Source organism: Kaistella faecalis (assembly GCF_019195395.1).
In the GTDB taxonomy this organism is placed as follows: Bacteria; Bacteroidota; Bacteroidia; order Flavobacteriales; family Weeksellaceae; genus Kaistella; species Kaistella faecalis.
This window is the reverse complement of the sequence record NZ_CP078067.1, coordinates 1535482-1766167: the sequence shown is the minus strand read 5'-3', so window position 1 is coordinate 1766167 and position 230686 is coordinate 1535482. Positions and strand designations below refer to the sequence as shown.

Sequence of the window (230686 nt, the reverse complement as noted above, 5' to 3'; positions counted from 1 at the left end):
CTTACGAAGACGCCATCAACGAAACTTCAAAAGATTACGCGCCCTGGTTTGTGATTCCGGCGGATGACAAATGGTTCGCCAGAGTTGCCGCGATACAGATTATCATTGATGCACTGGAAGGAATGAATCTGAAATTCCCGAAACTTTCGGAAGCTGACCAGAAAGAGCTGGAGGGAGCAAGAAAGCAATTGGAAAGCGAATAGAGATGACGATTTGGAGAGCGATTTTTGTAACAGTTTCTTTCGTTGTTATTTTAGAGATATTTCAAATAATCCCCATTTTACTGATTGAGGTTTTTGACTTGACCGCTGAAAAACATCTAGTACCAATCGAAATTATTTCCACAAGCCTAAATTTACTCTCTTTTTATATCTATTACCGATTATTCATTAAATCCCCACTGATAGAAACCAACAAAATTCGGACTGTACACTTTTCATCAGTCTTCTTAATTTTCTTTATTGTAGTAGGAATAATACTGTTCAATAAGATTTTTATTAACGGATACAATTACATTTTTAATCACAACTTTACGGTCATAAAGAGTACTCAAAAAATTTCTGAGTTTAATAGCTCTGCTTACTTTTATTTATTTTCCTCAATTATAGCTGCACCAATTATTGAAGAAATTGTTTTCCGAAAGTTTATTTTCATGCAATTGCTGCAGAAAAACTCTCTCTTAAAAGCTATACTTGTTTCCAGTTTCTGCTTTTCAATAATTCATTTTCAGGATCTTAGCAATCTTTTGCCAACCTTCGTTTGGGGCATCTTTCTATCAGTAATATTTTATCAAAGCAAAAATATTATTTATCCCATCGTTACTCATTTTCTTAATAATGTAATCGTATCAATATTTGCCTTTTATAACAATACAATTCCCACGTATTTTCAGGAAATAAAATTCAGTTTGTTGTATTGGCTCATCACCCTTTCGGGACTTGCGATCGTGATTATTTCAATGAAAGTATTCATTAATAAAACCAAAAAAGCAGAAACCTAAATTTCTGCTTTTTCTGTTTCATTAAAAAACCACAAGAAAAACTGTAAGCCGGATTCTGTAAATTCGCCGAAACGAAAATGCCTGTTATTTATCTGCGCTTTACATTACTGCAAAACTTTAGCTGTTTACCCCTCGGTTTTTGGAGCGAGCAACTCCTATCCCGGCGAACCGGGAATCCGATATACTTAACATTGCACCGCAAAGAGTTTACCTGGTTTCACTATAAATTAATATACATACTTTCTGTTGCACTGGTCCTGATCTTGCGACCGACGGGTGTTACCCGCTTCGCTGCTCTGTGGTGTCCGGACTTTCCTACCCCAGTTTCCCGGAATCAACAGGCCGTCTTTCTTGTGGAGGGCAAAGATAATGAATTTTCAAGTTTACCCGTTAACATTCTCTGGACTGAAATTTGTTTGGTCAAAACCTTTTAAAAAGGATATATTTGAAATATGGAAGTAGATGTAACTAAAATTAAATACATAGATATCGTTTACCGCGTTCTGGAACGCTGGTACACCAAATTCGCAGAAACCACACCCAATATCGCCGTCGGAATTATTGTCTTTGTTCTGATTCTGATGATGAGCTCTTATCTGAGTAAAGTTTCAGTAAAGATTTTTCACCGGCTGTTTCCGAACAGCAAAAGCAACTCCATCGTTACGCTGATCGGGGTTTTTAAATTCCTCATTATTTTAATGGGTGCTTTTATCGCTTTTGAAATTATGGGATTGGGCGGATTTGTGATGAAATTCCTGGGAAGTTTGGGTGTTGCCGGTGTGATTGCCGGTGTTGCGCTGAAGGATTTGGTTTCTTCAATGTTTTCGGGAATGCTGATCAGTTTTGATAAAGCATTTGCTGTGGGCGACTATGTTTCAATTAAAGGAATTTCAGGCACCGTGGAAACGATTGGATTTCTTACCACTAAAGTTATCACTGATGAAGGCAAGAAAGTTTACATTCCGAATCAGCTTATTTTCAGTGCGCCATTCATTAATTATTCTGCGTCATCGCAAAGAAAAATTTTCATCGATTTAGAAATCCCCAATAATGAGGACTTAGATAAAGCTAAAAAAGTGATTCTGGATGAAATCCACACTTTTGATTTTGCCGATAATAAGGATTCTGCAGAAGTAATTTTCCTGAAACAAAGTCTCGGAATCTTCTATCTGGAAGCAAGGTTTCAGATGAAAACCGGAGAAAAGATCGCACATATTCGCAGCGAGGCGCTTTTAAGAATCAAGAAAAAACTCGATGAGAACGGAATTCAGCTGGCAACACAGACGCAGATTGATTCCGGGAGTCCGGCTCAGGAATAGTCTTCTTTTTTATAACGGCTCCCTAGCCCTGATTGAAGCGGCACCCTTTTTTGACGAGGAACGAGGAGAAAAAGATAGAGCGGAAAGCAGGTTCCCGGCTCCTAAAAAACAAAAAAAATCCGTTCAAAATTAATTGAACGGATTTTTTATTTAATTGAAATCTTAGTGACCTAAAACTTCTTTTACTTTATTGGCAGCTTCTTCAAGCGTAATTGCTGAATGTACAGGAAGACCTGAATTGTCGATCAATTGCTTCGCTTCGACAGCGTTGGTTCCCTGCAGCCTCACGATCAAAGGAACAGGAAGGCTTCCCATTGCTTTGTAAGCATCCACAACACCCTGAGCTACACGGTCGCAACGTACAATACCACCGAAAATGTTGATCAGAATTGCTTTTACATTCGGATCTTTCAGGATGATACCGAAAGCTTTCTGAACTCTTTCTGCATCTGCAGTTCCACCAACGTCAAGGAAGTTTGCAGGGTTACCGCCAGAAAGTTTGATAATATCCATTGTAGCCATTGCCAAACCAGCTCCGTTTACCATACATGCAACGTCACCGTCCAGTTTCACGAAGTTAAGACCAGCTTCGCCAGCTTCTACATCTGTAGGATCTTCTTCTCTTGTATCTCTTAATACTGCTAAATCTTTGTGACGGAAAAGTGCGTTGTCATCTAAAGAAACTTTAGCATCTACCGCGATAATTTTGTTATCTGAAGTTTTCAGAACCGGGTTGATTTCAAAAAGTGATGCGTCAATACCTACGTAAGCGCTGTATAAATTAGTGATGAATTTTGTGAAATCCTTGAAAGCATCTCCGCTTAAACCTAAGTTGAAAGCGATTTTTCTTGCCTGGAAACCCTGAAGACCAACAGCAGGATCAATTACCTCGTTATGAATCAAATGTGGAGTTACTTCTGCAACGTGCTCAATATCCATACCACCTTCGGTAGAATATACGATCATGTTTTTCCCCTGAGCTCTGTCTAAAAGGATAGAAACATAAAATTCTTTTGTTTCTGTTTCTCCCGGATAATAAACATCTTCGGCTACGAGAACGAAATTCACTTTTTTACCTTCAGCGGAAGTTTGTGGAGTTACCAACTGCATTCCGATGATGTTTCCTGCGTTTTCTTTAAGTTTATCCAAATTTGGCGAAAACTTCACGCCACCGCCTTTTCCACGACCACCGGCATGAACCTGAGCTTTTACTACCCAGCCTTCATTTCCGTTGAGTTCTTTTAATTTATTAGCGGCATCTACAGCTTCTTCGACATTGTTTGCGACAAAACCTCTCTGGATGTTTACTCCATATTTTGCCAAAATCTCTTTAGATTGGTATTCGTGAAGATTCATAATATTTGAATTAGATTTAATTTTTTTTAAAGATTGACAAATTTAAGAAAATTTGAGAAGATAATGATTGAACCTACAAGATTTTTGTCACCAAACGGTTTATAAAGTTAAGGTTACGCTATTTCCTGTTTTTTCTTTTCATAGAAAGTGGTTGCGATGCCTGCCAATATGATGATGCTTCCAATCATCTGAACGGGAGTAATTTTTTCACCGATGAACACTGCAGCCAAAAGCGCCGCAAAAATAGCCTGACTGAGAAGGCTTAGCGAAACGCGGGTCGCCCTCATATTTTGAGTCGCATAACTGATTAGCAGCCACGCAATTAACTGACATACGATTCCCTGAACAAAAAGCGAAATCCAGGCTTGACTGGAAAACCAAAAAAATTCCTCCCCAAAAGCGATATTTACAATGAAGAGAAAAACCGTAGAGAAAATCATACTGTAGGTGATAAAAGTGATCACTTCAACTTTTTCCAAAACTGTTTTGCTTACTAAAATATATAAAGCATATAGTAATCCCGATAAAACTCCGAGGAAAAAAGCGGTGTCTAATTTCAATTCTAAAATCGTGTCAACACCAACGAAAACCATCATTCCCATTAAAGCGATCAATGTTCCCAGCCAGAAGCTTTTTCTGGGGCGGTAATTCAGAAAAACAAATGAAAAAACGCCCACCCAAATCGGTGAAAGATTTGTCAGCAGCGTTGCCTGGGTTGCTGATGAGTGCTGAATCGAGATATTCCAGACGGCAATATCTGAGGCGAAAAGTATTCCGCAAATCGCAATCGGGAGTATCAGTTTACGGTTCTTTAAACCAAGTTTCCCTTTGTAAAGCGCCACAGGCAAAAGAATGGCAGTTGCAATTGCCATTCGGTAAAATGCAGAAATGAGTCCCGACGTAAGATTCATGCGGACGATGACGGGAAATATGGAAATACACAAAATCCCGATGAATAATGCGATTCTTGCTTTGGTCATTTTTAAAATTTTCTACCGACGTCTTTACAGATTTCTAAATAATTCTCTGGCATTTTAGAAAAATAATCAGTCGCGTAATATTCATCTGTATGCGGAATATAAATACTGTACTTTTTTCCTAAAGGAATAAGCGGAATGAAAAATAAGGTGATGTAATTTTTGAAGACTTTAATCTCAGCATTCACCATAAAACCGTTCTTACTGATTTTTCTGGTTTCGTGACCGACTAATTTTTTGGTGTTTCCTGCGATGAAAAAGAACATAAATTCCTCTTATAATTCAGCAAAAGATTTTGCAATGTTCATGAATTCACTTAAATTTTTGTTACGGTCTTTTAACTGGCTCCACGAAATTATTTGATAATAATAAGCCGGAGTTTCAACTACCGTCAGGTGATAAAAAAGATCAGTTTCTGTATGGTCTTCCTCATCGATAAATGTTCCCTGAACCAGTAGTTCTGCGGCATCATTATTACCAATTTTCATCTTCTTAGGTGCGGAAACTGTTTTTTTACCGTTTTCAGCTAATCCATCAAACAGAGACTTTACATAATAATTGCCTGCTTCTGCAATATCTGCAAATGAAACCTGAACTGAGTTAAGATGTTCTTTTTCCGTCTGAATAACAACTACATATTTCTCATTCACCGCATTGCTAAACTGTGCGATAGCAAAATCATTCAGGTTGTAACTTTTAACATAATTGGAAGGAACCGCTATTTTTACAGGTGTTCCTACCTTATATTCTTTCATTTGCTGTGCAGAAAAAACTCCAAACAACAGCACGCTAATAATGGCGAGTTTTAGCTTCATAATTAAATTTTATTCTTCAGAAAATAAAAAATCAGCATTGCCCATGAAATGATCATCATCAGTCCGCCGATTGGGGTAATGGGTCCTAAGAATTTAAAATTCATTCCGGAAACGCCATTGAACGCCAACAGGTAAATACTGAACGAAAAAATAAATGTGCCTGCGATCATTAAAATCGAAATCCATTTTTCTGAAGGAGTTTCGAATTTTAAAATATAACCCACAATGAGTAAAAACAATGCGGAATACATCTGATATCTTACTCCGGTTTCGAAACTCGTGAGTTTTTCCACCGATAAAACTTTCTTTAATGCGTGCGCACCGAATGCACCTAAAATAACGGAAAGCAGTCCGTAAACCGCGCCGACAACTAACGTAAATGTCTTCATATTATAATTCTCCTTTTTGATACATGATTAATAACTGCCCTACAACTGAAAGAATTCCAATTCCAATAAACATCCAGGCAAATTTCTTCGATTTTGCAAATCCCTGATCTTTTGTCGTTTTCAGAAAGACTCCGAAAATTAAAAGCAACAGGCCTAAAAACAGTTGAAACATTTTCTAATTTTTGTTTCTCAAATTATTGAACTCCGTAATCACTTCGTGATGTGTCACGGTTTTATCTTTAAAGTACGTAACGAAATGATTTTTTTCTTCTTCAGTAGCTCCTAACTGATTCAAAATATTGAACAGGTGCATTTTCATATGACCTTTCTGGATTCCCGTAGTTACCAGAGAACGCAGCGCCGCAAAGTTCTGCGCCAGGCCTGAAACCGCGAGAATACTCATGAGTTCCTGCGCGGAAGGCTTTCCTAAAAGTGCAAGCGAAAATTTCACGAGGGGATGAAGATTCGTTAAACCGCCTACAACACCGACAGAAATCGGCAGATCAATCCAGAATCTGAAAATGCCGTCGTCAATCGTGCAGTGTGTCAAACTGGTGTATTTTCCGTCCTTCGCTGCGTACGCATGAGCGCAGGCTGCTGTAGCCCGAAAATCATTCCCGGTCGCGATTACTACAGCGTCAACACCGTTCATGATTCCTTTGTTATGTGTGGTTGCGCGGAAAGGTTCGATTTCAGCAATCGTTACAGCTCTCTTAAATTTAGTTGCAAATTCTTCATTGGAGATTCCGCTGTCGTCTTTCAGATCTTCAATCTTACAGGAAACCTCAGCTCTAACGATACAGTCAGGTGTAAAATTCGATAAAATATTCATCACAATCTGCAGAGAATCTTTTTCCTCCTGAGTAAAAGCTTCTTCATTCGCCACTTCTTCTTTCAAAGTTTTTCCGAATTGCTCCAGACAGGAGTTGATGAAATTAGCTCCCATAGAATCCACCGTATCGAAACTGGCTTTCAGCTGGAAATAATTCTCAAGATCCGCGGTTTTATCGATCAGACGGATATTAAGAATTCCGCCGCCGCGGTTTCTCATGTTTTTGGTGATTTCCTCTGTTGCTTCAAACAGTTTTTTCTTCAGTTTAAAATTGAAAAAATGCTGCAGTTTATGAGGCTCTACATTTAAAATAAAATGGGTATGACCTAATTTTTTAGTATTAATGATGGTCGTTTTGAAACCGCCTTTATCGATCCAGAACTTGGCTGCTTTGGAAGCTGCTGCAACAACAGAACTTTCCTCAACTGCCATTGGTAGCGCCAGCAATTTACCATCGATAAGGAAATTGGGTGCGATTCCGTACGGCATATAAAAGTTGGAAATTGTATTTTCGGAAAACTCTTCGTGAAGCTTCTGAAGCGTTGCATCGCCATTCCAGTATTGCTGTAAAATCTGCTCGTAACTGCGGTCGTCATTAAGATATTCTTTGATGAGCCAATCGATTTTTCTTTGTTTAGAAAGTTTAGAAAAACCTTCTACAGGACTGTGATTCATTGAATTTTAATTTGAAATTCAAAGATAGGAAATTCGGTCGGATGTAAGGCAGTTGGTACTATGTTTTAGAATATGGGAACAGTGAAGAACGATAATCTCGCTTCGGAAATTTAATTATATTTAATAGATGAAAACAGTATTTCTTTCTACTTTATTATTTCTCGTCTTAAGTTGTAATAAAACAACAGATTCTTCAGCTAAAAACAACGGCAGTGAAGGCTCTGAAAGGTTGGAAACACCATCTCTTATAAAAATAAAAAAAGATCAAAACACGATCAAGGAAAGATTTCCTGCACCAGATGGTTACGAATATTCAACTTCACGACCATTTTCCTTTGCGGAATATATTGAATCTTTTCCACTGAAAGCATACGGCTCTCCTATCCTGAAATATGACGGAACAGAAATCGAAACACAACATCTCCATGAAGCTATTTTTGATATTGATACTGGAACAAAAGATTTGCAGCAATGTGCCGATGCGATTATTCGGTTACGGGCAGAATATTTATTTAAATTAAAAAAATACGACGAAATTAAATTTCATTTTACCAGCGGAGATTTAATGACGTGGAACGACTATAAAAACGGAACCCGCGCAATTGTCAATGGCAATGCGGTACAGTTTCGAAAAACAGAAAACTTTGATGATTCCAGAGAAAATTTCCGGAAGTACCTGGATCTGGTTTTTAATTATGCCGGAACGATTTCTCTAAATAAAGAAACAAAGCCGGTCCTGAATACGCGGGATCTAAAAACTGGTGACATCCTGATTACTGCGGGAAGTCCGGGGCATATCGTTTTTATTGCAGGTGTTTCTGAAAATCAGCAGGGAAAGAAACTGTTTTTGCTGGCAGAAGGGTTTACGCCGGCTCAATCGATCCATTTACTGAAAAATCCTTTTGATAAAAAAATTTCACCGTGGTATGATTTAGATGTAAATGCTGACGAAACGAAAACCGCCAGATATTTCTTCAAACCCACCAATTTTAGAAGTTTTTAATCAAATTCCGACGCGACTTCTTATCAGCCGATCAGCACAAAAAAAATCACCGGATTTCTTCGGTGATGATTTATAGATTTGCTGCGATGGCTTTAATCCAATTGCGTTCCAAGGAATTCCCATTCCTGCAAAGCCAGATCCAGTTCTGCTTTTTGGCTATTGTATTTTTCCAAAATTTCCTCGGACGGATTTTCTTTGGTGAATGTCGCTTCCATTTCCTCGATCTTCAGTTCAAGTTCCGCGATTTTTTCTTCAACTTTCTTGATTTTGTTCTGAATGACCTTCTGATTTTTGGAAACAATCACGGTTTTCTTTTCTACCGGTTTTTCAACCACTTTTTCTACAACAGGTTCGTTTCGTAATTCCTGCAGTTTCGATTTCTCGGCAGAAACCTCGCGGATACTTTCTTTCTGACGGAATTCCAGATATTCATTGACGTCTCCTAAAAACTCCTTCATTCTTCCATCGCGGAATTCAAATATTTTGTCGCTCAGTCCCTGTAAAAATTCTCTGTCGTGAGAAATTACGATTAAGGTTCCTTCAAATTTCTGAAGCGCAAGTTTGATAATTTCTTTGGACTGAATATCAAGGTGATTCGTCGGCTCATCCATGATCAGCGTATTGAAAGGCCGAAGCAGCAATTTACACAACGCTAAACGGTTTCTTTCCCCTCCGGAAAGCACTTTCGTCTTTTTCTGAACATCATCACCCTGGAAAAGAAAGCTTCCCAACAAGTCGCGGACTCTCGGGCGGGTTTCTTCGGTTGCAGCGTCTTCCGCTTCCTCCAGAACCGTTTTATTCGGTGTTAAAACCTCTTCCTGATTCTGCGCGAAATAGCCGATGTTCACGTTATGACCAAGATTCCACTCACCTGAATAATCTCTAATTTCCCCGGAAAGAATCTTAGCCAAAGTTGTTTTTCCCTGTCCGTTCTGCCCAAGAAGCGCGATTCTGTCACCACGTTCTACAAAGAAATCAACTTTATCGAAAACCTGTTTGTGTCCGTAAGCTTTACCTAAATTTTTAGCTTCGAAAATTACTTTCCCAGGCACAACCGACTGTACAAAACGGATATTGAATTTGGAAACATCTTCGTTATCGATTTCAATTCTTTCGATTTTATCGAGTTTCTTAATTAAAGACTGTGCGAAAGATGATTTGGTTGCCGAAGCGCGGAAACGGTTGATGTTATCTTCCATCTGCTTGATTTCAACATCCTGATTTTTCTTTGCCTGCGTAAGTTTTTCTTTACGTTCTTTACTTAATTCAAGATATTTTGTATAATTTGCTTTGTAATCATCAACTTTTTTATTGTTGATGTCGAAAGTCCTGTTACAGACGGAGGTCATAAACTGTTTATCGTGACTCACTAAAACGATAGCGCCCGGATAATCTTTCAGAAACTCTTCGAGCCAAATGATCGACTCCATATCCAAGTGATTCGTAGGCTCATCGAGAAGCATCAGATCATTCTTCTGAAGAAGCAGTTTTGCAAGTTCGATCCTCATTCTCCATCCTCCGGAAAATTCGTCGGTGATTTTATGAAAATCGTCGGCTTTAAAACCTAAACCTAACAAAACTTTTTCTACATCACCTTCCAGATTGTAGGCATCGTGATGCATTAAAAGATCATTCAATTCGGTCATTTTATGAATCAAATTCTCATAAGAATCGCTTTCATAATCAGTTCTCGTAACCAGCTGATGATTCACCTCATCCAACTCGTTTTTCATTGCGTTGATCTGTTCGAAAGCCTGCAGGGTTTCATTCCAAACAGTTCTGCCTTTTACAAAATCAAGATCCTGTTTCAGGAATCCGATGGTAATGTTACCTTCAGGAACGATATTTCCTTCGTAGAAATTAATTTCGCCGGTGAGCATTTTCAGAAGCGTAGATTTTCCGGCTCCGTTTTTACCGACGAGACCAATTTTATCGTCTTTCTTAATGGTAAAATTTACATTCTGAAAGAGATAATTCCCTGAGTGATGAAGACCTAGGCCCTGAACTGACAACATATATATTAAGCAATTAGTAATGAGTATTTTCGAGGTGCAAAAGTAAGGAAAAGTTATTGAACTGACCGTTTTTAAGAAAACAGCTTGGATTTCAGGAAAAGCGCATTAAAACATTTACCTTTAACCCTGTAAAATTCAACTTAAAATGAAAAATCTAATCATCCTGATCGGTACATTTTTATGTCTTAACATCAATGCTCAGAATTTAAATGTAATGACCTTTAACATTCGACTTTCGCTGGATTCCGACAAAGAAAACTCCTGGATCAACAGAAAAGATGACGCATTAAAACTGATGAATTACTATCACCCTGATGTAATGGGCGTTCAGGAAGCGGTTCCGCAACAGATGGCGGACATCAAAACAGGTCTTAAAAATTATGATTTCGTTGGCGTTGGACGTGATGACGGAGCTAATAATGGCGAATATTCAGCCATTTTCTACGATACGGAAAAGCTGCAGGTTCTGCAATCGGGAACTTTCTGGCTGAGCGAAACACCTGAAGAACCCTCAAAAGGCTGGGACGCTGCTTACAACAGAGTCTGCACTTATGCTCTTTTTAAAACGAAAAAGGGCGGTAAGAAGTTTTGGGCTTTTAATGTTCATTTCGATCATGTGGGAAATGTCGCACGGGAAAAGTCTGCGCGATTAATTCTGGATAAGATGAAAAACTCAAATACAAAAAATCTTCCCGTGGTTCTTACCGGCGATTTTAATCTTACAGATGATACGAAACCCATCAAACTTCTGTCAGAAAACCTCAACAACTCATTCTACCATTCGGTAAAACCGCATTACGGCCCAACCGGAACTTTTACAGCTTTTGATGTAAACACAATACCAAAGGACAGAATCGATTATATTTTCACAAAAAGGTTTGAGTGTATCTCAATAAGAACCATTAATGACAGGCGAGAAAATTTGCTTTACCCGTCTGACCATTTTCCGGTTTTAGCAGAATTAAAATTCAGATAATCAGCCAAAAAAAATCCACCAGATGACTCCGGTGGATAAACACAAATGATGAAAAAAAATTTATTCTTTCGCTTTTAAAGGCATTAGAATACAGCAAAGAAATATATAATTTCTGATATAACAAAATTAAAGTGAAATTATTTACTCAATTTGAATCTTTAGTCTGACAATCAATAAAATAAGAATCCACGGCATGTTGCAGTGGATTCTAAAAACACAAATGTTGAAATTAAATTTCAACATTCAATATCAAAAACCGCGCAAACTAATGCTAAAAAAAGTTAATTTTTTAAATCAGTTGAAAACAAACGCTTTATAAATAAAAAAAAATCTACCGGAAAACCGGTAGATTATCAATTGAAACAAGTTTTTTCTAGTAAATTCTAAGTCCTGATCTTGCACCTGATGCATTTGTAATCGCCTGCATTCTAGATTTTTGTCCTGCAGAGAACATATACATCGCAGCATCATCAACATAATCCATATAATTCATAAACTGTATTGAACGGTTAACTCCGCCGCAAAGATCGTACTGCGGATAAGTTGGTTTCCCGAAATTCTTGTCCTGTTGCGTTGGCGTATCATCTACATAATCTGTAGCACAGTTTCCGTCGCCCCAAATATGACGAAGATTCAGGTAATGCCCCACTTCATGAGTTGCAGTTCGTCCCAAGTTGTATGGCGCGTTTGCGGTAGTACCGAAATATTTTCCGGCAATTACCACACCGTCATTCCAAAGCCCTGCAGATTCAGGGAAAGTTGCGTAACCAAGAACTCCACCCATATCACCAACAACCCATATATTGAAATAGTTAGCTGGCTTAAAGGCATCCTGACCTTTTGATGAAGTCTTCTTCATGGCATCATTTGTTCTCCATGATCTTACCGTGGTCGATTTACGGATAACGCGGTCTAAACGGAATTTAATTTTGGTATCACCAGCCGCAACAGAAGCGAATTCGGAAGGAATTTTATTCACGTCGGAATTTGTTCCTCCAAAATCATTATTCAGCGTTGCGATTTGCGAAGCAATTTGCGCATCAGAAATGTTTTCGGCAGCAGTTCGGTAAAGTACATTTACAACGACAGGAATTTCTACTGTACCATCAGCCAATACTCTTCCCATCTTAAGATCGTCAATAAATTTTTCAGTTTTACTTTCGTTGTCAACAAATCTGGCCATCAGGTCAGGATTATTGGCCAAAGCCTCCTTCCTGATGTCCTCAGAAGGACATACTCTTTGGGTCACAGAACTACCCGATGTTAAATCATCAGTTTGTTCCTGATTAAGCAGGTGATCTTCACCCGCATTACACGCAGCTAGCATTGACAAAGCAAATGCGCCGAATAACAGTTTTTTCATTGTCTAAATTTAAATTTTGTAGAAACGAATTTATAGAGTTGAAAATTACTGTGCAATAGATTTCTTTCAAATAAACACAAGAACTAATGTTGTTTTATTTAAATAAATGATTTTCAGTTAATTATTTTTCATCATAAAATGATTATTGATGAATTAACTTAAAAACATAACATTTCAATTTAAATAATGAAAAACCAGTTAAACACCTAATAAAATAGTTCTTTAACAACGATATGGTGAAATAAGTAAAAATTCTATAAAAAGAAAAGCAGTCAAATAAATGACCGCTTTATTAATATATATTAAGCTGAACTTATACTGTTGGCCGGAAAACCAATCCGGTTTCATCAAAATAATCAAGAGTAATTCTGTCGCCGTCATTTACAGTCCCGGCAAGAATTTCTTTGGATAATTTATTCAAAACTTCCTGCTGAAGAACCCGTTTTAGCGGTCTTGCACCAAAACTCGGATCGTAACCTTTATTCATCAGATAACTGACAGCATCGTCTGTAGCAGTCATGAAGATTCCACGTTTCTCAAGCATCTTATTAAATCCGCGCAGCTGATAATTCACGATTTTTCCGATTTCTTTTCTGTTGAGAGGCTGGAAAAGTACAATTTCATCAATTCTGTTCAGAAACTCAGGTCTTAAAGTCTGCTTCAGCAAACCGAAAACCTCATCTTTGGTTTTGTCCACGATTTCGGAAATATTATCATCGGTGATATTTTCAAAATTTTCCTGAATAAGATGAGATCCTAAATTAGAAGTCATGATAATGATCGAATTCTTGAAATTTACCACCCGGCCTTTGTTATCCGTAAGCCTTCCGTCATCCAAAACCTGAAGCAGCGTGTTGAATACGTCTGGATGTGCTTTTTCGATTTCATCCAGAAGAACAACCGAATACGGTCTCCGTCTGACTGCTTCCGTTAACTGCCCGCCTTCATCATAACCCACATATCCTGGAGGCGCACCGACCAATCGTGATACAGAATGCCTTTCCTGATATTCACTCATATCGATTCTGGTCATATTGTTTTCGTCATCGAAAAGATATTCGGCAAGCGCCTTGGCGAGTTCAGTTTTTCCGACACCTGTTGTCCCAAGGAAAAGGAACGATCCAATAGGTTTTTTTTCGTCGTTAAGCCCCGCTCTATTTCTTCGGATCGCATCGGCAATCGAAACAATAGCTTCGTCCTGACCTACTACTCTCTTATGAAGTTCGTCTTCGAGGTGCAGCAGTTTTTGACGCTCGGACTGTAATAATTTAGTCACGGGAATACCGGTCCATTTCGAAATTACTTCTGAAATATTTTCTGCGGTAACTTCTTCTTTAATCAGCTCGTTAAGGTTGTTCTGCATCTCAAGTTCGAGCTTGTGCAGATCAGCTTCTTTTTCCTTGATTTTCCCGTATTGAATTTCGGCAACTTTTGCATAATCACCAACTCTTGATGCGCGCTCAGCCTCAAGTTTCAACGCTTCAATTTCTTTCTTAATTGAGGTTAAATCCTCAGATTTCTGTTTTTCCTTCAGCCATTTTGCATTGATTTCATTACGCTGCTCCGAAACTTTTGAAATATCTTCTTTCAGATGATTAATTTTCAATTCATTTCCTTCCCGGGAAATTGCAGCAAGCTCAATTTCCATCTGCATGAGTTTTCTGTCTAAAACATCCAGTTCTTCAGGCTTGGAATTAATTTCCATTCTGAGTTTTGCAGATGCTTCGTCAATCAAATCGATGGCTTTATCCGGTAAAAAACGGTCGGAAATATAACGCTGAGACTGCTCTACCGCGGCAATAATTGCTTCATCTTTGATGCGTACTTTGTGGTGCGCTTCATATTTATCTTTAATTCCACGAAGAATTGAAATCGCAGATTCGGTATCAGGCTCTTCTACCATTACTTTCTGGAAACGTCTTTCGAGCGCTTTATCCTTCTCGAAATACTTCTGATATTCATTCAAAGTCGTTGCACCGATTGCCCTCAGTTCCCCGCGGGCAAGAGCAGGTTTCAGGATGTTTGCCGCATCCATCGCTCCTTCACCGCCACCGGCACCAACCAATGTGTGAATCTCATCGATAAAAAGTATAATCTGCCCGTCGGATTTTATAACTTCATTGATAACTGATTTTAAACGTTCTTCGAACTCTCCTTTATATTTGGCCCCGGCAATCAAAGCGCCCATATCCAGAGAATAAAGGGTTTTGTCCATTAAATTTTCAGGGATATCTCCGGAAATAATTCTGTGCGCAATTCCCTCAGCAATAGCAGTTTTACCAACTCCGGGTTCACCGATGAGAATCGGATTGTTTTTCGTTCTTCTGGACAGAATTTGCAGAACCCTACGGATTTCTTCGTCACGTCCGATTACTGGATCCAGTTTTCCCTCGGCTGCGAGTTCGTTAAAATTTTTTGCGTACTTATTTAAGCTTTGGTAAGTCTCTTCGGAACTTGCTGAAGTCGCTTTAGATCCTTTGCGTAATTCATTAATAGCGGTTTCCAGGCCTTTCTTAGTCACGCCCATATCCTTCAGCATTTTGGAAACGTCGGAGCCACTCTCGAAAAGAGACAGCCACAAGTGCTCGATCGTCACATATTCGTCACCCATTTTTTTAGCGACATTTGGAGCATCAAGCAAGACCCTGTTTGCAGCTTGCGAGAGATAAATATTCCCTCCTTCCACTTTCGGGAGTTTTTCAATGTTTGAACGGTTTCTTTCACGTACCAATGCTAATTCTGCCTCGGATTTTTTTAAAAGAAAATCTGAGATATTCTCATCCACCTGAAAAACACCTTCAAGCAAGTGTTGCGGTTCGATACTCTGGTTGCCAAATTCCATAGCAATCTGCTGTGCTTTCTGTATGGCTTCCTGTGATTTTACAGTATATTGATTTAAGTTCATTGTAATGTTTTTTAGTTTTAAAAAATATTAAGAACCCATACAAATTTACGAATCCTTAATATCGATATCAATCATTTTTCTAATCAATTCCTATTACTCAAAAAGTATTCTTAAAGCCAAAAATTATCTTTTCAGGACAAATTTTCCGGTTTCAACAAATTGACTCTCTGTGTATTAAGACAAAATTTCCGACACAGTGTCAACATTGAATCATCTCATTGCAACTTGACGTACTGCTTTTTTGTACCATTCAAAAAAAAAGTATATTTGTTGGACTCACCTTAATGAGTTATTTTAATAAAAAATATGCACCATTTTCATCTGTTAAAAACAGCCAGAGTAAAGAAGGAAACGAATGATTCCGTAAATGTCGCTTTTGAAATTCCACAAAATCTGCGACACGAATTCACCTTTAAGCAAGGGCAATATCTTAACGTACGCTTTGTTTTCGGGAACGAAGATCTTCGGCGGTCTTACTCGATCGTCAACGCACCGAGCGAAGGAAATTCTGAACTTGAAATTCTGGTTAAACATTTGGAGAACGGAAAAGTCTCATCCTACCTCAATAACGAACTCAGAGAAGGTGATCACATTGAAGTAATGGCACCGATGGGGCATTTCTATACACACTATCACCCCTCAAACGAGAAGACATATGTGGGACTCGCTGCAGGAAGCGGAATCTCACCGGTACTCTCAAACCTAAAAGAAGCACTTTATCAGGAACCGAAAAGTAAAGGATATCTTTTTTTTAGCAATAAAAGCCTGAACGACATTATTTTCAAAAGAGAAATTGATGCTTTGGCCGGGAAATTCGAAGGTCGCTTAAAAGTAATTTACCTTCTTTCCCGCGAAAAACATTTTGAAGATGAGCTATTTGAAGGAAGGATCTCGGCAGAAAAACTGGCGCAGATTTTTCAGAGATTTCCGGAAATTCCCGCTCAGGAATCCACCTATTTTATCTGCGGGCCAGCAGAAATGATAAAGGACATTTCCGGATTTCTGAAAAACGAAGTAAAAGTACCGTCACTTCAGATTATGTACGAATATTACGCAGCACCAGATGATGGCGAAAACGCTGAAATGAGCGATGAGTTCAAAGCGATCCCGAATCTTGAAAGCATGGTGACTTTAATTATTGATGATGATGAATATTCATTCCACCTGAATTCAAAGAAAAGAAGCATTCTGGATCAGGCGCTGCATGACAAACTTCCTGTTCCCTTCGCATGCAAAGGCGGCGTTTGCTGCACCTGCAAAGCCCAGGTGATGGAAGGTGAAGTATTTATGGAAAAGAATTTCGCACTTACAGAAGAAGAAGTGGAGCGCGGATTTGTACTGACCTGCCAGTGTCACCCTACTACCAATGTGGTGATGCTGAATTATGATGTATAATCAGAAGTGAATTGCCGTAGTAAATTCACTTTATTAAAAATTTAAACCATGACTAACTGGAAATTCGCAAAAGCAGTCAATGAAAATGAAGAGTTCAAAATCGAAGGACTTAACATTTGGAATCATTATTGGCATTGCGTCGACAAAAAAGTTGAAGTAAAAGGCCCGGATAACGGAAATGTTTATTACTTCAAAGAATATCAGATCGAAGGAAATGACAAAACCATCAGTTTTGTTGCGGGAGAATTTATTGACTCCAGCGTTGGGATTTATCTGAAAGATGATTTAAGCGAAGGAAAATTATAGGTTAATGGTATTTTAACAATACATATAAAGAAATGAATCAGGAAAAATTTTTAGCATACGTTCAGGCCGAGAATAAAGTGGAACCCAAAGATGTAATGCCCGACGATTACAGAAAACTGTTGGTCAGACAGATTTCTCAGCACGCCCATTCCGAAATCGTAGGAATGCTGCCGGAAGCCAACTGGATTACCAGAGCGCCGTCGCTTCGTAGAAAAATGGCGCTCATGGCAAAAATTCAGGACGAAGCCGGCCACGGTTTATATTTATATGCCGCAACGGAAACTTTAAACAACGGCGAGATCGCTGCTGACAGAGACTCCACTTACAACGATATGCTCTCCGGAAAAGCAAAATACTCCAGCATTTTCAATTATCCGGCGCTTTCGTGGGCAGATATTGGCGCAATTGGCTGGCTGGTTGACGGTGCTGCAATTATGAATCAGGTCATGCTGATGGGAAATTCGTACGGACCTTACTCCAGAGCAATGGTCAGAATTTGCAAGGAAGAATCTTTCCACCAAAGACAGGGTTACGAGATATTGATGACTCTTTGCCGCGGGACTAAAGAGCAGAAAGATTTAGCTCAGGAAGCACTGAACCGCTTCTGGTGGCCGGCTTTAATGATGTTCGGACCCAATGACGACGCTTCTCCGAACTCTCAGAAATCTATGAATTACCGGGTAAAAAGAGAAAGCAACGATTCTTTAAGACAGAGATTTGTAGACGTGACAGTCGGGCAGGCAGAGTTTTTAGGTTTGAAAATACCTGACGAGAATTTAAAATGGAATGAGGAAACCCAACATTATGATTTCGGCGAACTGCCATGGGATGAATTCATGGAAGTTTTAAAAGGAAACGGACCATGCAATAAAAAACGCCTGGAGACCAAAAGAGAGGCCCAGCGCGAACATTCTTGGGTGAAGGAAGCGGCCATGGCTTATGCGGAGAAAAATGCACAATTAGTATAGATGTATTTTAAATTATCTTTCTTATTTGTCATTATCAATTCATTTATTTTAAATGCTCAAAATCTTGATAAGTTGACAGGTTTGTCTGATAATTATCTTAAAAAAGAAATTAGAATTTATAAAGACAGAGGAATTACAAATAGCGGCGTAGTATTCCGAGTTTACAAAAACAGTAAGCAATGGAATGCAGAAACGATACAGTGGTTCTTACCTAAAGAGATAAGTTCTAATGAGTTTCAAATTATTTCACCAATAACAAAAAACATCTCTTCTGACAAAAACATTGAGCTTATATTCATGACTTTAGAAGCGTTAAACATTGGGCAGCTACCAATGGAAGATGCTTTTGAATATAAAAAGGAAAAGAAGAGTATTATTTGGGACGAAGATGAAAAAGGTTTTGTTATGCAAACTTCTAAAATCTCAATTTTAGACGGAAACTCATATTCTGTAATCTATAAAGCAGGACAATATTATAATGAGTTCACGTATAATAATCCAGAAAGTTACTTACAGAAATTCCCTGAAATTGATGAACTGAAATCCTTTCAAAAGATTTTAGAATATATTCGGGAACAATTTAATTTGAATTTTTAAAAACAAAAACAAATCTATTCTATGCTTTGGCAAGGACGTTTTGACGGCGAAGACCCACTTTATCACCGGATTTTTCAAAGAGTTTCACTGGAAACCGATTACGCTTCGATTTCACCGAACGATTTCGTTCTGCATGGATTTGCGGTAGATGAAGGCGTGAGAAGAAATAAAGGAAGAGTCGGTGCAAAAGACGCTCCGGATATGATCCGGAAAAACACCGCCAATTTTCCGGTGGTCAATCCGGAATTTGTTTTAAAAGATTTCGGGAATATTTCCTGCGATGACGGTGATTTAGAAAAATCACAGAAAGAACTCGCAGCTAAAGTTTCAGAAGTCTTAAAAAGAAAAGGAAAATCTATCGTTTTTGGCGGCGGCCATGAGGTAACATTTGCACATTACTCCGGAATTAAAAACGCGTTTCCTGATCAAAAAATCGGAATCATCAATATCGATGCGCATTTTGATAATCGCGAGCCCGAAGAATCTGTTGGTCCAAGTTCCGGAACCGGTTTCTGGCAAATCGCTCAGGAAGGCGAAATCAATTCGCTTCATATCGGAATCCAGAAAAATTCCAACACCCTTAAACTGTTCGACACTGCTCATCAATACGGAATGAAATACCTGCTGGCAGATGAACTTTTCTTTGAAAATTTGCCCTCAATTTACGCGACAATTGATGAAACAATTAGGCAGTGTGACATTCTTTACCTTACCATCTGCATGGATGTATTTAACGCTTCTATCGCACCGGGAGTATCTGCTGCGGCATACAACGGTATCTTTTCAGATGCGGCTTTTATGCATTATTTCCGTCATATATTAAAGTCGGAAAAACTTCGTGCTTTAGACATCGCCGAGGTAAACCCAGGGCTGGACTTAGAAAACCGGACCGCAAAACTGGCTGCAAGCTTGATAAATGAGTGGCTGATGCTGTGATTACAGCATATAATTAGTAAAAATCCAGCTTAATGATCTGGAAATTAACAAACTCCATCCAAAGCTGACCAACAAAGCGTTTAGTTGCTTTTAAGACACACCAATACCACCAAAATATAGCGTAATTTTTACACATTTTGATAATTCATTGCGAATTACACATCTTATATGTTGTTTATATAATAATTTTTCATATTTTAGTCCAATTAAAAAAATTAATTTAATTTAAGACCTATGAGAAAAAAATTACCTTTGTTGTTATTGGCGGTATTGCCGATGCTAACGTTTGCACAGAGTGCAAAATCTAAAATCTCGGTACATCCGAAAAAACAATCAGTAACAGCCAAAGCTAAAGCAGACCTCGCATACGCTCCTGCTGCTTATTGTACTCCAGCGCTTGACTGTACGGATGGAGATTTAATCTCGAATGTTACTTTTGCAGGCATTAACAACACCACTACATGTAGCCCGGCAGGGTATGGGGATTACACCTCTATATCTAATACTACAACATTACTGGCCGGACAGACTTATCCGATAGCTGTTACAGTAGGAGATGGATGGCCCAACGAAAACGTTTCAGTTTGGATTGATTACAACAAAAACGACATCTTCGATGCTTCAGAATTCACTTATGTAGGCAATGTAAATACAGTTGCATCTGGATTAACAGTAACAGGAAACATCCCTATTGTGGCAGGCACAGCAAACGGAAACTACCGAATGAGGGTAAGAGTTGCGGCAGATGGCGCGAACTCAGATGACAACACACTAGCCTGTGATGAGGACCAAGGCTACGGCGAAACTGAAGACTATACTTTAGTAATAGGAGCTCCTGCACCAACAGGATGTCTAACAGCAACCAATAACCAGTGGCCAACCGCAACTTTTACTCCTAACTGTAATGGGGCTAATGCAAACATTACTACCGCCGCTTACCTTAATGAGTACTCAAAAGTAAACCTGGTAGCAGGTACCGCTTACACCTTCTCTACCTCGAACAGTGCTTATTTTATTACTATTGGTAATGAAGCTGGTACAGAAGTACTGGCATCAGGAACCGGATCTGTAGTTTACACACCAACAGTTTCAGGTGTAGTGAGATTCTATTCTCACCTTTCAAGCAACTGCGACGGCGGAAGTACAATTCACGCCAGAATAGTAAAATGCGGAACACCGCCGCCACCACCAGTAGAACCGGATTATGGTTGCGATCAAACTTATACAGGGGTGCCAGATACAGCGCATAATATGACGAAAAATTTAGCCGCAGCAACATATATGGTTGCCAACGACTTTTTTGTTCCTAAAGAAAGCGGAACTTATAAATTGCAGTCAGTGAAATTCGACATTGTATCTCAGGCGGCAGCAGGCGCATCTGATATCACATCATATGATTTAAAAATACTGGCAGATAGCGGTTCCAATACTCCTGGAAGCACAGTGATGACAACATTAACAGGAGTTACTCCTACCAATGTACTTACACTGCCTGGCACCTTCGCCACGTTGCCAACCTATAGAATAACCCTTGATCTAGGCAACTTTGAACTACCGGTGAATGCAGCAGCAGACACTAAGTATTGGGTAGCAATAACTGGCACTTCAGCTTCGCAAACTAGTTTTTACTGGATTGGATCCATATATAACGAGGGCTGGTTAACTTCTTCTGACTACCAGTCATCAGACAGCGGTGCAACTTGGGTACAAGGCGCTTCAACCGCCACTCCGGGCGTACATTATGAAGGAATGATGATGATCGACGCAGAATGTGCTACAGCTGCAGTAAATGAGGCCGGAACTAAAGAAGTTTCTTTCTATCCTAACCCAGTGAAAGACTTCCTTACCATCAGCTCGAAGAAAACAATCGAAACTGTACATGTTTACAACATTGCAGGACAAAAGATCCCAGTTTCTTCAAAATTAGTTAACGGTAAACTTGATATGAGCAGAATGGCACCAGGAACATATATCATCAGTACCATCCTTCAGGGAGGGAAAAATGAATCCTTCAAAGTGGTTAAGAAATAACTAAACTGCTCATTAATTAATAAATGGTCCGGTATTTCTACCGGACCTTTTTGTTCTTTAAAAATAAAATTTGAAATATTTCTGATGGAAATAAAGATGATTACGGAAATATTGTTCACGATCATCACCAACCTATACTGAAAAGCAGATTATAAGCAACAAGACTTGTGTTAAGAGGGATAAAAATAACCCATTCACAGCCTAAATAAAAACGTAAATATTTACAAAAAAACTTCTATTGATAAAGAATTTTATATATTTGCACCAATTAACAACTAATTAAAATTAAATTACTATGTCAGACATTGCATCAAGAGTAAAAGCTATTATCGCTGATAAACTCGACGTTGAGGAAACAGAAGTAACTCCAGAAGCTAGCTTCACAAACGATCTAGGAGCAGATTCTTTGGATACTGTAGAATTAATCATGGAATTTGAAAAAGAATTCAACATTCAGATCCCTGATGATCAGGCAGAAAAGATTACAACTGTGGGTCACGCTATTACTTATATTGAGGAAGTGGTGAACAAATAATTTTCTATTAACAAGAATCTAAAATTTATGGAATTAAAAAGAGTAGTTGTTACCGGTTTTGGTGCTATCACCCCTATTGGAAATAATGCCAAAGAATACTGGGAAAGTCTTATTAAAGGCGAGAGCGGTGCCGCTCCTATTACTCTTTTTGATGCCTCCCAATTCAAAACCAAATTTGCCTGCGAGGTCAAGAATTTCAACCCATTAGATCACTTCGACAAAAAAGAAGCGAAGAAAATGGATAGAAATACCCAGCTGGGAATTGTTGCTGCCAGAGAAGCGGTGGAACATTCCGGTATCCTGAACGGCGAACTCGATAAAAACAGAGTGGGGGTAATTTGGGGCTCAGGAATCGGCGGTTTAGAAACTTTCGAAAACGAAGTTCTGGGCTGGGCGAATACCGACATCCCACGTTTCAATCCATTCTTTATTCCAAAAATGATTGCGGACATTACCGGCGGCCAGATTTCTATTGAATACGGTTTCCACGGTCCCAATTATACCACTGTTTCTGCCTGTGCTTCATCTGCCAATGCGCTCATCGATGCTAAAATGCTTATCCAACTGGGTAAAGCTGATGTAATTGTTTGCGGGGGCTCCGAAGCTGCAGTTACAGCAAGTGGTGTTGGAGGTTTTAACGCCATGATGGCACTTTCTACTAGAAATGATGATCCTACAACAGCTTCCAGACCTTTCGACAAAGACAGAGACGGATTTGTACTTGGCGAAGGAGCAGGTTCAATCATTTTAGAAGAATACGAACACGCGAAAAAACGCGGTGCAACCATCTATGCTGAACTGAAAGGCGGTGGAATGAGTGCAGATGCCTATCACATGACCGCACCTCATCCGGAAGGTCTCGGCGCTTACCTTGTAATGAAAAACTGCCTGGAAGATGCAGGGGTAACGGCTGACGAAGTAGATCACATCAATATGCATGGTACCTCTACTCCATTAGGCGACATCGCAGAATCTAATGCTATTTCTAAATTACTCGGAGATCACGCTTACGATATCCAGATCAATTCCACGAAATCAATGACCGGTCACTTATTGGGTGCAGCCGGAGTAATTGAGGCTATCGCCGCTTTACATACTATTATATACAACATTGTTCCGCCAACCATCAATCATTTTACTGATGATGAAAAAATCGACAGCCGCCTTAATTTCACGTTCCACCATGCGGTAGAAAAAGAGGTTAATGTTGCGATGAGCAATACTTTCGGCTTTGGTGGCCACAATGCGTGTGTACTTTTCTCCAAAATCTAAACAAAAAATTCTATGGAGTTAAAGAAGTATTTTCCTAAATTCCTAGTTAACAGAAAAAAAAACCTTTCCGAAAAAGATTATTACCTCAGCAACGAAATCAGTAAAATTACCGGTTGCAGTGTGCAGAATATCAGTCTTTACCGGGAAGCATTTTCTTTAAAAACTTCCTCCTCAAAAAAGAACAATTACGAGAGACTCGAGTTTTTGGGCGATTCTGTTTTGGGCGCCATCATATCCTGTCATCTGTTTTCAACGTATCCGAATGCGAATGAAGGCTATCTGACCCAGATGAAATCCAAAATCGTCAACCGGAAAAACCTTAACAAACTGGGAGATGAACTTTCACTTAAGAAATTTCTGCAGAACGATTCACCCAGCACGCTTAGCGAAAACATATCGGGAAACCTTTTCGAAGCGCTGATTGGTGCACTTTACCTTGATGTTGATTATGAAACCTGTAAAAAAGTAGTCCTCGAGAGGCTTCTAACCCCCTCGGAAATCAACAAGCTCGAAAATAAGATCGTAAGTTATAAAGGTCTGCTTCTGGAATGGAGCCAGAAAAAGAAAGTCTCGATCCGCTACGAAACCTGCGAAGAACTGCAACCTAACAAAAACCTGGTCTTCCGGACTTATGTATGGCTGGAAGAGGAAAAGATCGCCAACGCTACAGACACTTCAAAGAAGAAAGCCGAAGAGAAAGCCGCACAAAGAGCATTTTATATTCTAAATAAAAAACAAAGCATACTTGAAAACTCAAAAGATCCTGCTGGATATTGACGGAGAAGAAGAAGACCTCAACATAGGGTTAGTACGCCTTGCCAAAGATGTACCCGCTCACGAACTTTTCTACCACCTCAATTCGCAGAATTCTTTTAATTTTTCACGCATTTCAGACCTTGCTTTCGAGGGAAACTACAACGATTATTTTTTTCCGAGATTCCGTGCTTTCCACTGTGATTCTAAACTTTGCATCCATTTTATTTCGAATAAATCTTCGCACCACATTCAGAAAAAAATTTCATCCGAACTCTTTTCCGGTGAAACTGAAATCAAATTCCTCTTCGAACATTTTCAGGATGTAGATTATATCATGAAAACATCCGAGCCATTTGATGATTTTTCCGTAATTTTGCTCCCTGAAAATCTGCTGTTCCAAATACAGAATTTTCGTCTGAGCCCCTCCGAGGAGCTTTATCAATTAATTCAATATTATGAATAAATATCTAAAAAAAACCAAAATTATCGCCACCCTTGGGCCAGCTTCATCCGACAAGGAAACAATGCTGCAGCTCATCCAGGCAGGCACCGATATTTTCAGAATAAATTTTTCTCACGCCGATTACGATTTAGTTAAAAGAAACGTTGCTACCATTCGCGAACTCAACCAGGAACACGGTTTCTCGGTAGGGATTCTCGGTGACCTTCAGGGTCCGAAACTCCGTGTAGGTGTTGTAAAAGAAGGTTCTTATCTTAACCCGGGCGACATCCTCACCTTTACCAACGAAAAAATAGAAGGTGACTCTACGAGGGTTTACATGACGTATCAGAAATTCCCTCAGGATGTGAAAGTCGGTGAAAGAATCCTTATTGATGACGGAAAACTGGTTTTAGAAGTTATTGAAACCAACCAAATTGACACCGTTAGGGCAAAAACAATACAGGGTGGGCCGCTGAGTTCTAAAAAAGGGGTCAACCTGCCGAACACCAATGTTTCGCTTCCCGCACTTACTGAAAAAGATGTGGAAGACGCAAACTTCATGCTTGATCTGGAACTGGACTGGATTGCTTTATCCTTTGTGCGCCATGCACAGGATATCGTGGATCTGAAGGAACTCATGAAAAAGCATCCGACCAACAAACTGAAAACTCCGATTATTGCGAAAATCGAGAAGCCGGAAGGCGTAAGAAACATCGAACAGATTCTGCAGGAATGCGACGGACTGATGGTTGCCCGTGGAGATTTGGGCGTGGAAGTTCCTATGGAAGAAGTGCCTGCCATCCAGAAAAACCTTGTAGAAATCGCCAGAAAATATGCGAAACCGGTGATCATTGCTACCCAGATGATGGAAACGATGATCACAAGTTTAACACCAACCAGAGCAGAGGTAAACGACGTTGCAAACTCGGTGCTAGATGGTGCTGATGCGGTGATGCTTTCCGGGGAAACCTCGGTGGGTAAATATCCGGTTGATGTGGTGAAAAACATGTCGAAGATTGTGAAAAATATTGAGCAGACTCATTTCTACCAAAACAAAAATTCTCCGATCGAGCACGAATTCAACTGTGTTGATGAGCGTTTTATTACGAACAGGGTTTGTCTGGCAGCGGTAAGGATTGCAAAATCTGCAAATGTAGAAGCGATTGTTACGCTGACTTACTCGGGTTACACCGCGTTCCAGATTTCTGCGCACAGACCGAACTCGAATATCATTGTATTCTCTTCCAACAAAAGAGTGCTTACGATGCTGAACCTGCTTTGGGGCGTACGTGCATTCTATTACGATATGCAGAAATCTACCGACGAAACCATTATTCAGGTGAATATGCTGGCGCACAGCAACGGTTTTGTAGAACAGGGCGATTTCGTGATCAACCTCAACGCAACACCGGCTTACGAAGGCGGTAAAACCAATACGCTGAGATTAACGACGATTTAATAGGTTGTTATAAAATATACAGCCCGCCGGTATGGCGGGCTTTTTTATGTTTGGATGGAATTGAAACTCAAGACTAATCTGCCTTATTGGTGAGCAGTTTTACTTTATACTACCCAAGGTAAATCTCGTTTCAAGCCACATTCTCCTCTTTATCTTTTCTGATTCTTAGAATTCGTTTAACCTCATCTGATTTTGCAGACATTTCGCTTTCAATATCATAATCATCTTGAAGTCCAAGCCAGAATTTTGCAGAATTTCCGAAATAGGCACTTAACCTTACCGCGGTATCTGCAGAAATTCTTCTGTTCCCTTTAATAATTTCTGATATTCTTGTCTGGGGAATTTCTAAATCTTTTGATAATCTGTATTGCGAAATTTCGAGAGGAATTAAAAACTCTTCCAATAAAATTTCACCTGGTGTTATATTTTTTAACTTTTCCATCTTTTTGTAGCTACTGGTTTCTAAAACTAATGATAATCTATTATTTCAACTTCAAAAGCGTTGCCATTTTCCCATCTGAAAATAATCCGCCATTGACTGTTAATTCTGATGCTGTAAAATTCCTTTAAACCTCCTTTTAATTTTTCAAGTCGATTTGCAGGTGGAATTCTCAGGTCAGCAACATCAACAGAGTTATTTATCATTCTTAATTTTCTTCTTGCAACATCCTGAATTTCTCTAGGAAGTTTTTTAGAAACAATTCCATTCCATATTTTCTCGGTGTCATTATTCCCAAAATTCGCAATCATATCTTTAACGTTACTAACGTCAAAGGTAAGTATTTATTTTAATCCTTGAAATTGATGTTAAATTTTAGGGAAAGGCTGGGATTAGTAACCTCATTTTTGTAAAACTTGGGGTTCCGTAAGGTAAATTTGGGGTTTCGGACGTCAATGTTTAGGCTCGGAACCTCATCTTTTAGGTTCCCGACCCCAATCTTTAGGTTTAGAGCGTAAAATTTTAGGTTCTGTGGGTAAACATTTAGGTTCCTGACTTAAACTTTTAGGTCGGTAACGTAACGTTTTAGGGTTTGAGGGTAATGATTTGGCGATTGAAGGGAAAGTTTAACTCTTGGAAGATGAAGAAATCCTGAAAGAGATTGATGTCAATGTGATTTAGGACGAGGTGGAAATGATTCCAGTCCCAATTTATCAAACTTTCTTATTTGAATTCGCAATTCATTGTACAACTTTTCAACTTCAAAGCTTGTCAATTTTAATAAACAACCATCATACATAAAAGTAATTACTTTTAATTTCTTTAAGTCAGAAATTGCATTATAATTATTATGGGTAATTGAAGCTCTAATTAATCTGAGGTCTCCGAAAAAATCTACAAGTATATCTCCTTTTTCTACTTTTAATTCATCAGCAATCAATTTCCTGTATTTATCCTCCCACAAATTATAAAACATAGCAATTGTATTTCCAGCAATAATTCTTTGATATAAACCATTTTCAGAATTTTTGTTGACCTCTTCTTCCGTAAATCTAATTTCTTCACCAGTGTCAGATTCCTGAATTAAGAAGTTTGCAATCTGAGGATTAAATTCTTTATACTCATAAAATTTATTTTCCATTAAATACAATGAAAAATGTGACATACGATATGCTTTATAAATATCTGTTATTTCATTATCAAAATTGTTAAGAATGTCTATCATATTCATTGTAGTTAATATTCAAATGTCCGATTATTAATTTATTATTCGAGCTTTTTATTTTCCATAAAAAACAGCACCCTAGCCGTGATCGCAGCGACATCCTTTTTGCGAAGAGGTACGACGAGCAAAAAGATACAGCGGAGAGCAGGTTCCCGGCTACAAAAAAATCCGCCCAGAAAATTCTGAACGGATTATATTGCGGATGGCAGTTGGCGATTGGCTATTTGCGAAAGGCCCATAGCTAACAGCCAGAAGCCAAAAGCTTACTACATCATGCCCGGCATACCGCCGCCCATTGGCATGGCTGGTTCGTCTTTCTTCACCTCGGTGATTACACACTCGGTAGTTAGAAGCATCCCTGCAACTGAAGCTGCGTTTTCTAAAGCTACACGCACCACTTTGGTTGGGTCGATGATTCCTGCTTCGTACATGTTAACGTACTCGTCGTTTTTCGCGTTGAAACCGAAATCTCCGTTTCCTTCAGCTACTTTGGCAACGATTACAGAACCTTCGCCTCCTGCGTTGGCAACGATTTGTCTCAACGGCTCTTCGATGGCTCTTTTCACGATTTTGATACCGGTTGTTTCGTCCTGGTTAGCGCCTTCTACATTAATTGCAGAGATTGCTCTTACCAATGCTACCCCACCTCCAGGAACAATTCCTTCTTCAACGGCAGCTCTGGTCGCGTGCAATGCATCATCAACACGGTCTTTTTTCTCTTTCATTTCAACTTCGGAAGCTGCACCTACATAAAGTACGGCAACACCGCCAGCCAGTTTAGCCAGTCTTTCCTGAAGTTTTTCTCTGTCGTAATCGGAAGTTGTAGATTCCATCTGCGCTTTGATCTGGTTTACGCGGCCTTTGATCAGGCTTTCTTCACCAGCTCCGTTTACGATGGTTGTATTGTCTTTATCGATGGTTACTTTTTCAGCGGTTCCCAGCATTTCCAGAGTAGCGTTCTCCATTGTGAAGCCTCTCTCTTCGGAAATTACCTGTCCACCTGTTAAGATCGCGATATCTTCTAACATTGCTTTTCTTCTGTCACCGAATCCAGGAGCTTTTACCGCTGCGATTTTAAGTGAACCTCTCAGTTTGTTTACCACTAAAGTAGCCAAAGCTTCGCCTTCTACTTCTTCAGAGATAATTAAGAGTGATTTTCCTGCCTGCGCAACCGGCTCAAGAACCGGAAGCAATTCTTTCATGGAAGAGATTTTTTTCTCTACCAAAAGGATATAAGGATTCTCAAGTTCTGCAACCATTTTCTCTGGATTGGTCACGAAATACGGGGACTGGTAACCTCTGTCGAACTGCATTCCTTCCACAACATCTACGGTTGTATCAGTACCTTTTGCTTCTTCAACAGTAATTACACCTTCTTTACCCACTTTTCCGAACGCTTCAGCGATCAGCGTTCCGATCGTATCATCGTTATTCGCCGAGATTGAAGCTACCTGCTTGATTTTTTCTGATGAATCACCTACTTCCTGAGACTGAGTTTTAAGGTTTTCGACAACCGCGATTACCGCTTTGTCGATTCCTCTCTTCAGATCCATTGGGTTAGCACCAGCAGCTACGTTTTTCAGACCTTCGCGAACGATTGCCTGAGCTAAAACTGTTGCAGTGGTTGTTCCGTCACCTGCAATATCGTTGGTTTTAGAAGCAACTTCTTTCACCATCTGAGCACCCATGTTTTCTACACGGTCTTCAAGCTCAATTTCTTTTGCAACGGAAACTCCGTCTTTGGTAACATGAGGTGCACCGAAAGATTTTTCGATGACAACGTTACGGCCTTTAGGACCTAAAGTTACTTTTACTGCATTAGCCAATGCATCAACCCCTCTTTTCAGGGCGTCTCTTGATTCGATATCAAATTTTATTTCTTTTGCCATTATTTCTTGTATTTATGTATGACGTACAATGTAAAATGTACTTTTATGTTTATTTAATTTGAATTACTTTTTACAAATTAGCCAATGATTCCTAACAGATCACCTTCTTTTACAATTAAATAATCTTTGCCATCAAGTTTTAATTCAGAACCTGAATATTTTCCGTAAAGAACTTTGTCGCCCACCTGAACGGTTGTTGGCTCATCTTTTTTGCCCGGACCTACTGCCACAACAATACCTTCCTGTGGTTTTTCTTTTGCGGTGTCGGGGATAATGATTCCTGATGCGGTAGTAGTTTCCGCAGCAGTTGGCTCTACCAGAACGCGGTCTGCTAATGGTTTAAAATTTACTGACATATTTTTTTGGTTTAAATTATTAAATGATGAACTGTTTTTCTCTAAAACGATGCCAACAAAAGTAATCTGAAAATCTGTCATTCACTGTTAAAGGAATGTGAAATTATGGCAGAAAAAAAAAGCCACTCAATTGCTGAATGACTTTTTATACGTTCTGATGATTAAAGATTTAGTTTTTCTTTCCCGCTGCCTGCATCGGATTTACCTGTCCCTGTGCTGCGCCTCTTGCGGCAGCTTCGTTTTTCTGTTTGAAGACTTCAAATTTGGAAGCCGGCGCTGGAATTTCGCCCCAGAAATTATTTGAGGTGTCAATATCCGCAGTCTCTCTCATCGGGTCAAGCTGAATTGATTTCAGTTTTTTAGCGAAATAATAGGTTTTGGAAACCTTCTGCTCGTTCTTTCGCCAGATTTGGGCAGATGATTTATCGGTTAGTTTGGTACCGTCTTCGAATGTAAATTCAAGAATAATCGGCATTACCAACCCGCCTTTGTTGCTGAAATCGATCTGGCAAGCCATAACATTCTGAAGCTGCGCTTTGTCTTTTGAAGGCACTTTCTCCATATTGTCGACTTTCATGGAATATTTCTTCGCGTCATCCACTTTCTCCATTCCCCGGTTATATCTCCAGTAAAAATCCTGAGTTCCTTTGTCTTTGTCCGTATAAAACTCGGTGTTTTTATCGTTCCGGTTTCTGATTTTAGAAATGTCCTCGAAATCATTCTGCAAAGGCTTTTCAATATTGTACGTTATTTCCCGGGGTTTCGGAACTGCATCTACATCAGGTGAAGCAACCGTAACTTTATCAATGGAAATGTCTACCGCATCGGTTCCGTAGAACCAGCCACGCCAGAACCAGTCGAGATTTTCCCCGCTCGCGTCATTCATCGTTCTGAAAAAATCTGCCGGTTCGGGATGTTTGAAAGCCCATCTTTTTGAATACGTTTTAAATGCTTCATCAAAAAGTTCTCTTCCCATGATGGTTTCGCGCAGAATATTAAGTCCTGTGGCCGGTTTTGCATAAGCGTTCGGACCAAAATGAATAATATTCTCTGAATTCACCATGATGGGCTCCAGTTGATCTTTCGGCAGTCTCATGTAATCTACAATCGTGTGCGCCGGACCTCTTCTTGAAGGGAATTTATTGTCCCATTTTTCCTCGGTTAAGTATTCTACGAAAGTGTTCAAACCTTCATCCATCCAACTCCACTGTCTTTCGTCGGAGTTGATGATCATTGGGAAGAAGTTATGTCCGACTTCGTGAATAATTACGCCGATCATTCCGTTTTTGATTCCTTCGGAATAGGTTCCGTCTTTTTCAGTTCTACCGTAATTAAAACAGATCATCGGATATTCCATGCCGTTAGCAGCCTCCACCGACTGTGCAACCGGGTAAGGATAAGGAACGGTAAATTCCGAATAGGTTTTGATGGTGTGCGCAACTGCCTTCGTCGAAAACTTTCGGTAAAGATTATACGCCTCTTTTGGATAAAGACTCATCGCCATGACCTGGTTATTATTTTCAGGAATTACAACTTTCATCGCGTCCCAAACGAATTTTCTTGAAGAAGTCCAGGCGAAATCACGCACATTTTCAGCTTCGAAAACCCAGGTTTTTCTCTGTTTTGATTTGTTCTTTTCAGCTTTTTTCGCTTCTTCCAACGTTACAATTTCCAGAGGTTCATTTGCGGTCTGCGCCTGTTTCCATCGCTGAAGCTGAGCAGGTGTCAGAACCTGTTCGAAATTTTTACCAACTCCCGTTGAAGCCACGATATGATCAGCAGGAACATTCATCGTTACTTTATAATCACCAAATGCAAGGGCAAATTCGCCTCTTCCGGTGAACTGGTTATTCTGCCAGCCTTTGAAATCGCTGTACACGCACATTCTTGGGAACCATTGAGTAATGGTGTACAAATCATTGCCGTCTTCAGGAAAAAATTCGTAGCCGCCTCTTCCGCCCATCGTCATCCGGTTCGGAATATTATAATTCCAGTCGATTTTAAAGACGAATTTTTCACCTTTTTTCAAAACTTTAGGCAAGTCAATACGCATCATGGTTTTATTCACGACATACTTTAAAGGTTTTCCGGAAGCATCAGTTACTTTTTCGAGATTTACGCCGTAGCCGTTGTTTTTTTCAGGAAGGTCTGTGACTTTCAAACGCTCTGTAGTGGTCTGTTTTGGAATAAACGATGAATCATGATAGCCGGCATTTTTTACAGTAGACTGCTCATTTTCATCGAGCTGAAGCCACAGATAATCCAGATCGTCGGGAGAATTGTTGTAATAGGTAACAGTTTCAGAGCCTCTTAAATTTCTTTTATCCTCATCCAGATAAGCAGTAATATCATAATCAGCGCGGTTTTGCCAGTAACCCTGGCCCGGCGCGCCGGAAGCAGTTCTGTAAACATTTGGTGTCGGCAGGATTGTGCCAAGCTGCTCAAACTTATTGCCGTGGTTGCTGTTCGGATTGTTTTTAATATCCTGGGCAAAAATTCCCAAAGGAATAAAAAGTGATAAAAAAATGGATTTGAACTTCATAGGAATGTGGTGATATGATACAATAGTCATCAAAATTAAGAAATCGTTACAGATAACCTATTATAAATGTAAACTTTTACAGCTTAAAACGGAATTCTTTCTAATGTCATTTTTAAGGACAGTGCAAAAACTCCTGAAGAGATAAACATAATCCAGTCTTTTCGGTTGACTTTAAAAAGGTTGAGCAGGATAAACTGTATAATTAAAATAGCCGCTACTACTGCAATCTGACCTAGCTCCAATCCAATATTAAATCCAAGCAGGGGAACGAAAATGTGCTGTTCATTGGCGATCATCATTCTCGCCGTGTTGGCAAATCCCATCCCGTGAATCAAACCGAAAAAAAGCGCGAGATAAAAATTCATCTTCATCAGGTTGTTCGGCCGGTTTCTCATCAGGATATTATCAAAAGCCGTAATCACAATGGTAAGTGGGATTAAAAATTCTACCCACTTCGCTGGCGCCCGTACAATATCGAACACGCTTAAGGCCAATGTAATCGAATGACCGATTGTGAATGCGGTAATAATCCACAGAATATCCTTCCAGTCTTTCATCACAAAAACAGCGACCAAAACCAGCACAAAAAGCTGATGATCCAGCGCATCCAGTGAAATAATATGTTCCCAACCCAGGTTCAGATAAAATAAAAAATCGTTCATATCATGCATATTTTTAGCGGGACGATAATACAAAATTTATTTCTATTTTTGACCCATGCAAAAGTTATTTTTCATCCTCCTTTTTTCGGTTTTCAGCCTTAGCTCAGCAAACGAAATCCACCCTTATCACGTTGGATCTGTAGAATTTAATTACAATTCTAAATCAGAAACTTTCGAAATAAGCGGAAAGTTTTTTCTGGATGATCTGGAAAATGCCCTTAAAGAAAAATACGGAAAAGCCGTTCACTTTAATGATGCAAAATATAAATCTCAGATTAACGCTTATCTGATTCAGTATTGTGAAGAATACCTGAAACTGAAAGCAGATAATAAATTTTTGAAAATCAAATATTTAGGTTACGAAGAAGACAGCGAGTCTGTAAACATTTATCTGGAATCTGAGAAAGTCATTCAGCCAAAAAAGGTGGAAACGGCAGTAAGTTTTCTGTATAATTTATTCGATGATCAGCTGAATATCGTCCACATCATCGTGAACGGAACCCGAAAAAGCCAAAGATTAAATTATCCCGACCGCTATCTGTACCAGAACTTCTAAGAACGGAATCCCGAATCAATTTTCTGTACTTCTTCAACAAGATCAGGAAAAAAATGATCAAAATGATATTGCAGCCGCGGTTTATTATTGAGGAAAACTTCGAAAACCGCCAGATTTTTATTCAGATATTTCGCTTTGTTCAGTACGTTTTTCATCGAAAACTCAATTCCCCAATCTGCGCGGTAGTTGTAAAGCCAGTTGTCTTTTTCCATCCTGTCGAGCATTCTGAGGAAATTTTCGGGAAGAAATTCTTCATGATTTCTCAAAACGCGGTACACTTTTTCTGAATGTTCTTTTAATATTTTATCGGGCAATGAATTGGCAAGAAAATAATCGAAAGCCACATCCACAAAAGCCCCAGCATACAATCGTACCAGTGGACTGAAAATCTTCTTAGCCTCATGAATTTCCGGATGGGCATCGGTAAAGGTATCGATCGCGCGGTGCAAAGTAATTCCCTCTCCTATTTTTTGGGGGAATGAAAACCGGTCTTTGTTCCTGATAAAATCCTGCAGGAACTGCCCGACAATCTGTTCATCGGTAAACGTAAGGTAAGAATGGGCGAGAAAATTCATAAGTAAATTTAAAACAAATACTCATGAAAATCCTCAATCTTACTTACTTCAACAATGGTAATTCCAAACTTCTTTTTTGGAATCTTATTTAAATTAGAGACAAAAATCTTTTCATAGCCGAGTTTTTCAGCCTCTGAGATACGCTGCTCGATCTGCGAAACCGGCCGGATTTCTCCGCTCAACCCAATTTCTCCTGCAAAACAGAAGTGTTCGGAAATCGCAATATCTTCGTTGGAGGAAAGCACAGAAGCCACAACAGCCAAATCCAGCGCTGGATCATCGGTTTTGATGCCGCCTGTAATATTCAGAAAAACATCTTTGGCGCCCAGCTGAAAACCTGCACGCTTTTCCAGAACCGCCAAAAGCATATTGAGCCTTTTCGAATCGAAACCCGTACAGCTTCTCTGCGGGGTTCCGTACACTGCAGTACTTACCAAAGCCTGAATTTCAATGAGCATCGGGCGGTTTCCTTCTAAAGTTACGGCCACGGAATTTCCTGAAAGCTCTTCAAATTTCTTGGTGATGAGGATTTCTGAAGGGTTTTTAATTTCCTTTAAACCCTGAGAAACCATTTCGTAAATCCCAATCTCTGAGGTAGAACCGAAACGGTTTTTGTTCGCACGCAACAATCTGAACAAATGATTTCGGTCGCCGTCAAAATTCAGAACAACATCGACCATGTGTTCGAGGACTTTGGGACCGGCAATTTGTCCGTCTTTGGTGATGTGACCGACTAAAAATACCGGCGTGTTGCTTTCTTTAGCATATTTGATGATTTCATTTGAACATTCGCGGATTTGCGAAACAGTTCCGGGAGAACTTTCAATCAGTTGGCTTTGAAGTGTTTGAATGGAATCGATGATGACAAAATCCGGTTTCAGTTTTTTGGCTTCATGAAGAATTTTTTCGACGGAGGTTTCTGTAAAAAGATAGCAGTGCGGATTCTGGAGTTCTGTGAGCCGGTCTGCACGCATTTTAATCTGGGACGCGCTTTCTTCGCCTGAAACGTAAAGAATTTTCTTCTTCATTTTTAAAGCAAGCTGCAGCAGTAAAGTTGATTTCCCGATTCCGGGCTCACCGCCGATTAACGTTACAGAGCCCAGAACAATTCCGCCGCCCAGAACACGGTTCAATTCTTCTGAAGGTGTCGTAATACGCGGTTCCTCATGGGTTTCAACTTCAATGATATTGATGATGTGCTGCTTGGATCGGTCGGAGAAACTTTTGACCGGAGATTTCTCTACAATTTCTTCCACCAAAGTATTCCATTCGCCGCAGTTTTTGCACTGCCCAAGCCATTGCGGATACTGCGTGCCGCAATTCTGACAGAAATATGCCGTTTTCACTTTTGCCATGTTGCGAATTTCCTGCTTTTTTTTCAATTAAGCAGATTTTAGCCCAAAAAAATAACCGCTTCTGAGCGGTTATTTTGTAAGAAAATATATGATACTAGTTGGCAACAATATTTACCGTAACCTTAATCGCGTCACCGGTTTTTACACCCATGAATCCGGGTCTTTCCATTCCGAAATCCGATAATTTAAGGTTTTCTGTTCCTGTAATATTATAAGATGCACCGTTTTTAACCACATTTACCGGGAAGCTGACGTCTTTTGTAACTCCTGCTATTGTGAGTTTTCCGGCTAAATTACCTTTACCTACGCTTAACGAAGTCGCAGTGAAACTGATGTTCGGGGCTTTATCAGCTTTCAGAGCTTCATAAGCTTTATTATCCATCATTTTACCTTTTGCACTTTTAAGATTTTTTACCGGCATGCTGAATTTTACGTTTGTAATGGCATTTCCGCTTACAGTACCGCTGAAGTTAGATGAAGAAGAAGTCATCACCCAATCATGCATCGGAGAGGTTCCGTCAACCGTAATTTTTGAAGATTTTCCTGTAATATTCTGGGCGTTAACCAGTCCAAAAAAGGTGAAAGCGAAGAGAAGGATTGCGGATTTGATAGTGTTTTCCATTTTTTTAATATTTTAGTTATTATTAATTTTCAGTGTTTATTGGAGCTGAATTACTATGTAAAGTTAAGGGCATTTCCCGATAATTAAAAATGACATTTCTCATACCTTAAATAGCTTAACTACCTGAATTGCAACATACTGAAAATTTTTAAAATTTCAGTTTTTATTTAAATGACTTTCGACAGGATTAATTTGTACCGCGTTGCAAATTCACTTAACTTTGCACAAACCTAATCTAATGAGTAAAAAGAACACGAAATACATCTTCGTAACAGGAGGTGTTACTTCATCTTTGGGAAAGGGAATTGTATCCGCTTCTTTGGGACTTCTTCTAAAATCCCGCGGTTTCAATGTCACCATTCAGAAACTTGATCCCTATATCAATATCGATCCCGGCACTTTAAATCCTTACGAACACGGCGAATGTTACGTGACCGAAGACGGTGCAGAAACCGATTTGGATTTGGGACACTACGAAAGATTCCTCAACTCAACCACTTCCCAAAACAATAATGTTACCACGGGTAAAATTTACCAGACGGTTATTGAAAAAGAAAGAAAAGGAGACTTTTTAGGAAAAACGGTGCAGGTTATTCCACACATCACCAATGAAATAAAACGCAGAATTAAAATTCTGGCAAAACAGAACTATGACATCATCATCACCGAAATCGGTGGTACTGTCGGCGATATTGAGTCGCTTCCTTATATAGAAAGTGTGAGACAGCTGAAATGGGAACTGGGAGAAAACAACTCCATGGTGATCCACCTCACTTTGCTTCCGTATCTAGCGGCAAGCGGCGAACTGAAAACAAAACCTTCCCAGCACTCTGTGCGCCAGCTGATGGAATCGGGAATTCAGGCGGACGTTCTGGTATGCAGAACGGAGCATAAAATCCCCAAAGAACAGCGTGCAAAACTTGCGCAGTTCTGTAATGTATCTCTTGAAAATGTTATTGAATGTAAAGATTTGGCCACCATTTATGAAGTTCCGCTTTATCTTCAGAAACAGAATTTTGATGATGTTGTACTGAAAGAACTTAATTTAAAGTCTGAGAAAGATGCGGATCTAAAAGACTGGAAAAACTTCCTGAAAAGATACCAGAACCCAAAAAAATCTGTGGAAATTGCTTTGGTTGGAAAATATGTATCGCTTCAGGATTCCTATAAATCAATTGCAGAAGCATTTATTCATGCAGGTGCCGATCTCGAGACCGAAGTAAAAATCCGCTGGGTTTACAGTGGCGACATTACCGAAGAAAACACAAAGGAAACCTTTAAAGGCATCGACGGAATGCTGATTGCGCCAGGTTTTGGTGACAGAGGAATCGAAGGAAAAATATCTGCCGCCAAATACGCACGGGAAAATAATGTTCCGTTGCTGGGAATCTGTTTGGGAATGCAAATCATGACCATAGAATTTGCCCGAAACGTTTTGGGTTACAAAAAGGCCAACTCTATGGAATTTGACACTTCGACTCCGGACCCTGTAATTTCTTTAATGGAAGAACAGAAGAATGTTGTCGACAAAGGCGGGACCATGAGGTTAGGCGCCTGGAAATGTGCATTGAAACCCAACACCAAACTCCAGGAGATCTATGGCTCCAAAAACATTTCTGAAAGGCACCGCCACCGTTACGAGTTCAATTCCGAATACAAGGAGGAATTCGAGAAAAATGGTCTTACGCCTACCGGCCTGAATCCGGAAACTGCTTTGGTAGAAACGCTGGAACTTAAAAATCACCCGTTTTACATTGGTGTGCAGTACCATCCCGAATATAAAAGTACAGTTGCGTCGCCACATCCTTTGTTTAAAGCACTTATAAAGGCGGCAAGCAAAAAATAATTACAGGAGATAAAAGACAAAATGTTTTTTATCTCTTTGTTTTTAAATGAGTTGACAAAAAATTCTTCATTGCCAAAAAAATCAGTATTTTTGTCAGCCAAAATTAAAGGGTTGATTTAATAGTAGTTCATACCCAATAATCAAAAATTCAATATAAAGAAAGATGCAACAAAATAGCGGTTTAGATAAAAACCAATTGATAAGTTTCGCCCTGTTTTCCATGATTCTGATTGGTGCCATGTTTTACTTCCAAAACAAACAGGCTACAGAACAGCAGCTTTTGGATGCCCAAAATCAGGCGAAAACAACGCAAACCAACATTGTAAACACAACAAAACCCGCGTTAGTCACTAATCTAAACGACAGTGTAAAAGCAACTTCCATACAACAGGTCGAACTGAAAAACAAGGAATTGAGTGTTGGAATTTCTACCCTGGGCGGACAAATTTCTACAGTTCAGCTTAATGAATACAAAGCATATAACAGACAGACCGATGCCAACGATAAAGCTTTAATGTTTTTCGATAAGAATAATTCCTCTTATGGTTTTCAGTTCAAAGACAAAACCGGCAAAACCTTCAACACCAAAGACCTGATTTTTACGCCTACACAAAACGGAAACACCGTTACGATGCAGGCGAATGTAAATGGGGCTGCAATTCAGTTTATTTATACGCTTTTAGATAAATATACGGTAGATTTTAATATCAAAACACAAGGCCTGAGCCAATTGGTTTCTGACCAGAAAGCAGATTTCATCTGGGATTTCAGTGCACGCGAAATGGAAAAAGGACGCGCTCAGGAGCAAACCCATACAGAATTCAATTATTCATTCGATAATTACAGCAGTTTCGATTATGATGGACGAACCGAAATGGACGAACCGGATGAAACACTGAACTGGCTTGCTATAAAACAGCAGTTTTTCTCTGCTGTGATAGAACCTCAGCACGGTTTTAAAAACTCGAAAGGTTCTCAGGAAATGATCGATGAAGGCGAATTTTTGAAAAAATTTAATTTCAACGGACAGGTTGATTTGGCAGGAAGCGAACTGAACCAGAATTTCAAATGGTATTTTCTTCCTTTGGATTTGCCATTGCTGAAATCGTATGACAAAAATTTCGATGAGTTATTACCTTTAGGATGGTCATTCATCGGCAGCATGAACCGTTGGTTCTTCATCCCAATGTACAATCTGATCTCCAGCTGGGGACTGGCTGCTGGCTGGGTAATTTTCTTAATGACGATTATTGTTAAAATCATTCTTTCGCCGGTGATGTTCAAGCAGCATAAACTGAGTGCGATGATGAAGGTAATTCGTCCGGAAATTGACGAAGTAAACGCAAAATTCAAGGATGCAGATCCGATGAAAAAGCAACAGGAAACGATGGCGGTTTACCGTAAAGCCGGGGTGAACCAAATGGCGGGATGTTTGCCGGCATTGCTTCAAATCCCCATTTTCTATGCGCTTTTCCGGTTCTTCCCGAATATGATTGACCTTCGGGGGAAAAGTTTCTGGTTCGCTAAAGATTTGACCGCTTACGATGATGTGATTAAACTTCCGTTCAATATTCCTTTCCTGGGCGAGCATTTAAGTATTTTCGCGATTGCGTGTACGGTAGTGATTTTAATTTATACGGTAATGACTTCAGGGAACATTCAGCAGCCACAGCAGGAAGGTATGCCGAATATGAAAGTGCTGATGTACATCTTCCCTATCACCTTTCTTTTCTTCCTTAACACTTCAGCTTCAGGTCTTTCCTGGTATTATTTTGTATCGAACGCGATTAACATCCTGATTATCCTCGTTATTAAATACTGGATTCTTGATGAGAAAAAGATTCATGCAACTATTCAGGCCAACAAAAAGAAAGAGCCTAAGAAAGAAGGGAAATTCCAGAAAAGAATGCGTGAAATGATGGAGAAAGCTCAGGAGCAGCAGAAAGCACAACAGCAACAGGCGAATAAAAAGAAATAAGACATCTTATTATATACTTAAAAAAAAGCGGAATGAATTTTCCGCTTTTTTTGTCCTATACTTTTATGTCCGGTTCACCATTCATTCTCAAAAGGCTCAGGTTTTCTTTTACCTAAGTCTAATATAAGTCCAATAAAACTCCATTATAACTCTAATACCACATTGGAGTCATAGTGGAGTTATAATGAAACTATAATTGATTTAGGTGATAGATGAGTATATGTCGATTTTTTGAAAATTCACCCAGAAGTAGCTAGATGTTTTCGACTTATCCGGCGTAAGACTGCTCTTCGCTACTATAATCGAGCCTGAAAGATTTTCTGTGGTGCACTGTGGGACCCCATTTATTGAGTGCATCGCGGTGTATTTTAGTCGCATAACCCATATTGGTATCCCAACCATACTCCGGGAATTCCTCATGAAGTTTCATCATCAATTGATCTCTATAATTTTTCGCTAATATTGAGGCGCATGCAATGGAAAGCAGCTTGGAATCTCCTTTTACAATACACTCATGAGGGATAAACTGGTATGGATGAAACCGGTTTCCATCAACCAGAATAAGTCCGGGCCGGTTTTTCAGCTGATCAAGCGCTTTATGCATCGCGTGGATGCTCGCATTAAGTATATTATGCTCATCGATAAGCTGGGGTGAAACTTCAGCGATAGCATATTCAACTGCGTTGCTTTTAATATATTCATCTAGTTGCATCCTGGTTTGGAATGTGAGTTTCTTAGAATCGTTGACTAAATGCTGGCTGAAAGTCTCGTCGACAATAACGGTAGCTGCCACCACAGGACCGCATAAACAACCTCGTCCGACTTCATCACAGCCCGCTTCTAAATCTGTTTTAGACCACCTTTTTAGTAATTCCATTATCCTTTTATGCGAGGTACTTCCAATAATTTGCGGTGTAAAATTACAAATATTTAAAGTGAATGGAAGCCCTTCGATATCCTAAATAAAAAAAAGAATTATGTGCCAACGCATTCTAATGTTTAATCAGGTAAATGGAGGATAAAACACCGATTATCATGATATTACAATTCAAAAATTAATACTTGATTAACTTAATTTAACTTAATTTTCACTACAGAATCAGCAAAAAACACTGCGAAAAACTTATATCATTTTACCACTTTAAATAATACCACATGATAATTATCATAAAAAAGGCACAAATTTTGACAAATTCACAGATTTAACACATTCTTTAGATATTATATGGCTACGCAGTACAATTATTATATTATTAAGAATTATTTAACAAAATGTTTGGTCATATTGTGAAAGTTTTGCACATTTGCTACAATGAAAAAATTTAATTTGATATGAAGAAACTAACAACAAGCGTCTTAGCTGTAGTTTTAACCTCCTCATTTGCGTTAGTGAATGCACAGGTAGACACCGCTAGAACGCAGGATATCGAGGGCGTTGTAGTAACGGCTTTGGGTATTAAAAGAGAGAAAAAGTCTATCGGGTATGCCGCTCAGGAAGTGAGTGGAGAAACTATCTCCGATGCTGGGCAAAACAACGCCCTAAGTGCTTTATCCGGAAATGTAGCGGGGGTTACGGTAACTTCTCCGTCTTCAATGGGAGGTTCTACCAGAATTACCATGAGAGGGGTAAGTTCAATTATCGGAGAAAACCGACCTTTAATTATTGTTGATGGTGTTCCATTAGACAATAGTAACATCAATGACACTAATACTCAAAGAGGTGCCGGAGGTAGAGATTATGGTGATACGACTTTCGATATCAATCCTGACGATATCGAATCAGTAACAGTATTGAAAGGAGGCCCGGCAGCCGCACTTTATGGTTCAAGAGCCTCCAACGGGGTGATTATTTACACTACTAAGCAGGCAAAAAGAGGCAAAACTTCTATTGAGCTTAACACAGGTGTTTCTTTTGAATCAATTTACATCCGTCCACAGCTACAGAATTACTATGGAGGTGGTTTAGCTGACACTTTCGAGACGGTGGAAATTAATGGTCAAACATATAACATTAATGACTATGGTATGGATGAGTCATGGGGGCCTAAGTATGATCCAAACTTGATGTACTTACCATGGAACGCATTTGACCCTGAATTTGCAGGCGATTATCTGAAGACTATTCCTTGGGTTGCGCCTGAGCACGATGTAGATTCTTTCTTTAATACAGGTATTACTTTAACGAATAATATCGCGGTATCTAAATCTTTCGAGAAATCTAATCTAAGGGTTTCGTATACAAATACAGACATTTCTGGTATCGTACCAAACAGTAGTATCAAGAAACACAATTTTGCTATTAACCTTAATAGTGAGCTGAGTGAAAAACTTAAAGTTGAAACAGGATTGAATTTTGTACAGACTCACGGTTTCAACAGACCTGAACAGGGATATGGTGATAACTCTGTAGCTCAAAAATTCTACCAGTGGGGACAACGACAGCTTGACTTCTCTAAACTGAAAGACTATAAATTAGCAAACGGAAATCAAAGAAGCTGGAACAGGACAGCTTGGGACGATGGAACGCCTCTTTATTCTGACAACCCATACTGGACAATCTACGAAAACGTTTCGAACGACAGAAGAAACAGATTTTACGGTAACGCTGGTTTAACTTATAACATTCTAGATAATTTATATGTTGTAGGTAAGGTGTATGCGGATATCTACGCACAGGATAATGATTCCCGTGTAGCAATTGGTTCTCAATCAACTTCAGGTTATGAAACCAGTTCAAGAAATTTTTCCGAGTTTAATTATGAAGGGCGTATTCACTGGAATCCTAGAATCTCTGATGATTTCACCTTGAACACTTTCGTTGGAGCAAACAGAAGAAACTCTAAGTTAAGCAGGCTTTTCGGACAGACTGTAGGTGGTCTCGTACAACCTAATTTCTACAACTTAAAAAACAGTATTGACACACCTTTGGCTCAAAACGATGATAATAACAGACGAGTAAATTCTGTTTTTGGGTCAGTTTCCTTAGGATTTAAGGAAACATTGTTCATTGAAGCAACAGGTAGAAACGACTGGTTCAGTACAACTGCTGCCGACGGATTCTATCCTTCTGTAACAGGTAGTTTTGTTTTCTCTAACGTCTTGAAAACAGATTGGCTGTCATTCGGTAAAATTAGAGCTGGTTGGGCAAGAATAGCGAGTGATTATCTTCCTTACCAGCTAACCAATGTATTTAACCAACCGACAAACTTCGGTGGCGCTCCAAGATATACGTTAGGCACACAAAATAACAACCCAGATCTTCTTCCGGAAATGAAAGAAACCAAAGAGATTGGTATTGAAGCCAATTTCTTCAAAAACAGATTTGGTTTAGATGTTACGTACTACGATGTTAATATTACGGACGCAATTCTCCCATTAACTATTGACCCTGCAACAGGATTCAGAACGAACCTGATCAACGCAGGTGAAATCCGTAACAAAGGTATTGAAGCAATGGTTTTTGTAACTCCGGTTAAAACAGCAGATTTCTCCTGGACTCTTAACTGGAACTTTGCTAAGAACGAAAACGAAATCGTAAAACTATATGAAGACGTAACTACTTACCAGTTAACCAATGCTCCGTTTAGAGCCCGTTTATTAGCGGTTGAGGGCGAATCTTACGGTGCAATTTATGGAACAGATTTTGTTTATGATGCAAACGGAAATAAGGTAATTGGCTCAAACGGCCGTTACGCAGCTTCAGGAATCAAAAACTTAGGTTCTACATTACCTGATTACAACATGGGTCTCAGAAATACCATGAAATACAAAAACCTAAGTTTATCATTCTTATTTGATATGCAGAAAGGAGGTAAATATTTCTCTACCTCACATATGTGGGGAATGTACTCGGGGATGATCGAAGAATCTGCTTTTGGCGGGAACAGAGCTGGCGGTATTACTTTAGAAGGCGTATTAGCTAATGGAACTCCTAATACGAGGAACATTACTGCACAGCAATATGGTGCGATGCACTATAATACTGTAGATGCTTTAAATGTATTTGATGCAGACTACATTAAGCTAAGAGACGTAACACTTGGATACGACCTACCTAAGTCGCTTATCGGTGGCTTCTTAGAAGGAGTTAGAATCTCAGCATTCGGTAGGAACCTATTTGCGTGGAATTTGGCTTGGAAGGGAATGGATCCTGAAAACACCTCTTATGGGTCTGGAAATATTCAGGGTCTGGAAGGTGGATCACTTCCTTCAACAAGACAATACGGATTTAACGTTAACTTTAAATTTTAATTAAACAATGAAAAATATAAAAAAGATTGCTTATGCATTCGCAGTATCTGTAGTAACCTCCGCCGCAATGGTGAGTTGTACTCAGGACTTCGATGAAATCAATACCAATCCAAACAATCCCGAAACAGCACTGACTTACGGGGTGTGGAATGCTTCGAACAAAATTGTAACCGATGCAACCCGTAATTCATTTGAATCGGGAAGAGTAACACTTCCATGGGTTCAGTACTCTGCACAAACAGCATATACTGAAGAAGACAGATACCAATACAGATTAACAAGTGGTGATGCCCTGTGGACCCAACTATATACTGCTGCATCAAATTACAAAAAGATTATTCAAGTAAACACTGATCCTGAGACTGCAGTTCAAGCAAGTGCTTATGGCTCTAATGCTAACCAGATCGCTGCTTCACGAGTAATGTTATCTTATGTATTCCTTAATCTTGCAGATACGTTCGGAGACATTCCTTACTATTCTTACGGGAATAGTGATGCCGATTTCCAGGCGTTGAATGCAAATGAATATTTAAAACCAAAATTTGCTTCTCAGGCAAAGGTTTATGCTGACATTATGAAGGAGCTTAAGGAGGCTTCTGAAATGGTTGAAACTAGCAGTTCAGTATTTACTAAAGGAGACCTACTTTTCGACGGTAATCCTACTAAACTTAAAAAGTTTGCTAATTCACTCAGACTTAGAGTTGCTACCCGCGTAAAAGGTGTAGTGCCGGGAGCAGAGGCTCACATTACAGATGCCATTGCGCAAGGAGTAATGACTTCAAATGATGATAATGTTGGTGTTACTTATGAGGCAAATCAGACGAACCCATCACCAATGTATAATGACTTCCTTACCCGATCAGATTTTTCTGTATCCAAAACATTTATTGACCTGTTAAAAGGTACAAATGGTAACTTTGGACTGGATCCAAGATTGTTTAAGTATGCATCCAAAAATAAATTATCTGCTGAAGAAATCGCTGCTGATCCTAACAAGACTCTAAAAGCGAGAATTCTTGATGGGTCCCTATCTGAGTCTACAGATCTCAGCCTTTACACCGGTCAGCCATATGGTCTTGATCAGTCAATGTCTACAGCACAATCGGGACAAGCAAACTTCTTTAGCAAATATGTTTACAAGCCGGATTACACTGAAATTCTCATGGAGTATTCAGAAGTAGAATTTTTATTAAGCGAGGCTAACGGATGGAGCCAACTCAACTATGTAAACGGAGTTACTGCCTCAATGCAGAAGTGGGGTGTTAGCAGCACGGCAATCACTGCCTTCGTCGCTACACTTCCACCAGCCACAAAGGCAAATGTTCTTACTCAGAAATATGTTGCGCTTTACATGCAGCCTTATGAAGCATGGGCAGAATATAGAAGAACAGGATATCCTGATACAAGTATTCTTCTTTTACCTGGTGAGACTTATGCATTGAACGTACCAGATCCTACAACCGGAGCTACAACTTATGTATTTGAACCGCTAATCGCTGGTCTTACTGATTTACCAACTAGATTATACTATCCAACAGTTATCCAAACATTGAATGCCGAAAATTATGCTGCTGCATCAGCTGCAATTGGAGGTGATACAATGCAAACCAAACTTATCTGGGATAAAAACTAAGTAACTAAGTTTTTATAATTAATAAACCACTCTTCGGAGTGGTTTTTTTATTTCCGTATATTTGTCATTCAAAATTTTGAAGATGAATATTAAAGATATTATTGAGAACAAAATCGCTGAAGTCGTTCAAAATGTTTTTCAGATTGATGATGTAAACCAGAGAAACAACGTCAAACTTGAAGTACAGCAGAACAAAACGGGTTTCGAAGGTGATTTCACCATCGTTACTTTTCCTTTGGTGAAAGTCCTTAAGAAAAGTCCTGATCTTATTGCGATGGAACTTGGCGACGCACTTTCAACGCAAGCGGACTTTGTCGAGAACTTCAACGTAGTAAAAGGATTTCTGAATCTGAAAATCAAAAACAGTTTCTTCCTCGATAATTTTAATTACGTAAAAGAAAATTTTGACTCCGCAGAGAAGAAAAACCAAACCGTTATGGTAGAATATTCTTCCCCAAACACTAACAAACCGCTTCACTTAGGACATATCCGTAATAACTTATTGGGCTACTCGGTGGCACAAATCCTTAAAGAAGATGGTTACGATGTGATCAAAACCCAAATCATTAATGATCGCGGAATTCATATTTGCAAATCAATGCTCGCCTGGGAAAAATTCGGCAATCAGGAAACGCCACAGTCTACCGGGACAAAAGGTGATAAGTTCGTGGGGAACTATTACGTCGCATTCGACAAAAACTATAAAAAGGAAATCGCTGATTTGGTAGCGCAAGGGCATGATGAAGAGACTGCAAAAAAACAGGCACCCATTATCCTGGAGGCGCAGAAAATGCTTTTGGACTGGGAAAAAGGTGATGAAAGCGTAAGAAACCTTTGGAACGAAATGAACTCCTGGGTTTATGAAGGTTTCGGCCAAACGTATAAAAAGCTGGGCGTCGACTTCGATCAGGTTCAATATGAAAGCAACACCTATCTATTGGGGAAAGACCTCATTCAGGAAGGTTTACTCAGCGGTGTTCTCTACAGAAAAGACGACGGTTCGGTTTGGTGCGATTTGACTGACGAGGGTCTGGACCACAAATTACTCCTCCGCTCCGACGGAACATCGGTTTACATGACACAGGATTTGGGAACCGCGGTTCAGCGTTTCAAAGAAAACAACATCCAGAAATTAATTTATACGGTAGGTAACGAGCAGGATTATCATTTCGATGTACTGTTTAAAATCCTGAAGAAACTCGGATACAGTTGGGCTGAAAATCTTTACCATCTTTCGTACGGAATGGTAGAACTTCCCGAAGGCAAAATGAAATCCCGTGAAGGAACCGTAGTGGATGCGGATGATCTGATGCAGGAAATGGTGGATACTGCCAAAGAAAAAGCAGAAGAACTGGGAAAACTTGAGAACCTTACCGAAGAAGAGAAAGAAAAATCCTACGAAATTGTAGGTTTAGGCGCTTTGAAATATTTCATGCTGAAAGTGGATCCGAAGAAAAAAATGCTGTTTAATCCGAAAGAAAGTATCGATTTCAACGGTAATACAGGGCCTTTCATTCAATACACCTACGCAAGAATTCAGTCTTTGCTGACCAAAGCAGATTATCAGGAGCAAACCATTTCTGAGTATGAAATCAATGATTCCGAAAAAGATTTGATTATGAATCTGCTCAACTTCAAAGACGTGGTTTCTAAAGCTGCTGAGACGCTATCTCCTGCTTTGGTGGCCAACTATATTTACGAACTTGTAAAATCATACAACTCTTTTTATCAGAACAACCCGATCCTGAAACAGGACGATGAAACTGCCAAACAATTCCGTCTGGAACTTTCGGCAATAACAGGAAAAACGATAAAAAAAGGACTCGCACTACTGGGAATCGGAACAGTTGACAGAATGTAATGATCATCGATTTTACGCAAAATATTAATCCGGAATCACTTTCTCCCCGAACCCAATTTGAGGAAAAAGTGATTTCTTTTTTAAAAGAATGGCTATCAGATTCTCATGATGTTTCAGTCCAAACTTCAGGTTCGACAGGAATTCCAAAAATCTTTCAAATCGAAAAAAGCAGAATGCTGAATTCTGCAAAGATGACTTGTGATTTCCTGAATTTAAAACCGGGCAACACTGCATTAGTTTGTCTTCCCGTCGAATACATTTCGGGTAAGATGATGGTGGTACGGGCTGTAGAAAGACAATTGAAACTGCTTATTGCAACCCCTTCCTCAAAACCGCTGGTAAATTTTGAACAGGAAGTTGATTTCTGCGCGATGTCGCCGCTCCAGGTTGAAAATTCTTTAGACAAAATCCGTTTCCTTAAAAACTTAATTATTGGTGGCGCTCAGGTTTCTGAAAGTTTAAAAACTAAAATTCGTAAGCAACTGTCACCCGACATCCATCATCCTTCACCCCATATTTACGAAACTTACGGTATGAGCGAAACGCTTTCTCATATTGCTTTGAAACAGATTTATCCCTTAGCCGAAGAATACTTTTCTGTATTTGAAGGTATAAAAATCTGTCTGGATGAAAGATCCTGCTTACAGATTTCAGCACCAAAACTTAATCCAGAAATTCTTCAGACGAATGATTTAGTCGAGCTAAAAGGAGAAAATGAATTTAAATTTTTAGGCAGAATCGATAATATAATCAATTCCGGTGGACTTAAAATTCATCCCGAAGAACTTGAAAGTTTACTTAAGAGACATCTGCATAATGAAGTGGCTTTTCTTGGGATTAAAGACGAAAAATTGGGACAGAAACTGATTTCAGTGATTGAAGGAAATAGAGATTCTAACGTCTCCATGCAGCTGGAACTGGCCTTTAAAGAGATCGAAAAAAAATTCTCAAAGAATCATCTTCCAAAGGAAATTCACTTTATTCCTCAATTTCCCAGGATTCCCAACGGAAAAATTAACCGCAAAGAATTGCTACATTTGTTTTAGCCATTCTTATCTACATGAAAAATTTCACAAAGGAGCTTACATACAGAACCTCCCGCAGCAGCGGCGCAGGCGGACAGAACGTAAATAAGGTAGAAACTTCTGTAACCGTAATGTGGAATATTAGTGAAAGTGATTTTTTTAAAGAAGAAGAAAAAGAATTAATTGCGGTAAAACTAAAAAACAGGATTAATCTTGAGGGTATTCTTCAGCTCACCGTTTCCGAAAGCAGAACCCAACTTCAGAATAAAAAGATGGCCACTGAGAAAATTCTTGATCTGGTCAATAAATCGCTCTTCCAACCAAAACTCCGCAAACCTACAAAACCAAGCAAAAGGCAGGTAGAAAAAAGAATTCAGGCAAAAAAACAACTCTCGGAAAAAAAGGAAAACCGAAAATTCAGGTTGTAGCCGCAATGTTAATTTATGCTAAACACTTGTTTAGTAAATGGTTATTTCTTAAGTTTGTAAAAATCAATTCAATAAGTTAATGGTCACATCATTCTTTTTATCCGAAACCGGTATATCTAGGCTTTTGCTGTCCTTGCTTTATTTGCATACTGATTCATTTCTGAAAAGTTCCAAAGACTTCATCAATTAAACCCTGTCGGGTCCAAGACAGGGAATTCCAACATTTTAATCTCAATACCATTTGATGTGTTTTCACAGGCAAAACGTCTTTTGATGTTTACAGCCTGCGTTGGATCGCATAAAGCATGTCATGAATTCAAAAAAATATACAGAAATGTCAGAAAACATAATTTTAACAACCGGAATCTACGACGCAATTAAGGATCACCTCAGAAGAAAAAAAGTAACCCCAAACGAAGAAGCAAGACTTACTTCCGAACTGCGGAATGCAAAGCAGGTTAGAAGAAGGGAACTTCCCGAAGATGTAGTGACGGTAGACCGCGTAGTTACTGTAAAAGACCACACCCTAAACAAAGAAGAAGAATATATTTTTGTGGGCGTTGAGCAGGCAAAACCGAAAAAGAACAAACATTCAATCCTGTCCGATATGGCGCTGGCAACTATGGGATATAAAGTGGGTGACATCGTAGAATATCCTTTTAAAGACGGCGAAAGAAGAATCGAAATTTTGAAAGTTGAACATTGGCAGAACTAATTTTCAGATAAATTCTACGCTCCATGATTTAATTAAAGTACAGCCTTTGCCAGGTTGTACTTTTTTAATGAAAAATGCCGGAAGGATCAGTTAACAGGAATTTGATTTAGATTTTTGTGAATTGAGACTTCCGTCCTAAAATATTATCTTTGCATAAACAATAAAAAAATGAATAAACCGATTACAGAATTTTTAGAAAAATACTACCTCCACTTCAATGCAGCAGCTTTGGTCGATGCTTCCAAGGGTTATGTTGCTCACCTGAAAGACGGCGGAAAAATGATGATTACTTTGGCGGGAGCAATGTCTACTGCAGAATTGGGTAAAATTCTGGCTGAGATGATCCGTCAGGATAAAGTTGACATTATTTCCTGTACCGGCGCCAACCTTGAAGAAGATGTAATGAATTTGGTGGCACATTCTCATTATAAACGAGTACCGAATTACAGAGATTTAACTCCGGAGCAGGAAAGAGAACTTCTTGATCAGCACTTCAACCGCGTAACCGACACCTGTATTCCTGAGGAGGAAGCGTTCCGTCGTTTACAGACTCATTTGGAAGATGTCTGGCATGCTGCTGAAGAAAAAGGAGAGCGTTATTTCCCGCACGAATTCCTTTATCAGGTTGTGAATTCAGGAGTTTTGGAACAGTATTATGAAATCGATCCTAAAGATTCATGGATTGTGGCTGCGGCTGAGAAAAACCTTCCGATTGTTTGTCCGGGATGGGAAGATTCCACAACTGGAAATATTTTCACCTCCAACGTTATTAAAGGCAAACTGAATGTTCATACTGTAAAATCCGGTATTGAATATATGATTTATCTAACTGAATGGTACCGCGCAAATTCCGGGGGAAAAGGCGTTGGCTTCTTCCAGATCGGCGGCGGGATCGCGGGAGATTTCCCAATCTGTGTAGTTCCGATGATGTATCAGGATTTAGAGTGGGAAGATGTTCCGTTCTGGGCGTATTTCTGCCAGATTTCTGATTCCACAACTTCTTACGGTTCGTACTCAGGCGCTGTTCCTAATGAAAAAATTACCTGGGGAAAACTTGATATTGATACCCCAAAATATATCGTTGAAAGTGATGCAACAATCTGCGCACCACTGATGTTCACCTATATTTTAGAGAATTCTTAATAGAGAATCATAAATAATTAAACTCCTGCAATCTTTTGCGGGAGTTTTTTTTGTCTGATAATATCTATTAGAAACCGAAATTTTTCTGGTGAAAAACTTAAGATTTTCAGAGATTTGCAGAATGCATCCAAAACATCTAAAAATCGAAGATTTTACTTACGATTTACCGGCAGAAAAAATAGCGTACAGCCCGGTAAATCCTCGGGACCACTCAAAACTATTACTTTTTCAGGACGGAAAAATTTCGGAAGACATCTACCGGAATATAAGTCAGCACCTCCCTGATAACGCTGTTTTGGTATTTAACAACACAAAAGTTGTAAAATCCAGACTGTTTTTTACAAATGAAAACGGAGCAAAGATAGAAGTTTTCTGTCTCGAACCGCATGGTGAGGCGATTGATTACGGGCAGCATTTTTTAGAACAGAATTCAGTGACCTGGATCTGTTTTATCGGTAAAGTATCAAGATGGAGAGAGAAAGAATTATCAAAAACTATTGAACTGGAAGGAGTTGAGGTAAAACTTTCCGCTGAAATTGTCGGCAAATTGGATGATGCTTATCTCGTAAAATTTTCGTGGTCGCCAGGCGATATTCCATTCGGCAAAATTATGGATGCAGCTGGTGTTACGCCCTTGCCACCCTACATCAAAAGAGTTGCGGAAAAGGTTGATGAAGATGCTTACCAAACCGTTTATTCAGAAAACGAGGGATCTGTTGCCGCGCCGACGGCAGGACTGCATTTTACGAAAAGGGTACTTAAAGATTTTGAGGAGACAGGGATTTCATCTCTTTTTACGACGTTGCATGTTGGCGCAGGGACTTTTAAACCCGTGAAATCTGAAGTGATGGAAGATCACATCATGCATGCTGAATACCTCAATATCACCATTGATTTCCTTGAAAATTTGTTAGCCAAGATTCAGCAACCGATTATTACTGTAGGCACTACATCTACCCGAACGCTCGAAAGTATTTACTGGATGGGAAACCAAATCGTGCAGCGTCCGAACATCAATTACGAAGACCTGAAAATTACCCAATGGCTGCCTTACGAGACTGAAGCGGTCTCAACTCCGGAAGAAGCTATTAACGCACTGCTGACCTGGATAAAAAACACGCAGCAAAATCATTTATCTATTGAGACCGAAATTATTATTGCCCCGGGTTATGAATTCAAAATCGTAAAGGGCCTAATCACCAACTTCCACCAGCCACAATCTACACTTCTTTTGCTGGTTTCTGCGCTGATCGGAAATGACTGGAAAAAGATTTACAGCCATGCGCTGGATAACAACTACCGTTTTCTTAGCTACGGGGACGGGAGTTTGCTGATGCCGAAAAATTAATACCGTGATATAAAGTTTGATGATGGATCCGCAGTTTAATAAACAGGTATTTGAAATCATTCAATTGATTCCCAAAGGCAAAGTTACCAGCTACGGTGCGATTGCGAAGGCCGTGGGTTACCCGAATCACTCCCGGCATGTTGGAAATGCACTGCGTGATTACAGTGAAAATTTTCCGGCTCACAGGGTGTGCAATTCTTCTGGGCATATCACAGCAGGTTGTCTGGAAGCATTTACGGAAAAGCTGGAAAAAGAAGGCATTAGCGTGGAGGGAAATAAAATCAAGGATTTCAAGAAGGTGTTCTGGAATCCGTTGGATGAATTATAGTTTTTTGCGCGGCGCCTGCGGCGCCGCGCAAAAAATAACAAAGACAGACCTTTGCGGTCTGCCTTTGCTTTATAAAATGGTATGATCTGAAAAATTAATTTTCGGCTTATTTGGCAAGCTGCTGATAACTGCGCTGAATAAAATCGGTCAGTTCTTTTCCTCTCAACAGGTTCTGTGATAATTTCGCTAGATCCAGCGCCTGCTTAATCTGTGAGGACTTGTCGTCAGTACTCTCTGTTGCCAGAATTTTACTTGCCAGTTCGCTGTTCGTATTTACGACAAGATTATACATTTCCGGGAAATTACCCATCCCGAACATTCCGCCGCCACCGGTCGCCTGCATGTCTTTCATTCTTCGCATGAATTCCGGCTGGGTGATAATGAACGGTGCATCAGTACTTTCCAGATCTTCAAGCTGAACGGTGAATTTGGTGTCGGCAACACCCTCTTCCACACTTTTTTTCAGCGTTTCTTTTTCTGTATCGTTCAGTTTAGAAATTACCGGTTCGTCTTTTTTAATGAGATTGTTGATGTGATCAGCATCTACTCTCGCAAACTGAATTTTATCTTTCGAAGATTCCAGTTTCTGAATCAGGTGCGGCACAATCGGAGAATCCAGCAGTAAAACTTCATAACCTTTATCCTGAGCTGCCTGAACATAGCTGTGCTGATCATGCTCGTTGGTTGCGTACAGGATCACTAAATTACCGTCTTTGTCCGTTTGATTTGCTTTGATTTTTTCTGTGAGCTCATTCCAGAGGAAATATTTTCCGTCTACATCAGGGTAAAGTGCAAACTTCTCTGATTTATCATAGAATTTATCTTCCGAAATCATTCCGTACTCGATCACGATTTTAATATCGTTCCATTTTTTTTCGTAATCATTGCGGTTTTCATTAATCAGCGAAGCCATTTTGTCGCCAACTTTCTTGGTGATATAAGAAGAAATTTTCTTCACCGCGCCATCCGCCTGAAGGTAAGACCGCGACACATTCAGCGGAATATCAGGCGAATCGATCACTCCCCGCAATAACATCAGGAAGTCAGGAACGATTCCTTTCACCTCATCAGTTACATAAACCTGGTTTTGGTAGAGTTGAATTATATCCTTTTCGATGTTCAGGTTATTCGCCAATTTCGGGAAAAAGAGGACGCCGGTCAGGTTAAACGGATAATCTACATTCAGGTGAATATGGAACAATGGGTCCTCGAACTGCATTGGATACAACTCTCTGTAGAAACTCAGATAATCCTCGTCCTTTAGATCAGCAGGCGCTTTTGTCCACGCCGGAGTTGGATTGTTGATAATGTTATCAACTTCTTTAGTTTCCGGTTTTGCATCATCCCCGGCATCATCCGGTAACGGCAAAGTTTCAGTTCTTGTTCCGAATTTAATCGGCACAGGCATAAATTTGTTATATTTCAGCAAGAGCTCACGGATTCTTGACTCTTCCAGAAATTCTGTAGAATCCTCCGCGATATGAAGGACGATTTCCGTTCCTCGGTCGGATTTATCTGTGGTTTCCTCCAAAGTAAATTCCGGGCTGCCATCGCACGTCCAGCGTACCGCGGATTCACCTTCTTTATAAGATTTGGTTACGATCTCAACTTTTTCCGCCACCATAAATGCGGAATAGAATCCCAGCCCGAAATGTCCGATAATTCCCGCATCTTTCGCGCTGTCTTTATATTTTTCAAGAAATTCTTCAGCGCCTGAAAAGGCTACCTGATTGATGTATTTCTCCACTTCTTCACCGGTCATACCAAGGCCCTGGTCGATGATGTGAAGTTTCTTGTTTTCTTTATCAATTTTAACCTCGATCTGCGGATTACCGTAGACCACATCAGCTTCACCCACGTTGGTGAGATGTTTTAGCTTTAAGGTCGCATCAGTTGCATTAGAAATCAGTTCGCGAAGGAAGATTTCGTGGTCGCTGTAGAGAAACTTTTTAATCAGCGGGAAAATATTTTCCACTGAAACATTAATATTTCCTTTAGTCATAATATTTAGATTTAATTTGAACTGAATTTTTCAAAAAAAGTACCATGGTCGGGAAAATGCCAAATTGTCATTTCCTGATTTTTTTTAAAAAAAAAGACAGCCTTAATAGCTGTCTTTTAAATATTCTGTTTGATCGTTAACTATTTATTGAGCAAACTTTCTTTAATCTTTGCTTCAAGTTCTTCAGCAAGTTCAGGATTGTCTTTTAACATATCACGCACCGCATCACGTCCTTGACCAAGTTTGGTCTCTTCATAACTGAACCATGAGCCGCTTTTCTTCACCACGCCGGTTTCTACTGCCATATCCAGGATCTCTCCCACTTTTGAGACGCCTTCACCGTACATAATATCAAATTCCGCCATTTTGAATGGTGGAGCAACTTTGTTTTTTACGATTTTCACCTTCACACGGCTTCCTACAGCTTCGTCACCGGTTTTAATCGGTGCGCTGGCTTTTCTGATATCAATTCTCACAGATGCGTAGAACTTCAGTGCATTACCTCCGGTTGTTGTTTCAGGATTTCCGAACATTACGCCGATTTTTTCTCTTAACTGGTTGATGAAAATTACGGTACATTTTGTTTTGGAAATGGTTGCCGTAAGTTTTCTCAAAGCCTGTGACATCAGTCTTGCATGAAGTCCCATTTTCGAGTCACCCATTTCACCTTCAATCTCTGCTTTTGGAGTTAAAGCTGCAACGGAATCAATTACCACGATATCGATCGCCCCGGAACGGATCAGGTTATCGGCAATTTCCAAAGCCTGCTCGCCGTTGTCTGGCTGCGAGATAATCAAATCATCAAGGTTAATTCCCAATTTGGAAGCATAGTGCCTGTCGAATGCGTGCTCAGCATCAATAAATGCAGCGATTCCGCCAGCTTTCTGTGCTTCTGCAATAGCATGCAGGGTTAATGTTGTTTTTCCTGAAGATTCCGGTCCATAAATTTCAATAACTCTGCCGCGCGGATATCCTCCTACGCCTAAAGCCAAATCTAAACCTAGTGAACCAGAAGGAATCACTTCGATTGAATCGTCTACGGATGCATCTCCTAAAGTCATTACGGTTCCTTTACCGTAGGTTTTATCTAGTTTGTCAAGCACCAACGAAAGTGCTTTCTTTTTATCTTCAATACTGCTCATCTGTAAAATTATTTGCTCAAAAATACGGAATAAAAATATTATAGAAGAAGATTGAAATTTTAATTTTTGAAAATAATTTTTGAAAAAGTATTGCGCCGTAATAAAATATTTTCTAGATTTGCACCACCAAAATAAAGACAGACCCATGGTGTAACGGTAGCACTCTGGTTTTTGGTACCATCAGTTGGGGTTCGAATCCCTGTGGGTCTACAAATTTAGGTATAACGCTCTGATTTTCAGGGCGTTTTTTGTTTGTCTAAACATTAAGATTTGTGGTATAAAAAAAGCCCAAAAACTGCCGTTTTTGAGCTTTTATATTGATTGTCTGTTAATTAGACTTTTTGGACTTAATCATCGCTTCGAGCATATCCCACATTTCCTGCGGAATATCTTCCAGCATATTGAACTCTCCGGCTCCCTGAAGCCATTCTCCACCATCAATCGTCACTACTTCCCCATTCATATACGCTGAGTAATCGGAAACAAGATACGCCGCCAAATTGGCAAGTTCCTGATGCTCGCCTACTCTTCTCAAAGGCACTTTTTTCCGCATATCGAATTTTTCCTGGAGATTGCCGGGCAATAATCGGTCCCAGGCGCCTTTTGTTGGGAACGGTCCCGGCGCAATAGCATTAAAACGGATGCCGTATTTTGCCCATTCTACCGCCAAACTTCTGGTCATCGCCAAAACTCCCGCTTTTGCGCAGGCAGATGGAACTACATATGCAGAACCAGTCCATGCGTAGGTGGTCACGATGTTAAGCACTGTTCCCGGAATTTTGTTATCAATCCAATATTTGCCAACCGAAAGCGTGCAGTTTTTAGTTCCTTTCAAAACAATGTCAAGAATGGAATCGAATGCCGAATGTGTAAGTCTCTCGGTTGGCGAAATAAAGTTTCCGGCTGCATTGTTGAGTAAAATATCGATTCTACCGAATTCTTTCACCGCCGATTCCTTCATCGCCTCAACTTCGTCCCAGTTTCTCACATCGCATGCAACGCAAAGTACTTTACCGCCTGTTTCCTCTTCAAGTTCTTTTGCCGTAGTCTGAAGTTTTTCCAAATTTCTGGATGTGATCACCACTTTTGCGCCGAGTTGCAGGAAATATTTGGTCATTGCTTTTCCTAAACCGCTTCCGCCACCGGTTACAATGGCGACTTTATCTTTTAATGCTCCTTCTTTGAGCATCGGTTGTGTATACAGATTCATATTCTTTGTTTTTGTAAATTTAAGGAAAAATATAAGCTGGGGTAAGGAATCGCTATGCTGGAAATACGATATGAAGCCGGGCAAAAATCAAAAATTCCTCTCGAAAAGTAATCTTTCTCCGAATTTTTCTTCCGAAACTTTTCCGTTCTCGAAAACAATATTTCCATTGACAAAGGTGTGGGTAATTTGCGAATGAAAAGCAGTTCCTTCCAGTGGACTCCAGCCGCATTTATAGAGAATATTTTCTTTGGAAACAGTGAAACCGTCATCTAAATCGACCAATACCAGGTCTGCTTTATAATTTTCTCGGATAAATCCACGCTTCTCCACCTGAAACAGTATTGCCGGATTGTGGCACATTTTCTCCACTATTTTCTCCAGCGAAATTTTTCCGTTTTTGAAATTTTCAATCATCAGAACTAAAGAGTGCTGTACCAGCGGACCGCCGGACGGTGCTTTGGTATAAACATTCTGTTTTTCTTCCCAGGTGTGCGGCGCATGATCAGTGGCGATTACATCAATTCTGTCATCTAAAAGCGCTTTCCAAAGACCGTCCTTATCTTTCTGAGTTTTCACCGCAGGATTCCATTTGATTAAAGTTCCTTTGGTTTCGTAATCTGCATCGGTGAAAGTGAGATGATGAACACATACCTCGGCAGTGACTTTTTTATCTTTTAAAGGAATATCGTTTCTAAAAAGGGCAGTTTCTTTTGCCGTAGAAACATGAAAAACATGAAGGCGCGCTCCGGTTTTCTCAGCCAGTTCCACCGCTTTAGAAGATGAAATATAACACGCCTCTTCGCTTCTGATCAGGTGATGAAATTTCATCGGGATATCATCGCCAAATTCCTTCATGTACTTTTCGGTATTGGCTCTGATGGTCGCCTCATCTTCACAGTGAACAGCAATAAGCATTTTGGTTTTGCTGAAAATATTTTCTAAAGTTTCAGGATTGTCGACGAGCATATTTCCTGTGGAAGAACCGAGAAAGAGTTTAATTCCGGCCACGTTTCTGGGATTTGTTTTTAAAACTTCTTCCAGATTATCATTGGTGCCACCCATCATAAACGAATAATTTGCATGAGATTTTTCGGATGCGATTTTATATTTATCTTCCAGAAGTTCCTGTGTTACGGCATTCGGAACAGTGTTGGGCTGTTCTATAAAACTGGTAACTCCGCCTGCCACCGCAGCTCTTGATTCACTTTCAATATCCCCTTTATGCGTCAATCCGGGTTCGCGAAAATGTACCTGATCATCAATTACTCCTGGCAAAAGATATTTACCTGAAGCATCAATCACTTGATCAGCACTTTCGGGAGAAATATTTTTTTCAATCTTTGTTATAATGTCGTTTTCAATAAGCAAATCGCTTTCAAAAATCTTGTTTTCGTTGACGACCTGCGCGCATTTAATAAGTGTTTTCATTAGTGATTGTTCAGATTTATTTCAGTGTAAATTTAAGAATTTCATTCTGAAACATTTCTCCCAGCCCATAAAAGAGATTAACTTTTATAAGCGAATTTTTTTGATTTTAATTAAAACGATACATTTGCAGAAATATCTGAATCTTGTACAAGAAACTGCTGGGACAAACTGCGCTCTATGGACTTACCACGGTAATTATCCGGTTGTTCCCCTTTATCATTAATCCTTACATCACTAATGCTTTCGGGCCCGCAGCTTATGCGCCGTTTGCGGATTTCTATTCGGTAGCAGGAGTTATTGCAGTTTTGCTGACTCACGGTATGGAGACAACATTTTTCCGTTTTGCGCTGGATGAAAAGAATGATGAAAGACTGATATCTACCGCATTTTTCAGTGTAGCTGCGGCAACGCTCCTGTTTCTTACCTTCTCTCTCACCTTCAGCAATGAACTTGCAGTCGCTTTCAAAACGCCCACACAGGTGGATTTGCTGACAATTCTGGTGATCATCCTGTCACTGGATGCATTTTGCGCGATGCCTTTCGTAATGCTTAGAAAGAATGAAAGACCGGTAAAGTATGCTACGGTGAAAATCACCAACGGAGTTATCAATTTTCTGCTGGTTATACTGTTTCTTCAAATTTTACCGAGGATGCCGGATGGATTTTTAGGTTTAAAGTATAATCCTCAGTTTGGTATCGGTTATGTTTTCGTCGCTAATCTTGTTGCGAGTGGCGTAACTTTCCTGCTCTTATTTAATGAGATTTTCGTCGCCAAACTGAAACATTTCTCATGGCAACTTTGGCAGAAAATGATCAAATATTCGTGGCCAATCATGATTGCAGGTTTGGCCGGAATCATCAACGAAACCATGGACAGGCAGTTTCTTAAATTTCTTCTGCCCGAAGAAATCGGAAGGCACGAATTGGGCGTTTATGGTGCAGTGGCTAAGATTGTAACGTTTGTGGTGCTATTCAGGCAGGCCTATGTGCTGGGAATTGAACCTTTCTTTTTCAGTCATTCAAAAAACGAAAATGCAGGGAAAACCTATGCGAAACTCATGGATGTTTTTATTGCGGTAAACTGTATGATCATTGTTTTTCTCTGTGTGAATCTGGAGTGGATTTCGAGATTTTACCTTAGAAATCCGGAATATTACGAGGGAATTCCAATCCTTCCGATCCTGTTTTTTGCAAGCCTTTTTTTAGGAATTTACCTGAATCTTTCCGTTTGGTACAAACTTTCAGATAAAACCATCGTGGGCAGTTATATTTCATTTCTTGGCGCCGCGGTTACCATTGCCATTAACTTTTATTTTATTCCGAGGTACGGCTACTGGGCTTCTGCATGGGCAACTATCGCTTCATATTTTGTAATGATGGTAGTTTCTTATATTTGGGGGCAAATTAAGCACCCGCTTCCGTATAATCTTTATGGGAATGTTATTATTATTTGCGTAACGATTATTGTTTCGCTCGTGTATTACCAAAACTTCAAAGACAATTTCTGGCTGGGTAATCTGATTTTTGTAGTATTAGCCGTTATTTTAATTAAAACCCAGAAGCTGATTCCGCAAAGTCTACTGAATAAATTTAAGAGATAAAATTCAATGAAAATAAAAATCATCAACAAATCCAAACACGCTTTACCAAAATATCAAACGGCACTATCTGCCGGAATGGATCTCTACGCAAACATTGAGGAATCTGTAACATTAAAACCTTTAGAAAGAAAACTCATTTCCACAGGGCTACTCATTGAATTACCACAGGGTTTTGAAGCGCAGATCCGCCCCCGCAGTGGTCTTGCAATAAAAAACGGAATCACTGTATTGAATACGCCAGGCACCATCGATGCAGATTACAGGGGAGAAATAGGCGTAATTTTAGTAAATTTATCAGGCGAACCTTTCACGATAAATAACGGCGACCGGATTGCTCAAATGATAATCGCCAAACATGAAACTGCAGTTTGGGAAGAAGTAGCAGAACTTGGTAAAACGGATCGCGGCGCTGGCGGATTCGGAAGTACCTCTAAATAATTTCCGTTTTGGAAATAAATTAAAACATTAAAAATATTGCTGCTGAAGTTTAATTCGCAGCCAAAAAAAATAAACAAATTATGAAAATTATCGTTCCGATGGCGGGAAGAGGTTCCCGATTAAGACCTCACACATTAACCGTTCCTAAACCATTAATCCCCATCGCGGGAAAACCTATTGTTCAGCGCCTTGTAGAAGATATCGCTAAAGTTGCAGGTGAAAAAATTGATGAAATTGCTTTTATTATCGGTGATTTCGGACCTCAGGTTGAGGCCTCTTTAATTCAAATTGCAGAGAAATTAGGTGCAAAAGGAAGTGTTTATACCCAGGACGAACCGCTTGGCACCGCCCACGCAATTAAATGTGCTGAAGCGTCCATGCGGGGAGATGTAGTTGTAGCATTTGCAGACACCCTTTTTAAAGCAGATTTTATTCTTGATAAAAATTCCGATGGCGTTATCTGGGTGAAAAAGGTGGATGATCCTTCCGCATTCGGAGTAGTAAAGCTCGACGATTACGGATTTATTACAGATTTCGTCGAAAAGCCTAAAACCTTTGTTTCTGATCTTGCCATTATTGGGATTTATTATTTCAATTCGGCTGAGAAACTGATGGATGAGATTAATTACATCATGAGTAACGACATCAAACAGGGAGGCGAATATCAGTTAACAACCGCTCTGGAAAACCTTCGTCAGAAGGGCGCAAAATTTTCTCTGGGAAAAGTTGACGACTGGATGGATTGTGGCAATAAAAATGCTACAGTGGAGACTAATGGTAAAGTCCTTCATTATGAAAAAGAGAATGTTGCCAACTATCCCGCTACCGCTAAAATCACGAATTGTCTTATCATTCCGCCGTGTTTTATTGGGGAAAATGTAGAGATTTCAAACTCGAAAATCGGACCTTGTGTTTCGGTAGGAAACAATACCAAAATCATTAATTCAAACATCGATCACTCACTGATTCAGGAAGATACATTAATAGATCACGGAAACCTGAGCAATTCGATGATTGGAAACTCCGCACAATACTTCGGCGTTGCGAGGGAAATTTCACTGGGAGATTACTCGGTTCTGGATTTTCTTTCCAAAAGCTGATCAATCAATACAAAAACTTAACGCAAGCCACACAAAACAATTTGTGTGGTTTGGCGTTAATATTGCAAACTTTTTACCCAATATAAAGTAAAAGTTCTTATGAAAAATTATATCATCATCCTACTGGCTTCAGTTTCACTCCTCTCGTGTAAAACACAAAATGCTGCCAATGCACCTTTAAGCACCAACGCTCCTGTGGCGGAGACTTCTGCCTTTTTTAAAGAAATTAATAAAAAACCGAATTTCCAGCAAGTCAAGATTAATTCAAGAGTCAATGTGGAAACCGGAAACTTTATTCCTACACTCGATGCGACAATTTACATTGAAAATGGGCAAAAAGTGTGGATGAATATGATTGCAGTTTTCCTGAATGTGGGTCGCGGAATCGCAACTCCGGATGGAATTCAGGGCTATGAGAAGTGGAATAAAACCTATATCGAATCTGATTTTTCTTACCTCAATAACCTTTTGAATGTAAACTTCATCGATTTTAATTCGCTGCAAAATCTTCTCATCGGTAAAACTTTTATTCCGGTAAATGAAAAGGATTTTGTCTTAACTAAAAACGCCCAGGGTTATACATTGACCTCTGCTAAAAACTTGAAATTTGAGAACGACGGGAAGGTATCTGAATATGCCGTGCAATTAGATTATGCTAATGATTTTAATCTTTCAAAAGTTAATTTAAAGAACGTGAACTTTGCGGACAATCTGGAAGTTTCATATTCAAATTGGACTACTTTCGAATCTATGAATTTGCCAACAAACGTTAAAATATTAATAAAAGGCACAAAAACGAGCCAAATTATGTTGGAAAATACGAAATTTGACAGTTCAAAGATGGAAACTCCGTATTCCGTTCCCAATAATTATACGAAAACTGAGATTAGATGATTAAGAAATTAAGCTTTTTAATAGGACTTTTTCTGTTCGGGATTTTATTCTCACAGAAGAAGGAACAACTTCAAAAGCAGAATGCAGAACTTAAGAAACAGATTGCCTCCATCAATGCCAATTTAGCGAAAACTCAGCAACAGTCTAAACTTTCTGTAGCTTACCTTAACGATGTTCAGAAAAAAATTCAGCTTCGCGAAAAAGTTTACACCAATACCCAAAAGGAAAAAAGACTGATTGAGGACGATATCTATCTCCGTCAGCTTGAAATTAACCGGCAAAACCGGGAACTGGCTGTTCTGAGAAAAAATTACGCCGAAGTTCTAGTTAAAGCCTATAAGAATAAGGGGGTACAGAATAAGGTAACCTTCATTCTCTCTTCAAAAAACCTGGGCGAAGCTCTACGCCGGGTTCAGTATCTAAAAGATTATTCTGATTATCAGGATAAAAAAGCTGCTGAAATCTCCAAAGCTGCACAGGTACTTCTCCAGAATATTTCATTGAAACAGAAGTCTGTAAAAGACAAAGAAACTATCTTATCTAACCAGCAGAAAGATTTACTCACCATTGCTGCAGAAAAAAAACAGAAGGAAAATCTTCTTCAGGAATTTAAGAAAAACGAAGCACAACTTACCGCAGAACTGAAGCAGAAGCAGACTGAATCTAAAAAACTGGAAGGACAAATCCGTTCCATCATTGCCGAGGAAATCCGTATTGCAAAAGCAAAGGAAGAGGAAAGAAAAAAAGCCGAAGCCGAGAAAATCCGACTTGCAAAAATAGCTGCAGATCGTGAAAAAGCTAGGATTGAGGCTGAAAACAAAGCCCGGCTTGAGGCTTTAGCATTAGAAAAAAAGAAAGCCGATGAGGAAGCTAAACGACTGAAAGATATTGCTGATAAGAAAGCAGCTGACGAGGCCGAGAAAGCAAAAATAGCGGCCGCTGCTGATTCCAAGAAAACTGAGGACGCTAAAAAAGCAGCCGACGCAGAAAAAGCAGAAGCCAGAAGAGCTGCCGCCGCCAGAGACGCTGCGATTGCATCAGCAAACGCAAAAGCTGCCGCAGATAAAGCCGCAGATGCCAGAGAAGCTGAAGCTTCACTAAGCAAGAAAAATGAAGATCAGAAAAAAGCTGCAGAAACCAAGGCGATGACCAATTATGGAGTCTCCAGTGCAGTAGGAAATAATTTTGCGGCGAACCGCGGAAAAATGGGAATGCCCGCATACGGAACCATTACTCACCGTTTCGGGCGGCAACCGCATCCTGTATTTAAAAATATTATAGAGGAAAATAACGGGATCAAGATTGCTGTAGCCAAAGGAACTGTAGCCAAATGTGTAGCGCCTGGCACCGTTTCCAGAGTAGTTGCGTCCGGGGACGGATCTAAAATGGTTTTTGTAAAACATGGCGACTATTTTACAATCTACGCGAATTTATCGAACACTATGGTATCTGCCAACCAGCAGGTTTCAGCGGGAACGTCCATTGGCACTGTAGGTGCCGATTTCGACGGGACTTACACGCTTGATTTTCAGATTTGGAACGGTACCAATCCTGTGGACCCATTGGGTTGGGTAAATTGAAAAATATAATTTAACTTTGCACAAAATTTAGAACATGGTTACACTTACTATATTAGCACTTTCCTGGCAGCATCTACTTATTGTTGCTGTAATTTTACTCATCCTTTTCGGAGGTAAGAAAATTCCTGAAATGATGCGTGGTTTGGGTTCAGGTATCAAAGAATTTAAAGATGCTGTGAAAGAGGAAGACAAAAAAACTCCCGAAGACCCGAAAAACAATTCAAATCCTGCGAACTAATTTTCAGTTATGAGTTTTTCCGAAAGTGCCTGGGAAATCTTTAATCAGTCGATTAATGATTATCACCAAAACGATGATGTAGATACTCCTATCAACAATTCCTTTGAAAAAAATTCTTTGGAATGGCTTTTGTATGCAAAGAACTGGATCGATACCGTTCAATGGCATTTGGAAGATATTATTCGCGACGAAAATATAGAGCCGCTTGAAGCCTTAAAAATTAAAAGAAGAATAGACTCTTCGAATCAGCAAAGAACTGATTTGGTAGAGTTTATCGACAGTTGGTTTCTTCAGAAATATTCAGATATAACTCCGGATTCCAACGCAAAAATCAACAGCGAAACCCCTGCATGGGCAGTAGATCGCCTGTCGATTCTCGCACTGAAAGTCTACCACATGTCACTTGAAGCTCACAGAACTTCTGCAAGTGAAGAACACAGATTTAACTGTACCAATAAGCTTAATGTATTATTGGAGCAGAAAAAAGATCTGTCTGAAGCAATAGACCATTTGCTTTTTGATATTGAGAGCGGTAAGATTAAGATGAAAGTTTATAAACAGATGAAAATGTATAATGATGAAAGTCTTAATCCGGTCCTGTATCAAAACGTGAAAAATGACCAAACTTAAAGTTCGTTACATTTTACTGTTATTTTTTATTTTTTCCTGTTCTGCCGAAAAGATAAATCTTTCGCCCGTAGGTGAAAACTCTGTTTCTTTAAATGGAACAGGCCTCACGTACTCATTAAGCGATCGAAAAAATCTTATTATATACTCATCAGAAATTACCAGCTTAATCGGTTCATTTCCTAAATTCCGGAATGATGCGGTGAATTCTGAAGTCACGAAACTGAAACTACATTTAAAAGATTATATAAGCGCAATTAATGCCTATAATCTTATTGAAATGGAAAGCTCGAGAATAAAATTCGAGAAGTCATACAAGAAACTCCAGAAACTTAGAAAATTCCTTAATAAAGACGAAGATGAGGTGCTCAATAGATATTTGGTAAGAATTAAGACCAATATGAGTTTTCTGCAAGGCAATATTTCCAAAGATTCACTATCTACCTTTAAAAACTGATTCTACATGTTAAAAATTCAAGCGGAAGCTCAGGTTCCCACCGAGTACGGGAATTTCAGAATGATTGCTTTTTCTGAAGACGAAAACGACTGGATGCCGCACATGGCGATTATTGCCGAAAACACCGATCTTTCAAAACCAATCAATGTACGTTTTCATTCAGAATGTATTACCGGTGAAGTTTTTCATTCAAAGAAATGCGAATGCGGGCAGCAGCTTGATGCAGCGATGAAATTCATCCACGAAAACGGCGGAATTATTATTTATCTTCGTCAGGAGGGAAGAAACATTGGTATTATCAATAAGCTGAAGGCATATTGTCTTCAGGAAAAAGGTTTCGATACGGTAGAAGCCAACCTGAAATTAGGACTTCCGGCAGATGATCGAGATTTTGGAGATGCGATAGAAGTACTCACTATCTTAGGAGTAAAAGAAATAAATCTTCTTACCAATAATCCGGCGAAAATGAAAATTGTAGAAGACAGCAATATTCGCCTGAACAAAAGGATTCCGCTGCAGATTAATTCTACTTCAGACAGCGAAAGTTACCTGAAAGTTAAAAAAGACTATTTTGGGCATCTGTTGGAAGATGACGATGATATTATAAACAGAACGCTTTGAAAAATCAAAGCGTTCTTTATTTTCAGTAATGTGATTCTATTTTAGAGATGCAAAGCAGTTTCCAGTGCCAGCTGAATCATCGGTGTTAAAGCCTGCTCTCTCTGGTCAGCCGAAATCTGTTCCTGTGTAGGAATAATATCTGAAACCGTAAGAATTGTTGCCGCATTCTTGCCTAAATGTTTTGCATTAGCAAAGAGTGCGAACGCTTCCATCTCCACGGCGGTACAATTATATTTTTCGGCGATTGCAGGTATTCCAGGAGTTGCTCTGTAAAAAACATCGCTGGTATGAATATTTGTCGGCTTTAAATTAAGTGACATATTCTTGGCAGTTTCGTTAATTAGTCCGTAAACATTTCCCTGATTTTCAATCAACTCCTCTTCGATGCCCCATGCAAATTTTGCATAGGTGGATTCACTTGTGGCATTTTCAACATTCAGTACATCAAAAAGGTGTAGTTCAGGAGTGTAGCCACCACATGTTCCAATTCTTATAATAGTATCTACATCATATTCCGTATAAAGTTCATAAGAATAGATTCCGATGCTTGGCGCGCCCATACCACTCGCACCTACTGAGATTTCTTTACCCTTGTATAATCCTGTAAAATAAAAGATATTGCGGGTTTTACTTACCAATTTTACATCAGTCAGAAAATTGTCGGCAATATATTTCGCACGAAGCGGATCGCCGGGTTGCAAAACTGTTTTAGCGATTTCACCCTTTTTTGCTGCGATATGAACACTCATAATTTTAAATTTAAATTGAAGTTTAAATGTAAGAAAATCTGTCTGATTTAAAAATTATGTTACTCGGAAAATAAGGAAAATGCCCAAAAACAGACAAAAATCATATTGAAAAAACCCACTGAATTTTTCAGCGGGTTTACATGGATGATAAGTCTTATATTTTAATCCCGGTCCGGAATATTGTAAAATTTAATTACGCTTTCATAATCTTCATATTTCACGTTTGCATTCTTGCCTTGTGAGGCAGGAATTAAAACAATTCTGAATCTTTGATTATTGAGGTACGTTGTTGCTTCCGAAGCACTGAGTGTTGCCTGATCGAAATTGGCTTCAGTATAAATTTCAATATCCGCGGTATCGAATAAAAAATTGTAGTCTAATTCTCTGCCGCCTGTCAAATATTCGGTTTTAGGTAAAAGCTGCCAAACAGCACTTCCGCCGGAAGCTGAATTTATATTTCTGTATACTAAAACGACATCGGTAGTGGCGATATTAATTCCCTGATTGATGGTATAGCTGTTTCCGCTGTTAAATGTGCCGGTAACATCACGCATCATTGGATAAGTATCATTATCATCTACTAATACATCATCATTTCTATCGGTACAGCTCACTGCCAAAAAGCCAAATAAAGCCAAAAGCAGTATGGTAAAGTAATTTTTCATTTCTATTATTTTTAAAGTTTGAATTGTTTCGTACAACTCAATATGCATGCCAATAAATATAGAATTTGAATATTAAAAATCGTATTTTTGTTAAACGTCTCAATCTATATCAATGAAAAAAGTGAAACATCCTTTTACCTCTATTTTTATTTTCTTGTTTTCCCTGCAGTTATCTGCTCAATATCAGCCGAAAAATCTATCAAAAGATGATTTAAAAAAGGCAAATAATTGGGTTAATCAAACCTATAATAACCTTTCACAGGACGACAAATTAGGTCAGCTGTTCATCGTAGCACTTTATACCAATAAGGACGAAGAACATATCAGTAATGTGAGAAGCATCGTAGAAAATGAGCAGATTGGCGGATTAATCCTGATGCAGGATGATGCTGCGCGGGAAATTACTCTTGTGAATGAATTCCAGAAAAAATCGAAAGTTCCGCTCATGATTGGGATGGATGCAGAATGGGGACTTTTTCAGCGAATCGCGGCGGCACACAAATTTCCTTGGGCCATGACTCTGGGGGCGATTCAGGACAAAAATCTTATTACTCAAATGGCAGCAAAAATTGCTGAAGATTCCAAACGAATGGGAATTAACTGGAATTTCGCGCCGGTAGTTGATGTAAATACCAATCCGGATAATCCCATCATTGGCAACCGAAGTTTCGGTTCTGAAGTTCCAAATGTAATCAGTTCTGCCTTAGCCTACTCCAACGGTTTGCAGGAAAATAATATTTTAGCAGCCATTAAGCACTTTCCCGGTCACGGTGATACGAACACCGACTCCCATCTGGACTTACCGGTTGTTTCTCACAATCTCCAGCGTCTGAACGAAGTTGAACTCGCTCCTTTCAAAGCGCTTATGGACAAAGGAATTGGCGGCGTTATGGTGGCCCACCTTTATGTACCCGCTTTAGAAAAAGAAAATGGAATCCCCGCTTCTGTCTCCAAAAACATTATTACGGGATTGCTCAAAGAGAAATTGGGTTACAAAGGTTTAATTATTACCGATGCTTTAAACATGGGAGCTGTAGCAAAACGGTATAAACCGGGTGAACTGGATGCCCTTGCTTTTAAAGCCGGAAACGATATCATGTTATTTTCGGAGGGCGTAAAAGAAGGAAAAAGATTGATTCAGTTGGCGATAGATAATAAAGAAATCAGTCAGTCACGCGTAGAAGAAAGTGTGAAGAAAATTTTGCTGACCAAGTATTACCTTGGTCTGGATAAATATGAACCCCGAAATCCGGAAAATATCAAGCATGATCTGAATAATGATTCCCACAAAATACTGGTTCAGAATCTATACGCTAACGCTTTGACCTTGCTTAAAGACGATAAAAAACTGCTTCCGCTTAACTGTAAAGAAACCTATTACTACGTTCCTCTGGAAGAAGCCCCTTACCAAACATTTGCAAATCAGTTAAATTTAGGAACTACAGTTATTGTAAAGAAAAGTTCAGAAATCTCCTCCATTCCGAAAAATTCAAAAGTGATTGTTGGATTTCATAAGGATAATTCCACCGCTTACAAACCTTACAAAATATCGGCCGAAAGCAAAAAGGCATTGGCAGATTTAAGCAAAAACCATCAGATTATTCTTAATGTCTTCGGATCCGCTTATGCATTAAAAGATGTAGATATTTCTAAAGTTTCCACGGTATTGGTAGCTTATGAAAACAATGATGATTCAATGACTGCTGGCGCGAATGCATTGAACGGCAGCACCAATATTTCAGGCCGGCTGCCGGTTTTGGTAAATTCCAGTCTGAAAGCAGGCGCGGGATTAGATCTGAAAACTTCCGCGAAAAGCGGCCCTACAGGACAAAAAAACAATAAAACAGTAATTGAGTAATTTCAATTAACAAAAATACAGTTATGAAAATCGGAATTCTCTGTTACCCAACCTATGGCGGAAGTGGCATTGTTGCTACAGAATTAGGCATGTCGCTCGCCAATAAAGGTTACGAAGTACATTTTATAAGCTCTAATCTTCCCGCAAGACTTGACATTACCAATCCCAATATTTTTTTCCACAAGGTAAACGTTCAAACCTATCCTCTTTTTCAGTATCAGCCGTATGATATCGCGCTTTCTTCAATGATTTACCGCGTAGTTAATCTTTATAAACTCGATTTACTGCATGCGCATTACGCTATCCCTTACGCCTACGCAGCCTTTACTGCGAAACAAATGCTGAAGGAAGAAGGCAGAGACATTCCGCTGGTGACGACACTTCACGGCACAGACATCACGCTGGTTGGGCAGCATCCGAGTTATAAACATGCCGTAGAATTCTCCATCAATCAGTCAGATACAATTACTTCCGTTTCCGAAAGTTTAAAAAAAGACACGCTCCAACTTTTCAATATTAAAAAGGAAATCAAGGTCATTACCAATTTTATTGATAATTCTGAGTTTGATGAATGTACCGACTGCAGCCGAAGTCAGTTTGCGACTGATGACGAAAAAATTCTTATTCACGTATCCAACCTGCGGCCCGTGAAACGGATCGAAGATGTTTTAGAGATTTTTAAAGACGTTGAAAAACATGTAAAATCTAAACTCATTATTATCGGCGAAGGTCCGGATATGGAGAAAGTAAACGGATTCCTCGAAGAGAATCCCGACTTAATCAATAAAATCAGGCTTTTGGGAAAAGTGAACGATCTGTACAGGATTCTGCAGCTTTCCGATGTGTTTTTACTCCCTTCTGAGCAGGAAAGTTTTGGATTGGCAGCGCTTGAAGCAATGGCTGCACACACGCCGGTCATCAGCTCAAACGCGGGAGGAATTCCGGAAGTAAATATTCAGGGAGAAACAGGGTTTCTAGCTGAAATTGGCAATGTAAAAGCCATGAGCAACTACGCGATAAAACTCTTAAGCAACGAAGATCTGCTAATGGAAATGAAAACAAACGCAAAGAAACAGGCTATCAGATTCGACCTTAAAAATATTTTGCCGCTTTATGAAGAGATGTACGAGGAAACGCTGAAAAACTTCAAAAATCCGGCCCTGACTCCATAATAGAACTAATATAAAACCGCCTCGAAGATGAATGAGAAGCTCCTTCAATATCTTTGGAATTTCAAGATTTTCACGAGTTTTGATTTTAAAGATGTGGAAGGAAACAATCTGGAAATTCTGGATTTTGGAAAATGGAATTTCGACTCCGGCCCAGATTTTCTTTATGGCAAAATAAAATTCAGTGAGCTGATCTTAGCAGGAAATATCGAACTGCACGTAAAATCTTCAGATTACATTTTTCATCAGCATTCCGGCAATCCTGAATTTGAAAATTTAATTTTACATGCAGTGTTCTATCATGATGTCGATGTTGATGAACTTAAAGATAAAAATATTCCGACGCTTGAACTGAAAAATTATATTGATGAAACCTTGCTCAGGAATTATGATTCCATGATCAGAAACCACCAGTTTATTCCCTGCGAAAATCTGTTCAGACCCGACGCAGTTCCTTTTTATTTTCCTGAAGAAACGCTGCTGAAAAAATTAGATGAAAAGTCTCTTGAAATCGAAAAAGGCTTGAAATTCAACAAAAATAACTACGAAGCTGTCCTCTTTCAGCATTTAGCGTATGGATTTGGGTTGAAAGTTAATGCTGAAATTTTCCGCCAGCTTGCAGAAAGTCTCGATTTTTCGGTGGTGAATAAGATCCGTCAGAACCAAATTCAACTCGAAGCCCTGTTTTTCGGCATCTGCGGTTGGCTACAAAAGCCGGAGGACGAACAGATGCAAATCTGGAAAAGAGAATTTGATTTTCTCCAGGCAAAATTCCAGTTGCCTGCTGTAAAAATTACCCCTAAGTTTTCGAAACTCCGGCCGCCAAATTTTCCCACGGTAAGGCTTTCTCAGCTGGCATCTCTGTACCACTTAAATCAAAACCTTTTTTCAAAACTTATTCTTGCCAAAAACATTGATGAGATTAAGGGAATTTTCGAGGGCGTTAAGGCCAGCGAATATTGGAACAACCGATTCAATTTCCGGAAAATCTCTCCGGTAGAAGGCGAAAAATCTCTTACAGAAGATTTCGTAAACCTGATTATTATAAACGCGGTGCTGCCCTTTAAATATGCTTATCACAAAAATTCAGATGAAGATATAAACGATGAAATTCTCGATTTTTACCGGAAAATTCCCCCTGAAAAAAATACTGTGACAGAAGGCTGGAAATCCTTAGGATTAGAAATCGGTAATTCGCTGGAAAGTCAGGCTTTTATCTATCACTACAAAAATTTCTGCGAAACCAAGAACTGCCTGAACTGTGGGATTGGCTTTCAGCTTTTAAGAGTGAAAGAATAACCTAGGTCTGACATAATTCACTCTTTTATTGTCTCTTTTTGAAGTTATAAGCACTAAATTTGATTAAAATTCAAGACATGTTTGATTGGTTAAAAGCATTACTACTTCCTGTTGAAAACCCTACTGTAACTCAATCCATCGTTGTAATTATGTTAGCGGTGGGATCGGGAATTTTCTTTGGCAGGTTAAAACTCGGCAAGATTACCTTTGGTGTTTCGGCCGTGATGTTTACGGGACTAATTTTGGGGCATTTCGGCTATCGCATTGATCATGGAATTCTAAACTTCATCCGTGATTTCGGTTTGATACTTTTCGTATATGGTATTGGTTTACAGGTTGGGCCATCGTTTTTTTCCTCATTCCGCAATGAAGGTTTAAAGTTTAATATTTTAGCTGTCTCAACTGTACTGTTTGGCGGGGTAATTACGATTATTCTGTACCATTTGACGGGTTTGAAAATGGAAGATTTGGTGGGAATCATGAGCGGTTCTGTGACAAATACACCGGGTTTGGGAGCAGCAAAAAATACGATCGAGGAAATAAAGGCGTCATTTCCCGACCGTGCCTTTAATGACCCAACCATCGGGTATGCCATCACTTATCCGCTAGGCGTTTTCGGAATCATCGGAACGATTATCCTTTCGAAAATTCTGCTTAAAATTCATCCGGAAACGGAGATGCGTAAATTCCGCATGTCGAAAATTAACAGTGAACTTCCGCTGATTCACAAAAAAATGAGGGTTACGAATCCTGAATTTTTCGGAAAAACAATACACCAGTCGATCAAAGATTTCGGGCATGATATTGTGATTTCGCGGCTTAAACACAGTGGTAGCGAAGCGGTAAAGTCCCCTACTTCCGACATGCATCTGAGAGACCGCGACGTGCTCATGCTGGTGGGATTGGAGAAAGATGTTGATGATTTTATTGCCCTACTTGGCAGGCCATCCAGTGATCTTTTCATCGAATCCGATTCTGACATTCACAATAAAAATATTTTCGTTACCAAACCTTCGGTGATTCATAAAAAACTTTCTGAACTTGATCTTTACAACACCTATGATTTAAAGGTAACGCGCGTATTCCGTGCAGGGCGGGAAATTCTTCCGCGACCTTCGCTTGAACTGTTTTATGGCGATAAATTAAGGGTAATCGGTTCTAAAGAAGCGATTGAAGAAGTAGAAAAAATTATAGGAAATTCAGAAAAAAAACTTCTCGAGCCGGATTTTCTTTCGCTTTTCGGCGGTTTGCTGCTGGGAGTGATTTTAGGTTCAATTCCGATTGCAATTCCGAGTCTACCGGTTCCGATAAAATTAGGATTTGCAGCCGGCCCACTGATTGTCGCCCTGCTGATTTCCAGATATGGCGGAATCTCTTTCATCCATTCCTATATCAATAACGGCGCAATTTATTTTATGAAAGATTTGGGAATCTGCCTGTTTTTCGCCGCGGTGGGAATTCATGCAGGTGATGGTTTTTATGAAAATTTCATACAGTACAATGGATGGAACTGGCTTCTTTTTGGCTCAGCGATTACTTTCATACCGCTGATCACGATGGTTATTATCGGCCGTTTTATCATGAAGATTAATTTCCTGCAGCTGGCCGGAATCATGAGCGGAAGCTATACAGATCCCGCGGCATTATCTTTCAGTACCAATTATCTGGATTCTGATGTGCCTATTCAAAGTTATGCTCAGGTCTATCCGCTGGTAACCATATTCAGAATTTTTGTGGCGAGTCTTCTGATTTTAATATTTAGTTGAAAATATTGATATAAATAAAAAGAGCAACCCGTTTGGATTGCTCTTTTTATTTATTTTAAGAATATTATTTCTTATCGTCCGGCGCGGAATCGGGGAATCTCTGCTGCGTAAATTCTCTTGAAATTGCAGCTTTTTCAAACTTTAATTTACCCGAAAGCGTTTCAATTACCACTCCGTCTTCCTGGATCTGCGCAATTCTGCCGTGCATTCCAGAGGTGGTTACCACTCTGCTTCCTACCTTCAAAGTTTCCTGAAAACCTTTTTCCTGCTTGGCCTTTCTCATCTGCGGGCGAATCATCAGAAAATAAAATCCAACGAACATTAGGCCCATCATAATCATTGTAGGCATCATAGAACCTTCCGGTTGCGCAGCCTGTAAAAATATAGCTATCATATTAATTTAATTTAAATAATTAGGGCTGAATATCTGCTGAGAAACTAATCACAATAGGTGATTTTTCTACGTTGGCATACACCTCAGCTTGCTTGCTTACCAATCCGTCGAAACTTGCAGAATCGAACTTCAGGGTGATTTTACCTTTTTGTCCCGGGAGAATTGGTTCTTTGGTATAATCAGGAACGGTACATCCACAAGCAGGTTTTACTTCAGAAATTACTAAAGGATTTGCCCCGGTATTGGTAACTTCGTATACATGCTCTACTTTGTCACCTTTTTTAATTTTTCCAAAAGCAAAATTAGCTTCTGAGAGTGCAACAGTGGTTGCCGGACCTACTTGTGCAGCAGGTGTTACCGGTGCAGTTTCCTGAGCTACCTCAGGAGCAGCTGCTGTTTGTGTAGTTTCTTCAACAACCAATTGATCAGCGGTCTGGTCTTTCTTGCAGCTTACTAAAGCGAGTGCGGCAACAAGCGGTAATAATTTCACTAAATTTTTCATAAATTCTTACTAATTTCTATTAATATCTTTGGTATACTTATCTAAAATTCCATTGATGAAAATGTTGGAACGGTCCGTAGAAAAGACTTTCGATATCTCGATATATTCATTGATAATCACTCTGCCTGGCGTAAGCGGAAAATAATCGAGTTCGCAGATGGCGGTAACCAGGATGATTTTATCGATAAGCGAGATTCTCTCGATGTCCCAGTTTTCAAGTCTGCCTTTGAGCTTTTTCTCGGTTTCTTCCCAGTGGTTGAGGGTCTGTTTTAAAAGCCTTCCTGCAAATTCGCGGTCTTCTTCATCTTTAATCATCTTAATTAAAGTATGGCTTGGCTCATTCTCTTTAAAAAAACCAATAGTCTTCTGAATCATGGAATTTGAAATGTGGAAATCATCAGCCCAACTCAGTTCCTTACCTTCGATATAATCATGAAAATCTTCATTCTCTGCAATATATCTCAGAAATAATTTACCAATGAATTTCTGATCTTCCTCAAAAGAAGTTCCTTCTTCTTTCATAAAATCCTGATAACGCTTCCCCGCAGTCATTCGCTGGAAAGTCTTTACCAATAATTCATCGTGCAGATCCCATTTAAGATCCTGGTGTTTTGAGGTGAAAGAAAGTCTTTCGGTATTCTCTTCCAGCATATTCAAAACTTTGTTATTGATGAATTTCTGGTTGGGATTAATGTTATCTTCGGTCTTGATGTATTTATTTTTACCAATCTCAATCTGTCTTTCAGCGAGCGCTTTCAGTGCCACCAAAAAATTAAGCTGATAGATATAGAGATGATAGATTTTCTCGATTTGCGAGAACATGTTTTTCTCTAAAACGTCTGCTTTAATAGGGTTTTGGTAATATGAATATACCGATTCTACAACTTTTTCACGGATTTGTCTTCTTCCTAACATTTCAAAGAGCTTTTTATGCGTGCAAAGATAGCATTTTTTTGCAAACTGCTCTCCCGCCTGGCGTTTTGAATTTCAATAAAAATGCTCGATCAGTTTTCAATTTATTACTTTTGCATCAGGAAAATTTTCCGCAAAAATTCAGAATGCCAAAAGCCAATTTATGAACGCACTGAAAACCCTAAACCCTTATTTCTGGAAACACCGTATCCTGCTGTTTTGGGGATTCCTGTTTATTATCGCCAGCAACTTCTTCAGTATTTATAAGGTGCAGTTTGTAGGGAAATCTGTTGACCAGATTGCACAAACCGCGAATCAGGGCTTTAACAAACAGGTACTGATTTACGTAGCGATTATCGTTGTTTCATCAATACTCACAGGTTTTTTCACTTTCATGATGCGGCAAACCATCATTGTTGCCTCACGGAAAATTGAATACGAACTGAAAAATAAAATTTACACCCATTATCAGGAACTGTCTTTAACCGATTTCAAAAAAACCACAACCGGTGACTTAATGAACCGGCTTAGTGAAGATGTTGTCGCGGTGAGAATGTATCTGGGGCCAGGCGTAATGTATGTAGTGAACCTTATTATTTTGCTCATCATTACAAGCATTTATATGCTGAAAACCGACGTTTCTATGACGTTGTGGTCATTGGTTCCGCTGCCTATTCTCTCTTACGTTATATATAAAGTAAGTTCGATTATTAATCACAAATCGAAAATCATGCAGAAAAGCCAGTCTGCGATTTCGACCTTCGTACAGGACAGTTTCTCCGGAATCCGCGTGGTGAAGTTTTTTGCCAAGGAAAAGTATATTGAGAAAAATTACGGTATAAAAGTTAAAGACTATCAGGATAAAGCCCTGGACCTGGCGAAAACTGAAGCTTACTTTTTCACCATTATTCTATTTGTAATTGGGCTTTTGAATGTAGTAATTCTGGTAATCGGCGGACAAAAATATCTGAACAACGAACTGTCCGTAGGAAAAATTGCCGATTTTTTCATGTATATAAATATTCTGATCTGGCCATTTTCTATGGTCGGTTGGGTTACATCAGTAAACCAGAGAGCTGATGCATCGATGGCAAGGATAAATGAATTTCTCGACATGAAAACCGAAATCATCAATACCAATAACGAAATCTATCCGATCAAAGGAGATATTGAATTCAGGAATGTATCCTACGTTTATCCGAATACTGGAATCAAAGCTTTAGAAAATTTAAGTTTTACGATCGAAGCCGGGAAATCACTGGCGATAATGGGAAAAACGGGCAGCGGAAAATCAACGGTAGCACTTCTACTCTGCCGGCTGATTGACCCGACGGAAGGCGAAATTTTAGTTGACGGCAAAAACCTGAAAGAACATAATCTGGAAAACTACCGCAGACAGATCGGGTATATTCCTCAGGAAAGTTTTCTGTTTTCGGATACAATCGAAAACAATATCGGTTTTGCGGTGGACAAGCCCTCTTTAAAACTGGTCGAACAATATGCAAAAAAGGCGGATGTTCATAAGAATATTGTAGAATTTAAAGATCAGTACAAAACAATGGTTGGGGAAAGAGGTGTTATGCTTTCCGGAGGCCAGAAACAAAGAATCTGTATCGCCAGAGCCCTGATTAAAGAACCGAAGATTTTAATTTTTGATGATTCTCTGTCGGCGTTGGATACTGAAACCGAAGAAAACATTCTCCAGAATATCGAAAACGAAATCCAGAAAAGCAGCTCAATCATCATTACGCACCGCGAAAGCAGCGCAAAACGTGCAGATAAAATATTGAATCTCACTAAAGTAGAAACGACAGCATCGGCATAAAAATGCGGATTCGTTACTTATAATTCATTTTTGTTAACAAAAACCAATTAATTATTTTGCAATTAAAAGAAATCTTTTATATTTGTTAAATAAGATTTGAAAAAATAGCTACAAATGAGTGATTACAAGGAACGCCACGAAAATGAAATTTTCACAAAGGTGTTGAAAGCAGGAAGAAGAACATATTTCTTTGATGTTCGCGAAACTAAAGCGGGAGACTATTATCTGACAATCACCGAAAGCAAAAAGAATTTTGGGGAAAACGGAGAAGCAACTTTCGAAAAACATAAAATCTATCTCTACAAAGAAGATTTCAAAAGTTTCGAGGACATGTTCAGAGAATCTACAGACTTTATTATCAGCCAGAAAGGTGAAGACGTGATTTCTGAGAGACACGACAAAGATTTTAAAAGCCGTTCATTCACCATTGAATCCGACGACGAAGTTTAATAAAACAAAAGCATCCCATTAAGGATGCTTTTTTTATTTGCTTATCAAGTAGAATGAAAATAAAAGTATTACAAAATAAAAAAACGCACTGAAAATCAATGCGTTTTAAGTGGGTGAATGAGGGGTCTCGAACCCCCGACCTCCGGAACCACAATCCGGCGCTCTAACCAACTGAGCTACAATCACCGTTTGAGGTTGCAAATATAGGGTTTTTCGAGAAATTACAAAACTATTCCGTCAAAATTTTTGAAAGCAAGCAACTTTTCCGAAGTAAATCCTTCAGCGAAACCAACACCCGACAATCTGCCTAAATCCTGAGCTCTGTAAGTTAAACTTTCCAGAAAATCCTTCGTCGCGATCGGAGTCATCGGTTCATTGGAATTGGGGTCGTAAAACTGGGTTTTATAGGCGAGACAGGCTTCTATTTTCTTCTCCATGAAATCTGAAATATCCACAACAAATTCCGGAATTACATTTTTCCATTGGATGTAATGGAAAACCTGCTTTGGACGCCACTGTTGTTGGTTTTCACCATCCAATACTGTGTCAATTTTCACCAATCCTGCAAGAAAACACGCATCTGACACCAATTTCGAGGCTTTCGCATGATCCGGATGTCTGTCGTCAATTGCGTTAGCAAAAACAATTTCTGGCTGATACTTACGGATCATTTTCACCACCTGCATTTGATACTCTTCAGTATTGAGAATAAAACCGTCTTTCATTTTCAAATTTTCACGTGCTGAAATCCCAAGTACTCTGGAAGCTTCCGCGGCTTCTTCAGCTCTGGTAAAATTAGTTCCGCGTGTACCGAGTTCGCCTTGCGTTAAATCAACAATCGCAACTTTTTTCCCTTCGGAAATTAATTTAGCTAATGTTCCTCCACAACCGAGTTCTACATCGTCCGGATGGGCGCCAATGGCCAGAATATCTACTTTCATCTGTCTAAATTTAAATATAATTTGCAGCAATATTATTCCTGATACTGATAAACGGTGGTTAAAAACTGAGCATAAGACTGCTCCAGTCTGGTAATATCTCCAGATTTTAGGTTAATACCAGCGTTTCCATCAGTATTAGAATTCATTGAAAAGGCCGAAAACTGAAAAAATTGTACGGGTTGGTTTTCCTGTGCAGAAAGTTTGATAGCCGAACCCAAAAGTTTTCTAGTGGAAACGGTATAAACTTCGCCTGGAGTAAGCATCATTTTTGTAAAAGTACGCGGCTGAAAAGTCCTGTTAGCTTTATTGATGGCGATCGTCTGTTTCTTAAACGGTGAGGCAATAAGATAAATAATATTGTCTTCCTTGGAGAACTGATCGGGCGCAACATAATAAAGACTGAGTCTGTAATGGGCCGGATCAAATTTCTGCATTCCACCTTCCACAGCTTCAAAAGGCAGATACGAGAAAGCATTTGCTCCCACTTCTTTTGCTTTTTTGTAGATCATCCCGAAAACTTTAACATCGTCGTCAGAAAATCCCTGTACTTCAATTTCGCCCAGGTATTCTGAAGTTACTACCTCGGGATTTATTTTATAAAGAAACCTATCGCTGTTCGAATTTGTTTTTGAAACTTTATTAAGCACAACATTCTGTGCGAACAAAACCTGGCTGAACAGAATCACATATAAAAAGACTGATTTTTTCATGATTTCTGTAGAATTTGTATGCAATCTTCAAGAGAATTCTCCCAATGATTCAGTTCAATGCGGTAAATATTTTCTATTTTATCTAAAGCCATTGTACTTCGTTTCGGCCTTGTGGCCGGAGTAGGAAAATCTTGCGTGGTAATTGCATTGAGTTTAATTCCCGAATCTGAAAATTCTGCAATCTTTTTAGCAAAACCGAACCAGCTTGTTTCAGGATAATTGGAAAAATGAAAAATACCAAAGGTTTTTGTTTCAGTGTCGATGACTTTCATGATTGCTTCTGCTAAATCATTAGCATTGGTAGGCTGACCAAACTGATCCGCAACAATTCCCAATTCATCCTTAGTGGAGAATAAGTTCAGCATTGTTTTCACAAAATTTTTATTAAACTCTGAATACAGCCACGATGTGCGGATAATCACTGTCTTTGGATTAATATCCATCGAGAGTTCTTCACCTTTCAGTTTTGAGGCTCCGTAAATGCCTTGCGGATTCGTAAAATTATCTTCAGAATAAGAAATTTCAGTTTCACCATCAAAAACATAATCGGTAGAAACGTGAATCAATACGCAGTTATATTCAGCACAAGCTTCAGCTAAATTGGCCACTCCGTCTGCATTTACTGCAAAGGCTTTTTCAGGCTCTGTTTCCGCAAGATCTACCGCAGTATAAGCTGAAGCATTAATACAGAATTGCGGTTTATAGTCATAGAAAAAATCAGAAACTGCAGACCCATCTGTAATGTCAAGCGTTGCTGAATCGGTAAAATTAAATTCGTATCGGTCTTCAAAATCAGGAGCAATCTTTCGGATACAGTTCCCTAACTGTCCGTTACCTCCGATAATCAGTATTCTTTTTGTCATTTTGCGGCTGATTTATTCAGTTTTCTGAAATATGAAACTCTGCTTTGGAAATCTTTCTCCTCTAAATTTACCAAAAATTTGCGGAAAAGGTCTTTTGTTTCTTCAGGCTGTGATTCTGATCGGCGTGTTTTCATGTTGAAATAGATTACGGTAAGCCACAGTATGCTGTGAATGGTTTTTCCGTCTTCGCTTTTCATTAGAATCTCGACTTTCGACAGCCGGTCGCCCAGTTCTATTGTTTTGCTCGAAATCTGCACTTTGGCGTTATAACGCACTTCTTTAAGATAAGCAATTTCGTTCTGTACGGTGATCCAGGTGCATCCTGTCTGGCGGGTATAGCCCTCATAAGTAAAACCGTAACCGCTTTCTACATGATCTTCTCTTGCGTTAAGCATGTATTCCAGATATTTTACATTATTAAGGTGACCAATAGGATCGCAGTCGCTGAAGCGCACTTTCTCTACTGATGAAATTTCTTTTTCCATTTTACAAAATTAAAAAACCATCCTGAAAGTATCGGGATGGTTTAGGTTATAGAAAGGGTTTATTAAAGACCTAATTCTTTTTTTACAAGCGGAGTTGCGTCCGGACCACCTTTGTAGATTAATGCCGTAGAATCGATGATGAAATCAAAACTGTTTGCCTTAGCTACTTTAGCAACTGCATTGTTCAGTTTGTCGATGATCGGTTTTACCGCTGCATCTCTTCTTGAAGCCAAATCTTGTTGAGCAGTTTGTTGCAACGCCTGCAGATTCTGCTGCTTTTTCTGTAATTCACCTTCTTTAGCAGTTCTCTGAGCTTCTGTCATTTTAGCACCATCAGCCTGGTATTGCTGAACTTCTTTTTGGAAAGACTCTGCCTGCTTCTGAAGTTCGTCACCTTTAGTTTTGCTGAAAGTATCTAAATCTGTGGTCATTTTCTTAGTTTCAGGCATTGCTGCCAATACAGCTTCGTAATCCATAGATGCAACTTTCTGAGCGTTAACTGCTCCTGCTGTTATCAACATCATTACTGCTGCAAATAATACACTTAATTTTTTCATAATTGGGGTTGAATAATTTATTGTTGTTTAAATTTATTTTGATCTTCTAGACTGCGTTGCTGGATTCTTGATCTCTTTGTCTCTAGACAGTCTTAATTTTTCCTCTTTTGCATCTGCCTCGCTCATTCCTGATCTTGCAGGCTTTTCCGTGCCTTTTGTTCCTGAGTTTTTCAGCAACAAATCTAACACTTTATCTGTATAATCATAACGCTTTTCGAGGAAAATTACACTAATGTTATTGCTTTTATCAAGAACTATGCCCAAACTGTTTTTCTCTGACACTGTACGGATTGCGTTCCATATCTGGTCCTGGAAAGGTTTGGTGAGATTTGATCTTGCATTGTTGATTTCACCAAGAGTACCGAAACGGTTATTGATCATGTTCTTGATTTTCTTATCAAGGTCATCAACTTCTTTTTCGCGCTGTTTCAACTGATCGCCTACCAAAAGGACTCTCTCATTTTCCAGCAGGGATTTTTTCTTATCAAAATCCGACTGCAATGTTTGGATTTCGGTCTGCCAGTTGGCAATCTGCTCATTAAGCCTGTCCTGCGCATCCTTGTACTGAGGCATTTTACTCAGGATATAATCGGTATCGACAACTCCGATTTTCTGTGCACCAAGAGCACCAGAAAATATGAGAAGGAGCAGCGAAAATAATTTGATCTGTTTCATCTAATAACCTTTTATAATGATTGATTCATGAGGAAGTGGGTTTTCCATCCTGCAGGTTCAGTACCCATAAGCGTTTTATCGAAACCGTAAGCAAAATCGAAACCGATAAGTCCGAACGCGCCCATGTAAACTCTAACTCCGACACCTGCCGAACGTTTCAGCTGGAATGGGTTATAGGTCCCGAACGAATTCCATGCATTACCGCCTTCCAGGAAGCTTAATGCATAAATTTTTGCGGTCTGATTCATAGAAATCGGGTATCTGAGTTCGAGCGCAAATCTGTTATAGATCGTTGCTCCACCGTATGGAGTTACATCTTCCAGGGTTCCGCCTGTTGAGGATGCATTTTCGTAACCGCGTAACGGCACCAATTCCCTACCGTCATATCTTCCACCAAACAATCCAGTTCCCCCTACATAAAATCTCTCAAACGGCGGTGCACCAAGTTCTTTGTTATAACCGTTCAGGAAGCCCATCTCGGCAGTACTTCTAAGTACCATCTTCCCAACAACCGTATTATATACATCAGCTTTCATCTTCACTTTATAAAATTCGAGCCATTTGTATTTTTCCACATTACTCATTGCAGCATAATTCTTGTCGCTGAAGAGTGAATAAGGGGGCGTAAACTTAACCGAAGCTTCTAAGTTGGAACCTTGCGTCGGGAAAATTGGGTCTAAACCGGCAGACATTCTGCTCAAACCAACATTGAAACTGAAATTTTTTGCAGAACCGTTATATTCAGTTTCATTACCAAACTGGAACGGATAATTGCTGAAATCATAGCTTTGATACTGGATTCCTGTATATAGGGAGAAATAGTCATCCGGCCATCTCAAAAGCCTGTTTAATCCCGCACTTGCAGAGAAAATGTTCAGTTTCTGAGTATCGCCAAACTGGTCTGAATATCTTACCAAAGACTGGTTTACACTTACAGAAAGTGCAGTAGGTCTTGTACCGAACAACCAGGGCTCGGTGAATGAAATCCCGTAATTCTGGAAATATTGCCCGGCCTGAGCCTGGATCGAAAGCGTTTGCCCGTCACCCTGAGGAACCGGTTTAAAATCTTTAAGTTTTAAAAAGTTTCTCAGTGAAAAGTTGTTGAATGTAAGTCCTAAAGTACCGATAAATGATCCACCACCGTAACCGGCCTGAAGCTGAACCTGAGAAGAACCTTTTTCCACAAGCGTCCAGTGTACATCTACTGTGTTATCCTGTGGATTCGGAACGATGTTCTGACCAACCTGCTGCGGATCGAAAAACTGCATCCCGGCCAAATCAAAATACGTTCTTTTAATATCGCTTTTAGCAAATAAACTTCCCGGTTTTGTTCTCAATGAACGCAAAATTACGTGGTCATGCGTTGTGGTGTTCCCACTCCATGTCACACGGTTCCATGTTGCTTTTTCGCCCTCGTTAATCCGGATTTCCAAATTGATGGAATCACCTGCAACTGATTTTTCGATTGGAGTAACGTTAGAGAACAGGTATCCGTTGTTCATATAAATTGACTTGATATCGGAATCGTCTTCTTTTCCGCCATCCTCGCCTACTTTCTTGTTGAAACCAACAGCATCATAAATGTCACCGGTTTTATATCCTAAAACTTTCTGAAGATAATCGGTAGAGAACGCTGTATTTCCAAGGAAATTGATGTCTCCAATATAATATTTTTTTCCTTCACTAAGTTTTACATTGATTTCAAAATCATTTTTAGGATTTCTCCACACGGAATCGGAAACGATCTTCGCATCACGAAAACCTAATGAGCGATAGTAGTTTACAAGATTATTCTTGTCCTCTTCATATTTCTCTTCAATGAATTTTGATGGTTTCAGAATGCCCTGAATACCGAATCTTTTCTGCTTCGTGTCTTTGAAACCTTTTTTGCGCAGTTTGCTGTCTGACACATTCTCGTTTCCTTCAAATTCAATATGGCTGATTTTCACCTTTTTACCTCTTTCCACATTAATCGTCCAGTCTACCAATTCAGGATCCTGGGCATTAACTTTATCCTCAATAGTTACTTTGGCGTCAGCGAAACCCTTTTTAATATATTCTTTCGGAATATTCGTTTTCAGGGTTGAAACTAAATTCTGGGTGATTTTGGTTCCGGGTTTCAGGTTGTTGTCTTTGGCGAGTTTTTCACTTTTCGACTTCCCAATTCCTTTACCTGTAAATTTCACTTCTCCAAGGTCTTTAAGATCCTGCAGATTGAAGCGAAGCACGATCTGTTCGCCTTCGATGCTTTGAATATATACTTCAACTTCAGAAAAAGACTGTGTTTCCCACAGTTTTTTAATGGCGTTACTTATTTTCTGCCCTGGAATTTCTACGCTTTCGTTCTTGTTAAGACCGGTAAATCTTAAGATCTGTGCGGGGGTATATTTTTTTACGCCATCTACCACAATGTCTTTAAGGATGTAGGATCCTGTTTCGTTCTGAGCGTACACCGGGTTATTGTCCTGCGGCGTCTGCTCGGGAGTTATCTGACCATAGAAATGCGCCGAAGCCGCAAACATGATGATGGGTAAGAATTTAAACTTCATTTTTTATCTTGCTAACTTTTCTTTTATATATTTTCGTCGAGCTGTTCGCTAATTTTGCCGAATCTTCTCTCTTTGTTCTGGTAATCGTAGATGCACTTGAAAAAATCTTCTTTCCCGAAATCCGGCCACAGAATATCCAGAAACTGCAGCTCTGCATAGGCGATCTGCCAGAGCAGGAAATTGCTGATACGTACCTCGCCACTGGTTCTGATCAATAAATCTACAGGGGGGAAATCTTTGGTGTAAAGATGCTGTTCAAAAACTTTTTCCGTGATCTCGTCTTCCGTAAGTTCACCGGTTTTTACTTTGTGGCTGATTTGTTTTACCGCGCTAAGGATTTCATGCTGTGAGCCGTAACTCAAGGCAAGAATCAGGTTTCCTTTTTTGTTATCTTTAGTGATATCCACCAAATGCTGCATACTTGCGCGCACGTCGGCAGGTAATTTTTCAACATCACCGATGATATGCATCCGTAAACCTTTACTGAAGATTTCCTCGGCTTCTAAAATGATGGTTTCAGAAATCAAGCTCATCAGCGTATCTACCTCATCATCCGGACGGTTCCAGTTTTCTGAGGAAAATGTGTAAAGGGTAAGGAAAGGAATATGGATTTCGTTACATGCGTTTACGGCCTCCCGAACTGCTTTAATAGCGTGTTTGTGGCCAAAAGTTCTTTTTTCACCACGTGATTTCGCCCATCTTCCGTTGCCATCCATAATAATGGCGACATGCTGGGGAAGCTGATGCGTATTGATTCTCTCTTTAAACGACTGCATTATTTTACTCTCCACAATAACAAGGGGGTCTGCCAAATGAATAGGTAAGGCCTATCGATACGGTATTTACCCAGTCTTTTGAATTTATATTTCCTACTTCACGGTTTTTCAGAAATTCTGCGGCTCTTTCTTCTGCTACCTGAAGATAAGGGCTCTCCTGCAACAGTGATTTTGTAGATCCCGGGGCCAGAATATCTTTATTGTAAGTAACCTTCACTTCTTTATCGTTTACAACACTGTAGTCGATTGAATCTGAAAATGTAGGCCTGAACATGAACTCTCCGAAAAGTGCCCAGTTATAATTAAATTTATACTTCAAACCAACGCCGAACGGGATTGCCATTGTAAGCTGGTTACCCGACTCGTAAGTCGGAGAGGTCTCGAAATCGGTGCTGCTCGTAGGGGCAATTGCTGTACCACCTGCATCACGTCTGAAATCATTAACCAGTGAAACTTTGGTAGAATTTGCAAGTAAGCCGCCCACACCTGCAAAGATATAGGGACTTGCAAGGCTTTTCTGTTCATCATTTACCGGGAAAAAATTATATTCGAAAATTAAATCAGCCTCAAGAATCGAATTGGTTCCCCACAGATTTCTGTTCCTGCGGTACTGCTCTTTCGCCACAGAATCTAAAAACTGAATATGGCTGTATCCTACATTCAACCGTACGGTTTGGTACGGATTAAAATTCATTCGGTACAATATTCCGCCATAGAAAGGAATCCCATAATCACCAATGTTGCTTAAAACAGGTTTCTGGAGAATATAGTTTGTTCTACCGATATCGCCAACCAAGTTACTCATGCCCAGTTGCACCCCCAATTCGTGCCGTTGTCCCTTATAGAAACCCGACATTAAAATAAGCGCAAAGAAGGAATAAATCAGTTTGTTGTGCATGAATGACTGAACATCAATTTTCATAAATAATTTTGCAAATATAAAACATTTTTACTTTAAGGAAATTCTTAATTTTAAGTTAAATAACCTCAAAAAAGCATAATTTATTGATCTAAAAACGGCAATTATACCAGTTTATGATTTCACTATAATAAAACCCTCCACTGCGAGGGTTATTAAGATCAAGCTCGGCCGAAAAGTTTTCTCAGTTTATTCCGGATTTTAATCAGCGTGGGTTCCTGGTAATTCTTATCCTCATCAAAATAACCGTAACCGTAGCCGTAACCATACCCGTACCCATAACCGTAGCCCTGCTGCTGCTGATAATCATTATAAACCAGCCCCAGATTCTGCACTTCCCGATTCTGGTATTTTTCTGTAATCATCTTCAACATATACTTCTCGGTATATTCGTGCCTTACAACGTAAATACTCGCATCCGCATACTTCATGAGCTCAAAGGGATCTGCAACCAAACCAACCGGCGGAGAATCGATGACGATAAAATCGTAGATCTTTTTCAAATCTTCAAGGAATTTTATATTGCGGTCGCTCATTAAGAGTTCCGAAGGATTTGGCGGAATAGGGCCGGATGTCGCTACATGAAGATTGGGGATTTTGGTCTGATTTATAATCCTCTCCATGTCAACTTCACCGGTAAGATAGTTAGAAATTCCGTATTTATTATCAATTTTGAAGTCCCCGAAAATCTTCGGTTTTCTTAAATCCATTCCTAAAAGAATTGTTTTCTTTCCGCTTAAACCCAGTACCGAGGCGATGTTGATTGAAATGTAGGTTTTTCCTTCGCCACCCACCGAAGAGGTAAGTAAAATCACTTTTGATTTATTATCTTCTTTATGAAGGAACCTCAGATTGGCACGTATTCCCCGAAAGGCCTCAGATATTGATGATCGTGGCTGCTCCAGAACTGTAAGGTTATTATCATGTGTATTTTTGCCGATAACTCCAAGAAGCGGAATCCTGGTGGCCTGAAGCAATTCTTTAATGTTCCTCACGCGGTTATCCAACACTTCAGAAATTCCAATAATCAATAATGGCAGCAAAAGCAAACCACCGATGATAGAATATTTCGTTCTCTGCACGTCCGGAGCAATAGGTCCCTGTCCCAAATTCTTTGCAGGATCGATTACGGTAATATCGGATTTATTGGTGGCAACCCGTATCTGCGTTTCGTTCTGTTTGGTCAGCAAAGTGTTGTAGGTTGCTTCAATCATATTGTATCCCCGTTCTGCGTCCAGATATTTCCTTTCTTTCTCCGGGTACGCTACTAAATCTATACTTTCGCCTGCAATCAGCCTGTCAATCTTAGCGATTTCGTTCAGGTAAGTGGTATAATAATTTCGGAGAGAACCATTTGAATTCCCCCTCGCTTCGTTGATCAACCTGTTGATTTCGCGCATCGGTTCCGAATTCGGGGTGTAAATCAACGCAAGTTCGCGTCTCTTTAAATATAGTGCTTTAAGCTCTGATACTGTAGCGCTGAAAACTCCGTCTTCAATTCCGGCTGCATTCATGCTGATCATTCGGTCCAGATTCTGCGATGCAAGGGTATTTCTGATGCTGTTGAGTGAATTAATCCTCGTGAGTAGATCTGCTTTCTTTGTTTCGAGCTCCTTGATCCGTAAAAGTGCTTTTTCATCGCGGTCTTTAATATCATACAGACCTTCACTGATCTTCATATTATTAAGCACTAAAGCGCTGGAATCTAATTTCTTACGTATTTTTGCTAGATTTTCGTAGAGGTAATTCTCAGTGTTTTTATCTACAGTATTACGGTCAATAAGTCTTTTTCGCTGAAGTTCATCTACCGAGGTATTAAGAAAGTTCACCGTTCCGTTCAGATTATAACCGCTTTTAGAAATAATCATAATGGTATTGATTTCTTTATCGAAATCGACATTGATGGTTGAAACCAGGTCATTAACTGTTTGATTAACAGTTGACAGATTAAGAATTATATTCTCTAAAACAATCGGAGTCGGCTGTGGATTTTTTACCAGTCTGAATTTAAAATTCGGGGACACATACCATTCGTTCACCGAAATCACCTTATTCGCAGGCCTGTTATAAGGGGAAACGGTCGTGAAATTTTCCGTAACATAAGAATAGAGCGATGTTGTTTGACCTTCATCCGGAAGTACAACCTCATATCTTCCGCCGGTTTTAGGAATAAGCGTAATCGGATAGTTTACCTGTTGCAGATGGCTTTTATCAACTTCAAGAAAAACCGGAGAATCATATTTGTCGAGGTAAGTCTGTTTGATGACTCCTTTGGTTGAATAATTAATGAAAAGGTCCAGTTGCTTTACCAGGTATTCGTTGTGTGAACGGGAGAGGAGCATCTTTTTCAGATAAATCCCGTCCTGATTTCCATTCTGACCCCAAATGAAGTTAATCGATTGATTTGGAGTGAAATAGCTAGCCGTATTATTCGAAATACTGAGTGACAGGTTAGAAGCATAAATGCGCTGCGCATAATACTTGCTGTACACCCATGAAATAGCATACCCAAAGGCCGCCATCAGTGCAAACCAATACCAGTTTCTAATAATTCTTCTGACGAAATGCTCGACATCAAAAAAGGCGAAAGAACCGACTTTTTCGGATTGTTGAGAGGCAGATTTACTTGTGTTTTCTTTACCGGGAATCATTAGAGTCGTGTTAGAATTAAGTAAATCGACATTGCGGTGGTAATTACAGAAACCCCTGTTGTAAGAGTCTGGATCGGATCTTTGCCTAATCCGTTCAGGTTTTTGGATCTGGTGGTGAGGAAAATCTCATCGCCGTTCTGCACCCAATAATAAGGCGAATTCATTACATCCTCGCGGGTTAGATCGATTTGGGCAATCTTTATCCCTTCGGGCAGCTTTCTATGAATTTTGATGTTGGTTCGGTCCACCGTCCTGTTAAGTCCGCCATTAATGGAAAGTGCTTCGGTAATTGTTAAAGTGTTTTTATGTGTTTTTTTTTCGCCGGAAATTTCTATGGTTTCCACATCTCCTAAAATATAGTAGGTAATTCCGTCGGTATTGAGGCGGACTTCTGATTTACCTTCTACAAAATTTTCATTTACCCGGTTCTGGATTTCCTGAGTAATGTCTTCTATAGTTCTTCCTTCCGCTTTTACAAAGCCAATTCCCATGATATTGATGTCACCTTTGGAATCTACTTTCAGTCCGTTGAAATAGAAATTTGAATTTCCGCCCTGGCCACCAACGGAGCTCATTACTCCTGCAGAATTTGATCCTGAAGCTGCACTTACCGCTGCAGCGGGCGGCGCATTTAATGTGGAATAAAACTGTGCTGCGTCGCCTTTTGGTGTAGTTACAATATTCAGGTTCAGCATATCGTTTTTAGTCACTCTGTAAATGGGAATATTATAGGGAACCAAACCTTCTTCGTTGATTACCAGACTTTCATTGGGCTGAAGATACCGGACGTCTTTTGTAGAGATGCACGACGAAAGCAGAAGAGGAATAAGGAGGAAAAATAAAACTTTATGGGTTTTCATCATTTTAAAATGTGGTTTTTACAAAAATAACAATAATTATACAGGTTTTCTTAATAATAACACAACTTTCGGAAGATATGCGCCTACAAAACCAAGAACTATAATGACTAAAAGCAGGAGATTAACATTAATATGGCGGAAAAAATATGCAACGCTTACGATAAACAAATAGTACAGCAAAATATAAACAGTTGACCTCCGGTGAGTTAAGCCTAACCTCAGCAAAGAATGGTGAATGTGATTTTTGTCGGCCACTAAAGGTGATTTCCCGGATATGATTCTGATGAGAAATACATTCAGAGTATCAATTATCGGCAGTATAAGAATCGCCATAGCAATTGCCGGCGCTGACTGGAGGTAATATCTGGGAACTTCAGGCAGTTGCTTATCAATGAAAATATCAATAAAACAGATTGCTGTAAAGGCCAGAAGAAAACCTAGAATCATAGATCCGGTATCTCCCATGAATATTTTATTTTGCCGGTAATTGGAAAGGTTAAAATACAGGAAACCGATTACCGACCCTATAATAACGCCGGAAAGCACCACAAGAGGATAATTGTACTCACCCAGCCTGTAATAACTGATTCCGAACATCGCGCTGCAAAGGATGGAGTAACCCCCGGCAAGACCATCAATACCATCAATTAAATTAAATGCGTTGATGAGCACGATGAAAGTAAAAATACTAATTGCCACGCTGAAGAAATAATTGAGCTCATAAACTCCAAAAAGTCCAAAAAAGCTTCTGATACGCACATCTGAACCAATTACGATAAGGGCTGTCACGATAATCTGTGCAAAGAGTTTCTTATAAGCACGCATCACCACGATATCATCCATCACGCCGATGTACAGAAGTATTACCAGCGAAGCGAACAGAAATTTGTACATATCAAAAAGTTCGAACGCAAAAATAGAGGCACAAACTGCCAGAGAATAAAAGATAGAAATCCCGCCCAGGTTTGGGATTTTTCTTAAATGCGAACTGCGCGCCCCGGGTTCGTCCATCAGGTTTTTTCGCCTCGAAATTTTCACTACGGTAGGAATCGTATAAAATGTCAGCAGAAACGAACAAAGGAATCCCAGCCCTAACTTAACATAGAACTGTGGTATTCCGGATTGTGCGAGTAAATCTTTTATTTCATCCATTACTGTTTACCAAAGTGCATTTTTATACCGTTCTGTAGTAAATCCGCCACGGTGAGCATTTCCACTTCCAAAGTAGAAAAACATGGCTACAAAATACATCATAAATCCCAGATAGAGAATCTGTCTTTGCCGTCCTTTTACAGCGTATACTAAATTACTGAGGCAGAACATCGTTACAAAGAACATATATGCTCCCGGAAGCCGGACTGCAAAAATTTCATTAGACCGGAAGAAATAGAACAGCGCCATCCCAAATACGGCCAGATTTCTCATATATTCGTACCACCAAACCTCATCGCAACCTTTCTTATCATATCGGATTAAAATTACAATAAATATAATCTTCACCAAATCATTAAGGCCGGTTTCTACCTCTGTTCCATAGTACCGGTCATCCAGATAACCAGTATATGCTCCGGAAATATCCTGAGGAGCTATTGAACCAAAAAAAGCACTTCCTACGCGGTAAAGCTCGAAGGGTGAGGAAAGCAGCGCAATTACCAAAACCCAGAAAATCCTTTTACTGTTCATGGGAATCAGCACAAGCCAATATGCGGGTAGAAATATGATTGCCGTTTTATGAAATCCCAGGGCGATATAAATGCACAGCAAAAACATGGGCAAATTACGTTCTTTAATGAACTTAAAAGAAGCCACGCAAACCGCAATTCCCAAGCCCTGTCGCATTTGCCCCGAATCCTCAAAAAACATAATCGGCATAAAATAAAACAGTAATGCCAATGTGGGAAATGCAACATTCTTATAAATAGCAGTAAATTTCAGCGAAACCGCAATTACCGCCATGATTAAGGTTACGATATAAAACGGAAAACCAAAATCGAAAACGAGTTTATTGATGAGTACGAAGATCCATTCAATCTCTTCAGAATTTGGCCGGAAAAGCGCCTTATCGAGAACATCTCCGTAGGTTGTGTAAATAGCAAATCCGGAAAAAAGCATTTTGTAGACAGGATAATCTGCTCCCACATCGATCCTGAACCCGATTGCAAGAATAATCAGGATGGCGGTAACCCACGTAAAAACACTCTGTTTTTTCTCCAGCCGGAAAATTTCCCAGTAACTCGCAAATGCAAGAAAGAGGAAAATTACGGTAAAAACGGGATGTAGAATGGGCATAAATAGATTCGTGTTCTATACCAATTTCCGCAGCAGTTTTTCCTGCCCAATGAAATACAGCAAATAATAAATTTTTTTCTTCAATGGCAAATATAGCAGATAATTCCGACCGAAACGCCTATACGACAATATATCTACAGTCGAAATCTTATTTTTACGGAGGAAAACCTTCAGTTCCCGCGACATCTTCTGATAGATCTGTTCATCTTTCACAAAAGCGAGATAGGCAAGAAAAGTATAAACGCCCTCCAGAATTTTAAAGTTTTTTATTTCCTTTTTCATGTGGGAATATCTGGAATTTTCAAACGCTTTTTCAACCTCATCAACGGCATGCAGAATATCCAAACCATTTTCTGTATGCGTTTTAGTGATCGAATCTTCGCGTTCCAGATAATGATAATGATAGTTCTGCGTCCGAGCAATAACACTACATTTCAGAAGCAACTGCGGAATAAGTTGAATATCCTCGAAATGAATGCCTTTTTCAAATCTTTTGCCTGCGAATAAATCTCTTCTAAAAATTTTATTGCACGCGAAATAGGATAAATCTGCAAAGACTGAAAAATGATCTTCCAGAACAATCCGTTCCGGCATATTGGGAATTTGGGTGAGTTTCTGTGTGATTTTTCCCGCCTCGTCAACTTTCTGCAGATTGCAGATGACCATTTCAGCCTCGTGTTTTTTGGCGAGTGCATACATTTCGGCAAACATTTTTTCAGAAACCGAGTCATCACTGTCTACAAACGCGATAAATTCTCCGGTTGCGCGATCGAGACCAAAATTCCTGGCATCACTCAGTCCTCCGTTTTCCTTGACGAAAGATTTAATCTTTAAAGGAAATTTTTCACTGAATTCATCAATAATAATTTGCGAAGAATCAGGGCTGCCATCGTTCACTATTAAAATCTCAATTTCCTGTAAAGTTTGATTCACCAAAGAATTTAAACAATTTCTGAGGTATTTTTCAACGTTGTAAACAGGAACAATAACTGAAATTTTAATCATCAACTGTCCTTTTATTTGGCTAAATGGTACAAATAATAATCCTGACCAATTGGGCGGATTCCGTAAATCCAGCGCAGAATTTGGGGCGCATTCTGGTGAAGCTCTGCAATCGGATAGCTTTTTATAAACTGATAATGGGAGTCGAAATAAGCCTTATCAGTAGCAGTCATTCTGTAATAACTTTTTGCGTCACCGGGTTTGTAGATGATGGTCACAATATAATCGGGTTTATATTCCTTTACAGCATTCATCCACCAGTACTTTTCATCTTTCTGCATGTGAGCAGTTATTTTCTTGTTGACCAGGCCTACTTCATCATAAGTGTATAAATGAGTATAATACGGTATTTTGCCTGCCGGTTCCAAAAATATAGACTCGCCAATGTCGGGATTTTCATTCTGAATATCTTTTGCAATCTGCATCCTCTGGGTCTCCTCCATATAACCGATTGCCCACGACTGCAGCAGTTGGAATCCATATAAACTTAAACAAAATGTAAAGATCAATGGCAGCAGAACTGTCTTTCTAACAGGGACAAACCGAAGCAAATAATATAAAACCACCACAAACAGAAAAACCCGTGGCAGCCAGTAATACCAATCGAAATAGGCCTGAAGGAAAGCAAAAACCGTAATTTTAATCAGCGCAAAGGCACACATGGCAAGCACAATTACTTTGGTAGGAAAGGTAATCTCGGCTGGCTCCTTTATCATTTTGTAAATGCCATATCCCAGCGCAGCAAGAAAACCGGTGAAGATTAAAAATGTAAATAGTGAATATTTTTTGATCAGTCCGCCGTAATACGCCCACTGGAAGAGCAGAAACTCTAAACTATTATTTCTGGAGAGATTTTTATAGGCAATTTTTTTAGCCTTAATTGTATGGTTTACCAGCTCCCCAAAATAAATCATATTAAAAGCCACAACACTCACGAGGCCTACAATTCCTCCGAAAATAAAAGCCGGATTGAGTTTTTTTCTGATGATAAGATCCGCTACAAAAAATACACCTAGGAATATGACGGTATCGATCCTGGTCCAAAGCAGCAGCACCGGGAAGATGAAATATGCCCATTCTTTGCCCTTCCGTAATCCAAAATAGATCAGGCCGCTGTAAAGAAAAAACAGGATTCCATACTCCATTCCAAGGCAGGATGCTGTAAGCGCAGGCGGAACCATATTCAGTAAAATCACAAAAATTCCACGGGTCACTAAGTCTTTCCGAAACAGAACTTTTCCTAACCACCATGATCCTATTCCAAAAAGAACACAGTTGAAAATAAGCTGCGGATAAATAAAATATTCCCCGAAATTCAACTGAAAAAAAGCAGACACCAGAACATACAAATGTGTTGTAGAAGCCGAAAGCTCTTCTTCACCATTAAAACCTATAACACCATAATTCAGCAAATTACCTGCGACACGCCAGGTAATAAAAGAGTCTTCCTGAATATGATGCGTAAAAAACACGGGAATCTTAATGAGTACCGTAACCAGAATAAGCAGAAATGGATTTGAGAAAATGCCGGGTAAAGATTTACTCATAGTCATAATTCAAGTGGTAGCGGTTGTATCTCTCGTACATTTGGCTGATGTAGGGGCTGTGTTTTTCTTCTACAAACCAGAAAATATGCAACCGCTTATAACCCTGCGACTTCAGAAATTCAACCAGTTTTGGTGATTTTTCTGCCCAAAGTTCGATGACAAAAAGCGGTTTGTGTGTGCTTACAAATTCGTGCATCCCTTCCAAAACCTCTTCCTCATAACCTTCCACATCAACTTTCACGATGCATAAATTCTCAATTTCAAAATCCTGGTAAAGATCATCAAACCGCAGAATCTTCACCTCATCTTTGCTGTCGCCATTTTTTTCGCTTACAGACGCTTCACCCAGTTCAAGACTGTTGAAATAAATGGTCTCATTGTCGGTCTTATTGCCAAGTCCCGCATTAAAAATCTGCGCATTTTCATAAACTCCGTTTGACTTCAAATTATGCTCAAGTGCCCTGAAATTCGTTTTTAAAGGTTCAAAGGAGATTACTTTCCAGCCCTGTTTTGACATTAGCGTACTGAACCTGCCGATGTGCGCACCCACATCGATGAAAGTACCTTTTTCACCATTCAGAAATTCGGTTAGAAATTGGGTGAGATCCGGTTCGTAGCTTTCCAGTGTTGCCCAGAAATCAATCGTATTCGGGCGTGTTTCTAAAGTTACATTCTGGTATTTGAACTGTGCCTTAGGAAATTTAATGAAAACCGGAAGCTTTAGGTTTTTAGAAATGTAGTGGTTGTAAAACGCTGCCAGAAAATGCCTGCGATGCACCGGTTCTCCTACAAACTGATTCTTGATGTTTTTCACCGTTCTTCTTAAGTGCTCTCTTCTTGTCATGCGATTGTAATTACCTGAATATAAATTGTTAAGATCATTTAAAGGGATCAGTTTTTAATAAAACGGATATTTAAATGACCGCGTTTTGCATCTTCATATTCCAGGCGGGAGCACGGAATAAGATTTTCCGGTTTCTCTTCGTCGCCAAAGTACCACAATCCCGAAAAACTGTCGCGTTTAAATGCATACTGCTCCTCGTCAATCATCACCCAGAAGGTTTCGTACTGGCGGTCTTTGGGATGCGTGTGCTGAATATTTATGCCCTCAATCAAATGCCATATCATTTGCGCAAGCAACTGGTGGTTGATGAAGGTATCTGAATGTGCATTAAAGTTGAATATTCCGACTGATTTCAGGTTTTCGCTAAGGCCAATTTCTTTCATGTAGGCACAGATCTCGCGTCTGTTCAATCCGTTCACCTGAGGGTTTACCGAAAATCCGTCGCCAGGACTTTCTACCGCATCGCAATTTACTGTTACCAAATCTGCGCGCCGGAAAAAAGGCTCAGTTTTTTCCGTAGAATTCATCATTTCTGCAAGCCTTATCACATCAAATTCAACCTCTTTCATCAATTTTACCGAGTCTGTTTCATTAAGATGTTTCTGATAGCCCAGGTGGTGATAATTTTTGATGGTGAAGTTCTTTGAACTTAAGATTCTTGAAAGGAAATTCTTTTCAGTGATTTCTTCTCCCTCATTAGCGAGGGAAATAATATTTGAAATTTGAGTGTAATTTAAATTTTTCTGATGAAAATTAAGTGCTGAAAACAGAGAGAATGCGAGATCGTTGCTCCCGCCGATAATCACCGGAACAGCATTTTTGTAATGACACATAGAAAGAAGTTCCTGAAGGATGTAGTGCGTATCCTGATGCGTCCTGCCCGAAATAACATCGCCTAAATCACATAACGAAACCTCGAAATCGAGTTTGGACAGTCTGTAAAATTCATTCCTCACTTTCCTGAAATCGAGAATTTCGGCTTCACCATTTTTCACTCCGCGATAGTCTGAACAGAAGATAAGTACAATACCATTTTCCTGGATATCGTGAGATATAATACTGCCGAGCTGCCATTTTTCAGTTTTAATTTCTCGGGGCGTAATGATAATATCTTCGATGTTCATGGTCTGATAATGAAAAATGTGAGGTTTAGATCAACAAAAGTAACAAAAAAAGCACAACCTTAAGATTGTGCTTTGGGTAATTAATCAGTCAATTATTGTTTAATCATTTTTTTGGTAAGTGCCGAGCCATCCTTCATTGAAATTTTAATGAGATAAATCCCGTTCTGCATTTTTCCAGCGGATACTTTCTGGTTATTAATCTTGCCGCTAAGAAGAAGTTTGCCGCTGAAATCGTAGATCTCGAAGCTCACTGCATCGGGATTAGCGACATGAAATTCATCTTTGAAAGGATTTGGATATACCTGTAGGTCGCGTTTTTCAGGCTGCTGAATTACGGTCTGCGGCTGCTGCGTGGTAAGTATCTGGCTGCTTCTTTCTACCGGGGTTCCCAGCAGTCTTTTTTCATCTTTAGCGCATCTCACGTTCATGCCTGCCTGTGGGTAAACTCCGGTTCCGGACTGCATTTTATTCCCTTCAAACTGCATTGCAAGTGCAAAACCGGTATTCATATCTGCCATAGCTGCAGTCCAAACTCCGGTTCTTTCCAGTGTTACTTTATTTCCTCCCAACTCGCCTCTTATACCGTCTTTAGGGAACTGCCCGATGGCAAAGGATGAATCTTCGAATTTCCACCCGTTGTTGCCTGCCGAGCTTCCTTTATAAAAGTTGGCGATATCGTGCCACTGGTCCTGGATTACACCGGGTTTACCGTAGGCATCATTGCTGTAGCTGTTGAACCAAGGTGAATTTCCTTTGGAACCGATGTAAAGATGTGTGAGGGAAACATCAGGTACACGCCAGCCTTCAGGACAGGGATCGAAAGGCGATTTTTTGTCTGCATGCCCCCATCGGTTGTCTGCTACACCACGCTCATCGGAAACCCAGTCGCGTACTTTTTTCAAATCGTTACCATAATGGTTACCGCCATCGTAGATTGCTCCTGTTCCTTTGTGGTATAAAAACCTTAGCGGATTCTGTATCGAATACTTGATATTTTCGCTTATTTTCTTGGAGCGCACAGGATTTGATGATCCGTAAACTTCATAAGAATCCGTGTAATCATATTCGTAATTTTTCCCGTTCAGGTCGATGTAATTAATAGTTTCACCTTTAAAAGATAAATAGGGCCAAAAAACCTGCTGTCCTTTAGATTCGAGGTAAATGATGTCGGTATTCATGGTTGCAAATGAAGGAATAGGATCTTTTCTTCCCCACTGGTAATGGAGTCCGCCAGCCAACCCAGAGTTAATGTCACTGCTTTCCGCACCCAAATTTCTGTCCATAAAGACAGTTTTTAAAGGCGGCATTTTACTTACAGTGGCGTTTACAAAATTATAGTCCGCCGGAACTTCATTTTCTGTAATGTAAGTCACCGCATTTACAGTAGGATCTTCGTTGGTCGCCCAGATATGCCAGCTCCAAAGCACAGGATTGTCTTTATTATTATTGTGAAGGGAGATTACTGCATTTCCTTTTTCTGACGGATTCAGCTTAAGAACGATTGAGGATTTTCTGGCATCTTTAGGATGATGGTTAATATAAGCCTCCTCGATCAATGCTGTATTGGTAGTCCAAAGCACGTTTGCAATAAGGTCTTTATCATCCAGCATTTCCTGATCAGACAGAATCTGATTGTAGACTGAAAATGCCTTGCTCACCGGTATCTGTAATTCGCTTTGATCTACAACCACGTAAGAGTTAGGATTCTCTAAACCTTCAGTGTAGTTTTCTTTTGCGCTTGCAAAATATTCTGTCGGAAAATCACCGATTTTTGCAAGATTGGGATCTTTCATGCATTTTACCGCATTTCCGGATTTGGTGGGATTTGTCTGGTTATTGTAAATCGCATGAAGACCTACGCTGGTATTTGTTCTGAAAGGATCCGAGACCATTGAAAATATTCTTGCCCCATCGTAGGAATAAGTAGCACTCCACAGACCACCATTAGCATTTTCGTCCTGAAATGTGATGCCGACCGGCGCATTAGGTGCAGTTGAATTGGGATAATATACGTATCCGCCCGACACCGGTATAACTCCTAAATTTCTGACTCCTCCCTGCGCACTGGTGAAATCCATTCCCAAACCTGGGTAAACCCTGATCCCGTCTAGACTTGGATTTACCGATGTGGGAAAAAGCTGTCTGTTTGCGACCACATTATCATCATTATTCCAGTCGCGCTTTCCGAAGAAAGCTAAATTATTGTTCTGGGTTTCGCGGCCATAATATGACGGTACCCGCCAGCCGTTCGGACATGGATCCAGTTCAGACTTCAGTTCATAAGAGCGGCTTTCTTTCTTCAATGCTGCGTTAGAACTGTTTCCGTTGCTGTTGCCGCCTTTCGCATTATCTGACCATAAATCCCATGTCATATAATTGGGACTTGTTCCTGCAACTTTGTATCTGCTGCTCGAAAACCAGTTTCCGGTAGCATCAGTATTAATAATATACGTAATCGGATTGTTGACCGAAAATTTGATGTTTTTTTCGATTTCATTGAAAGGTCTTACCTGCACCGGAATCGTATTTACAGGATCGATCTGACGATGTCTCAAAACTCCTACTTCGCCGGAAACTTCATAGAAATCTGCATCCTTGTAAACTAAAGGCGGAAATGGATCTTTTCTGCCCCATTCATACATTAAACCACCGGATTTCTGCCACTCGTTACCCAAAAAACTATCGGTAACAGCGCCTAAATTCCTATCCATGTATTCGACACTAATCAGATTTCCATCAATATCAGTTTCTGTACCATGATAATAAGCTACCCCATTCTGTGGATCATCGGTTACCCAAATATGCCAGCTCCAGTATATGGTTCCGTCAACTTTAAAGGCTATTACAGCATTACCCTTGCCTTTGCCTTTATTGATAGCTACCTTGATTTTAGAATCCGCCGGATTGGAAGAAGATGAAATACTCACTTTTTCTACAAGTCCCGGAACATCTTCCCAATAAATTGAAGCGGACTGAATTCCGGCAGGAATTGGAGTAAAGGAGCCGTTGGTTTTCAAATACTCGTAATTAGACCAAATTTCGTATGCTTTTCTAACGGGAATTTCTATGCCCCCGTAATTTTTTGACTGGGCTAATTCTAAATCGTAAATGTAACTGTTGGGAGCTTTAGCATAATTCGCTGATTGCGAATACGCGGCATTTGCTAAAAAGCAAAATACTAACAGATGAAGTCTGGTCATAGATAAAAAAATATTACAAAGGTTAACTTGTAAATTTTTTTAGCATCGTTTGTGTTTGTGTTTTCTAATCCAAATAGTATTTTTTTCCTAAATTCATCTGTGCGGAGGCAAATATATAAATATAATCCACATTCAAACTAAAAATTTTCACAATTAAACCGTCAGAAATAAAATTTTCAAAGAATGTAAGTGACTATATATGAGATAAAAACCCTCGTAGAAAGCGATTCAGAAGATTCTGCCTCTCTCAAAAAAAATTAATATTCAATGCCTTGTAAATTAAATAATACTTCAAAGCTAAATTGCTAAAAAAATGATACTTCCGGGCTATCACTGCCGTGAATGTTACGTTTAAAAAGAAAAAGACCCGATGAACAAATCATCAGGTCTTATATTCTTGTACTTAGTAACTATTTCTTTTTTGACACAGGTTTTTTAACTGTAGTTTTCTTGGCTGTAGTTTTCTTGGCAACCGCTTTTTTAGGTTTTTCCTTAAAAGCATTTTTATCCTGTGCGGTGATCCATTTTTTTACCTCATCCAAAGAAACGTCTGCAAGTTCTTCCGCAGTATACTTTTCATCTTTCTTTGTTTTAGGAATTTTGAACATGGTTTTCCCGAATTTAACAAATGGGCCCCATCTGCCATTTTCAATGGAGATTTTCTCTTTTTCCCACTGCTGAATATATCGGTTGGCTTCTTTTTCAAGCTTTGCATCGATAAGTTCGTTAATGTCGCTTTGAGAAAGATTTTCGAAATCATAACGCTTCGGAACATTAATGAAAAGTGACTGGTATTTAATAAACGGTCCGAATCTCCCGCTTCCTTTTGTTACCGGCTCGCCCTTATAAGTTGCGATTGGTGCATCTGCAATCTTTTTCTCTTTAATGATTTCTTCTGCACGTTCCTGAGTAACAGAAAGAGGATCCTCCCCACGTGGAATACTGATGAAAGTTTCGCCCCATTTCACATAAGGCCCGAACCTGCCGACACCGACTGTAACAGACTGACCTTCAAATTCTTTCAAATCAAAAGGAACTTTGAAGAGTTCCAAAGCCTCGTCTAACGTTATTGTTGCGATATTCTGCGAAGGCATCAGACTTGCGAAAATCGGTTTTTCCTCGTCATCCTGCTCGCCAATCTGAACCATCGGTCCAAACCTGCCTATTCTTGTAATTACATTTTTGCCGGATTTGGGATCAACACCAAGTATTCGTTCTCCGTTTGCGCGGTCAGCATTTTCTTCTACATCAGCAATTTTAGGATGGAAATCTTTGTAAAAGCCCTGTAAAACTTCTTTCCATTTTTCTGATCCACTGGCTATTTCGTCAAAATCCTGCTCTACTTTTGCAGTAAATCCGAAATCTAAAATTTCAGCAAAATTCTGCGTCAGGAAATCATTTACCACTTCGCCAATATCGGTTGGGACAAATTTATTTTTATCACCGCCGAATTTTTCTGTTAAGATTTCTTTTTTGAGCTCTTTTTTGCTCAGAGACATCTTAAGAATTTCTCTTTCTTGCGGAAGAATCTCGCGTTTATCCACATATTCACGGTTCTGAATAGTCTGGATGGTTGGGGCGTAGGTTGAAGGTCTTCCGATGCCCAATTCCTCCAGTTTTTTCACCAAACCTGCTTCGGTATATCTTGCAGCGGGTTTTGTGAATTTTTCGGTGGCTTCAATCTTCTTATAATCCAGGAATTCCCCTACTGAAACTTTCGGTAATAACTTTTCATTGTTTTCTTCATCATCTTCATCGGTCCTTGTGATTCCGTATACTTTAAGGAAACCGTCAAAAACAATAACCTCGCCCTGTGCTTCGAAATGCTGCGGAAGTTTCGGATTACCGATTTCGATCACTGTTTTTTCGATTTTGGCATTCGTCATCTGACTTGCCAAAGTTCTTTTATAAATTAACTGGTACAGTTTATTGAGCTGCTCATCGCCGATTCTCTTTACAGAAAAATCTGTCGGGCGTATAGCTTCGTGCGCTTCCTGGGCTGATGCTGATTTGGTGGTATAATTGCGCGGATTGGAATATTGATCACCAAATTCAGATATAATCTGAGATTTTGCGCCGTTGATGGCTTCCTGAGAAAGATTCACGGAATCGGTTCTCATATAAGTAATAAAACCTTCTTCGTATAACCTTTGTGCTACCCGCATTGTCGCAGTTACACCATAACCTAAACGGTTACTCGCTTCCTGCTGCAAAGTTGAAGTGGTGAATGGTGCTGAAGCAGTACGGGTTCCAGGTTTTTTTTCCACATTCAGAACTTTAAATTCTGTGTTTTGGGAAAGATTCAGGAAATCTTCAGCATCGCTCTCTTTAGCAAAGTCTTTTTTGAGTTTCGCAGAAATTTCCTGCTTGTTATTATTAAGGAAAATGCCCTCTACCTTAAACGCTGATTTAGGCTGAAAACCTCTTATCTCGAGTTCTCTTTCTACAACCAGCCGCACAGCTACAGACTGCACACGACCTGCAGAAAGCCCTGTTTTCACTTTTTTCCACAGCACAGGTGACATTTCGAAACCTACGATACGGTCCAGAATTCTTCTTGCCTGCTGCGCGTTTACCAGGTTCTGGTCAATTTTACGGGGGTTTTCTATTGCTTTCAGGATTGCATTTTTTGTAATCTCATGAAATACAATACGTTTCGTGTTGTCGTCTTTTAATTTCAGTTCCTCTGCAAGATGCCATGCAATAGCTTCACCTTCCCTGTCCTCATCGGAAGCAAGCCAAACCATATCGGCTTTCTTCACTGCGGCTTTCAGTTCGGTAACGAGTTTCTTTTTATCTGGAGAAACTTCGTAATCCGGGGTGAATGTTGACAAATCAATCCCCATTCCTTTTTTGGGTAAATCGCGGATGTGTCCGAAACTGGATTTCACTTCGAAATCCTTTCCCAGATACTTCTGAATGGTTTTTGCTTTCGCCGGCGACTCTACAATGACTAAATTTTTTGACATCAAGAAAATTTTTGCAAAAGTAGAAGTTTTTTTTTAATGTTATTTCCACCAGCTCTGAATTCACTGCGATGATCGCATTTTCTAACGGCTGATGCAGACGGAAAGAACAATGCCTCAGCACGATAAAATATAAAATTAATTTGCAATAAATGAATAAATTTCACGCTTTATGATATAAATTTCTATTTTTGAACAAACTCCGGTACAGCATGACAGATCTTTTTACTGCCCTTATCGAAAAGGACGCCCACAACAGCATTCTGTATACGGTATTGGGTGGGTTACTTCTTCTTGCTGTATTTCATCTTGGGATGTTTCTGCAGAATAAAGATAAATCTTACCTGCTTTACAGTCTCTATACCATGTTTTCGTTCATTGCCTATATGCCTGTTGCGGAAAGCGGCTTTGTAGCTTCACTTTCTAAAACAGCTGGTCTGGATAACGATTCCAAAATATTTTTCACGATCGTATTCAACTGTATCTATTTTTTCTTTTTTGCGGAATTTTTAAATATTAAAAGTATTAACCGGAAATGGTACCGCATTATTGTCTTTCCGGTAATCGTACTTTTAATTGCAGGCGCTTTGATATTTATTGGACACAAAATTTATGGTTTAGATCATATCTTCAATTGGTACAAAAATGCATTCATATATCTAATTACGTTGCAGACCGTAATTTCATTCTATATTCTTACTAAAGTAAAGAACAATCTTAAATATTATATCATTTTCGGCGGGATTATCTTGTTCATATGTTCCATAGTTGGAGAGAGAACGGTGCGCGAAATTCCTGCTCTTAATCTAAGCAGGAAAATGGGTGATTTTATTTATTTCGTGGGCTTGCTTATCGAAAACATAGCATTTTCCCTGGCGTTAGGTCATAAACAAAGGATAAATCATGAGCAAAAAGTAACCTTTCACAAAGATTTAATCTTGGAACTGCAGAGAAATGAACGGCTTAAAGATGAAATGACCAGGGAAAACGAAAAACGCTTAACTGTAGAAAACGACAAGATAAAATACCTGCAGGAAATCTCTGACCTTAAGTTTTCACTGCTGCAGAGCCGTATGAATCCTCATTTCATTTTCAACGCACTGAATTCTGTTAAATATTACATTCTCGAAAACGATTCCCAAAACGCCGTAGATTATTTGACAAAATTCTCTAAAATTATCCGAATAAGTTTAGCAGCATCATCACTGAGGGAATTTACCCTTACCGAAGAATTGCAGACGCTGAAACTCTATATGGATATCGAAAATCTGCGGTTTGAAAATAAAATAGATTTCACGATTCACGCAGCCCCGGATATTGATCCCGATCGGGTGAGATTGCCACCTATGGTACTGCAGCCTTTTATAGAAAACTCCATTCTGCACGGAATTGCGGCGGTACACGATAAAAAAATTAGCGTCGAAATATTATCAGTACCGGATAAAATTCTTATCCTAATCACCGACAACGGAATCGGCAGAGACAGAGCTGCAAAGATCAACGCCATCCGCAGCACGCACACCAAATCACTTGGAATTGAAATCGCGCGTGATATGTTGAAAAATTATTTCGGCGCAGGTAATTTCAGTGTTGTTTACACCGATCTTCACGAAAATAATATCGCAAGCGGAACAACGGTAGAAATCTCCATTCCGAAACCTGAAAATTAGCGCTTAAAATACGTCAGAAATTGCTATATTCGCAAACTTAATTAGGATCAATCTATTTGAACTGACTGACAATGAAGAAGTTTACCGAATATAAAAATCTAGATCTCACCGCGGTCGCTCAAAACGTTTCAGGATTCTGGAATGAGCATCAAACCTTTAAAAAATCTGTAGAAATCCGCCAGGGAAAACCTGAGTATGTTTTTTACGAAGGTCCGCCTTCTGCCAACGGAATGCCGGGGATTCACCACGTGATGGCAAGAGCACTGAAAGACATTTTCTGTCGCTACCAAACCCAGAACGGAAAACAGGTTTTCCGGAAAGCCGGTTGGGACACCCATGGTTTACCAATAGAATTGGGCGTGGAGAAAGAATTAGGCATTACCAAAGAAGATATCGGGACTAAAATTTCCGTTGAAGAATACAATCAGGCCTGTAGAAATGCAGTAATGCGCTACACCGATGTTTGGAATGATCTTACAGAAAAAATCGGTTACTGGGTAGATCTGGAAGATCCTTATATCACCTACGAGCCAAAATACATGGAAACCGTTTGGTGGCTTCTGAAACAGCTTTACGACAAAAGTTTACTTTATAAAGGCTACACCATTCAGCCTTACTCGCCGGCAGCCGGAACAGGTTTAAGTTCACACGAACTCAACCAGCCCGGGACTTACCGCGATGTTTCAGACACAACAGTTGTTGCACAGTTTAAGGTTAAAAAACTGGCTGATGCATTGACTTCAAAGCTTAATTCAGGTAAAACCACCAATTTAGAAAACGAAACCTGCGGCGGTGTAAATCACTGGGCAGAGTTTGACCAAAATAATCACGAGCCGATTCACATTCTTGCCTGGACTACGACGCCATGGACATTGCCTTCGAACACCGCGCTTGCTGTTGGAAAAGATATTGAATATGTATTGGTTAAAACTTTTAATCAATATACTTTTGAGCCAATCAACATTATTTTAGCTAAAGTCTTGGTTCAAAAGAACTTTGGAAAAAAATATTCGGAGGGAAGCGATGAAGATTTCGCGAATTACACTTCAGAAACCAAAGTAATTCCTTATCAAATTCTCGCTGAATTCACCGGTGAAGATCTTGCCGGAACCGTGTATGAGCAACTAATTCCATGGTTTTTACCGGCTGAAAATCCTGAAAATGCGTTTAAAGTAATCATTGGAGATTTCGTTACAACAGAAGACGGAACTGGAATCGTACACATCGCGCCAACTTTCGGTGCGGATGATGCGCGCGTTGCCAAAGAGAATGGTATTTCGCCAATGTTGGTGAAGGATGAAAACGGCAACCTTGTGCCTTTGGTTGATCTCCAGGGAAAATTTATTTCAGGTGGAAATACACCTGAACTTTTTGCGGGAAAATATATTAAAAACGAATATTACGACGAAGGTTCAGCTCCGGAAAAGTCCTGGGATGTTGAACTGGCCATCCTGTTAAAAACGGAAAACAAAGCCTTTAAAGTTGAAAAATACGTTCACAGTTATCCGCATTGCTGGAGAACCGACAAACCAGTCCTCTACTATCCGTTGGATTCATGGTTCGTAAAAATGACGGCGGTGAAAAACCGTTTGGTAGAACTGAACGAAACCATTAACTGGAAACCGAAATCTACCGGTGAAGGACGTTTTGCAAACTGGCTTGAAAATGTAAACGACTGGAATCTTTCCCGCTCCAGATATTGGGGAATTCCGTTGCCGATCTGGCGTAGTGAGGATTTGAAAGAAGAAATAATCATCGGATCTGTTGAAGAACTGATGACTGAAATTCAGAAATCTATTGACGTTGGTTTCATGTCCACAAATCCTTTTGAAGGATTTGAAAACGGAAACATGTCCAAAGAAAACTATGCGAAAATCGATTTGCATAAGAACATTGTGGATGAAATTATCTTGGTTTCAGATTCCGGCAAACCGATGAAACGCGAATCCGATCTGATTGATGTTTGGTTTGATTCCGGTTCTATGCCGTACGCGCAGCTTCATTACCCGTTTGAAAATAAGGAACTGATCGATGAAAGAAAAGCTTTCCCTGCGGATTTTATCGCGGAAGGAGTTGATCAGACAAGAGGTTGGTTTTATACGCTTCACGCCATCGGAACAGCTGTTTTTGATTCGGTTGCTTATAAAAATGTGATGTCGAACGGTTTGGTTTTGGATAAAAACGGACAAAAAATGTCTAAACGCCTCGGAAATGCTGTTGACCCATTCGAAACGTTACAGAAATACGGTCCTGATGCGACAAGATGGTATATGATTGCCAACGCAAATCCTTGGGAAAACCTGAAATTTGATGTGGAAGGCATTGATGAAGTACGCCGTAAATTCTTCGGAACTTTATACAATACTTACTCATTCTTCGCGCTTTATGCGAATGTTGACGGATTTAATTATTCAGAAAAAGAAGTTGAAAACCGTCCGGAAATTGACCGCTGGATTTTGTCTGAATTAAATCTTCTCGTAAAAGAAGTTACCGAATTTTACAACGATTACGAACCAACAAAGATTGCAAGAGCGATCAATAACTTCGTGAATGACAACTTAAGCAACTGGTATGTAAGACTTTGCAGAAGGCGTTTCTGGAAAGGTGATTATTCAGAAGATAAAATTTCAGCTTACCAAACTCTGTACACTTGTCTCGAAACCGTTTCTAAAATTGCGGCTCCCATTGCGCCGTTCTTTATGGATCAGTTGTTTCAGGATCTGAATAAAATTACCGGTAAAGATCAGGCAGAATCAGTGCATTTAACTGATTTCCCGAAAGCGGATGAAGCACTTATCGACCAGGATTTAGTTGAAAAAACGCATTTGGCGCAACAGATCACATCAATGGTTTTCTCTTTGAGAAAGAAAGAAAATATAAAGGTTCGTCAGCCTCTTCAAAAAGTAATGATTCCCGTTTTGGATTCGAAGACTGAAGCACAGATTTTAGCCGTTTCCGAACTCATCAAACAGGAAGTTAATGTGAAAGAGCTGGTACTGATCAACGCTGACGAAGCTTCACATCTGATTGTGAAACAGATTAAGCCCAACTTTAAAACATTAGGTTCAAGGCTTGGAAAAGACATGAAATCCGTCGGCGCGGCCATCTCAGGTTTGAGTGCTGAGCAGATCTCTATGCTTGAAAAAGATGGAAAAATGATGATTGAAGGTTATGAAATTACAACAGACGATGTTGAAATTTTCACCAAAGATATTCCGGGATGGACGGTTGCCAATGAAGGAAAAATGACTGTGGCACTGGATTTGACGATCACCGACGAACTGAAAGCAGAGGGAATTGCGAGAGAATTCATCAATCGTGTACAGAATCTTAGAAAAGATAAAGACTTCGACCTTACAGACCGCATAACCATTCAGGTTGAGGCGAACTCTCCTTTTGAAAAGGAACTTATTAACAATCAACTATATATTTCGGAAGAAGTATTGTCAGATAAAATAGAAATTGTAAATTCACTTTCAAATTTTGATGAAATTGAAATTGACGACGTGAAATTTAAATTATTGGTAAACAAAGTTTGATGTAAACGGAAATTTAATTAAGAATTCGAAATTCTTCACACCCTAAAAAACACAAACGATTTCAAACAAAAAAACATGGCAGAAGAAAGACAACGTTACAGTGACAGTGACCTGAAGGAGTTTAAAGAACTTATTCAGCAAAAAATAGAAAAGGCAGAAAGAGATTTAATGCTGATCCGCGAAAGTTTCATCAACGACCAAAACAACGGAACTGATGATACTTCGCCTACATTCAAAGCATTTGAAGAAGGTGCGGAAACCCTCAGCAAAGAGCAGAATGCAATTTTGGCCGGAAGACAGGAAAAATTCGTACGCGACCTGAAAAATGCACTTATCCGTATCGAAAACAAAACTTACGGAATTTGCAGAGTAACAGGAAAATTAATTGGAAAAGACCGGTTGAGAGCTGTTCCGCACGCTACACTAAGTATTGAAGCTAAAAATCTGCAGCGATAGTTTCAGCTAAAGTACTAAGTAATATGTACAAAGTATAGTGTATTTTCAACTTAAAATACATTGTACTTTGTACATTTTACATTTCTAAAAAAAATAAGAATGGAGGTCCTCTACCTTTTGTTTGCTGTCTCAGTAATTTTCATCTACTTTTTTCGGCGGGCTCTTAAAGAAAAATTCGTCCCAAATAAAGGAAAATATTACACCATCGATGATCAGTACAATGCCGAACGAAGAAACCGCGAGATTGAAATCGACAGTCTGCTTGCTAAAATGGGCAAAAACGGAGTGAACGATCTTTCAGAAAAAGACAGAAAACGCCTCGAAGAACTTTCAAAAAAATAAACCTTAAAATGGAATCATTAATTGTTCATCCCAAAAACCAGATGGAACTCAACGCGTTGAAAAGCGTGATGAAGGATATGGGAATCCGATATGAAAAGTTTCATACCAGAAACACCAAGTCTCCGCAGAAATCTGAACCCAGAACTCCGGTAAAAAAAGACCAAAAAATAACCAGACAAACTAAAGACAAACCAAAGACTGATCTGTAATGAAGAAAATCGCATTAATCACTTTCATCATCCTTTTAATCGATCAGATCTCTAAATTTTACATTAAAACCACTTTTCATTTAGGCGAAAGTGTTGATGTTTTACCTGGTTTCAAACTTACTTTTGTAGAAAATCCCGGAATGGCTTACGGCTTTCATTTTGGCGGCCTTCTTGGGAAATATGCGTTGGTAATTCTACGCATATTCCTTATCGGCGGCATGATTTATCTTTTCCGCAAATGGCTTAAGGAAGGCATCAACAGCAATTATCTTTTAATCCCGATGGCGATGATCTTTGCCGGAGCAATTGGTAATCTGATCGACGGAATGTTTTACGGAATGATCTTCGACAGCGGTACGATGTACGACGAGAGTGTAAACCGCTGGATCGATTACGGGGGAATATCAAAGGTTACAGAATTCGGAAACGGCTATTCTCATTTCATGAAGGGCTGCGTGGTAGATATGCTGCATTTTCCCCTTGTAGACTGGTGGGTGCCGGAAAGCTGGCCTCTTATCGGCGGAAAGCATATTGAATTTTTCAAATACATTTTCAATATTGCAGATGCTGCGATAACCGTAGGCGGAGTATTACTGCTGATTTTCAGAAAGAAAGCATTTCCGGAAGGATTTGACTTTTAAAACAGTAAAGAAAACTTCAGCAATTGTCTGGAGTTTTTTATTTCCTTATTTTTGTACGGCTTTAAAAAGCTGCATTCATCCTATATTTAAAACAGAATTTACACTAATATGTCACGAATCCTCACCGGAATACAGGCAACAGGAACGCCGCATTTGGGAAACCTTTTGGGCGCAATTATTCCTGCAATCGAACTGTCGAAAAAATCTGAAAACGAATCGTTTCTCTTTATTGCAAACATGCATTCGCTCACCCAGATTAAAAATGCTGCTGAACTGAAGAAAAACACGTACGAGATTGCTGCAGCGTGGCTTGCATGCGGATTGGATACGGAGAAGACTTTTTTTTACAGACAAAGCGATATACCCGAAGTTTGTGAGCTTTCATGGTATCTTTCGTGCTTTTTTCCATATCAGAGGCTTACTTTAGCGCATTCTTTCAAAGATAAGGCAGACCGTTTGGAAGATGTGAACGCCGGTCTTTTTACCTATCCGGTCTTGATGGCTGCGGACATTCTGCTTTATGATGCAGAAGTGGTTCCTGTAGGCAAAGACCAGCTTCAGCACCTTGAAATGGCGCGGGACATGGGCGCGAGATTCAATCACCAAATGGGTGAAGTGTTTGTTTTGCCTAATGCAGAACTTCAGGAAGACACCAAATATGTTCCCGGAACAGACGGACAGAAAATGAGTAAATCCCGCGGAAATATCATTAATATTTTTCTTTCTGAAAAAGAACTGAAAAAACAGGTGATGGGGATTGAAACCGATTCGAAATCTCTGGAAGAACCAAAAGATCCGGAAACCGACAAAATTTTCGCGATATACAAACTTATTGCAACAACTGAAGAAACTGCCGTTCTTGAGCAGAAATATCTTGCCGGAAATTTTGGTTACGGACATGCTAAAACGGAGCTTCTAAATCTCATCCTTACTAGATTTGCGAAGGAAAGAGAGTTATTTGCATATTACATGAATAATCTGCCGGAGTTAGATGAAAAACTACAACAGGGCGCCGACAAGACGAGACAAGTAGCTTCAGAAACCCTGAAGAGAGTTCGCGAGAGCTTAGGTATGTAATTCCGATTTCACATAAAAAAACAAAACCCTTTCGTTTCTGAAAGGGTTTTTCTATTATAAAATTGTTTTTAACTCGGCCAGCTTTTTAATAACGGTAACTTCATCTGCCTTATAATTATCATTAAAAACATCAAAGAAAACCACTTTCAACCCAAAAGATTTTGCACCTTCTACATCGGCAATCCAGTCGTCACCAATCATCATGGATTCTTCTTTCTGCGCGCCGGCTTTGTTCAGTGCGTATTCATAGACTTCCGGGTGAGGTTTGCGGATGTTGATTTCATCGGCACTCGTAATGGTTTCAAAATAATTTTTAATGCCCGAAAGTTCACATTTTCGGTAAGTGACCTCCTTAAAACCATTGGAAAGGATATGAAGTTTATATTTCTTCTCGGAAAGATATTCCAGAAGTTCGAAAGCCCCTTCTACCAGATCATTATAATTAAGAATTTCATCAAGAAAATTATTTTCGAGGGTTTGTGACAGTTCGAAATCATCAATCCCAAAAAAAAGAAAAGAATCGTAAAACCTGTGTTTTCTCAGATATTCTTTATCGATTTCGCCATCGCGGATCTGCGCCCAAAGTCTCTCGTTGATCGTAAAATATTCTTTATGGAAATCTTCGAAGCCAAGGTTATATTTTTCCTGTACGTTTTCCCGGGTAAATATATCTTTTAGGGTTAGATAAGCGTTTCTGCGGTGATCCCAAAGCGTATTATCGAGATCAAAAAAAATGTGCTGAATTTTCATACAGCACAAATTTAGGGATTAAGATTAGTTCTTGGAAACAATTTGGTTTTTACTTTTAGTTTTCAAAACCGCGATGCTTTTAGAATAACTTAAGAGAAAATCAATAGTTTGCTTTTTTGGTTTCAAAAGTTTTTCGTTTAGAGTGTCATTTTTTTTCATAGGCGAAAAGTTGTTTCTCTAAAAACGAAAGTTTTTTTAAAATATTATTATCTGGTCAAAATAATCTTATGTTCTTCCATAATTTTACGGAGATTAATTAGTGCGTAGCGCACGCGGCCTAAGGTTGTATTAATGCTGGTTTCAGTTTGATCTGCAATCTCCTTGAAACTTAAACCGTCAAAGAAACGAAGCTTGATGACTTCCTGCTGATTTTGGGGTAAAAATATGAGCATTTTCATCAAATCGTCCTGAATCTGCTGGCTTATCAACCGTTCTTCAATATTCTCTTCTTTACCGGAAATCAAATCAAATATTGAGAATTCATCATTCTCATACGAAGTCTCGGAAACTTTGATGTGTTTCGATTTCAAACGGTAATGGTCAATAATTAGGTTATGAGCGATTCGTTTTGCCCAAAGGATAAATTTGCCTTCCTCATTATATCGCCCTTCTTTCAGGGTGACAATAATTTTCATGAAAGTATCCTGAAAGATATCATTGGCCAGATCTTCATCCATTAATTTATAAAAAATAAAAGAAAATAGATCTTTTTGGTGGCGCTCTATAAGAATTGAAAGTGTTTTTTCGTTACCATTACGGTACTCCGAAATCAACCAGCTATCTGTTTTTGTTTTCATAACTCACTTCTGTTTTTTACCCGTGATATAGTCCCGATCAGTTAAATCAGGTTGGGGATGCGGGGTTTGTAAGAAGTAGAGTCTAATCGATAGAAATGGTTTTGTTTAGCTGGTAAAAATAGTAAAAAAGTTAATACCGTGTTAAAAATTCTGAGAAATTTAAAAATAATTTATTATTTCATTAAATCATTCAACATAACGATCGGTATATTGAGAGTAAAATTCAAATTCAGGCCTTTTAATTCTTTTCCGTTAATTCCGGATTTATCAATCGGAAAAGCGTAACCTCCCGTTAAATCAATGATACCGAATAAAGTAGCTCCAATCTTAGGTGCAACATATTTGGTAGTCACTTCTGCACCTGCAAGAAAATAATAAGAGTGATAGATATCGACATTTCTTTCGAAATTAATTAAAATATCACCCTGAAGCTTAGGTAAAACTGCAAATTCCCCGTTCGCCGAGCCTAACATTGCAGCTGCTCCCAATCTGTAAATCATATCATCATTTTCCAGAAAAAGAAGCTTTCCTCCTACTTCTGCAAAACTTTGATTCTGGTAAACATATCCTACGTGTACAAGCTTATGCATTGTAAGCTGCGCTTTCGCGTACTGGGTCATAAAAAGCAACAGCAGAATGGGCAGCACCAGAATTTTCTTCATTTTAGGATTTTGTTTCGACGGTAAAGTTAAAAAAAACTGCTTTATCGTTCAGAATAAAGCAGTTTAAATATTTTAAGGAATTATATCCCGAATTGTTTTTTGATTTCTTCAACCTTGTCTAATTTTTCCCAGGTGAAAAACTCAAGATTTTCAACGGTCAACTCATTAGATTTTCCTTTGTTAAAAGTTTTACTTCCTGTATAGTAATCTCTTCCCATATGTCCGTAAGAAGCGGTTTCCTGATAAATTGGATTTCTCAGCTTCAGATTCTGTTCAATTGCATATGGTCTCAGGTCAAATATTTTCTGAACTTTCTCAGCGATTTCCCCGTCATGGAAACTTACTTTTGAAGTTCCGTAGGTATTGATGTACAAACCACAAGGTTCAGCAACACCGATCGCGTAAGAAACCTGTACCAGGACCTCATCCGCAATCCCTGCTGCAACAAGATTTTTCGCAATGTGTCTTACTGCGTAGGCGGCACTTCTATCGACTTTCGACGGATCTTTCCCCGAAAATGCACCTCCACCGTGAGCACCTTTACCTCCGTAGGTATCTACGATAATTTTTCTCCCGGTTAAGCCGGTATCACCGTGTGGTCCTCCGATTACGAATTTCCCGGTAGGATTAATGTGGTATTTGATCTGGTCATTAAACAGTGCCTGAATTTCTAATTTCTGAGCAGCTTTAACTTTAGGAATCAGGATTTCGATGATATCTTTTCTGATTTTTGCGAGCATTGCTTCATCACTTCCGAAATCGTCGTGCTGTGTAGAAACTACAATTGAATCTATTCTAATAGGCTTATGATCGTCAGAATATTCAATCGTTACCTGAGATTTTGCATCCGGACGGAGGTAAGGAATCGCTTCTCCTTCCCTTCTTAAAGCTGAAAGTTCGCGAAGGATGGTATGGGCCAAATCCAAAGCAAGTGGCATATAATTATCGGTCTCATTCGTCGCGTAACCAAACATCATTCCCTGGTCACCGGCTCCCTGAGCATTTGCTTTTGTTTCGAAATCTGCGTTTTCATCTGCACGTTCAACACCCTGATTGATATCCGGAGACTGTTCGTGAATCGCGGAGATCACACCACACGAATCACCATTGAACATATATTCGCCTTTGGTATACCCAATTTCGTTAATTACTTTTCGGGCAATATCCTGAACGTCAAGGTAGGCCTGCGATTTCACCTCACCTGCCAAAACAACTTGTCCTGTGGTGACTAAGGTTTCGCACGCTACTTTTGAACTTGGGTCATAGGCCAGAAAATTATCGATGAGTGCATCGGAAATTTGATCGGCTACTTTATCAGGATGACCTTCTGAAACGGACTCAGACGTAAATAAATAGGACATATTTCTTTTGTTTTTTTAAATTAAAATTTAAGAAAAAAAGGAAGCGATTACAAAAGAAACTAAAATAGAAATTCTGTTTTAGCATTTTTTAGGGAGGTTGCAATCAGTTCAAATTTTTCCTCTTGAAAGTATCAGTCTGCAAATTTACAGATATTTGTTGAATCACAAAATTTATTAACCTAATTAAAATCATTGCGGTTTCACACTCATATAATCTTCGGGATTGCTGTTAAAACTCAATTTACTGTCGAGGGATTCCTTGATTGAATGCGCCATTTCATCTAATATTTTCTGCTTATAGGTAGGCTTGTAGTAGATTAAACTGATTTCCCGGTAAGGAAAAGGCTTTCTGAATCTTGCGATTTTATCTTTTTGTGTATCAGATAATTGCGGAATAGCAAGTTCAGGAAGAATGGTAATTCCCCCAACTTTGTCAACCATCTGTATTAAAGTATTAATATTCGAGGCTAGAAAATCCAGATTTTTAGGCTTCAGAGAATTTTCTTTTAAAGGACAGATATTTTCAAACTGGGTGCGCAGGCAGTTTCCTTCCTCAAGAAGCCATACTTTATTACTGTCGATTTCTTCAGGCACCACAAAAGTATCATCTTTCGTAGAAGCTTCTGAGGAATAAATCATCAGCTCTTCGTTGAACAGAAAATGCTGGTAAAATTCGCTCGCTGCATCATACGGTGTGGAAATAATTCCCGCATCCAATTCACCGGATTTCAGCGATTTTATAATACTGTCGGTCGTCATTTCCTTTACGTTGAGCTCAATTTTTGGATTCTCGTTCAAAAAATCAAAAATTTCTGAAGGTAAAATATAACTTGAAACCGTCGGAATAATTCCAAGGTTCAGTTTCCCGGCCAACACATTGTTCAGCAAACTTGCCTTGTTCCGCAACTCGTTCACCGCATCAATTACCCGTTTGGCCTCATCAATGATCTGTATTCCGACATCAGTAGTACGGATTGGGTGAGTGGTTCTGTCGAAAATCTTCACATCCAGCTCATCCTCAAACTTCTGAATCATGGCACTAAGAGTGGGTTGTGTGATAAAACAGGCCTGCGCGGCTTTACCGAAATGTTTGTATTTATCTACCGCGATAAGATATTCTAATTGCTGAATGTTCATTTAATTGCATTTATCTATCACAAAGATACAGCCTTTTCTTGATTTGGGTCAAAAATTAAACGTTCCTCCAACACTAAATTCCTTAAATTTGTGTCCTCAAACAATTGATCTATGGACTCAAAAAAACTTACCTCCAGTTCAGGAGCACCTTATTTCGAACATCAGGATTCACAAACAGTTGGTGCCCGTGGACCGGTCCTTCTCCAAGATTTTATTCTGCAGGAAAATCTTGCACATTTTGTAAGAGAAAGAATTCCTGAAAGAATTGTACACGCGAAAGGCAGCGGTGCTTATGGAAAATTCACAGTTACACATGATATTTCAAAATATACGAAAGCAAAACTCTTTTCTAAAGTAGGCAGTGAATGCCGGATGTTTGCACGATTTTCTACCGTGGGCGGCGAAAAAGGAAGCGCTGATACCGAAAGAGATCCGCGCGGTTTTGCCCTTAAGTTTTATACCGAAGACGGCAACTGGGATTTAGTTGGAAATAATACGCCAGTATTTTTCATCAAAGACGCCAAAAAGTTCCCCGATTTCATTCATACCCAAAAACGTGTTCCAAAAACAAATTTAAAAAGCGCCACGATGATGTGGGATTTTTGGAGTCACAATCCAGAATCACTTCATCAGGTCCTCATTTTAATGTCGGATCGCGGAACCCCCTATGGATACAGACATATGCACGGGTTTGGCTCTCACACTTTTTCCATGATTAATCATGAAAACGAAAGAGTTTGGGTTAAGTTTCATTTTAAATCACAACAGGGAATCAAAAATTTCACGAATGAAAGCGCTATACAAATGAAGGGTGAAAATCCGGATTTCGCGCAGGAAGATTTGGTGAATGCCATCGAAGAAGGTAATTTTCCGAAATGGACACTTTACATCCAGGTAATGACTGAAGATCAGGCTAAAGAATTCCGATGGAATCCGTTTGACGTTACCAAAGTTTGGCCGAAAAGCGAATTCCCGCTTATTGAAGTGGGAGAAATGGAATTGAATGAAATCCCAAACAATTTCTTTGCACATGTGGAACAGGCTACGTTTTCACCAAGTAATCTCATTAACGGAATTAGCTTCTCGCCCGATAAAATGCTGCAGGGCAGATTGTTTTCTTACCCCGACGCGCAGCGATATCGCGTAGGAGTTAACGCCAACCAACTGGAAGTAAACCGCTGTCCTTTTGCAGTGAATAATTACCAAAGAGACGGTGCCATGGCAGATTCCAGCAGGTATCAGGATGCACCCAATTATTATCCGAACAGTTTCGACGATATCAAACCGAATCCGCAGTACAGAAATTTCGAGTATGATTTAGACAGCAGCAGTGTTGCTCATTTCAACCGTAACGAGAATGATGATGATCATTATACACAGCCCGGGCTGCTTTATACCAAAGCAATGAATCAGCAGGACAGGGAGAATTTAATCCACAACATTATCAGTTCGATGAAGGGGATTTCCGGTCCCAAAAGAGAAGAGATTATAAACCGGCAGCTTTGCCATTTTTTCCGCGCAAATATTGAGCTGGGGATGAAAATTGCGATGGGTCTACAGATCAACATTGATGGAAATATGATCAATCACTCCAAAAGTGAGTATTAAACTGCCTGAAGTTTGCCCAAAATGCATATATCATTGCATTATTCTTGAAAATTCCGAAAAAAAAAGCTAATTTGCAGGAAAGAAAAAAACTTTTAACATAAAGATGATTTACGAAAATATAATCCTAGGAAACGAAGGAAAAATTGCCACTGTTACAATAAATCGGCCCGAAAGTCTCAATGCCCTCAATTATAAAACAATACGGGAACTGAGTGATGCTTTTGGAAAACTAAATGATGACCGCGAAATAAGGGTAATTATTTTGACCGGAAGTGGTGAAAAGTCATTCGTTGCAGGTGCAGACATCAAAGAGTTTTCTGACTTCGGAACCGAAGCGGCTGAAGATTTAGCCAGAAACGGGCAGAACTTATTGTTCAATAAAATCGAAAATCTAAATAAACCAGTAATTGCAGCCGTAAACGGATTTGCCCTTGGCGGCGGTCTGGAACTCGCGATGGCCTGTCATATCCGTTACGCTTCAGACAATGCAAAATTAGGATTACCAGAAGTAACTTTAGGACTGATCCCAGGTTACGGCGGGACACAGCGTTTGCCTCTATTGGTAGGCAAAGGAATTGCCAACGAACTTATTTTCTCCGCTAAAATGATCACGGCAGAAAGGGCTAAAGAAATCGGATTGGTAAACGAAGTTTTTAGTTCTTCGGAACTTTTAGAGAAAACCAAAGAATTGGCGACACTCATCTCTAGAAACTCCCCAATGGGAATTTCTAAAGCAATTGCCGCAGTAAATCTTGCAGGAACTTCAAATGGATTTGAAACAGAAATAAAATCCTTCGGCGAATTGTTTGAAATGGACGATAAAAAAGAAGGCGTCGCAGCATTTTTAGAAAAAAGGAAACCTGCATTTTAAGTATTAAAAAAATATTTCGTTATTGGAATCTACTAAATTTGATAAGGCCTATCTTAAAATGGCAATGGAATGGGCAAAACTCTCCTATTGCAAAAGAAAACAGGTGGGTGCGCTTATCGTAAAGGACCGCATGATTATTTCCGACGGCTACAACGGCACTCCTTCCGGATTCGAAAACTGCTGTGAAGACGGAGCCGGGAAAACCCATTGGTACGTTCTGCACGCAGAAGCCAATGCAATTCTGAAATTAGCAGGTTCTACACAGTCGGCAAAAGATGCCACACTCTATTTAACTTTATCGCCATGCAAGGAATGCAGCAAACTTGCTGTACAGGCAGGCATAAAGAAAATAGTATATATGGATGATTATTCAGATAATGCCGGGGTGGGGTTTCTTCGGGATCATGGAATAGAAATTCTGCAAATTCCGAAAGAAGAACTTTTATAAAACACAAATATATGACCTGGGATGAAAAAATTAAAGATTTCGAAAACTTTTTAAGATTCGAAAGGAACTTCTCCGACAATACGCTTGATGCCTATTTGCGGGACGTTCGGAAATTAAGAGATTACGCTGAGTTCGACATGGACAATACCGGCCCCCTCACAATTACCTACGAGAACATTCAGGAATTCCTGTTTCAATTTTCAAAGAAAAAATTCAGCGAACGCACCCAAGCGCGGTGGATTTCTTCAATCAAAGCTTTCTTCAAATATTTAGTGGAAGACGAAGCCCGCGAAGACAATCCTGCAACACTGCTGGAAGGACCCAAACTGGGGCTTTATCTACCTGACACACTAAGTTTTGACGACGTTAACAGAATTATTAAAGTCATCAATATTTCAACAGATTTAGGACGCAGAAACCACTGTATGATTGAAGTGCTCTACGGTTGCGGTCTTCGTGTTTCCGAACTTATCGATCTCAAGATCTCGAACATCAATTTCAAAGAATCTTATCTGAAAGTAGAAGGGAAAGGTGACAAATCCCGTTTTGTACCGTTGGCTGCTTATACCTCAAAACTGATTAAAGAGTACATACGAGACATCAGGTCAAAATATAAAATCAATAAAAAGTGTGAGGACATTTTGTTTCTAAACAGCCGCGGATCTTCTATGTCCAGGGTAATTGTCTTTATCATTATTAAAGAATTAACCGAAAAAGCCGGGATTAACAAGAAAATTTCCCCACATACTTTTCGTCATTCTTTTGCGACTCATCTTTTACAGAATGGAGCCGATCTACGATATATTCAGGAAATGCTTGGCCATTCCAGTATTACCACGACCGAAATTTATACCCATTTGAAGAATGAAGAACTGCGGGATGTAATTCTTAATTATCATCCACGAAATATCGATTGATGGAAAATCTCAGATTCTGCCCTAAGTGCGGTAATGAAAGCTTAAAGTGGGACGGGGAGAAAAAATGGAACTGCACTAAATGCGATTACGTACTTTTTCACAATGTAGCTGGCGCTGTAGCAGTAGTGATCCGCTGCGGAAATGAAATCCTTTTGACCCGACGAAATCAGGAGCCCAAGAAAGCAAAGCTCGATTTAGCCGGTGGTTTTGTGGATCCCAAAGAAAGTGCAGAACACACATGCGTCCGGGAACTTTACGAAGAAATGAAAATTCAGGTTGATATTTCTAAACTCAAATATCTGGCGAGCTTACCGAATGTATATGAGTATAAAAACATCGTTTACAACACTTTAGATCTCTTTTACGAATATAGAATTGATGAAAAATTTGATGCTGATCTGGAGATTTCTGAAATATCCGAAACAGTTTGGCTAAGGATAAACGAAATCGATTCGGAAGACATCGCATTTGATTCTCAAAGGATTTTTCTGGAGAAATATAAAAATCAACAATCCTAAAGCAGAGTTTTGTTGTAATTTTGGAACTCGAAATAGTACTCATGCAGCAATCCACAACATTAAACTTCGACTCTCAGATCGTATTCGAAGACAACCATCTTCTCATCATCAACAAAAAAGCAGGTCAGCTCGTTCAGGGCGACAAAACCGGCGATGCATCACTGCTTGATATTATTAAAAATTTCATTAAAAAAAGAGATCAAAAACCGGGAAATGTATTTTTAGGACTGGTTCACCGTATTGACAGACCTACATCTGGTCTCGTGATTTATGCGAAAACTTCCAAATCATTGACTCGTTTAACTCAAATGGTAAAAAACCGTGAAATCCGAAAGACATACTGGGCGGTTGTGGCTAAAGAAATGATTCCGCAAAGCCAGCGACTCGTACATTATCTTCAGAAAAATGAGAAAACGAACAAGTCTACCGTTTTTATAAAACCCACCGAAAATGCCAAGGAAGCTATTTTAAACTACCAAATTCTGAAGTCTCTGGACAATTTTCAGCTGCTTGAAATCGATCTGGAAACTGGCCGGCATCACCAGATCCGCGCGCAGTTATCAAAAATTGGCGTCCCGATAAAAGGTGATTTAAAATATGGTGCCGCAAGAAGCAATGCTGATGGCGGGATTCATCTTCACGCACGCAGGTTAGAATTTATTCATCCCGTAACCAAAGAAAGTCTGGTGGTTGTAGCGCCTCTTCCGCAAAATGACGCAGTTTGGGCTGCATGTGAAACATCTAATTAAAGTCTGAATCCCATTCAGGCTTTTTTTGGCTAAAATAATTCCCTATTTTTGTTTGATTATAACAACATGCGGTACAAAATTCTCTTTATTTCATCGTGGTTTCCGAACAGATTAGAGCCGACTAACGGAAATTTTGTTCAGCGTCACGCGGAAGCGGTCTCGCAGTTACATAATGTAGAGGTTCTTCACGCCATCGGTGATCCGACCCAGAAAGAGGACTTTATTTTCGATGATAAGATGATCAACGGAATCCGCACTCTGATCGTTTACTACCAACAAACCGCTAATCCCGCTGTTAATTTTATCCGAAGAATGAAGGCCTACAGAAAAGGCTTTGCTAAAATTCACAAGCCTGATCTGGTTCATGCAAATGTTTTGCAGAACAATTTACTATTTGCACTTTACTTAAAGATAAGGCACAAAATTCCATTTGTAGTAACCGAGCACTGGTCGGGTTTTCTGAGGATTAAGCGTCACAGCCTTTCTAAATTTCAGCTTTTTACAGCCAGGAAAATTGCCGGAAAAGCCTCTTATCTTCTGCCGGTGAGCCAATATCTTTTGAAGGATTTAAAATCGCTGGGATTCAAAAACAAAATGGAAGTCATTCAAAATGTAGTTGACACCAATTTATTTCATTTAAAAACGTCAGCTCCGGAAAAATTTACTTTCCTACATATTTCGAACCTGATTCCGCTGAAAAACCCTGAAAAGATTCTCGGTGCAGCGGTGCGTTTATACCAAGATATTCCTGATTTTGAACTACAGATCGGTGGTGACGGCGATGTAGAAAAGCTGAATCAACTGGTAAAAAAATTTGGTGCTGAAAGTTATATAAAAACCTTTCCCATGCTTACTTTAAATGAAGTATCCGAAAAGATGCGCGGGAGTAGCTGCTTTATTCTTTTCAGCGATTACGAAAACTTCCCGTGTGTTCTGCTTGAAGCACTTTCTACAGGCACACCTGCTATTGCAACAAATGTTGGGGGCATACCGGAAATCATCAGCAGTAAAAATGGGATTTTAATCAGCAATTCCGAAGATGAACTTTACGAAGCGATGAAAAAGGTCTTAAAGCAAAAAACAGAATTCGAGGATCCAAATAAATTGCACGAATTTGTAGAAGATCATTTCTCCATGGGTAAAATCGCACAAAAATTTAATGAAATTTATCGCCAGGTTTTGAACTAAAATCTCAAAAACTTCTTTTCCGTGTATAATTTTATGTAAATTAACTTTTCAAACAAAAATTGAATACTTACCAGAATGAAAAAAGGATTTTCCATTCAGATTTCAAAGCAAAATATCGTTATAAAATCTTTTATTTCAGGTGAATATGATGATTTTCACCTTCAGACGGAACATTTTGATTTTTTATTGGAAGGCGTTTTACTGAACAAAAAAAAACTCCTTCACGAATATGCGCTAAAAGATTTTGAAACGTTAATCCGCGAACTTTACATTCAGAAAAAGGAGAACATCATTAATGAATTTGAAGGTGAAATCCGCGGATTTATTTACGATAAACTGCGCTCAAAAATTTTTGTATTTACCAATATTACTTCAACACAAAGGGTTTTCCATGGAAAATTCGGGAATGAATTTTTCATTGATACGAGTTTGGTACGACTTAACGAAAGTCTTAAAAATTCCGGCAAAAATTCAAATCCGGACTTTGAATCTCTTTATCAATTTCTCTGTTTCAGCAATTTACCTGAAAAGAAAACTCCGATTGAAGGAATTTCTAAACTTTTGGATGGTCATTATCTCGAAATTACCTGCATTGATTTAAAGGTAGAAGAAAAACAGTACTTTAATCTTTCGGAAACACCCTCGTTTATAGGAAGTAAAACGCAAGCCATCGACAAGATTCATGAAGTCTTTACCGATGCGGTATTGATGGAATATCAGAAAGACACTGAGTTAGGTAAAAATCATCTTTCGCTGCTCAGTGGCGGTTTAGACAGCCGGGTGGCAATGATGTACGCCATTAAAAACAATGAAGTCCCGGAAAATGCGCTCTGTTTTTCACAATCCGGATATTTCGATCATACGATTTCCCGCAAAATAGCGGAAGATTACCGGATTCATTATGAGTTCATTCCTCTGGATGGCGGAAAATTCCTCAAAAAAATTGACGAACTCACTGAGATTTCTGAGGGAATGGTTTTTTATACCGGCGGTATTCATGCGCGACATGCGGTCGAAAAAATGCAGTACGAAAATTTTGGATTATTCCACAGCGGACAGATTGGTGACGGTGTTCTGGGAGGATTTAACACAGAACCGAAACGCAAAAAACCAAGCAGTTTTAAGATTGTTGTCAATCCCAACTACCTCCCGAAGGTTCAGAAAAATTTAGATCAAATTTTAACCGGTTACGAGACTGAGGAGCTATTTCTTCTTAGGAATATAGCGTATAACCGGACAGTTTTGGGAGCGCATGTATTTCAGGAAAAACGGTATCAGACTTCACCGTTTATGTCTAAAGATTTTCTGAAACTCGCCATTTCTCTTCCCGAAGAATGGAAATTCAATCACCGTTTTTATCTCGAATGGATTAACAGGCATTGTAAAGAAGCTACAAAATACCGTTGGGAACGCACGTTACTTAAGCCCGATGCCCCATGGAAAACAGGTTTTGGAGACCAGTTTATCAAAAGAGGTTTTAAAATACTGACAGAAAAAATCCTGAAAATTCCGCAACATGCCAGCATGTATCCGTACCAGTTTTATTACGATAATGATCCGGAAATTCAAAAATATTATCAGAAATATTTCGAAGAAAATTTATACCGAGTTGAGGAGTATCCGGACCTTCTAGACAATGTGAAAGAACTTTTCAGCTCTGCAACATTTCACGACAAATCTCAGGCGGTGAATATTTTAGCCATCTTTAAACTCTTTTTTTAAATTGTGAAAAGTCTACAGGAATTTTTACAGCATTTCTTCAGAAACAAAGGGCAGCATATTTTCCTGTCACTCCTAATTGCGAAGATTTGTGCTTTCCTGGGTTCACTTTTCATCATACGGATTTTACCTGAAAGCGAATTCGGAATCATAAGTATCGTGGCATCGGTATTTGCTGTTTTTGCGCCATTCAGCGGATTCGGAAGTCAGCAGAGTTTACTCAGATTTGGTTCCCTAGGTGATAACTTAATTGAAAAGAAGCATCTTGCAAAATACCTTTTTCTAAAGGGTTTGGGATTCCAGGTCCTGCTCAGCATCATATTTTTAGTGGTCAGCATATTTTATATCGATCGCTATGAGAATGTTTTTCACCTCTTTATCTTCTTTGCATTTCGGCTTATTGGACATTACTTTTTCAACCACATTCAGTCTGAACTAAGGATTTTCGGTAAGAATTCAGAGTTTGCAAAGGTCAACAACGTTGTAAATATTGCAGGAGTTGTTTCTTTACTTATACTCACTTACATTTTCGGTTTGCAAGGCTATTTGGCGGCCTCGGCACTCACTCCGTTTATCGCATTGTTCTGGTTTAAAAAAGAACATTTCTCTTCTTTAACCGAGAATTTTAGTTTCAATAAAAAAGAACTGTGGGATTATGGTTTGCACGCTTCCGGCACAGCTTTGTTGTCTGACGCATTATTTTCCGCTGACGTGCTGATGCTGAGTTTTCTTATGAACGAAAATGCGGTAGCTGACTACAAAGTCGCGATCCTGCTTCCGGCCAATATTACTTTCCTTGCGCTTACATTTATGCAAAGCGATTTTCCGGTTCTGGCAAAAAACTATCAGAATAAACACTTCTTAAGAAACTATATTTCCAACTATTATAAAATATTTTTACCCATTACGGTACTTATACTGGGATTTGGAATCCTGCTAAAATCCGAGATTCTCAAATTTTTCTTCAGTGTAAAATATGATGACAGTTCGTGGGTTTTTGTTATTTTGCTCGCGGGATTTTGCCTCAATATGCTTCTCCGAAACCTTTATGGGAACCTGATTTCTGCAGTGGGTAAAATGAGTGTTAACACAGTTATTTCTGTTTTTACATTAATTCTTTTGCCTCTAATTTCGTTCTTTTTGGTCGGTAAGTACGGAATTACCGGAATGGCTTTGAGTTTAAGCATAACGATGTTAGCAAACGGATTACTCCTGATGATTTACTTTTATACTTACCTTAAAAAACTAAAATAAATTATCTTTGCCTTAATGAAAAATGTATTTTTCCTTTCCCTTCTAATTTTTTTCGCATTGCTGTCGTGCAGAAATGACGAGGCTGGCGTGCAGAAAATTGATCAGATTATCCGTCTCTATATTGATTCTGCGGGACAGGATATGCTTAACAGTAATATCCAAGGAGGTTATACCAATATCAGAATGAATGATGTATACGGACTTACCGACTCGGCACCGGTGAATTTCTCTACTAAAAAAGATCAGGATACGCTGAGTTATATCGAGTACATCGCAGGAGCCAGAAGAATTGGAATAGATTCGACGGGAAATACCAAAACATATGAATCCAGGATTGCCCTTTCATTCACCAAACGTCTTACCGACTCTACCACTGCGTCCGTTAATGATACAATGAAGGTGCAATACAGCTTCACTCCGGAAATATTTCGGGTTACCAAAGTATGGTACAATAATGTTTTGCAGTTCACGAAGGTTGCCGACGAGCCTAATATTGTGAAAATTCAAAAATAATTTCGAGCAAAATCCTCTTTAAAAATAGTAAATTTGCGGGAGCTATTTGATTTTAGACGATCTAAAATCCAAAATCTAAATTTGATTTAAATGTTACAGGTTAATTTTTTGCGCGAAAACAAAGAACGCGTTACAGCAGGTTTAAATAAGAGAAATTTCAAGCAGATAGAATTGGTTGATGAAGCTATTTCTACTGATGATGAAAGAAAAAAACTTCAGTTCGATCTCGATCAGAATCTGGCCGAAATGAATAAAATTTCGAAAGAAATCGGAATTTTAATGAAAGAAGGAAAAAGAGACGAGGCCGAAGCTGCCAAATCAAAAACCGCGGAGTACAAAGAAAATTCCCAAAATATTCAGCAACAATTGAGAGATACAGAAGCAAAACTTGCAGAGATTTTGTACCTGATCCCTAACATACCTTATGAAAAAGTTGTGGCCGGAACAACTGCCGACGACAACGAAATAATTTACCAGTCCCATGATGTTGAAGGCCTGGGAGAAGGTGCGATCCCGCACTGGGAACTCGCGAAAAAATACAGTTTGATCGATTTCGAACTGGGCGTGAAAATTGCGGGTGCTGGTTTTCCGGTGTATTTCGGAAAAGGAGCCAGACTTCAGCGCTCTTTAGTACAGTATTTTCTTGATAAAAACACGGATGCGGGTTATCTTGAAGTAAATCCGCCACACGTGGTAAATGAAGCTTCCGGCTACGGTACAGGCCAGCTTCCTGACAAGGAAGGTCAAATGTATTTCGCCAACGAAGACAACTTATATCTAATTCCGACCGCAGAAGTTCCGGTAACCAATTTATACCGCGATGTTTTGCTTGACGAAAAGGATTTACCTATAAAAAATACAGCATTTTCGCAGTGTTACAGACGTGAAGCTGGAAGTTACGGTGCTCACGTACGTGGTTTGAACCGCCTTCATCAGTTCGAGAAAGTAGAAATCGTACGTCTGGAAAAGCCCGAAAATTCTTATGCTGCACTGGAAGAAATGGTGGAGCATGTAAAATCTATTTTGGTGGATCTGGAACTTCCTTTCAGAATTCTGAGACTTTGCGGCGGCGACATGGGGTTCACTTCAGCGATGACCTACGATTTCGAGGTTTGGAGTGCGGCGCAGGAAAAATGGCTTGAGGTGTCTTCTGTTTCCAACTTTGAAACCTTCCAGGCAAACCGGTTGAAATGCAGATTTAAAAGCGAAGGAAAAACACAGTTAGTCCACACCTTGAATGGCTCTGCAATGGCTTTGCCAAGAATTATGGCAGCACTTCTGGAAAATAACCAAACAGAAAACGGAATTAAAATTCCGGAAAAAATTGCAGCATACACAAAATTTGATCTTATCGATTAAGAAGTGACTTATATTTACAAAAAAACCACCGGCATATCGGTGGTTTTTTTATTCTGTAGTAATAATTATTTTTTGGTCTTTGTTGGTAAGGGCTTTTCCGCCGTCAAGCAGGTCTTTGCTCCTGACGCTGATCTGTATGGTTTTATTATCTATTTGTTTCACAAAATCATGTTTGCCCACGATCGTCTTAATCGGTTTCTGAAATTTCATTGTACTCGTAAGATTCATATTAAACATCTTCATCATTCCGGCTATTCCCTGAGCCATTTGTCGTCCATAAGCCTCCAGTGAATCGCTCTTGGACTTAGGTTTACCTGTTTCTTCTCCCGGTGTATTTTTAGCAATTTCATTGAGGAATTCAGTTGAATTGAACTTATCGGTGTCAATGGTCAGAACTTTGCCATTCCAGCTTGCTACGTTCTGAAGAGGCAGGTTTTTCAGCTGTTTACTCTGTGACAGAAGGCTGGCGATTTCTCCGGGTAAAAGTTTATCGTATTTTAGAGAAAGTCCGTAAACTTCACCCTTTTCTTTATTAACTTTCAGAAAAAGTTTCTGCAGTACTTTAGCTGAATCTTTGTTAAGCGTAATTTTCCCGTCTTTCTGGATATCGTACAAACTCTTCCATTCTGTGGAAAGAGCGCTGAGTTCTTTTGAATTTTTAATCAGACCTTGATTCTCGCCCATCATATTCATCATTCCGAGCATGCTTTGATCCATCAGAATGTTGGACTCCATACTGGTTGCTGCATCCTTATAATAAGTAGTTTCTGTATTTACAGAGCACGACTGCAACACAACAACTGCAAGCGCTGACACCCAACTTCTTAAGTGATTAATCATTTCTTTCTTTTTTACGTACTGCATTTGGATTCAAATTCTGTACCTAAGTTAAAATTCAGAGAAGTGGGAAAAAAGGTATGATCGTGACTGAATTTAGAACTTACTCGATTTTATCTGAAGTAAGTTGAAAATAAGAAATCTCCAGAGCTAAACCTGCAACGAGATCTGAATCTTGCTGTCTTCTCCATTCTTTGCTTCTTGAATAAAGATTTACCTTATTATCTGTGAAGCCTGAAATTGTAGGATTATAAGGTAATTTTGCAGCCGATATTTTACCTTTCATTTCGTTCTCTTTAGATAAAACCCATTCAAAGCCGACAAAATATCCGTTCTCTGGAACTTTAATTTTAAGTTTTGATAAATCAGCAGTAACAAATGACTTGTGAGCTGGAATGTTTACAAGAAACTTTGCACCCTCAAGTATTTCTCCCGGCAAACCTCTGTTGTTTTTATAAATGCAAAGGTAAATTTGTGATGAATTCTCAGTGAAATTGATACTCTTGAATTTGATATAATGAAAATACTGCTGGTTTTTCTCAGCGACATTACTTCCTACAAAAGTTGCATATGCCTGCTTGTCGAAGCTTCCCATCACTCCTATTCCAACATCTGAAGCTGGCACTTTTTCATATTTAATTGAAATATCTTCATCGAAAAACTTTTCATTTTTTTTCTGAGAAAATATGATGGAACTTACTATAAGCAGGAAGAAAGTAAATTTTGAATCCATTCGTGTTGTTTAGATTCAAATATACATATTTAATGACAGGTTTCGTGATTGCCCTGCTGATGTTCCGGAGAATCGTTATGAATGATGTGTAACGCCTCCTCTTTTGGAGAAATATATGGAATCCCGAGTTCCAGACCGCGAAGGATGAAAAGTCCGCCTAAAACGAGCATCATCACTGGAACGAATTTCAGGATTCTGATTCTGAATGCTGTAGTCATCAAGTTCCCGAGCAAAACAACAAAAAACATGAATGGTAAAGTTCCAAGACCAAACAATGCCATAAAAGTGGCTCCCTGCCATATTCCGCCAGCTGCCAAACTTGCTGTAAGCGCCATGTAAACCATGCCGCACGGTAAAAAACCGTTAAGAATTCCGGTGCTGAAACGCGATCTGTAATCAGCCTTCTGCATAAATTTTCCAAGATTCATTTTCACCTTGAAAAGAAACTTTGATAAAAACGGAATTTTAGAAGCAAAATCCTTACCGCCAAAAGAAAACACTGCCATGATCACGAGGAGAATCCCGGCAAGAATCGTTAAATATTTCTGAAATCCGGCCATCTCAAAACCTTTACCTAAAATACCCAGCAACGCTCCTAGTAACGAATAGGTCACAATTCGCCCAAACTGGTAAGTTAGGTTCTGAAGATAATAATTGGTTGCCTGCTTCTTGGTTAAACCCAATGACAGCGCTATAGGACCGCACATACCGATACAGTGGAAACCCGAAGCGAATCCCAAAGCCAGAGCAGAAAAAATAAGTGCTATTTCCATTGGATGTCGTAATCGACCTGATAAGGTTTTTTATTGTTTTTCCATTTCACTTTTAAAGTATATGAGCCTGGGAAAATCACTTTTGCAGGAATCTGAAACTGGTTTTTACCATCAAGCGTGATGTCTTTTTTTACATCAAGATTGGAATCATCGGTTCTGAAAAGTTCAAAATGAACATTTGAATTTTCAGGCTTCACATTTTGTGGAATGGTTAAGGTTATTCCCGCAGCATTCTGTATATAAACTGGTTTTTCGCTAAGCAAATCCGCGTTATTTTTAGCATCGATGATTTCCTGATACGCAAGTTCATCTTCATAATAACTGTCGGATATAAGTTCAGAGTTTTGCATCCCGTTCGAATACACGAAAATCATAAATAAAATAAAGGACATAAATAAGCCAAGCGCTACAATAACACCGTGTCCCCAGCTAAAATTTTTGAACATAATTAAAATTGGAATTTAAATGGACCTTCAAAATACGTTTCGAAGGTGTCGAGAAGTTCACCTTTCTGATCGTAAACGCCGATTATTACATTTTGTTTAGACAGTTTTACTTCTTTTTCAGGGAAACTAACATTTACCGTTCCTTTGGTCATCTGATCTTTTTTGAGAAGAATCTTATTGGTATCACTTATGGTAATTTCACCGTGAAGCGGCTCGATGATTTTGATTGTAACCAGCTGATCTTTGTTGGATTTATTAAGGAACGTATAATTATAGGTATTGTTTATTTTTCCGTCTCTCACGAAGAATGATGAGCCAGCAGGTTTAATAAACTTAGCCTCCATTGAACCCCGGTTGTTCAGAAGAAAACCTAAAAATCCAATCATGAGAAGCAGCACGACAGAGTATGCCTGCATTCTTCCTGTAAACTTAAACTTAGTCTCTTTCTCGATCTCATCTTCGGTCGCATAGCGAATAAGACCTTTCGGGAGTCCAACCTTTACCATCACTTCATCACAGGCATCAATACAGGCGGTACAGTTAACACATTCCAACTGCTGACCATCTCTGATGTCAATTCCTGTAGGACATACAACAACACATTGATTACAGTCGATACAGTCTCCTTTTCCACCTGCCCTTCTGTCTTCGCCTTTTCGCCATTTTGCGCGGTTTTCACCTCTTTTAAAATCGTAATATACATTGATGGTCTGCTTATCGATGAGTACGCCCTGCAATCTGCCATAAGGACAAACGAGGGTACAAACCTGCTCTCTGAACCATGCAAAGGTGAAATAAAATGCAGCAGTGAAAATGATCATCACCAGAAAACTCGTAAAGTTGGTGAAGGGCCCTTCTTTAATCATTTTAAAGACACCCTGATACCCCACAATATACATAAACATCCAATGGGTGATGATGAGTGAAATGACAATAAAAACAGACCATTTTAAAGAGCGCTTCCATATCTTCTCTGAATTCCATTCCTGACGGTCGAGTTTCATCTGTTTGTTACGGTCTCCCTCGATCAGGTAATCAATTTTACGGAAAATCATTTCGAGGAAGATAGTTTGAGGACAGATCCATCCACAGAATATCCTTCCGAAAACAACAGTAAATAAAATAATAAATACGATTGAGGTGATAGCTCCCAGTGCGAGAATGAAAAAATCCTGGAGGTAAAATGGCTGGCCACCAATGAAAAACTGCCGGTCGACTACATTTATGAGAAGGAAAGGATTACCGTTAACTTTTATGAACGGAAGTGCAAAGAAAATTGCCAGAAGAAACCAGGCTACAAGAGTACGGTAATTGGTATATCTTCCGCTGGGTTTCCGGGGGAATACCCACCGTCGTTTCCCTGCCTGATCCATGGTTCCCACAGAATCTCTGAAAGTTTCTGCTTCTACTACTTGCCCCTGTCCGCCTCTGAAGTTCTGATCTTCCGACATTTTTCTTACTATTTTTTAAAACGAAAAACATAATCCGTTATCTGCTTTTACAAAGATAACGAATTATGTTTTTTCAAGTTATACAGATTATGTTAAACTTTATTTCTCCCAGTTTGCTGGCGTACCCTGTGGTGCTGCACCTCCTTTATCCTGTGTTACAGGTGGCTGCTCCTGGTTAATGTGATAAATATATGCCGCTACATTCTGAATATCGAATCCTGTAAGGACACCGTTTTTCCCGAATGCCTGCATTGTTGGATTATTCGGGCTTCCGTTTTCAACCATATGGAATACATTTTTGAATAAAGTTTTCTCCGGCTGGTTAATCCATGTGTTATCTGTTAAGTTCGGACCGATTCCACCTTTACCTCCGTCACTGTGACATGATACACAGTTCGTTTTGAAAACCTCTTCACCCGCCGCAATATTATCCGGTGAGTAAACGGCGTTTTCAATTGTTGGAGGCGGAGTATTCTTCATATACTCAGCAATGCTTGCAGTCTGCGCCTTGTATTCTTCGTCATATTCAACACCCTGATGCGCAAAATCTGTCAAGAAATACGAAACCATATACACCGCACAATAAGCAACACCGAACCAGAATAGCCCCAACCACCATTTTGGCAACTGGTTATCCAACTCCATAATCCCATCAAAACCATGGTCGATAAGTATATCTTTCTCTTCTGTGGCTGACTGTTTTTTAAATGCACTGTTATAAAGCGCTTTAAAATAAGGCACTTTTTTAGATTCTATATACAATTTCTTATCTTCTTCTGAAAGCGCTTTAAACTTTGCGTTTTCAACCAGATCACCAATTGAGTGCTGAATCAGTGCTATTATTGCAGCAATGATTACTGTTCCCCAAAAATATGGTGATGACAGGAAAGAAGAATTCTGAACAAACATATAGAGTACAATATATAATAGGCACACTATAATGAGAATGGTTATATAAACCGGTGTTCTTTGTTTCATTGTGGGTTAGTTTATAAAATTATAAGTTTTTATCTTCAATATCATCATCTAAAGGTGCGTTGGCCTCTTCATCATAATGTTTCTTCGGACGTGAAAAAACATAGTATACAATCCCCAGAAAAAAGAAAAGAAACAGCAACATTGCCAATGTCTGGTAAAAACCGACATTTTCGCCGTTGGAAAGAATATCTTTTACATTTTGTGGTATCATTTAGGCACTTTTTTAATGATTAATTTGAACTTGCTGTTTTAATTTCTGTAGTTTTAATATCTGTACCTAATCTTTGCAGGTAAGCAATCAAAGCAACAATCTCTTTCTTTTCAAGTGGGGTAAAGTTCGCGCCTTCAGCGGCTTTTCTCTGCTCATAAGCCAGTTTCACATCAGCTGCTTCAGAATAAATCTGCTTAACAATGAATGCTGCCTGGTTATCTGCCCACTGATCTGCTGAATCTATCTGCGCAGTTGTATAAGGAACATCAAATGCATTTTTCATCAGTTTCACTTTATCCACCATTTTACTTCTGTCCAGATCGTTGGCGATTAACCATGGATATCGTGGCATAATTGATCCTGCTGAAGTAACCCTTGGATTAAGCATGTGTTTGTAATGCCATGAACTTGGGTTTTTACCACCCTGACGGTGCAAATCCGGACCTGTTCTTTTTGATCCCCAAAGGAATGGTCTGTCGTACACAAATTCACCTGCTTTAGAGTACTGTCCGTTTTTCCCGTTAAATCTTACTACCTCATCTCGGAAAGGTCTGATCATTTGCGAGTGACATGAATTACATCCTTCTCTGATATAAAGGTCTCTACCTTCAAGTTCTAATGGTGAGTAAGGTTTTACTGCAGCAATGGTAGGAACATTATCCTTAATTGCCAGAGTTGGAACAATCTCTATGAAACCACCAATCGCAACCGCTACAAATGAAAGTACCGTTAAAAGTATAGGAGTTCTTTCTAACCATAAGTGAAGTCCTTCTCCCTCTTTTCTTTTCTTGGTAACATTTGCCAAAGCTGGTGCTTCTGCAGGAACTTCTTTCTGGAAAGATCCCTGTCTTACTGTAGCAATAACATTAATAACCATTAAAACCGCTCCGGAAATATATAGGAATCCACCTACAAATCTCATTTGGTAATATGGAATAATCGCTGTAACAGTATCAAGCCAGTTTTTATAAACTAAAGTTCCGTCTGGATTAAACTGTTTCCACATCAAACCTTGTGTAAATCCTGCGATATATAAAGGTACTGCGTAGAAAATAATTCCTAAAGTACCTAACCAGAAATGCCAGTTAGCTAATTTCACAGACCAAAGTTTTGTCCGCCATAGGATCGGTAATAAGAAATATACCATACCGAATGTCATAAATCCGTTCCACCCAAGGGCTCCAACATGAACGTGACCGATAACCCAGTCTGTATAGTGACCGATTTTGTTAAGTGTTTTTGTAGCTAAAAGAGGTCCTTCAAAAGTTGCCATACCATAACAGGTAACTGCAACAACAAAGAATTTAAGAACCGGATCTTCACGAACTTTGTCCCAAGCGCCTCTTAAAGTAAGAAGTCCGTTCAGCATTCCTCCCCAAGATGGTGCAATAAGCATAATAGAGAATCCTGTTGCCAAAGCCTGCGCCCAGCCCGGTACTGCAGTATACTGTAAGTGGTGAGGACCAGCCCAGATATAAACAAATATTAGTGACCAGAAGTGAATAATCGATAATTTATAAGAGAATACAGGTCTGTTGGCTGCTTTAGGTAAGAAATAATACATCAAACCGAGAACTGGCGTTGTCAATACAAAAGCTACCGCGTTATGGCCGTACCACCACTGTACTAATGCATCTTTTACCCCTGCATAAGCAGAGTATGATTTCCAGCCTACGAAAGACAAAGGAACCTCTAAGTTATTGAAAATATGAAGCATTGCGATCGCTACCCAAGTTCCAAGATAGAACCAGATTGCAACATAAAGGTGACGCACTCTTCTTTTTGCGATGGTTCCGAACATATTGATACCGAAAATCACCCAGATAATGGTAATTAAAATATCAATAGGCCATTCGTGCTCTGCATATTCTTTGGAAGTATTGATTCCCATGAGGAAAGTGATCACAACAGCTACAATCATCAGCTGCCATCCCCAGAAGTGAATCCATGAAAGGGTATCGCTGTACATTCTGGTTTTAAGCAAACGCTGCATTGAGTAGTAAGCACCTGCAAAGAAACCGTTGCAGACGAATGCGAAGATTACAGCGCTGGTATGCAGCATCCTGATCCGGCCAAAACCAAATGCACCCTGAGAATTAATAAGTCCCTGCAGGTTGCCGCTTTGTAAACTTACGATCGTGGGATCATCGGTTCCGAGAAAAAATTCAGGCAGTTCCGGATAGAAAAGCATCCATGCGGCAGTAAGTCCCAATAAAAAACCGACAAGCCCGAAGACTACGGTTGCATAAAGAAACGCCCGCACAATACTGTTGTCATAACTAAACTTTTGTGTTTCCATATTAACTAATCACTTTTTGCTTCTGTTTTATTTTTTAATTCTGGTTTTTCTTGATCGGATTCAGGTTCCTCTTTTATGATTTCTGAATCAAGCAGGATTCTTACCGCAGGGGATTCATCGTCCTCGAACTGGCCTTTTTTTACGTTGATGATAAAAACAATCAAAAAGACTACGGCCAGCGACACGCTGCAAAGAATCATTAAATATAATATATCCATGTGCGGTGCAAATTTAGGGATAAACCGGTTCAAATTTACTCAAAAAATATGATATTCCTCAAGAAACGTTAAAGTTTGTTAATTTAAAATCCCTCTAAATAGTAACAGGACCTTACGTAAACTTTTGATTCTGAATTATGTAAAGCCAAACCATATTTTTTTTATCGGTTTTCTATCTCAATTTAAAATATTTAGTACTCCTCCACCAGGTGGAAATCGAAGTAAATGCTACAACGCTTATCGAGCTTATCGGCATTAAGATCGCCGCAAACAATGGCGACATGTGACCTGTAACCGCAAAACTCAACCCGATGATATTATAAAAAAAACTGATTGCAAAGGTCATTTTTACAATTACCATGGCGTCCTTTGAAAAACTCAGGTAATCGTTCAGTTTCTCCAGTTTTTCACCGGACATAATCACATCCGAGGAAGGGGTAAAGGAATTTGTATCATCTGCCACCGCAATTCCTACGTTACTTTGTTTAAGTGCACCCGCATCATTGAGTCCATCGCCAAGCATCGCAACTTTTTCGTTTTGGTCCTGCAGGTTTTTTATATAATTCAGTTTGTCTTCCGGATTCTGGTTAAAAGCCATTCCATCAAAATCGGGAATGATTTTTTTAAGCTGTGCCTCCTCCGAAGCATTGTCGCCGCTCAAAACATGAACCCGGTAACCCGCAAGATTTTTAAATAAGGTGCTCAGGTTTTTACGGTATTCATTCTTAAAAACAAATTTCCCAATGAAAGTATTGTTCTTGCTTATATACACCGCCGTTTCCAGGTTTTTAGATTCTTCGCCAACTAATTTTGCAGAACCAATCTTATAATTTATCCCACGTACTTCTGCTTCGTAGCCTTTGCCGGGAGTTTCTGCAAACTTTTCTACCGGAAAATATTCGTCCTCAACTTTCAGGAAGTCATATAACGCTTTTGACAGAGGATGGTTTGAATTTTTTACGAGCGATTTAATATTTTTGAGATCAAAATCTTCAATCTCATTACCTTCAAAGTGAATATTCGCCTCTTTATTATGAGTAATGGTACCGGTTTTATCGAAAACCAAAGTATTTATTTTCGATATTTTTTCGATGGTTAAAGTATCTTTTACGTAGAATTTATTCCTGCCCAAAATCCGCATCACATGTCCGAAAGTAAATGGAGCCGAGAGCGCCAGCGCACAGGGACAGGCAATAATAAGAATTGCCGCTACAACCTGAAACATTTTCTCGAAATCGATTCTTCCCCAATATATCCCGGCAATCAAGGTGATTCCTAAAATGATAAAAGTGAAATATTTAGAAATATGGTTGGTCAATGTGTCCAAGCCGGTCTCATGTTTTCGGAACGCTTCTTTGTTCCATAATTGAGTTAAATAACTCTGGTTGACCGTTTTAATCACCTCAAGTTCCAGCGCTGAACCCACCTGCTTACCGCCGGCAAAAATCTTGTCGCCAGGTTTTTTAGGAACAGACGCACTTTCACCGGTGATAAAACTGTTATCGATATTTCCTTCTCCATTAATTAAAATAGCATCAACCGGAATAATTTCCTGATTACGCACCATAATCCGGTGGCCGATTTTCAGATCCGAAAGTAAAATATTTTCCTGCTTTCCGTTAAAATCAACCTTAGTTACAGCAATCGGATAAAAAGATTTGTAATCCCGGTCGTAAGAAAGCGCGCTGTAAGTTCTCTTCTGAAAGAGTTTGCCTAAAAGCATGAAAAACAGCAGTCCGCAAAGCGTATCGAAGTATCCGGGACCATAATCGGTTACAACTTCATAAATACTTCTACCGTAAAGCATGATGATTCCCAAAACAATAGGAACATCAATATTTACAATTTTATTTTTTAAACCGAACCAGGCAGATTTAAAATAATCCGAAGCTGAATAAAAAACAACTGGTGTTGCCAACAGAAAAGTAATAAATCGGAAAAGATTTTTATACTGCTCCATCCAGAAATCGGTTGTTCCCATTACCTGGGCAGCGTATTCCGGATACACAAACAGCATTCCGTTACCAAACGCAAAACCTGCGACTGCAAGTTTAATGATCAGAGATTTGTCTAAAGATTCTTCCTTCTTTTCCGCACTCTCCAGATTCACAACAGGCTTATAACCCAAACTCGTCAGGAATTTCGCCAACTCACTTAATTTCAATTCATTATGGTTGAATGAAATCTGCACCGTTTTTCTGGTGAAGTTTACCTGCGAATAATTAATGTTTGGATTCAGAGTCTGCAGACTTTCTAACAGCCATATACATGACGAACAGTGAATTACAGGAATTTTAAAATTAACAAGACTCGTATTTCCTTCCGAAAAATCAGTCACTTTGTCGAAAATTTCCTGGGTATCCAGGTAATCGAACTGTGAATTAGCTTCATCGCTCGGGCGGATTCCCGACCGTTTATTAAGTTCATAAAAATCCTGCAGATTATTAAGATTAAGGATTTCATAAACCGATTTGCAACCATTGCAGCAGAAAACCTTTTCATCGAATGAAATTCGCTCTTTTTCAATATTTTGTCCGCAATGGAAACAGTTTTCAGGCATTTTATATAAAAAATTTCATGCAAAATTATGATAAATAAATTTGTGCCGAGGTTATAAATACCCTATTTTTGCTGATAAATGTCATAAAAATATGTCGTTAGAAAAACAAACGTTAATTGAGGAAAGTCTCTTAAAGGTGTTCAGTGATGAGTCCTTTCAGGAAATGCTTTCGCCGGAAGATTATAAAAATTATATTTCCGTAAAACAGAATCTTAAATTTCATAAAGGCGAAACCATCTTCGAGGATGGCGGAACTCCAAACGGAGTTTTTTTCCTCAAAAAAGGAACAGCGAAACTTTCAAAACAAGGCGTTTATGGCAAGGAACAAATCCTGCGCTTCATTAAGGAAGGCGATTTAATCGGTTACCGTTCTCTGCTTTGCGGTGAACAGTTTCAGGCAAAAGCCGAAGCGATGACTGATGTGGAGGCAACCTTTTTGCCATCGGAAATTTTCCTTCACCTTCTGGAAGTTGGCCCTAAGCTGTCCTTCGTAATGTTACAGAAAATTGCGTTCGAACTCGGTGAATCTTCTAACACAGTTACATTTTTGGCACAGAAAACCGTGCGCGAAAGGCTTGCCGAAATTTTGCTTTTACTTGAGCAGAAATTAGGAACTGATCCTGAAGGGTTCATTAAAATCTCATTAACGAGAGAAGAAATTGCCAACATCATCGGAACTGCGACTGAAAGTGCAATACGCCTGATTTCTGAATTCAAACAGGACGAACTCATTGAAGTGGAAGGCCGAAACATCAAGATTTTAAATCACGAGAAACTCATCAAACTGGGTCACGTAACGCTATAAATAATTTGTGAATTGCGGGTGGAATGATCGATTCATTCCACTTTCGTTTCACAGAAGCCAAATATAAATTCATCAGCCATGTCTGTACATTCTGAAATAAAAAAGATTACCACCGAGACTTTGCGGAAAATGAAATTCGACAAAGAGAAAATCACCATGCTTACTGCATACGATTTCACGACTGCTAAAATGGTGGATGCAGGCGGTGTAGATTCAATCCTTATCGGAGATTCTGCTGCCAATGTGATGGCCGGTTTCGAGACCACACTTCCTATTACGCTCGATCAGATGATTTATCACACGCAGTGCGTTTCCCGTGGTGTCGAAAGAGCTTTGATCGTTGCTGATTTACCGTTCGGCACTTACCAAAGTAATTCAGAAAAAGCACTCGAATCTGCAGTACGGATGATGAAGGAAGGTGGTGCTCATGCTGTGAAAATTGAAGGTGGAATTGAAATTGAAGATTCCATAAGAAAAATCGTAAACGCCGGAATTCCTGTGATGGGACATTTGGGATTAACGCCTCAATCAATTTACAAGTTCGGAACTTATAAAGTTCGTGCTAAGGAAGATGCAGAAGCCGAAAAACTGCTGAACGATGCCAAACTTCTGGAAGAACTGGGCTGTTTTGCTTTGGTTCTGGAAAAAATTCCTGCAAATTTGGCGAAAAAGGTTTCAGAAAGCATCTCCATCCCGACCATCGGAATTGGTGCCGGACCGGATTGCGACGGACAGGTTTTGGTATACCACGACATGGTGGGAATGAATCAGGGCTTTTCACCAAAATTTTTAAGAAGATATTTAGACTTATACACCGAAATCACGGGCGCCGTTTCACAATACGTAAAAGATGTAAAAACCGCTGATTTCCCTAACAAAACCGAAAGCTATTAAATGAATACCAATACACAAGCCATTCAGGGAATATTATCTATCGCAGCTTTAATCTGCCTTATCGTAGGCTTCTTCGACCTGTTTTCCCCGGAAATCAACAATTTGCTTTATCACAGATTATTTTATGTTTTAATCGGGGCGAGTTTCTTTTTTCAGGCACCTACTTTAACGAATAAAAACCTGCTATATCCGATGTATGCGGCAGCGGCACTTTGTATCATCGGTGCATTTTTACCTCAGGATTCTAAATTTATCGCCATAAAAACCATTGGTCTTTTTGCCGGCGTAATTCTTTCCATCTTCAACAGACCTAGACAGGTAAGACGATAAACTAGTACTTTGCTGATTTCAGGATACTTTCGAAGTAATTTGTGAGTAAATTTCTTTCGGCGGCGGTAAGATTGGCCTTAGGATGCTGTGCGATATATCCTACGGAAGGCATGGTATAATCCTTTATGGAATGTACTGAATTCTGCAGCATGCTTTTCTTAAGATCCTGATTATAATTTCCCCATTCAGAGAAGTTTAGGTGTTCCCGACCTTCACTCACATGGTTTTTAATCGACCATGAAACCGGCGCTACATAAGCGTAATCGGGATATACGGTTTCATTGGAATGACAGTCGTAACAGGCATTTTTCAAAAGATTTTTAACCGCTGGCGTTGTATCGAAAACTGCAACGAAATTTACTTTCTGATCCACCGGCTTATTGGTTCTGTCGACCGGAATAAACTGAATCAAAGCAATCACGATAAGCGACCAGTAAACGATAGTTTTAAAAGTTTTCATTAAGGTTTTTCAGGCTGTTCTGGCAGCGTTGGTGTTTGAGGATTTTCCGGAGCAGCTGTAATTTCAGAAGCCGCAGGTTCAGTAGACTGGAGATTCCATTTTTCTCGGATTTCCCAGAGTGCTCTTATTTCCACAGTTTTTTCAAAAACATATACATCTTCCGCAAATTCACCAGAAGCAAAATCCGCAGAATCCCATATTCCGTTTTCGTTATTATCAACTAAAATTCTTAACTGGTATTTTCCGGGTTTCAGTGAACCGAAAGTGAGGTTAGTTTCTTTGCCATATCTTGAATATGAAACCGCGCCATTTTCGGAGAGCAACTGCAGCCAAAAACTTTTCTCAGGAGCATTTTCAAGTGTAATCACCAGTGTTCCGTAATTTTCCGTTTTATCAGCTTCAAAATCGAAGCGGTAAGACTTCACAATCGTTTCATAGAAAGAAGAAACCGTTTCTTTAGGTACGGTTAAAGAGTATTTTTTGCCTTCCTTGAACTGCGATTTAATCTGAATTTCAAAAGGATTTTTGTCAGAAATCTGAGCAGTGAATTCCTGCTGAATACTGTCGGAAACCAATGTCCATTTTTCAGGCTGAATTTTATCAATAAAATAATTGGAACTGAATACAAAATCCTGATTAGGAGGTAAAATATTACCTTTTGAATTAGAAATCGCCATTTCGTTCTTTGTATTCAGGCGGTAAAAAACCGAAACGGTATCCTGCTTCAGGCCATCATCATAACTGAATTTCATATTCTCGCTACTCGCAATTCCTAAATTAAGCTTTTTAGCATCAAACCAGATATTTACAGAATCTGATTTTGGGGAGTGGGTCACTTTGTAATCCTGCAGTTTATCATTTAGAGAAAGTACTTTTACGTTTTGCGGATTGCCTTCGAAAATCATTAAAATTCCACCGGGAGTTTCTTTCATCTCTACATATTTCTGCGGTTTCCTTGATGGATAAAGGTTGAGTTTGAGGCCAGAAATATTTTTATCTAAAACGATTTTCTCTTTCAGAAAACTTACTTTCTCTTTTCCGGCATCGTAAACAGAGTTGGAATTGCTGTCTTCAAAAGCTAAAATTCTGTAAGTTCCGGGCGAAAGATAATTCAGTTCAAAATATCCATCGGGATCAGCTTTAGTAATATAATAAGGTTTCTGGCGGTAATCCATAGAATCTTTGTCCTGATATAGCCCAACGACCAAACTGGATTCGGCTGAATTTGATTCCTTGTCCTTTATTAAACTTTTCAGTTCACCGCTGATATACAGATCATCGATTTTTTCGCCGGTAGAAAACGCAAAATTATAATACTGTAGCGGGTTCCCTTCATTATTATCTACAATAGCGTTCCCGAAATTGAAATTATACGTGGTATTTGCCTGAAGCGTATCTTCCCATTTAATCAGAAGGTATTTATTGGCCATTCCCGACGGAAGAATCTTAGTCATTTTCTGAAGCGGCGGAGAGATAATCAACTGCTTGTTGATTTCTTTAAGCGTAATATACTCATCAAAATCAATACGCAGTTCCTTAATATCCCGCGGGACGTTAACTCTGGAAGTATCGATATTCGTACTGATGACTTTCGGCGGAATAGAATCCTTCACACCGCCAACCGGCGAACCTACCCTTGCACAGGACAGTAAAAGGAGATTTAAGATGAAAAGAAAACCCAGTTTCTTCATTAAATAATTTTGAACAAAATTAAGAAAATTATTCGCTGTAAGAATCATTCCCGTTGAGCGAATCTGTTCCTGCGGCATTTTTTAAAGTATCAGTCTGGTTCATCGTCTTCAGGAGTTTTTCGGTCTCGAAAGGGAAGTTTTCAAACAGGCCGGAAAGCGCCAGCGAAGTATAAACCCTGCTGGAATATTTGTTTCCGATGGCAATAATGGTGACATTCGATTTTAACAGATGTCCGAATACAGAGTTTGTACCGTGCCACCACCCGTTGTGGTAAGTAAGTTTTTCATTTTCATTGAAAACCTTCATCCGGAAGCCAAGTCCGTAATTGTTGATTCCGGGTCTCTCGTTGCTGTACGGTTCGAAAACCATTTTCTGAAGATCATCGCGAAGGAAATTTTTGGCAAACATCGCCTTAGAGAAGTTAAGAAGATCTCTCGGTGTCGTATAGACATTTTTATCACCGTAAATCAAATCAAGTCTGTCGTAAGGATAAACCCGCGGACCGCGCTGGTAAAAAGATTTCGCGGCACTTTCCATATCTTTTTCCTGAAGAATATAGGTGTGTTTCATTTTTAAAGGCCGGAACACGATCTGCTGCATCGCTTCAGGGAAAGGCGTTTTCGTAACCTGCTCCACCAAAAGCGCCAGTAACGCATAATTGGTATTGCAGTACATAAATCCTGTGTCAGTTTCCCGTGCAAGTTCGGGTTTATACTTTATTAATAGGTTGAGGATATCCTTATTCGAGATAAATTCCTTCGAAAGTTCCGCTGGCTTAGGTGTGATTTTTTCGATGAAATATTCGTATTTTGGCAAACCACTTCGCTGCGAGAGCAGTGTGAAAACAGTAACTTTTGGATAGGGAAAACCCGGAAAATATTTGGTAAGCGGATCATCTAGCTGTAATTTTCCTGCTTCAATGAGTTTCATTACTGCCATAGCGGTTATTGATTTGGAAATAGATGCCACGTGAAGTGCAACCGTATCATTAACGGGAGCCTGTTTGTTATCCTGCGTGTAACCGCGATAGCCTTCATATAAAATTTCATCGCCTTTTGCTACTAAAAAACTTCCCCAGAGATCGCCTTTCTCCCAAACTGTTTTGTAATAGCTGTCAATTACAGTAACTATTGAATCCCTGTTCTTAAGTTTGTTGTCCTTTTGCTTAAAAATTTTATCAAGTTCTACGTTTCCAAAATTCGGTAAAGTGGTATCGTTTTCGTCGCTGCTGCTGTTTTCTTTTTTACAGGAAAATAAAACGAGTATGAAAATGGCAAGAAAAAAAATGCTCCGTAATAATTTCATTGAAGAGTTTTTGAACATAAAAGTCCCGCAAGATAAGGGATTTTGCCAAAAATTTATAGGACTCAAATCATAAAGATTTGTTAACTGCGATGAAAGGAAGCCAGAATTTTATCGACGATAATCTGTGCCAGCTTTTTTTTGCTCTGCTGCGTCCAGCCTGCGATATGGGGCGTTACGATGACATTTTCTGACTGTAGAAGGAATTCTAAATCCTTATTTTCCGTCTCCAGGTTTTCAAAGGAAGGTTTTTCATATTCCAAAACATCAAGGCAGGCGCCTTTAATTTTACCAGAGCAAATTGCTTCAACTAAATCGCTCGTTTTAACATTGTTTCCACGGGCTGTATTAATGAAATAAAAATCCTTATCCATCCCAGAAATGAATGCTGCGTCAATTAGATGATGTGTTTCCGACGTAATCGGAAGGTGAAGACTGAGAATATCTGCTTCTTTTTTTAACGTTTCCAACGAAACCTGCGTACCGTACTTATCGGATAGATTAGGAATAATATCATGAAAAATTACGCTTACACCGAAACCAGAAAGTCGTTTTGCTACCGCTTTTCCCATATTTCCGTAACCGATTATTCCAAAAGTTTTTCCCAGCAGTTCATCCCCTCGGTTTTCTTCGCGTTTCCAGATTCCGTTTTTAACTTCGGTTGATGCGATAAAAAGCCTGTGCATTAAAATAAGCAACATTCCCACCACGTGTTCCGCAACCGAATCGCGGTTTCCTTGCGGGGAACTGATGAGTTTTATGCCTCGCTTCTCAGCAAAATCTACATCGATATTTTCCATTCCTGCACCAACTCTGGCGATAAATTTCAGGTTTTTGGCGTGTTCAATGAAATTCTGATCAATTGGAATTCTGCTACGGATAATGATTCCATCGTAACCTGCAGTCTTTTCTAAAACTTCGGCATAAGTTGAAGTGGTATCTTCATCCAATAAAAATCCTTTTGCAGAAAGCTGTTCTGTAATTAAAGGATGATTTTTATCGAGTTGAAGAATTTTCATGAAGCTAGACTGAAAATAATCTCTTCAGTTCTACCGAATCCGCAGCTTTCATTCTCCCTGAAAGAATAAGGGAAAGTTCTTTTCTTCTTAATGCAGCTTCGAATCTCATTTTTTCTTCGTCGGTTTCCGGCTCCATTTTGGGAATTGGGATTGGGCGGTTAAACTCGTCTACTGCAACAAAAGTGTAAATCCCTTCGTTGGTATGAATTTTTTTCTGATTAATAGGATCATCCAGCCAAACATCCACATAAATCTCCATCGACGTTGAAAATGCACGGGAAACTTTAGATTCCAACACTACAATTCCGCCTTCCGGAATGGGATGATTAAAGGAAACATGGTTTACAGAAGCCGTTACCACGCGTCGTTCGCAATGTCTTGCTGCCGATATTGAAGCACAACGGTCCATTTTAGCAAGCAACTCGCCACCAAAAAGATTTCTGAGGGAATTGGTTTCGTTCGGTAAAACGATGTTGGTCATTACCGTTAATGATTCTGACGCTTTTTTGCTTTTTTCCATTTAGATTTTGAATAATTTTTGGAAGTCCATTTTTTAACCGGAACTTGCGCCACTACAGCTGATTTAGAGGAATCATTTTTGGCTGAATCCAGCACGGGATTTATAATTGTAGTAGAGTCTTTCTTAATTGAATCTTTCACAATTTTCTCTACCGGTTTAATGTCAAAGTCTTTACTGAAAGATTTTTTTCCGAAGATCTGTTCGGGCTGTGCAATGGCGAAATAGGTCAGCCCAGAAATAACTAAAACCAACGGAGGTACCCAATAAACAGGCTTGCTGAAACGGTAAGAAGAGTTTTCACTGCTATTATGCAAATGTTTATTTGAATTCTTTATTTCTGAGATATTAATCTCTTCAAGTCCGTAGAAATCGGGCGACAGATTGTCGGTGCGTTTACCTGTGAAATAGATCTGGCTGTCATCAAGGATAAAAGTTCCTAAATTTTCGAGTACGAATTTTCCTTCTTTTTCAAGTGTTGAATACCAGAAATTGGTTTGCTTTTTCACTTCAATTTCTGCGTCGATAAGCGGAATATTCTTTTGCTGCGCAATGTAACGAGCAAAACTGCCATCAGCAGAGGAATCATCGATTTTAAAAGCGACTTCTTTGCCTGGTGGAAGAATATTTTGCGCATCTTCATCGACAAGAGCATTGGTATTTTTCAAATAAAAAGTCCCGAAACCCGGAACCGGGACCTGGCCCTGCTGCTTCAGAAATTCGAGAATGAGAAAAGAAAAATTCATATGCCGCAAATTTATGTTTTTTGCCTGATTTAATCAAAAATAAAAAAAGGCTGCCTCGGAAAGCAGCCTTTAATCAGTTGATTTGTAAATTATTTTGCAAATTTAACGACTTCACTTTCAGAACCGTGGCTAATTTTTACCAGATAAAGTCCAGTTTTGGAAACATTGAGATCAATTACACTTCCGTCTGCAACTGTATTGAATGATTTAACCAGTTTTCCAGACATTTCATATACCGAAATCGCCAGATTTCCTTTGGTGGAAGTATAAAGTTTCCCTCCCATCACACTGGATTTTTTACCCAGCAAAGAATTGGAAACCGCTAACGAAGAATTGGTAGTAGTTGTAGTGAAACCGAAAGAAGTTGCCGCTAGATCTGCGGACTGTTTTGTATTTCCATTCTGCAAGTCTTTGAATACAAATCCTAAATTGTTAACAGTTGTGCCTGAAGGAAAAGTTTTATTACCGTTAGTGAAAACCTTCGTATTCAAATTGATAGTGCCCACGTAAGCTCCGGCGCCGCTGTCCCAGTTCATCGTGACGTTAGAATTGGTCCACGAGTCATCGTAAACCGTTCCCGTACTGTTGTCGCCCGCATTGCTCCAGACGTGAACATAAAAGGTAGGAACTTCGAATCCCGGATCGTAAATGGAATAATCATTTGAAGCACCATAAGTTAACTTCACCACGCCCTGGGAAATAGTCTGTACTGTAAATTGCGCGGAGATGGTAACCGCTGCAAAAAACGCGAAAAGTAAAGAGAGTTTTTTCATAATTGCATTGTTTAAAATTAGGAAGTAAAATTACTTCAATTTTAGAAAAAACAATCGACTAACTAAAATTATTTTTGGCACAACGTATGGACATATCTATCTATATTTCAGACTCATTCCAAACATAAAGTTCATCCCTGCCTGTGAGAAATAGATCGGTCCATCATAAACATAACCGTTGTTTACATATTTTCTGTTGAAGATATTATTAAGCAAAAATTTAAAATCAACCTCAGTCCGCTTAAGATTTAAGGTGTATTTCGCATTAAAGTCGCTAAGAAAATAACTGCTCAGTTTTAAAGCAGTGGTGTTTGTATTGTCTAAAAACTGACTTCCAACATATTGATTCTGAATCCCTAAACTAAAATTTCGAGTTGGACTGTAATTTAAAAGCAGGTTTGCTAAGATGTTCGGTGAAAATGAAATGGGTGTGTCACCAAGAATTTCGAGTCCTTCTGAAGTCTCGTTTTTAAAATTCTTATTTTCATTTTTACTTAAGGTTAAATTTCCCGACAAATTCCATTGTTCCGATAGTTTTGCTGCTGCACCCAGCTCAAGTCCCAATCTATAACTTTGTCCAGAATTGACGCGGATAAACTCGCCTATATTATTAATCTGTCCGTTAAGTACAAGTTGATTTACATAATTCATATAATAAAGATTTCCTGTGAATGAAACTTTTCCCAGCGTCTTTTCAATTCCGGCTTCGAAATCATAAAGTTTTTCTGCTTCGGTTTCAGGATTCGCGAAAAGATCATCGCGGTTTGGTTCTCTGTGGGCAACTGCGGCGGATATAAATATTTTCCCGGAAGGAATCTTGTACGTAATTCCGGCTTTAGGATTGAAAAAAGTCCATTTTTTACTGAGATCAACACCTTCGTCATCACCCTGCTGAAGAATTTTGGTGTCATAAGTGATGTTTCTCAGCTGGAGATCGCCGAAAAATTCAAATTTACTTACCGAAAAAATTGCTTTGGCGAATCCGGCAACTTCAGTTTTAACTGAATTGTTTCTGTAGTATTCGTGTTCTGAAATTTGAGGATAAAATACTGCAGAAACGTTTCCGAAATGGTCACCCATGTATTGGTTTGCTACAATTCCGAAATTCAAATCAGTATTTCCAACCTTTCCGTATAAGGTAGAAACTGCACCGTAAAAATCATTATCCAGCCATTTTTTACGGATAAAATCCGTTCGCGTAACGTTATGATTATCAATATTTAAAGTTGGTAAATTATACTTTGATAATTTCGCATCCTGTTTATAATTTTCGTAAAATCCTTTGCCTTTGGTATAATGAAACGTAGTTTCTAAATTCCAGTTCGGATTCAGATTCTGTTCCCATAATAATTGATAGTGGTTTTGCCGGTAATTATCGGTTTCATTATCGTAAAAACCCACGATATTCTCCCAGTTCGCATCGTAAATGGCACCTGAAAAGTTAAATTGTGGATTAGTTTCCCAGGCCGCTTTATCAACACCGTTCCAAGCCTGATAAGTTTTTTCCTTCCCTCCAAAAGCCATCAACCGGATTTTGGTTTTACTTTCCTCAAAAAGCGCGGTTAAATTATACGAATCAAGATCAGAAAAAGCACGGTCGATATATCCGTCCGAATGAATCTTCGTATACCGTCCCATCATTGATAATCTGTCTTTCCATAATTTTCCTGAACCTATTTCCGCAGAATATTTGTAGGTATTGAAAGAGCCATAACTGTTGTCTGATTTTAGGTAAAATTTCTCTTCGGGATTTTTTGAGATCACATTCACACTGGCTCCAAATGCGGAAACACCGTTTGTTGAAGTACCCACGCCTCGCTGTATGATGATTTGCGATGCTGAACTTGTGAGGTCGGGAACGTTCACAAAAAATGTTCCCTGAGATTCAGAATCATTGTAAGGAACTCCGTTCAGCATTACATTAATTCCGTTGCCACCAACTCCGCGAATCCTGAAACCCGTGTAACCAATACCGTTTCCAGCATCTGATGTCGCAATTAATGATGTTTGGTTTTTGAGAAGAATCGGCAAGTCCTGTCCAAGATTTTTATTGCCTAAATCTTTTTCGACATTAATGATTTCTTTGGAAACCGGCAGCCTTTTTGTGAAATTCACACTTTCTATCTCGTGAATTTTTAAGGTATCCTGGGCCGTTTGCGCAAGATAGAACGGACTTATGGCAAGTCCTAAAATAACAAATCCTTTCATTCTTTTAATTTTTAAGATTAATTGAATAAAAGGGGACGAAAAAAATTATACAATAAATCAGTCCGAAGACCGCTCCCTAAACAGCATTACCTGTTCGAGGTTCATTGGGTATAATCTCAGCTTTTCACAGCACCCCTTTAATTTCACCGGCTAAACTACAAAATATTTAATTAATAGGCGATATTGTTGGTGTCAACGTAATAATAATTTTTACCATCTTTAGTTACTTCGAAAAGGCGGGCAAGTTTCCAGCTGAAGTTTCTTTTAATATCGCTGTACTCAAACGGTACGATTACTTTATTATAAATGTCGATTACTCCGAATTTATCTTTGTAAGAAGCAATAATCATTGGGTTTCTTAAATCATCACCTTCTAAAATATGCAGATAATCATACTGAGGATAAATGGTAAACTGCCTGTAATCTCCGGGATTTTCGAATTTAGCATCTTCAATAATTCCGTAGGCATTATTCATGATGTATGCGTGAAAAAGTTGAGTTTTAAACTCGGGCGTACATTTTCCCAAATCATTCTTTCTGAACTGGTAAACGCGTTTCCCCAAATGATTAATGCGGAAATCCATACCATTTAAATGTACGGAAGCATATTTTGAAGAACCAAAAATTCTCGCTTTAGGATTAGGTGAACTGAGCAGATTGCAGTCTTCTGTAAAAAACCCAACATTGCTGTATTCGTGTTTTATAATGACTTTACCTTTCTGATTCACGAAGCCATATTTACCGTCAATTTTTTGGGGAATAAGGGCTGGAATCGAATCATTTAATTTCACTAAATCTGTGTTTGGTTTTACTGAATTTGATTTGCTGACCTTTTTCTGCTGGGCATAGAAAACAAAAGAAAGAAACAGCAACACTACACTTAACGCATTCTTCATAAAGGAATTTTTGCAATATTTCTGCCAAAAATAAGGTTTTAAATATTTCTGAAAATAAAGAACAAGACTACTATTACTAATACTGCGATCATTGCCCTACTTCCGTACAGCAAATTTCTTGTTTTCGGAAACCTAGATTTCAACACTTCAGCATTAAATGCAATACCTAAACCAGCATAAGGAATTGATGCAATTAATAAAGGATTAAAGTGGAAGGCCTCTTTAAAATTTAGGTGCAGCAGCGCATGAACTGCGCGTTGGCTACCGCAGCCGGGACAACTTAAACCTGTGACAAGCTTAAAAGAACATTTAAAAAAATAAGGAGAATTTTCAGGGTTATAAAAATAGTAAAATGCACCTATAACTATTATCACAGGAAATAGAAAGAGTAAAAAGCCTTTGTTTTTAATAATGGCGATGGGTGTTAAATATTATTTTTTAAAAATAATGATAAATAGATTATCAGCATAGTATTTATATTTAATCTAAATGATAATAATCACTTATAAGGTTAAAATTTTGTAATTTTGAGCTTCTTTTAATTTAATAAAAAATAACAGATATGACTTTCGACCTTGACATGATCAAAAAAGTGTATGAGCGTTATCCTGTAAGAGTTGCAGCAGCAAGAGCAGCCGTGGGAAAACCATTAACACTTTCTGAAAAAATCCTTTATACACACCTTTGGGAAGGAAATGCAAGCCAGGCTTACGAAAGAGGGAATTCTTATGTAGATTTCGCTCCGGACCGTGTTGCGATGCAGGATGCTACGGCACAAATGGCGTTATTACAGTTCATGCAGGCCGGAAAATCCAAAGTTGCAGTTCCCTCTACAGCACATGCCGATCACCTTATTCAGGCAAGAGTTGGAGCGGAAGCAGATTTGCAGGAAGGGATCAATAAGAACTCCGAAGTGTTCAACTTCCTGAGTTCAGTTTGTGATAAATACGGAATTGGTTTCTGGAAGCCCGGTGCAGGTATTATTCACCAGGTTGTGCTTGAAAATTACGCATTTCCAGGCGGAATGATGATCGGAACCGACTCTCACACTGTTAATGCAGGTGGTTTAGGAATGGTTGCCATTGGTGTAGGTGGTGCAGATGCAGTAGATGTAATGGCCGGAATGGCCTGGGAACTGAAAATGCCAAAACTAATCGGGGTAAAATTAACCGGTAAACTGAACGGATGGACTTCTGCAAAAGATGTGATCCTGAAAGTAGCAGGAATTCTAACCGTTAAAGGCGGAACAGGATGCATCGTTGAATATTTTGGCGAAGGAGCGCAAAACCTTTCTGCAACAGGAAAAGGAACAATCTGTAACATGGGTGCCGAGATTGGAGCAACAACTTCAACTTTCGGGTACGATGATTCCATGAGAAGATATTTAGCTGCAACTGGCAGACAGGATGTAGTAGACGCTGCTGATGCAATTGCAGAACACTTAACGGGTGACGCGGAAGTTTATGCAAACCCTGAGCAGTATTTCGATCAGGTAATTGAAATTAATCTTGATGAATTGGCACCACACTTAAACGGACCTTTCACACCGGATTTAGCGACGCCAGTTTCAGAATTCAGAGCGAAAGCTGAAGCAAACGGTTGGCCGCTTGATGTTGAATGGGCATTGATCGGTTCATGTACCAATTCCTCTTACGAAGATTTATCAAGAGCCGCTTCAATTGTTGAAGATGCAGTTGCTAAAGGTGTAAAGCCAAAAGCAATCCTGGGAATTAACCCTGGTTCTGAGCAGGTTAAATTTACTGCTGAAAGGGATGGTTTCCTTGATTCTTTCAGAAAATTTGAATCAGCAAGAATATTTACCAATGCTTGTGGACCTTGTATCGGCCAGTGGGACAGAGAAGGTGCTGATAAAGGCGAGAAAAACTCAATCATTCACTCTTTCAACAGAAACTTTGCGAAAAGAGCCGACGGAAACCCGAATACCCACGCTTTCGTAGCTTCACCGGAAATGGTGGCTGCAGTAGCAATTTCAGGAAGGCTGGATTTTAATCCAATCACTGATACTTTAACCAACCAAAACGGCGAGCAGATCAAATTGGACGAACCAAAAGGTCTTGAACTTCCGGAAAGAGGTTTCGCGGTAGATGATAACGGTTATCAGGCGCCTTCAGAAGACGGTTCAAATGTGCAGGTTGCGGTAAGCCCTACTTCCGACAGACTTCAGTTACTGGAGCCTTTCGAGCCTTGGGACGGACAGAACATCACTGGTGCTAAAGTTTTGATTAAAGCTTTCGGTAAGTGTACTACAGACCATATTTCTATGGCAGGTCCTTGGTTGAAATACAGAGGCCATTTAGATAATATCTCCAACAACATGTTGATTGGTGCTGTAAACGCCTACAACATGGAAACCAACAAAGTTAAGAACGAACTGACAGGCGAATACGGAGAAGTTCCTGCTGTTGCAAGAGCTTACAAAGCTGCCGGCGTTCCTACGATTGTAGTTGGTGACCAGAACTATGGTGAAGGTTCTTCAAGAGAGCATGCCGCAATGGAACCAAGACACTTGGGAGTAAGAGCTGTTTTGGTTAAATCTTTTGCGAGAATCCACGAAACGAACCTTAAAAAGCAGGGGATGCTTGGTTTAACATTTGTGAATCCTGAAGAATACGACAAAATCCGTGAAGATGATACCGTGAATTTCCTTGATTTGGATCAGTTCGCGCCTTCACATCCTCTTCAACTGGAGTTCGTTCATTCAGACGGCACCAAAGATTTAATCCTTGTAAATCACACGTATAACGAACAGCAAATCGGCTGGTTTAAAGCAGGTTCTGCATTAAATCTGATCGCTGAAGAAGCCAGAAACAACGCTTAAGATCGTGGAGTAAACAGAAAAACCGTTCAATTAATTTTGAACGGTTTTTTTATTTAATATTTTTAAGAATTTAATCTACATAAATTCCGGCCCAGCTTTTTTTCAGCGGCATAAGAAAATCACTTAGGAATGCAACATAAGTGTTTTTAGAAAAATCGAAAACCTCAATATCTTGAGAGATTTCACCATCTTTTAACCCTTTTCTGAAGTCCTGTAACTTCATGGTTTTAACTTCACCGTTTTCTACAAAACTTGCTTTCATTCTATCGAATAATCCCAACTGAAATTCCGCATTAATTTCTCTCATTACTTGCCCTAAAGCATCGATAGAACAGCCAGAAGCTGCTTCTTTCTCTTCATCAACGCAAATGACAATAAACTGATTTTTTTCAATTTTAAATGAAGATGAAAGTGGTTTTCCGTGCGCGGCCCAGGTAGCCAGAAAATCATACAGTTTTTCTGTAATTATTTTGCTTTCTTTAGCCGTAAAAGGACGGGAAGCCGGGTAAATAATTACTCTGTAATCGTTTGTTTCGACAATATTAGATTCTTCTATTTTCATTTTTAAATTAATTTAGACTTAAGATTTTGAGCTATAAATCTTCAGCCTCAGCTAAAAGCTCTACAATATCTTTAACGGCAACTTCATCATTTTTGTTGAAATGTTTCACGCCGTCTGTCATCATCGTATTACAGAACGGACATCCTGTTGCAATGATATTTGGAGTTTCTGAAAGTGCTTCCTCGGTACGTTCCACATTGATGTCTTTGTCACCTTTTTCAGGCTCCTTGAACATCTGTGCTCCGCCTGCTCCACAACATAACCCGTTGGATTTGCATCGTTTCATCTCTACCAGTTCCGCATCCAGTTTTTCGAGAAGCATTCTTGGCGCTTCATATTCGCCATTGGCTCTTCCGAGGTAGCAAGGATCGTGAAACGTTATTTTTTTTCCTTTAAAACTACCGCCTTCGATTTTCAGACGGCCGTCTTCCATCAGTTTCCTAAGAAATTGGGTATGGTGAAGAACTTCATAATTTCCCCCTAAGCTCGGATATTCATTTTTAATGATGTTGAAACAGTGCGGACACGAGGTTACGATTTTTTTTACTTCGTAAGCATTCATGATTTCAATGTTCGTAAGTGCCATCATCTGGAAGATGAATTCGTTTCCGGCGCGTTTTGCAGGATCCCCGTTACAGCTTTCTTCCTGCCCAAGAACAGCGAATTCTACGCCCACTTTATGCAAAATTTTACAGAAAGCTTTGGTGATCTTCTTGGCTCTGTCGTCGAAACTCCCGGCACAGCCGACAAAAAATAAAACTTCAGGTGCTTTTCCTTCGGCAGCATATTCTGCCATTGTTTTTATTGTGAAATCCATATTATATGAGTAATGAGTAACCGGCTATGGGCAATATTCATCTCCGGTGTTTTCAAATTAGTTTTCTTTTGCCCAGTTCAAGCGGTCTGCTTGGTTATAAGCCCATGGAGCTGCATTGTTCTCTACATTTGTCATCATAACGTTCAGTTCGCTTGGTGCGGAAGACTGTTCCATGACCAGAAATCTTCGCATTTCAAAAATGATAGATAGCGGATCAATCAATACCGGACAAGCTTCAACACATGCATTACAGGTTGTGCATGCCCAAAGTTCTTCTCTCTGGATATGATCATCGAGCAATTTCTTGCCATCATCGACAAATTTCCCGTTTTTATTGATGTTTTTAGCAACTTCTTCAATACGGTCGCGCGTATCCATCATGATCTTACGTGGCGACAATTTCTTGCCGGTAATATTGGCAGGACAAACGGAAGTACATCGTCCGCACTCCGTGCATGAATAAGCATTTAACAGCTGAACCTGATTTAAGTCAAAAATATCATTCGCACCAAATTTGTCAGGGACAGCATTTGGATCTGCTTCCGGAGCCGCTGCATAAGGATCAGCGTTGGGGTCCATCATCAGTTTAATCTCTTTGGTAACAGAATCTAAATTATTAAATTTACCTTTCGGCTGCAGATTAGCAAACCATGTATTAGGGAAGGCAAGAATAATATGAAGGTGTTTTGAATAATACAGGTAATTCATGAAGAACAGAATCCCCACAAAGTGAAACCACCACGCTCCTCTTTCAAGGAAAACAAGGGTGCTGTCACCAAAATTGCCGAAAAGAGGCGCAATTAAACCGGATGAAACAGGAAAGTTACCGTGTTCTGCAAGTACTCCTCTCTGTTGAAGAACCCAATCGGCGGAATTCATGGTGAAAAACGCCGTCATTAAGGCAAATTCAATGAGCAGAATCCAGTTCGCATCCTGTTTTGGCCAACCGAAGAGTTCTTTCATGGTGAGTCTTTTCACACCGTAGAAATTTCTTCTGATAAAGAAAAGAACTACTGCAATAATGACTAAAAGCGCCAGAATTTCCAGAGTTGCAGTAAACACACCATAGAGGGTGTCACCAAATATTCCGGCAAGGAAACGGTGAGTACCAAAAATACCGTCGACGATAATTTCAATAAGCTCAATATTAATAATCACAAAGCCTACGTAAACAATCACGTGCAGAAACCCGGCAATGGGTCGTTTGCCCATTTTGCTCTGGCCGAGGGCCACTTTTGCCATTGTTTTCCATCGGACGGAAGGGTTGTCGGTCCTGTCGATTTTCTTGCCGAGCTGGATGTTCCGATAGATTTCCTTTAAGCTTTTAAAAAAGAATCCAAAGCCCGCAATAAGGGCAATGAAGAAAATAATATTGTCAATATATTGCATATTGAAAGGGTTTTTAGTCTTTTGGCGTACTGTTCTTTCCGAATACGGAGAAATTCAGATATCTTTTTGGATTGGCTTTCAGATCCAGAATCAGATTATTTAAATTTGCTGATGATTCATTAAGATTCTGGTAAAGTTGCTCATCTTTCGCGAGTTTACCAAGCGATCCTTCACCATTCTGTATGCCGGAAATAACACCGTTCAGTTTATCAGCTGTTAAACTTAATTTATCAATCGTATTGTTTAGTTTCTGCACATCTACTTCGTCTGCAACTCTTCCGTATTTATCGATGGCTGTTTTGGCACTTATTGTTGCGAGATTCGCATTATCAAGCATTTTCTGAATACGGGGATCATTATTGGCGAGAAGTGAGTTAGTCTGTTGAGAAGTAGCTTCAAACGAAGTTACCGTACGGTTCAGGCTGGACAGCAATGCGCGGATCGCCTGCTGGTTTTGCGCATCAGTAATGGCATTGGCGTTCATCATAAGACTGTCTACCCTTCTTAAAACCACCTGTACCTGATCTTTCACAGGACCTACCTGTGATGAGATATTATTCATCATCGAAAGCGTAAATGCGCCTTTCAGGGTATCACCGTCTTTAGCCATTGGACTTCCGTATGCCAGATTAACCCTCATTTCTTTTCCGGACATCAATCCAGGTTCGAAAATTTCTAAAGTGGATCTTTTTGAAAATTCAAAATTATCATCAACGGTCACTTTCACTACAAAATGGATTTTCCCATCGGGCTCCGTGATCGGGATAATCTGATCAACCTGACCAACTTTCAAACCATTAATAGACACTGGGTTAGACGCTGCCAAGCCCTCTACATTGTCGAATTTTGCGTAAAAAATATTGTCGGTAGTAAAAAGGCTTTTACCTTTCATGAATTGGAACAGAATTACAAATCCTACTATGGCTAAAATTGCGATTAATCCTGCTTTTATTTCTTTTGTGAACTTCACTTTTCTTTAATTTTATAATGAACAAATATAATACATTTTCAACGAAATTTTTAAATCTCGGGTCAGCAATGCAAAAAGCGACCCATAAGAGTCGCTTTTGATAATATTTTTAATTCCGAGATTACTGCTGTGCAGCCTGATTATAAACTTCGATTCTGAAATCTTTGATGTCAGCATTATCCTGAAGACTCTTCAACAGAGCTTGTCCGAACTGCTGTGAATTCTGGCTTGCTAATGCCTGGGTTACCTGCTTGATATCTCCCGGTTGTTTGTTAAGTGTTTCTGATTTCTTAACGACTACATAAACACCGGTCATTCCTTCTACTGGATTTGAAACTTTGCCTTTGGCAACACCAAATGCTGCACCTGCCACTTTCGGTTCCATAGCACCAGCAATCTGCGGGCTCAGCATGTTAACCTGTGCAGCTTGCTTAGAAGTACCAAACAGTTTTGCAACTTGGTCTAAACTTGTCGCTTTGGCAGCTGTAATTTTATCTGAAATCTGTTTCGCTAAAATTTTATTTTTAACGATAGGTTCAATTTGGTCACGAACAGCTTCCGGATCTGCAGTACCGGGATCCTGTATTCCGTTAAGATAGGCTACGATACGGTCTCCAGTTCCATCAACGGTGAAGATATCTGCATCTCCTTTGTCACGTTTTTTGTTGAATGCCCAGGCAATAATCTCCTGATCTTTATCGGTACCCAATCCAGGTAACTGACCTTGGAAACGGCCAACCTCTTTAGGATTGAAGAACTGATAATTGTTTTTCTTCGCAACATTGGCAAAATCATTAAATGATTTCCCCTGAACCTGCTGGATGAATTTGGTAGCCTTGGTGTAAACCTCGCTTTCAGTTTTGTCTGAAGGTTTTACAGTTTTTACCAGATTGGCAACTTTGTAAGTCATCGCTCCGGATTTCTTATCTTCGATGTTGATGATATGATAACCAAACTGAGTTTCTACTACTCCCGTTGATCCTTTACCATTGTTCGCAAGGAAACTTAAGTACTCAGGCACGAAAGGCGTTGCAGGAGTTGTCCAGCCAACACTTCCACCTTGCCCAGCAGAACCTGGATCAGATGAATATTTTAAGAATTCTGTAAATTTAGCAGGTGTTGCTTTCAATACTGCACCGATAGAATCTGCCAATTTCTTAGCTTCTTCTTTTGTTCTGGTCTCATTCGCTCCGGCCTGATTTCCTTTGTACGAAACTAATATATGTCTTGACAAGGTCGAGTCTGAAGGTTTTTTATCTAAAATTTTAGAGACAACATAAAAATTCTGCTCTTTGTACGGACCAAAAGTAGTTCCTACTGCAGCACCGGCAACTTTATCTTTAATTGAAGCCGGAAGTTGTTCTGCTGAAAAATAGGTTGGATTGTAAGGAAGGTCGGAATTAAGAGAAACAAACATAGAGTCGTTTGTTGTATTCTGGAAGTTTTCTTTTCCGTCACTCATATCTGTTCCCTGTGAAAACAATTTATTAATTTCCGCCTGTGTTACCGCTTCGTCCTGTGGACTTGCCGCTGCAGGAAAATATACAAGTCCGATATTTCTGCTTGCATCTCTTTTGAAGAGAATCGGGTGTTTTTTAATATAATCTGCTAAATCCTGAGTAGTAACTTTTACAGGATTTTTTTGAGCATATGCTGCATAATCAACTTTTACAAAATCGATATCCGCAATCTGGTCTCTCTGCTTCATCATTTCCTCAGCTTCTTTCTTGCTCACGGTGATTCCGGTGGAAACATTTGCAAAAAGCTGGCGAGCCATCATTCTGTATTCAATTGCTTTTTTAGTTTTCAGCCAGTTGTTGTACATTTCGACATTACCACTGTTCTGAAGTTCCTCTATCTGCTTTTTGATTTCCTGAACTTTGAAATTGCCTTTTGCATCAAAGTTTTCAGGGTTTTGTGCAAACATTGGATCAAACTGCAATTGGTTATAGAACATGTCATCGGTTAAGGTAAGTCCCATTTTATCGAACTGTTGCTTAATCAGTTTCGATTGCACTACCATTTGCCATGCCTGCTCTTCCAAACCTGTAGCCGGTTGCCCTTGTTGCTGAGCTTGTTGCTGAAGCATAAACAACTGGTCATCAAAATCTTCTTTTGTAATTTCGTCGCCGTTTACCTTTCCGTAAACACCTGGTTTTGCGCCGAACAGTTTTTCTAAACTGTCAGGATTTACCACGAATGCCAACATCGCAACAGCGATAATTCCCATTAAAAGCCAAGGTCTGTTTCTAATCTCTCCTAAAACTGCCATCTTTTTTGTATAATTTTATCAGTTTGCGAAAATACACATTTTTAAGAGATTAAGAAAAATTTTACACATTTTAAAGTTATTTTTTCGGAAACATGGTAATTTTGTCTAAATATTGCCTTGGCACAGTGCTTGTGAAATTACACTCACCTATTTATTTAAGGCTGTTATAAAGCGTAATCTTACTTAACAGCACTTTAATCACCTATTATAAATGACAATTTGTCACTCCACAATATTATGACAGAATTTGATGATCTCAACTTTGATGAAATTATAACTGATGGATTCAGTATCGTAGCAGAAGAAATTAACCTTTCAGAAATGGATCAACCTAACAGCAGCGAACAGAAAATATTCCCGATTTTACCGGTAAGAAATATGGTAATGTTCCCAAAAGTGGTGATTCCCATTACGGCAGGACGGGAAATGTCGATCAGGCTGCTGGAGGAAGCCCAGAAAAATAATGAATTCATTGGGATCGTAAGCCAGAACAATTCAAATATCGAAAGCCCTACAGAAAATGATCTGTACAAAACAGGAACTTTAGCAAAAATCATCAAGATTATAAAACTTCCTGAAGGGAATGTTACCGCAATTACAAGAGGCTTTCAGAGGTTTACAATTAAAAATCTCGTTGAATCAAAACCTTATTTCAGAGCAGAAATCACCAAGTTAAAAGATGTTACATCTAAAAAAACAGAGGAGTATGCGGCACTTTTAGAGAATATTAAAGATTTGGCACTCAAAATTGTCGAACTGGATCCAAACATTCCGTCCGCTGCCAATTTCGCGATCAAAAACATGAGCGATAATGAGGATTTGCTGAATTTCATATGTACTAATGCCAATTTTACCTCCGCAGAAAAACAGAAACTTCTGGAAGAAAAAAGTCTCATGAACCGTGCACAGAAATGTTATGAGCTGATGCATGATGAATACAGAAAGCTTGAACTGCGAAATCAGATTCACCAAAAAACAAACCGCGAACTCGATAAAAGCCAGCGCGAATACTTCCTGAACCAACAGATCAGAGCAATTCAGGAAGAATTAGGAGGCGGCCCCGAATCGGATGTGGAAGAACTTTTACTGAAAGCACAAAAAGTAAAATGGAGTGAAGACGTTGAAAATCATTTCCAGAAAGAAATTAACAGGCTTCAGCGACAGAATCCGAATTCACCAGATTACAATGTGCAGCGTAATTACCTGGATTTCTTTACAGAATTGCCTTGGGAAACCTACTCCAAAGATATTTTCGACATCAACAAAGCCCAAAAAGTTTTAGACAAAGCTCATTTCGGACTCGAGGATATCAAGAAAAGAATCCTCGAACACATGGCAGTTCTGAAACTGAAAAACAATATGAAATCTCCGATTCTTTGTTTGGTAGGACCTCCAGGAGTCGGAAAAACTTCATTGGGTAAATCAGTTGCAGATTCCCTGGGAAGAAAATATGTGCGGGTTTCTTTAGGAGGCCTTCACGATGAATCTGAAATTCGGGGCCACCGCAAAACTTATATTGGCGCAATGGCCGGCCGAATCCTGCAATCCATCAAAAAAGCAGGCACTTCAAACCCCGTAATTGTTCTCGATGAGATCGACAAAATCGGTCAGGGAATCCATGGTGATCCAAGTTCTGCATTGCTGGAAGTACTTGATCCTGAACAGAACAGTACCTTTTATGATAACTTCCTGGAAATGGGATATGACCTTTCGAAAGTGATGTTTATTGCAACGGCAAACTCACTGTCAACCGTTCAGCGCCCGCTCCTCGACAGGATGGAAATCATCGAAATTGCCGGTTATACTTTAGAGGAAAAAGTAGAAATTGCAAAAAGACATCTGATTAAAAAACAGCAGGACGAAAACGGACTGAATGCAAAGTCATTCAAACTCGGAAACCCCGAACTGAAACATATCATCGATGCTCATACTTCCGAAAGCGGCGTACGTGGTCTGGAGAAAAAAATTGCCTCAATAGCAAGATGGGTCGCATTGCAGACCGCGATGGAAAAAGAATATAATCCAAAAATTTCTATTGATAAAACTGATGAAATCCTTGGTGTTCCAAGACCTAAAAGTCTTTCCGAAATTACAGGTGTTCCGGGCGTCGTAACAGGTTTGGCGTGGACACAGGTTGGCGGAGACATTCTTTTTATCGAAAGTATTTTAAGCGAAGGAAAAGGAAACCTCAGCATGACCGGAAATCTGGGAACCGTCATGAAGGAGTCTGCAACAATTGCGTTGGAATACATCAAAGCAAAACATGATGAACTTGGAATTTCTTCAGAAGATATTCAGAAAAAAAACATTCACGTTCACGTTCCTGAAGGTGCTACTCCGAAAGACGGGCCTTCAGCGGGAATCGCGATGCTAACTTCCATCGTATCAAGTTTTAAGAATAAAAAAGTAAAACCCCATTTGGCCATGACCGGGGAAATTACTTTGCGGGGAAAAGTGCTTCCTGTGGGTGGAATTAAAGAAAAACTCCTTGCAGCGGCCAGAGCAGGAATTACTCAGATCATTCTCTGCGAGGCTAACCGTAAGGATGTTGAAGAAATCAAAAAAGATTATCTTAAAAATCTAAAGATCAATTTTGTAAACAGAATTAGTGAAGTCATCGACCTTGCAATTGAAAAATAAAAAAACTACCCTATCAAATTAAGTCCGCCAAATTGCGGACTTTTTCTTTAATGATAAATATCACTTTTTGTCTCTAAAAGAAAAATTGCGAATGATTTCGCATTTATGTTTTTTAATTTTAAAAAAAAATTCATGAAAAAGACATCGGCTGCGTTACTTGCGTTTACACTGTTATTCAATTCATGCACTACCACCTTGGTATCCGCTAATAAACAGGTCCATTTAGAAGATGCTGTACAGACCAATAAAACTTACACATTTGTTCAGAACAATGGTTCTACACAAAAAATTCAGGTTACAAATACAGATGCAGAACAAATTTCAGGAAAAGATGAAAATGGGAAAATGATTAATATTCAGAAAGCAGAAATTGCTGAAGTTAAAAAGAACAATACTTTAGGAACAGTTTTGATTACAGTTGGAGTTGTTGCCGCAGCAGTCGTTATTCCCGCATATGCTCGAAACAAACCGGTAGGTCAGTAAATGATAAACTTACAGAAGAAGTAAGATTCGAATTGTTTTCAATAAAAATCTTTTTTTAAAAGTTTCTTAACCGACACAAAGTTTCTCATCCGTTCAATTTTCCTTAAATTTGCATGATTCTATTACTTCACACTGTATAGATTTTTAAATATTAAAATCCCCCTAGATGTTACCAAAAATAAATCCTGAATCCACGCAGTCCTGGCAAAATCTTGAAGATCATTTTGCACAAAATGATTTTGATTTCAGATCACTTTTTCAGCAAAATCCAAACAGATTTAACGACTTTTCTATAAAAAGACCGGGTTACCTTTTCGATTTTTCTAAAAACTTAATTGATCAGGAAACATTAAACCTGTTACTGAAATTGGCGGAAGAAACTCAACTGAAATCTGCAATTTCTGCCATGTTTGAAGGTCAGCAAATTAATGAAACCGAAGACAGAGCTGTTCTGCATACTGCTTTGCGGGATTTTTCAGACGATGAAATCCTGGTTGATGGCGAAAACATAAAACCGGGAATTAAGAAAGTTCTCGATCAGATGAAAACTTTTTCCACGAAAGTTATTTCCGGCCAACACAAAGGTTTTTCAGGAAAAGAAATTACAGATGTTGTAAATATCGGCATCGGCGGTTCAGATTTAGGTCCGGTGATGGTTTGCTCTGCTTTGAAGCATTTTAAGACGCGTTTAAACGTTTATTTTGTTTCGAATGTAGACGGAAATCACATTGCAGAAACCCTGAAAAAACTAAATCCGGAAACCACGCTTTTTATCATAGCATCCAAAACTTTTACCACACAGGAAACAATGACCAACGCGGCATCCGCAAAAGAATGGTTCCTGAATAAAGGTTCTCAGGATGATGTTGCCAAACATTTTGTAGCACTTTCTACAAACACCAAATCGGTAAAAGAATTCGGAATTGCAGAAGAAAATATTTTTGAATTCTGGGACTGGGTTGGCGGAAGATACTCGCTATGGAGCGCCATTGGTTTAAGTATCGCGCTTGCCGTAGGTTACGATAATTTCGAACAGTTACTAAAAGGTGCAAACGAAACCGACACTCATTTCAGAACAGCAGATTTCAAGGAAAATATTCCTGTGCTTATGGGACTCCTCGGCATTTGGTACCGTAATTTTTATGGGGCAGGAACGTATGCAATTCTTCCGTATTCGCAGTATTTAGACCGATTTCCGGCTTATCTTCAGCAGGGAGATATGGAAAGCAACGGAAAATCTGTGGACAGAAACGGCGAATACGTAGAATATGAAACCGGCCCGATCATTTGGGGAGAACCCGGAACCAATGGGCAGCACGCATTCTATCAGTTGATTCATCAGGGAACAGAATTAATTCCTGCGGATTTCCTTGCTTATGCGAAATCCTGCAACGAAGTTTCCGATCATCAGGATAAATTATTGGCCAACTTTTTTGCCCAAACTGAAGCTTTGGCGTTCGGTAAAAATGCCGACGAAGTAAGAACGGAACTTTTCGCCGCCGGAAAATCGGAAGAAGAAATCGAGAAACTGCTTAATTACAAAGTATTCGCTGGTGATTCACCAACCAATTCTTTCATTTTTGATGAACTTACACCTTTCTCGTTAGGACAGCTTATTGCGCTTTACGAACATAAAATATTTGTTCAGGGTGTAATCTGGAATATTTTCAGTTTTGACCAATTTGGCGTGGAACTGGGGAAAGTACTGGCAGGGAAAATTTTAGCAGAACTTGGCGGTGAAAACTCGGTAAACTCACACGATTCTTCGACCAACGGATTGATGAATTATTATAAAGCTAAGAAATAAATCATAATCTAAAGTAAAAGTAAAATGGCAAAAATTCTCGATGGACTGAAAGTTTCCAAAGAAATCAAACAAGAAATCAGGGCCGATGTTGACAAAATTATCGCGGGAAAAAGACGTCCGCCGCATTTGGTTGCGATTTTGGTAGGCAGCAACGGTGCGAGCATGACTTACGTGAACAACAAAATCAAGGACTGTAAAGAAGTAGGTTTCAAATCATCGTTGGTTAAATTCCCCAGCACTGTGTCTGAAGCAGAACTTTTAGAGAAAATCAAGGAACTTAACCTTTCCAAAGATGTTGATGGTTTCATCGTGCAGTTGCCGTTACCTAAACAGATTGATCAGGAAAAAATCATCATGGCAATAGATCCGCGGAAAGATGTTGATGGTTTTCATCCGGAAAATTTCGGGAAAATGGCTTTGGAAATGGACACATTTTTACCCGCCACTCCTTTCGGAATACTCACTTTGCTTGAACGTTACGGTATCCAGACCGAAGGGAAACACTGTGTAATCATCGGAAGAAGCCGTATTGTCGGGAAGCCAATGAGTATTTTGATGGGAAGAAAACATTTCCCTGGGAATTCAACGGTAACGCTTACGCACTCCTACACGCCGCATATCGAGAAATTCACTCACCACGCAGATATTGTAATTACCGCATTGGGCGATCCCAATTTCCTGAAAGCGAATATGATTAAGAAAGGAGCTGTAATTATTGACGTAGGAATTACCAGAATAGAAGATGACTCAGAAAAAGGTTATCAGTTAGTGGGTGACGTAGATTTCGAAAGCTGCAAAACAAAAGCGAGCTGGATTACTCCTGTACCCGGCGGTGTAGGACCAATGACGCGGGCGATGCTGATGAAAAACACCATTTTAGCATATAAAACTTCAGTATATAATGACTAAAGAAGAAGAAAATATTTTATTGAAAGAAGGTAAAATGCTCCCAGTGATGGAGCATTTTTATACTTTGCAGGGCGAAGGTGCACACACCGGAAAAGCCGCATATTTCATCCGCCTTGGCGGTTGCGATGTGGGCTGCCACTGGTGCGATGTGAAAGAAAGCTGGGACCCGAACCTTCATCCTGTTATGGATGCTTTGCAAATTGCCGAAACCGCTGCCAGTTACTGTAAAACGATTGTTCTTACCGGCGGTGAACCACTGATGTGGAATTTGAATGTCCTCACAACTCGTCTTAAAGAACTGGGTTGCGAAATCCACATTGAAACTTCGGGGGCTTATGAAATGAGCGGAATCCTCGATTGGATTACCCTTTCACCGAAAAAAACCGGTTTGCCTAAAGATGAGATTTATTCAAAAGCCAGTGAACTCAAAATGATCGTGTTCAATAACAATGATTTTAAATTCGCTGAAGAACAGGCGGCAAAAGTTTCTGAAAATTGTAAACTCTATCTGCAAAGTGAATGGAGCCGGAGAAATGAAATGTACCCGAAGATTACAGATTTTATTCTTGCAAATCCTAAGTGGCAGGCATCAGTCCAGACCCACAAATATTTGAATATTCCGTAAATTATGTTAAATTTACTCTTTCTATAATTCGGTTTTATGCAAAAAATTCGATATTCTCGATATTTTAAGATCACATTTATACTACTGGACGTATTGGTAATAACCAGTGTTTTTTTGTTCTTTTTTATCAGGAATAACGAGGCTCAATACGAAAAAGATATCTGGGAGCAGAATTTATTATCCCTGGTTCTTCTTGCTCTCTTCTGGATCCTGCTAAGTGGCAGAACAAAACTCTATTCTGTAGCACGTAATCTTACCTACACCATTTATCTGGAGCGGCTTGTTACTCATATTTTCATCTTTATTTTTGGGGTGATTTTATTGGCCAAAGTAAGTAATAATGATTTCTTGAAGCAGGACCGTTTTCTCATTGCAATTAATCTTTTTTTTCTGCTTTTCTTTATCAAATCTGTTGTATTTTTTACGCTGAAATATCTTCGTACACTGGGGATTAATTATCGAAATATCATGTTTCTCACCCATGATTCGTCATCAGAAATCCTAAAAAATATTTTAACCGATAGAAAGGATTATGGTTTCCGGATTTTCGAATACCCTGCAGAAAAATGTTTTGATCTGGACAAATTAATTGCGTTCTGGAAAGACCACGCAATCCACACCATGTACCTGTCGTCAAACGGTTATGAAAAGAATGATGAGCAGGAAATCTACAGGCTTGCGGAGCTGCACAAAGTTAGAATCTCCCTGATTCCGAGTATTGTGAAGAATAACTTTTTCCAATATGATCTGGGTTACATAGAAATGCAGCCGATACTGGAGCGTTCTAAATTTCCTTTGGATTATCTTACCAATATCGTTCTGAAGCGAACCTTCGATATTATTTTTTCACTCATCATATTAATCGGTATATGCACCTGGCTCTTCCCTATTCTTTACATTCTTATTAAAACGGACAGCAAAGGGCCTGTTTTTTTCCTGCAAAAGCGCTACGGTTTTCATGACCAGGTTTTCAAATGCATTAAATTCCGTACAATGTACGTGAATGCAGATTCACTTCCGACCAATGCAAGAATAACCAAAATCGGCAGATTCCTGCGCAAAACAAGTTTAGACGAGATGCCGCAGTTTTTAAATGTTCTGAAAGGCGATATGTCGGTGGTAGGGCCCAGACCGCACATGCTTCTGGTAGATGATTTTTATAAATTGAAAATCGGGCGCTATTCGGTACGGAGTTTGGTAAAACCTGGGGTAACCGGACTCGCCCAGGTTAACGGGCTGCGTGGTGACAGCGGAAATATGGACATTAAAATGCAGAAAAGAATTCTGGCTGATGCGTTTTACGTTAAAAACTGGAGCTTCAGTCTGGATTTGGTGATCATTTTAAAAACTGTTTTTCTGGTGATTGGCGGTGATAAAAATGCCAATTAAAAAACATAGAAATAAATAAAACACTAATTTAGCCGAATGTTAAAAAAATTTTTGAGCCAGATCGGGGCCTATTTTCTCCTGCTGTCAAAAACAATAAAAAGACCACAGAAATCCTCAGTTTTCGGGAAACTGTTTATGAGAGAAATTCACGATTTAGGGGTTAATTCTTTCGGACTGGTACTCTTTACCTCCATATTTGTAGGAGCGGTTGTAGCGATACAGATGTTTAATAATTTCAAGGCATCAACATTCCCCATTCCTAATTCATTTATTGGCTACGCAACAAAAGTGGTCCTTATTTTAGAATTTGCACCCACCATTATTTCTGTAATTCTTGCAGGAAAAGTGGGTTCTTATATTGCATCGAGTATTGGGACGATGAGAGTAACAGAACAGATAGACGCACTTGATATTATGGGCGTTAACTCTCCCAATTTTCTTATACTTCCGAAAATCCTTGCAAGTATTGTTTTCAACCCATTGCTTATCGCGATCAGTATTGTTTTCGGTATTTGGGGAGGTTATTTGGCAGGAACTGCTACAGGAAACTGGAGTAAAGCTGATTATATAACAGGAATTCAAATGTATATGCCTCAACACTTTATATGGTATGCGCTCTTCAAAACCGCGGTTTTTGCGTTTCTTATTGCAACTATTCCTGCATATTTCGGATATAATGTTAAAGGCGGCTCACTCGAGGTAGGCCGTGCCAGTACACAGGCTGTGGTGTGGACCATCGTTTCCATCATTATTACCAACTTAATATTAACACAAATGTTCCTGAGCTGATGATTGAAGTAAAAGATTTGAAGAAAAGTTTTGAGGAGGTTGAAGTTTTAAAAGGCATTACCACCACATTCGAAACCGGAAAGGTAAACCTCATCATAGGTCAGAGTGGATCGGGAAAAACAGTTTTCCTGAAAAGTTTACTCAATGTATATCAGCCAACATCAGGCGAAATTCTCTTTGATGGACGCGACATCAATAAAATGTCTAGAGACGAAAAGCAGATACTGCGGTCAGAGATAGGAACAGTTTTTCAGGGAAGCGCACTTTTCGATTCGATGACAGTGGAAGAAAACATTACTTTTCCCCTTGATATGTTTACCAATCTGTCCTTCAGAGAAAAGAAAAGAAGGGTTTTCGAAGTTATCGGAAGAGTTCACCTGGAAAAGGCAAACCGTAAATTTCCCTCAGAAATATCCGGGGGAATGCAAAAAAGGGTTGCTATTGCCCGCGCAATTGTAAACAACCCGAAATATCTTTTCTGCGACGAACCAAACTCTGGTCTGGACCCATATACTTCAAATATTATCGATGATCTTATTATGGAGATCACCAAGGAATATAATACCACAACGATCATCAACAGTCACGACATGAATTCTGTGATGACGATTGGCGAGAAAATTGTATACCTACGTTTGGGAATAAAAGAATGGGAGGGAAATAAAGATGTCCTGATTAATGCAGGCAATAAAAACCTCATCGACTTCGTTTATTCGTCAGAATTGTTCAAGGAACTGCGTGAGTATTTCCTGGAAACAAATAAAACGTCAATCGATAATATTATTACAAAATCTAATGAAAATGACTAAGTTATTTAGTATCGCCCTTGTAGGAGCTTCAATATTCGCCTCAGCACAGGTTCAGGTTTCCGGACGGGCGAATCTACTTTTTAAAACAGATAAACCAAATTGGAAAAACATCAGTAACACCGCTTCCGGTGCTTACAATGAATCTGGGAAGAATAATGCGGGGTTTAATTTCGGTCTTTCAGCGAAAATTAATTTACCGCTATCGCTCTTTTTAATGCCTGAGATTTATTACACAACGCTCAAGTCTGAATTCACAGAGCCTACTACCAATACTACTTTAGAGGTGAAAAGCAACCGTGTAGATGTTCCCGTTTTGTTGGGCTATAATGTGATGGGAGATATGCTGGGAGTTTTCGTAGGTCCAGTTGCATCATACAATCTCGCATCTGACAATCAGTTTAATGATTTTAGAGAAAATGCAAAGAATGATTTCACCGTAGGATATCAGTTCGGTGCGCAGGTACAGTTGCAGAGATTTATCATCAACGGACGTTACGAAGGAGCTTTCACTGATGACCAAAGAGATTTTATTAACAATAACACCAATCAGACTATCCGGTACGATAGCAGACCAAGTATGTTAATTCTCGGTTTAGGTTATAAGTTTTAACAGAAAGACCTGCACATATAAAAATCCTCAGAATCAGTAATTCTGAGGATTTTCATTTGGGTTATTCTGTGTCAGATTTTGCTGTCTTGCAAGTTCAGCGGCTTGTCTTTCCAGATCTTCTTTTTCTCTTCGCAGTTGCTGTAGCTCTTTTCTTCTTTGCTCTTCCTTAAGTGCAGAACCTTTGCTTACATATCCTACGATCCCACCGATAATGAGACCAATACCGATTCCGGCGAGAATTCCCATGAGATTAATCGGCTCAAATAATTTTACCACCGAAAATTCCGGGAGCATGTAATAAAGTAGAAACGCTAATCCAAGAAGTAAAAATCCGATAAAGTGTAAATTTTTCATAGTGTTATAATTAACAAACCTTCCCAAAAATAAGAATTTTTTGAGAAGGTTTTATATAAATGTTATTGCTTTCTTAAATTTTTCCGCCAGATGCTCTATAATATTCCAAAGCTTTAGGCATGTGTTTTTCTAAATCAGCTCTTCTGTTCTCAGGACTTGGGTGGGTTGAGAGAAATTCTGGCGGTCGGTTTCCGGTGGAAGAAGCCTCCATTCTTTCCCAAAACGGCTGTGCCTGTCTTGGGTCGTAACCTGCCATCGACATTAGGTATAATCCCATTTCATCAGCTTCAAGTTCCTGGCCACGTCCGTATTTCAAAAGTGCAACTTGTGCTCCGATTGGATAAACCTGTTGGAAAATAGTTGCCATCTGACCACTTGTGGCACTTCCCAAAATTGCACCACCGTACTGTGCAACCATCGCCTGCGAAATTCTTTCGTTACCGTGACCTGCCAATGCGTGTGAAATTTCATGACCCAGAACTACTGCTAGTCCCGTATCGTTCTTGGTAATAGGAAGTATACCTGTGTAAACTGCTACTTTACCGCCAGGCATACACCAGGCATTCACCTGCTTGTCATCAATAAGATTGAATTCCCACTGGTAATCTGTAATGTCGCCCTCGCGGCCTATACCACGATAGTAATTGTTGGCGGCATTTTTAATCCTTGCGCCAACATTCTGAACGCTTTTCGATGCAGTTGTCCCGCTTACAATTTTAGCTTTAGACATTGCTTCTCTATATTGCTGCAAAGCCATTGCAGAGATTTCCTGATCGTTGGCTAACTGGAGAGATTTTCTCCCGGTAATAGGATTGGTTGTACAGGCGATCATCATTACAGATAATGCACCGATACCTAAAATTTTATTTACATTTTTCATAGCTTGAATATTTCAGTAATAAATTCGTATAAACAATTTTTATTCCATAAATTTTTTTCCGCCTAAGACTTGCATTATTTTTGTATAGAACAAAGAAAAAAACGTAATGAAAAAATTTATCAATATTTTAAGCGCAACAATTCTGATTGTCTTACTAAATTCATGCACTTCGGCCGGCGTAATCCCATCCGAAAAAGTCGCTAATCTGCTTCAGTCAGGGGAATTTACATTCATGGCCCAAAAAGCCAATCCCACAAATTATGATGTGGTAAATGTAATGAATTCCTTGCCTACCTCAAGTTCATCACGAATGCTGGAACTTGATTATGGATATACCATACAGCTCAAAAAATCGGACCTCGCTGTTGAATTACCCTATTTCGGACGAATGTACAACCCAAGCTACGACACTTCAAAAAATTCTTACCGATTCACGTCGAAAGATTTCAGTTTGAGTGAACAGCCCGGAAAGAAAGGAAGTACCGTATATACTATTATTACTAAGGATCAGCCCAATATCCGAAGAATCATCATGGAGGTGTTTAAAAATGGAAAAAGCTACGTCTCCATAGATTCGAATGACCGCGCTACGATTTCTTATGACGGATATATCATGGAAAATATAGCTTCTAAGAAGTAGAGGAATTCTTCAGAATTTCATCAACAAAAATTTTAGCTTCCGTACTGGGATTTGACGTCAGTGCGGAGGCGTTTTTTTTATGAAGCTCATAGGAGTTTTCTACAGATTGGTTTTCTCTGGTTCTTTGCAGAATATACTCCTGAACCCAATAATCAAAACGTTTTTCTGCCTGGTTTTTTCTGGTTTCATTAAAGGTTCCGCTTTTAACCTTCAAGTCAATAAACTCATTTATCTTTTCAAATGCTTCAAGCAGCCCATTATTCTTTAATGCCGAACCGAGCAATACAGGGACTTTCCAGTTCTTCTCCTTTGAAGGTAAAAATTGAAGTGCACGCACTAGTTCCAACTTGGTACTTTTTGCTTTCTGTACATTGTCTTCTTCAACTTTATTAATGAAAATGATATCGACCATTTCCATAATTCCGCGTTTGATTCCCTGAAGTTCGTCACCGCCACCAATAATCTTCAGAAAAAGAAAGACATCCGTAATATCAGATACGAGGACTTCGCTTTGCCCCACGCCCACGGTTTCTATTAAAATCGTATCGTAACCTGCAGCTTCACAGATCAGCATGGTTTCAAAGGTGGTATTTGCCACGCCACCCAAAAATCCTGAACTTGGAGAAGGACGAATAAACGCATTTTCCTCCTTCGAAAGTTCTTCCATGCGCGTTTTATCTCCTAAAATTGAGCCTTTATGAAGTGAGGAACTCGGGTCGATAGCCAATACAGCAACCCTTCGGCCTTTCTCGATCAACAACCTGCCGAAATTTTCGATAAATGTAGATTTTCCTGCTCCCGGAACTCCTGTAATACCAATACGGACTGACTTGCCGCTTAGAGGCAGAATTTCTTTCAACAGCTGTTCCGCCAGTTCACGATGTTCCGGTTTTTTGCTTTCCACCAAGGTAATAGCTTTCCCCAGCAATCTTTTGTCACCCGCTTTAACCCCTTGGATAAGTTTTTCTACAGAAAATTCTTTCATTAACTCAAAAATACGAATTCTTTTCAGGATATCATCTCAATTCCCAATCCGGGTTTCCGGCTGGGGACTAATATTCCTTTTTCTACGAGACTTCCTTTCGCATAATCATTTGAGATTAAATTAGCTCCGTCTAAATCTGCGTAATCACATAATGATGCTACAGCAATTCCTGCTGAAATTCCTACTGACGACTCTGTCATGCAGCCAATCATCACTTTATAATTATGATTTTTTGCTTCTTCTATCAATTCCAGTGCTGGGGTTATTCCTCCGCACTTCATCAGCTTAATATTAATGGCTGAATAATGAGGTTGGAGTCTTTCGAGATAAGAAAGATCCTGACAGTCCTCATCAGCCATCCATCTCGCGAAACCTTCTTTATTCAAAATCTGATACTCGCCCACTGGTAACGGCTGTTCTATATAAGTGAATCCTTCGGATAAGGGATGATTTTGCAGAAATACACAGTCTTGTGGAGAAAAGCTTGCATTGGCATCCAGCGCGATTTCCTTTCCACTTTCCAGTAGCCTGAAAACATTATTACGGTCGAGTCCGTTGCATTTTACCTTGAATTTCTGCCACGGAGATTCTTTGATTTTCTTTAGCTGAATATCGACGGAATCGATGCTTATGGTAAAAGAAGATTGGGGCAATCCAAAAGAGCTGAAGTAGTTAAGTTCATTGAATGTCTTTCCTTCCAGTTTTCCCGAAAGATCCCAGTAAGCGCAGTCTAATGCAGACCGAAGAAATGAATGTAGCTGCAAACTTGAGAGAAAAATGTAAAATTCAGTTGGTGTTACTATTGCGAAACGCTCCAATTGGTTTTGGATTTCTTTGAGCTTTAATTCAAAACCTGCCAGATTAATGCCGTAATAATTGATTGCGACGCATTCTCCATAACCAGTTTGATTATGTTGTGAAAGTTTTACCAGTAAGGAATCCCGGAAATCATAACTACCGTAAGCTATTGAAAATGTTTCTTTTAATTGAAGGCGGTGTTTGGTCCAAGAAATCTTCATATAGGTAAAATTTTCCTGAATTTTTCAGGTCTAAACAAATTTAAGCAGAATTTTGTTTATTTTTGAGAGAAACAAAGCAAATTAACTATGAATACAACTCAGGATTTAAGAACCAAAAAAAGAACATCAAATAAAGCAATCACTACTCTTTCAGCGATTGCAGCGTTCGGATTTTTAGCTTCCTGCACACAAAAACCAGTGGTGGTGGAAGGAACAAAAACCAAGACTGCTGAAAATTTAGCATTAGGAAAAACGGTCTTCGAAAACTCATGCGGAAGATGCCATGATCTCCCAAATCCTACGTCACATTCGGCCCAGGATTGGGTGGGAATCATGAACAGGATGGCACCAAAAGCGAAGCTTAACGACGAACAACACCAACTTGTTTACGATTATATCGTTTCGGTTAAATAATCGGTATGACTATCAAGCCTGAAATTACGTTCGCGGATTTTGAAAAAATCGACATCCGAACCGGAACAATTATTTCCGTTTCCGATTTCCCCGAAGCCCGGAAGCCTTCTTACCGGCTGGAAATAGATTTCGGTGCTTTAGGAATAAAAAAATCGTCAGCACAAATCACCGAATTGTATAAGAAGGAAGATCTACAGGGCAAACAAATTCTGGCGGTGGTAAATTTTCCCAAAAAGCAAATCGCAAATTTTCTAAGTGATTGCCTTTTACTGGGTGTTTACGGTGAAGGAAAGGAAGTTACCATTATAACTCCTTCGCTACCCGTAAAAAACGGATCAATTGTAGGTTAACCACTACCAGCATTACATAAATTTTCGAAAATTATTTTTAAAATCTTAATCATGATTCAACATATTCCTTTAGAAAAAATTCTTTTTCTGGACATCGAAACTGTACCGCAAGCCGGCAACTGGGAAGATCTGAATGAGACCGACCAATATCTCTGGGATAAGAAGACAAGGATGCAGCGAAAGGAAGATTTCACAGCTGAAGATTTTTACAGAGAAAGAGGCGGAATTATGGCAGAATTCGGTAAAATCATCTGTATTTCTGTGGGGATTTTAGAAAAAAGTGAAAAACTTATGGTTAAAAGTTTTTACGGAGACGATGAGAAAAAACTGCTTGAGGAATTCGGCGAGATATTTAACCGACCCAAACTTCATGATGTGATTCTTTGCGCACATAACGGTAAAGAATTCGACTTTCCGTGGATTGCAAGACGATTTCTTATCAACGGAATGCAGCCGCCGCGGCCATTTCAGCTTTTTGGGAAAAAACCTTGGGAAATTCCGCACCTGGATACTATGGAGTTATGGAAATTTGGTGATTACAAATCATTCATCTCGCTGGAATTACTGGCTCATGTTTTCGGAATTCCCACTCCGAAGGATGATATCGACGGTTCTATGGTTTCGTCGATTTACCATATAGAAAAAGACTTATTTAGAATTGTTCAATATTGTGAAAAAGATGTCTTAACTTTGGCAAATATTTTCCGGCGGATGCGCCAGGAAGAACTTCTCGAAAGGAAAACAGACTAACTTTTAAATAAAAATGGACTTTGCTGCGCTTTGCAGAAGGAGTTCCGCAATATTACAATGGCTTTAACAGACGATCAGATTGCCGATATCGGCGAAAATATTATTAAAAATTTAAAGACAGTATACGATCCCGAAATTCCCGTAGATATCTATGAACTTGGACTTATTTACGATGTACAGATTTCCGACCAGGGTGAAGTGAAAGTAATTATGACTCTAACCACACCTAACTGTCCCGTGGCAGAAAGTTTGCCCGCGGAAGTACGGGAAAAGGTTGCTGAAGTTGAAGGAGTGAAAGAGGTCGATTTGGAACTCACTTTCGAACCATCATGGAACAAGGATATGATGAGTGAAGAAGCCCGTTTTGAACTGGGAATGTTTTAAAAATAAAATGCCGGAAATTTCCGGCATTGTTATTTTGGTTAAAGTCCGTACTCGAAAAGCACAGTCCGCTGTACATTTGGATGTATGGATAGTGATACCGGACAGTTGAGGGCTGTATGTTCAATAAATTTCTTCTGTTCCGGCGTATATTCTCCTGGAATTCTTACGATGCAGAATATTGTACCGATTCTTTTGGGTTCGGGGTGGGTAGATTTTTTCAGTTCACAAGTTGCGCCTGTGATATCGATCCCTTTGTGTTTTCCCAAAACAGCCACTGCCATTAACATAGATTGCCCGTAGGAAATCCCGAAAATATCTGAAGGAGAAAAATATTCTGATGTTCCGCCGTCTCTTAAAGGCGCACATGTGGTGATTTCCGCCCCCGATTTTTCATGTTGAGATACGATTGTAAAATCGCCTGAATAAGTAATTGTTGAAGTCATAGTTTTGCGTTTTTTATTACCATAAAGATAGCAATAATTTACGATAGTTTCACGCAAATATGACATAAGTCACTGAAAATTAAAATAATATATAACCTAAAAAAAATATACCTGCCATTTCAGAAGCGTTAATGACCATAGTTAAAGATTACTGTTTTTTTGACTTCTGAACTTAAAGAAAGAGCTACAGGACAGTTCATCGCGGTTTCTTCAATGAAAGATTTCTGCTCCGGCGTAAAAGTTCCGGGGAAATATAAAGTACATACAATCTCCGAAATTTTCCTTGGCTGAGGATTCATGTTTTTCTGCAGTTCTGCGTAGGAACCTTCAATGTTAAGGCCTTTGTCTTTTCCTAAAATTGCAATGGTGGTAAGCATGCACTGCGCTAAAGAAGTCGCGCATAAATCGGTGGGAGAAAATACTTCACCTTTGCCATGATTATCGGTAGGTGCATCAGTAAAAATAATGGTTCCCGACTGCAGATGTTGAGATTCGCAGCGCAGATCGCCGAGGTAAGTTATTTTTGAGGTCATAGTGATCTTGATTAAAAATGAAAAATATTTTTCGCTTTGTTATATGCACTTTCGAAGTTCAGTAAGTTAAGCGAATGCTCGATTTTTTCCGAAGCCATAAAATTAATGACCTGCTCGGTCGGCATATTTCCTACCAAATCATCTTTCGCCATCGGGCAGCCGCCAATTCCTTTAATAGCGGAATCGAATCTTCTGCAACCGTTGTCGTAAGCGGCTTTCAGTTTTTTGTAAGAATCTTCGTAGCGGTTATGAAAATGAGCCCCAAAATCGATATCAGGATATTTTGCAGGAATTTTGTCGAAAAGCAGTTCGATCTGTTCGACAGTGCCGGTTCCCGTAGTGTCGGAGAGTAAAATATTTTTAATTCCAATTTCACTGAATCGGTTTGCCCAGAAATCCACATCTTCCCATTTCCACATTTCACCGTAAGGATTCCCGAAAGCCATCGAAAAATAAACGTTTAATGTTCGTCCATCGGTTTTCAGGAGTTCACTGATTTTTAAAATATCATTAAAAGCTTCTTCCTGATTTTTATTGGTATTCCGGTGTTGAAAAGTCTCCGAAATAGAAAACGGAAACCCCAGAATATCAACCTGTTCATGTGACAAAGCTTTTTCAGCGCCGCGGTAATTGGCAACAATCACCGATAACTTTGTATCGGAAATGGATTTGTCGATTTCATCAAGCACGGTTCCGGAATCAGCCATCTGCGGAATCGATTTTGGCGAAACAAAACTCCCACAATCCAAGACATCAAAACCAACATCCATTAATGTATTGATATAATCGATCTTCTTTTGAGTGGGGATAAATTCGCCCCAACCTTGCATGGCATCGCGCGGACATTCAGTTAAAAACATGGGTTCTTTTAGGTTTTCTCAAAGATAATAATTTTTTTGAATGGTGAATATTTCGCCCATTTTAGTACTGCAGAGCCTTCAAAAGCTAAAAACAGCAGCTTTACAAAGTTGAGCCTCAGACAAAATCGCTATCTTTGTTTAAATCAAATTATATTAAAAATGACGACCATAGAATTCAACCTCGAGTGGAAACTGAAGCTGCAAAACCGCTTTATTAATTACGTAAAAATATTTTCAACAAGCGATCCGGAAAGTGAAGCAACACCGTCAACTGAAAGACAGTGGAACATTGCCAATTATATTTTTGAAGAACTGAAAACCCTGGGTTTAAGCGATGTTTCTCTGGATGAGAACGGATATATTTATGCGTACGTTCCATCTAATCTGGAAAATGATGATGAACCTGTTGTGGGATTTATTTCTCATTATGATACATCGCCCGATTTTAACGGTGAAAATGTAAAACCTCAGATCTGGGACGATTATGACGGGAAAGATTTGCTTCTCAATAGAGAAACAGGGTTCATACTTTCGCCTTCTAAATTTGAAAGTCTTAAAGATTATGTGGGTAAAACCTTGATTACAACAGATGGAACCACGCTTCTTGGCGCTGATGACAAAGCAGGAATTGCGGAGATTGTAACCGCTGCAGAATATCTTTTGGCCCATCCAGATATTAAACACGGTAAAATCGCAATTGGATTTACACCTGATGAAGAAATTGGCAGAGGTGCTCATAAATTTGATGTCGTTAAATTTGGTGCAGAATGGGCTTACACGATGGATGGCGGCGAAGTCGGTGAACTGGAGTACGAAAACTTTAACGCTGCAGGCGCGGTGGTTAAAATTCACGGTTTAAGTGTTCACCCGGGTTATGCTTTCAGTAAAATGGTAAATGCATCGCTTTTGGCAGCAGAATTCATTAAAATGCTTCCGGAAAACGAAACACCTTCCACAACAAAAGGCTTTGAAGGATTTTATCACCTGACAGATCTTAAATCTGATGTTTCTGAAGCGAAAATCCAGTACATCATCCGTGATCACGACGCTGAGAAATTTGAAGCAAGAAAAGAGTTTATCACAGAAAAAGTTGCGGAATTCAACAAAAAATTCGGCGAAGGCACTGCAGAAATTGAGATCAAAGAACAATACCGCAACATGAAGCAGCAGTTCGAAGGAAAAATGCATATTATCGACATTGCAGAACAGGCAATGAAAGACGCCAATATAGAGCCTAAAATTAAAGCCATACGTGGTGGTACAGACGGTGCACAGCTTTCTTACATGGGATTGCCTTGCCCGAACATTTTCGCCGGGGGAATCAACTTCCACGGACCTTACGAATACGTAGCTTTAGAATCGATGGAAAAAGCAGTGAAAGTGATTATTAATATCGCGCGAGCAGTGAAGAAAATATAAGATGAAAAAGTCAATAATTTTATTGGGGCTTCTAATGTTTTCTCTTTATAACGCTCAACTTTCAAAAATTGTAGAAATAGACAGAATTTACAGCAGTAAGAATAAGGAAATTTATAACAAGTATAAAAAGGTTCGCAACGAGGAAAGAAAACTGGAAGAGGAAAAGATTAATACTGAGAGACTCGATGGTTATGAGGCAGCTATAAAACATATTCAGAAGGACGATCCACAAGTCAATTCTGAAGATCTCAAGAAGGATTTTACAAAATTCGCCGAATACGAAACGGGCATTACCGGATTCCGAAAGTTGATTTCGCAGGATTTTGATAGTTCGGCCATTACTGATACTGAGGGGACCTTACGGACAGTGGCAAGATTTCTGGTTGACGAAAAAGGAAATGTAAGCAATGTAACTGCGGAGGGCAGCAACAGGGAATTTAATTTGCTGACCATTATAACGCTGTATAAAACGATGAATAAAGGAAAATGGAAACCAGCTGAACTGAACGGAGTTCCAATACAATCAATATTTGCAATGCCATTAACAATGCAGTTTGAATAAAATTAACCCATCAAAATGATGGGTTTTTTAGTAGGCTGTGGCGAAATGATAATTTTTACGAATGTATAAGAGGACCGCCGAATAAATATTGAGGACCAATTACAAAACTTCAGGACTGATTCTTTTAATACACTCTTCATACATTATCCATACTTAGGATTGGGAGAGGATTGGGGTAGGGAGTACTTCAGCCTTTATGATGACGTTACTTCAACTCCATTAGTGTCTGGCAATGAAAATGAGGCAATGCTGGCAGGGTCTGCTGAGTTCCTTAATGGATTCGCACAAAAGCCTAAACTGGGACAGAATCTCTGGGACAGAATCTTTCAACGCAAAAATAAAAAAATTCAGAAGCAACTTTAGAGGCGTAAGAGATCGGTCTTTTTTTCTATTCAGATTACAAAACATTTTTGCTTAAACACAAGTTTTGATACTGATCCTGATCATGCTCCGTTTTGATCTTGATTTTACACCCTTTAAAAACAAAAAAACCATCACATTTCTGTGATGGTTTGCTCCTCTTGCTGGGCTCGAACCAGCGACCCTCTGATTAACAGTCAGATGCTCTAACCAACTGAGCTAAAGAGGAGTGTTGCTCTTTGCTTTAAGCGTGTGCAAATATAGAAACTTTTTTAATTCTTGCAAAATATTTTTGCAAAGTTTTTATCAAAATTTCCCTGTAATCCACTTAACTATGTCGTTTCCAAAGATTAAGACCATCAATCCAAGTAAGAAAATTACACCAATCATCTGGGCATTTTCTAAAACTTTCTGCGGAACAGGTTTTCCGGTGATCATTTCCCATAGTGTAAACACGACATGGCCGCCATCTAACCCCGGAATCGGGATCAAATTAAGGAATGCAAGCCACACGGAGAACATTGCGGTGAAACTCCAGAAAAATTCCCAATTAATAGTTTCCGGCATTTGTTTGATAATTCCGATAGGTCCTGAAACTTTTTTATAACCTTCAGTAGTGGTATTGAAAACAATTTTGAACTGTTTGATTTGCATCGTAAGCACATCAATCGTTCTTGTTAAACCTCTAGGTATTGCTTCAAGTACAGTATATTTCTTTGTAATTCTGGCTTTTTCCAATGCGGCCTGCGCTACATTTACATCGGTACCAAAACCTAATTTACCCTGTGCATTAACTTTAACATTAATTTGCTGAACAGTTTTATTTCTTTCAATATCCAAAACAACGTTCTGGTTTTTGAATTTTGCCAGTTCAGTTCCAAGTTCGTCGAAATAAGGTAAAGGTTTTCCGTTGATACCAACAATTCTGTCACCTTTCACAAGTCCCGCTGCTTTCGCACCGCCGTTTGGCTCCAGACTGCCGATTACAACAGGAAAGCGGGGAGTGAAATAAGCTTTGGCTTCATTCTGTGATAAAACCTCAGCAACTCCCTGTTCATTTATAGGGAAGGTTATCTCTTTACCATCTCTCAAAACAGTAACCTCATCTGCAAAAAGCATATTTACGGTTGACGTTTCCATACGCTCGGCATGTTTTCCGTCGATTCTTAAGATTTTATCTCCTGTCTCAAGACCCATTTTCTTACCGGCGTCCGACACGGCAATTCCATTTTCGAATTTGGAGTTATCGTGATACGTTTCACCTTTAAAATAGCTTAAACTTGAGTAAATTAACCATGCTAAAAAGAAGTTTACCGTAACACCACCCATCATAATGATTAAACGCTGCCAAGCTGGTTTGCTTCGGAATTCCCACGGTTCTGCCGGTTTTTTCAGTTGCTCGGTATCCATACTTTCGTCTACCATTCCGGCAATCTTCACATATCCGCCAAAAGGAAGCCAGCCGATACCATATTCGGTACCGCGGAAGTTTATTTTTGCGAGAGAAAACCATGGATCAAAGAAGAGATAGAATTTCTCAACTTTGGTTTTGAAATATTTAGCGGGGAGGAAATGCCCTAATTCATGCAGGACTACTAAGATCGAAATACTGAGTATGAATTGAAATAACTGTATTAATGTCATTGATTTTAATTAAAATTTTATAAGATTTGCGAAGATACGAATTATCAAAAGCATGCCAAATAAAAAAGGTCCTCAAAATGAGAACCTCTTTATATATATGAAAAGTGAGTTTTTCTAGAAATTGAATGATACCCCTAAGCTACCATTGTTACCAAATTCACCATAGATACCAACATTGTTGTTGAAGAAATATCTAACTCCCAAATGAGCGCCGAATCCGAAATCTTTACCTAATATTCCTAAGTTAATTCCCGGATAGATGTCCCATTTTTCAGGTAATCCTAATGGTTCCTGTAAATGAAATCCTAATCTACCGAATAAGAAAACATTATTATCTTTGTTATCGTCCTTATACCCATCAAAATAGAAGTTTGCACCCGCACCTAATGATACGATACTGCCTAATCCATAATCATAAGTTGCAGTAATACCATTTCCGTATCCCCAACCGTTAAAACCTACCTGAAGTTTTTGATCTCCTTTGCCGTTCCAAGCCTGTGCAAATGCCATTTGTCCTAAAAAGAACATTGAGCATACTAATAGTAACTTTTTCATAATGTTATAATTTATAGTTTTAATGTTATAATTTTGAATAATCAAAAATGAGACCAAAGGAAAAAAACATGTCGGAAGAGGCGATGACATTTTCTATATTTAATCACGTTTTTTATGAAGATTTATGAGAAATAATTTAAAAATCACCGGTTTAAATTTCGATATCTGTTGGAAAAATAAAACAGAAAATTTCGAAGCCTTAGAAAATCAGCTGTCCGAGGTTGTGACAGATCTGTTTATTTTGCCTGAAATGTTCTCCACCGGATTTTATATGAATGCTGAAGAGGTAGCAGATCGAAATGGTGAAACCTTGAACTGGATGAGATATTTTTCCAATAAAACCAACACCGCAGTGTGCGGAAGTGCTTCTGTTCTGGAAAATAAAAGATTTGTTAACCGTTTTTACTTCGTAAAACCCGATGGAAGCTATAATTATTACGACAAAAGACATCTGTTCTCTTATTCTGGGGAAGATAAAACCTATTCCCGCGGGAAAGAAAGAGTTATTGTAGAATATAAAGATTGGCGAATTTTGCTTCAGGTTTGCTATGATCTCAGGTTTCCCGTCTTCTCAAGAAATAATGACGATTACGATGCCATCATCTATGTTGCAAACTGGCCGGAAACAAGAATTGATGCATGGAATACTTTGTTAAAGGCAAGAGCGATCGAAAATCAGAGTTATGTTTTTGGTCTTAACCGGATTGGCACGGATGGCAATAACCTGAACTATCCGGAAAGTTCGTCATGTTTTTTTGCTGACGGAAGTGTTATCTCAGAAGTAAAGGCGAATATGGTAACTGCAGTTTTGGATCATGAAAATCTTGAAAAGTACCGCGAAAAATTTCAGTTTTTAGGCGACCGCGATTCCTTTGAAATTAAGTAATCTAATTTTCTGCAATATCTTGAAGAAGATTGGTTAAAGTATTTACATCATGTACTCCGCTCTGTTTGTAAAGTAGATTTCCATTTTTAAAAACTGCCAAAGTCGGAACACCTCTCACTCCGTATTCAGCAGCGATTGCAGGATATTCATCAACATCTATCTTTACAATTCTTGCCAGCTCGCCAATATTTTCTTTGACGGTGGTAAGGACTGATGACTGTACCTTGCATGGCCCGCACCAGATTGCAAAGAAATCGATAAGAACAGGTCTTTCGGAATTGATGAGTTCCTGGAATTTTTGTGACATAAGTTTTAGGATTTATCGTTAAAATGAACTTTTAGGTGAGCGGTGTTTAAAGCTGTTACTTAAGTTTTTTCTGCACTCAGTCCATGCGCCCCCATTATAAACCTCGAAACCGTTTTCCTGCAGGATAACCTTTGCCGAAGCATTCCGCTTGCACAGCAAATAATAATAGTTTTCATTAAGATCTAATTTTTTCATCTCAGATATAATGTGAATCACTCTTGTACTTTTTCCTTCTGTATCGCTTCAACATTTTTTAATGTTTTGCCATAATAAACATTTTCAACACCGTTTTTCTTCAGAAGATCCATCGCCTCGGATGCCTGTTTTCCGGTATTGCAGAAAACAACAATATTTTTCTGCTTTTTGAAGAAACCGATACTGTCCTGCATCGTTGCCAACGGAATATTTACCCCATTTTCCGCTGTCTTTTCTGCAAACTGTTCCGGAACCCGAACATCAACCAGTGTAGTTTCAGAATTTTTTACAATTTCTTTAATGCTTACACAGGGAATGGTCAGTGCCGGTTTTGCTGGAGTACAGGAAAGCAGCATCATTGCAGCTGCAAAAAGTAATTGCAGATTTTTCATTGTTACAGGGTTTTACTTTGACACACAAAATTGCTTTTAGGCACATCCGTTTCTTTAATTTTATTAAAACCGCCTTCGATTTCAGAAAAATTCCTGATTCCGCGGGCATTCAGGATGCTGGCTGCAATCATACTTCGGTATCCGCCGGCACAGTGAATAAAGAAATGTTCATCATTATCAAGCATTCCTGCCCAGCTGTTGATTTCGGCGAGCGGTCTGCGGAAGGCATCATTTACATGTTCAGCTTCATATTCACTCTCTTTTCGAACATCGACAACCTTTGAATCTGCAGCGAATTTTTCTGCAAACTCTTCCGGCGAAATCCGGTGAATCGTATCCGTTTCTTTCCCTGAATTCTTCCATGAATCAAAGCCGCCTTCTAAAAATCCCAAAACATGGTCGAATCCAACTCGTGAAAGTCTTGTAATAACTTCTTCTTCAGTTCCATCATCACAAATCAATAAAATAGGTTGCTTCACATCAACAATCATCGCGCCTACCCAAGGTGCGAAATCACCTTTCAGACCAATATTGATGGAGTTTGGAATAAATCCTTTGTGAAATTCTGCCGCTGAACGCGTGTCAAGAATCAACGCTCCGGAATCTTCAGCAGTAGCTTCAAATTGCGAGGGGCTAAGGGGATTTTTACCTTTCTGCAACACGTTTTCAAAACTTTCATATCCGCCTTTGTTCATGGCGACATTCATTCCAAAATATTGGGGCGGTGCAGAAAGTCCGTCCAAAACTTCTCTCACAAAGGATTCCTTGTCCGGTTGTTTAAGTGCGTAGTTGGTTTTTTTCTGGTTCCCTAAAGTATCCACGGTTTCTTTCTGCATATTTTTCCCGCATGCGGAACCTGCGCCGTGTGCAGGATAAACGGTAATATCATCTGCAAGTGGCATAATTTTACTCTGCAGGCTGTCATAGAGAAGTCCCGCCAGCTCTTCCTGAGTCATGTGCGCTGCTTTCTGCGCAAGATCAGGCCGGCCAACATCTCCTAAAAACAGGGTATCGCCAGAGAAAATCGCAGTCTCCTTTCCGCTTTCATCGATCAGCAGAAAAGTGGAACTTTCCATGGTGTGACCTGGCGTGTGCAGCACTTTAATTTTTATCTTCCCAACTTCAAAAAGCTGATTATCTTCTGCAATAATTGCCTCGAAATCGGGTTCTGCTGTGGGTCCGTAAACAATTGAAGCTCCCGTTTTCTTCGAAAGATCCAAATGCCCCGAAACAAAATCTGCATGAAAGTGTGTTTCAAAAATATATTTGAGAGTCACGCCATCTTTTTGAAGTCTTTCTATGTAAGGCAATGTTTCGCGCAAAGGATCTATAATAGCGGCTTCGTTTTCTGAAACGATGTAGTAAGCTCCATGCGCCAGACAACCTGTATATATTTGTTCTATCTTCATTGTTTTAATTTTTATACCTGCAAATTTCGGTTATTTGAATGCATCACCATACAAATGGACATTGAAAGAATCGATAATGACACTTGATTAGTTATACTCGGTTACGTTACCGTCTTTATCAGATAGTTTTCCGGCCCGTCCGTCCTGGGTGATTTCCCACATATAACTTTCGTTCGTAAATACAGGATTCCCACTCGGGTTTACGGTTTTGGCAGACAGTTTCTGCTCATCTGCACCTGCTTTCTGAATTTTCACTGCGACAACATCGCCTTCAGAAAAATAGATTACGGAGATCTCTTCGCCTTTAAGATTCTTCAGTTTCAGCGGCTCCTGTACTAATGCGATTTCAGATGATTCGGTGTTTGAAGTTTGGGCTGCGCCCGTCTCTGTCTTTGTACATGAAGCCAGAAAAAGCACCATAGTGCTCAATAAAATTACTCTTTTCATATTAAAATTGTTGCTTTAAAAATATTTCTTTAATAATTATAAATATGCCCATTCCCAAGACCACCCATCCAAAGAGAGGTTTGAGTTTGCGGCCATCCATTTTCTTTGAAACTGCGATCCCTATAAATATCCCCAGAACCGATAAACCACTGAAAATAAGCAGAAAACCCCAGTCATGACTTACCATTTCCATTGTGCTTACAAAGCCCAAAATAGAGTTCATTGAAATGATAAAAAGCGAGGTTGCCACCGCCTTCTTCATATTCACGCCTAAAAGCATGACCAGAGCAGGAACAATTAAAAATCCGCCGCCCGCTCCGATTAAACCGGTTATAATTCCCACAAGTAATCCCTGCGAGATCAATATCGTATAGTTGGTATCTTCGAAATTCTGTAGTCTGGGTCTTTCATTTTTACGGATCATTTTAAAGGAAGCAATCAACATCAAAACAGCAAACAGCAGCAGAAGAAACATATCTTTCGTGAGGGTAATGCCCCATCGGTTGATGATATATTCCGGTAAATGAGGTAATATAAGTCTCCTGGAAAACAAGACCCCTAAAATGGAGGGAAGTCCGAAGGTAAAAGCCGTTTTAAAATCAATCTGTTTCTGCCTGATAAATCCTACGGAACCTACCAAACTTGTAGTTCCTACTACAAAAAGAGAAAGTGCTGTAGCAGTCACTGCATCAAAACCAAAAACATATACAAAAATCGGCACGCTTAGAATGCTGCCGCCACCACCAATGAGGCCCATTACCAGACCTATTACTATTGCCGAAAAATATCCTAAAAATTCCATCTGCTACTTTTTGGCAAAACTAATTCTTTAAACGCAACATCAAAGTAACCATTGTTACTAATCGATACTACGCAATAGCTTTAATGATATGATTGCTGCTACCTACTTTGAAACGGTCTCCTACCGCTTTTCCTTTAAGTTCTGTAAAAACGGGAGTTTTTTCAGAAAGTGAAATCACTTCTTTACCCTCAATAGTAAACACCGGAACGGAAATTCCTACAAAGAAGAAAGATTGATCAGTTTCGATGATGCTGCCTCTTTCAATAATGCTGTGGCTGGAGTTCTCTTCGCTAGCCAGGAACTTTAAGATTTCTTCAGCTCCAGCCAACATTTTTTCAAAACGGAGTTGCATATCCTTAGCTTCGGTCTGGTGAGAAAAATCTTCCGGATCGTGGGTGCTTTCTTCGTCCAAATCGGATGCGGTTTCATACTGATGAACAGACCGTTGAAGGCTCTGAATCACCTTACGCTGTTCAGCAATCAGTTGGTCTATAATGAGCTTCCTTTCCATTACTTTAAATTTTGACAATTAACAAATTTACTAAAAAAGCTTCACTTTTTCGGCCCTATGTTGCCAGGCATGAGAAGTATCAGCACTATAAAACTTTAGGAACTAAAATAATTTGCTCTTCGAAACCTATTATTTTTACTCACTGACGAATTAAAAATCCTTATATTTTTTTACCTTTAACCTTTAAAACCCGATTTCAAAATGGCAGACAGAACTAAATTTATAGAGGAACTTTCATCAAGATATACTCCGAAAGGCGAATTTATAACACTCGGCAAAGGGATGCTCGACGGTGAGGTTGTAACCGATGTGAGCGTCACTATTCCTCTGAAAACCATTAACAGGCACGGCCTGATCGCCGGAGCCACAGGAACGGGTAAGACAAAAACGTTACAGGCTTTCGCAGAACAGCTTTCCCATCAGGGAATTCCATCGCTGGTTTTAGACATTAAAGGCGATTTTTCAGGAATCGCAGAACCTGGGGAGGAGAATAAAAACATTGCTGAGCGCTACGCAAAAACAAAACTACCTTATCAGCCACAGGCATTTCCGGTAGAACTGATGACGATTTCCGGGGAAAGAGGCGTAAAACTCCGTGCTACAGTAACAGAATTCGGACCTATCCTGCTTTCGAAAATTCTGGAACTGAATGATACCCAGCAAAGCATTATCTCCATAGTTTTCAAATACTGCGATGACAAAGGTTTACCGCTTATCGACCTTGAAGATTTAAAAAAAGTTCTGCAGTATGTTACCGATAACCCTCAGGGAAAAGCCGATCTATCGAATAATTACGGATCTATTGCACCGGCTTCATTAGGAGCGATTCTGCGATCAATTGTTGCACTCGAACAGCAGGGTGCCGCGCAATTTTTCGGTGAACCGAGTTTTGATGTTGAAGATCTTTTGCGGCAAAGAGAAGGCAAAGGTGTCGTAAATATCCTGAGAGTTGGCAATATTCAAAGTAAACCACAGTTATTCTCGACATTCATGCTTTCGCTTTTTGCTGAAATTTATATGAATTTCCCCGAAGAAGGCGATTCCGGAAGACCAAAACTGGTTATGTTTATTGATGAGGCTCATCTTATTTTTAAGGAAGCTTCTAAAACGCTGCTTAACCAGATTGAAACGATGGTAAAGCTCATCCGGTCGAAAGGCGTGGGAATATATTTCATTACCCAAATTCCTGGAGATGTTCCCGAGAATGTACTTTCGCAGCTTGGTCTGAAAATTCAGCATGCACTTCGCGGATTTACTGCTAAAGACCGGAAAGAAATTTCTAAAGCTGTAGATAATTATCCTATCACTGAGTTTTATAAAGCTGATGAACTTATTCAAAATCTCGGTATTGGCGAGGCGTTTATTACCGCGCTCGATGAAAAGGGAATCCCTACTCCTTTGGTGCACACCTATCTGATATCGCCGGAATCCAGAATGGATATTCTAAATGATGCTGAAGTTGCAGACCTTACGAGCCGTTCGGCATTGGTTGCTAAATACGAGCAAAGTGTGGATAAAGATTCGGCTTATGAAATGCTGACCAGCAGAATGGAACAGGCAGTTCAGAATGCTGCGCCTACTCAAAAAACGAGACCGGTGAAAGAAGAACCAGGCATGTTTGAATCTGTGATGAAATCCCGCGCAGGAAGAACCTTTACGACAACCCTTGCACGCGAAGGCGCAAAATTTGTTCTGGGAATGTTTGGTTTAGGCGGAAGAAAAAGGTAAAATTGCACCCGGCTTAGGATTCTCCAAAAGCTAATGCCAGAAAAAGACAAAATGTATTCAGTAATTGATATAGAAAGTAACGGAGCAGGTTTCAGAAAAGAAAGCATTATTGAAATTGCAGTGTACAGATATGATGGTCACGAAATCGTAGACCAGTTTATTTCTTTGGTAAATCCTGAAAGCGAAATCACCCCGTTTGTGCAGAAACTCACCAAAATTTCGCCAAAAATGGTGAAAACTGCACCGAAATTTCCCGAAATCGCCAGAAGAATCGTTGAAATTACCGAAAACACGACATTGGTTGGACATAATATTGAATTCGATTACCGGATGCTTCGTCAGGAATTCAAAAGATTAGGTTATGAATTTAAAATCAACACGTTAGACACTATTCCGCTGGCTAAGAAACTGATACCTGAAGCAGAAAGTTATTCTCTCGGCAAACTGGTGAAATCATTAGGAATCCCGCTCGTAGATCACCATCGGGCTTCCGGCGACGCTCGGGCAACACTTGACCTCTTTAAACTCCTGATGATTAAGGATAAAGATTCAGAAATCATACAGCAGCACCATGATGAATTAAATGCGAAAACGTACTTCAATAAAATCAAGGAACTCACGCAGGATTTACCTTCCGAGAGAGGAATCATTTATTTGCAGAACGCCGAAGGAAAAATTATACATTCCGATTTTGTAGAAGACCTGAGTAAGTTCGCCAAAATGCTGTTTAACTCCAAATCCAAACGCTGGATACAGCTACAGGAAGATGTTGTGCAAATTCATTATGAACTTACTGGAAATAATATTCTGGCAAAACTTATGATGAAAACCAAAGGTTTGCGCAAGCGGGAAAATCATCCGTTCGGGTTATACCATAAGGGTGGAAAATACGTAGTTGAAAAAATAGCCACCAAAAAAGAAGATACTCCACTTTTAAAATTCACTTCTTTTACACAAGGACTGAAGGCCGTGAGTTTCATCAAAACCCAGGAAAAGTATGCTGATGTAAATCAGCTGCAGAAAGCCACAAGTCTGAAAAACCGCAACGAAATGTGGTTGTCTGCTGGCCGAACTTTAGGTGAAAAATCCTTTATGATTTTTGAAAAGGGCAATGTGACCGCTTATGGTTTCTACGAACTTCATACGCAAATCAACACCTGGAAAAAAATCGCAGCCATAAAAATCGATCTGGATACTAAAACCACGGACCTTGAGAATGATTTTAAACTTGCTTTGCTGAGAGAGGATTTTGAAATAATTCCGACACCGGAAAAATAAAATAATGCCCAATTAAATAAAAACATTTAATTTTGCCAAAAATCTTAAAAACAGAAATTTAAATATGATCAGATTTACATCAATAAAACAGGTTGCTTCTAAGGGGAAAAAGTTTTTCTCTAAGGAAAATATTGGTGTTTAGGAGCTGCAAATTTTGATCTGTAAAATATTCAAGCAAGCTCTATTTGGGCTTGCTTTTTTAATGTAAAATCACCATAAAAATGAACAATAAAGATTTATTGAAAATTGCCGAACAGTTCGGTACACCCACCTACGTTTACGACGCAGAATCTATTAAAATTCAGTACGAAAAACTAACCTCTTCTTTCCATAAGAGCACTCGGTTTTTCTATGCTTGTAAAGCACTTTCGAATATTAATATTTTAAAATATGTGAAAAACCTGGGCGGAAGTTTAGACTGCGTCTCTATTAATGAAGTAAAATTAGGTCTAAAAGCAGGTTTTGATGCGAAGAAAATTCTTTTCACGCCGAATTGTGTAGATCTTGCTGAAATTGAGGAAGCCATGACGCTGAAAGTTCACATCAATATCGATAATATTTCGATTTTGGAACAGTTCGGGAATAAATATGGTGATGCTTACCCGATTTTCGTCAGAATCAATCCGCATATTTTTGCCGGCGGCAATTATAAAATTTCTACCGGACACATCGATTCTAAATTCGGGATTTCAATTCACCAGCTTCGTCATATTGAAAGGGTAATGAAAACCACCAATATCAATGTCGAAGGACTTCACATGCACACTGGAAGTGAAATCAAAGATCCCGATGTCTTCCTTCAGGGACTGGAAATCATGTTCGAACTGGCGGAACATTTCCCGAATTTGAAATATCTGGACATGGGAAGCGGTTTCAAAGTACCTTATCAGGAAGGCGATATGGAAACCGATGTGAAAGCATTAGGAAAAAAAGTGGAAAAAGCAGTGGCAGAATTTTCTAAAAACTCCGGAAAAAAATTCGAACTCTGGTTTGAGCCGGGGAAATACCTTGTAAGCGAAAGCGGTCATCTTATCGTGAAAACCAATGTCATCAAGCAAACTACAGCGACGGTTTTTGCGGGAATAAATTCAGGTTTCAACCATTTGATCCGTCCTATGTTCTACGATTCGTATCACATCATCGAAAATCTTTCGAACCCAAAAGGTGCAGAAAGAATTTACACCGTAGTAGGTAATATCTGCGAAACCGATACTTTTGCATGGGACAGAAAGCTAAACGAAGTCCGCGAAGGCGATATATTGGTTTTCCGTAACGCCGGCGCTTACGGTTTCGAAATGAGCTCCAACTTCAACTCCAGACTGAAGCCTGCAGAAGTTTTATTTCTTGACGGTAAAGCTCACCTGATCAGAAAACGCGATGAGTTCGAAGATTTACTGAAAAATCAAATCGAGGTTTTATAAACTGCTTTTAGAATTTGGGAAAAACTTTGTAAGTAATTGCAAAGTTTTTCTATTTTTAATGGAAATTCATGCAATGCGAAAACTTCTATTTTTACTCTTTCTTTTTCCCGCAGCCGTTTTTTCCCAAACAGCAGAAGAGGAGAACCAACCCAAAATAACCTTTATCGAAAGAGCGAAGTTTCCCGGCGGCGAAGACGCCTACCGCGCTGAACTCTTTGAAATGATCAACGCATATATCGATCTCCGGAAATATGCAGTCAACGGATTATTTCAATTTATGTTCACCATTGATGTGAACGGAAAGATTAAAAATGTACAGGTATATCCACAGGTGAAATACAGCGAGATGTTTATTGACGACATGCAGTTCGCGATGAAAAGAGTTAAAACCAGATGGATCCCTGCCAAGAAAAATGATGTACCGATAGAATCTAAATATGTTCTCAAAATAAATTTCACTACAGACCATTTTGATCACGGCGATTAAAAGCGGGCTGAAAATTTTAAGTTCTTTCAGAAAAGCGGTAACTTTAATCAAAATTTAAAGCAATGAAAAAATTAGCATTACTGTTTATTCTTTCCTGTACGTTTTTAAATGCGCAATACCTTGTTGAGGATAACGACATTTCAGAAAACACTACAGAAGGAGGCAAACTGGCGATTTCTTACGACATCAATAATCCGCTCGAATTTTACAGACTAAAATGCGAAAATGCGGTTTACGCCCAGTTTCCGGGTGGCGAAAATGCTTTCAAACAGACGCTTTTAACGAATATGCGCGGTTATCTGGATACAGGATTTTATTCAGTGAACGGTACTTTCGAGCTGATCATCAACATCAGTAAAAACGGAAATCTGCAGCGTTTGGAATTAAAACCCGAAGTTCCGAACAGCAACCTTCTTTACCGTGACATTGAACTCGCATTAAGGAAGATGAATCCCAAATTTACGCCTGCAAACTGCAACGGTTCGCCGGTCGATTCTAAGCTGAGACAGAAAATAAATTTCAGGACAGAAAGTTTCGATCTTTAAAAAATTAAACTTTGCATTCGGTGCAAAGTTTTTTTTATATTTAGGAAAATATTATTGAATGAAATTATTCTATTTTCTTCTGTTTATCAGTACTTTTTTAAGCGGCCAAACTCAACTCATAACTTTTCCCAACGATCAGCACAGCTACCTCGGAGGCAAAACAAATTTTTATAAAGATTTTCAGAAAGTACTGCTTGAGAAAAAACTTAAACCCTGCGACAACAAAAATGAATTTCTATCCGCATATGTTGTAGTGCTGGAAAATGACACAGCGGTCCTTTATGACCCCGAAAAATTACAGAAATCTGAAAACAAATGTGCCCGGGAAATTACAAAAGAAGTTGTAAAAAATATGCCTGGATGGGTTTCGGCTAAAATCGATGGCAGCCCGAAAGCAGCTGTAGAACAATACTATATTTATCCGGATGCTTTTTTCAACAACTTCAAAGCCGGGTATAATGCTGAGGATTTAATAGTATTGCCCACTTTTGAGGGTGGAATTGATGCTTTCAGGAAAGAAGTTATGAAAAGGACCGATCCTCAGGACTTCTACGTAAAGGGTAAAGGAAAAGTAACTGTCACGGTTTTGTTTGTACTGGATGAGAAAGGCGAAATGGAAAATTTGAAGCTGGAAAATTCATCTGGTCTCAAAGAATACGATGAGATGATTCTGCGCAGCATTAAAAAGATAAAAAACAAGTGGAAACCAGCGACTTTGCACGGAGTACCGGTAAGATTTAAGTTTAGAATGCCTATGTCTTTTTCAAATACTTAAGCGAAAAACCCCTATGAAACAACAGCTGCTCTGGCCTTTATTAGCATTTCCGCTTTTCCTGTCGGCTCAAACTGTTCACGAATTTCCTACGGCTCAATCTCCTTATATCGGCGGTTACGAGGCTTATTACAAAGACTTTCACGACATTGTTTTAGAAAAAAAGCTGCAGCCCTGCGCAGATAAATCACAGTTCTACCAATTTTCGGTTTTAATTAATGCTGATGCATCGATCAATTTTATCAAAGACCAGCATCCCAATTACTTAGCCGATAACAAATGCGCCTCTGATCTTGCACGTGAAGCTGCGAAATACCAGACAAAATGGAATCCTGCAATTATAAATGGTACCCCACAGCCTGCTATTGCACGTTTTATGATTTTTCCGGACCAGATTTTCGAGGAAAATAATGCCCAATATTCTCCGGCGGTGACAACTCCCGTTTACAATAATGCCGGCGAAGACCATATGAACCATTTCTGGAAACAGCTGAAGTCAAATCTGGACCTGAAAAGGTTTCGGTGGGAAGACCGTTTCACGATAGAAGCAGAGTTTATCATCACCAAAGAGGGTAAACTGGAAGATATTGTGTTGACCAAAAAAACCGGACTGGAAGAATTTGACCGTATGCTTTTTTACGCCTTTAAAAGCATGAAGAAAAAATGGAAACCCGCAACAGTTAACGGCATTCCCGTAGATTTCCGCTATAAATACCATTTAACTGCTACTACTGATCCTGAATATTAAGATTTTTAAAATGCGCTATTACTTTATTTTTATCTTACTTATACTTTACTCAAATTCTTTTGCACAAGACATATACGAGCAGTACCCTGCCGGACAAACGGATTATACTGGCGGGAATGTTCAGTTTTACAAAGACTTTCATCAGGTCCTGAAAGATAAAAAACTCCAGCCCTGCGAAAATAAAAAAGAAGCTTTCAGTTTCCGGATTGTAGTGTATCCCGACAAGAAGATCAAGTATGTTAAAAGCGAAGACTCTGAAAGTCTGGAGAAAAACAAATGTGCATTTGAACTTACAAAAGAGGTTGCCAAATACTTAACCGGTTGGAATCCAGCTCTTGTAGATGGTAATAAAGTTGCCGCCGTTACAAGTTTCTGGATCATTCCTCATGAACTGTTTCAAGAATTACCGGAAGGTTACGATCCTGTAAACGATATGGAAATGGCAACATATGAGGGTGGGATTAATAATTTCCGAAAGAAGGTCTTTCAAAGCATTGACTTATCGCGCTTTACTTTTAACGGAACTTTCAGACTTGAGGTAACTTTTATTGTAGAACCGGACGGGAAAATAAGCAATATACAGCTGGCGGAATCTTCAGGCCTAAAAGCTTTTGACGATATGGTAGTTAAAGGAATATCGCAGATCCGCAACAAATGGACTCCTGGAAACATCCACGGAATTCCAGTGAGATATCGCTTCAGATTACCTTTAGCATTTAAAATGGATTAAATATCCTGCCATTCTGTCACTAAAATTATTATCTTTGCGCTTTAATCTTTCGGGTTGAATAAAGAGAATTTGGCTGTTGCATTTTCAGGTAATTTCTAAATTTCAAACCACCTAAAATCTACAAAAGTGCAGGAAAAATATATAGACGAAACCAAGCAGGGGGAAGCCTTCGCCATCGCAGAAAAACCCCAAAACACTAAAAAACTTTTTCTCGAAAGTTACGGCTGTCAGATGAATTTCTCTGATTCCGAGATTGTTGCATCCATCCTTAATGAGCAGGGTTATAACACGACGCGTAATCAGGAAGAAGCTGATTTAATTCTTCTGAACACATGTTCCATCCGTGAAAAAGCAGAGCAAACGGTAAGAATGCGTTTGTCGCAGTTCAAAAATCTAAAAAAAGCAAAACCCAATCTTACGGTGGGCGTGCTTGGCTGTATGGCCGAGCGCTTAAAAACCAAATTCCTCGAAGAGGAACAATTGGTTGATTTAGTTGTGGGACCCGATGCCTACAGAGATTTACCAAACCTTTTAAAAGAAACCGATGGAGGACGCGATGCCATTAATGTAATTCTTTCCAAAGAAGAAACCTACGCCGACATCAATCCAGTGCGATTGGGTGGAAATGGCGTTACCGCATTTGTTACCATTACCCGGGGCTGCGATAATATGTGTACATTTTGTGTAGTTCCTTTTACCCGGGGACGCGAAAGAAGCCGCGATCCGCACTCAATTATCAATGAGTGCAGGGATTTATGGAACAGCGGTTATAAGGAAATCACACTTTTGGGACAAAACGTTGACTCCTACCTTTGGTACGGAGGCGGCCCCAAAAAGGATTTCAAAAACGCTACCGAAATGCAGAAACTCACCGCGGTGAACTTCGCACAACTTCTTGATATGGTTGCCGTTGCAGTACCTGAAATGAGAATCCGTTTTTCAACGTCAAATCCACACGAAATGACAGAAGAGGTTTTCCGGGTGATTGCGAAACATAACAATATCTGTAAATATGTGCATCTTCCGGTTCAAAGCGGAAGCGACCGGATTTTAGAAAAAATGAACCGCCAGCACACACGTCAGGAATATTTAGACCTCATCAAAAAAGGTAAAGAAATTGTTCCCGATATTTCATTTTCTCAGGACATGATCATTGGATTTTGCGGCGAAACGGAAGAAGATCACCAACTTACGCTTTCACTTATGAGGGACGTAGAATACGATTACGGGTATATGTTTGCTTACTCCGAAAGACCGGGAACTCCCGCTCACAAAAAAATGGAAGACGATGTTCCTGCGGATGTGAAGCAGAGACGTTTGGCAGAAGTCATCGCACTTCAGGGCGAACTTTCACGCACAAGAATGCAGGGTTATGTTGGCAGAATTCATGAAGTGCTGATCGAAGGTACTTCAAGAAAAAACGAAAACCAGTGGAAAGGCCGCAATTCGCAGAACGCTGTCTGTGTTTTTGATAAACTCGAAGGTCAGAAATTAGGCGACATTGTGTCTGTTTTTGTTCACGGCAATACACAGGGAACACTTTTGGGGACAACCGCAGCTGAGATTACGGTGTAATTTGATCCAAAAGTAAATCTCTACAACTTTTTGCAAACTTTGAATTTTAAAAAATGACCGATTTACAATCACTGAAAACACGTTTCGGAATCATCGGAAATTATCCTGCGCTTAACCGTGCTTTGGAAAAAGCTATTCAGGTTGCACCAACCGATATTTCCGTATTGGTGATGGGGGAATCCGGTGTTGGAAAAGAATTTATCCCGAAGATTATCCACGGTGAATCAAGAAGAAAACACCAGCCCTATATTGTTGTAAACTGCGGTGCAATTCCGGAGGGAACCATTGATTCTGAACTTTTCGGTCATGAAAAAGGAGCCTTCACCGGCGCAACATCTACCAGAAAAGGATATTTTGAAGTCGCAGATGGAGGAACAATTTTCCTTGATGAAGTAGGTGAACTGCCGCTGCAAACTCAAGTGCGTTTACTGCGTGTTTTAGAAAGCGGTGAATTTATGAAAGTAGGTTCTTCCCAGATTCAGAAAACGGATGTAAGAATTGTAGCAGCAACAAATGTCAATATGCTTAATGCAATCCACGACGGAAGGTTTCGTGAAGATTTATATTACCGCTTAAATACGGTTCAGATCGACATGCCGCCTTTAAGGGAAAGAAAAGGAGATATTCATTTGCTTTACCGGAAGTTCGCGGTAGATTTCGCTGAAAAATACAGAATGCCGGAACTTGTACTGACAGATGATGCGGTGAATTACCTCGAGAAATATCCTTTCCCCGGAAACATCCGACAGTTGAGGAATCTTGTGGAACAGATGACCGTAGTAGAGCAAAACAGAACCGTAAATTCTGTGAAACTGGCTGAATATATTCCCACTACTACAAATTTGCCGGCTGTGGTGCAGAAAAACGGTGCTGGAATTTCGAATTCGGAATTTAATTCTGAAAGAGAGATTATGTATAAAATCCTTTTCGACATGCGAAATGACCTGAATGATTTAAAATCATTAACTTCGGAACTCATTAAGAACCGCGGGAACAACGATTTCAGCAATCAGGAAAAAAATCTGATCAACAGGGTGTTCACGCCGGAAACTCAGGTTCAGAACGCAAACTCACTGTTGTATTTTGAAAATAACAATGCAAATCAGTTCCAGAACTCTACGATTATCTCCGAAGGATCTGATGATTATGGCGACGTAGAAGATATTGAAATCGAAGAAACAAAACCAGATTCGCTTTCGCTTCAAAACAATGAGCGAGAACTGATTGTAAAAGCTTTAGAAAAGCATAAAGGCAGAAGAAACAAGGCGGCAGACGAGCTGGGAATTTCGCAGCGAACACTTTACAGAAAGATCAAACAATATAATTTAGAAGATTAATGCATACTATCATATTACAAAGAAGGCAAAAAGTTTTATTCTTTTCTCTTCTTTCTTTTTTCTTTCTTCAAAGCTGTTACAGTTTCACAGGTTCATCGCTGAGCCCGGAAACCAAAACGATTCAGATAAAAGATTTCCCAAATAATGCTGCGCTGATGAATCCAAATCTCGCCCAGCAGTTCTCTACCGATATCCAGAACAGATTTCTGCAGAGAACAACTTTAAAAGGCGCTGTTGAAAATCCTGATATCCTGATTGAAGGTGAAATCACGGACTATTCAATCACACCAACCACCATATCTACTGCGGTAAATGCTCCGGGCGGAAATATTCAGGCAGCGCAAAACAAGTTAACAATCACTGTTAAAGTACATTACGAAAACAAAATAGAACCAGACAAAAGTTTCGACAGAACCTATTCCGACGAAGCGGTTTTCAGCAGTGATCTGGATATAAACGCTATTGAAGCCTCACAGGTGAAAGTGGTGAACGAAAGAATCATCAATAAAATTTTTAACGATATTGTAGCCAACTGGTAATGAACGCAAGAGTTTTAGAATTAATAAAAAACCCCGATTTATTTCAGACTAAGGATTTAGATATCCTGAATTCAGAAATAAAAAAATACCCTTATGTTCAGAACATCAGAGCGTTACAACTGTACGGAATTCATAAGCTGAATCCGGAAGAATACCAGAACGTACTTGCTACCACTGCCGCATATACAACAGATAAAAAAATACTTTATCAGTTTATTAATAAAAATTCAGAGCTAGAGAAAAAACCGCAGACCGATGTTCTTGAGTTGAAGAACGAAGAAAAGAGAGCGGAGATTTTCCCAGCAGTACAGTCCGTTCAGCAGGAGCAGCCCAAACCCGTTTACGTAAATGGCGCTTTGAACAGGATTCTGTTCGAAGGCGAAGAGGATTTTCTTGAACGCAAAAATGAGGTTATTGATTTGGAATCCACTCTGGAATCCGGACAAATTATTACGCAAAGTATTGAAAATAAACCAAATGAACCTTACACCACTGAGATTCTAAAACCGGTTCAGGAGCCAACCGAAGTAACCGGGAATGTAATTCCCGAAAGCACCCAAGAACAAAACTTGCCGGAAGAAGCCGAAAGGTCCTTCCCGATCGTACAGACAGAACTTCGTATCGAAAAAGATATACAGCCACTACAACCTGAAACCGTCATTGATGAAGATCTTTCTTTAAAAAATGATATGGTAGAAGATCCGGCGGAAATCAGTTTCCATGGGACGCAGGAATTCTTGTCTGAAGTTAAAATCGTTGCGAAACCCGGGGAAAGGACTGTTTACGAAGTCCCAAAACCGCAGCTCAACAAGCACGAAATCGAGATGCAGCGACTGATTGCAGAAGTTGAAGCAAAAATGAAGTCGAGGAAAAAACCTGAGACCAAAGAGAAAGAGGAGGAAACTCAAAACACTGGCTTGAACTTTTCTGAAACCCAGACTTTCGAAGTCGCAAAACCTGAAGAAAATACCTCTCAGGAAACAGTGACCGAAACTGAAGAAGAAATTATTTCAGAAGTGACGCAGCAAGATGACGAAATCGGGGAAATTATAAAACCGGTTACGAAAGAAGAAACCACTTCTCCAGAAAATACAGCGTGGAAACCCATGTCTTTTGCCGGGAATACCCCTGACGCGTTAATTGGAAAAGAAGATGAGCCTGTTTCTCAGAAAAGTGTTTCTGCGCCACCTGAATCTGAAAACATACAAACCGTTTCGGAAATTCCTGCAGAAGAAAAAAGTGAGGAAAGACCTGTCTTCAATGTTTCGTTTTTCGGGCAGAACGTTTCGCCGATTGAATCTGAAAAAGCGGCAGAAAAAACTGAAGAAGAAACAGTTAAACCCAATGACAGCAATGTTCCCACTTTCATTAACACCTGGCAGAACTGGCTAAAAATTGACCGAAGCAAAATAGATTCCGGGGCTAAACCAGCGCTTTCTAAAACTGAAGTAAAAAACACTTTTATTGATAATTTCATCGTAAAAGAACCGAAAATTTCAAAACTTAAAGAAGATTCAGATTTTGTAGTGAAAGAAAAAAGTGATAATATTTCTCACCTGATGACTGAAACACTTGCAAAACTTTATGTTGAACAGAAACTGTATTCTAAGGCTATAAAAGCTTACCAGATCCTATCAGAAAAACATCCGGAAAAAGAAACTCATTTCGCCGAACAGATCAGTTTCGTTAAAGATTTAAGACAGAACAAATAACCTAAACCTCATGAAAATGGATGCTACACTTATTATCGGACTTATACTGTTGGGATTATTAGCCGGTTATTTAAGCGGTTTGGTGGGCATCGGCGGAGGTATCGTGATGGTTCCGGTTTTGGTTTTACTCTTCGGTTTCACTCAGCATAAAGCGCAGGGAACCACATTGGCGCTTTTAATTCTACCGGTTGGAATTCTTGGAGTCATGAATTATTACAAAACAGGAAATGTTGATATTAAAACAACGCTTCTGCTCTGTGCAGGATTCGTTCTTGGGAGCTATCTGGGGAGTAAAACAGCCATTACTCTTTCTCAGGAAATGTTGAGAAAAGTGTTTGCAATTCTTATGTTCGTGGTCGCCGTGAAAATGTTTTTCCAGAAGTAAAAGCCAGCTATTCCAAATTTTTTTGGTCCACTGCGTCTACATTTATCACTTTAGCGTTTTGGTCTGAATTAAAATTCCTGAATTTCCGCCAAAGTTTTTTTCCTAAAACCAGTACGGTAATAATGAGTGCCACGGCAGCGATAAATGCAATTACCGGTGCCGCAAGCGCCAGAAAAGACATAATTCCTGCACCCGCAGTTTCTGTTGTAGCGACTACCGAATTTCCCAAACCACCAGTTGTGGCTGTAGATGCAGCACGTGTTCCCGCAAATCCCGAACTGATGGCTGCGGCAGTTCCACCTCCTGCAATTAAAGCCAAAGCCCATTGCGGAAAAGTTCCGATATCGGCAAACTGACTGGCGAACATCACCGAACCGGCAATAGTGGCCAGCGGAACCGAAATTGTATCTAAAAGATGATCGATAAATGGAATATAATACGCAAGAACTTCAGCAACCATCGCAATCCCTGTTGTGATTAATGTTGGAAGTCCGGCTAACCACTCAAAACTTTCATTCATGGGAATCCAGCCTAAATAAGAAGCCAGACTTACAGCAAACATGGGCATAAAAACCCTGAAACCTGTCGCTGCGGCAAGTCCGATCCCGATGAATGCACTGATGATATAGGGAAGAAATGGAATTTGATCTGACATTTTTTGATGGATTTAGATTAACAATCAAATTTACAAAATAATGCATTCCAAAAAATTAAATTTTATTTTTTTGATTTACAGAGGGTTACGAAATTTTCTTCCAGAGATTGAAAACTGCTTGGTTTTTCGTTTGAAATCCAGAAAATCATTGATATTGATTTTCCCCCAAAAACGTCGGTGAAAATTTCTTTGTTAAGACGGTATGCTTCGCGCAGCAATCTTTTAATCCGGTTGCGGTCTACGGCTTTCTTGAAATATCTCTTCGAAACAGACACTCCAAATTTCTGATTCGGAATCACAAAACCTTCCTGAGGTTTCTTTTCCAAATCAATCGAAATGATGCGCAGATTTCCGCAGTTCCGCCACATTCCTTTCGCGAAAAGCAGATCGATTTCCCGTTTATGTTTAAGTTTTTCCGTTTTGGGAAATCTGAAATCAGTCATCAGTATTTTTGAGAAGGTGGTTAATAACTTCGGCTGCCGCGTATAATCCAAAAATCGCAGGCATAAAGCTGCTTGTGCCGTAAAAAGACCTTTTGAAATTGGCGCCGTCAGTCATCTTCAAACTTTCTTCGTTCTGAATTTCATTGGAAAAAACACAGCGGATACCTTTATTGATTTGTTCTTTTTTCAGGCGTTTTCTTACATTTTTAGCCAGAAAACAGTTATAGGTTTTGCTGATGTCGCGCACCATGACCTTAGACGGATCCATTTTTCCGCCGGCTCCCATACAGCTTACAATCTTTATTTTTTTTCGTTTTGCGGTGATGATGAGTGCAAGTTTCGGGGTTACACTGTCGATACAGTCGAGAATGTAGTCGAATTTTTCAGCTCCAATAACTTCCGCCATTCTCTCGGGATTCAGGAATTCATTGATTTTAGTAAGCTGTAATTCCGGATTTATATCCAGCAGTCTTTCCGAAACGACTTCTACCTTTGACTTACCGACAGTAGAATGCAGTGCAGGAAGTTGGCGGTTGATATTTGTAATATCCACTGTATCGCCATCAACAATGGTCATTTTTCCAACTCCCGAGCGCGCCAGAAATTCAGCCGCGAAAGAGCCTACTCCACCCAAACCTACCACGAGGAGATTTGCGTTCTGTAGTTTCTCAATTCCCTGTTCTTTGATAAGAAGCTCTGTTCGCTCCAGCCACTTTTTCTGCATTTTTATATCGGAATTTGCATATTCTGTAGATTATTTTTGATTTTTTCGCTCAAATCCTCCAATCTCATGTTTTTTAAGTCTGCTACTTTTTGGTAAAGTTCCTTGATTTCAAAATCTGCAGAATCAGTTTCAAGAAACAGTTTTTCGATCGGAAGGTGCTTCACAAAATCCTGCAAATTTACATTATACAGAACTGATTTTCCAAAACTTAAACAGAATCCGTTTTTCAAAAGATCATCGCCTATTGTTTTGCGTTTGTTGAACCCATGAATAATCATCGGAACTTTAGCTAATTTCCGGAATTGATAGATTTGCGAAAATCTTTTTACACAGTGAATGATTAAAGGTTTCTTCACAGAATTGGCGATTTCGATCTGGGCAAAAAACGCCTTCCTTTGAAGTTCTTCGTCAACACCGATCAAACCATCAAGTCCGCATTCGCCGATTGCAACGCAGTTTTCGTGAGCAGAAATCTGTTGCAGCCAAATCAATTTTTCATCGAAATCATCAGAAACTGCATTAGGATGAATGCCCGCAGAAAAGAAATTTCCCGGAGCCTCTTCATTAAATTTTAAGTTATAAATTCCAGATTTTCTGTCTGCATCGTGATGATGAAAATCGAAAAAGTTCATCCTCAAAATTATTAAAAATCTGATTTAAAACATTAAACATTCGTTTGAAACTACTATTTATTTTATTAACTTTACTTCAAATAACAACTATGAAGAAGAAATTTTCTGAAAAACAGATTCATATTTTGGATGTTGCGGAAAAATTAATTGCTAAAAAAGGTTTCGAAGGAACATCAATCCGAGATATTTCTTCGCAGGCGAATATTAATGTGGCCATGATTTCCTATTATTTCGGTTCTAAGGAAAAAATGATGTCGTACCTCTACCGTTACCGTGTTCAGAAAACGCGCGAAAGTTTCGCGGAGTTTGCCGAAGTCATTAAAGACGGAAAACCTGAGATGCAGATGAAAGAATTGGTTAAATATGTTGTAAATCAGTTATTTAGATTCAATTATTTCCACGGTTTCGTAACACAGGAACTGCGCCACACCGAACACCTTAAAGACGACCTGCTTGAATTCTATACCACATTCACTACAAAACTTGATGATGTTATTAAAAAAGGAGTCGCGTCAGGAGTTTTCCATAATGCGCCAAAGCCGGAAGATGTATTGACTTTGATTTTAGGCTCTTCTCTGTTTGTCATCAGAAATAAAAATTTCTACGAACTTTATGTTTCGGGAAGGGAGGAAAATTATCTTCAGGATGCAGAAAAAAAAGTTCTTGCTAACCTTTTGGTCACCGTTTTTTCACTTTTGGGATATCAGACGAACTGATTTACCTGAAAAATCGAGTTCGGAACAGAAAATTCAGTTAATTTATTAGTTAAATTATCACAAAAAAAAATCTATTGATAAAAAAATTATATTTTTGCAGACTGAACCGCAGAAGATGAAAATCCATCATTTTCGCTTTAAAAGATTTATGAAAAAATATTTGATAGTACTGCTGGCTTTTTTTGCTTTATCGGCCTGTGACAAACAACAGGAAATGGCAATGAAAAGTGCAGACAAAGATTATATCCTGAAAGTTGCGAACGAGAATTTCGAAAATAAAAAATGGACCAACGCCCTGGCGCTGTACGAGCGGCTTTCAAACCTTGTCGCAGGAACAGATGATGCTCCGAATGTAGTTTACAATTCAGCATACGCCAATTACTACGATAAAAATTACAAGCTTGCAGGTCACCAGTTCAAAAACTTTTCGGTAACCTTTCCTCAGGATCCACGTGCGGAAGATGCGGCATATATGTCGGCACTATGTTTTTACGAAGGATCTATGGATTACAATCTTGACCAAACGAGTACCGAACTGGCGATTAATGAACTTCAGAATTTCCTGAATAACTATCCGAATTCAGAAAAATCGAAGAACATTAATGAACTGATTGATGAATTGAGTTATAAACTCGAATTCAAAGCATACGAAAACGCGAGACAGTATTACAAAATGGCTGATTATAAAGCGGCTAATGTAGCTTTCGAGAATGTTTTGAATGATTTCCCAAGTACAAAACTAGCTCCGAAAATTTACGAATACATCTTGAGGTCTAAATACGAACTTGCCGTAAATTCAGTTTACGACCTGAAAAAAGACCGTATCGAAAATGCTTTGGCATTCACAAAACAGGTCGAGCGCGATATGCCGGGTACCGAAAATGCCAAGATCGCTGTAGATCTTAGAAACAAACTCGCTAAAGAGAAAGAAGCGTTCCTTGAACTGGAGAAAAAAGTAGAAGCTAGAAAAAAAGAACTTCAGGAAAAACAAAAGGAAGAAGAAGCCAGACTGAATCTGGAAAAAGACCAGCGAGAAGCTGAGAAAAAAGCCAACCAGATCAAGAGAGACAGCGCAGCACTTTCGACTCCGGCACCGGCAGCAACTTTTAATATTCAAAAATAAGCTGTATATTTGCAGACTTTAAATATAAATAATTCACTGAAAATGAGCGTTAAAGATTCTAAAGCCGAATTAAGTACCATCACTTACGACAAAGATAAAATTGAAGAAAAAGTAGGTTCTATCTACGAAGCCATTGTAATTATGGGGAAAAGAGCAGAGCAGATTAATGCAGAGATTCGCTCAGAACTTCACAATAAGTTAGATGAATTCGCGGTGCACAACTCTACTTTGGAAGAAGTTTTCGAAAACAGAGAGCAAATCGAAATCTCAAAACACTACGAGAAACTTCCGAAACCAACGTCTATTGCAATCCAGGAATGGCTTGATGACGAAATTTACTTCAGAAATACAGACGAGAGAAACTAATCTCTGTCTAAAATTATACAAAGTCACATTAGCAAAAGCTTTTGTGACTTTTTTATTCTACACCAACGCTCTGGCTTTCGGTAATTCTAAAATTTTAACTAAATTCGTTAGACCTAAATAACAGTTTGAAATGGCAATTCAGGGAAAAAAAATACTCATCTGTATTACCGGCGGAATTGCCGCTTACAAAATCAATTACCTCATCCGCGACCTCATAAAAAAAGGCATAGAAGTTCAGGTTTTAATGACCCCTTCGGCAGACAATTTTGTTTCGAAACTTAACCTTTCTACCCTTTCAAAAAATCCGGTGTTCTCTGATTTTTATTCGGAAAACGGCACCTGGAACAATCATGTTGAATTCGCGCTCTGGGCAGATTTAATCTTAATTGCGCCCTGCACTGCCAATACTTTAGCAAAAATGGTTCACGGGATGTGTGACAATCTGGTGATTGCAACCTATATGTCGGCAAAATGTCCCGTAATGGTTGCGCCGGCGATGGATCTCGACATGTATGAACATCCTTCTACAAAACAGAATCTGGAATTGGCTGAAGATTTCGGTCACATTATTATTCCTGCCGAAACAGGAGAGCTGGCAAGCGGATTGGTGGGTCAGGGAAGAATGGCAGAGCCGGAAACGATTGCTGAAAGAATTGAAAATTTTTTAGTTTCAAACCAGGGCCTGAAAACTTTGTCCGGTAAAACTGTCCTCATTACAGCCGGTCCAACTTACGAAGCAATTGATCCTGTGCGTTTTATCGGGAATCATTCTTCAGGAAAAATGGGATTTTCTTTGGCGGAAGAAGCTGCAAAACGTGGAGCGAAAGTGATTTTGATTTCTGGACCAAGTTCTTTGAGTACTTCTCATCCGGATATTGAAATTCATCGTGTAACCTCAGCAAAAGAAATGTTCACCGAAGTTTTTAAATATTACGAAACGTCAGACATTGCCATCGCGAGCGCTGCTGTTGCAGATTATGCTCCAAAGGAAATTGCCAAAGAAAAAATCAAAAAAAATGATGACTCTTTAACGATCGAATTGGTTAAAAACCCGGACATTCTTAAAACCATGGGAGAGAGAAAATCGAAACAGTTTTTAATCGGATTCGCGCTGGAAACTCAAAACGAAGAAGAAAACGCATTGGGTAAACTTCAGAAAAAAAATCTCGATATGATTATTTTGAATTCTCTGCGCGACGAAGGAGCCGGATTTAAAAGCGATACCAACAAAATTAAAATTTTCACCAAAACCGACCGGAAAGAATTTAACTTGAAAACAAAAAACGAAGTCGCAAAAGATATTTTAAACTTTATGGAAGAAGAAATTCTGAAATAATATGACTAAATTTCCGTTTTCAATTATTATCACAAACATGAAGAAACTTCTCACCCTATTTATCCTTATATTTTCCTTTAACTTGGGTTTTGCACAGGAACTTCTGGCCACAGTTCAGGTAAACGCCCAACAAATGAGCGGAAGTAATAATCAGGTTTACAAAACTTTAGAAAAAAATCTTCGGGATTTCATCAACAATACCAGTTGGACAGGGAAAAAACTTCAGAATTTCGAAAAGATAAAATGCAATTTTGCAATTGTAATTTCCGAGCGTGGCGGCAATAATTTTAAAGGAAGTATTGTGGTGCAGGCAGTTCGCCCGGTTTTCAATACGACCTATGAAACGCCCCTGATGAATATTAACGACACCAACTTTGGGTTTGATTATGCCGAAAATGAAAATCTTGTTTTCAATGAAAGACAGTTTTCCGGGAAAAATTTAATCGATGTGGTGAGTTTCTATGTTTACACAATTTTGGGCTACGACGGCGACAGCTTTAAAGTTCGTGGCGGGCAGCAATGGTTCGAAAAAGCTCAGAAAATCTCAAATAACGCACAGAATCAGAATTACGCAGGCTGGTCGCTGATCGAAGGTACCCGAACACGCGCTGCATTAATCGACAATATCATGAAACCCGAGCAAAACACCTTGCGAAACATTTTCTACACCTATCACCGCGCAGGTTTAGATAATTTGGGGAAACAGGATCAGGCTTCCGGCAAGAAAATTATTGCAGATGCGCTGATGCAGCTGAAAACGTATGAAAATAATTTTCAGATGAACTATCCGATCAATATTTTTATTGACACTAAAAAGCAGGAAATATTCGACATCTTCAGCAACGGCAACAGCCCGAATGTGAATATGGCGGATCTGAAATCACTTTTCACAACACTTTCACCAAAAGATATCGACAGCAAATGGAATAAGTGGAAATAAACTGAATGACAGCGGAATTTATGATCATCATTTAATTTCCGACTTAAAAGGCAAAACATTAAATTTGCGTTTAATTTAGTTTTCAAACCATTGTAATTCGCTATTTAAAACATGCTTTCAAGAATTTTCATCCAGAATTTTGCACTTATCGACACCCTCGAAATTACTTTAAACAAAGGTTTACAGGTAATTACGGGAGAAACCGGTGCAGGAAAATCGATCATTCTTGGTGCTTTGCGTCTCATTTTGGGCGAAAGAGCTGATGCCAAATCCATTCAGAATTCGGAAACTAAAAGCATCGTGGAAGCTGAATTCTCCATCAACGAAAATCTTCAGTTTTTTTTTGAAGAAAACGATCTTGATTTTGAAACTCAAACCGTTATCCGCCGCGAAATACTACCTAACGGAAAATCCAGGGCTTTCGTCAACGATGTTCCGGTGACATTGGATTTACTGAAAATTCTTTCGAGAAATTTAATCGACATCCATTCACAGTTCGAAACCTCCAATCTTTTTGATGAAGAATACCAGTTTCAGATCATTGACGGTCTTTCGAAAAACAAAATTCTCATTTTAAAATACCAAACTGAATTCTCTCAATATAAAACCCTGCTGAAAGATTTAGAAAATCATAAAAAACAGCTCGCCGAAAGTAATAAAGAAAGCGACTATAAAGCTTTTCTGGTAGATGAACTGGTAAATGCAAATCTGGATGAACTAGATCTGGAAGAACTTCAGAATCAGGTAAAAAAACAGGAAAACGCTGAGGCAATCACCGAGAATCTGACCCAAATTTTTGCCAAACTTGATGCGGAAGAAATTGGCATCCTCGACTCGATTACCGATATTAAAAGTAAACTGGGAAAAGTTGCCGATCTTTCTCATGAGTTTACGTTGCTTAACCAGAGATTTCAGGAAAATTTCATTGAGTTTAAAGACATTGTTTTTGAACTTCAGGACGAGGCTGAAAAAATGGAAACCAGTCCCGAAATCCTGCTCGCACTGAACCAAAAATTAAATATTGTAAATGCTTTGCTGTTAAAGCATAGTGTTCTCAGTGTTTCTGAATTGATAGAAATCCGTGACAATCTGCTGAGCGAACAAAACAGTTTTGCCGATCTGGAAAACCTCATCATCCAACTCGAAAAGGAAAAAACCGATTCTGAAAACCGACTGGCAAAAATGGCCGCCGACTTATCGGCCCACCGTCGGAAGAACATTCCAATTTTTACCAATAAAATTGAATTATTGCTCAGACAGTTGGGTCTGGAAAAAGCGAAGATTGCCGTAGAACTAAGCGAAAGTGCGAATTATAACAGCTTTGGCAAAGAAAATATACAGCTTTTGTTTCAGGCGAATTCCGGTTTTGCGTTGAAGCCCATTCAATCAGCAATTTCAGGCGGTGAACGGTCACGAGTGATGCTTTCGATCAAAAAACTGATGGCGGAAAATGCCGAGCTTCCGACTTTGATTCTGGATGAAATCGACACAGGAGTTTCCGGGAAAGTAGCGGAAGAAATGGGAAATGTAATGAAGGAAATGTCAACAAACATGCAGCTTATCGTAATTACCCATCTCGCACAGGTTGCGGCAAAAGGAAACAATAACTATAAAGTTATTAAAGAAGACATTTCAGGTAGAACGCGCTCCAACATTATTCCGCTTAGCGAGGAGGAGAAGCTTCAGGAAATTGCGCAACTTCTTTCCGGCAGTAAAATTACAGATGCTGCCATTTCTCAAGCGCAGGAATTGATGAAATAATCATTTTTCTGCTTCAAAACAAATCTCTTAACATAATAAAAGGGCTTTAATCTCATCTATTTTGTAACAAATCTTGTTGGTTCTTAACTAATGTTTAAAACCATGAAATGTATACAAAATTACTGAAGTTAGAATTCAAGAGTTTTATCAGGAATCCACAATTCGGGGCACAGCTTGCCATGAAAATCCTGATGGCTTTCGCGTATGCCGGAATGAGTTTTACTTTTGTTATGATGGCGGTGGGTCTTTATTTTATTTCAGTCGACAAGTTAAAGACTGATCCTATAGCACTTTTTTCTCGGTATTTCCTTTACTATGCAGCACTGGATTTGGTTCTAAGGTATTTTATTCAGCAAATGCCAACGCAAAACATCAAACCATTTCTCACGCAAAATATCACCAAGAAAAAACTGGTGAACTATACCATCCTGAAAATTATTTTTAATTTTTTTAATTGGGGTTATCTGCTTTTTCTGTTGCCGTTTTGCGGTTTGCTTATTTTCCACGGAAGTTATTCTATCCCGGGGGTTTTAATGTTTCTCACAGGGATAATGGCAGTGTTCTATTTCAGTAATTTCGTAAATATTGTATTGAACAAACAGAATCTGGTTCTTTATACTGTAGCGGCGATAATGATTATTTTCGGTTTTCTGGAATATTACGCCTACGTTCATCTTTCTTCTTTTTCCGAAAAAATTTTTAAAGCTTTTTATGAATTTCCTGGTGCCTTTTTGATTCCTGTATTGCTAGCCGCTGCTGCCGGATACTGGGCTTACCGCAATATTTACAGCAACTTTTATCTCGACAAAGGACTGGAACTTGAACAGGCAGTAGGTAAAACCGAAAATATCGATTTCCTTAACCGTTTCGGAACACTTGGCACTTTCATCAATAATGATATCCGACTTCTGAAAAGAAGCAAAGCTGCAAAGTCTGCGTTGTTTGCGGGAATTATGTTTTTATTCTACGGACTTCTATATTTTTCAGGCAAAGCTTATGCTACAGATTTTATGCGGGTCTTTCTCGGAATCTTTGTGACCGGTGGTTTTATGCTCATGTTTGGCCAAAGAGTACCCTCCTGGGACAGCTCCTATTATCCGCTGATGATGACGCAGAAAGTTCCCTATAAAGACTATCTGAAAGCGAAATGGGCGCTCGTGGTGCTCGCTACCGCTGTTTCTATGGTTTTGGCGCTGGGTTACCTGCTCATCAGCTGGGAATTTTATCTTACTATTTTTGCCGCCGGACTTTATAATCTTGGGGTGAACTCTTACCTCACTCTTTTGGCTGGAGCATTTAACAAAAAACCTATTGACCTCAATTCCAGCTCCAAATCATTTGGCGGCGGAGGAAATAACTTTAACATGAAAGTAATGCTGATAATGATTCCGCAAATGGTACTGCCAATGGGCGTTTTTGCACTCGTGAAATTTTTCGCGGGAATCGAAATTGCGGTTGCAAGTCTGGGAGCTTTAGGTCTTATCGGATTTTTACTGCGTGATAAAATTTTCGATTATATCGTGAAAATTTACAGATCCGAAAAATATTCAACAATAGAAGCATTTAAAAAAACAGCATAATTTAAGCTATAAACATGATAAACATTCAAAATATTTCTAAAATTTACGGCAGCAAAAAAGTTCTTCATATTGAATCTCTCCAAATCCCTAAAGGCGAAAGTTTTGGATTGGTGGGGAATAACGGCGCCGGTAAAACTACTCTTTTTTCGCTTTTGCTGGATTTAATAGAGCCATCATCCGGCTTTGTTGAAATTGGCGGTGATAAAGTAAATGAAAACGAAAACTGGAAAAATAAAGTTTCCGCCTTTATTGATGAATCATTTCTAATTGGTTATCTGACGCCCGAAGAGTATTTTTATTTTATCGGCGAGCTACGCGGGCAGGATAAGACGACGGTTAATGAGTTCCTGAAACAGTTTGACGATTTCTTCAACGATGAAATTCTGAATGCTAAAAAATATGTACGAGACCTATCGAAAGGCAACCAAAAAAAAGTAGGAATTGTTGGAGCGCTTATCGGCACTCCGGCAATAATTATTCTCGATGAACCATTTGCAAATCTGGATCCCTCCACACAGATAAAGCTTAAAAAACTCATCAGAACATGGTCTCAGAATGAGTCAGTTACTTTTCTTATTTCCAGTCACGACCTTGCTCATACTACCGAAGTGAGCGACCGAATTGTTGTCTTAAACAAAGGGGAACTCGTGAAAGACATCAGAACAAATCCCGAAACCTTGCGCGAACTCGAAGATTTTTTCGCCAGTTCCGTCTCTGTAGATTAATAAACAAAATCCCCGGAAAGTTTCCGGGGATTTTTAATTTACGATAAGTTGAATTATGCTAAACCTCCGACCATATCTTCCGGTTTTACCCATTCATCAAATTGTTCGGCGGTTAAAAGCCCCAGATTAACTGCTTCTTCCTTTAAAGTGGTGCCGTTTTGGTGTGCGGTTTTCGCAATCTTCGCTGCATTTTCGTAACCGATATGAGTATTTAATGCGGTAACCAGCATTAAAGATTTATCGACAAGTTCTTTTATTCTTGGTTCATTGGCTTCAATTCCAACTGCACAATGGTCATTAAACGAAATACAGGCGTCGCCCAAAAACTGTGCAGACTGTAGGAAGTTATACGCCATTACAGGTTTAAAGACGTTAAGTTCATAATTTCCCTGAGTTCCGGCAAATGAAATGGTCGTATCGTTCCCTAAAACCTGTGCGCAAACCATGGTCAATGCTTCATTTTGTGTAGGATTCACTTTTCCGGGCATAATTGAGGATCCGGGTTCATTCTCAGGAATTAAAATCTCTCCAATACCGGAACGGGGTCCGGACGCAAGAAAACGGATATCCTGTGCGATTTTGTATAGTGCAACGGCCAATTGTTTCAGCGCACCATGACTTTCCACGATCGCATCGTGTGCTGCCAAAGCTTCAAATTTATTGGGCGCCGTTACAAAAGGAAGTCCGGTAAAATCAGAAATATATTTCGCCACCAGCACATCATAACCTTCCGGTGTATTCAGTCCTGTCCCTACGGCGGTTCCGCCTAAAGCGATTTCCTGAAGATGGTCAAAAGTATTGGCAATGGCCTTCATGGCATAATCAAGCTGTGCTACGTATCCGGAAAATTCCTGCCCGAGGGTTAAAGGAGTGGCGTCCATAAGATGCGTTCTGCCGATTTTTACGATATTTTTAAATTCTTCAGATTTAGCGTGAAGCGTATCTCTGAGTTTTTCAACAGCCGGCAACGTATGTTCAACTACCTTTTTGTACGCGGCAATATGCATCGCTGTAGGGTAAGTATCATTGGAACTCTGTGATTTGTTGACATCATCGTTCGGGTGAATTCCTGATTTTTCGCCCAGAACTCCGCCACTGTTCACATGAGCTTTGTTTGAAATCACTTCATTCACATTCATATTGCTCTGCGTACCGGAACCGGTTTGCCAGATCACGAGCGGAAACTGATCATCAAGTTCTCCCGCTAAAATTTCGTCGCAGACCTTTGCAATCGCATCCCGTTTCTCTTCTGCTAGCACTCCCAATTCGGCATTGGTAAAGGCTGCGGCTTTCTTCAGATAGGCAAAGGCTTCGATGATTTCATGCGGCATCGATGCTTCTGGTCCTATTTTAAAGTTGTTTCTGGACCGTTCTGTTTGCGCGCCCCAAAATTTATCAGCAGGAACCTGAACTTCTCCCATTGTATCGTGTTCTATTCTGTAATTCATTGATGTTAAATTTTTAAGGATTAAAGTTACGTTTTTACTATTTGATGCAGAATTAAAAATAAATAGATTAACTCCATATTATACAGATAATTAACTAAATTTGATAGAGAAGAAAAATTTATGTCTAAGAAATCTAGAAATTTGCTAAGAATTTACAACCGTCTCAAGCGGGGACCTGTAAACATTGAAGTTATTAAGCAGTGGGCGAAGTCTCACGACCTCAATATCTCTGAAAGAACATTATACCGTTATCTGGATGAACTCGAAGATATTGTGCAGCACAATGAAAAACTCATTATTACAGAAGGTGAAAAAAACAAAAAAACCTGGAAAATTGAGTATGATAAAAGTTCAGCAAAACTCAATGAGTTCGATATCCAGAGTTATCTGCTTTTTAAAAACCTAATGCCGCTACCCTTGGTGAAATCCCGTGAAGAAACTTTTGACCGGATCGAGAATCTCTTTTATAAAAATTATAGCAAAAGTAATTTCGAAGATTTTTCGGTTTTCGCCGACCAGCAGATTGCTAACAGCTATTTTTATGAGCTGCTTTCCTTAGATGGCTATCAAAAAACATTGAATGATGCCATATGGAGCATTCAGCATAAAAGAGAAATGAGACTGTTAGAAGTAGGTTACGACTACACTTCGATCCCACAGGCTATTGCGTATCCGGTAGATTTCCTCCCGCTGCAGATTCTTTATCATCGCGGTGTTATTCATCTATTAGGCTTTGTGAAAGGAAAAAATAAAATTATAGCTATCGCGCTCAACCAGCTTAAAAAATACAGCCTGACCAATAATATGTTTGATAACAGGGATCTTCTAGCCACCCTGAGTCGTGAAATGGAAAACCGGTTTGGTATTACCAATAATATGGACGATGAAATCTACGATATTGAAATTGAATTTTCTGAACTTACTGCAGAATTCGTAAAACACCATTTTTGGCACCACTCACAGAATTTTTCTAAAATCGACAACGGTAATTATGTTATGACCCTGCGCTGCGGAATCAACCGCGAACTGGTAGGCTGGATTTTCCAGTGGATGAGTAATGCCCGAGTTATAAAACCTACGGTACTGAAACAGCTCGTAAAGGAGAAACATCAGGAAATTCTGGATCACTATCAATCCGAGACCCCCTTAACTTCCAGTAATTCATTCATGAATCTTCAAGTGCTTGACAAAAATTGACATGATCACGGTTTATCTTTGTACTCAACAAGATGAATGATGAAAAAGGCATAGAAATTTACACTTTCTGTGCCTTTTTTTATGTGATAAAAGTCCTGCTAAGGTTTCGGTATTATCCCTTTAATTTGATTATTTTTGTCGCGTAAAAATCAAATATGGAATTTCACTATCAGGAACCCTTTCCTATTCTTAAAGACGATACCCAATACAGAAAACTCAGTTCAGAATATTTAAAAGTAGAGTACCTTGGCGGCAGAGAAATCTTAACCATCGATCCCCGGGCACTGGAACTTCTTGCTGAACAGGCTTTAGCCGATGTTTCTTTCATGCTTCGGCCTTCGCATCTTCAAAAACTCCGGAATATTATTGATGATCCCGAAGCGACCGACAACGACCGTTTCGTCGCTTATAACCTTTTGCAGAACGCAGCAGTTGCCGTTGAAGGCGCACTTCCATCATGTCAGGATACCGGCACAGCAATCTGTGTAGCAAAAAAAGGCGAAAATGTTTACACCGGAGCTAATGATGCGGAATGGATTTCAAGAGGAATTTATAATACTTACCAAACCCGCAATCTCAGATATTCGCAAATCGTGCCTTTAACGATGTTTGAAGAGAAGAATTCAGGTTCTAATCTTCCGGCACAGATTGATATTTATGCCACAAAAGGCGAAGAATATAAATTTCTTTTCCTCGCAAAAGGCGGCGGGTCTGCAAACAAGACCTTTCTTTACCAGAAAACTAAATCTTTACTGAATGACAGCTCACTGGAAGCTTTTATTCGCGAAAGAATCATGGATTTGGGAACAGCAGCTTGCCCGCCTTATCACCTCGCGCTAGTCATTGGCGGGACTTCTGCTGAAGCGAATTTAGCAGCCGTGAAAAAAGCAAGTGCCGGATATTACGATCACCTTCCCACCGAAGGAAACATTGGCGGCCAGGCTTTCCGTGATCTCGAATGGGAGAAAAGAGTTCAGCAAATCTGCCAGGAATCGTCAATTGGAGCTCAGTTTGGCGGAAAATATCTGACTCATGATGTACGTGTAATCCGTTTGCCGCGTCACGCAGCTTCCTGTCCGGTCGGAATGGGCGTTTCCTGTTCTGCTGACAGAAATATTAAAGGTTTCATCAACCGTGAAGGAATCTTCTTGGAACAGTTGGAAACCAATCCAAAACAATATCTTCCGGAAACTCCGCCGCATTTGGAAGAAGCAGTTTCAATCAACCTGAATAAGCCAATGCCGGAAATTTTAGCAGAACTTTCTAAATATCCGATTAAAACACGCTTAAGTCTGAACGGAACTTTAATCGTTGCACGCGATATCGCTCACGCAAAAATTAAAGAACTTCTCGATAGCGGAAAACCGATGCCGGATTATTTCAAAAACCATCCGATTTATTACGCAGGCCCTGCAAAAACACCGGACGGAATGCCTTCCGGAAGTTTCGGACCCACAACTGCAGGTAGAATGGATGTTTATGTAGACGAATTCCAGTCCCACGGCGGAAGCATGATTATGCTCGCAAAAGGAAACCGAAGCAAGGATGTCACTAACGCCTGTGCAAAATATGGCGGATTTTATCTCGGCTCTATCGGTGGACCTGCAGCCATTTTAGCCAAAGAAAACATCAAATCGGTAGAGGTTGTTGATTTTGAAGAACTTGGAATGGAGGCCGTACGAAAAATAGAAATCAAGAATTTTCCGGCGTTCATCATCTCCGATGATAAAGGGAATGATTTTTTCGAATCCATTTCTCACTAATATTTTTTAATCATTTTAAATAGCGAAAAATCACAGGAAATCTTTTGCCCGAAAACAAAAATTATCCTACTTTTGCCTAAAATCTATTACAATGATGATGTTATCAGCATTTTTTCCGTTTTACCAGTTCCTTTGGACCGTATATTTCCTTTGCATGTTCCTTATCGGATTCTGGTGTATCTTCATGTTTTTCGGTTACGTAATCCCAATCTGGCTTACTTCCGGATTAATGGAATATTTCGGTAAAACCAAACCTTTCGATCCTGAAGACATCAGAAGAAAAACGCTTACAGAACAGGAAGGTGTAGAATTGGTTTACAGCAACCCTAAAGGTCACGGCCCGTTCTTACACAGCCACGACAGCCACGGTCATCACTAGTTGATGTCACTGCTCTCCCACTTTAATTTCCGGGAACAGCAGTCACAAAGCAAAATCATATATACAGTCAGTCTCTTTTTCAGAGACTGATTTTTTTTTGGAGCAGCTTTTTCCGTTTTCTTTCCATACAAATTCCGGCTTTCCACTCTATCTTTTGCGCCGCTTCGCTCTGCAAAAGGATGCCGTTTCAATCCGGGCTATAAGACAGGACGGTTGTTCTTAGGTAAGAAATATTCTTTTCTGCTTTTTTCCTATCTTTGCCCCCACAAATTTCTACAAATGTCAAAGTCACTCATCCCAAAACTCGAAGCCATTAAACAGCGTTATAATGAAGTTGCCGACCTCATTATTCAGCCCGATGTAATTTCCGACCAGAAAAAATACTCCTCGCTGAACAAAGAATACAGCGACCTCGGAAAAATCGTTGCCGTTTTCGATCAATATAAACAGACTTTGAATACCATTGAAGAATCCGACGAAATTATCGCCGACGGATCTGATAAGGAATTCGTAGAAATGGCTAAAATTGAAAAAAATGAAGCCATCCAGAGAATTCCCGGTCTCGAAGAAGAACTGAAAGTACTCCTTATCCCGAAGGATCCGGCCGATGATAAAAACGTAATCATCGAATTACGTGCTGGAACCGGTGGTGACGAAGCAGCTATTTTTGTGGAAGATGTCTACAGAGCTTACGCAATGTATTTCAAGACAAAAGGCTGGAAACATGAAATAACCGATTCCAGCGAAGCTTCCAAAGGCTATAAAGAATTAATTTTAAAAGTAGAAGGCGACGGCGTTTACGGAATTATGAAATTCGAATCTGGTGTTCACCGCGTTCAGCGTGTCCCTGAAACCGAGTCTCAGGGAAGAGTTCATACTTCTGCGATTACCGTGGCTGTTCTTCCGGAAGCAGAGGAAGTAGATTTCGAATTAAACCCTGCCGACATCGAAATGCAGACCTCGCGATCCGGGGGAGCTGGTGGGCAAAACGTAAATAAAGTAGAAACAAAAGTTCAGCTAACGCATAAGCCTTCTGGTATGGTTGTTGTATGTCAGCAGGCACGTTCACAGTTGGCTAACCGCGAACTTGCAATGGAGATGTTAAGGACAAAACTTTACGACATTGAAGTGCAGAAAGCAGTTGGAGATGTTGCCGCTCAGCGTAAATCCATGGTTTCAACAGGTGACCGGTCAGCAAAAATTAAAACTTATAATTATCCTCAGGGAAGAGTTACCGATCACAGAGTGAACAAATCAATGTATAATCTCGATGCCTATATGAATGGGGATTTGCAGGAAATGATTGATGCGGTGATTATGGCAGAGAATGCGGAGAAAATGAAAGGCGAGGAAGAAAATTATTAAGACTTTAATACGTTTTATATATATTAGCAAAAATTTAAAAATATTATATTATGAAAAAATCAATCTTTATGGCAGCTGCTTTTGCAGCAGTAACTTTAATTTCTTGTAAAAAAACCGAAACTGTTGCTACAGATGTAAACGCAGATTCTACAGCAACTGCAGTTGTTGTTGATAACGATTCTTTACCAATTATCTCTGATTCTACCGCAGTTGGTGAAGCAATAAACGCTACAGGTGATGCAGTTGAGAAAGGTGCAGCAGAAGTAAAGGATGCAGCTAAAGACGCTACTGACGGTGATGGTGATATTACAAAATAATTTATCCACTCAATAGAATAAGAAAGTCTTCCTTCTGGGAAGGCTTTTTTTATTCCCATACAAATTCTAAATATGATGCCTTGCCTAAATTTTGTAACTTTACTTTTTTAATTTTTAAGAACAATGCGTAAAAAGATTCTTGCCGAAACTCCGGATTTTTCTCTGGATTATGTACAGCACACTTTGTATAATTTCGAAAAAGACGGTTTGGAATTGAAATCTTCCTACACCGAAAAAGACTCAAAACATTTAACTGAAAAGGAGTACTCTGCAGGAATTGCACCTTATTTACGCGGTCCATATTCCACGATGTATGTTCAGAAACCCTGGACTATAAGACAATATGCCGGATTTTCGACTGCAGAAGAATCCAATGCTTTTTACAGAAGAAATTTAGCTGCCGGACAAAAAGGATTATCCGTTGCATTTGATTTGGCAACTCACCGCGGTTACGATTCAGATCATCCAAGAGTAGTTGGAGATGTTGGTAAAGCCGGTGTTGCTATTGATTCTGTGGAAGACATGAAAATTTTATTCAATGAAATTCCTTTGGATGAAATTTCGGTTTCCATGACGATGAACGGCGCAGTTTTGCCTGTTTTAGCATTTTATATTGTTGCTGCAGAAGAGCAGGGCGTTTCACAGGAGAAACTTTCCGGAACTATCCAAAATGATATTCTTAAAGAATTCATGGTGAGAAACACCTACATTTATCCGCCAACTCCTTCCATGAAAATCATCGCTGATATTTTCGAATATACGGCTAAAAATATTCCCAAGTTCAATTCCATTTCCATTTCAGGATATCACATGCAGGAAGCCGGAGCTACGCCGGTTCTCGAAATGGCTTACACCTTGGCAGACGGACTAGAATACGTAAGAACAGGAATTAAAGCCGGCATGAAGGTGGACGATTTTGCGCCGCGACTTTCCTTTTTCTGGGCAATCGGGATGAATCATTTTATGGAAATTGCAAAGATGAGAGCCGCGCGGGTAATCTGGGCTGATCTTTTAACGCAGTTTAATCCTCAGAATCCGAAATCTTTAGCATTAAGAACGCATTCACAAACGTCTGGTTGGAGTTTAACAGAACAGGAACCTTTCAATAATATTACGAGAACCGCAATCGAAGCTTTGTCATCTGCGTTGGGAGGAACCCAGTCTCTGCACACTAATGCTCTGGATGAAGCTATCGCGTTACCAACCGATTATTCAGCAAAAATTGCCAGAAACACCCAAATTATCCTTCAGCAGGAAAGCGGAATCTGCGACGTCGTTGATCCAATGGGCGGAAGTCATTTAGTGGAAAGTTTAACCCAGCAGATGATTGAGGAAGCCATGAAATTCATTGATGAAGTAGAAAAAGAAGGCGGAATGACCAAAGCCATCGAAGCCGGAATTCCGAAAATGAGAATCGAAGAAGCTGCCGCTAAAAAGCAGGCAAAAATAGACAGCGGAGAAGAATTTATCATTGGAGTAAATTCTTTTAAATCCACCCAAAAACAGATGGATCTGGAAATTCTGGATATTGATAATTCTGAAGTCCGCAGAAAACAGATTGAAAGACTTCACCAAATAAAAACGGAAAGAAACGCTGAAAAAGTGAGCGAAATTATCGGTCAGCTGAAAGAATCAGCCAAAACCGGAAATGGGAATCTCCTGGAAATCTGCATCGAAGCAGCAAGGAGAAGAGTAACTTTGGGTGAAATGAGCGACGCGATGGAAGAATCTTTCGGTCGTTATAAAGCCAATATCCGAACAATACAGGGAGTTTACGCCATGAACGCAAGCAAAAATGAATACTTTGATAAAGCCGTTGCTTTAACCCAAAAATTTGAAGACCACGAAGGACGCCGACCAAGAATTATGGTTGCTAAAATGGGTCAGGATGGCCACGACAGGGGAGCAAAAGTTGTGGCAACTGCTTTTGCTGACATGGGATTTGACGTAGATGTTGCACCTTTGTTTCAAACACCGGAAGAAGTGGCAAAACAGGCGGTGGAAAACGACATTCACATTTTAGGCGTTTCTTCCCTGGCTGCCGGCCATAAAACTTTAGTTCCGCAGGTTGTAGATGAATTGAGAAAACTCGGTGCAGACGACATTACGATCGTTGTTGGCGGTGTAATTCCGCAGCAGGATTATGAATTTCTTTATCAAAACGGCGCGGATCATATTTTCGGGCCGGGAACTAATTTACCCAAATCGGCGTGTGAAATTTTAAAGAAAATGTTAAGCTAAAATTTGCCAATTCAAAAAAAATAATATCTTTGCACCTGATAATCAAGTTTAACCAATTAAAAAACAACGAAGCAATGTTCAAATTTAATCTACATACATCAGTAGGATTGCCTTTTGCAAAGGCGAGGCTTCGTGGTTTGGTACACTCATAGAATAACAGTATATTGAAATATCAAAACCCGAAGTCGCAAGATTTTCGGGTTTTTTATTGCGCAATATTTCAAACTCAAAACAGTTTCCCCGAAATCTTTTTTTAGGAGCTATTTCCCGCTTTCCGTTGCAATCTTTTTTGCCATCGCTTTTTTCAAGCCATCGCAAAAAAAAGGATTTCCACTGCAAATCGAGGAACGAGATTCGACGATTCAAAAAATCAAATAAAAAATAAGAGTCAATCGGGGCTAGGGAATTCGGCTCCAAATCAACATTTGTCATAAAAACGTTGTGACAAAAAACAACTCAACTAAAATTTTAGTAGAGAAAATATTCGATGCAAAAATGTCTCACATCTAACATCTTATTTAAAAACAATGGGAAATTTAAAACTTAAAGGAAAAGATATATTAAAATTAGGTTATCCAAATAATCAGAGCGTCAACATCGCTTTAGAAGTAATGAAAAGAAACTTCGCAACCAAAAATATTCATTACGTGAAATCTTTATTAAAAGAAATCCAGCAGAATCCGGAGAACTTCGAGAAAGATTTAACATTCGGACAAATCGCAGAAGCTTTGCTTTCATCAAAGAAAACTGAAAAAAGAATGCTCAACACAAATCGAGCAACTTTCAACATTTTCGGAAACAACATTTCAGATGAAGCAAAAAACCAATTGTACACCGCTTTGAAACTGCCAATTTCAACGCAGGGTGCTTTGATGCCCGATGCACACAGCGGTTACGGACTTCCAATCGGCGGAGTTTTGGCGGTTGAAAATGCAGTGATTCCTTACGGAGTCGGGATGGATATCGGTTGCAGAATGTCGCTCAGTATTTTGGATACGCCGGTTTCATATCTCGACGGAGCAAGAGATAAATACGAAAAAGCTCTTGCCGAACACACCAAATTCGGAATGTACGAAACACACAAATCTCACATCGATCACGAAATTTTCGACAGAGATACGTTTGATTTAATTCCGATTTTGAGAAGATTAAAAGGAAAAACCATTAAACAAATGGGAAGTTCCGGCGGTGGAAATCACTTTGTAGAATTCGGGGAAGTGGAAATTACGGAAGAAGACGAACAAATCAATCTTCCAAAAGGAAAATACCTCGGAATTCTTTCACACAGCGGTTCGCGCGGATTGGGAGCAGAAATCGCTCAATATTATTCGAGAATTGCGACAGAACAATGTCCCTTGCCAAAAGAAGCACAAAACTTCGCTTGGCTGGATTTGAACACGCATCTCGGATTAGAATATTGGACGGCGATGAATCTCGCAGGGGATTACGCATCGGCTTGTCACGAAGATATTCACAGAAGATTGGTAAAAGCAGTCGGAGGAAGAGTGAAAGCCAGAATTGAAAATCACCACAATTTTGCGTGGAAAGAAATCCACAACGGAAAAGAAGTGATTGTACACAGAAAAGGCGCAACTCCAGCCAACGAAAACGAGTTGGGAATGATTCCAGGTTCAATGACTGCAAAAGGTTTTATCGTTCGTGGAAAAGGAAATTCGGATTCACTGAACTCTGCTTCACACGGAGCTGGAAGAGCTTTTTCGAGAGGACAATGTAGAAGTCTTTTCACTCAAAATGACATTAAAAAAGAATTGAAACTCAAAAATGTCACGTTGATGGGCGGAAATGCCGAAGAAGCACCAATGGCGTACAAAGACATCAACGAAGTGATGAACGCGCAAAGCGCTTTGGTAGATATTCTCGGAACTTTTCAACCCCGAATTGTGAGGATGGATAAATAATGGTTGATGTTGGATGCGGGATGTTGGGTGTTTGATGTCAAATACTTGCATTTTAATTCTTTCGAAAAACATTAAATAATTTATAACAAATAATAATAAAAAGAAGAAAATCCATAGCCCCGATTGCAGCGGCATCCTTTTTTTGCAAGGGCTTGAAAAAAGCGAGGGCAAAAAAGATACAGCGGAAAGCGGGATTAAGCTCCTAAAAAACAATGGACAAAATAATACAAATCACCTCAGGAAGAGGGCCTTCAGAATGCCAATGGGTAGTTGCCAAAGTTCTGAAGGTTTTCCTTGAGGAAGCAAAACAAAATAAAATTGATTACGAAATCATTCATCGCGAAAATGGAGATGAAAATCTGACTTTGAAATCTGTGACTTTACTTTTAAAAGGAAAAGACGTGAATGAATTTCTAAAATCCTGGCTCGGAAGCATTCTTTGGATTGGAAAAAGCACTTTCAGGAAACTTCACAAACGGAGCAATTGGTTTATCGGGATTTTTGAACAGAAAGGTTTGGAGAAAATTGAATTTAATGAAAAAGATATTCAGTTTCAGACCGCGAGGAGTCAGGGAAGTGGCGGACAAAACGTGAATAAAGTGGAAACCGCAGTTCGGGCAACTTATTTGAAAACCAGACAAAGCGTTTTCGTACAGGATTCGCGTTCGCAACTGGAGAATAAGAAACTTTCAGTTATCCGGTTAAAAGAAAAAGTAATGGAATTTCATATTCAGCAATTGGAAAAACAAATGCAGGAAACCTGGAATAATCATTTGAATGTTCAGCGTGGAAATCCGGTCAGAACATTTTCGGGAACCGATTTTAAAAAGAATCATCAGGAAAAATCTTTCAAAAAAGAAAGATATCAACTGAAAAATGAATTAAAAAAATACAGAAATGACCTTAACTAAAAGTAAATATTATTTCGAAGCTTTGGATAACTATCCATACAACTTGCCGGATTGCTTGGAAGCGCTGAATTATGCGCTTTCTTACGACCCGGAAGATGCAGATTCGCTGTGCCTGATGGGAAGAATCTACAGCGAAATGCTCCTTGATTATGAGAAGGCTAAACTCTATTTCGCAGAAGCGATGCAGTGCGATGTAACCAATCTCAATACTCCAAAATATTATATTAAATGTCTTTTGGATAACGAAGATTTTCAGGAAGCTGAAAAACTGATTAATTATTCTTTAAAAATAAAAGGAATTGATAAGTACGCCATCATGTATAATAGAGCCTTACTTTCCGAGATGAGGGGAAGTTTCAAGAACGCACTGTACTTTTTGAAAGAAACGGAGAAGTACTGTTTCAATTCCGAAAGTCTGGAATCAGTGAAAGCGCGAAAGAAATTCATAAAATCAAAAATGCCGAAGAAATCTAAAAAAGTGAAGGAGACGAAATAAGTCTCCTTTTTTTATGAGGTGACTGAGGAAATTAACGCTTCAATCTCCAATTTTTGTTCTTTATAACTCTCCTGCAATTCGGAGTTCTCGCCCATTCTTCTGTAATATTCCAAAGCTTTTTCGCCGAAGAATTTTTTGTGAAAATCTGAAACTTCCGGAACATTGGGGAAAACTTTATGAAAAAGCATTTCGTAATACGCCTGGAATTCCCTTTCGTTTTTGTCTTCGATTAAATTTTCCGGAGCTTTCTGACGCACGTGCAGCATTTCGTGAGCCAGCATATTGACCACTAAATTCAGATCGAAATCGAAAAGATTCTTTGGAATCATCACCTTCTGTCTTTCTCCTATTTCCCCTTCTGCAGTGAGAAGCAATTTGTTCGGCTCAAGCTCAGGACGGAAACCAAAGCCAGCAAAATTTTCATGCTCTAAACCAAAACTGCTGATGACAAAATTGGCAGCATCGATAATTTGTCCGTGCTGTTTGTAAGCTTCAAGGTGATCGGTAATATTTTCTAAATTCATTGGATTACTGGTTTTGTTTTGAAAACGGGTCTGCGGCCGTGATCGCAGCGGTTACCCCGCAGGGAGGCGGCGGAACGAAGTGGAGCCGTCGACCGAGGAGTATGAGCGGAGAGCGCGAATTGTCCGCCCTAAAAATAAAAAAAACGTGTCAGAAACACGTTTTTAATTTTTAAAATTCGATATCTACTTCCAGTTTTTCGGCGAGCAGTTTCGAAATTTTTATTTTAAGCGGCTCAATATCAATGTTCTGCATCGCATCATTTGCGAACGCGTATAACAGCAAAGCCTGTGCTTCATTTTTCGAAATTCCGCGTGCACGGAGGTAGAAAAGCGCATCTTCATTCAGCTGACCAACGGTGCAGCCGTGGGAACATTTTACATCATCAGCAAAAATTTCAAGCTGCGGCTTGGTGTCGATCGTGGCACCTTCATTGAGCAGAATATTGTTGTTCTGCTGATAGGCATTGGTTTTCTGGGCGATTTTATCCACGAAAACCTTCCCGTTGAAAACGCCGTGAGATTTGTCTTTATAAATTCCCTTGTAATTCTGGTAACTTTCGCAATTCGGGGTTTTATGATGAACGGCGGTGTGATGATCCACGGTCTGTTCGCCGCCGATAATCGTAATTCCGTTCATGAAAGAGTTGATATTCTCTCCGTTATGAATGAAATCGAGGTTGTTTCTTACGAGTTTTCCGCCAAAAGTGAAAGTGTTAACCGTCGTTAAACTGTCGCGCTCTTGTTTTGCAAAGGTATGATCGATGAGATACGACGTATCGCTGTCGTTCTGTACTTTATGCCAGTCGGCTTTTGCGTTTTGGTAAGTAAAGATTTCGGTCACAGAATTGGTAAAAACAAAAGTGCTGTCGAAATTGTGATGGCTTTCGATGATTTCAATTTTGGAACCTTCTTCCGCGATCAGTAAATTCCGGGTGTTGTAAACCGTATTTTCATCTTGGTTCTGAGAAAGATAGAAAACATGAATCGGTTTTTCAATCACCATATTTTTCGGAACTTTTAAGAAAAATCCCTGTTTGCAATACGCTAAATTAAGGTTGGTAAAAGCCAGATCCCGCGCAGCGATTGTATTGAAATATTTTTCGAAAACCTCTTTATGTTTTGCATCGTTCAACGCAAAATTAAAGGAAAGGAATTCCACATTTTCAATGGAGATTTTTGAAAGTTCTTTGTGCAGCTGTCCGTTAATAAAGACAATCCAGTCGAAATTTTCTTCCCCTAAATGAAGTGCATCAATCTGCTCTTTGGTAATATTGTGAGTTTCTTTCGGGAAAAAGTTATAATTTTTCTCTGAAACCTCCTTCAGGTTGGTGTATTTATATTCCTCGTCTTTCTTAGTGGGGATTCCGAGCTGAAAGAATTTATTTAAAGCCGAGGCCCTCTGATCATCCAGAAAACGGTGTTTCAGGGTTTCTAAAAAAGCTGCGTGGTTATTTTGTATATTTTCTAAAAGTGCCATATTTATTTGTTTGATGATGTTTGATTTGTGCTTGTTTTGTTAAGGCCCCAAAAATCAGAAACCGTAAATTTTCAAACCATTTCAAACTAATTCAATAGCCAGTCGTAGCCTTTTTCTTCAAGTTCCAGCGCAAGATTTTTATCTCCTGTTTTAATGATTTTCCCGTCAGCTAAAACGTGTACAAAATCAGGCTGAATATAATCTAAAAGTCTTTGGTAGTGGGTAATCAGCAAAACTGCATTTCCTTCGTTTCGGAAAGAATTAACGCCGTCTGCAACAATTCTTAATGCATCAATATCCAAACCTGAATCGGTCTCATCCAGAATCGCTAATTTTGGATTCAGCATCATCATCTGGAAGATTTCATTTCTTTTTTTCTCCCCTCCTGAGAATCCTTCATTCAAAGATCTTGAAAGAAAATCCCTCTTAATCCCCAGTTTTTCTGAGTTTTCACGAATCAGTGCCAACATTTCTTTCGCAGGCATATCTTCCAAACCTTTAGCTTTTCTGGTTTCATTAAGAGCAGCCTTGATAAAGTTCGTCACAGAAACTCCCGGAATTTCTACAGGATACTGAAAAGAAAGAAAAATCCCTTTATGTGCGCGGTCTTCCGGCGCATCTTCAATGATATTGTTACCTTCAAAAAGAATTTCACCATCAGTTACTTCGTAATCTTCTTTTCCGGCAATCACGGATGAAAGTGTGGATTTTCCGGCACCGTTCGGTCCCATAATCGCGTGAACTTCGCCCGGGTTGATCTGTAAATTAATTCCTTTTAAAATTTCTACGCCGTCTTCTATTTTAGCGTGTAAGTTATTGATATTTAGCATAATTTAGTTCTGTTTTTGTTTGTTTAAATTCAATAATTGATTTCTGAATCTTTATCTTATTTAAACTGATATTAACCGACTGATCCTTCAAGGGAAATTTCTAATAATTTCTGAGCTTCGATCGCAAATTCCATTGGAAGTTTGTTTAAAACTTCTTTACCGAAACCGTTCACAATCAGTGCAATCGCTTTCTCTGTATTGATTCCGCGCTGGTTACAGTAGAAAATCTGGTCTTCACCGATTTTTGAAGTCGTAGCTTCATGTTCTAACTGTGCGGTTGGATCTTTTATTTCGATATAAGGAAAAGTATGTGCGCCGCATTCATTGCCCATCAAAAGCGAGTCGCACTGAGAAAAGTTTCTTGCACCTTTTGCTGAAGGCATTACCTTCACCAATCCACGATAGGAATTATTTGATTTTCCGGCAGAAATTCCTTTTGAAATAATCGTTGAACGGGTATTTTTCCCGATGTGAATCATTTTCGTTCCGGTATCGGCATACTGATGATTATTGGTCACGGCAATGGAATAGAATTCACCAATGGAATTATCACCTTTCAAAATACAGCTTGGATATTTCCAGGTTACTGCAGAACCAGTTTCCACCTGAGTCCATGAAATTTTTGCATTTTTCTCACAAATTCCGCGTTTTGTTACGAAATTGAAAACTCCGCCTTTTCCTTCAGCATCTCCCGGGAACCAGTTTTGGACTGTAGAATATTTAATTTCTGCATTATCCATTGCGATAAGTTCCACCACCGCGGCGTGAAGCTGGTTTTCATCTCTTGCCGGCGCCGTGCAGCCTTCAAGATAAGAAACATAACTTCCTTCATCAGCAATCACTAAAGTTCTTTCGAATTGCCCGCTTCCGGACTGGTTGATTCGGAAATAAGTAGAAAGTTCCATCGGACATTTCACGCCTTTAGGGATATAACAGAAACTTCCGTCTGAAAATACTGCCGAGTTTAAAGCTGCATAAAAATTATCGCCTCTTGGAACTACTTTTCCTATATATTTTTTTACCAATTCCGGATAATTCTGGATAGCTTCCGAAATAGGGCAGAAAATAATTCCTTTTTCCAGAAGCGTTTCCTGGAATGTTATTTTCACAGAAACGGAATCCATCACGATATCTACAGCAACTCCTGAAAGTCTTTTCTGCTCTTCAATATTGATTCCCAATTTGGCAAAAGTTTTCAGCAATTCCGGATCAACTTCGTCCAGACTTGCCAGTTCCGGCTTTTTCTTCGGAGCTGCGTAATATTTAATCGCCTGAAAATCGGGCTTCTCATATTGTACATTTGCCCAGTTTGGCTCTTCCATTTTCAGCCAGATTCTGAAGGATTCAAGTCTCCATTCGGTCATCCATTCCGGCTCATTTTTCTTTGCCGAAATCATTCTTACGATGTCTTCATTCAGACCGGTAGGAAAATCTTCATACTCGATATCTGTCTCGAAGCCGAATTCGTATTTTTGGTTTTCAAGATCGACCCTTAAGTCGTCTTCTGTATATTTTGACATAATTTTTTATAAACTAAAAGATTCTCCACACCCACACGTTCTGTTTGCATTGGGATTGTTGAATATAAACCCTTTTCCATTCAAACCTCCTGAATATTCAAGTGTGGTTCCAGCAAGATAAAGGATTGATTTCTTATCGATGATGATCTTAATGCCGTTATCTTCAAATATCTGATCAGAATCGAACTTCTCATTATCGAACTTCAACACATATTCAAGTCCGGAACAGCCGCCGCTTTTAACGCCGACTCTAATATAATCTTCAAAAGGCTTAAAACCGTCTTCAGTCATCAGCTGAATGGCTTTCTCTTTTGCATGATCGCTAACTTTTATCATTGTTTTTATTTAGACTGATTTTAGATTGCAAAATTACTAATAATATAATGAATATCAAATTCGTGGCGGTATATTTGTCTATCTGAATGATAGAAGAATGATTTTAACATTCGGACAGAATTTTTATCAAAAACCAAATCAAAATCAATGAAAAAGATTGGACTTATTGTTTTAGGATTAACCTCACAAATCATCTTCGCACAGGCAAACCGATTTATATATCAGGTCACCATGAAGATCGATTCTACAAACCGCAGCGAAATAAAAACAGAAAATGCTTATCTGGATGTTACTCCGGAAAAATCAATTTTCTATGGCGAAAAACGCCTTCAGCGTGATTCTCTGTTCACCCGAATGCGCCAGACAAACGGCGGAAGTTTCGACCGGACTCAGATGCAAAATCTTCGTTCCCATATAGATTTCACTATAGAAAAAGACTTTAAAACCGGAAAAAATACTTATAATTCGCGAATTGCCCGCGATCAGTATTCTTATGACGAAGACCGTACTATGGAATGGAAAATTCTTGCGGAAACTGCCAAAATCGGCGATTACAAAACCCAGAAAGCCCAGACTAATTTTGGCGGCAGAACATGGTTTGCATGGTTTACCACTGATGTTCCTTTTCAGGATGGACCTTATAAATTTTCCGGACTTCCTGGTTTAATTGTAAAAGTTGAAGATTCAAAAGGTGATTATTCCTTCGATTTAAAGGAAACTAAGAAAATCGGTGCGTTGACAAATTTAAGCCAAGGTGGCAATATCGTAAAAGTGAAAAGAAAAGATTACGAAAAACAAGAAGCGCTTTTCCGGAAAGACCCCGCATCTTTTATGCAAACATCAATGAGGGGCGGATCAGCAATCAGCGCGCCGCAAACACGAGGCGGATCGATGAGAACACCGGATCCTGCCCAAAGAAAACAAATGGAAGACAGAATGAAAGAAGAAATGAAGAAAAATAACAACCCGATTGAATTGAAATAAAAAAAATCCCGGATTCATCAAAATCCGGGATTTTCTTTTAGATCGTTTCGCTGTTTTTCAGCCACTCAGATTTTGAAAGATATTGCTGATCAGGATAATAAATAAACAACAGGTTTTTACCCTTTATTGTATTGATGATCGGTTCTGCCAAAGCTCTGGGAACTGCTGGGCAACCCCAGCTTCTGCCAATTCTTTTTTGAGATTTGATGAAATCTTCACTCACGTAATCTGCTCCATGCATCACGATCGCTCTTTGCAGAGCCGCATCATTATAACCCGGATCCATCCCTAAAAGCTTGAGGGAATATCCGTTGCTGCCGTTGTACGTACTTTCGGTAATGTAAAAACCAAGGCTGCTTTGGTAAGAACTTTCGGTGTTCGAAAATTTCTGTGCAAATTCTTCTCCCGTATTTTTTCCGTGCGCAACCAACGAATTGAAAACTACAACTTTCTTCTCCAAATCAATTACCCAAAGGCGCTTTTGTGTTGATGAAAGTGAAAAATCGACGATACTGATTAAATTTGAAGTTTCAGGAAGTTTATCGGCTTTCTTAAGATTGTTGAAACCTAAAAACGCCTTATTAAAAACTTCGGGATTCAATGTATTGCTGTTTTCAAAACTGATAGCATTGTAAATATCTGCTGAGTTATCTTCTCTTAAAGTTGATTTTTTTAGTATCGGTAGGGAGGTTTTTTTATTGGGAGTTTCTGGTATTGTTTCCTTTGTTGAATCGAGCGTATAAAACGATGTTGCAAAAAAGAGGACGGTAACCAGTGATAAAAGGACTTTCTTCATTCTGTATTATGTTAAATAAATTTGACCCGGCAAAAATACAGTTAATTAGTTATCAGATCGTTGCAACTGCTTTTTTTAACTGTTTTTTAAGAAACTTTAACTCGCCTCTAGTTCAGAATTATTTTTGTAATTTTGCTTTCAGATGTTAAGAACGTTAAAAATCTTTTTAATAATTTTTGGTTTGGGAGTTTTTATTCTTCCAACGCAGACCCTTTTTGCACAGGATGCGAAAATGGAATGCTGCGACAAAAAAGCGAAGAAAGATGACTGTTGCAAAACTGAAAAAACAACATCCTGCCATTCGGAGAGTCCTTCGGGAACATCGGAGAAAAATACTTGCAGCAATGACTGCTCGAACTGTCATTCGTGTTCAGTGAATTTTGTTCTGAATCTTTACCTTTCTGATGCATACCAGTCGGCAGATAAAGTTCTTCTCACTCATCAGCTGAAATTCAATTACGAAATTTCTTTTTTTTCCTCAAGTTTTCATAACATCTGGCAACCGCCAAAAATAGCTTAATTTATTGACTCACAGCCTAAAGTATGTGCTTTTGGCTCACTTTATTAAATTAATATATTTTAAAAAATGAAAACATTTTTAAAAAGTCTTGTGGCTTTTTCACTCTTATTATCCAACTTATTATATTCACAAACCATTACTAAATCAACCTTTAAAGTAAAAGGGGAATGTGGAATGTGTAAAGAAAGAATAGAAACAACCGCCAAAAAAAGCGGGGCAACTTACGCCAACTGGAACTCAGATTCTCAGCAGCTTACAGTAGAATATGATGCGGGAAAAGTAAGTTCTGATGAAATTCTAAAAAAAATCGCGGACGTAGGTCACGACAACGAAAAATTTTCGGCTACGGATGAAGTGTACAGAAACCTTCCCGGATGTTGTCTTTACCTAAGAGAACCTTCTTTTCTAACAGTAACAAATGCAGAACCGAGCAAACCTACAAAAGGGGAAAATCAGTTTTTTGTAAGAGGAAACTGCGTTTCGTGTAAGACAAGAATTGAAAAAGCTGCAAAAACCGCCGGCGCAGATTCAGCGAATTGGGATCCTGAAACCCAAATTGTGACCCTAAGTTTCAATCCCGTAAAAACATCAGCAGACGCAGTTTTGAAAGTGATTGCCGAGGTAGGACATGATAATGAAAAATACACAGCAAGTGATGCAGTTTATAATAATCTTCCCGATTGCTGTTTATATGACCGCACCCTGCCTTTGGGCGTGAAAAGCGATTTAGTCCATCTAGAAGAAGTACCTGCTCCTAAAAAAGACTTTACCCAACATGCAGATCATGTTGACAAAAGTATTGAAGAAGTAAAACTCATAAAAATGGCTGAGGCTACAGCACTTAACAAAAAAGAAACGGGTCTTACGTTCAATATCAGTTCCAAGGAATTGCTAAAAGCAGCTTGCTGTAACCTTTCTGAAAGTTTTGAAACCAATGCCACTGTTGATGTATCTTTCAGCAACGCCGTTACCGGAACCAAACAGTTGAAAATGTTGGGTTTAGATCAGAAATACACCTCTTTAACTAAAGAATTACTACCCTCCATCCGAGGTTTGGCGTCACCTTATGGAATGAATTTAATTCCCGGCAGATGGATTGGCGGAATTCAGCTTACGAAAGGAGGAAGCACCGTGACCAACGGCTTCGAAAGTATTACCGGACAAATCAATACCGAACTTTTAAAAATGCAGGAAAAACCCGAAACTGCCATCAATTTTTTCGGAGACATCAATGGGAGATTTGAATCCAATATCACCTCAACTACCCAACTTACGGACCACTGGAACCAGTCGGTACTTCTGCACGGAAATGCCACTTTAGCAAAGATGGACACGAATGACGACGGTTTCTTAGACCAACCGACAGGAAACCAGATTAATGCATCTTATTTGCTGAATTACAATGATTTGGAACACTCAGGTTTGGGGACACATTTCGGAATAAGTTTCGTTAAAGATGAAAGATTCGGCGGTCAGACAGATTTCGATAAAAATACAGACCGTTCACAGCAAAGCTTTTACGGAGTGGGAATTGACATTTCTAAATTCGACATTTGGAATAAAACAGGATACGTTTTTAAAGGAAAACCTTATCAAAGTATCGGATGGATGAATCAGTTCACCTATCATCAGCAGGACAGTTTTTTTGGAAACAGAAATTATTTGGGAAATCAGAAAACCTTTTATTCCAATTTAATATTTGAAAGTATTTTCGGAAATACCAATCATAAATACAAAACCGGAGCAAGTTTCCTGTATGATGATTTTGATGAAAACTATCTAACTCAGAATTTTCAGAGGACAGAAACTATTCCCGGAGTATTCTTTGAATATACTTTAACCGGTTTAAAATACACTTTGGTGGCCGGAGCAAGAACAGATTTTCACAACCTTGCCGGAACACAGTTTACCCCAAGACTTAATTTTAAATACGATATTTCTCCGAAAACAATTCTGAGACTTTCCGCAGGAAAAGGGTTCAGAACGGCCAATATTTTTGCAGAAAATCAACAGTATTTTGCTTCAAACCGCCAGATTGAAATCTTAGGAAACGGCGGAAACATTTATGACTTGAAGCCAGAGATTGCCTGGAATTACGGAGCCAGCCTTCAGCAGGAATTTAAATTGTTCAACAGAAAAGCGACATTGGTTGCGGATTTTTTCAGAACCGATTTCCAGGATCAGGTTTTGGCAGATCTGGACATCTCTCCAAACAAAATTGTGTTTTATAATCTTGACGGAACTTCGTATGCAAACAGTTTTCAAACTCAGCTCGACTTTACTCCTGCAAAAAATCTTGAACTTCGTTTAGCCTACAAATATTATGATGTTCAGGCCGATTATTCAGGAGGAAAAAGAGAGATCCCATTTATGGCAAAAAACCGGGGCTTCTTTAATGCGTCGTATGCTACTGATAAAAATGACAGAGGTGCTTTCTGGAGTTTTGATACGACACTACAGCTTGTGGGAAAGCAGAA

At 39.3% G+C, this 230686-nt stretch carries 221 protein-coding genes, 3 tRNA genes and 1 other RNA gene (2 of these 225 running past the window's edge); 116 read left to right on the top strand and 109 right to left on the bottom strand.

Features of this window, described 5'->3' with window-relative positions; genetic code table 11:
• A protein-coding gene (locus KTV93_RS08425) for a polyphosphate kinase 2 family protein (protein WP_218248512.1) crosses the window boundary here: on the top strand, positions 1 to 203 show its 3' end. Its footprint begins 667 nt before the window's first position; only the last 203 of its 870 coding nucleotides appear in the window; its start codon lies beyond the left edge, outside the window; its stop codon occupies positions 201 to 203.
• A gap of 2 nt (positions 204 to 205) precedes the next feature.
• Positions 206 to 1000: a CPBP family intramembrane glutamic endopeptidase gene (locus KTV93_RS12590; protein WP_218248511.1), complete on the top strand. Its 795-nt coding sequence runs from the start codon at positions 206 to 208 to the stop codon at positions 998 to 1000.
• 28 nt (positions 1001 to 1028) lie between these two features.
• Here KTV93_RS12590 and rnpB read toward each other — a convergent pair.
• Positions 1029 to 1354, bottom strand: an RNA gene (gene rnpB / locus KTV93_RS08415) — RNase P RNA component class A.
• 98 nt (positions 1355 to 1452) lie between these two features.
• Between rnpB and KTV93_RS08410 the strand changes: the two genes are divergently transcribed.
• Positions 1453 to 2319 (top strand): mechanosensitive ion channel family protein, encoded by an 867-nt coding sequence (locus tag KTV93_RS08410; RefSeq protein ID WP_218248510.1) that lies wholly within the window; start codon positions 1453 to 1455, stop codon positions 2317 to 2319.
• 162 nt (positions 2320 to 2481) lie between these two features.
• On the opposite strand, the gene sucC is transcribed toward KTV93_RS08410, so the two are convergent.
• From sucC to KTV93_RS08375, 7 genes are all read right to left on the bottom strand, one after another.
• Entirely contained in the window at positions 2482 to 3675 is a 1194-nt protein-coding gene (gene sucC, locus KTV93_RS08405; protein WP_218248509.1) for an ADP-forming succinate--CoA ligase subunit beta, read from the bottom strand.
• Between the two features lie 113 nt (positions 3676 to 3788).
• The gene (locus KTV93_RS08400) at positions 3789 to 4655 is read right to left on the bottom strand and encodes a DMT family transporter (protein WP_218248508.1); all 867 of its coding nucleotides are present in this window, start codon (positions 4653 to 4655) and stop codon (positions 3789 to 3791) included.
• A 2-nt stretch (positions 4656 to 4657) separates the two neighbouring features.
• On the bottom strand, positions 4658 to 4918 hold the full coding sequence (locus tag KTV93_RS08395) for a zinc ribbon domain-containing protein (RefSeq protein WP_218248507.1): 261 nt from the start codon (positions 4916 to 4918) through the stop codon (positions 4658 to 4660).
• Between the two features lie 9 nt (positions 4919 to 4927).
• Positions 4928 to 5467: a hypothetical protein gene (locus KTV93_RS08390; protein WP_218248506.1), complete on the bottom strand. Its 540-nt coding sequence runs from the start codon at positions 5465 to 5467 to the stop codon at positions 4928 to 4930.
• 2 nt (positions 5468 to 5469) lie between these two features.
• A complete protein-coding gene (locus tag KTV93_RS08385) occupies positions 5470 to 5856 on the bottom strand; it encodes a DUF423 domain-containing protein (protein ID WP_218248505.1) in 387 nt (128 codons plus the stop codon).
• Position 5857: 1 nt separating this feature from the next.
• A complete protein-coding gene (locus tag KTV93_RS08380) occupies positions 5858 to 6028 on the bottom strand; it encodes a hypothetical protein (protein WP_218248504.1) in 171 nt (56 codons plus the stop codon).
• A 3-nt stretch (positions 6029 to 6031) separates the two neighbouring features.
• Complete coding sequence (locus KTV93_RS08375) at positions 6032 to 7363, bottom strand: hydroxymethylglutaryl-CoA reductase, degradative (protein ID WP_218248503.1); 1332 nt, start codon at positions 7361 to 7363, stop codon at positions 6032 to 6034.
• A 127-nt stretch (positions 7364 to 7490) separates the two neighbouring features.
• On the opposite strand from KTV93_RS08375, the gene KTV93_RS08370 reads away from it, so the two are divergent.
• Positions 7491 to 8366, top strand: a complete 876-nt coding sequence (locus KTV93_RS08370) for a DUF4846 domain-containing protein (protein ID WP_218248502.1) — start codon at positions 7491 to 7493, stop codon at positions 8364 to 8366.
• Between the two features lie 92 nt (positions 8367 to 8458).
• Here KTV93_RS08370 and KTV93_RS08365 read toward each other — a convergent pair whose 3' ends face one another.
• A complete protein-coding gene (locus tag KTV93_RS08365; RefSeq protein ID WP_218248501.1) occupies positions 8459 to 10381 on the bottom strand; it encodes an ABC-F family ATP-binding cassette domain-containing protein in 1923 nt (640 codons plus the stop codon).
• Positions 10382 to 10526: 145 nt separating this feature from the next.
• Here KTV93_RS08365 and KTV93_RS08360 point away from each other — a divergent pair, with 145 nt between their 5' ends.
• Positions 10527 to 11357 (top strand): endonuclease/exonuclease/phosphatase family protein, encoded by an 831-nt coding sequence (locus KTV93_RS08360; RefSeq protein WP_218248500.1) that lies wholly within the window; start codon positions 10527 to 10529, stop codon positions 11355 to 11357.
• A 373-nt stretch (positions 11358 to 11730) separates the two neighbouring features.
• Here the strand turns inward: KTV93_RS08360 and KTV93_RS08355 are convergent, their stop codons facing one another.
• Positions 11731 to 12720, bottom strand: a complete 990-nt coding sequence (locus KTV93_RS08355) for a zinc metalloprotease (RefSeq protein WP_218248499.1) — start codon at positions 12718 to 12720, stop codon at positions 11731 to 11733.
• Between the two features lie 313 nt (positions 12721 to 13033).
• Positions 13034 to 15625 (bottom strand): ATP-dependent chaperone ClpB, encoded by a 2592-nt coding sequence (gene clpB, locus KTV93_RS08350; protein WP_218248498.1) that lies wholly within the window; start codon positions 15623 to 15625, stop codon positions 13034 to 13036.
• A gap of 306 nt (positions 15626 to 15931) precedes the next feature.
• Between clpB and KTV93_RS08345 the strand changes: the two genes are divergently transcribed.
• The 11 genes from KTV93_RS08345 (at position 15932) to pyk (ending at position 26322) form a co-directional block, all read left to right on the top strand.
• A complete protein-coding gene (locus KTV93_RS08345; RefSeq protein ID WP_218248497.1) occupies positions 15932 to 17020 on the top strand; it encodes an FAD-binding oxidoreductase in 1089 nt (362 codons plus the stop codon).
• A gap of 48 nt (positions 17021 to 17068) precedes the next feature.
• Entirely contained in the window at positions 17069 to 17326 is a 258-nt protein-coding gene (locus KTV93_RS08340) for a hypothetical protein (RefSeq protein ID WP_218248496.1), read from the top strand.
• 32 nt (positions 17327 to 17358) lie between these two features.
• Positions 17359 to 18294 carry a 1,2-phenylacetyl-CoA epoxidase subunit PaaA gene (paaA, locus tag KTV93_RS08335; protein WP_218248495.1) on the top strand — a complete coding sequence of 312 codons (936 nt, stop codon included), beginning with the start codon at positions 17359 to 17361 and terminating at the stop codon, positions 18292 to 18294.
• Complete coding sequence (locus KTV93_RS08330) at positions 18295 to 18891, top strand: hypothetical protein (RefSeq protein WP_218248494.1); 597 nt, start codon at positions 18295 to 18297, stop codon at positions 18889 to 18891.
• Positions 18892 to 18912: 21 nt separating this feature from the next.
• The gene (gene hutG, locus KTV93_RS08325; protein ID WP_218248493.1) at positions 18913 to 19827 is read left to right on the top strand and encodes a formimidoylglutamase; all 915 of its coding nucleotides are present in this window, start codon (positions 18913 to 18915) and stop codon (positions 19825 to 19827) included.
• Between the two features lie 234 nt (positions 19828 to 20061).
• Positions 20062 to 21858: a GEVED domain-containing protein gene (locus KTV93_RS08320; RefSeq protein ID WP_218248492.1), complete on the top strand. Its 1797-nt coding sequence runs from the start codon at positions 20062 to 20064 to the stop codon at positions 21856 to 21858.
• 295 nt (positions 21859 to 22153) lie between these two features.
• Positions 22154 to 22393: an acyl carrier protein gene (locus tag KTV93_RS08315; RefSeq protein WP_015807007.1), complete on the top strand. Its 240-nt coding sequence runs from the start codon at positions 22154 to 22156 to the stop codon at positions 22391 to 22393.
• Between the two features lie 27 nt (positions 22394 to 22420).
• Positions 22421 to 23665 carry a beta-ketoacyl-ACP synthase II gene (gene fabF, locus KTV93_RS08310; RefSeq protein WP_218248491.1) on the top strand — a complete coding sequence of 415 codons (1245 nt, stop codon included), beginning with the start codon at positions 22421 to 22423 and terminating at the stop codon, positions 23663 to 23665.
• 12 nt (positions 23666 to 23677) lie between these two features.
• The gene (gene rnc, locus KTV93_RS08305; protein WP_218248490.1) at positions 23678 to 24442 is read left to right on the top strand and encodes a ribonuclease III; all 765 of its coding nucleotides are present in this window, start codon (positions 23678 to 23680) and stop codon (positions 24440 to 24442) included.
• Positions 24411 to 24884, top strand: coding sequence for an IPExxxVDY family protein (locus tag KTV93_RS08300; protein WP_218248489.1), 474 nt, complete (start codon positions 24411 to 24413; stop codon positions 24882 to 24884). Before rnc ends, KTV93_RS08300 begins: the two co-directional genes overlap by 32 nt.
• The gene (pyk, locus tag KTV93_RS08295; RefSeq protein WP_218248488.1) at positions 24877 to 26322 is read left to right on the top strand and encodes a pyruvate kinase; all 1446 of its coding nucleotides are present in this window, start codon (positions 24877 to 24879) and stop codon (positions 26320 to 26322) included. Before KTV93_RS08300 ends, pyk begins: the two co-directional genes overlap by 8 nt.
• 130 nt (positions 26323 to 26452) lie before the next feature.
• On the opposite strand, the gene KTV93_RS08290 is transcribed toward pyk, so the two are convergent.
• From KTV93_RS08290 to KTV93_RS08260, 7 genes are all read right to left on the bottom strand, one after another.
• Positions 26453 to 26764 (bottom strand): HigA family addiction module antitoxin, encoded by a 312-nt coding sequence (locus KTV93_RS08290; protein WP_218248487.1) that lies wholly within the window; start codon positions 26762 to 26764, stop codon positions 26453 to 26455.
• A gap of 26 nt (positions 26765 to 26790) precedes the next feature.
• Entirely contained in the window at positions 26791 to 27072 is a 282-nt protein-coding gene (locus tag KTV93_RS08285; protein WP_218248486.1) for a type II toxin-antitoxin system RelE/ParE family toxin, read from the bottom strand.
• 356 nt (positions 27073 to 27428) lie between these two features.
• On the bottom strand, positions 27429 to 27986 hold the full coding sequence (locus KTV93_RS08280; RefSeq protein ID WP_218248485.1) for a hypothetical protein: 558 nt from the start codon (positions 27984 to 27986) through the stop codon (positions 27429 to 27431).
• Between the two features lie 266 nt (positions 27987 to 28252).
• The gene (gene groL / locus KTV93_RS08275; RefSeq protein ID WP_218248484.1) at positions 28253 to 29875 is read right to left on the bottom strand and encodes a chaperonin GroEL; all 1623 of its coding nucleotides are present in this window, start codon (positions 29873 to 29875) and stop codon (positions 28253 to 28255) included.
• A gap of 77 nt (positions 29876 to 29952) precedes the next feature.
• A complete protein-coding gene (locus KTV93_RS08270; RefSeq protein ID WP_218248483.1) occupies positions 29953 to 30231 on the bottom strand; it encodes a co-chaperone GroES in 279 nt (92 codons plus the stop codon).
• A 169-nt stretch (positions 30232 to 30400) separates the two neighbouring features.
• Positions 30401 to 32773: a M1 family metallopeptidase gene (locus KTV93_RS08265; protein WP_218248482.1), complete on the bottom strand. Its 2373-nt coding sequence runs from the start codon at positions 32771 to 32773 to the stop codon at positions 30401 to 30403.
• Between the two features lie 83 nt (positions 32774 to 32856).
• Complete coding sequence (locus KTV93_RS08260; protein WP_218248481.1) at positions 32857 to 33435, bottom strand: HupE/UreJ family protein; 579 nt, start codon at positions 33433 to 33435, stop codon at positions 32857 to 32859.
• Positions 33436 to 33490: 55 nt separating this feature from the next.
• On the opposite strand from KTV93_RS08260, the gene KTV93_RS08255 reads away from it, so the two are divergent.
• The gene (locus KTV93_RS08255; protein WP_218248480.1) at positions 33491 to 33991 is read left to right on the top strand and encodes a DUF6702 family protein; all 501 of its coding nucleotides are present in this window, start codon (positions 33491 to 33493) and stop codon (positions 33989 to 33991) included.
• Here KTV93_RS08255 and KTV93_RS08250 read toward each other — a convergent pair.
• From KTV93_RS08250 to KTV93_RS08240, 3 genes are all read right to left on the bottom strand, one after another.
• On the bottom strand, positions 33988 to 34566 hold the full coding sequence (locus tag KTV93_RS08250; RefSeq protein WP_218248479.1) for an acyl carrier protein phosphodiesterase: 579 nt from the start codon (positions 34564 to 34566) through the stop codon (positions 33988 to 33990). The genes KTV93_RS08255 and KTV93_RS08250 overlap by 4 nt on opposite strands.
• An 8-nt stretch (positions 34567 to 34574) precedes the next feature.
• Complete coding sequence (gene radA, locus KTV93_RS08245) at positions 34575 to 35921, bottom strand: DNA repair protein RadA (protein WP_218250519.1); 1347 nt, start codon at positions 35919 to 35921, stop codon at positions 34575 to 34577.
• A gap of 94 nt (positions 35922 to 36015) precedes the next feature.
• Positions 36016 to 36543 carry a YceI family protein gene (locus tag KTV93_RS08240; RefSeq protein ID WP_218248478.1) on the bottom strand — a complete coding sequence of 176 codons (528 nt, stop codon included), beginning with the start codon at positions 36541 to 36543 and terminating at the stop codon, positions 36016 to 36018.
• 238 nt (positions 36544 to 36781) lie between these two features.
• Here KTV93_RS08240 and KTV93_RS08235 point away from each other — a divergent pair, with 238 nt between their 5' ends.
• Both KTV93_RS08235 and yidC read left to right on the top strand, forming a co-directional pair.
• Complete coding sequence (locus KTV93_RS08235; protein WP_218248477.1) at positions 36782 to 38389, top strand: CTP synthase; 1608 nt, start codon at positions 36782 to 36784, stop codon at positions 38387 to 38389.
• A 163-nt stretch (positions 38390 to 38552) separates the two neighbouring features.
• Positions 38553 to 40367 carry a membrane protein insertase YidC gene (gene yidC, locus KTV93_RS08230; protein WP_218248476.1) on the top strand — a complete coding sequence of 605 codons (1815 nt, stop codon included), beginning with the start codon at positions 38553 to 38555 and terminating at the stop codon, positions 40365 to 40367.
• 268 nt (positions 40368 to 40635) lie between these two features.
• On the opposite strand, the gene KTV93_RS08225 is transcribed toward yidC, so the two are convergent.
• A complete protein-coding gene (locus tag KTV93_RS08225) occupies positions 40636 to 41244 on the bottom strand; it encodes a ribonuclease HII (protein ID WP_218248475.1) in 609 nt (202 codons plus the stop codon).
• Between the two features lie 455 nt (positions 41245 to 41699).
• On the opposite strand from KTV93_RS08225, the gene KTV93_RS08220 reads away from it, so the two are divergent.
• The 9 genes from KTV93_RS08220 to KTV93_RS08180 all read left to right on the top strand — a co-directional run bounded on the left by KTV93_RS08220 (position 41700) and on the right by KTV93_RS08180 (position 53099).
• The gene (locus KTV93_RS08220; protein WP_218248474.1) at positions 41700 to 44618 is read left to right on the top strand and encodes a SusC/RagA family TonB-linked outer membrane protein; all 2919 of its coding nucleotides are present in this window, start codon (positions 41700 to 41702) and stop codon (positions 44616 to 44618) included.
• Positions 44619 to 44685: 67 nt separating this feature from the next.
• Complete coding sequence (locus tag KTV93_RS08215) at positions 44686 to 46251, top strand: SusD/RagB family nutrient-binding outer membrane lipoprotein (protein ID WP_230259136.1); 1566 nt, start codon at positions 44686 to 44688, stop codon at positions 46249 to 46251.
• 82 nt (positions 46252 to 46333) lie between these two features.
• Positions 46334 to 48112, top strand: a complete 1779-nt coding sequence (gene argS / locus KTV93_RS08210; protein WP_218248472.1) for an arginine--tRNA ligase — start codon at positions 46334 to 46336, stop codon at positions 48110 to 48112.
• Positions 48112 to 49158 carry an AMP-binding protein gene (locus KTV93_RS08205; protein WP_218248471.1) on the top strand — a complete coding sequence of 349 codons (1047 nt, stop codon included), beginning with the start codon at positions 48112 to 48114 and terminating at the stop codon, positions 49156 to 49158. Before argS ends, KTV93_RS08205 begins: the two co-directional genes overlap by 1 nt.
• A gap of 14 nt (positions 49159 to 49172) precedes the next feature.
• Entirely contained in the window at positions 49173 to 49565 is a 393-nt protein-coding gene (gene arfB / locus KTV93_RS08200) for an alternative ribosome rescue aminoacyl-tRNA hydrolase ArfB (protein ID WP_218248470.1), read from the top strand.
• A 334-nt stretch (positions 49566 to 49899) separates the two neighbouring features.
• Positions 49900 to 50280: a GreA/GreB family elongation factor gene (locus KTV93_RS08195; RefSeq protein ID WP_218248469.1), complete on the top strand. Its 381-nt coding sequence runs from the start codon at positions 49900 to 49902 to the stop codon at positions 50278 to 50280.
• 168 nt (positions 50281 to 50448) lie between these two features.
• On the top strand, positions 50449 to 51423 hold the full coding sequence (locus tag KTV93_RS08190) for a deoxyhypusine synthase family protein (protein WP_218248468.1): 975 nt from the start codon (positions 50449 to 50451) through the stop codon (positions 51421 to 51423).
• A gap of 88 nt (positions 51424 to 51511) precedes the next feature.
• Entirely contained in the window at positions 51512 to 52771 is a 1260-nt protein-coding gene (locus KTV93_RS08185; RefSeq protein ID WP_218248467.1) for an S-adenosylmethionine:tRNA ribosyltransferase-isomerase, read from the top strand.
• Positions 52772 to 52790: 19 nt separating this feature from the next.
• The gene (locus KTV93_RS08180) at positions 52791 to 53099 is read left to right on the top strand and encodes an MGMT family protein (protein ID WP_305144809.1); all 309 of its coding nucleotides are present in this window, start codon (positions 52791 to 52793) and stop codon (positions 53097 to 53099) included.
• A gap of 106 nt (positions 53100 to 53205) precedes the next feature.
• Here KTV93_RS08180 and htpG read toward each other — a convergent pair whose 3' ends face one another.
• Together htpG and recA are read right to left on the bottom strand one after the other, a co-directional pair.
• On the bottom strand, positions 53206 to 55101 hold the full coding sequence (gene htpG / locus KTV93_RS08175; RefSeq protein ID WP_218248466.1) for a molecular chaperone HtpG: 1896 nt from the start codon (positions 55099 to 55101) through the stop codon (positions 53206 to 53208).
• Positions 55102 to 55241: 140 nt separating this feature from the next.
• Complete coding sequence (gene recA, locus KTV93_RS08170) at positions 55242 to 56243, bottom strand: recombinase RecA (RefSeq protein WP_218248465.1); 1002 nt, start codon at positions 56241 to 56243, stop codon at positions 55242 to 55244.
• A 139-nt stretch (positions 56244 to 56382) separates the two neighbouring features.
• On the opposite strand from recA, the gene KTV93_RS08165 reads away from it, so the two are divergent.
• Positions 56383 to 56453: transfer RNA gene (locus KTV93_RS08165), tRNA-Gln, on the top strand.
• Positions 56454 to 56571: 118 nt separating this feature from the next.
• Here the strand turns inward: KTV93_RS08165 and KTV93_RS08160 are convergent.
• Entirely contained in the window at positions 56572 to 57453 is an 882-nt protein-coding gene (locus KTV93_RS08160; protein WP_218248464.1) for an SDR family oxidoreductase, read from the bottom strand.
• Positions 57454 to 57540: 87 nt separating this feature from the next.
• Positions 57541 to 58881 (bottom strand): dihydroorotase, encoded by a 1341-nt coding sequence (locus tag KTV93_RS08155; protein WP_218248463.1) that lies wholly within the window; start codon positions 58879 to 58881, stop codon positions 57541 to 57543.
• A 143-nt stretch (positions 58882 to 59024) separates the two neighbouring features.
• On the opposite strand from KTV93_RS08155, the gene KTV93_RS08150 reads away from it, so the two are divergent.
• The 9 genes from KTV93_RS08150 (at position 59025) to ribA (ending at position 66437) form a co-directional block, all read left to right on the top strand.
• Positions 59025 to 60482 (top strand): lipopolysaccharide biosynthesis protein, encoded by a 1458-nt coding sequence (locus tag KTV93_RS08150; RefSeq protein WP_218248462.1) that lies wholly within the window; start codon positions 59025 to 59027, stop codon positions 60480 to 60482.
• Between the two features lie 6 nt (positions 60483 to 60488).
• The gene (gene dut / locus KTV93_RS08145; protein WP_218248461.1) at positions 60489 to 60920 is read left to right on the top strand and encodes a dUTP diphosphatase; all 432 of its coding nucleotides are present in this window, start codon (positions 60489 to 60491) and stop codon (positions 60918 to 60920) included.
• Between the two features lie 80 nt (positions 60921 to 61000).
• Positions 61001 to 62020, top strand: coding sequence for a sugar phosphate nucleotidyltransferase (locus KTV93_RS08140; RefSeq protein ID WP_218248460.1), 1020 nt, complete (start codon positions 61001 to 61003; stop codon positions 62018 to 62020).
• Between the two features lie 99 nt (positions 62021 to 62119).
• Complete coding sequence (gene lolB1, locus KTV93_RS08135) at positions 62120 to 62914, top strand: lipoprotein insertase outer membrane protein LolB1 (protein WP_218248459.1); 795 nt, start codon at positions 62120 to 62122, stop codon at positions 62912 to 62914.
• On the top strand, positions 62911 to 64494 hold the full coding sequence (locus tag KTV93_RS08130; RefSeq protein ID WP_218248458.1) for a M23 family metallopeptidase: 1584 nt from the start codon (positions 62911 to 62913) through the stop codon (positions 64492 to 64494). The genes lolB1 and KTV93_RS08130 overlap by 4 nt, the downstream gene beginning before the upstream one ends.
• A gap of 34 nt (positions 64495 to 64528) precedes the next feature.
• Entirely contained in the window at positions 64529 to 64732 is a 204-nt protein-coding gene (locus KTV93_RS08125) for a Sec-independent protein translocase subunit TatA/TatB (protein ID WP_218248457.1), read from the top strand.
• A 9-nt stretch (positions 64733 to 64741) separates the two neighbouring features.
• The gene (locus tag KTV93_RS08120) at positions 64742 to 65362 is read left to right on the top strand and encodes a DUF4254 domain-containing protein (protein ID WP_218248456.1); all 621 of its coding nucleotides are present in this window, start codon (positions 64742 to 64744) and stop codon (positions 65360 to 65362) included.
• A complete protein-coding gene (locus tag KTV93_RS08115; protein WP_218248455.1) occupies positions 65349 to 65816 on the top strand; it encodes a hypothetical protein in 468 nt (155 codons plus the stop codon). The genes KTV93_RS08120 and KTV93_RS08115 overlap by 14 nt, the downstream gene beginning before the upstream one ends.
• A 6-nt stretch (positions 65817 to 65822) precedes the next feature.
• Complete coding sequence (ribA, locus tag KTV93_RS08110; protein WP_218248454.1) at positions 65823 to 66437, top strand: GTP cyclohydrolase II; 615 nt, start codon at positions 65823 to 65825, stop codon at positions 66435 to 66437.
• A gap of 41 nt (positions 66438 to 66478) precedes the next feature.
• Here the strand turns inward: ribA and deoD are convergent, their stop codons facing one another.
• The gene (deoD, locus tag KTV93_RS08105; protein ID WP_218248453.1) at positions 66479 to 67186 is read right to left on the bottom strand and encodes a purine-nucleoside phosphorylase; all 708 of its coding nucleotides are present in this window, start codon (positions 67184 to 67186) and stop codon (positions 66479 to 66481) included.
• Positions 67187 to 67347: 161 nt separating this feature from the next.
• Positions 67348 to 67851 (bottom strand): hypothetical protein, encoded by a 504-nt coding sequence (locus KTV93_RS08100; protein ID WP_218248452.1) that lies wholly within the window; start codon positions 67849 to 67851, stop codon positions 67348 to 67350.
• A gap of 112 nt (positions 67852 to 67963) precedes the next feature.
• On the opposite strand from KTV93_RS08100, the gene KTV93_RS08095 reads away from it, so the two are divergent.
• From KTV93_RS08095 to KTV93_RS08080, 4 genes are all read left to right on the top strand, one after another.
• Positions 67964 to 69709, top strand: coding sequence for a glycoside hydrolase family 3 protein (locus KTV93_RS08095; RefSeq protein ID WP_218248451.1), 1746 nt, complete (start codon positions 67964 to 67966; stop codon positions 69707 to 69709).
• Between the two features lie 23 nt (positions 69710 to 69732).
• On the top strand, positions 69733 to 70881 hold the full coding sequence (bshA, locus tag KTV93_RS08090) for an N-acetyl-alpha-D-glucosaminyl L-malate synthase BshA (protein ID WP_218248450.1): 1149 nt from the start codon (positions 69733 to 69735) through the stop codon (positions 70879 to 70881).
• Between the two features lie 27 nt (positions 70882 to 70908).
• Positions 70909 to 72177, top strand: coding sequence for a DUF2851 family protein (locus tag KTV93_RS08085; protein WP_218248449.1), 1269 nt, complete (start codon positions 70909 to 70911; stop codon positions 72175 to 72177).
• A gap of 77 nt (positions 72178 to 72254) precedes the next feature.
• On the top strand, positions 72255 to 73943 hold the full coding sequence (locus KTV93_RS08080; protein ID WP_218248448.1) for a putative transporter: 1689 nt from the start codon (positions 72255 to 72257) through the stop codon (positions 73941 to 73943).
• A 64-nt stretch (positions 73944 to 74007) separates the two neighbouring features.
• Here the strand turns inward: KTV93_RS08080 and yajC are convergent, their stop codons facing one another.
• Genes yajC through nusB form a run of 3 tightly spaced genes read right to left on the bottom strand, consistent with a single transcriptional unit; the run spans position 74008 to position 75754 of the window.
• Positions 74008 to 74337, bottom strand: a complete 330-nt coding sequence (yajC, locus tag KTV93_RS08075) for a preprotein translocase subunit YajC (protein ID WP_218248447.1) — start codon at positions 74335 to 74337, stop codon at positions 74008 to 74010.
• A gap of 19 nt (positions 74338 to 74356) precedes the next feature.
• Positions 74357 to 74839 carry a DUF1573 domain-containing protein gene (locus tag KTV93_RS08070; protein WP_218248446.1) on the bottom strand — a complete coding sequence of 161 codons (483 nt, stop codon included), beginning with the start codon at positions 74837 to 74839 and terminating at the stop codon, positions 74357 to 74359.
• 9 nt (positions 74840 to 74848) lie between these two features.
• Positions 74849 to 75754, bottom strand: a complete 906-nt coding sequence (gene nusB / locus KTV93_RS08065) for a transcription antitermination factor NusB (RefSeq protein ID WP_218248445.1) — start codon at positions 75752 to 75754, stop codon at positions 74849 to 74851.
• A 160-nt stretch (positions 75755 to 75914) separates the two neighbouring features.
• Between nusB and KTV93_RS08060 the strand changes: the two genes are divergently transcribed.
• The gene (locus KTV93_RS08060) at positions 75915 to 77576 is read left to right on the top strand and encodes an ABC transporter ATP-binding protein (protein ID WP_218248444.1); all 1662 of its coding nucleotides are present in this window, start codon (positions 75915 to 75917) and stop codon (positions 77574 to 77576) included.
• A 114-nt stretch (positions 77577 to 77690) separates the two neighbouring features.
• The gene (locus tag KTV93_RS08055; RefSeq protein WP_218248443.1) at positions 77691 to 78026 is read left to right on the top strand and encodes a DUF3276 family protein; all 336 of its coding nucleotides are present in this window, start codon (positions 77691 to 77693) and stop codon (positions 78024 to 78026) included.
• 111 nt (positions 78027 to 78137) lie between these two features.
• Here KTV93_RS08055 and KTV93_RS08050 read toward each other — a convergent pair.
• The 20 genes from KTV93_RS08050 to topA all read right to left on the bottom strand — a co-directional run bounded on the left by KTV93_RS08050 (position 78138) and on the right by topA (position 102987).
• Positions 78138 to 78213: transfer RNA gene (locus KTV93_RS08050), tRNA-His, on the bottom strand.
• A gap of 34 nt (positions 78214 to 78247) precedes the next feature.
• Positions 78248 to 78967 (bottom strand): bacillithiol biosynthesis deacetylase BshB1, encoded by a 720-nt coding sequence (bshB1, locus tag KTV93_RS08045; RefSeq protein WP_218248442.1) that lies wholly within the window; start codon positions 78965 to 78967, stop codon positions 78248 to 78250.
• Positions 78968 to 78999: 32 nt separating this feature from the next.
• Complete coding sequence (locus KTV93_RS08040; RefSeq protein ID WP_218248441.1) at positions 79000 to 79677, bottom strand: hypothetical protein; 678 nt, start codon at positions 79675 to 79677, stop codon at positions 79000 to 79002.
• Positions 79674 to 80540 carry a dTDP-4-dehydrorhamnose reductase gene (gene rfbD / locus KTV93_RS08035; RefSeq protein WP_218248440.1) on the bottom strand — a complete coding sequence of 289 codons (867 nt, stop codon included), beginning with the start codon at positions 80538 to 80540 and terminating at the stop codon, positions 79674 to 79676. Before rfbD ends, KTV93_RS08040 begins: the two co-directional genes overlap by 4 nt.
• The gene (locus tag KTV93_RS08030) at positions 80537 to 81025 is read right to left on the bottom strand and encodes an acyl-CoA thioesterase (RefSeq protein WP_218248439.1); all 489 of its coding nucleotides are present in this window, start codon (positions 81023 to 81025) and stop codon (positions 80537 to 80539) included. Before KTV93_RS08030 ends, rfbD begins: the two co-directional genes overlap by 4 nt.
• Before the next feature lie 62 nt (positions 81026 to 81087).
• Positions 81088 to 81582 (bottom strand): OmpH/Skp family outer membrane protein, encoded by a 495-nt coding sequence (locus tag KTV93_RS08025; RefSeq protein WP_218248438.1) that lies wholly within the window; start codon positions 81580 to 81582, stop codon positions 81088 to 81090.
• A 33-nt stretch (positions 81583 to 81615) separates the two neighbouring features.
• Positions 81616 to 82257: an OmpH/Skp family outer membrane protein gene (locus KTV93_RS08020; RefSeq protein ID WP_218248437.1), complete on the bottom strand. Its 642-nt coding sequence runs from the start codon at positions 82255 to 82257 to the stop codon at positions 81616 to 81618.
• Positions 82258 to 82268: 11 nt separating this feature from the next.
• A complete protein-coding gene (locus tag KTV93_RS08015; RefSeq protein WP_218248436.1) occupies positions 82269 to 84806 on the bottom strand; it encodes a BamA/OMP85 family outer membrane protein in 2538 nt (845 codons plus the stop codon).
• Between the two features lie 23 nt (positions 84807 to 84829).
• On the bottom strand, positions 84830 to 85582 hold the full coding sequence (locus KTV93_RS08010; RefSeq protein WP_218248435.1) for an isoprenyl transferase: 753 nt from the start codon (positions 85580 to 85582) through the stop codon (positions 84830 to 84832).
• 4 nt (positions 85583 to 85586) lie between these two features.
• Positions 85587 to 86504 (bottom strand): type IX secretion system protein PorG, encoded by a 918-nt coding sequence (gene porG / locus KTV93_RS08005; protein ID WP_230259135.1) that lies wholly within the window; start codon positions 86502 to 86504, stop codon positions 85587 to 85589.
• A 158-nt stretch (positions 86505 to 86662) separates the two neighbouring features.
• Entirely contained in the window at positions 86663 to 89152 is a 2490-nt protein-coding gene (locus KTV93_RS08000; protein ID WP_218248434.1) for an exopolysaccharide transport family protein, read from the bottom strand.
• A complete protein-coding gene (locus KTV93_RS07995) occupies positions 89152 to 90015 on the bottom strand; it encodes a polysaccharide biosynthesis/export family protein (RefSeq protein ID WP_218248433.1) in 864 nt (287 codons plus the stop codon). Before KTV93_RS07995 ends, KTV93_RS08000 begins: the two co-directional genes overlap by 1 nt.
• Positions 90016 to 90048: 33 nt before the next feature.
• Positions 90049 to 91164, bottom strand: a complete 1116-nt coding sequence (locus KTV93_RS07990) for a glycosyltransferase family 4 protein (protein ID WP_218248432.1) — start codon at positions 91162 to 91164, stop codon at positions 90049 to 90051.
• Positions 91165 to 91170: 6 nt separating this feature from the next.
• Positions 91171 to 92301, bottom strand: a complete 1131-nt coding sequence (locus KTV93_RS07985; protein ID WP_218248431.1) for an EpsG family protein — start codon at positions 92299 to 92301, stop codon at positions 91171 to 91173.
• A gap of 15 nt (positions 92302 to 92316) precedes the next feature.
• Complete coding sequence (locus KTV93_RS07980) at positions 92317 to 93306, bottom strand: glycosyltransferase family 2 protein (RefSeq protein WP_218248430.1); 990 nt, start codon at positions 93304 to 93306, stop codon at positions 92317 to 92319.
• Positions 93307 to 93317: 11 nt separating this feature from the next.
• Positions 93318 to 94850, bottom strand: a complete 1533-nt coding sequence (locus KTV93_RS07975) for a hypothetical protein (protein WP_218248429.1) — start codon at positions 94848 to 94850, stop codon at positions 93318 to 93320.
• Positions 94843 to 95694: an FkbM family methyltransferase gene (locus KTV93_RS07970; RefSeq protein WP_218248428.1), complete on the bottom strand. Its 852-nt coding sequence runs from the start codon at positions 95692 to 95694 to the stop codon at positions 94843 to 94845. Before KTV93_RS07970 ends, KTV93_RS07975 begins: the two co-directional genes overlap by 8 nt.
• Before the next feature lie 47 nt (positions 95695 to 95741).
• A complete protein-coding gene (locus tag KTV93_RS07965) occupies positions 95742 to 96818 on the bottom strand; it encodes a formimidoylglutamase (protein WP_218248427.1) in 1077 nt (358 codons plus the stop codon).
• A gap of 92 nt (positions 96819 to 96910) precedes the next feature.
• On the bottom strand, positions 96911 to 100018 hold the full coding sequence (locus tag KTV93_RS07960) for a T9SS type A sorting domain-containing protein (protein WP_218248426.1): 3108 nt from the start codon (positions 100016 to 100018) through the stop codon (positions 96911 to 96913).
• A 410-nt stretch (positions 100019 to 100428) separates the two neighbouring features.
• Positions 100429 to 102987, bottom strand: coding sequence for a type I DNA topoisomerase (gene topA, locus KTV93_RS07955; protein WP_218248425.1), 2559 nt, complete (start codon positions 102985 to 102987; stop codon positions 100429 to 100431).
• Between the two features lie 209 nt (positions 102988 to 103196).
• Between topA and KTV93_RS07950 the strand changes: the two genes are divergently transcribed.
• The 7 genes from KTV93_RS07950 to trpS all read left to right on the top strand — a co-directional run bounded on the left by KTV93_RS07950 (position 103197) and on the right by trpS (position 110918).
• Positions 103197 to 104654: a histidine kinase gene (locus tag KTV93_RS07950; RefSeq protein ID WP_218248424.1), complete on the top strand. Its 1458-nt coding sequence runs from the start codon at positions 103197 to 103199 to the stop codon at positions 104652 to 104654.
• A gap of 71 nt (positions 104655 to 104725) precedes the next feature.
• On the top strand, positions 104726 to 108193 hold the full coding sequence (ileS, locus tag KTV93_RS07945) for an isoleucine--tRNA ligase (RefSeq protein WP_218248423.1): 3468 nt from the start codon (positions 104726 to 104728) through the stop codon (positions 108191 to 108193).
• Positions 108194 to 108268: 75 nt separating this feature from the next.
• The gene (locus KTV93_RS07940; RefSeq protein WP_218248422.1) at positions 108269 to 108649 is read left to right on the top strand and encodes a TraR/DksA family transcriptional regulator; all 381 of its coding nucleotides are present in this window, start codon (positions 108269 to 108271) and stop codon (positions 108647 to 108649) included.
• Between the two features lie 99 nt (positions 108650 to 108748).
• A complete protein-coding gene (locus KTV93_RS07935) occupies positions 108749 to 108991 on the top strand; it encodes a DUF6576 domain-containing protein (RefSeq protein ID WP_218248421.1) in 243 nt (80 codons plus the stop codon).
• Positions 108992 to 108999: 8 nt separating this feature from the next.
• The gene (locus KTV93_RS07930) at positions 109000 to 109200 is read left to right on the top strand and encodes a DUF2683 family protein (protein WP_218248420.1); all 201 of its coding nucleotides are present in this window, start codon (positions 109000 to 109002) and stop codon (positions 109198 to 109200) included.
• Positions 109200 to 109841, top strand: a complete 642-nt coding sequence (locus tag KTV93_RS07925) for a lipoprotein signal peptidase (protein ID WP_218248419.1) — start codon at positions 109200 to 109202, stop codon at positions 109839 to 109841. The genes KTV93_RS07930 and KTV93_RS07925 overlap by 1 nt, the downstream gene beginning before the upstream one ends.
• A gap of 108 nt (positions 109842 to 109949) precedes the next feature.
• Entirely contained in the window at positions 109950 to 110918 is a 969-nt protein-coding gene (trpS, locus tag KTV93_RS07920) for a tryptophan--tRNA ligase (RefSeq protein ID WP_218248418.1), read from the top strand.
• Positions 110919 to 110972: 54 nt separating this feature from the next.
• Here the strand turns inward: trpS and KTV93_RS07915 are convergent, their stop codons facing one another.
• The 5 genes from KTV93_RS07915 to KTV93_RS07895 form a co-directional block, all read right to left on the bottom strand.
• Positions 110973 to 111668: a YjjG family noncanonical pyrimidine nucleotidase gene (locus tag KTV93_RS07915; protein ID WP_218248417.1), complete on the bottom strand. Its 696-nt coding sequence runs from the start codon at positions 111666 to 111668 to the stop codon at positions 110973 to 110975.
• Positions 111669 to 111874: 206 nt separating this feature from the next.
• On the bottom strand, positions 111875 to 112465 hold the full coding sequence (locus tag KTV93_RS07910) for an RNA polymerase sigma factor (protein WP_218248416.1): 591 nt from the start codon (positions 112463 to 112465) through the stop codon (positions 111875 to 111877).
• A gap of 173 nt (positions 112466 to 112638) precedes the next feature.
• A complete protein-coding gene (locus tag KTV93_RS07905) occupies positions 112639 to 113127 on the bottom strand; it encodes a hypothetical protein (RefSeq protein WP_218248415.1) in 489 nt (162 codons plus the stop codon).
• 80 nt (positions 113128 to 113207) lie between these two features.
• Positions 113208 to 114488: a methionine adenosyltransferase gene (gene metK / locus KTV93_RS07900; protein ID WP_218248414.1), complete on the bottom strand. Its 1281-nt coding sequence runs from the start codon at positions 114486 to 114488 to the stop codon at positions 113208 to 113210.
• Positions 114489 to 114677: 189 nt separating this feature from the next.
• Entirely contained in the window at positions 114678 to 115625 is a 948-nt protein-coding gene (locus KTV93_RS07895; protein ID WP_218248413.1) for a hydrogen peroxide-inducible genes activator, read from the bottom strand.
• Between the two features lie 111 nt (positions 115626 to 115736).
• Between KTV93_RS07895 and KTV93_RS07890 the strand changes: the two genes are divergently transcribed.
• The 11 genes from KTV93_RS07890 to serS all read left to right on the top strand — a co-directional run bounded on the left by KTV93_RS07890 (position 115737) and on the right by serS (position 126769).
• A complete protein-coding gene (locus KTV93_RS07890) occupies positions 115737 to 117233 on the top strand; it encodes a catalase (protein ID WP_218248412.1) in 1497 nt (498 codons plus the stop codon).
• Positions 117234 to 117336: 103 nt separating this feature from the next.
• The gene (locus KTV93_RS07885; protein WP_218248411.1) at positions 117337 to 118104 is read left to right on the top strand and encodes an enoyl-CoA hydratase/isomerase family protein; all 768 of its coding nucleotides are present in this window, start codon (positions 117337 to 117339) and stop codon (positions 118102 to 118104) included.
• 22 nt (positions 118105 to 118126) lie between these two features.
• A complete protein-coding gene (locus KTV93_RS07880; RefSeq protein ID WP_218248410.1) occupies positions 118127 to 118552 on the top strand; it encodes a deoxycytidylate deaminase in 426 nt (141 codons plus the stop codon).
• Between the two features lie 11 nt (positions 118553 to 118563).
• Positions 118564 to 119469 carry a site-specific tyrosine recombinase XerD gene (xerD, locus tag KTV93_RS07875; protein WP_218248409.1) on the top strand — a complete coding sequence of 302 codons (906 nt, stop codon included), beginning with the start codon at positions 118564 to 118566 and terminating at the stop codon, positions 119467 to 119469.
• Entirely contained in the window at positions 119469 to 119987 is a 519-nt protein-coding gene (locus KTV93_RS07870) for an NUDIX domain-containing protein (RefSeq protein ID WP_218248408.1), read from the top strand. Before xerD ends, KTV93_RS07870 begins: the two co-directional genes overlap by 1 nt.
• A gap of 41 nt (positions 119988 to 120028) precedes the next feature.
• Complete coding sequence (locus tag KTV93_RS07865) at positions 120029 to 120736, top strand: RluA family pseudouridine synthase (RefSeq protein WP_218248407.1); 708 nt, start codon at positions 120029 to 120031, stop codon at positions 120734 to 120736.
• Positions 120737 to 120802: 66 nt separating this feature from the next.
• A complete protein-coding gene (locus tag KTV93_RS07860; protein ID WP_218248406.1) occupies positions 120803 to 121924 on the top strand; it encodes a glycosyltransferase in 1122 nt (373 codons plus the stop codon).
• A 75-nt stretch (positions 121925 to 121999) separates the two neighbouring features.
• Entirely contained in the window at positions 122000 to 123646 is a 1647-nt protein-coding gene (locus KTV93_RS07855; RefSeq protein WP_218248405.1) for an asparagine synthase-related protein, read from the top strand.
• A gap of 3 nt (positions 123647 to 123649) precedes the next feature.
• Positions 123650 to 124897 (top strand): oligosaccharide flippase family protein, encoded by a 1248-nt coding sequence (locus KTV93_RS07850; protein ID WP_218248404.1) that lies wholly within the window; start codon positions 123650 to 123652, stop codon positions 124895 to 124897.
• A 15-nt stretch (positions 124898 to 124912) separates the two neighbouring features.
• Positions 124913 to 125410: a hypothetical protein gene (locus tag KTV93_RS07845; RefSeq protein ID WP_218248403.1), complete on the top strand. Its 498-nt coding sequence runs from the start codon at positions 124913 to 124915 to the stop codon at positions 125408 to 125410.
• 90 nt (positions 125411 to 125500) lie between these two features.
• Positions 125501 to 126769, top strand: coding sequence for a serine--tRNA ligase (gene serS, locus KTV93_RS07840; RefSeq protein ID WP_218248402.1), 1269 nt, complete (start codon positions 125501 to 125503; stop codon positions 126767 to 126769).
• 48 nt (positions 126770 to 126817) lie between these two features.
• Here serS and KTV93_RS07835 read toward each other — a convergent pair whose 3' ends face one another.
• The 10 genes from KTV93_RS07835 to KTV93_RS07790 all read right to left on the bottom strand — a co-directional run bounded on the left by KTV93_RS07835 (position 126818) and on the right by KTV93_RS07790 (position 137275).
• Positions 126818 to 127609, bottom strand: coding sequence for a hypothetical protein (locus KTV93_RS07835; RefSeq protein ID WP_218248401.1), 792 nt, complete (start codon positions 127607 to 127609; stop codon positions 126818 to 126820).
• Positions 127610 to 127709: 100 nt separating this feature from the next.
• Entirely contained in the window at positions 127710 to 128339 is a 630-nt protein-coding gene (locus KTV93_RS07830) for a hypothetical protein (RefSeq protein ID WP_218248400.1), read from the bottom strand.
• A gap of 29 nt (positions 128340 to 128368) precedes the next feature.
• Positions 128369 to 129112 carry a sulfite exporter TauE/SafE family protein gene (locus KTV93_RS07825; protein WP_218248399.1) on the bottom strand — a complete coding sequence of 248 codons (744 nt, stop codon included), beginning with the start codon at positions 129110 to 129112 and terminating at the stop codon, positions 128369 to 128371.
• Entirely contained in the window at positions 129103 to 129558 is a 456-nt protein-coding gene (locus KTV93_RS07820) for a FixH family protein (RefSeq protein ID WP_218248398.1), read from the bottom strand. The genes KTV93_RS07825 and KTV93_RS07820 overlap by 10 nt, the downstream gene beginning before the upstream one ends.
• 2 nt (positions 129559 to 129560) lie before the next feature.
• Positions 129561 to 131009 (bottom strand): cytochrome c oxidase accessory protein CcoG, encoded by a 1449-nt coding sequence (gene ccoG, locus KTV93_RS07815; RefSeq protein ID WP_218248397.1) that lies wholly within the window; start codon positions 131007 to 131009, stop codon positions 129561 to 129563.
• Positions 131010 to 131108: 99 nt separating this feature from the next.
• Positions 131109 to 131987 (bottom strand): c-type cytochrome, encoded by an 879-nt coding sequence (locus tag KTV93_RS07810; RefSeq protein ID WP_218248396.1) that lies wholly within the window; start codon positions 131985 to 131987, stop codon positions 131109 to 131111.
• Positions 131988 to 132006: 19 nt separating this feature from the next.
• Positions 132007 to 132198, bottom strand: a complete 192-nt coding sequence (locus KTV93_RS07805) for a cbb3-type cytochrome oxidase subunit 3 (protein ID WP_088468216.1) — start codon at positions 132196 to 132198, stop codon at positions 132007 to 132009.
• Positions 132199 to 132217: 19 nt separating this feature from the next.
• Positions 132218 to 134497, bottom strand: a complete 2280-nt coding sequence (gene ccoN / locus KTV93_RS07800) for a cytochrome-c oxidase, cbb3-type subunit I (protein ID WP_218248395.1) — start codon at positions 134495 to 134497, stop codon at positions 132218 to 132220.
• A 5-nt stretch (positions 134498 to 134502) separates the two neighbouring features.
• Entirely contained in the window at positions 134503 to 134715 is a 213-nt protein-coding gene (gene ccoS, locus KTV93_RS07795; protein ID WP_218248394.1) for a cbb3-type cytochrome oxidase assembly protein CcoS, read from the bottom strand.
• A 172-nt stretch (positions 134716 to 134887) separates the two neighbouring features.
• Positions 134888 to 137275: a heavy metal translocating P-type ATPase gene (locus tag KTV93_RS07790; protein ID WP_218248393.1), complete on the bottom strand. Its 2388-nt coding sequence runs from the start codon at positions 137273 to 137275 to the stop codon at positions 134888 to 134890.
• A 91-nt stretch (positions 137276 to 137366) separates the two neighbouring features.
• Here KTV93_RS07790 and KTV93_RS07785 point away from each other — a divergent pair, with 91 nt between their 5' ends.
• From KTV93_RS07785 to KTV93_RS07775, 3 genes are all read left to right on the top strand, one after another.
• A complete protein-coding gene (locus tag KTV93_RS07785) occupies positions 137367 to 138080 on the top strand; it encodes a Crp/Fnr family transcriptional regulator (RefSeq protein WP_218248392.1) in 714 nt (237 codons plus the stop codon).
• Positions 138081 to 138158: 78 nt separating this feature from the next.
• Positions 138159 to 138974 carry a 3-methyl-2-oxobutanoate hydroxymethyltransferase gene (panB, locus tag KTV93_RS07780; protein ID WP_218248391.1) on the top strand — a complete coding sequence of 272 codons (816 nt, stop codon included), beginning with the start codon at positions 138159 to 138161 and terminating at the stop codon, positions 138972 to 138974.
• Complete coding sequence (locus tag KTV93_RS07775; RefSeq protein WP_218248390.1) at positions 138975 to 139304, top strand: hypothetical protein; 330 nt, start codon at positions 138975 to 138977, stop codon at positions 139302 to 139304.
• A gap of 1 nt (position 139305) precedes the next feature.
• On the opposite strand, the gene KTV93_RS07770 is transcribed toward KTV93_RS07775, so the two are convergent.
• From KTV93_RS07770 to KTV93_RS12585, 10 genes are all read right to left on the bottom strand, one after another.
• Positions 139306 to 139764: a heme-binding domain-containing protein gene (locus tag KTV93_RS07770; protein WP_218248389.1), complete on the bottom strand. Its 459-nt coding sequence runs from the start codon at positions 139762 to 139764 to the stop codon at positions 139306 to 139308.
• Entirely contained in the window at positions 139764 to 141455 is a 1692-nt protein-coding gene (locus KTV93_RS07765; RefSeq protein ID WP_218248388.1) for an Ig-like domain-containing domain, read from the bottom strand. Before KTV93_RS07765 ends, KTV93_RS07770 begins: the two co-directional genes overlap by 1 nt.
• A gap of 28 nt (positions 141456 to 141483) precedes the next feature.
• Complete coding sequence (locus KTV93_RS07760; RefSeq protein WP_218248387.1) at positions 141484 to 142761, bottom strand: serine hydrolase domain-containing protein; 1278 nt, start codon at positions 142759 to 142761, stop codon at positions 141484 to 141486.
• 80 nt (positions 142762 to 142841) lie between these two features.
• Positions 142842 to 143777 carry a 2-hydroxyacid dehydrogenase gene (locus KTV93_RS07755; RefSeq protein ID WP_218248386.1) on the bottom strand — a complete coding sequence of 312 codons (936 nt, stop codon included), beginning with the start codon at positions 143775 to 143777 and terminating at the stop codon, positions 142842 to 142844.
• A gap of 4 nt (positions 143778 to 143781) precedes the next feature.
• Positions 143782 to 144297: an acyl-CoA thioesterase gene (locus KTV93_RS07750; protein ID WP_218248385.1), complete on the bottom strand. Its 516-nt coding sequence runs from the start codon at positions 144295 to 144297 to the stop codon at positions 143782 to 143784.
• Positions 144264 to 145040 carry an HU domain-containing protein gene (locus KTV93_RS07745; protein ID WP_218248384.1) on the bottom strand — a complete coding sequence of 259 codons (777 nt, stop codon included), beginning with the start codon at positions 145038 to 145040 and terminating at the stop codon, positions 144264 to 144266. The genes KTV93_RS07750 and KTV93_RS07745 overlap by 34 nt, the downstream gene beginning before the upstream one ends.
• A gap of 89 nt (positions 145041 to 145129) precedes the next feature.
• Positions 145130 to 145813: a T9SS type A sorting domain-containing protein gene (locus tag KTV93_RS07740; RefSeq protein WP_218248383.1), complete on the bottom strand. Its 684-nt coding sequence runs from the start codon at positions 145811 to 145813 to the stop codon at positions 145130 to 145132.
• A 96-nt stretch (positions 145814 to 145909) separates the two neighbouring features.
• Positions 145910 to 148021 (bottom strand): TonB-dependent receptor, encoded by a 2112-nt coding sequence (locus KTV93_RS07735; RefSeq protein ID WP_218248382.1) that lies wholly within the window; start codon positions 148019 to 148021, stop codon positions 145910 to 145912.
• A 170-nt stretch (positions 148022 to 148191) separates the two neighbouring features.
• Positions 148192 to 148917 (bottom strand): WG repeat-containing protein, encoded by a 726-nt coding sequence (locus KTV93_RS07730; RefSeq protein ID WP_218248381.1) that lies wholly within the window; start codon positions 148915 to 148917, stop codon positions 148192 to 148194.
• A gap of 38 nt (positions 148918 to 148955) precedes the next feature.
• A complete protein-coding gene (locus KTV93_RS12585) occupies positions 148956 to 149291 on the bottom strand; it encodes a DUF2752 domain-containing protein (RefSeq protein WP_218248380.1) in 336 nt (111 codons plus the stop codon).
• A 188-nt stretch (positions 149292 to 149479) separates the two neighbouring features.
• Between KTV93_RS12585 and KTV93_RS07720 the strand changes: the two genes are divergently transcribed.
• Entirely contained in the window at positions 149480 to 151756 is a 2277-nt protein-coding gene (locus KTV93_RS07720; protein ID WP_218248379.1) for an aconitate hydratase, read from the top strand.
• 70 nt (positions 151757 to 151826) lie between these two features.
• Here KTV93_RS07720 and KTV93_RS07715 read toward each other — a convergent pair whose 3' ends face one another.
• The 5 genes from KTV93_RS07715 to KTV93_RS07695 all read right to left on the bottom strand — a co-directional run bounded on the left by KTV93_RS07715 (position 151827) and on the right by KTV93_RS07695 (position 157766).
• Positions 151827 to 152318 (bottom strand): hypothetical protein, encoded by a 492-nt coding sequence (locus tag KTV93_RS07715; RefSeq protein WP_218248378.1) that lies wholly within the window; start codon positions 152316 to 152318, stop codon positions 151827 to 151829.
• Positions 152319 to 152349: 31 nt separating this feature from the next.
• Positions 152350 to 153135 carry a (Fe-S)-binding protein gene (locus KTV93_RS07710; protein ID WP_218248377.1) on the bottom strand — a complete coding sequence of 262 codons (786 nt, stop codon included), beginning with the start codon at positions 153133 to 153135 and terminating at the stop codon, positions 152350 to 152352.
• Positions 153136 to 153192: 57 nt separating this feature from the next.
• Positions 153193 to 154524, bottom strand: a complete 1332-nt coding sequence (locus tag KTV93_RS07705) for a 4Fe-4S dicluster domain-containing protein (RefSeq protein WP_218248376.1) — start codon at positions 154522 to 154524, stop codon at positions 153193 to 153195.
• A 13-nt stretch (positions 154525 to 154537) separates the two neighbouring features.
• Positions 154538 to 155494, bottom strand: coding sequence for an MlaD family protein (locus KTV93_RS07700; RefSeq protein ID WP_218248375.1), 957 nt, complete (start codon positions 155492 to 155494; stop codon positions 154538 to 154540).
• 121 nt (positions 155495 to 155615) lie between these two features.
• On the bottom strand, positions 155616 to 157766 hold the full coding sequence (locus KTV93_RS07695; RefSeq protein ID WP_218248374.1) for a peptidylprolyl isomerase: 2151 nt from the start codon (positions 157764 to 157766) through the stop codon (positions 155616 to 155618).
• Between the two features lie 237 nt (positions 157767 to 158003).
• Here KTV93_RS07695 and lon point away from each other — a divergent pair, with 237 nt between their 5' ends.
• The 9 genes from lon (at position 158004) to KTV93_RS07650 (ending at position 167827) form a co-directional block, all read left to right on the top strand.
• Positions 158004 to 160406 carry an endopeptidase La gene (gene lon, locus KTV93_RS07690; protein WP_218248373.1) on the top strand — a complete coding sequence of 801 codons (2403 nt, stop codon included), beginning with the start codon at positions 158004 to 158006 and terminating at the stop codon, positions 160404 to 160406.
• A gap of 132 nt (positions 160407 to 160538) precedes the next feature.
• Positions 160539 to 160889 carry a hypothetical protein gene (locus tag KTV93_RS07685; RefSeq protein WP_218248372.1) on the top strand — a complete coding sequence of 117 codons (351 nt, stop codon included), beginning with the start codon at positions 160539 to 160541 and terminating at the stop codon, positions 160887 to 160889.
• Positions 160890 to 161055: 166 nt separating this feature from the next.
• Positions 161056 to 162696, top strand: a complete 1641-nt coding sequence (gene pgi, locus KTV93_RS07680; RefSeq protein WP_218248371.1) for a glucose-6-phosphate isomerase — start codon at positions 161056 to 161058, stop codon at positions 162694 to 162696.
• 24 nt (positions 162697 to 162720) lie between these two features.
• On the top strand, positions 162721 to 163605 hold the full coding sequence (locus KTV93_RS07675) for a bifunctional 5,10-methylenetetrahydrofolate dehydrogenase/5,10-methenyltetrahydrofolate cyclohydrolase (protein WP_218248370.1): 885 nt from the start codon (positions 162721 to 162723) through the stop codon (positions 163603 to 163605).
• The gene (locus KTV93_RS07670) at positions 163598 to 164230 is read left to right on the top strand and encodes a 7-carboxy-7-deazaguanine synthase QueE (RefSeq protein ID WP_218248369.1); all 633 of its coding nucleotides are present in this window, start codon (positions 163598 to 163600) and stop codon (positions 164228 to 164230) included. Before KTV93_RS07675 ends, KTV93_RS07670 begins: the two co-directional genes overlap by 8 nt.
• A 36-nt stretch (positions 164231 to 164266) precedes the next feature.
• Positions 164267 to 165619, top strand: a complete 1353-nt coding sequence (locus KTV93_RS07665; RefSeq protein WP_218248368.1) for an exopolysaccharide biosynthesis polyprenyl glycosylphosphotransferase — start codon at positions 164267 to 164269, stop codon at positions 165617 to 165619.
• A gap of 36 nt (positions 165620 to 165655) precedes the next feature.
• Positions 165656 to 166408 (top strand): MlaE family ABC transporter permease, encoded by a 753-nt coding sequence (locus KTV93_RS07660; protein WP_218248367.1) that lies wholly within the window; start codon positions 165656 to 165658, stop codon positions 166406 to 166408.
• Positions 166408 to 167217: an ABC transporter ATP-binding protein gene (locus KTV93_RS07655; RefSeq protein WP_218248366.1), complete on the top strand. Its 810-nt coding sequence runs from the start codon at positions 166408 to 166410 to the stop codon at positions 167215 to 167217. Before KTV93_RS07660 ends, KTV93_RS07655 begins: the two co-directional genes overlap by 1 nt.
• Positions 167210 to 167827, top strand: a complete 618-nt coding sequence (locus tag KTV93_RS07650; RefSeq protein WP_218248365.1) for an outer membrane beta-barrel protein — start codon at positions 167210 to 167212, stop codon at positions 167825 to 167827. Before KTV93_RS07655 ends, KTV93_RS07650 begins: the two co-directional genes overlap by 8 nt.
• 33 nt (positions 167828 to 167860) lie before the next feature.
• Here KTV93_RS07650 and KTV93_RS07645 read toward each other — a convergent pair whose 3' ends face one another.
• Entirely contained in the window at positions 167861 to 168181 is a 321-nt protein-coding gene (locus KTV93_RS07645) for a hypothetical protein (protein WP_218248364.1), read from the bottom strand.
• 73 nt (positions 168182 to 168254) lie between these two features.
• On the bottom strand, positions 168255 to 169061 hold the full coding sequence (locus KTV93_RS07640; protein ID WP_218248363.1) for a M48 family metallopeptidase: 807 nt from the start codon (positions 169059 to 169061) through the stop codon (positions 168255 to 168257).
• Positions 169062 to 169167: 106 nt separating this feature from the next.
• Here KTV93_RS07640 and KTV93_RS07635 point away from each other — a divergent pair, with 106 nt between their 5' ends.
• A complete protein-coding gene (locus KTV93_RS07635) occupies positions 169168 to 169701 on the top strand; it encodes a DUF4251 domain-containing protein (RefSeq protein WP_218248362.1) in 534 nt (177 codons plus the stop codon).
• Here KTV93_RS07635 and meaB read toward each other — a convergent pair.
• Together meaB and KTV93_RS07625 are read right to left on the bottom strand one after the other, a co-directional pair.
• Positions 169691 to 170686, bottom strand: coding sequence for a methylmalonyl Co-A mutase-associated GTPase MeaB (meaB, locus tag KTV93_RS07630; RefSeq protein ID WP_218248361.1), 996 nt, complete (start codon positions 170684 to 170686; stop codon positions 169691 to 169693). The two genes, KTV93_RS07635 and meaB, sit on opposite strands and share 11 nt — an antisense overlap.
• 23 nt (positions 170687 to 170709) lie before the next feature.
• A complete protein-coding gene (locus KTV93_RS07625) occupies positions 170710 to 171705 on the bottom strand; it encodes an enolase C-terminal domain-like protein (protein ID WP_218248360.1) in 996 nt (331 codons plus the stop codon).
• Between the two features lie 87 nt (positions 171706 to 171792).
• Between KTV93_RS07625 and KTV93_RS07620 the strand changes: the two genes are divergently transcribed.
• From KTV93_RS07620 to KTV93_RS07605, 4 genes are read left to right on the top strand one after another with little or no spacing between them, the layout of a single operon-like run.
• Complete coding sequence (locus tag KTV93_RS07620; RefSeq protein WP_230259134.1) at positions 171793 to 172119, top strand: c-type cytochrome; 327 nt, start codon at positions 171793 to 171795, stop codon at positions 172117 to 172119.
• A gap of 5 nt (positions 172120 to 172124) precedes the next feature.
• Entirely contained in the window at positions 172125 to 172469 is a 345-nt protein-coding gene (locus KTV93_RS07615; protein ID WP_218248359.1) for a tRNA-binding protein, read from the top strand.
• A gap of 51 nt (positions 172470 to 172520) precedes the next feature.
• Positions 172521 to 173219 carry a 3'-5' exonuclease gene (locus KTV93_RS07610; protein ID WP_218248358.1) on the top strand — a complete coding sequence of 233 codons (699 nt, stop codon included), beginning with the start codon at positions 172521 to 172523 and terminating at the stop codon, positions 173217 to 173219.
• A gap of 57 nt (positions 173220 to 173276) precedes the next feature.
• Positions 173277 to 173603 carry an SUF system Fe-S cluster assembly protein gene (locus KTV93_RS07605; protein ID WP_218248357.1) on the top strand — a complete coding sequence of 109 codons (327 nt, stop codon included), beginning with the start codon at positions 173277 to 173279 and terminating at the stop codon, positions 173601 to 173603.
• 38 nt (positions 173604 to 173641) lie between these two features.
• On the opposite strand, the gene KTV93_RS07600 is transcribed toward KTV93_RS07605, so the two are convergent.
• The 3 genes from KTV93_RS07600 to KTV93_RS07590 all read right to left on the bottom strand — a co-directional run bounded on the left by KTV93_RS07600 (position 173642) and on the right by KTV93_RS07590 (position 175439).
• Positions 173642 to 174046: an OsmC family protein gene (locus KTV93_RS07600; RefSeq protein WP_218248356.1), complete on the bottom strand. Its 405-nt coding sequence runs from the start codon at positions 174044 to 174046 to the stop codon at positions 173642 to 173644.
• Positions 174047 to 174174: 128 nt separating this feature from the next.
• Complete coding sequence (locus KTV93_RS07595; protein ID WP_218248355.1) at positions 174175 to 174579, bottom strand: OsmC family protein; 405 nt, start codon at positions 174577 to 174579, stop codon at positions 174175 to 174177.
• Between the two features lie 11 nt (positions 174580 to 174590).
• Positions 174591 to 175439: a hydroxymethylglutaryl-CoA lyase gene (locus KTV93_RS07590; RefSeq protein ID WP_218248354.1), complete on the bottom strand. Its 849-nt coding sequence runs from the start codon at positions 175437 to 175439 to the stop codon at positions 174591 to 174593.
• A 159-nt stretch (positions 175440 to 175598) separates the two neighbouring features.
• On the opposite strand from KTV93_RS07590, the gene pepT reads away from it, so the two are divergent.
• Together pepT and KTV93_RS07580 are read left to right on the top strand one after the other, a co-directional pair.
• A complete protein-coding gene (pepT, locus tag KTV93_RS07585; RefSeq protein WP_218248353.1) occupies positions 175599 to 176858 on the top strand; it encodes a peptidase T in 1260 nt (419 codons plus the stop codon).
• A 1-nt stretch (position 176859) separates the two neighbouring features.
• Positions 176860 to 177420 carry an energy transducer TonB gene (locus tag KTV93_RS07580; RefSeq protein ID WP_218248352.1) on the top strand — a complete coding sequence of 187 codons (561 nt, stop codon included), beginning with the start codon at positions 176860 to 176862 and terminating at the stop codon, positions 177418 to 177420.
• Positions 177421 to 177935: 515 nt separating this feature from the next.
• On the opposite strand, the gene KTV93_RS07575 is transcribed toward KTV93_RS07580, so the two are convergent.
• From KTV93_RS07575 to KTV93_RS07565, 3 genes are all read right to left on the bottom strand, one after another.
• Positions 177936 to 178009: transfer RNA gene (locus KTV93_RS07575), tRNA-Asn, on the bottom strand.
• A gap of 77 nt (positions 178010 to 178086) precedes the next feature.
• Entirely contained in the window at positions 178087 to 179424 is a 1338-nt protein-coding gene (gene rseP / locus KTV93_RS07570) for an RIP metalloprotease RseP (protein WP_218248351.1), read from the bottom strand.
• Positions 179425 to 179538: 114 nt separating this feature from the next.
• Entirely contained in the window at positions 179539 to 179952 is a 414-nt protein-coding gene (locus KTV93_RS07565) for a DUF6646 family protein (protein ID WP_230259133.1), read from the bottom strand.
• A gap of 151 nt (positions 179953 to 180103) precedes the next feature.
• Between KTV93_RS07565 and KTV93_RS07560 the strand changes: the two genes are divergently transcribed.
• A complete protein-coding gene (locus KTV93_RS07560; protein WP_218248349.1) occupies positions 180104 to 180865 on the top strand; it encodes an amidohydrolase in 762 nt (253 codons plus the stop codon).
• 1 nt (position 180866) lies between these two features.
• Here KTV93_RS07560 and KTV93_RS07555 read toward each other — a convergent pair whose 3' ends face one another.
• The 6 genes from KTV93_RS07555 to KTV93_RS07530 form a co-directional block, all read right to left on the bottom strand.
• Complete coding sequence (locus KTV93_RS07555) at positions 180867 to 181172, bottom strand: thioredoxin family protein (RefSeq protein WP_218248348.1); 306 nt, start codon at positions 181170 to 181172, stop codon at positions 180867 to 180869.
• A gap of 212 nt (positions 181173 to 181384) precedes the next feature.
• Positions 181385 to 181759, bottom strand: coding sequence for a rhodanese-like domain-containing protein (locus KTV93_RS07550; protein ID WP_218248347.1), 375 nt, complete (start codon positions 181757 to 181759; stop codon positions 181385 to 181387).
• 2 nt (positions 181760 to 181761) lie between these two features.
• Positions 181762 to 183168: an MBL fold metallo-hydrolase gene (locus tag KTV93_RS07545; protein WP_218248346.1), complete on the bottom strand. Its 1407-nt coding sequence runs from the start codon at positions 183166 to 183168 to the stop codon at positions 181762 to 181764.
• An 87-nt stretch (positions 183169 to 183255) separates the two neighbouring features.
• On the bottom strand, positions 183256 to 183615 hold the full coding sequence (locus KTV93_RS07540; protein ID WP_218248345.1) for a hypothetical protein: 360 nt from the start codon (positions 183613 to 183615) through the stop codon (positions 183256 to 183258).
• 1 nt (position 183616) lies between these two features.
• Positions 183617 to 184417, bottom strand: coding sequence for a sulfite exporter TauE/SafE family protein (locus KTV93_RS07535; RefSeq protein ID WP_218248344.1), 801 nt, complete (start codon positions 184415 to 184417; stop codon positions 183617 to 183619).
• A gap of 67 nt (positions 184418 to 184484) precedes the next feature.
• Positions 184485 to 184928: a hypothetical protein gene (locus tag KTV93_RS07530; RefSeq protein ID WP_218248343.1), complete on the bottom strand. Its 444-nt coding sequence runs from the start codon at positions 184926 to 184928 to the stop codon at positions 184485 to 184487.
• A gap of 201 nt (positions 184929 to 185129) precedes the next feature.
• Here KTV93_RS07530 and KTV93_RS07525 point away from each other — a divergent pair, with 201 nt between their 5' ends.
• The 13 genes from KTV93_RS07525 (at position 185130) to KTV93_RS07465 (ending at position 198185) form a co-directional block, all read left to right on the top strand.
• Positions 185130 to 186656, top strand: a complete 1527-nt coding sequence (locus tag KTV93_RS07525; protein WP_218248342.1) for a helicase HerA-like domain-containing protein — start codon at positions 185130 to 185132, stop codon at positions 186654 to 186656.
• A 51-nt stretch (positions 186657 to 186707) separates the two neighbouring features.
• Positions 186708 to 187934: a 3'-5' exonuclease gene (locus KTV93_RS07520; protein WP_218248341.1), complete on the top strand. Its 1227-nt coding sequence runs from the start codon at positions 186708 to 186710 to the stop codon at positions 187932 to 187934.
• 221 nt (positions 187935 to 188155) lie between these two features.
• Entirely contained in the window at positions 188156 to 189355 is a 1200-nt protein-coding gene (lysA, locus tag KTV93_RS07515) for a diaminopimelate decarboxylase (RefSeq protein WP_218248340.1), read from the top strand.
• Between the two features lie 73 nt (positions 189356 to 189428).
• Complete coding sequence (locus KTV93_RS07510; RefSeq protein WP_218248339.1) at positions 189429 to 189842, top strand: energy transducer TonB; 414 nt, start codon at positions 189429 to 189431, stop codon at positions 189840 to 189842.
• A gap of 62 nt (positions 189843 to 189904) precedes the next feature.
• Positions 189905 to 190387 carry a hypothetical protein gene (locus KTV93_RS07505; protein WP_218248338.1) on the top strand — a complete coding sequence of 161 codons (483 nt, stop codon included), beginning with the start codon at positions 189905 to 189907 and terminating at the stop codon, positions 190385 to 190387.
• A 58-nt stretch (positions 190388 to 190445) separates the two neighbouring features.
• Positions 190446 to 191162 (top strand): energy transducer TonB, encoded by a 717-nt coding sequence (locus KTV93_RS07500; RefSeq protein ID WP_218248337.1) that lies wholly within the window; start codon positions 190446 to 190448, stop codon positions 191160 to 191162.
• Between the two features lie 13 nt (positions 191163 to 191175).
• Positions 191176 to 191907, top strand: a complete 732-nt coding sequence (locus tag KTV93_RS07495; protein WP_218248336.1) for an energy transducer TonB — start codon at positions 191176 to 191178, stop codon at positions 191905 to 191907.
• A 10-nt stretch (positions 191908 to 191917) separates the two neighbouring features.
• On the top strand, positions 191918 to 192637 hold the full coding sequence (locus KTV93_RS07490; protein ID WP_218248335.1) for an energy transducer TonB: 720 nt from the start codon (positions 191918 to 191920) through the stop codon (positions 192635 to 192637).
• A 126-nt stretch (positions 192638 to 192763) separates the two neighbouring features.
• Positions 192764 to 194212, top strand: coding sequence for a tRNA (N6-isopentenyl adenosine(37)-C2)-methylthiotransferase MiaB (miaB, locus tag KTV93_RS07485; RefSeq protein WP_218248334.1), 1449 nt, complete (start codon positions 192764 to 192766; stop codon positions 194210 to 194212).
• Positions 194213 to 194265: 53 nt separating this feature from the next.
• Entirely contained in the window at positions 194266 to 195549 is a 1284-nt protein-coding gene (locus KTV93_RS07480; protein WP_218248333.1) for a sigma-54 interaction domain-containing protein, read from the top strand.
• Positions 195549 to 196088, top strand: a complete 540-nt coding sequence (locus KTV93_RS07475) for an LptE family protein (RefSeq protein WP_218248332.1) — start codon at positions 195549 to 195551, stop codon at positions 196086 to 196088. The genes KTV93_RS07480 and KTV93_RS07475 overlap by 1 nt, the downstream gene beginning before the upstream one ends.
• A complete protein-coding gene (locus KTV93_RS07470) occupies positions 196088 to 197800 on the top strand; it encodes a hypothetical protein (RefSeq protein ID WP_218248331.1) in 1713 nt (570 codons plus the stop codon). The genes KTV93_RS07475 and KTV93_RS07470 overlap by 1 nt, the downstream gene beginning before the upstream one ends.
• A 16-nt stretch (positions 197801 to 197816) precedes the next feature.
• Complete coding sequence (locus KTV93_RS07465) at positions 197817 to 198185, top strand: sulfite exporter TauE/SafE family protein (protein ID WP_230259131.1); 369 nt, start codon at positions 197817 to 197819, stop codon at positions 198183 to 198185.
• 7 nt (positions 198186 to 198192) lie between these two features.
• On the opposite strand, the gene KTV93_RS07460 is transcribed toward KTV93_RS07465, so the two are convergent.
• The 4 genes from KTV93_RS07460 to KTV93_RS07445 all read right to left on the bottom strand — a co-directional run bounded on the left by KTV93_RS07460 (position 198193) and on the right by KTV93_RS07445 (position 200639).
• On the bottom strand, positions 198193 to 198840 hold the full coding sequence (locus KTV93_RS07460) for a DUF4126 domain-containing protein (protein WP_218248329.1): 648 nt from the start codon (positions 198838 to 198840) through the stop codon (positions 198193 to 198195).
• A 62-nt stretch (positions 198841 to 198902) separates the two neighbouring features.
• A complete protein-coding gene (rnpA, locus tag KTV93_RS07455) occupies positions 198903 to 199283 on the bottom strand; it encodes a ribonuclease P protein component (protein WP_218248328.1) in 381 nt (126 codons plus the stop codon).
• Positions 199276 to 200007, bottom strand: a complete 732-nt coding sequence (locus tag KTV93_RS07450) for a tRNA threonylcarbamoyladenosine dehydratase (RefSeq protein ID WP_218248327.1) — start codon at positions 200005 to 200007, stop codon at positions 199276 to 199278. Before KTV93_RS07450 ends, rnpA begins: the two co-directional genes overlap by 8 nt.
• 2 nt (positions 200008 to 200009) lie before the next feature.
• Positions 200010 to 200639, bottom strand: coding sequence for a TatD family hydrolase (locus KTV93_RS07445; protein ID WP_218248326.1), 630 nt, complete (start codon positions 200637 to 200639; stop codon positions 200010 to 200012).
• Positions 200640 to 200728: 89 nt separating this feature from the next.
• Here KTV93_RS07445 and KTV93_RS07440 point away from each other — a divergent pair, with 89 nt between their 5' ends.
• The 8 genes from KTV93_RS07440 (at position 200729) to KTV93_RS07405 (ending at position 209186) form a co-directional block, all read left to right on the top strand.
• Positions 200729 to 201355 (top strand): TetR/AcrR family transcriptional regulator, encoded by a 627-nt coding sequence (locus KTV93_RS07440; RefSeq protein ID WP_218248325.1) that lies wholly within the window; start codon positions 200729 to 200731, stop codon positions 201353 to 201355.
• A 148-nt stretch (positions 201356 to 201503) separates the two neighbouring features.
• Positions 201504 to 202478 carry an outer membrane protein assembly factor BamD gene (locus KTV93_RS07435; protein ID WP_218248324.1) on the top strand — a complete coding sequence of 325 codons (975 nt, stop codon included), beginning with the start codon at positions 201504 to 201506 and terminating at the stop codon, positions 202476 to 202478.
• 42 nt (positions 202479 to 202520) lie between these two features.
• Positions 202521 to 202844: a DNA-directed RNA polymerase subunit omega gene (locus KTV93_RS07430; RefSeq protein WP_088468283.1), complete on the top strand. Its 324-nt coding sequence runs from the start codon at positions 202521 to 202523 to the stop codon at positions 202842 to 202844.
• A gap of 130 nt (positions 202845 to 202974) precedes the next feature.
• Positions 202975 to 204180, top strand: a complete 1206-nt coding sequence (gene coaBC / locus KTV93_RS07425; RefSeq protein ID WP_218248323.1) for a bifunctional phosphopantothenoylcysteine decarboxylase/phosphopantothenate--cysteine ligase CoaBC — start codon at positions 202975 to 202977, stop codon at positions 204178 to 204180.
• Between the two features lie 37 nt (positions 204181 to 204217).
• Positions 204218 to 205120, top strand: a complete 903-nt coding sequence (gene porD, locus KTV93_RS07420; RefSeq protein WP_218248322.1) for a type IX secretion system protein PorD — start codon at positions 204218 to 204220, stop codon at positions 205118 to 205120.
• A gap of 111 nt (positions 205121 to 205231) precedes the next feature.
• Positions 205232 to 206881, top strand: coding sequence for a DNA repair protein RecN (locus KTV93_RS07415; RefSeq protein WP_218248321.1), 1650 nt, complete (start codon positions 205232 to 205234; stop codon positions 206879 to 206881).
• 107 nt (positions 206882 to 206988) lie between these two features.
• On the top strand, positions 206989 to 208461 hold the full coding sequence (locus tag KTV93_RS07410) for a DUF5687 family protein (RefSeq protein ID WP_218248320.1): 1473 nt from the start codon (positions 206989 to 206991) through the stop codon (positions 208459 to 208461).
• 14 nt (positions 208462 to 208475) lie between these two features.
• Positions 208476 to 209186: an ABC transporter ATP-binding protein gene (locus KTV93_RS07405; protein WP_088468288.1), complete on the top strand. Its 711-nt coding sequence runs from the start codon at positions 208476 to 208478 to the stop codon at positions 209184 to 209186.
• A 53-nt stretch (positions 209187 to 209239) separates the two neighbouring features.
• On the opposite strand, the gene fumC is transcribed toward KTV93_RS07405, so the two are convergent.
• A complete protein-coding gene (fumC, locus tag KTV93_RS07400) occupies positions 209240 to 210634 on the bottom strand; it encodes a class II fumarate hydratase (RefSeq protein ID WP_218248319.1) in 1395 nt (464 codons plus the stop codon).
• A 120-nt stretch (positions 210635 to 210754) separates the two neighbouring features.
• Here fumC and KTV93_RS07395 point away from each other — a divergent pair, with 120 nt between their 5' ends.
• The 6 genes from KTV93_RS07395 to scpA all read left to right on the top strand — a co-directional run bounded on the left by KTV93_RS07395 (position 210755) and on the right by scpA (position 217896).
• Complete coding sequence (locus KTV93_RS07395) at positions 210755 to 211831, top strand: helix-turn-helix transcriptional regulator (protein ID WP_218248318.1); 1077 nt, start codon at positions 210755 to 210757, stop codon at positions 211829 to 211831.
• A 155-nt stretch (positions 211832 to 211986) separates the two neighbouring features.
• The gene (locus tag KTV93_RS07390; protein ID WP_218248317.1) at positions 211987 to 213594 is read left to right on the top strand and encodes a fumarate hydratase; all 1608 of its coding nucleotides are present in this window, start codon (positions 211987 to 211989) and stop codon (positions 213592 to 213594) included.
• A 94-nt stretch (positions 213595 to 213688) separates the two neighbouring features.
• Positions 213689 to 213973: a hypothetical protein gene (locus tag KTV93_RS07385; protein WP_218250515.1), complete on the top strand. Its 285-nt coding sequence runs from the start codon at positions 213689 to 213691 to the stop codon at positions 213971 to 213973.
• A gap of 279 nt (positions 213974 to 214252) precedes the next feature.
• On the top strand, positions 214253 to 215338 hold the full coding sequence (gene prfA / locus KTV93_RS07380; protein ID WP_218248316.1) for a peptide chain release factor 1: 1086 nt from the start codon (positions 214253 to 214255) through the stop codon (positions 215336 to 215338).
• Positions 215339 to 215388: 50 nt separating this feature from the next.
• Positions 215389 to 215655, top strand: a complete 267-nt coding sequence (locus tag KTV93_RS07375) for a hypothetical protein (protein ID WP_218248315.1) — start codon at positions 215389 to 215391, stop codon at positions 215653 to 215655.
• A 123-nt stretch (positions 215656 to 215778) separates the two neighbouring features.
• Positions 215779 to 217896 carry a methylmalonyl-CoA mutase gene (gene scpA / locus KTV93_RS07370; protein WP_218248314.1) on the top strand — a complete coding sequence of 706 codons (2118 nt, stop codon included), beginning with the start codon at positions 215779 to 215781 and terminating at the stop codon, positions 217894 to 217896.
• Between the two features lie 84 nt (positions 217897 to 217980).
• On the opposite strand, the gene KTV93_RS07365 is transcribed toward scpA, so the two are convergent.
• Positions 217981 to 218328 (bottom strand): hypothetical protein, encoded by a 348-nt coding sequence (locus tag KTV93_RS07365; RefSeq protein ID WP_218248313.1) that lies wholly within the window; start codon positions 218326 to 218328, stop codon positions 217981 to 217983.
• A 95-nt stretch (positions 218329 to 218423) separates the two neighbouring features.
• Here KTV93_RS07365 and KTV93_RS07360 point away from each other — a divergent pair, with 95 nt between their 5' ends.
• From KTV93_RS07360 to KTV93_RS07350, 3 genes are all read left to right on the top strand, one after another.
• Positions 218424 to 219815, top strand: a complete 1392-nt coding sequence (locus tag KTV93_RS07360; RefSeq protein WP_218248312.1) for an RtcB family protein — start codon at positions 218424 to 218426, stop codon at positions 219813 to 219815.
• 212 nt (positions 219816 to 220027) lie between these two features.
• A complete protein-coding gene (gene prfH, locus KTV93_RS07355) occupies positions 220028 to 220726 on the top strand; it encodes a peptide chain release factor H (protein ID WP_218248311.1) in 699 nt (232 codons plus the stop codon).
• Positions 220713 to 221222 (top strand): tetratricopeptide repeat protein, encoded by a 510-nt coding sequence (locus KTV93_RS07350; protein WP_218248310.1) that lies wholly within the window; start codon positions 220713 to 220715, stop codon positions 221220 to 221222. Before prfH ends, KTV93_RS07350 begins: the two co-directional genes overlap by 14 nt.
• Before the next feature lie 11 nt (positions 221223 to 221233).
• Here the strand turns inward: KTV93_RS07350 and KTV93_RS07345 are convergent, their stop codons facing one another.
• From KTV93_RS07345 to KTV93_RS07325, 5 genes are all read right to left on the bottom strand, one after another.
• Positions 221234 to 221746: a hypothetical protein gene (locus tag KTV93_RS07345; protein WP_218248309.1), complete on the bottom strand. Its 513-nt coding sequence runs from the start codon at positions 221744 to 221746 to the stop codon at positions 221234 to 221236.
• A gap of 169 nt (positions 221747 to 221915) precedes the next feature.
• Entirely contained in the window at positions 221916 to 223223 is a 1308-nt protein-coding gene (gene sufD, locus KTV93_RS07340; RefSeq protein WP_218248308.1) for a Fe-S cluster assembly protein SufD, read from the bottom strand.
• An 86-nt stretch (positions 223224 to 223309) separates the two neighbouring features.
• Positions 223310 to 224053 (bottom strand): Fe-S cluster assembly ATPase SufC, encoded by a 744-nt coding sequence (gene sufC, locus KTV93_RS07335; protein WP_088359027.1) that lies wholly within the window; start codon positions 224051 to 224053, stop codon positions 223310 to 223312.
• Between the two features lie 71 nt (positions 224054 to 224124).
• Complete coding sequence (gene sufB, locus KTV93_RS07330) at positions 224125 to 225573, bottom strand: Fe-S cluster assembly protein SufB (RefSeq protein WP_218248307.1); 1449 nt, start codon at positions 225571 to 225573, stop codon at positions 224125 to 224127.
• A 6-nt stretch (positions 225574 to 225579) separates the two neighbouring features.
• Positions 225580 to 225909: a HesB/IscA family protein gene (locus KTV93_RS07325; RefSeq protein WP_218248306.1), complete on the bottom strand. Its 330-nt coding sequence runs from the start codon at positions 225907 to 225909 to the stop codon at positions 225580 to 225582.
• Between the two features lie 147 nt (positions 225910 to 226056).
• Here KTV93_RS07325 and KTV93_RS07320 point away from each other — a divergent pair, with 147 nt between their 5' ends.
• On the top strand, positions 226057 to 226893 hold the full coding sequence (locus KTV93_RS07320; protein WP_218248305.1) for a GLPGLI family protein: 837 nt from the start codon (positions 226057 to 226059) through the stop codon (positions 226891 to 226893).
• Positions 226894 to 226930: 37 nt separating this feature from the next.
• Here the strand turns inward: KTV93_RS07320 and KTV93_RS07315 are convergent, their stop codons facing one another.
• Positions 226931 to 227689: a murein L,D-transpeptidase catalytic domain family protein gene (locus tag KTV93_RS07315; RefSeq protein WP_218248304.1), complete on the bottom strand. Its 759-nt coding sequence runs from the start codon at positions 227687 to 227689 to the stop codon at positions 226931 to 226933.
• 142 nt (positions 227690 to 227831) lie between these two features.
• Between KTV93_RS07315 and KTV93_RS07310 the strand changes: the two genes are divergently transcribed.
• Together KTV93_RS07310 and KTV93_RS07305 are read left to right on the top strand one after the other, a co-directional pair.
• Complete coding sequence (locus KTV93_RS07310) at positions 227832 to 228209, top strand: hypothetical protein (protein WP_218248303.1); 378 nt, start codon at positions 227832 to 227834, stop codon at positions 228207 to 228209.
• 66 nt (positions 228210 to 228275) lie between these two features.
• Positions 228276 to 230686, top strand: the 5' portion of a protein-coding gene (locus tag KTV93_RS07305; RefSeq protein ID WP_218248302.1) for a TonB-dependent receptor domain-containing protein. The gene runs 262 nt beyond the window's last position; only the first 2411 of its 2673 coding nucleotides appear in the window; the start codon lies at positions 228276 to 228278; the stop codon falls past the right edge of the window.

Coding starts and splice junctions, on each gene's coding strand:
- KTV93_RS12590 (WP_218248511.1), top strand. CDS start 206: ATGACGATTTGGAGAGCGATTTTTGTAACAGTTTCTTTCGTTGTTATT.
- KTV93_RS08410 (WP_218248510.1), top strand. CDS start 1,453: ATGGAAGTAGATGTAACTAAAATTAAATACATAGATATCGTTTACCGC.
- sucC (WP_218248509.1), bottom strand. CDS start 3,675: ATGAATCTTCACGAATACCAATCTAAAGAGATTTTGGCAAAATATGGA.
- KTV93_RS08400 (WP_218248508.1), bottom strand. CDS start 4,655: ATGACCAAAGCAAGAATCGCATTATTCATCGGGATTTTGTGTATTTCC.
- KTV93_RS08395 (WP_218248507.1), bottom strand. CDS start 4,918: ATGTTCTTTTTCATCGCAGGAAACACCAAAAAATTAGTCGGTCACGAA.
- KTV93_RS08390 (WP_218248506.1), bottom strand. CDS start 5,467: ATGAAGCTAAAACTCGCCATTATTAGCGTGCTGTTGTTTGGAGTTTTT.
- KTV93_RS08385 (WP_218248505.1), bottom strand. CDS start 5,856: ATGAAGACATTTACGTTAGTTGTCGGCGCGGTTTACGGACTGCTTTCC.
- KTV93_RS08380 (WP_218248504.1), bottom strand. CDS start 6,028: ATGTTTCAACTGTTTTTAGGCCTGTTGCTTTTAATTTTCGGAGTCTTT.
- KTV93_RS08375 (WP_218248503.1), bottom strand. CDS start 7,363: ATGAATCACAGTCCTGTAGAAGGTTTTTCTAAACTTTCTAAACAAAGA.
- KTV93_RS08370 (WP_218248502.1), top strand. CDS start 7,491: ATGAAAACAGTATTTCTTTCTACTTTATTATTTCTCGTCTTAAGTTGT.
- KTV93_RS08365 (WP_218248501.1), bottom strand. CDS start 10,381: ATGTTGTCAGTTCAGGGCCTAGGTCTTCATCACTCAGGGAATTATCTC.
- KTV93_RS08360 (WP_218248500.1), top strand. CDS start 10,527: ATGAAAAATCTAATCATCCTGATCGGTACATTTTTATGTCTTAACATC.
- KTV93_RS08355 (WP_218248499.1), bottom strand. CDS start 12,720: ATGAAAAAACTGTTATTCGGCGCATTTGCTTTGTCAATGCTAGCTGCG.
- clpB (WP_218248498.1), bottom strand. CDS start 15,625: ATGAACTTAAATCAATATACTGTAAAATCACAGGAAGCCATACAGAAA.
- KTV93_RS08345 (WP_218248497.1), top strand. CDS start 15,932: ATGCACCATTTTCATCTGTTAAAAACAGCCAGAGTAAAGAAGGAAACG.
- KTV93_RS08340 (WP_218248496.1), top strand. CDS start 17,069: ATGACTAACTGGAAATTCGCAAAAGCAGTCAATGAAAATGAAGAGTTC.
- paaA (WP_218248495.1), top strand. CDS start 17,359: ATGAATCAGGAAAAATTTTTAGCATACGTTCAGGCCGAGAATAAAGTG.
- KTV93_RS08330 (WP_218248494.1), top strand. CDS start 18,295: ATGTATTTTAAATTATCTTTCTTATTTGTCATTATCAATTCATTTATT.
- hutG (WP_218248493.1), top strand. CDS start 18,913: ATGCTTTGGCAAGGACGTTTTGACGGCGAAGACCCACTTTATCACCGG.
- KTV93_RS08320 (WP_218248492.1), top strand. CDS start 20,062: ATGAGAAAAAAATTACCTTTGTTGTTATTGGCGGTATTGCCGATGCTA.
- KTV93_RS08315 (WP_015807007.1), top strand. CDS start 22,154: ATGTCAGACATTGCATCAAGAGTAAAAGCTATTATCGCTGATAAACTC.
- fabF (WP_218248491.1), top strand. CDS start 22,421: ATGGAATTAAAAAGAGTAGTTGTTACCGGTTTTGGTGCTATCACCCCT.
- rnc (WP_218248490.1), top strand. CDS start 23,678: ATGGAGTTAAAGAAGTATTTTCCTAAATTCCTAGTTAACAGAAAAAAA.
- pyk (WP_218248488.1), top strand. CDS start 24,877: ATGAATAAATATCTAAAAAAAACCAAAATTATCGCCACCCTTGGGCCA.
- KTV93_RS08290 (WP_218248487.1), bottom strand. CDS start 26,764: ATGGAAAAGTTAAAAAATATAACACCAGGTGAAATTTTATTGGAAGAG.
- KTV93_RS08285 (WP_218248486.1), bottom strand. CDS start 27,072: ATGATTGCGAATTTTGGGAATAATGACACCGAGAAAATATGGAATGGA.
- KTV93_RS08280 (WP_218248485.1), bottom strand. CDS start 27,986: ATGATAGACATTCTTAACAATTTTGATAATGAAATAACAGATATTTAT.
- groL (WP_218248484.1), bottom strand. CDS start 29,875: ATGGCAAAAGAAATAAAATTTGATATCGAATCAAGAGACGCCCTGAAA.
- KTV93_RS08270 (WP_218248483.1), bottom strand. CDS start 30,231: ATGTCAGTAAATTTTAAACCATTAGCAGACCGCGTTCTGGTAGAGCCA.
- KTV93_RS08265 (WP_218248482.1), bottom strand. CDS start 32,773: ATGAAGTTCAAATCCATTTTTTTATCACTTTTTATTCCTTTGGGAATT.
- KTV93_RS08260 (WP_218248481.1), bottom strand. CDS start 33,435: ATGAACGATTTTTTATTTTATCTGAACCTGGGTTGGGAACATATTATT.
- KTV93_RS08255 (WP_218248480.1), top strand. CDS start 33,491: ATGCAAAAGTTATTTTTCATCCTCCTTTTTTCGGTTTTCAGCCTTAGC.
- KTV93_RS08250 (WP_218248479.1), bottom strand. CDS start 34,566: ATGAATTTTCTCGCCCATTCTTACCTTACGTTTACCGATGAACAGATT.
- radA (WP_218250519.1), bottom strand. CDS start 35,921: ATGGCAAAAGTGAAAACGGCATATTTCTGTCAGAATTGCGGCACGCAG.
- KTV93_RS08240 (WP_218248478.1), bottom strand. CDS start 36,543: ATGGAAAACACTATCAAATCCGCAATCCTTCTCTTCGCTTTCACCTTT.
- KTV93_RS08235 (WP_218248477.1), top strand. CDS start 36,782: ATGAGTAAAAAGAACACGAAATACATCTTCGTAACAGGAGGTGTTACT.
- yidC (WP_218248476.1), top strand. CDS start 38,553: ATGCAACAAAATAGCGGTTTAGATAAAAACCAATTGATAAGTTTCGCC.
- KTV93_RS08225 (WP_218248475.1), bottom strand. CDS start 41,244: ATGGAATTACTAAAAAGGTGGTCTAAAACAGATTTAGAAGCGGGCTGT.
- KTV93_RS08220 (WP_218248474.1), top strand. CDS start 41,700: ATGAAGAAACTAACAACAAGCGTCTTAGCTGTAGTTTTAACCTCCTCA.
- KTV93_RS08215 (WP_230259136.1), top strand. CDS start 44,686: ATGGTGAGTTGTACTCAGGACTTCGATGAAATCAATACCAATCCAAAC.
- argS (WP_218248472.1), top strand. CDS start 46,334: ATGAATATTAAAGATATTATTGAGAACAAAATCGCTGAAGTCGTTCAA.
- KTV93_RS08205 (WP_218248471.1), top strand. CDS start 48,112: ATGATCATCGATTTTACGCAAAATATTAATCCGGAATCACTTTCTCCC.
- arfB (WP_218248470.1), top strand. CDS start 49,173: ATGAAAAATTTCACAAAGGAGCTTACATACAGAACCTCCCGCAGCAGC.
- KTV93_RS08195 (WP_218248469.1), top strand. CDS start 49,900: ATGTCAGAAAACATAATTTTAACAACCGGAATCTACGACGCAATTAAG.
- KTV93_RS08190 (WP_218248468.1), top strand. CDS start 50,449: ATGAATAAACCGATTACAGAATTTTTAGAAAAATACTACCTCCACTTC.
- KTV93_RS08180 (WP_305144809.1), top strand. CDS start 52,791: ATGATGGATCCGCAGTTTAATAAACAGGTATTTGAAATCATTCAATTG.
- htpG (WP_218248466.1), bottom strand. CDS start 55,101: ATGACTAAAGGAAATATTAATGTTTCAGTGGAAAATATTTTCCCGCTG.
- recA (WP_218248465.1), bottom strand. CDS start 56,243: ATGAGCAGTATTGAAGATAAAAAGAAAGCACTTTCGTTGGTGCTTGAC.
- KTV93_RS08160 (WP_218248464.1), bottom strand. CDS start 57,453: ATGAATCTGTATACACAACCGATGCTCAAAGAAGGAGCATTAAAAGAT.
- KTV93_RS08155 (WP_218248463.1), bottom strand. CDS start 58,881: ATGAAAACACTTATTAAATGCGCGCAGGTCGTCAACGAAAACAAGATT.
- dut (WP_218248461.1), top strand. CDS start 60,489: ATGAAAATAAAAATCATCAACAAATCCAAACACGCTTTACCAAAATAT.
- KTV93_RS08140 (WP_218248460.1), top strand. CDS start 61,001: ATGAAAATTATCGTTCCGATGGCGGGAAGAGGTTCCCGATTAAGACCT.
- lolB1 (WP_218248459.1), top strand. CDS start 62,120: ATGAAAAATTATATCATCATCCTACTGGCTTCAGTTTCACTCCTCTCG.
- KTV93_RS08130 (WP_218248458.1), top strand. CDS start 62,911: ATGATTAAGAAATTAAGCTTTTTAATAGGACTTTTTCTGTTCGGGATT.
- KTV93_RS08125 (WP_218248457.1), top strand. CDS start 64,529: ATGGTTACACTTACTATATTAGCACTTTCCTGGCAGCATCTACTTATT.
- KTV93_RS08120 (WP_218248456.1), top strand. CDS start 64,742: ATGAGTTTTTCCGAAAGTGCCTGGGAAATCTTTAATCAGTCGATTAAT.
- KTV93_RS08115 (WP_218248455.1), top strand. CDS start 65,349: ATGACCAAACTTAAAGTTCGTTACATTTTACTGTTATTTTTTATTTTT.
- ribA (WP_218248454.1), top strand. CDS start 65,823: ATGTTAAAAATTCAAGCGGAAGCTCAGGTTCCCACCGAGTACGGGAAT.
- deoD (WP_218248453.1), bottom strand. CDS start 67,186: ATGAGTGTTCATATCGCAGCAAAAAAGGGTGAAATCGCTAAAACAGTT.
- KTV93_RS08100 (WP_218248452.1), bottom strand. CDS start 67,851: ATGAAAAATTACTTTACCATACTGCTTTTGGCTTTATTTGGCTTTTTG.
- KTV93_RS08095 (WP_218248451.1), top strand. CDS start 67,964: ATGAAAAAAGTGAAACATCCTTTTACCTCTATTTTTATTTTCTTGTTT.
- bshA (WP_218248450.1), top strand. CDS start 69,733: ATGAAAATCGGAATTCTCTGTTACCCAACCTATGGCGGAAGTGGCATT.
- KTV93_RS08085 (WP_218248449.1), top strand. CDS start 70,909: ATGAATGAGAAGCTCCTTCAATATCTTTGGAATTTCAAGATTTTCACG.
- KTV93_RS08080 (WP_218248448.1), top strand. CDS start 72,255: ATGTTTGATTGGTTAAAAGCATTACTACTTCCTGTTGAAAACCCTACT.
- yajC (WP_218248447.1), bottom strand. CDS start 74,337: ATGATAGCTATATTTTTACAGGCTGCGCAACCGGAAGGTTCTATGATG.
- KTV93_RS08070 (WP_218248446.1), bottom strand. CDS start 74,839: ATGAAAAATTTAGTGAAATTATTACCGCTTGTTGCCGCACTCGCTTTA.
- nusB (WP_218248445.1), bottom strand. CDS start 75,754: ATGTTAGGAAGAAGACAAATCCGTGAAAAAGTTGTAGAATCGGTATAT.
- KTV93_RS08060 (WP_218248444.1), top strand. CDS start 75,915: ATGAACGCACTGAAAACCCTAAACCCTTATTTCTGGAAACACCGTATC.
- KTV93_RS08055 (WP_218248443.1), top strand. CDS start 77,691: ATGAGTGATTACAAGGAACGCCACGAAAATGAAATTTTCACAAAGGTG.
- bshB1 (WP_218248442.1), bottom strand. CDS start 78,967: ATGAAAGTAGATATTCTGGCCATTGGCGCCCATCCGGACGATGTAGAA.
- KTV93_RS08040 (WP_218248441.1), bottom strand. CDS start 79,677: ATGAAAAAATCAGTCTTTTTATATGTGATTCTGTTCAGCCAGGTTTTG.
- rfbD (WP_218248440.1), bottom strand. CDS start 80,540: ATGACAAAAAGAATACTGATTATCGGAGGTAACGGACAGTTAGGGAAC.
- KTV93_RS08030 (WP_218248439.1), bottom strand. CDS start 81,025: ATGGAAAAAGAAATTTCATCAGTAGAGAAAGTGCGCTTCAGCGACTGC.
- KTV93_RS08025 (WP_218248438.1), bottom strand. CDS start 81,582: ATGAAAAAATTAAGTGTATTATTTGCAGCAGTAATGATGTTGATAACA.
- KTV93_RS08020 (WP_218248437.1), bottom strand. CDS start 82,257: ATGAAACAGATCAAATTATTTTCGCTGCTCCTTCTCATATTTTCTGGT.
- KTV93_RS08015 (WP_218248436.1), bottom strand. CDS start 84,806: ATGAAGTTTAAATTCTTACCCATCATCATGTTTGCGGCTTCGGCGCAT.
- KTV93_RS08010 (WP_218248435.1), bottom strand. CDS start 85,582: ATGCAGTCGTTTAAAGAGAGAATCAATACGCATCAGCTTCCCCAGCAT.
- porG (WP_230259135.1), bottom strand. CDS start 86,504: ATGAAAATTGATGTTCAGTCATTCATGCACAACAAACTGATTTATTCC.
- KTV93_RS08000 (WP_218248434.1), bottom strand. CDS start 89,152: ATGATTCCCGGTAAAGAAAACACAAGTAAATCTGCCTCTCAACAATCC.
- KTV93_RS07995 (WP_218248433.1), bottom strand. CDS start 90,015: ATGATGAAAACCCATAAAGTTTTATTTTTCCTCCTTATTCCTCTTCTG.
- KTV93_RS07990 (WP_218248432.1), bottom strand. CDS start 91,164: ATGGATGAAATAAAAGATTTACTCGCACAATCCGGAATACCACAGTTC.
- KTV93_RS07985 (WP_218248431.1), bottom strand. CDS start 92,301: ATGCCCATTCTACATCCCGTTTTTACCGTAATTTTCCTCTTTCTTGCA.
- KTV93_RS07980 (WP_218248430.1), bottom strand. CDS start 93,306: ATGATTAAAATTTCAGTTATTGTTCCTGTTTACAACGTTGAAAAATAC.
- KTV93_RS07975 (WP_218248429.1), bottom strand. CDS start 94,850: ATGAGTAAATCTTTACCCGGCATTTTCTCAAATCCATTTCTGCTTATT.
- KTV93_RS07970 (WP_218248428.1), bottom strand. CDS start 95,694: ATGACAAGAAGAGAGCACTTAAGAAGAACGGTGAAAAACATCAAGAAT.
- KTV93_RS07965 (WP_218248427.1), bottom strand. CDS start 96,818: ATGAACATCGAAGATATTATCATTACGCCCCGAGAAATTAAAACTGAA.
- KTV93_RS07960 (WP_218248426.1), bottom strand. CDS start 100,018: ATGACCAGACTTCATCTGTTAGTATTTTGCTTTTTAGCAAATGCCGCG.
- topA (WP_218248425.1), bottom strand. CDS start 102,987: ATGTCAAAAAATTTAGTCATTGTAGAGTCGCCGGCGAAAGCAAAAACC.
- KTV93_RS07950 (WP_218248424.1), top strand. CDS start 103,197: ATGACAGATCTTTTTACTGCCCTTATCGAAAAGGACGCCCACAACAGC.
- ileS (WP_218248423.1), top strand. CDS start 104,726: ATGAAGAAGTTTACCGAATATAAAAATCTAGATCTCACCGCGGTCGCT.
- KTV93_RS07940 (WP_218248422.1), top strand. CDS start 108,269: ATGGCAGAAGAAAGACAACGTTACAGTGACAGTGACCTGAAGGAGTTT.
- KTV93_RS07935 (WP_218248421.1), top strand. CDS start 108,749: ATGGAGGTCCTCTACCTTTTGTTTGCTGTCTCAGTAATTTTCATCTAC.
- KTV93_RS07930 (WP_218248420.1), top strand. CDS start 109,000: ATGGAATCATTAATTGTTCATCCCAAAAACCAGATGGAACTCAACGCG.
- KTV93_RS07925 (WP_218248419.1), top strand. CDS start 109,200: ATGAAGAAAATCGCATTAATCACTTTCATCATCCTTTTAATCGATCAG.
- trpS (WP_218248418.1), top strand. CDS start 109,950: ATGTCACGAATCCTCACCGGAATACAGGCAACAGGAACGCCGCATTTG.
- KTV93_RS07915 (WP_218248417.1), bottom strand. CDS start 111,668: ATGAAAATTCAGCACATTTTTTTTGATCTCGATAATACGCTTTGGGAT.
- KTV93_RS07910 (WP_218248416.1), bottom strand. CDS start 112,465: ATGAAAACAAAAACAGATAGCTGGTTGATTTCGGAGTACCGTAATGGT.
- KTV93_RS07905 (WP_218248415.1), bottom strand. CDS start 113,127: ATGAAGAAAATTCTGGTGCTGCCCATTCTGCTGTTGCTTTTTATGACC.
- metK (WP_218248414.1), bottom strand. CDS start 114,488: ATGTCCTATTTATTTACGTCTGAGTCCGTTTCAGAAGGTCATCCTGAT.
- KTV93_RS07895 (WP_218248413.1), bottom strand. CDS start 115,625: ATGAACATTCAGCAATTAGAATATCTTATCGCGGTAGATAAATACAAA.
- KTV93_RS07890 (WP_218248412.1), top strand. CDS start 115,737: ATGGACTCAAAAAAACTTACCTCCAGTTCAGGAGCACCTTATTTCGAA.
- KTV93_RS07885 (WP_218248411.1), top strand. CDS start 117,337: ATGATTTACGAAAATATAATCCTAGGAAACGAAGGAAAAATTGCCACT.
- xerD (WP_218248409.1), top strand. CDS start 118,564: ATGACCTGGGATGAAAAAATTAAAGATTTCGAAAACTTTTTAAGATTC.
- KTV93_RS07870 (WP_218248408.1), top strand. CDS start 119,469: ATGGAAAATCTCAGATTCTGCCCTAAGTGCGGTAATGAAAGCTTAAAG.
- KTV93_RS07865 (WP_218248407.1), top strand. CDS start 120,029: ATGCAGCAATCCACAACATTAAACTTCGACTCTCAGATCGTATTCGAA.
- KTV93_RS07860 (WP_218248406.1), top strand. CDS start 120,803: ATGCGGTACAAAATTCTCTTTATTTCATCGTGGTTTCCGAACAGATTA.
- KTV93_RS07855 (WP_218248405.1), top strand. CDS start 122,000: ATGAAAAAAGGATTTTCCATTCAGATTTCAAAGCAAAATATCGTTATA.
- KTV93_RS07845 (WP_218248403.1), top strand. CDS start 124,913: ATGAAAAATGTATTTTTCCTTTCCCTTCTAATTTTTTTCGCATTGCTG.
- serS (WP_218248402.1), top strand. CDS start 125,501: ATGTTACAGGTTAATTTTTTGCGCGAAAACAAAGAACGCGTTACAGCA.
- KTV93_RS07835 (WP_218248401.1), bottom strand. CDS start 127,609: ATGATTAATCACTTAAGAAGTTGGGTGTCAGCGCTTGCAGTTGTTGTG.
- KTV93_RS07830 (WP_218248400.1), bottom strand. CDS start 128,339: ATGGATTCAAAATTTACTTTCTTCCTGCTTATAGTAAGTTCCATCATA.
- KTV93_RS07825 (WP_218248399.1), bottom strand. CDS start 129,112: ATGGAAATAGCACTTATTTTTTCTGCTCTGGCTTTGGGATTCGCTTCG.
- KTV93_RS07820 (WP_218248398.1), bottom strand. CDS start 129,558: ATGTTCAAAAATTTTAGCTGGGGACACGGTGTTATTGTAGCGCTTGGC.
- ccoG (WP_218248397.1), bottom strand. CDS start 131,009: ATGTCGGAAGATCAGAACTTCAGAGGCGGACAGGGGCAAGTAGTAGAA.
- KTV93_RS07810 (WP_218248396.1), bottom strand. CDS start 131,987: ATGAAACAAAGAACACCGGTTTATATAACCATTCTCATTATAGTGTGC.
- KTV93_RS07805 (WP_088468216.1), bottom strand. CDS start 132,198: ATGATACCACAAAATGTAAAAGATATTCTTTCCAACGGCGAAAATGTC.
- ccoN (WP_218248395.1), bottom strand. CDS start 134,497: ATGGAAACACAAAAGTTTAGTTATGACAACAGTATTGTGCGGGCGTTT.
- ccoS (WP_218248394.1), bottom strand. CDS start 134,715: ATGGATATATTATATTTAATGATTCTTTGCAGCGTGTCGCTGGCCGTA.
- KTV93_RS07790 (WP_218248393.1), bottom strand. CDS start 137,275: ATGCCTGAAAACTGTTTCCATTGCGGACAAAATATTGAAAAAGAGCGA.
- KTV93_RS07785 (WP_218248392.1), top strand. CDS start 137,367: ATGTCGTTAGAAAAACAAACGTTAATTGAGGAAAGTCTCTTAAAGGTG.
- panB (WP_218248391.1), top strand. CDS start 138,159: ATGTCTGTACATTCTGAAATAAAAAAGATTACCACCGAGACTTTGCGG.
- KTV93_RS07775 (WP_218248390.1), top strand. CDS start 138,975: ATGAATACCAATACACAAGCCATTCAGGGAATATTATCTATCGCAGCT.
- KTV93_RS07770 (WP_218248389.1), bottom strand. CDS start 139,764: ATGAAAACTTTTAAAACTATCGTTTACTGGTCGCTTATCGTGATTGCT.
- KTV93_RS07765 (WP_218248388.1), bottom strand. CDS start 141,455: ATGAAGAAACTGGGTTTTCTTTTCATCTTAAATCTCCTTTTACTGTCC.
- KTV93_RS07760 (WP_218248387.1), bottom strand. CDS start 142,761: ATGAAATTATTACGGAGCATTTTTTTTCTTGCCATTTTCATACTCGTT.
- KTV93_RS07755 (WP_218248386.1), bottom strand. CDS start 143,777: ATGAAAATTCTTCAACTCGATAAAAATCATCCTTTAATTACAGAACAG.
- KTV93_RS07750 (WP_218248385.1), bottom strand. CDS start 144,297: ATGGAAAAAAGCAAAAAAGCGTCAGAATCATTAACGGTAATGACCAAC.
- KTV93_RS07745 (WP_218248384.1), bottom strand. CDS start 145,040: ATGAATTTTTCTTTTCTCATTCTCGAATTTCTGAAGCAGCAGGGCCAG.
- KTV93_RS07740 (WP_218248383.1), bottom strand. CDS start 145,813: ATGAAAAAACTCTCTTTACTTTTCGCGTTTTTTGCAGCGGTTACCATC.
- KTV93_RS07735 (WP_218248382.1), bottom strand. CDS start 148,021: ATGAAAGGATTTGTTATTTTAGGACTTGCCATAAGTCCGTTCTATCTT.
- KTV93_RS07730 (WP_218248381.1), bottom strand. CDS start 148,917: ATGAAGAATGCGTTAAGTGTAGTGTTGCTGTTTCTTTCTTTTGTTTTC.
- KTV93_RS07720 (WP_218248379.1), top strand. CDS start 149,480: ATGACTTTCGACCTTGACATGATCAAAAAAGTGTATGAGCGTTATCCT.
- KTV93_RS07715 (WP_218248378.1), bottom strand. CDS start 152,318: ATGAAAATAGAAGAATCTAATATTGTCGAAACAAACGATTACAGAGTA.
- KTV93_RS07710 (WP_218248377.1), bottom strand. CDS start 153,135: ATGGATTTCACAATAAAAACAATGGCAGAATATGCTGCCGAAGGAAAA.
- KTV93_RS07705 (WP_218248376.1), bottom strand. CDS start 154,524: ATGCAATATATTGACAATATTATTTTCTTCATTGCCCTTATTGCGGGC.
- KTV93_RS07695 (WP_218248374.1), bottom strand. CDS start 157,766: ATGGCAGTTTTAGGAGAGATTAGAAACAGACCTTGGCTTTTAATGGGA.
- lon (WP_218248373.1), top strand. CDS start 158,004: ATGACAGAATTTGATGATCTCAACTTTGATGAAATTATAACTGATGGA.
- KTV93_RS07685 (WP_218248372.1), top strand. CDS start 160,539: ATGAAAAAGACATCGGCTGCGTTACTTGCGTTTACACTGTTATTCAAT.
- pgi (WP_218248371.1), top strand. CDS start 161,056: ATGTTACCAAAAATAAATCCTGAATCCACGCAGTCCTGGCAAAATCTT.
- KTV93_RS07675 (WP_218248370.1), top strand. CDS start 162,721: ATGGCAAAAATTCTCGATGGACTGAAAGTTTCCAAAGAAATCAAACAA.
- KTV93_RS07670 (WP_218248369.1), top strand. CDS start 163,598: ATGACTAAAGAAGAAGAAAATATTTTATTGAAAGAAGGTAAAATGCTC.
- KTV93_RS07665 (WP_218248368.1), top strand. CDS start 164,267: ATGCAAAAAATTCGATATTCTCGATATTTTAAGATCACATTTATACTA.
- KTV93_RS07660 (WP_218248367.1), top strand. CDS start 165,656: ATGTTAAAAAAATTTTTGAGCCAGATCGGGGCCTATTTTCTCCTGCTG.
- KTV93_RS07655 (WP_218248366.1), top strand. CDS start 166,408: ATGATTGAAGTAAAAGATTTGAAGAAAAGTTTTGAGGAGGTTGAAGTT.
- KTV93_RS07650 (WP_218248365.1), top strand. CDS start 167,210: ATGACTAAGTTATTTAGTATCGCCCTTGTAGGAGCTTCAATATTCGCC.
- KTV93_RS07645 (WP_218248364.1), bottom strand. CDS start 168,181: ATGAAAAATTTACACTTTATCGGATTTTTACTTCTTGGATTAGCGTTT.
- KTV93_RS07640 (WP_218248363.1), bottom strand. CDS start 169,061: ATGAAAAATGTAAATAAAATTTTAGGTATCGGTGCATTATCTGTAATG.
- KTV93_RS07635 (WP_218248362.1), top strand. CDS start 169,168: ATGAAAAAATTTATCAATATTTTAAGCGCAACAATTCTGATTGTCTTA.
- meaB (WP_218248361.1), bottom strand. CDS start 170,686: ATGAAAGAATTTTCTGTAGAAAAACTTATCCAAGGGGTTAAAGCGGGT.
- KTV93_RS07625 (WP_218248360.1), bottom strand. CDS start 171,705: ATGAAGATTTCTTGGACCAAACACCGCCTTCAATTAAAAGAAACATTT.
- KTV93_RS07620 (WP_230259134.1), top strand. CDS start 171,793: ATGAATACAACTCAGGATTTAAGAACCAAAAAAAGAACATCAAATAAA.
- KTV93_RS07615 (WP_218248359.1), top strand. CDS start 172,125: ATGACTATCAAGCCTGAAATTACGTTCGCGGATTTTGAAAAAATCGAC.
- KTV93_RS07610 (WP_218248358.1), top strand. CDS start 172,521: ATGATTCAACATATTCCTTTAGAAAAAATTCTTTTTCTGGACATCGAA.
- KTV93_RS07605 (WP_218248357.1), top strand. CDS start 173,277: ATGGCTTTAACAGACGATCAGATTGCCGATATCGGCGAAAATATTATT.
- KTV93_RS07600 (WP_218248356.1), bottom strand. CDS start 174,046: ATGACTTCAACAATTACTTATTCAGGCGATTTTACAATCGTATCTCAA.
- KTV93_RS07595 (WP_218248355.1), bottom strand. CDS start 174,579: ATGACCTCAAAAATAACTTACCTCGGCGATCTGCGCTGCGAATCTCAA.
- KTV93_RS07590 (WP_218248354.1), bottom strand. CDS start 175,439: ATGTTTTTAACTGAATGTCCGCGCGATGCCATGCAAGGTTGGGGCGAA.
- pepT (WP_218248353.1), top strand. CDS start 175,599: ATGACGACCATAGAATTCAACCTCGAGTGGAAACTGAAGCTGCAAAAC.
- KTV93_RS07580 (WP_218248352.1), top strand. CDS start 176,860: ATGAAAAAGTCAATAATTTTATTGGGGCTTCTAATGTTTTCTCTTTAT.
- rseP (WP_218248351.1), bottom strand. CDS start 179,424: ATGACATTAATACAGTTATTTCAATTCATACTCAGTATTTCGATCTTA.
- KTV93_RS07565 (WP_230259133.1), bottom strand. CDS start 179,952: ATGTTCTTTTTAGGACAAATGGCATTTGCACAGGCTTGGAACGGCAAA.
- KTV93_RS07560 (WP_218248349.1), top strand. CDS start 180,104: ATGAGAAATAATTTAAAAATCACCGGTTTAAATTTCGATATCTGTTGG.
- KTV93_RS07555 (WP_218248348.1), bottom strand. CDS start 181,172: ATGTCACAAAAATTCCAGGAACTCATCAATTCCGAAAGACCTGTTCTT.
- KTV93_RS07550 (WP_218248347.1), bottom strand. CDS start 181,759: ATGAAAAATCTGCAATTACTTTTTGCAGCTGCAATGATGCTGCTTTCC.
- KTV93_RS07545 (WP_218248346.1), bottom strand. CDS start 183,168: ATGAAGATAGAACAAATATATACAGGTTGTCTGGCGCATGGAGCTTAC.
- KTV93_RS07540 (WP_218248345.1), bottom strand. CDS start 183,615: ATGAAAAGAGTAATTTTATTGAGCACTATGGTGCTTTTTCTGGCTTCA.
- KTV93_RS07535 (WP_218248344.1), bottom strand. CDS start 184,417: ATGGAATTTTTAGGATATTTTTCGGCAATAGTAATAGGTCTGGTAATG.
- KTV93_RS07530 (WP_218248343.1), bottom strand. CDS start 184,928: ATGGAAAGGAAGCTCATTATAGACCAACTGATTGCTGAACAGCGTAAG.
- KTV93_RS07525 (WP_218248342.1), top strand. CDS start 185,130: ATGGCAGACAGAACTAAATTTATAGAGGAACTTTCATCAAGATATACT.
- KTV93_RS07520 (WP_218248341.1), top strand. CDS start 186,708: ATGTATTCAGTAATTGATATAGAAAGTAACGGAGCAGGTTTCAGAAAA.
- lysA (WP_218248340.1), top strand. CDS start 188,156: ATGAACAATAAAGATTTATTGAAAATTGCCGAACAGTTCGGTACACCC.
- KTV93_RS07510 (WP_218248339.1), top strand. CDS start 189,429: ATGCGAAAACTTCTATTTTTACTCTTTCTTTTTCCCGCAGCCGTTTTT.
- KTV93_RS07505 (WP_218248338.1), top strand. CDS start 189,905: ATGAAAAAATTAGCATTACTGTTTATTCTTTCCTGTACGTTTTTAAAT.
- KTV93_RS07500 (WP_218248337.1), top strand. CDS start 190,446: ATGAAATTATTCTATTTTCTTCTGTTTATCAGTACTTTTTTAAGCGGC.
- KTV93_RS07495 (WP_218248336.1), top strand. CDS start 191,176: ATGAAACAACAGCTGCTCTGGCCTTTATTAGCATTTCCGCTTTTCCTG.
- KTV93_RS07490 (WP_218248335.1), top strand. CDS start 191,918: ATGCGCTATTACTTTATTTTTATCTTACTTATACTTTACTCAAATTCT.
- KTV93_RS07480 (WP_218248333.1), top strand. CDS start 194,266: ATGACCGATTTACAATCACTGAAAACACGTTTCGGAATCATCGGAAAT.
- KTV93_RS07475 (WP_218248332.1), top strand. CDS start 195,549: ATGCATACTATCATATTACAAAGAAGGCAAAAAGTTTTATTCTTTTCT.
- KTV93_RS07470 (WP_218248331.1), top strand. CDS start 196,088: ATGAACGCAAGAGTTTTAGAATTAATAAAAAACCCCGATTTATTTCAG.
- KTV93_RS07465 (WP_230259131.1), top strand. CDS start 197,817: ATGGATGCTACACTTATTATCGGACTTATACTGTTGGGATTATTAGCC.
- KTV93_RS07460 (WP_218248329.1), bottom strand. CDS start 198,840: ATGTCAGATCAAATTCCATTTCTTCCCTATATCATCAGTGCATTCATC.
- rnpA (WP_218248328.1), bottom strand. CDS start 199,283: ATGACTGATTTCAGATTTCCCAAAACGGAAAAACTTAAACATAAACGG.
- KTV93_RS07450 (WP_218248327.1), bottom strand. CDS start 200,007: ATGCAGAAAAAGTGGCTGGAGCGAACAGAGCTTCTTATCAAAGAACAG.
- KTV93_RS07445 (WP_218248326.1), bottom strand. CDS start 200,639: ATGAACTTTTTCGATTTTCATCATCACGATGCAGACAGAAAATCTGGA.
- KTV93_RS07440 (WP_218248325.1), top strand. CDS start 200,729: ATGAAGAAGAAATTTTCTGAAAAACAGATTCATATTTTGGATGTTGCG.
- KTV93_RS07435 (WP_218248324.1), top strand. CDS start 201,504: ATGAAAAAATATTTGATAGTACTGCTGGCTTTTTTTGCTTTATCGGCC.
- KTV93_RS07430 (WP_088468283.1), top strand. CDS start 202,521: ATGAGCGTTAAAGATTCTAAAGCCGAATTAAGTACCATCACTTACGAC.
- coaBC (WP_218248323.1), top strand. CDS start 202,975: ATGGCAATTCAGGGAAAAAAAATACTCATCTGTATTACCGGCGGAATT.
- porD (WP_218248322.1), top strand. CDS start 204,218: ATGAAGAAACTTCTCACCCTATTTATCCTTATATTTTCCTTTAACTTG.
- KTV93_RS07415 (WP_218248321.1), top strand. CDS start 205,232: ATGCTTTCAAGAATTTTCATCCAGAATTTTGCACTTATCGACACCCTC.
- KTV93_RS07410 (WP_218248320.1), top strand. CDS start 206,989: ATGTATACAAAATTACTGAAGTTAGAATTCAAGAGTTTTATCAGGAAT.
- KTV93_RS07405 (WP_088468288.1), top strand. CDS start 208,476: ATGATAAACATTCAAAATATTTCTAAAATTTACGGCAGCAAAAAAGTT.
- fumC (WP_218248319.1), bottom strand. CDS start 210,634: ATGAATTACAGAATAGAACACGATACAATGGGAGAAGTTCAGGTTCCT.
- KTV93_RS07395 (WP_218248318.1), top strand. CDS start 210,755: ATGTCTAAGAAATCTAGAAATTTGCTAAGAATTTACAACCGTCTCAAG.
- KTV93_RS07390 (WP_218248317.1), top strand. CDS start 211,987: ATGGAATTTCACTATCAGGAACCCTTTCCTATTCTTAAAGACGATACC.
- KTV93_RS07385 (WP_218250515.1), top strand. CDS start 213,689: ATGATGTTATCAGCATTTTTTCCGTTTTACCAGTTCCTTTGGACCGTA.
- prfA (WP_218248316.1), top strand. CDS start 214,253: ATGTCAAAGTCACTCATCCCAAAACTCGAAGCCATTAAACAGCGTTAT.
- KTV93_RS07375 (WP_218248315.1), top strand. CDS start 215,389: ATGAAAAAATCAATCTTTATGGCAGCTGCTTTTGCAGCAGTAACTTTA.
- scpA (WP_218248314.1), top strand. CDS start 215,779: ATGCGTAAAAAGATTCTTGCCGAAACTCCGGATTTTTCTCTGGATTAT.
- KTV93_RS07365 (WP_218248313.1), bottom strand. CDS start 218,328: ATGACAAATGTTGATTTGGAGCCGAATTCCCTAGCCCCGATTGACTCT.
- KTV93_RS07360 (WP_218248312.1), top strand. CDS start 218,424: ATGGGAAATTTAAAACTTAAAGGAAAAGATATATTAAAATTAGGTTAT.
- prfH (WP_218248311.1), top strand. CDS start 220,028: ATGGACAAAATAATACAAATCACCTCAGGAAGAGGGCCTTCAGAATGC.
- KTV93_RS07350 (WP_218248310.1), top strand. CDS start 220,713: ATGACCTTAACTAAAAGTAAATATTATTTCGAAGCTTTGGATAACTAT.
- KTV93_RS07345 (WP_218248309.1), bottom strand. CDS start 221,746: ATGAATTTAGAAAATATTACCGATCACCTTGAAGCTTACAAACAGCAC.
- sufD (WP_218248308.1), bottom strand. CDS start 223,223: ATGGCACTTTTAGAAAATATACAAAATAACCACGCAGCTTTTTTAGAA.
- sufC (WP_088359027.1), bottom strand. CDS start 224,053: ATGCTAAATATCAATAACTTACACGCTAAAATAGAAGACGGCGTAGAA.
- sufB (WP_218248307.1), bottom strand. CDS start 225,573: ATGTCAAAATATACAGAAGACGACTTAAGGGTCGATCTTGAAAACCAA.
- KTV93_RS07325 (WP_218248306.1), bottom strand. CDS start 225,909: ATGATAAAAGTTAGCGATCATGCAAAAGAGAAAGCCATTCAGCTGATG.
- KTV93_RS07320 (WP_218248305.1), top strand. CDS start 226,057: ATGAAAAAGATTGGACTTATTGTTTTAGGATTAACCTCACAAATCATC.
- KTV93_RS07315 (WP_218248304.1), bottom strand. CDS start 227,689: ATGAAGAAAGTCCTTTTATCACTGGTTACCGTCCTCTTTTTTGCAACA.
- KTV93_RS07310 (WP_218248303.1), top strand. CDS start 227,832: ATGTTAAGAACGTTAAAAATCTTTTTAATAATTTTTGGTTTGGGAGTT.